General features: G+C 30.7%; 188 protein-coding genes, 4 tRNA genes and 1 riboswitch (1 of these 193 running past the window's edge). Of the genes, 112 read left to right on the top strand and 80 right to left on the bottom strand.

Annotated elements, in window-relative coordinates:
- On the bottom strand, positions 1-464 hold the 5' portion of the coding sequence (locus GFU93_RS02255) for an N-acetylglucosamine kinase (RefSeq protein WP_160541998.1). The gene continues 397 nt to the left of window position 1, outside the view; the window shows 464 of its 861 coding nt (coding positions 1-464); it begins with the start codon at positions 462-464; its stop codon lies off the left edge, out of view.
- A gap of 641 nt (positions 465-1105) precedes the next feature.
- Between GFU93_RS02255 and GFU93_RS02250 the strand changes: the two genes are divergently transcribed.
- The 6 genes from GFU93_RS02250 to GFU93_RS02225 all read left to right on the top strand — a co-directional run bounded on the left by GFU93_RS02250 (position 1106) and on the right by GFU93_RS02225 (position 11426).
- Entirely contained in the window at positions 1106-3433 is a 2328-nt protein-coding gene (locus tag GFU93_RS02250) for a glycoside hydrolase family 3 N-terminal domain-containing protein (RefSeq protein ID WP_160566842.1), read from the top strand.
- A 106-nt stretch (positions 3434-3539) separates the two neighbouring features.
- Positions 3540-5801 carry a TonB-dependent receptor gene (locus tag GFU93_RS02245; protein WP_160566840.1) on the top strand — a complete coding sequence of 754 codons (2262 nt, stop codon included), beginning with the start codon at positions 3540-3542 and terminating at the stop codon, positions 5799-5801.
- A 115-nt stretch (positions 5802-5916) separates the two neighbouring features.
- Positions 5917-6759 carry an endonuclease/exonuclease/phosphatase family protein gene (locus GFU93_RS02240; protein WP_160566838.1) on the top strand — a complete coding sequence of 281 codons (843 nt, stop codon included), beginning with the start codon at positions 5917-5919 and terminating at the stop codon, positions 6757-6759.
- Between the two features lie 19 nt (positions 6760-6778).
- Complete coding sequence (locus GFU93_RS02235; RefSeq protein WP_160566836.1) at positions 6779-7594, top strand: histidine phosphatase family protein; 816 nt, start codon at positions 6779-6781, stop codon at positions 7592-7594.
- A gap of 266 nt (positions 7595-7860) precedes the next feature.
- Positions 7861-10116 carry a TonB-dependent receptor gene (locus GFU93_RS02230; protein WP_221411313.1) on the top strand — a complete coding sequence of 752 codons (2256 nt, stop codon included), beginning with the start codon at positions 7861-7863 and terminating at the stop codon, positions 10114-10116.
- Positions 10117-10148: 32 nt separating this feature from the next.
- Positions 10149-11426, top strand: a complete 1278-nt coding sequence (locus tag GFU93_RS02225; protein ID WP_160566834.1) for an MFS transporter — start codon at positions 10149-10151, stop codon at positions 11424-11426.
- 70 nt (positions 11427-11496) lie between these two features.
- On the opposite strand, the gene GFU93_RS02220 is transcribed toward GFU93_RS02225, so the two are convergent.
- Both GFU93_RS02220 and GFU93_RS02215 read right to left on the bottom strand, forming a co-directional pair.
- On the bottom strand, positions 11497-12213 hold the full coding sequence (locus tag GFU93_RS02220) for a ZIP family metal transporter (RefSeq protein ID WP_160566832.1): 717 nt from the start codon (positions 12211-12213) through the stop codon (positions 11497-11499).
- The gene (locus GFU93_RS02215; protein ID WP_160566829.1) at positions 12214-12936 is read right to left on the bottom strand and encodes a bifunctional 2-polyprenyl-6-hydroxyphenol methylase/3-demethylubiquinol 3-O-methyltransferase UbiG; all 723 of its coding nucleotides are present in this window, start codon (positions 12934-12936) and stop codon (positions 12214-12216) included. It lies immediately after the preceding gene.
- Positions 12937-13550: 614 nt separating this feature from the next.
- Here GFU93_RS02215 and rpsA point away from each other — a divergent pair.
- From rpsA to GFU93_RS02195, 4 genes are all read left to right on the top strand, one after another.
- A complete protein-coding gene (rpsA, locus tag GFU93_RS02210; RefSeq protein WP_105297958.1) occupies positions 13551-15344 on the top strand; it encodes a 30S ribosomal protein S1 in 1794 nt (597 codons plus the stop codon).
- Between the two features lie 255 nt (positions 15345-15599).
- Complete coding sequence (locus tag GFU93_RS02205) at positions 15600-16601, top strand: 2-hydroxyacid dehydrogenase (protein ID WP_160566826.1); 1002 nt, start codon at positions 15600-15602, stop codon at positions 16599-16601.
- Positions 16602-16903: 302 nt separating this feature from the next.
- Positions 16904-17410: a DNA-3-methyladenine glycosylase gene (locus tag GFU93_RS02200; protein ID WP_160566823.1), complete on the top strand. Its 507-nt coding sequence runs from the start codon at positions 16904-16906 to the stop codon at positions 17408-17410.
- 14 nt (positions 17411-17424) lie between these two features.
- A complete protein-coding gene (locus GFU93_RS02195; protein WP_160566820.1) occupies positions 17425-18915 on the top strand; it encodes an NAD(P)H-hydrate dehydratase in 1491 nt (496 codons plus the stop codon).
- A gap of 120 nt (positions 18916-19035) precedes the next feature.
- Here GFU93_RS02195 and GFU93_RS02190 read toward each other — a convergent pair whose 3' ends face one another.
- On the bottom strand, positions 19036-20865 hold the full coding sequence (locus tag GFU93_RS02190) for a chloride channel protein (RefSeq protein ID WP_160542009.1): 1830 nt from the start codon (positions 20863-20865) through the stop codon (positions 19036-19038).
- Positions 20855-21652 carry a hypothetical protein gene (locus GFU93_RS02185; RefSeq protein ID WP_160566817.1) on the bottom strand — a complete coding sequence of 266 codons (798 nt, stop codon included), beginning with the start codon at positions 21650-21652 and terminating at the stop codon, positions 20855-20857. The genes GFU93_RS02190 and GFU93_RS02185 overlap by 11 nt, the downstream gene beginning before the upstream one ends.
- A 358-nt stretch (positions 21653-22010) precedes the next feature.
- On the opposite strand from GFU93_RS02185, the gene GFU93_RS02180 reads away from it, so the two are divergent.
- From GFU93_RS02180 to GFU93_RS02155, 6 genes are all read left to right on the top strand, one after another.
- On the top strand, positions 22011-24290 hold the full coding sequence (locus tag GFU93_RS02180; RefSeq protein ID WP_160566814.1) for an NADP-dependent malic enzyme: 2280 nt from the start codon (positions 22011-22013) through the stop codon (positions 24288-24290).
- Between the two features lie 26 nt (positions 24291-24316).
- Complete coding sequence (gene ruvA, locus GFU93_RS02175; protein WP_105297951.1) at positions 24317-24898, top strand: Holliday junction branch migration protein RuvA; 582 nt, start codon at positions 24317-24319, stop codon at positions 24896-24898.
- A 9-nt stretch (positions 24899-24907) separates the two neighbouring features.
- Positions 24908-31996, top strand: coding sequence for a cell surface protein SprA (gene sprA / locus GFU93_RS02170; RefSeq protein ID WP_370456874.1), 7089 nt, complete (start codon positions 24908-24910; stop codon positions 31994-31996).
- A 27-nt stretch (positions 31997-32023) separates the two neighbouring features.
- The gene (gene gcvH / locus GFU93_RS02165; RefSeq protein WP_160566807.1) at positions 32024-32401 is read left to right on the top strand and encodes a glycine cleavage system protein GcvH; all 378 of its coding nucleotides are present in this window, start codon (positions 32024-32026) and stop codon (positions 32399-32401) included.
- Between the two features lie 46 nt (positions 32402-32447).
- Complete coding sequence (locus GFU93_RS02160; protein ID WP_160566804.1) at positions 32448-32753, top strand: VanZ family protein; 306 nt, start codon at positions 32448-32450, stop codon at positions 32751-32753.
- A 396-nt stretch (positions 32754-33149) separates the two neighbouring features.
- The gene (locus GFU93_RS02155; protein WP_105297947.1) at positions 33150-33425 is read left to right on the top strand and encodes an RNA-binding protein; all 276 of its coding nucleotides are present in this window, start codon (positions 33150-33152) and stop codon (positions 33423-33425) included.
- 86 nt (positions 33426-33511) lie between these two features.
- Here GFU93_RS02155 and GFU93_RS02150 read toward each other — a convergent pair whose 3' ends face one another.
- The 7 genes from GFU93_RS02150 to GFU93_RS02120 all read right to left on the bottom strand — a co-directional run bounded on the left by GFU93_RS02150 (position 33512) and on the right by GFU93_RS02120 (position 41091).
- Positions 33512-35779, bottom strand: coding sequence for a TonB-dependent receptor plug domain-containing protein (locus tag GFU93_RS02150; RefSeq protein ID WP_160566801.1), 2268 nt, complete (start codon positions 35777-35779; stop codon positions 33512-33514).
- Positions 35780-35905: 126 nt separating this feature from the next.
- Positions 35906-36313: a hypothetical protein gene (locus GFU93_RS02145; RefSeq protein ID WP_160566798.1), complete on the bottom strand. Its 408-nt coding sequence runs from the start codon at positions 36311-36313 to the stop codon at positions 35906-35908.
- A gap of 70 nt (positions 36314-36383) precedes the next feature.
- A complete protein-coding gene (purH, locus tag GFU93_RS02140; RefSeq protein WP_160566795.1) occupies positions 36384-37892 on the bottom strand; it encodes a bifunctional phosphoribosylaminoimidazolecarboxamide formyltransferase/IMP cyclohydrolase in 1509 nt (502 codons plus the stop codon).
- Between the two features lie 16 nt (positions 37893-37908).
- Positions 37909-38949 carry a hypothetical protein gene (locus GFU93_RS02135; RefSeq protein ID WP_160566792.1) on the bottom strand — a complete coding sequence of 347 codons (1041 nt, stop codon included), beginning with the start codon at positions 38947-38949 and terminating at the stop codon, positions 37909-37911.
- 158 nt (positions 38950-39107) lie between these two features.
- Positions 39108-39512, bottom strand: coding sequence for a DUF1573 domain-containing protein (locus tag GFU93_RS02130; protein ID WP_160566789.1), 405 nt, complete (start codon positions 39510-39512; stop codon positions 39108-39110).
- 29 nt (positions 39513-39541) lie between these two features.
- On the bottom strand, positions 39542-39904 hold the full coding sequence (locus tag GFU93_RS02125) for a DUF1573 domain-containing protein (RefSeq protein WP_160566786.1): 363 nt from the start codon (positions 39902-39904) through the stop codon (positions 39542-39544).
- 119 nt (positions 39905-40023) lie between these two features.
- On the bottom strand, positions 40024-41091 hold the full coding sequence (locus GFU93_RS02120) for an NADH:flavin oxidoreductase/NADH oxidase (RefSeq protein WP_160566783.1): 1068 nt from the start codon (positions 41089-41091) through the stop codon (positions 40024-40026).
- 166 nt (positions 41092-41257) lie between these two features.
- On the opposite strand from GFU93_RS02120, the gene GFU93_RS02115 reads away from it, so the two are divergent.
- The 9 genes from GFU93_RS02115 (at position 41258) to GFU93_RS02075 (ending at position 55022) form a co-directional block, all read left to right on the top strand.
- A complete protein-coding gene (locus tag GFU93_RS02115; protein ID WP_160566780.1) occupies positions 41258-42631 on the top strand; it encodes a TolC family protein in 1374 nt (457 codons plus the stop codon).
- A gap of 9 nt (positions 42632-42640) precedes the next feature.
- A complete protein-coding gene (locus tag GFU93_RS02110; RefSeq protein WP_160566777.1) occupies positions 42641-43633 on the top strand; it encodes an HlyD family secretion protein in 993 nt (330 codons plus the stop codon).
- Positions 43633-44799 carry an ABC transporter permease gene (locus GFU93_RS02105; protein ID WP_160566774.1) on the top strand — a complete coding sequence of 389 codons (1167 nt, stop codon included), beginning with the start codon at positions 43633-43635 and terminating at the stop codon, positions 44797-44799. Before GFU93_RS02110 ends, GFU93_RS02105 begins: the two co-directional genes overlap by 1 nt.
- The gene (locus tag GFU93_RS02100) at positions 44792-45982 is read left to right on the top strand and encodes an ABC transporter permease (RefSeq protein ID WP_160566771.1); all 1191 of its coding nucleotides are present in this window, start codon (positions 44792-44794) and stop codon (positions 45980-45982) included. The genes GFU93_RS02105 and GFU93_RS02100 overlap by 8 nt, the downstream gene beginning before the upstream one ends.
- A gap of 209 nt (positions 45983-46191) precedes the next feature.
- Positions 46192-47784 carry a phosphoenolpyruvate carboxykinase (ATP) gene (pckA, locus tag GFU93_RS02095; RefSeq protein ID WP_160566768.1) on the top strand — a complete coding sequence of 531 codons (1593 nt, stop codon included), beginning with the start codon at positions 46192-46194 and terminating at the stop codon, positions 47782-47784.
- A gap of 165 nt (positions 47785-47949) precedes the next feature.
- Entirely contained in the window at positions 47950-50271 is a 2322-nt protein-coding gene (locus GFU93_RS02090) for an ATP-dependent helicase (RefSeq protein WP_160566765.1), read from the top strand.
- Positions 50272-50949: 678 nt separating this feature from the next.
- On the top strand, positions 50950-52389 hold the full coding sequence (locus GFU93_RS02085; protein ID WP_160566763.1) for a catalase: 1440 nt from the start codon (positions 50950-50952) through the stop codon (positions 52387-52389).
- Positions 52390-52474: 85 nt separating this feature from the next.
- A complete protein-coding gene (locus GFU93_RS02080; RefSeq protein WP_105297932.1) occupies positions 52475-52954 on the top strand; it encodes an ankyrin repeat domain-containing protein in 480 nt (159 codons plus the stop codon).
- A gap of 136 nt (positions 52955-53090) precedes the next feature.
- A complete protein-coding gene (locus GFU93_RS02075; protein ID WP_160557229.1) occupies positions 53091-55022 on the top strand; it encodes a site-specific recombinase in 1932 nt (643 codons plus the stop codon).
- A gap of 59 nt (positions 55023-55081) precedes the next feature.
- Here the strand turns inward: GFU93_RS02075 and GFU93_RS02070 are convergent, their stop codons facing one another.
- The 3 genes from GFU93_RS02070 to ribA form a co-directional block, all read right to left on the bottom strand.
- Complete coding sequence (locus GFU93_RS02070; RefSeq protein ID WP_160566760.1) at positions 55082-56638, bottom strand: S8 family serine peptidase; 1557 nt, start codon at positions 56636-56638, stop codon at positions 55082-55084.
- Positions 56639-56657: 19 nt separating this feature from the next.
- Positions 56658-57905: a peptidase T gene (gene pepT, locus GFU93_RS02065; RefSeq protein ID WP_160566757.1), complete on the bottom strand. Its 1248-nt coding sequence runs from the start codon at positions 57903-57905 to the stop codon at positions 56658-56660.
- 266 nt (positions 57906-58171) lie between these two features.
- Positions 58172-58762, bottom strand: a complete 591-nt coding sequence (gene ribA / locus GFU93_RS02060; RefSeq protein ID WP_160566754.1) for a GTP cyclohydrolase II — start codon at positions 58760-58762, stop codon at positions 58172-58174.
- A 157-nt stretch (positions 58763-58919) separates the two neighbouring features.
- Here ribA and GFU93_RS02055 point away from each other — a divergent pair, with 157 nt between their 5' ends.
- From GFU93_RS02055 to GFU93_RS02015, 9 genes are all read left to right on the top strand, one after another.
- Entirely contained in the window at positions 58920-60098 is a 1179-nt protein-coding gene (locus GFU93_RS02055; protein WP_105297927.1) for a sigma-54 dependent transcriptional regulator, read from the top strand.
- Between the two features lie 498 nt (positions 60099-60596).
- Complete coding sequence (gene guaA / locus GFU93_RS02050) at positions 60597-62129, top strand: glutamine-hydrolyzing GMP synthase (protein ID WP_160566751.1); 1533 nt, start codon at positions 60597-60599, stop codon at positions 62127-62129.
- A 156-nt stretch (positions 62130-62285) separates the two neighbouring features.
- On the top strand, positions 62286-62939 hold the full coding sequence (locus GFU93_RS02045; RefSeq protein WP_160566748.1) for a DUF2461 domain-containing protein: 654 nt from the start codon (positions 62286-62288) through the stop codon (positions 62937-62939).
- 40 nt (positions 62940-62979) lie between these two features.
- A complete protein-coding gene (locus GFU93_RS02040) occupies positions 62980-63684 on the top strand; it encodes a VIT family protein (protein ID WP_160566746.1) in 705 nt (234 codons plus the stop codon).
- Positions 63685-63954: 270 nt separating this feature from the next.
- Complete coding sequence (locus GFU93_RS02035) at positions 63955-65184, top strand: FtsX-like permease family protein (RefSeq protein ID WP_160567206.1); 1230 nt, start codon at positions 63955-63957, stop codon at positions 65182-65184.
- Positions 65185-65186: 2 nt separating this feature from the next.
- A complete protein-coding gene (locus GFU93_RS02030) occupies positions 65187-66293 on the top strand; it encodes a DUF3810 family protein (RefSeq protein WP_160566743.1) in 1107 nt (368 codons plus the stop codon).
- Positions 66294-66579: 286 nt separating this feature from the next.
- Positions 66580-68187, top strand: coding sequence for an Ig-like domain-containing protein (locus GFU93_RS02025; protein ID WP_160566740.1), 1608 nt, complete (start codon positions 66580-66582; stop codon positions 68185-68187).
- 43 nt (positions 68188-68230) lie between these two features.
- A complete protein-coding gene (locus tag GFU93_RS02020; RefSeq protein ID WP_160566737.1) occupies positions 68231-68677 on the top strand; it encodes a heme-binding domain-containing protein in 447 nt (148 codons plus the stop codon).
- Between the two features lie 99 nt (positions 68678-68776).
- The gene (locus tag GFU93_RS02015; RefSeq protein ID WP_160566734.1) at positions 68777-69697 is read left to right on the top strand and encodes an LD-carboxypeptidase; all 921 of its coding nucleotides are present in this window, start codon (positions 68777-68779) and stop codon (positions 69695-69697) included.
- A gap of 168 nt (positions 69698-69865) precedes the next feature.
- On the opposite strand, the gene GFU93_RS02010 is transcribed toward GFU93_RS02015, so the two are convergent.
- Positions 69866-70324, bottom strand: a complete 459-nt coding sequence (locus GFU93_RS02010) for a GtrA family protein (protein ID WP_303848781.1) — start codon at positions 70322-70324, stop codon at positions 69866-69868.
- 99 nt (positions 70325-70423) lie between these two features.
- Between GFU93_RS02010 and GFU93_RS02005 the strand changes: the two genes are divergently transcribed.
- Complete coding sequence (locus GFU93_RS02005) at positions 70424-71512, top strand: agmatine/peptidylarginine deiminase (RefSeq protein WP_160566731.1); 1089 nt, start codon at positions 70424-70426, stop codon at positions 71510-71512.
- Between the two features lie 253 nt (positions 71513-71765).
- Here GFU93_RS02005 and GFU93_RS02000 read toward each other — a convergent pair whose 3' ends face one another.
- From GFU93_RS02000 to GFU93_RS01990, 3 genes are all read right to left on the bottom strand, one after another.
- Complete coding sequence (locus GFU93_RS02000) at positions 71766-73160, bottom strand: NADH-quinone oxidoreductase subunit N (RefSeq protein ID WP_160566728.1); 1395 nt, start codon at positions 73158-73160, stop codon at positions 71766-71768.
- 342 nt (positions 73161-73502) lie between these two features.
- Entirely contained in the window at positions 73503-74633 is a 1131-nt protein-coding gene (locus tag GFU93_RS01995) for a YncE family protein (protein WP_160566725.1), read from the bottom strand.
- Positions 74630-76612 carry a TonB-dependent receptor gene (locus GFU93_RS01990; RefSeq protein WP_221411312.1) on the bottom strand — a complete coding sequence of 661 codons (1983 nt, stop codon included), beginning with the start codon at positions 76610-76612 and terminating at the stop codon, positions 74630-74632. Before GFU93_RS01990 ends, GFU93_RS01995 begins: the two co-directional genes overlap by 4 nt.
- Before the next feature lie 174 nt (positions 76613-76786).
- Positions 76787-76986: riboswitch (cobalamin riboswitch) on the bottom strand.
- 118 nt (positions 76987-77104) lie between these two features.
- Here GFU93_RS01990 and GFU93_RS01985 point away from each other — a divergent pair.
- Together GFU93_RS01985 and GFU93_RS01980 are read left to right on the top strand one after the other, a co-directional pair.
- Positions 77105-77437, top strand: a complete 333-nt coding sequence (locus tag GFU93_RS01985) for a MerR family transcriptional regulator (RefSeq protein ID WP_105297915.1) — start codon at positions 77105-77107, stop codon at positions 77435-77437.
- Positions 77438-77456: 19 nt separating this feature from the next.
- A complete protein-coding gene (locus tag GFU93_RS01980; RefSeq protein WP_105297914.1) occupies positions 77457-77693 on the top strand; it encodes a hypothetical protein in 237 nt (78 codons plus the stop codon).
- Positions 77694-77792: 99 nt separating this feature from the next.
- Here GFU93_RS01980 and GFU93_RS01975 read toward each other — a convergent pair whose 3' ends face one another.
- Positions 77793-78818, bottom strand: a complete 1026-nt coding sequence (locus GFU93_RS01975) for a glycosyltransferase family 2 protein (protein ID WP_160566722.1) — start codon at positions 78816-78818, stop codon at positions 77793-77795.
- A gap of 3 nt (positions 78819-78821) precedes the next feature.
- A complete protein-coding gene (locus GFU93_RS01970; protein WP_160566720.1) occupies positions 78822-79775 on the bottom strand; it encodes a glycosyltransferase family 2 protein in 954 nt (317 codons plus the stop codon).
- Positions 79776-80273: 498 nt separating this feature from the next.
- Between GFU93_RS01970 and GFU93_RS01965 the strand changes: the two genes are divergently transcribed.
- Positions 80274-80834 carry a 1-acyl-sn-glycerol-3-phosphate acyltransferase gene (locus GFU93_RS01965; protein ID WP_160566717.1) on the top strand — a complete coding sequence of 187 codons (561 nt, stop codon included), beginning with the start codon at positions 80274-80276 and terminating at the stop codon, positions 80832-80834.
- Between the two features lie 190 nt (positions 80835-81024).
- On the top strand, positions 81025-81174 hold the full coding sequence (locus tag GFU93_RS01960; RefSeq protein WP_160566715.1) for a hypothetical protein: 150 nt from the start codon (positions 81025-81027) through the stop codon (positions 81172-81174).
- A 58-nt stretch (positions 81175-81232) separates the two neighbouring features.
- Here the strand turns inward: GFU93_RS01960 and GFU93_RS01955 are convergent, their stop codons facing one another.
- A complete protein-coding gene (locus GFU93_RS01955) occupies positions 81233-81931 on the bottom strand; it encodes a hypothetical protein (protein WP_160566712.1) in 699 nt (232 codons plus the stop codon).
- A 72-nt stretch (positions 81932-82003) separates the two neighbouring features.
- On the opposite strand from GFU93_RS01955, the gene GFU93_RS01950 reads away from it, so the two are divergent.
- Complete coding sequence (locus GFU93_RS01950) at positions 82004-82381, top strand: RNA-binding S4 domain-containing protein (protein ID WP_105297909.1); 378 nt, start codon at positions 82004-82006, stop codon at positions 82379-82381.
- 13 nt (positions 82382-82394) lie between these two features.
- On the opposite strand, the gene GFU93_RS01945 is transcribed toward GFU93_RS01950, so the two are convergent.
- Positions 82395-82913 (bottom strand): shikimate kinase, encoded by a 519-nt coding sequence (locus GFU93_RS01945; RefSeq protein WP_160567200.1) that lies wholly within the window; start codon positions 82911-82913, stop codon positions 82395-82397.
- Positions 82914-83027: 114 nt separating this feature from the next.
- Here GFU93_RS01945 and GFU93_RS01940 point away from each other — a divergent pair.
- Together GFU93_RS01940 and GFU93_RS01935 are read left to right on the top strand one after the other, a co-directional pair.
- A tRNA-Lys gene (locus GFU93_RS01940) sits at positions 83028-83100 on the top strand.
- 46 nt (positions 83101-83146) lie between these two features.
- Positions 83147-83219, top strand: a tRNA-Lys gene (locus tag GFU93_RS01935).
- A 256-nt stretch (positions 83220-83475) separates the two neighbouring features.
- On the opposite strand, the gene GFU93_RS01930 is transcribed toward GFU93_RS01935, so the two are convergent.
- Positions 83476-83976: an endonuclease V gene (locus GFU93_RS01930; RefSeq protein ID WP_160566709.1), complete on the bottom strand. Its 501-nt coding sequence runs from the start codon at positions 83974-83976 to the stop codon at positions 83476-83478.
- Positions 83977-84363: 387 nt separating this feature from the next.
- Here GFU93_RS01930 and GFU93_RS01925 point away from each other — a divergent pair, with 387 nt between their 5' ends.
- From GFU93_RS01925 to GFU93_RS01915, 3 genes are all read left to right on the top strand, one after another.
- Entirely contained in the window at positions 84364-86052 is a 1689-nt protein-coding gene (locus GFU93_RS01925) for a T9SS type A sorting domain-containing protein (RefSeq protein WP_160566706.1), read from the top strand.
- A gap of 552 nt (positions 86053-86604) precedes the next feature.
- The gene (locus tag GFU93_RS01920) at positions 86605-88389 is read left to right on the top strand and encodes a T9SS type A sorting domain-containing protein (protein WP_160566704.1); all 1785 of its coding nucleotides are present in this window, start codon (positions 86605-86607) and stop codon (positions 88387-88389) included.
- A gap of 156 nt (positions 88390-88545) precedes the next feature.
- Entirely contained in the window at positions 88546-90267 is a 1722-nt protein-coding gene (locus GFU93_RS01915; protein WP_160566701.1) for a T9SS type A sorting domain-containing protein, read from the top strand.
- A 137-nt stretch (positions 90268-90404) separates the two neighbouring features.
- Here GFU93_RS01915 and GFU93_RS01910 read toward each other — a convergent pair whose 3' ends face one another.
- The 3 genes from GFU93_RS01910 to GFU93_RS01900 form a co-directional block, all read right to left on the bottom strand.
- Positions 90405-91313, bottom strand: coding sequence for a nuclear transport factor 2 family protein (locus GFU93_RS01910; RefSeq protein ID WP_160566698.1), 909 nt, complete (start codon positions 91311-91313; stop codon positions 90405-90407).
- 178 nt (positions 91314-91491) lie between these two features.
- Positions 91492-92334 carry an AraC family transcriptional regulator gene (locus GFU93_RS01905; protein WP_160566695.1) on the bottom strand — a complete coding sequence of 281 codons (843 nt, stop codon included), beginning with the start codon at positions 92332-92334 and terminating at the stop codon, positions 91492-91494.
- Positions 92335-92459: 125 nt separating this feature from the next.
- Positions 92460-93596, bottom strand: coding sequence for an acyltransferase (locus tag GFU93_RS01900; RefSeq protein WP_105297901.1), 1137 nt, complete (start codon positions 93594-93596; stop codon positions 92460-92462).
- A gap of 150 nt (positions 93597-93746) precedes the next feature.
- Between GFU93_RS01900 and GFU93_RS01895 the strand changes: the two genes are divergently transcribed.
- The 3 genes from GFU93_RS01895 to GFU93_RS01885 all read left to right on the top strand — a co-directional run bounded on the left by GFU93_RS01895 (position 93747) and on the right by GFU93_RS01885 (position 95307).
- Positions 93747-94586: an AraC family transcriptional regulator gene (locus GFU93_RS01895; RefSeq protein WP_160594136.1), complete on the top strand. Its 840-nt coding sequence runs from the start codon at positions 93747-93749 to the stop codon at positions 94584-94586.
- A 123-nt stretch (positions 94587-94709) separates the two neighbouring features.
- A tRNA-Leu gene (locus tag GFU93_RS01890) sits at positions 94710-94792 on the top strand.
- Positions 94793-94959: 167 nt separating this feature from the next.
- Positions 94960-95307 carry a hypothetical protein gene (locus GFU93_RS01885; RefSeq protein ID WP_160566689.1) on the top strand — a complete coding sequence of 116 codons (348 nt, stop codon included), beginning with the start codon at positions 94960-94962 and terminating at the stop codon, positions 95305-95307.
- A gap of 65 nt (positions 95308-95372) precedes the next feature.
- Here the strand turns inward: GFU93_RS01885 and GFU93_RS01880 are convergent, their stop codons facing one another.
- The 4 genes from GFU93_RS01880 to GFU93_RS01865 form a co-directional block, all read right to left on the bottom strand.
- The gene (locus GFU93_RS01880) at positions 95373-96050 is read right to left on the bottom strand and encodes an OmpA family protein (protein WP_160566686.1); all 678 of its coding nucleotides are present in this window, start codon (positions 96048-96050) and stop codon (positions 95373-95375) included.
- Positions 96051-96080: 30 nt separating this feature from the next.
- Positions 96081-96557, bottom strand: a complete 477-nt coding sequence (locus GFU93_RS01875) for a lipocalin family protein (protein WP_160566683.1) — start codon at positions 96555-96557, stop codon at positions 96081-96083.
- A gap of 56 nt (positions 96558-96613) precedes the next feature.
- A complete protein-coding gene (locus tag GFU93_RS01870; protein WP_146105600.1) occupies positions 96614-97087 on the bottom strand; it encodes a DUF6702 family protein in 474 nt (157 codons plus the stop codon).
- Between the two features lie 62 nt (positions 97088-97149).
- Complete coding sequence (locus GFU93_RS01865; protein ID WP_160566680.1) at positions 97150-97863, bottom strand: TIGR00730 family Rossman fold protein; 714 nt, start codon at positions 97861-97863, stop codon at positions 97150-97152.
- Between the two features lie 264 nt (positions 97864-98127).
- Between GFU93_RS01865 and pdxS the strand changes: the two genes are divergently transcribed.
- From pdxS to GFU93_RS01815, 10 genes are all read left to right on the top strand, one after another.
- Positions 98128-99003, top strand: a complete 876-nt coding sequence (gene pdxS / locus GFU93_RS01860; protein ID WP_160563932.1) for a pyridoxal 5'-phosphate synthase lyase subunit PdxS — start codon at positions 98128-98130, stop codon at positions 99001-99003.
- Positions 99004-99088: 85 nt separating this feature from the next.
- On the top strand, positions 99089-99658 hold the full coding sequence (pdxT, locus tag GFU93_RS01855; protein WP_160566677.1) for a pyridoxal 5'-phosphate synthase glutaminase subunit PdxT: 570 nt from the start codon (positions 99089-99091) through the stop codon (positions 99656-99658).
- A gap of 88 nt (positions 99659-99746) precedes the next feature.
- Positions 99747-100595: an AraC family transcriptional regulator gene (locus GFU93_RS01850; RefSeq protein ID WP_255448635.1), complete on the top strand. Its 849-nt coding sequence runs from the start codon at positions 99747-99749 to the stop codon at positions 100593-100595.
- A gap of 112 nt (positions 100596-100707) precedes the next feature.
- Positions 100708-101442: an SDR family oxidoreductase gene (locus tag GFU93_RS01845; RefSeq protein ID WP_160543345.1), complete on the top strand. Its 735-nt coding sequence runs from the start codon at positions 100708-100710 to the stop codon at positions 101440-101442.
- A 282-nt stretch (positions 101443-101724) separates the two neighbouring features.
- Positions 101725-102162: a cupin domain-containing protein gene (locus GFU93_RS01840; protein ID WP_160566674.1), complete on the top strand. Its 438-nt coding sequence runs from the start codon at positions 101725-101727 to the stop codon at positions 102160-102162.
- A gap of 37 nt (positions 102163-102199) precedes the next feature.
- Positions 102200-103057, top strand: coding sequence for an aldo/keto reductase (locus tag GFU93_RS01835; RefSeq protein WP_160566671.1), 858 nt, complete (start codon positions 102200-102202; stop codon positions 103055-103057).
- A 35-nt stretch (positions 103058-103092) separates the two neighbouring features.
- On the top strand, positions 103093-103851 hold the full coding sequence (locus tag GFU93_RS01830) for a carboxymuconolactone decarboxylase family protein (RefSeq protein ID WP_160566668.1): 759 nt from the start codon (positions 103093-103095) through the stop codon (positions 103849-103851).
- A gap of 554 nt (positions 103852-104405) precedes the next feature.
- Positions 104406-105377: a Gfo/Idh/MocA family protein gene (locus GFU93_RS01825; protein ID WP_160566665.1), complete on the top strand. Its 972-nt coding sequence runs from the start codon at positions 104406-104408 to the stop codon at positions 105375-105377.
- Positions 105378-105473: 96 nt separating this feature from the next.
- Positions 105474-105776 carry a CD225/dispanin family protein gene (locus GFU93_RS01820; RefSeq protein WP_160563918.1) on the top strand — a complete coding sequence of 101 codons (303 nt, stop codon included), beginning with the start codon at positions 105474-105476 and terminating at the stop codon, positions 105774-105776.
- A gap of 62 nt (positions 105777-105838) precedes the next feature.
- The gene (locus GFU93_RS01815) at positions 105839-106435 is read left to right on the top strand and encodes a hypothetical protein (RefSeq protein ID WP_105297885.1); all 597 of its coding nucleotides are present in this window, start codon (positions 105839-105841) and stop codon (positions 106433-106435) included.
- Position 106436: 1 nt separating this feature from the next.
- Here the strand turns inward: GFU93_RS01815 and GFU93_RS01810 are convergent, their stop codons facing one another.
- The 6 genes from GFU93_RS01810 to GFU93_RS01785 form a co-directional block, all read right to left on the bottom strand.
- Positions 106437-106928, bottom strand: coding sequence for a dihydrofolate reductase (locus GFU93_RS01810; protein WP_160566662.1), 492 nt, complete (start codon positions 106926-106928; stop codon positions 106437-106439).
- Between the two features lie 91 nt (positions 106929-107019).
- Positions 107020-109494: a M1 family metallopeptidase gene (locus tag GFU93_RS01805; protein WP_160566659.1), complete on the bottom strand. Its 2475-nt coding sequence runs from the start codon at positions 109492-109494 to the stop codon at positions 107020-107022.
- A 364-nt stretch (positions 109495-109858) separates the two neighbouring features.
- A complete protein-coding gene (locus GFU93_RS01800; RefSeq protein WP_160566656.1) occupies positions 109859-110152 on the bottom strand; it encodes a DUF721 domain-containing protein in 294 nt (97 codons plus the stop codon).
- Positions 110153-110175: 23 nt separating this feature from the next.
- Positions 110176-111255: a DNA replication/repair protein RecF gene (locus GFU93_RS01795; RefSeq protein WP_160566653.1), complete on the bottom strand. Its 1080-nt coding sequence runs from the start codon at positions 111253-111255 to the stop codon at positions 110176-110178.
- A gap of 7 nt (positions 111256-111262) precedes the next feature.
- Positions 111263-113713, bottom strand: a complete 2451-nt coding sequence (locus tag GFU93_RS01790) for a thiamine pyrophosphate-dependent enzyme (RefSeq protein WP_160567194.1) — start codon at positions 113711-113713, stop codon at positions 111263-111265.
- A gap of 404 nt (positions 113714-114117) precedes the next feature.
- Positions 114118-114546 (bottom strand): hypothetical protein, encoded by a 429-nt coding sequence (locus tag GFU93_RS01785; RefSeq protein WP_160566650.1) that lies wholly within the window; start codon positions 114544-114546, stop codon positions 114118-114120.
- A gap of 419 nt (positions 114547-114965) precedes the next feature.
- On the opposite strand from GFU93_RS01785, the gene eco reads away from it, so the two are divergent.
- Positions 114966-115475 (top strand): serine protease inhibitor ecotin, encoded by a 510-nt coding sequence (gene eco, locus GFU93_RS01780; protein WP_160566647.1) that lies wholly within the window; start codon positions 114966-114968, stop codon positions 115473-115475.
- Positions 115476-115590: 115 nt separating this feature from the next.
- On the opposite strand, the gene GFU93_RS01775 is transcribed toward eco, so the two are convergent.
- Positions 115591-116889 (bottom strand): hypothetical protein, encoded by a 1299-nt coding sequence (locus tag GFU93_RS01775; protein ID WP_160566644.1) that lies wholly within the window; start codon positions 116887-116889, stop codon positions 115591-115593.
- Between the two features lie 500 nt (positions 116890-117389).
- Here GFU93_RS01775 and GFU93_RS01770 point away from each other — a divergent pair, with 500 nt between their 5' ends.
- The 6 genes from GFU93_RS01770 (at position 117390) to purB (ending at position 126647) form a co-directional block, all read left to right on the top strand.
- Complete coding sequence (locus tag GFU93_RS01770; protein WP_160566641.1) at positions 117390-118676, top strand: TolC family protein; 1287 nt, start codon at positions 117390-117392, stop codon at positions 118674-118676.
- A 5-nt stretch (positions 118677-118681) separates the two neighbouring features.
- On the top strand, positions 118682-119764 hold the full coding sequence (locus tag GFU93_RS01765) for an efflux RND transporter periplasmic adaptor subunit (protein WP_160566638.1): 1083 nt from the start codon (positions 118682-118684) through the stop codon (positions 119762-119764).
- A gap of 6 nt (positions 119765-119770) precedes the next feature.
- Complete coding sequence (locus GFU93_RS01760) at positions 119771-122869, top strand: efflux RND transporter permease subunit (RefSeq protein WP_160566635.1); 3099 nt, start codon at positions 119771-119773, stop codon at positions 122867-122869.
- Between the two features lie 31 nt (positions 122870-122900).
- Positions 122901-123590, top strand: coding sequence for a response regulator transcription factor (locus GFU93_RS01755; RefSeq protein ID WP_160566632.1), 690 nt, complete (start codon positions 122901-122903; stop codon positions 123588-123590).
- Positions 123590-124954: a HAMP domain-containing sensor histidine kinase gene (locus GFU93_RS01750; protein WP_160566630.1), complete on the top strand. Its 1365-nt coding sequence runs from the start codon at positions 123590-123592 to the stop codon at positions 124952-124954. Before GFU93_RS01755 ends, GFU93_RS01750 begins: the two co-directional genes overlap by 1 nt.
- A 265-nt stretch (positions 124955-125219) precedes the next feature.
- Positions 125220-126647 (top strand): adenylosuccinate lyase, encoded by a 1428-nt coding sequence (gene purB / locus GFU93_RS01745; RefSeq protein ID WP_160566628.1) that lies wholly within the window; start codon positions 125220-125222, stop codon positions 126645-126647.
- Between the two features lie 161 nt (positions 126648-126808).
- Here purB and GFU93_RS01740 read toward each other — a convergent pair whose 3' ends face one another.
- From GFU93_RS01740 to GFU93_RS01715, 6 genes are all read right to left on the bottom strand, one after another.
- Positions 126809-127459 (bottom strand): HD domain-containing protein, encoded by a 651-nt coding sequence (locus tag GFU93_RS01740; protein ID WP_160566624.1) that lies wholly within the window; start codon positions 127457-127459, stop codon positions 126809-126811.
- A gap of 211 nt (positions 127460-127670) precedes the next feature.
- The gene (locus GFU93_RS01735; RefSeq protein ID WP_160566621.1) at positions 127671-128624 is read right to left on the bottom strand and encodes an acetyl-CoA carboxylase carboxyltransferase subunit alpha; all 954 of its coding nucleotides are present in this window, start codon (positions 128622-128624) and stop codon (positions 127671-127673) included.
- A 108-nt stretch (positions 128625-128732) separates the two neighbouring features.
- Positions 128733-129251, bottom strand: a complete 519-nt coding sequence (gene rimM, locus GFU93_RS01730) for a ribosome maturation factor RimM (protein ID WP_160566617.1) — start codon at positions 129249-129251, stop codon at positions 128733-128735.
- Between the two features lie 8 nt (positions 129252-129259).
- Positions 129260-129817, bottom strand: a complete 558-nt coding sequence (locus GFU93_RS01725; RefSeq protein WP_105297868.1) for a 30S ribosomal protein S16 — start codon at positions 129815-129817, stop codon at positions 129260-129262.
- Positions 129818-129923: 106 nt separating this feature from the next.
- Complete coding sequence (thiL, locus tag GFU93_RS01720) at positions 129924-130979, bottom strand: thiamine-phosphate kinase (protein ID WP_160566614.1); 1056 nt, start codon at positions 130977-130979, stop codon at positions 129924-129926.
- Positions 130980-131504: 525 nt separating this feature from the next.
- Complete coding sequence (locus GFU93_RS01715; protein ID WP_160566611.1) at positions 131505-131945, bottom strand: hypothetical protein; 441 nt, start codon at positions 131943-131945, stop codon at positions 131505-131507.
- 102 nt (positions 131946-132047) lie between these two features.
- Between GFU93_RS01715 and greA the strand changes: the two genes are divergently transcribed.
- From greA to GFU93_RS01695, 4 genes are all read left to right on the top strand, one after another.
- Positions 132048-132518, top strand: coding sequence for a transcription elongation factor GreA (gene greA, locus GFU93_RS01710; RefSeq protein ID WP_105297865.1), 471 nt, complete (start codon positions 132048-132050; stop codon positions 132516-132518).
- Between the two features lie 19 nt (positions 132519-132537).
- Positions 132538-132927, top strand: a complete 390-nt coding sequence (locus GFU93_RS01705) for an HIT family protein (RefSeq protein ID WP_160566608.1) — start codon at positions 132538-132540, stop codon at positions 132925-132927.
- Positions 132928-132994: 67 nt separating this feature from the next.
- Complete coding sequence (gene clpP, locus GFU93_RS01700) at positions 132995-133654, top strand: ATP-dependent Clp endopeptidase proteolytic subunit ClpP (protein WP_105297863.1); 660 nt, start codon at positions 132995-132997, stop codon at positions 133652-133654.
- 109 nt (positions 133655-133763) lie between these two features.
- Positions 133764-136667 (top strand): DUF5686 family protein, encoded by a 2904-nt coding sequence (locus GFU93_RS01695; protein WP_160566605.1) that lies wholly within the window; start codon positions 133764-133766, stop codon positions 136665-136667.
- 71 nt (positions 136668-136738) lie between these two features.
- Here GFU93_RS01695 and GFU93_RS01690 read toward each other — a convergent pair whose 3' ends face one another.
- Positions 136739-137353 (bottom strand): NUDIX hydrolase, encoded by a 615-nt coding sequence (locus GFU93_RS01690; RefSeq protein ID WP_160566602.1) that lies wholly within the window; start codon positions 137351-137353, stop codon positions 136739-136741.
- 29 nt (positions 137354-137382) lie between these two features.
- Here GFU93_RS01690 and GFU93_RS01685 point away from each other — a divergent pair, with 29 nt between their 5' ends.
- Positions 137383-137775 carry an SRPBCC family protein gene (locus tag GFU93_RS01685; RefSeq protein WP_160566600.1) on the top strand — a complete coding sequence of 131 codons (393 nt, stop codon included), beginning with the start codon at positions 137383-137385 and terminating at the stop codon, positions 137773-137775.
- A gap of 69 nt (positions 137776-137844) precedes the next feature.
- On the opposite strand, the gene GFU93_RS01680 is transcribed toward GFU93_RS01685, so the two are convergent.
- The 3 genes from GFU93_RS01680 to GFU93_RS01670 all read right to left on the bottom strand — a co-directional run bounded on the left by GFU93_RS01680 (position 137845) and on the right by GFU93_RS01670 (position 142313).
- The gene (locus GFU93_RS01680) at positions 137845-139539 is read right to left on the bottom strand and encodes a S8 family peptidase (protein ID WP_160566597.1); all 1695 of its coding nucleotides are present in this window, start codon (positions 139537-139539) and stop codon (positions 137845-137847) included.
- A 14-nt stretch (positions 139540-139553) separates the two neighbouring features.
- Complete coding sequence (locus tag GFU93_RS01675) at positions 139554-140153, bottom strand: WbqC family protein (protein ID WP_160566594.1); 600 nt, start codon at positions 140151-140153, stop codon at positions 139554-139556.
- Positions 140154-140273: 120 nt separating this feature from the next.
- Positions 140274-142313: a TonB-dependent siderophore receptor gene (locus GFU93_RS01670; RefSeq protein WP_160566591.1), complete on the bottom strand. Its 2040-nt coding sequence runs from the start codon at positions 142311-142313 to the stop codon at positions 140274-140276.
- Positions 142314-142437: 124 nt separating this feature from the next.
- Here GFU93_RS01670 and GFU93_RS01665 point away from each other — a divergent pair, with 124 nt between their 5' ends.
- Both GFU93_RS01665 and GFU93_RS01660 read left to right on the top strand, forming a co-directional pair.
- Complete coding sequence (locus tag GFU93_RS01665; RefSeq protein WP_105297856.1) at positions 142438-143103, top strand: metal-dependent transcriptional regulator; 666 nt, start codon at positions 142438-142440, stop codon at positions 143101-143103.
- 87 nt (positions 143104-143190) lie between these two features.
- Complete coding sequence (locus GFU93_RS01660; RefSeq protein WP_160566588.1) at positions 143191-144447, top strand: DUF763 domain-containing protein; 1257 nt, start codon at positions 143191-143193, stop codon at positions 144445-144447.
- 14 nt (positions 144448-144461) lie between these two features.
- Here GFU93_RS01660 and GFU93_RS01655 read toward each other — a convergent pair whose 3' ends face one another.
- Both GFU93_RS01655 and GFU93_RS01650 read right to left on the bottom strand, forming a co-directional pair.
- Entirely contained in the window at positions 144462-145469 is a 1008-nt protein-coding gene (locus tag GFU93_RS01655) for a chorismate-binding protein (RefSeq protein WP_160566585.1), read from the bottom strand.
- Entirely contained in the window at positions 145469-145906 is a 438-nt protein-coding gene (locus GFU93_RS01650) for a hotdog fold thioesterase (RefSeq protein ID WP_160566582.1), read from the bottom strand. The genes GFU93_RS01655 and GFU93_RS01650 overlap by 1 nt, the downstream gene beginning before the upstream one ends.
- A 163-nt stretch (positions 145907-146069) precedes the next feature.
- Here GFU93_RS01650 and GFU93_RS01645 point away from each other — a divergent pair, with 163 nt between their 5' ends.
- Entirely contained in the window at positions 146070-148055 is a 1986-nt protein-coding gene (locus tag GFU93_RS01645) for a heavy metal translocating P-type ATPase (RefSeq protein ID WP_160566579.1), read from the top strand.
- A gap of 138 nt (positions 148056-148193) precedes the next feature.
- On the opposite strand, the gene GFU93_RS01640 is transcribed toward GFU93_RS01645, so the two are convergent.
- A complete protein-coding gene (locus GFU93_RS01640) occupies positions 148194-149192 on the bottom strand; it encodes a tyrosine-protein phosphatase (protein ID WP_160566576.1) in 999 nt (332 codons plus the stop codon).
- Positions 149193-149487: 295 nt separating this feature from the next.
- Here GFU93_RS01640 and pnuC point away from each other — a divergent pair, with 295 nt between their 5' ends.
- Both pnuC and GFU93_RS01630 read left to right on the top strand, forming a co-directional pair.
- On the top strand, positions 149488-150105 hold the full coding sequence (gene pnuC, locus GFU93_RS01635) for a nicotinamide riboside transporter PnuC (RefSeq protein WP_160566573.1): 618 nt from the start codon (positions 149488-149490) through the stop codon (positions 150103-150105).
- A gap of 11 nt (positions 150106-150116) precedes the next feature.
- The gene (locus GFU93_RS01630; protein ID WP_160566570.1) at positions 150117-150356 is read left to right on the top strand and encodes a GlsB/YeaQ/YmgE family stress response membrane protein; all 240 of its coding nucleotides are present in this window, start codon (positions 150117-150119) and stop codon (positions 150354-150356) included.
- A 46-nt stretch (positions 150357-150402) separates the two neighbouring features.
- On the opposite strand, the gene GFU93_RS01625 is transcribed toward GFU93_RS01630, so the two are convergent.
- From GFU93_RS01625 to GFU93_RS01595, 7 genes are all read right to left on the bottom strand, one after another.
- Positions 150403-151005, bottom strand: a complete 603-nt coding sequence (locus tag GFU93_RS01625) for a superoxide dismutase (RefSeq protein ID WP_160566567.1) — start codon at positions 151003-151005, stop codon at positions 150403-150405.
- A gap of 167 nt (positions 151006-151172) precedes the next feature.
- Complete coding sequence (locus tag GFU93_RS01620; protein ID WP_160566564.1) at positions 151173-153770, bottom strand: DNA gyrase/topoisomerase IV subunit A; 2598 nt, start codon at positions 153768-153770, stop codon at positions 151173-151175.
- 39 nt (positions 153771-153809) lie between these two features.
- Positions 153810-154295: a hypothetical protein gene (locus GFU93_RS01615; protein ID WP_105297846.1), complete on the bottom strand. Its 486-nt coding sequence runs from the start codon at positions 154293-154295 to the stop codon at positions 153810-153812.
- A gap of 49 nt (positions 154296-154344) precedes the next feature.
- Positions 154345-156183, bottom strand: coding sequence for a DNA topoisomerase IV subunit B (locus GFU93_RS01610; protein WP_105297845.1), 1839 nt, complete (start codon positions 156181-156183; stop codon positions 154345-154347).
- Positions 156184-156313: 130 nt separating this feature from the next.
- The gene (locus tag GFU93_RS01605) at positions 156314-157006 is read right to left on the bottom strand and encodes a hypothetical protein (protein ID WP_160566561.1); all 693 of its coding nucleotides are present in this window, start codon (positions 157004-157006) and stop codon (positions 156314-156316) included.
- Positions 156996-157496: an RNA polymerase sigma factor gene (locus tag GFU93_RS01600; protein WP_160566558.1), complete on the bottom strand. Its 501-nt coding sequence runs from the start codon at positions 157494-157496 to the stop codon at positions 156996-156998. Before GFU93_RS01600 ends, GFU93_RS01605 begins: the two co-directional genes overlap by 11 nt.
- Before the next feature lie 68 nt (positions 157497-157564).
- Complete coding sequence (locus tag GFU93_RS01595; protein WP_160566555.1) at positions 157565-158953, bottom strand: FAD-binding oxidoreductase; 1389 nt, start codon at positions 158951-158953, stop codon at positions 157565-157567.
- Between the two features lie 93 nt (positions 158954-159046).
- On the opposite strand from GFU93_RS01595, the gene GFU93_RS01590 reads away from it, so the two are divergent.
- Both GFU93_RS01590 and GFU93_RS01585 read left to right on the top strand, forming a co-directional pair.
- Positions 159047-160036 (top strand): iron ABC transporter permease, encoded by a 990-nt coding sequence (locus GFU93_RS01590; RefSeq protein ID WP_160566553.1) that lies wholly within the window; start codon positions 159047-159049, stop codon positions 160034-160036.
- A 4-nt stretch (positions 160037-160040) separates the two neighbouring features.
- Entirely contained in the window at positions 160041-161033 is a 993-nt protein-coding gene (locus GFU93_RS01585; RefSeq protein ID WP_160566550.1) for an ABC transporter ATP-binding protein, read from the top strand.
- A gap of 9 nt (positions 161034-161042) precedes the next feature.
- Here the strand turns inward: GFU93_RS01585 and GFU93_RS01580 are convergent, their stop codons facing one another.
- A complete protein-coding gene (locus tag GFU93_RS01580; protein ID WP_160566547.1) occupies positions 161043-162578 on the bottom strand; it encodes an anaerobic C4-dicarboxylate transporter in 1536 nt (511 codons plus the stop codon).
- 179 nt (positions 162579-162757) lie between these two features.
- On the bottom strand, positions 162758-163933 hold the full coding sequence (locus tag GFU93_RS01575; RefSeq protein WP_160566544.1) for a MalY/PatB family protein: 1176 nt from the start codon (positions 163931-163933) through the stop codon (positions 162758-162760).
- A gap of 154 nt (positions 163934-164087) precedes the next feature.
- On the opposite strand from GFU93_RS01575, the gene GFU93_RS01570 reads away from it, so the two are divergent.
- Positions 164088-164510, top strand: coding sequence for a DUF4359 domain-containing protein (locus GFU93_RS01570; RefSeq protein ID WP_160566541.1), 423 nt, complete (start codon positions 164088-164090; stop codon positions 164508-164510).
- Positions 164511-164673: 163 nt separating this feature from the next.
- Here GFU93_RS01570 and surE read toward each other — a convergent pair whose 3' ends face one another.
- Positions 164674-165450, bottom strand: a complete 777-nt coding sequence (gene surE, locus GFU93_RS01565; RefSeq protein WP_160566538.1) for a 5'/3'-nucleotidase SurE — start codon at positions 165448-165450, stop codon at positions 164674-164676.
- A gap of 108 nt (positions 165451-165558) precedes the next feature.
- Here surE and GFU93_RS01560 point away from each other — a divergent pair, with 108 nt between their 5' ends.
- From GFU93_RS01560 to GFU93_RS01495, 14 genes are all read left to right on the top strand, one after another.
- The gene (locus GFU93_RS01560; protein ID WP_160566534.1) at positions 165559-167703 is read left to right on the top strand and encodes a carboxy terminal-processing peptidase; all 2145 of its coding nucleotides are present in this window, start codon (positions 165559-165561) and stop codon (positions 167701-167703) included.
- A gap of 105 nt (positions 167704-167808) precedes the next feature.
- On the top strand, positions 167809-169866 hold the full coding sequence (gene ppk1, locus GFU93_RS01555) for a polyphosphate kinase 1 (RefSeq protein WP_160566531.1): 2058 nt from the start codon (positions 167809-167811) through the stop codon (positions 169864-169866).
- Complete coding sequence (locus GFU93_RS01550; RefSeq protein WP_160566528.1) at positions 169863-170750, top strand: exopolyphosphatase; 888 nt, start codon at positions 169863-169865, stop codon at positions 170748-170750. The genes ppk1 and GFU93_RS01550 overlap by 4 nt, the downstream gene beginning before the upstream one ends.
- A 488-nt stretch (positions 170751-171238) precedes the next feature.
- On the top strand, positions 171239-172024 hold the full coding sequence (locus tag GFU93_RS01545) for a polysaccharide biosynthesis/export family protein (protein WP_160566526.1): 786 nt from the start codon (positions 171239-171241) through the stop codon (positions 172022-172024).
- A 12-nt stretch (positions 172025-172036) separates the two neighbouring features.
- Complete coding sequence (locus GFU93_RS01540; RefSeq protein ID WP_160566523.1) at positions 172037-174433, top strand: polysaccharide biosynthesis tyrosine autokinase; 2397 nt, start codon at positions 172037-172039, stop codon at positions 174431-174433.
- A 92-nt stretch (positions 174434-174525) separates the two neighbouring features.
- Positions 174526-176040: a polysaccharide biosynthesis protein gene (locus tag GFU93_RS01535; protein WP_160566520.1), complete on the top strand. Its 1515-nt coding sequence runs from the start codon at positions 174526-174528 to the stop codon at positions 176038-176040.
- A gap of 142 nt (positions 176041-176182) precedes the next feature.
- Entirely contained in the window at positions 176183-177058 is an 876-nt protein-coding gene (locus GFU93_RS01530) for a beta-1,6-N-acetylglucosaminyltransferase (RefSeq protein ID WP_160566518.1), read from the top strand.
- Between the two features lie 424 nt (positions 177059-177482).
- Positions 177483-178232, top strand: coding sequence for a glycosyltransferase family 2 protein (locus tag GFU93_RS01525; RefSeq protein ID WP_160566515.1), 750 nt, complete (start codon positions 177483-177485; stop codon positions 178230-178232).
- Positions 178233-178479: 247 nt separating this feature from the next.
- Complete coding sequence (locus GFU93_RS01520) at positions 178480-179370, top strand: glycosyltransferase family 2 protein (protein WP_221411311.1); 891 nt, start codon at positions 178480-178482, stop codon at positions 179368-179370.
- A 4-nt stretch (positions 179371-179374) separates the two neighbouring features.
- Positions 179375-180196 (top strand): glycosyltransferase family 2 protein, encoded by an 822-nt coding sequence (locus tag GFU93_RS01515; RefSeq protein WP_160566509.1) that lies wholly within the window; start codon positions 179375-179377, stop codon positions 180194-180196.
- Positions 180197-180435: 239 nt separating this feature from the next.
- Positions 180436-181590, top strand: coding sequence for a hypothetical protein (locus tag GFU93_RS01510; protein WP_160566506.1), 1155 nt, complete (start codon positions 180436-180438; stop codon positions 181588-181590).
- A 122-nt stretch (positions 181591-181712) separates the two neighbouring features.
- The gene (locus tag GFU93_RS01505; protein WP_160566503.1) at positions 181713-182810 is read left to right on the top strand and encodes a glycosyltransferase family 1 protein; all 1098 of its coding nucleotides are present in this window, start codon (positions 181713-181715) and stop codon (positions 182808-182810) included.
- A gap of 49 nt (positions 182811-182859) precedes the next feature.
- Positions 182860-183987, top strand: a complete 1128-nt coding sequence (locus GFU93_RS01500) for a glycosyltransferase (protein WP_160566500.1) — start codon at positions 182860-182862, stop codon at positions 183985-183987.
- Between the two features lie 23 nt (positions 183988-184010).
- Positions 184011-185363: an exopolysaccharide biosynthesis polyprenyl glycosylphosphotransferase gene (locus GFU93_RS01495; RefSeq protein WP_160566497.1), complete on the top strand. Its 1353-nt coding sequence runs from the start codon at positions 184011-184013 to the stop codon at positions 185361-185363.
- A gap of 68 nt (positions 185364-185431) precedes the next feature.
- On the opposite strand, the gene GFU93_RS01490 is transcribed toward GFU93_RS01495, so the two are convergent.
- Complete coding sequence (locus GFU93_RS01490; RefSeq protein ID WP_160566494.1) at positions 185432-186670, bottom strand: OmpA family protein; 1239 nt, start codon at positions 186668-186670, stop codon at positions 185432-185434.
- 555 nt (positions 186671-187225) lie between these two features.
- Positions 187226-188554, bottom strand: a complete 1329-nt coding sequence (gene rseP, locus GFU93_RS01485) for an RIP metalloprotease RseP (protein WP_160566490.1) — start codon at positions 188552-188554, stop codon at positions 187226-187228.
- 110 nt (positions 188555-188664) lie between these two features.
- Between rseP and GFU93_RS01480 the strand changes: the two genes are divergently transcribed.
- From GFU93_RS01480 to obgE, 4 genes are all read left to right on the top strand, one after another.
- On the top strand, positions 188665-189123 hold the full coding sequence (locus tag GFU93_RS01480) for a universal stress protein (RefSeq protein ID WP_160566487.1): 459 nt from the start codon (positions 188665-188667) through the stop codon (positions 189121-189123).
- A 103-nt stretch (positions 189124-189226) separates the two neighbouring features.
- Positions 189227-189769, top strand: a complete 543-nt coding sequence (hpt, locus tag GFU93_RS01475) for a hypoxanthine phosphoribosyltransferase (RefSeq protein ID WP_160564895.1) — start codon at positions 189227-189229, stop codon at positions 189767-189769.
- A 14-nt stretch (positions 189770-189783) separates the two neighbouring features.
- Positions 189784-190362 carry an adenylate kinase gene (locus tag GFU93_RS01470; protein ID WP_160566484.1) on the top strand — a complete coding sequence of 193 codons (579 nt, stop codon included), beginning with the start codon at positions 189784-189786 and terminating at the stop codon, positions 190360-190362.
- Positions 190363-190441: 79 nt separating this feature from the next.
- The gene (obgE, locus tag GFU93_RS01465) at positions 190442-191428 is read left to right on the top strand and encodes a GTPase ObgE (protein WP_160566482.1); all 987 of its coding nucleotides are present in this window, start codon (positions 190442-190444) and stop codon (positions 191426-191428) included.
- A 110-nt stretch (positions 191429-191538) separates the two neighbouring features.
- On the opposite strand, the gene GFU93_RS01460 is transcribed toward obgE, so the two are convergent.
- On the bottom strand, positions 191539-193092 hold the full coding sequence (locus GFU93_RS01460) for a Do family serine endopeptidase (protein WP_160566479.1): 1554 nt from the start codon (positions 193090-193092) through the stop codon (positions 191539-191541).
- 230 nt (positions 193093-193322) lie between these two features.
- Here GFU93_RS01460 and pdxY point away from each other — a divergent pair, with 230 nt between their 5' ends.
- Positions 193323-194183 carry a pyridoxal kinase PdxY gene (gene pdxY / locus GFU93_RS01455; protein WP_160566476.1) on the top strand — a complete coding sequence of 287 codons (861 nt, stop codon included), beginning with the start codon at positions 193323-193325 and terminating at the stop codon, positions 194181-194183.
- A 119-nt stretch (positions 194184-194302) separates the two neighbouring features.
- On the opposite strand, the gene GFU93_RS01450 is transcribed toward pdxY, so the two are convergent.
- On the bottom strand, positions 194303-194752 hold the full coding sequence (locus GFU93_RS01450) for a MarR family winged helix-turn-helix transcriptional regulator (RefSeq protein WP_160566473.1): 450 nt from the start codon (positions 194750-194752) through the stop codon (positions 194303-194305).
- Positions 194753-194899: 147 nt separating this feature from the next.
- Positions 194900-195112, bottom strand: a complete 213-nt coding sequence (locus tag GFU93_RS01445) for a heavy-metal-associated domain-containing protein (protein WP_160566470.1) — start codon at positions 195110-195112, stop codon at positions 194900-194902.
- 256 nt (positions 195113-195368) lie between these two features.
- Here GFU93_RS01445 and GFU93_RS01440 point away from each other — a divergent pair, with 256 nt between their 5' ends.
- Both GFU93_RS01440 and GFU93_RS01435 read left to right on the top strand, forming a co-directional pair.
- A complete protein-coding gene (locus GFU93_RS01440; protein ID WP_160566467.1) occupies positions 195369-196187 on the top strand; it encodes an AraC family transcriptional regulator in 819 nt (272 codons plus the stop codon).
- A 50-nt stretch (positions 196188-196237) separates the two neighbouring features.
- Positions 196238-197083 carry a carboxymuconolactone decarboxylase family protein gene (locus GFU93_RS01435; RefSeq protein WP_255448634.1) on the top strand — a complete coding sequence of 282 codons (846 nt, stop codon included), beginning with the start codon at positions 196238-196240 and terminating at the stop codon, positions 197081-197083.
- Between the two features lie 334 nt (positions 197084-197417).
- Here the strand turns inward: GFU93_RS01435 and GFU93_RS01430 are convergent, their stop codons facing one another.
- Entirely contained in the window at positions 197418-202472 is a 5055-nt protein-coding gene (locus GFU93_RS01430) for a T9SS type B sorting domain-containing protein (protein WP_160566464.1), read from the bottom strand.
- Between the two features lie 409 nt (positions 202473-202881).
- Here GFU93_RS01430 and GFU93_RS01425 point away from each other — a divergent pair, with 409 nt between their 5' ends.
- Positions 202882-204081 (top strand): DegT/DnrJ/EryC1/StrS aminotransferase family protein, encoded by a 1200-nt coding sequence (locus tag GFU93_RS01425; protein ID WP_160566461.1) that lies wholly within the window; start codon positions 202882-202884, stop codon positions 204079-204081.
- A gap of 85 nt (positions 204082-204166) precedes the next feature.
- Here the strand turns inward: GFU93_RS01425 and GFU93_RS01420 are convergent, their stop codons facing one another.
- Together GFU93_RS01420 and GFU93_RS01415 are read right to left on the bottom strand one after the other, a co-directional pair.
- The gene (locus GFU93_RS01420; RefSeq protein WP_160556773.1) at positions 204167-204481 is read right to left on the bottom strand and encodes a hypothetical protein; all 315 of its coding nucleotides are present in this window, start codon (positions 204479-204481) and stop codon (positions 204167-204169) included.
- 3 nt (positions 204482-204484) lie between these two features.
- Positions 204485-205480: a cation diffusion facilitator family transporter gene (locus GFU93_RS01415; protein ID WP_160566458.1), complete on the bottom strand. Its 996-nt coding sequence runs from the start codon at positions 205478-205480 to the stop codon at positions 204485-204487.
- A 246-nt stretch (positions 205481-205726) separates the two neighbouring features.
- Between GFU93_RS01415 and GFU93_RS01410 the strand changes: the two genes are divergently transcribed.
- Together GFU93_RS01410 and GFU93_RS01405 are read left to right on the top strand one after the other, a co-directional pair.
- Positions 205727-207073, top strand: coding sequence for an MATE family efflux transporter (locus GFU93_RS01410; RefSeq protein WP_160566455.1), 1347 nt, complete (start codon positions 205727-205729; stop codon positions 207071-207073).
- A complete protein-coding gene (locus tag GFU93_RS01405) occupies positions 207070-207357 on the top strand; it encodes a hypothetical protein (protein ID WP_160543145.1) in 288 nt (95 codons plus the stop codon). Before GFU93_RS01410 ends, GFU93_RS01405 begins: the two co-directional genes overlap by 4 nt.
- 18 nt (positions 207358-207375) lie before the next feature.
- Here GFU93_RS01405 and GFU93_RS01400 read toward each other — a convergent pair whose 3' ends face one another.
- Positions 207376-207660, bottom strand: coding sequence for a hypothetical protein (locus GFU93_RS01400; RefSeq protein WP_160566452.1), 285 nt, complete (start codon positions 207658-207660; stop codon positions 207376-207378).
- 145 nt (positions 207661-207805) lie between these two features.
- Here GFU93_RS01400 and GFU93_RS01395 point away from each other — a divergent pair, with 145 nt between their 5' ends.
- The 3 genes from GFU93_RS01395 to GFU93_RS01385 all read left to right on the top strand — a co-directional run bounded on the left by GFU93_RS01395 (position 207806) and on the right by GFU93_RS01385 (position 213153).
- A complete protein-coding gene (locus GFU93_RS01395) occupies positions 207806-208225 on the top strand; it encodes a helix-turn-helix domain-containing protein (protein WP_160566449.1) in 420 nt (139 codons plus the stop codon).
- A gap of 582 nt (positions 208226-208807) precedes the next feature.
- The gene (locus GFU93_RS01390) at positions 208808-210478 is read left to right on the top strand and encodes a site-specific DNA-methyltransferase (protein ID WP_160566447.1); all 1671 of its coding nucleotides are present in this window, start codon (positions 208808-208810) and stop codon (positions 210476-210478) included.
- Positions 210479-210489: 11 nt separating this feature from the next.
- Positions 210490-213153, top strand: a complete 2664-nt coding sequence (locus GFU93_RS01385; RefSeq protein ID WP_160566444.1) for a DEAD/DEAH box helicase — start codon at positions 210490-210492, stop codon at positions 213151-213153.
- 966 nt (positions 213154-214119) lie between these two features.
- Here GFU93_RS01385 and GFU93_RS01380 read toward each other — a convergent pair.
- The 5 genes from GFU93_RS01380 to GFU93_RS01360 all read right to left on the bottom strand — a co-directional run bounded on the left by GFU93_RS01380 (position 214120) and on the right by GFU93_RS01360 (position 218631).
- Positions 214120-214195 (bottom strand) — tRNA-Met (locus GFU93_RS01380).
- A gap of 395 nt (positions 214196-214590) precedes the next feature.
- On the bottom strand, positions 214591-215271 hold the full coding sequence (locus tag GFU93_RS01375) for a hypothetical protein (protein WP_160566441.1): 681 nt from the start codon (positions 215269-215271) through the stop codon (positions 214591-214593).
- A gap of 93 nt (positions 215272-215364) precedes the next feature.
- Positions 215365-216381: a tetraacyldisaccharide 4'-kinase gene (lpxK, locus tag GFU93_RS01370; protein ID WP_160566438.1), complete on the bottom strand. Its 1017-nt coding sequence runs from the start codon at positions 216379-216381 to the stop codon at positions 215365-215367.
- Positions 216382-216409: 28 nt separating this feature from the next.
- Complete coding sequence (gene murB, locus GFU93_RS01365) at positions 216410-217435, bottom strand: UDP-N-acetylmuramate dehydrogenase (RefSeq protein WP_160566435.1); 1026 nt, start codon at positions 217433-217435, stop codon at positions 216410-216412.
- Positions 217432-218631 (bottom strand): pyridoxal phosphate-dependent aminotransferase, encoded by a 1200-nt coding sequence (locus tag GFU93_RS01360; RefSeq protein ID WP_160566432.1) that lies wholly within the window; start codon positions 218629-218631, stop codon positions 217432-217434. The genes murB and GFU93_RS01360 overlap by 4 nt, the downstream gene beginning before the upstream one ends.
- A 234-nt stretch (positions 218632-218865) precedes the next feature.
- On the opposite strand from GFU93_RS01360, the gene GFU93_RS01355 reads away from it, so the two are divergent.
- From GFU93_RS01355 to GFU93_RS01345, 3 genes are all read left to right on the top strand, one after another.
- Complete coding sequence (locus tag GFU93_RS01355; protein ID WP_160543134.1) at positions 218866-219147, top strand: YtxH domain-containing protein; 282 nt, start codon at positions 218866-218868, stop codon at positions 219145-219147.
- A gap of 69 nt (positions 219148-219216) precedes the next feature.
- Entirely contained in the window at positions 219217-219555 is a 339-nt protein-coding gene (locus tag GFU93_RS01350) for a phage holin family protein (RefSeq protein ID WP_160566429.1), read from the top strand.
- Positions 219542-219937, top strand: a complete 396-nt coding sequence (locus GFU93_RS01345; RefSeq protein WP_160566426.1) for a hypothetical protein — start codon at positions 219542-219544, stop codon at positions 219935-219937. Before GFU93_RS01350 ends, GFU93_RS01345 begins: the two co-directional genes overlap by 14 nt.
- A 105-nt stretch (positions 219938-220042) precedes the next feature.
- Here the strand turns inward: GFU93_RS01345 and GFU93_RS01340 are convergent, their stop codons facing one another.
- The 5 genes from GFU93_RS01340 to GFU93_RS01320 form a co-directional block, all read right to left on the bottom strand.
- The gene (locus GFU93_RS01340; protein ID WP_105297795.1) at positions 220043-220315 is read right to left on the bottom strand and encodes an HU family DNA-binding protein; all 273 of its coding nucleotides are present in this window, start codon (positions 220313-220315) and stop codon (positions 220043-220045) included.
- A 153-nt stretch (positions 220316-220468) separates the two neighbouring features.
- Complete coding sequence (locus GFU93_RS01335; protein ID WP_160566424.1) at positions 220469-221524, bottom strand: diphosphomevalonate/mevalonate 3,5-bisphosphate decarboxylase family protein; 1056 nt, start codon at positions 221522-221524, stop codon at positions 220469-220471.
- A complete protein-coding gene (locus tag GFU93_RS01330; protein ID WP_160566421.1) occupies positions 221517-222530 on the bottom strand; it encodes an NAD-dependent epimerase/dehydratase family protein in 1014 nt (337 codons plus the stop codon). The genes GFU93_RS01335 and GFU93_RS01330 overlap by 8 nt, the downstream gene beginning before the upstream one ends.
- Positions 222531-222770: 240 nt before the next feature.
- A complete protein-coding gene (locus GFU93_RS01325; protein ID WP_160566418.1) occupies positions 222771-223775 on the bottom strand; it encodes an acyltransferase family protein in 1005 nt (334 codons plus the stop codon).
- 248 nt (positions 223776-224023) lie between these two features.
- A complete protein-coding gene (locus tag GFU93_RS01320) occupies positions 224024-224584 on the bottom strand; it encodes an AraC family transcriptional regulator (RefSeq protein WP_160566415.1) in 561 nt (186 codons plus the stop codon).
- 131 nt (positions 224585-224715) lie between these two features.
- Here GFU93_RS01320 and rpe point away from each other — a divergent pair, with 131 nt between their 5' ends.
- From rpe to odhB, 4 genes are all read left to right on the top strand, one after another.
- Positions 224716-225369: a ribulose-phosphate 3-epimerase gene (rpe, locus tag GFU93_RS01315; RefSeq protein ID WP_160566412.1), complete on the top strand. Its 654-nt coding sequence runs from the start codon at positions 224716-224718 to the stop codon at positions 225367-225369.
- 17 nt (positions 225370-225386) lie between these two features.
- Entirely contained in the window at positions 225387-226265 is an 879-nt protein-coding gene (locus GFU93_RS01310; RefSeq protein WP_160566409.1) for a diacylglycerol kinase family protein, read from the top strand.
- 316 nt (positions 226266-226581) lie between these two features.
- Complete coding sequence (locus GFU93_RS01305; protein ID WP_160566406.1) at positions 226582-229344, top strand: 2-oxoglutarate dehydrogenase E1 component; 2763 nt, start codon at positions 226582-226584, stop codon at positions 229342-229344.
- Positions 229345-229372: 28 nt separating this feature from the next.
- The gene (odhB, locus tag GFU93_RS01300; protein ID WP_160566404.1) at positions 229373-230593 is read left to right on the top strand and encodes a 2-oxoglutarate dehydrogenase complex dihydrolipoyllysine-residue succinyltransferase; all 1221 of its coding nucleotides are present in this window, start codon (positions 229373-229375) and stop codon (positions 230591-230593) included.
- Positions 230594-230686: the final 93 nt, after the last annotated feature.

The raw sequence follows: 230686 nt of genomic DNA, 5'->3' as shown, positions 1-230686 counted from the left end.
AAATCTGCTCCTAATTTATTACCGCTGCAATCATCCATTAAAAGATATCCTAGAGATAAAACTTTTTGATGTAAAAGTTCTCCGTCATAATAACTGCAATTGGATCCGGTACCTAAAATACATACTATGGCTTGAGTTCCCGGAGGCGTAGTAGCATAAACGGCTCCATAGGTATCTTCTTCAACCACAATTTCTTCAGCATTAGGGAAAGATTCTGTTAAAGCATTTCTTACAATATCTTTCATATTATCAGTTCCACATCCTGCCCCATAAAAAAATATTTTTTTTACAGCGGGTTTATTTTGGTAAATGTCAAAACGTTCATTTAATCTTTTGATCATTTCCTCTTTATTTATGGCTTCGGGACTTAAACCTTTAGTTTGTGTTGAGAATATACGATTGCCATTATTATCAATGGCTATCCAATCGGCTTTAGTAGCCCCTGAATCTGCTAGAAGAATCATATTTTTTGTTTTTAATTTTAGTTATGTTTCAAAAGTACAAAATAAAAATATTTATAGTAAAAATAAATATTCTATAAATGTTGGTTAAATTATCTTATTAGTAATGGTTAAGATGCTCAATTTATTACAACTAATAAGTATATATACTAATGTTTGAAATAGCTTAACTATCTCTTTACAGACTAAAATTAATAAAAGATATCATTGAAACTGTAAATATTTATCAAATGTTGATTTAAATCATACGATTAGGTATAAAAAATAAAATAAATTTAAATTTATGCATATTAAATTTATAGATACCCTGTTCTGCCAATAAAATATGGAGAAATTAAAATTTTGTTAAAAAATTAACATTTACTTCAAATAAGTCAATGAAATGGTAAGGTTTCCAAGTATCAAAAACACCATTTTAACCTTAAAATTAGATAAAATTAATCATTTCTAAATATGATATTAATCAATTAGAATATTGTTAATTATATGATAATGATATATTTAAATGTATAATGATTTAAGGTTAGCTTACATATCTTTGATAATTTATATTATCATAGGATATTTAATTTATATTTGTATAAACACGTAAAACTTACATGTTTATAGTAATTTTTATAAAAAATAAATTAAAAACTACATATATGAGAAGAAAGATTTTTACTACTTTAACAATCTTGTCTCTTTTTTTTTCAAAAGCGCAGCAAAAAGAATTTATTTTAATCGATAATGGAAATGGAGTCAATTTAGGGTATTCCCCATTATCAGGTGTAAAAATTATAACTGTTGACGGTTTGAAATTCAAAGACCTTAATAGAAACGGAAAACTTGATAAATATGAAGATTGGAGATTATCCGCAGATGAAAGGGCTAAAGATTTAGTTCAAAAAATGTCCTTGGAACAGATCGCAGGATTAATGCTTTATAGTAATCATCAAGCTATACCTTCAAACGATAGTGGATTTGCATCTGGAACCTATAATGGAAAAATCTTTTCTGCCAGTGGAGCACAACCTTGGGAACTATCAGACGCACAGAAAAAATTTCTGCAAAAGGATAATTTAAGACATATATTAATAACTTCGGTTCAAAGCCCTGAAGTTGCAGCACGATGGAATAATCAAATGCAAGCATACGTGGAGGGGTTGGGATTAGGAATTCCGGGAAATACAAGTTCAGATCCCCGACATTCTGACCAAGTTACCGGAAATATAAAATCTGAATTTAATGCAGGAGCAGGAGGTGCCATATCACTTTGGCCGGATGGGTTAGGCTTAGGAGCAACATTTGATCCGTCACTTGTACAAAAATTTGGTAACATAGCAGCACAAGAATATAGGGCTTTAGGAATAACTACAGCTTTATCTCCTCAAATAGATTTAGGTACAGAACCCCGATGGTATAGAATCTACATGACATTTGGAGAAAGCCCGGAACTAACTACAGATATGGCCAGGGCCTATATAGATGGTTTCCAAACTTCTTTTGGTAAAGATGAAATTGCAGACGGATGGGGATATAAAAGTGTTAATACAATGGTTAAACATTGGCCGGGTGGAGGACCGGAAGAGGGCGGTAGAGATGCACATTGGGCGTTTGGAAAATATGCAGTATATCCAGGAAATAATTTTGATACACACATGAGCCCTTTTGTTAACGGAGCTTTTAATCTCAATGGCAAAACTTCCAAAGCTTCAGCAGTTATGCCTTATTACACCATTTCATATAATCAATCAAAAGACGGAAGTAATTATGCAAATGGCTTCAATAAATATATCATTACCGATTTACTTAGAGATAAATTTGGGTATGATGGGGTATTATGTACAGATTGGCTGATAACAGCCAATGAGGGTAAAACTCCGGATGAATTTAAAGGTAAGCCTTGGGGATTGGAAAATAAAACCATAGCTCAAAGACATTATATTGCCTTAATGGCCGGAATGGATCAATTTGGAGGCAACAATGTTATGCAACCCATATTAGAAGCCTACAAAATGGGAGTGAAAGAATACGGTAATAAATATATGAGAAATCGTTTTGAGCAATCTGGAATTCGATTATTAAAAAATATTTTCAGGCTAGGTTTGTTTGAAAATCCCTATTTAAACGTTGAGCAAAGCGTTAAAACAGTTGGAAATCCTGAATTTATGCAAGCGGGTTATGAAGCACAAATAAAATCAGTGGTATTGCTTAAAAATAAAAAACGTATACTACCTATAAAAGATAAAAAAACGGTATATATACCAAAAAACTATCAACCTTCCATAAAAGATTGGTGGGGGAAATGGTCTGAACCAAAATTAGATTATTCGGTTAATATAGAGTTAGTTAAGAAATATTATCATGTTACAGAAGATCCTGAAAAAGCAGATTTTTCCATAGTCTTTGTTTCAAGCCCTCAAACTAACAACGATGGAGGGGGATATGATATAGCCGATAGAAATAATGGAGGGAATGGATACGTTCCCATCTCCTTACAATATAACAGCTATACGGCTACAAATGCGCGTGAGCACAGTATAGCAGCAGGAGATCCCGTAATTGACCCTTCAATTAAAGATCGAAGTTACAAAGATAAAACAGTGACCGTTTCCAATTCATCCGATCTATCTACCATATTAACTACTAAAAATCAAATGGGAAATAAACCGGTCATAGTAGTAGTAAATATCAGTCGTCCTATGATTTTTAATGAATTTGAATCTAGAGTGGATGGGATAATAGCAAGATTTGGAATTGGAGAACAAGCCATAATGGATATTATTTCCGGGAAATACGAACCCTCCGGATTATTACCCCTTCAAATGCCTGCAAATATGAACACGGTTGAAAAACAGAAAGAAGATATTCCTTTTGACATGGAATGTCATCAAGACAGCGAAGGGAATGTCTATAATTTTGGTTTTGGTTTAGATTGGAAAGGTGTTATCAAAGATTCTAGGACCGCAAAATACGGTATAAAAAAATAAATATAAGTTTTGATTAATGATATGCTATAAATAAAAAAAACAAAATTATAATGATATAAAATATAAAATCATAATTAAACTAAAACCACAAAAAGATTAATTAAGTATGAGAAGAGCAGTTAAGTCTCTTAGTGCATTTATGATTGTTTCTACTATGAATTTGATACAGGCACAAGAGAATAAATCTGATAGTTTAAAAACTAAAACAGATTTGAAAAAAGATCAGAACACATCCGTGATGTTAAATGCCTCAGCCGATAACGGGCCGAGAAATGTAAACATTGGTTTACCGGCAAGTGTGGGAGGAACTACTATTTTAGAAAATGGGTTACCGGTTGTGATGGACTACGTCGTACAAATGCCCGTGAGGGCCTGGAGGTCAGATTCCAGTTTTGAAAAGATGGACGTATTAGATGTTGCAAAGACCGCTATAAGCGTAGGGGATGTGGGAGTATCAGTAAATACTTATACCAATAAAGGAACAGATAAATTGCAAGGTAAAGGTGAATTTGTCACCAATTCTTACGGATTATTAAGAGGAAGCTTTAATGTAAGCGGACCGATGAAAAACGGATTTTATTATTCGGTTAGTGCTTATGCTAATATGGATCCCGGAACATTTACATCAGCCTTTTCTCAATTTTTAGATAAAACTCAAATTTATAAAGTATTTATAAATAAAAAATATAATGACGGAAAAGGAGAAATTGGAGTACAATATAAATTTATCAGCTCACAAGCGATAACAACTAAACAAAATCCTTATTACTATCGTTCCAATGGAAAAGTAGATGCTGTAGAAGGGTTCAAATTAGGCAGGGATTCCTATCTGGAAAAATCCGGATTGGTGCATTATATAGATCCGCTTTCCGGAGAATATACTACTCGAGATATAATGAAAGGAAGTGGAGGAGAAAATCATATTTTCGATATCATCGGAAAAAATAGCCTTACAAATGGGATGAAGCTGGATTATATTTTTAGATATCAATATGCTGAATCCGGATATTTTAATCCGTACTATTCATCCATAAGTAATCCGGTTGAAGGTAAGACACGTTTCCGTTATGTAGGTTCCGATAACATTTATAATGGAAAAGTACAATCGGTTTTAATGCTTTTTACCCCCCGAGCTCCATTCAATACTTATATGAGCCGCGTGGAATTAAGCAAAAAAACGTCTAAACACAATTGGAATATTGGATTTAATGAATGGTATTACCACATCAACAATTATAATACGGCTTCTTATTCCTATTACCATGAAGTGACTCCAAATCCGTCACTGTTAATTCAAGAAAATTACGATCCACTTACCGGCACTTGGACGCCAAGAAAAGGTTCAGACGAATTTGGAGGATATAATCATAATGGCGCTATGCAATATTATACCGGTGGAGAAAATAAGATGGCTGTATATGGTACTGAAAAATGGACGCCTTCTGATAAAATACAAGTGGGTGGAGGTGTGAGATTGGAATGGCAAAACATTAATGGAGAATGGTATAAAGGGGAAGACAGAAAATTAGCCGGAACAAATTGGGTATCCGGAAATAAAACAAAAGTTAAAAAAGATTGGATTAATAAAACTTTTACAGTCAATGCACTGTGGAAAATCATGCCTTCATTTGGACTTCAAGGAGAAGCAACCTATGGAGAATTAGGTGGAAAGTTAAGTAGTTATGCTGGTGCAGACGACCCGGGAATTAAAAAGTCAAAAATACCCGGAGCTTCATTCGGAATATACTTTAACCATGCTTTGGTAAGAGTAGTATCTAAAGTTACCTACATTCAGAGAAGTAATTTTACGAATAATTCCACTTTTACCAATCCAAAAGATCCAACCGATTATATGAAAAAAACTATAAGCTATGATGTTAAAACCTTAGGATGGACAACCGATGCCCTGGTTACACCATTTAAAAATTTTCAATTTCATATGTTACTTACCCTACAAAATCCCGAATACAAAAATTACAAATTTGAAGCATATGATGTAAAATATGATTACGATGGGAATATAGCACGAAGCGTTTCAAAAACCATAATAGAATTAGACCCAAGCTATAATTGGAAGAAATTTAAATTTTGGGGAAGTGCGCGATATTTCAGTAAAGAATATGCAAATTATACGAATTCATTATTTTTTGCAGGAAGATGGGAAACGTTTGCGGGTATAGATTTTAAATATAACAGTAACCTGAGTTTTGGAGTAAGTGCGGTTAACTTATTAAACCAAAGTGGTGCACAAGGCTCTATTTCTGGAACTAATACAGCTGTAGATCCTACTCCTTATTATAATAAACCGGTAGCAGGAACTTACATCCGACCTTTTACCCTGGAATTTAAAACTAAGTTTAAATTTTAAAAAATAAAAAATGAGCAAGTATTGGATTTATTTTAAATATAGGTTAGTATTCTTTTTATTCCTTCTAATTCCTTTAAGCCCTATTCATGCACAAGGCAATATCAAAAAGAAAATAATGAAGTTGATTAGCTACAATGTTTACTGGGGAATGAAACAGGACTCAACTAAAGATAAATTCAAATTTGCTGAATGGATTCGTAAACAAGATCCGGATATTTTGGCCCTGCAGGAAATGAATGGATTTACTGCAGGAATTTATGAGTTTGCCCCTGAAGGAGCAAATCCAAAAAATTTAAGAAAATTAGCAGAAAGTTATGGTCACCCTTATTGTGTTATTGTCAGAGAACCTTCTACCGATGGCTCTGTAACTTTTCCGGTGGCTATAACTTCAAAATACCCGATTGTAAATGTTCATCGGGTATTAGATAATAATATTCATGGATATATAGAAGCTGAAATTGAAGGATTTCATTTTATAGTTACTCATTTTCACCCATTTTCATCTGAGAAAAGAGGTTATGAAGTGGATCAAATTTTAGCTACCATCCAATCCAAACCATCTAGTGATAAATGGTTGTTTATGGGGGATTTAAATTCAGTTTCTCCATTGGATAAAAGTGCATATAAAGATAATAAACTCAGAAATTTTATACGGGAAGACAGAAAGAAAAGACCGTATAATTTGAATTTGGGTAAAGACAACGAGTTAGATTATACTATCCAGCAAAAAATACTTGATTTTGGATTTATAGATGCACTTCGTTTATTCCATCCTGAATTTGAAGCGACCGCGCCAACTAAATTATTTTATGATCAATCTAAATCTCCGGTAAGATATGATTATCTCTATGTTAGCGGAAATATGAAAAAAGATCTTATAAAATGTGATGTAATTAAAGATGAATTTACTGATCTCTATTCAGATCATTATCCGGTGGTGTTGAATTTTAATAATTAAATAAATAAAATGTAAATAAATGAAAAACTCTGTACTATTAAATGTTAAGTTGATAGTTTTCATGCTATTGACCGTATCAATTAACCCACAAGTTTATGGGCAAAATAAAAAATCAACGAAACAAGATAAGACGGTAATCTTATATGTGACTCGCCATGGTAAGACTATATTGAATACCATGGATAGAGTGCAAGGTTGGGCAGATACCCCTTTAACACCCGAAGGAGTGGAAGTGGCTAAGTTTCTAGGGGAAGGAATTAAAGATGTTAAATTTAAATCAGCTTATTCCAGTGACTTAGGAAGGGCCAGGCAAACAGCTCGTATAGTCTTAGATACTAAAGGTCAAGAAAAATTAGCAATAACAGAAGTACCTCAACTAAGGGAAACCAATTTTGGTAGCTACGAAGGTGATTTAAACTCGAAAATGTGGGGGGATGCGGCTCTCTATTTACACTATAAATCATCAAAAGAACTTTTTGCCGATATGGCAAAAAATCCTGAAATATTAAAAAGAGCCATGAACACATTTAAAACGTTAGAAACCTTAGGAATAGGAGAAAATTATGAAGATGTTAAAGCGAGAGGCCAGAAAGCCATTCGTGAAATAGCTGAAAAAGAGGCTTTATCAGGAGGAGGAAACATATTATTAGTCGCTCATGGAATGGCAATTAGCGTTTTTCTTTCAGATTTAGACAGTAGCGGTAAAAAAATAACAGGAACACATATGGGAAATGCAGCAGTTTCAAAGGTAATCTACAAAGACGGAAAGTTTACGATTGAATCTTTTGGAGATATGAGTTATGTGGAAAAAGGAAAAAAGGTATTAGGCAAATAAAAATAAATCAAGTAAGAAGTTAAAGAACAACTAAGATTTACTGCATTCTAAATAATTGAATAAGATGTTTTATACGCATTTACATAATAGTATAAATACTTTAATTTATTTGTAATATATGGTTTTCATGAAAAACTATCATTAAGTCGGCTTAAAAAATTTTTAGTGTTTGATACTGTTATAATTCATCAATTTCAAAGAACATAAAACTCTGTGTATATAAAAAAGAACAGAGCACGTAACCACTGAAATAAAATTTTTAAAAGATGAGAAATAAAAATAGTATATATTCATTGTCAGTACTTTTATTACTGATTAGTACCAATGAAATATATAGTCAAAATCAAACGAAAAATGATACGATAAAAGTAGACATAGAACAGAAAAATGATAGGAATGTCATGTTAAATGCAGCAAATAGTACCGGTCCCAGGGATGTAAATATCGGTTTACCTGCTTCAGTAGGAGGTACTACTATTCTTGAGAATGGTCTGCCGGTAGTATTCCACTATTGGCCGGAACTACCTACTAAAGCATGGAGATCCGATGTTACGCTTAATCGTACGGGTTTGTTTGACTTAGGACAAACCTTTATCAATATTGGAGATGTAGGTTTTTCCTTAAATACGTTTGATAATCTAGGCACAGATAAGCTTCAAGGTATAGTTAATTTAGAATCCAATCATTTTGGATTAATGAGAGGAAGTGCAAATGTGAGCGGACCTATAAATACTAAGGGACTTAAATATTCAGCCGGTGCTTATCTGAGCTTTGACCCGGGAACTTTTAAACCATCAATTATAGATAAATATTATGCCGATAAAACTCAAATGTATAAAATGGCCTTAACTCAAGATTATAAATACAGAGGAGGAGAAGGCTCTGTTTCAGTATTATATAAATATGTTAATGTTAAAAATCTAACGTATAATTACAGCCCTTTTATGTATGGAAAAGATGGGGATGTAAGTGAAATATCGGGATTTAAAATTGGGCGGAAATCGTATCATGAAAGATCTGGAAAAATAACATTAATGGATGCTTTTACCGGAAATTTGGTAGAAAAAGATATATTAGACGATTTCGGAACAGAATCCCATACAGTTGATTTACTAGGTAATAACAAATTTGATAATGGATTTTATTTAAATTACATGGTTCGTTACCATTCATCCAAAGTGGGTATTTACATACCTATTATGGCAGGAGTTTCTGAAGCAAAACCGGGAGAGTATGTATATGCTGATACGGGAGAAGCTTATATGGGAAATAACGCACAAGGAGTATTAATATTAGCAACAAGAAAAACTCCTGTTAAATCTATAACGGGTACTGTTGAATTAGGTAAAAAGATAGGAAACCACGATTTGAAAGTTGGTTTAAACGAATGGCATTATAAAGTAGATAAATATGCTACAGAATCTGCTATGTATTTTCAAGAGGTGGCACCGAATCCAAGAAAATTAATTCAAGTAGGAGGTACGGCAAATGCCAATGGAGATTTTAATTTAAATCAAGGACTAGAATATCATAATGGGAATGAAAATAAATTAGCATTATATATATTAGATAAGTGGTTATTGGCCGATAAATTAGAATTAAATTTGGGTGGACGTATTGAGTATCAAGCATTACGGGGAGATTACCAGGACAGAAATTTAGGATTGCAAACATTAACAGGACCTAAAACTGATATAAATAAAGATTGGGTTAATCAATCCTACATGTTAAATGCAGTATATAAAATGACCACTAAATTTGGTTTACTAGGTGAGGTTAATTACAATGAACAAGCCGGACACCTAGAATATTATAACATTGGAGTTGATCCTAAAATCAAAAAATCTAAAATACCAACAGCAGGGTTTGGAGTATATTTCAATCATCCGTTAGCAAGTATAGTTTCTAAGGCAACGTATATTACCCGTAATGAATATCGTTCAACAGTAAATTTTTCCAATCCCAATAATCCTGGAGAAGTGAAAAGAGAAACTACAAATTATGATATTGAAACTATAGGATGGACTACAGATATCATATCAAAACCCATAAAAAACTTTGAATTACACTTTTTGATCACTTTACAAAGTCCAAAATATAAAAATTTTGTCGGAGAAGTTAAATTTAAAGACGGTGCAGCAGCTAAATACGATTTCACAGATAAATATGTAACGGGTATTTCTAAAGTTTTATTAGAGATTGATCCGAGCTATGTTTGGAAAGATTTAAGGATTTGGGCGAGTGCAAGATATTTCAGTAAACAATATGCCAACAGACCGAATACAATATATTTTGCAAGTCGTTGGGAAACTTTTGCCGGGTTACAATATGCTATTACCAAAAACTTAAGTTTCTCTTCAACTGTGATAAATTTATTCAATCAAAGGGGAGCTAAAGGAGATATGGGAGACTCTGATTTGATCTTAACTTCCGAAGAAGCTAAAAAGAAAGAAGGAACTATTCTTTCAGGAACATACATCCGTCCTTTTACAGTTGAGTTTGGTCTTAAATACTCTTTTTAACCTATAATAATAATTAAAAAATAATACTAAATATGACTAATAAAGAAAAAAATTACGCATTACCTATAGCAATGATGTTTGCCCTGTTTTTTATGATTTCATTTGTAACAGGCTTACAAAATCCTATGGGAATAATTGTCAAAAATCAATTTGGGGCATCCAACTTTATGTCTCAACTAGGTAATGCTGCAAACTTTATAGCCTATGCATTTATGGGTATTCCGGCGGGTATGCTGTTACAAAAAATAGGATATAAAAAAACAGCCTTAGTAGCCATTGTGGTTGGATTTTTAGGCGTTGGAATTCAATACTTATCCGGGGGAATGGAAAGTTTTGTTGCCTATTTAATAGGAGCTTTTATTTCCGGTTTCTCTATGTGTATGCTAAATACCGTTGTAAATCCTATGCTGAATACGTTAGGAGGAGGAGGTAAAAAAGGGAATATTTTGCTGCAATTGGGAGGTTCAATAAACTCAATGGGAGCAACTATTGTACCTGTATTGGTTGGATATTTAATCGGAAATGCATCACGAGCAACCATAAAAGAAGCAAATCCCGCTCTTTTCTTGGCCATGGGGATTTTTGTCCTTGCCTTTATCGTGTTGTTGTTGGTGAATATACCGGAACCTTTTTTAGATAAAAAAGAAAAAATTGAAGGAAAATATAGCGCATTTTCATTTAGGCATTTTTGTTTAGGAGTAGTAGCCATATTTATATATGTAGGTATTGAAGTAGGAATTCCCAATACCGCCAATTTATTTATGACTTCTGCACCAGACAAAGGAGGTTTAGGTATTGATACAACTGTGGCTGGAACGGTGGTAGGAACCTATTGGTTTTTAATGCTCATCGGTCGATTAATAGGAGCATCGTTAGGAGCTCGTATTTCCAGTAAGGCTATGTTGGCCTTCACCTCACTGCTAGGGTTAATATTCATAGTTTTAGCAATAATTAGTCCTATTTCATCTACGGTCAGTATGCCTGTATTTAAATCGGATATATCTATAGGTTTTGCAGAATTACCTATTACCATTGTATTTTTTGTATTGTGTGGATTGTGTACTTCCGTAATGTGGGGAGGTATATTTAATTTAGCGGTTGAAGGATTAGGAAAATACACATCAGCAGCATCCGGAATTTTTATGATGATGGTATGTGGAGGAGGAATTTTGCCCCTCATACAAAATTATTTTGCTGATTTATTTGGTTTTTTATCCAGTTATTGGTTGATTATCATAGAATTTGCTTATATCCTTTATTATGCATTAATCGGAAGTAAAAATGTAAATAAAGATATACCCGTTAACTAATCATATTTTTATATAAAGATATATTCCCCTAACATTTTAGGGGAATTTTTTTATAGGTAAAACGCATATTTTAAACTACAGAAATTAAAAAACCTACGAACATTCCACTAAATACTAAAAGTAATTTTTGCCAATTTAAGGAATGCTTCTCATTACTTTCAAATATAATCACAGAAGAAATATGTAAAAAAATTCCGGCTACGATACCCAATAATTTAGGATAAATATGAGGATCTAAGAATGAACCAAAGAAAGCCCCAATAGGAGCTGAAACGGCAAACAAAACGAGAATAGAGAAAGAATATATCCTTTTAATAGGTAAAGAAAATAAAAAGGTAGATAAAACAATGGATTCCGAAACTTTATGGATGCTTAGCGCCCATAAAATATTTGATGAATGCATGGAATGATCATGAGCACCATGATTATGTATATGATTAACTTCCAATGGAGTTCCTTCTAAAAATGAATGAATAAACAAACCCAGCATTACACTAATCGGAATAACGCTGTCCGCATGATGTTCCGAGCTGTGTAAGTGACCATGTTCGATTCCCTTAGATAATCCTTCTAAGACTAATTGTATGGAAACCCCGATAATAATCCATATTCCTGCATTTATTCCTCCATCTCTATACAAGGAAGGAAACATGTCTAATACAGTTATTGCTAAAAGCAATCCCGCACTAAACATTAAAAGTTGTTTATTAAATTTTGAATTATTTTGGAAAAAATAAGCTATTCCTGCTCCGATGATTACAGCAGAAATCAATACGATATAATCCATTTATTTTTCAAAAATTAAAATTAGACGGGGAGAATTTTTTTCTTCAAATGGGAGGAGATGATAATCACCGAATACATTTTTTAAAGTAAATCCTACTTTTTTGGCCAGACTTTCAATATAATTCAGTTTAAAAGTTCTTACTCTTTCTTGAAAATGAAAATTTTTACCTTTATCTTGAAATTTAATATCTTTTATAATAAAACCATCTTCAATTTTCCTTTGCAGATGAAATAAAATACCGTCTACTTCTTTGTCCTCATGTTTAACAAGCGTATCCATTGCTAAGGAAACATTCATAAAATCCATCACAAATATTCCTTTACTTAACAATTGTTCAAAAACAGATTGAAAAACTTTTAAATTATCTTCATCATCACTAAAATAGCCAAAACTGGTAAATAAATTGAAAATGGCATTAAAATGGTTCGGGAAATTACTTCTTCTCATATCTGCAACAAAGAATTTAAGATGTTCATTTTCAAAACTCTTTGCATAAGCAATGCTTTCCGGTGCAAGGTCAACGCCGATAACATCGTATCCCAATTTATTTAAAAAAATACTATGCCTACCTTTGCCACAAGCCAAATCTAAAATTTTACTCTCCTTACGTAAGGCAAGATATTTTAATAAATTCGTTATAAATTCTTGAGCTTCCTGATCATCACGATTTTTATATAATATATGATAATAAGGAGTATTAAACCATTCTGCAAACCAATCCATACCTCAAATTTAATACAATTTTTTTACCTATTAATAACATTATTCTTAGAATTAGTAAGATTTTTTATTTATAATAGATAAGTCTTATTTTAACTTATTTTAATTTTAAAAACTGAAAGATCATTACTAGTAGTAATTTATATTGTATTATAATTTAATAATTGAACCGGAAATATAAATTTATATGGCTTTGTGTTCAGAATACTCGAATTCATGATTTTATAAAACTTATTGGGATTTAACATTTGATTTTATTTTAATTGTTAATATTTTTTACTTAGTATTTTTGAAAAGAAAATTAGTTTTTTATAGAGTAGTCTTTTGAAATATAGGTGGTTAATAAATTAAATAAAGGTATAATAAACTATTTTTTTAATTATTTATATTTCTATGAGCTAAAAGGGAGTAATTTTTAATAAATATTTATTAACTTAAAGTAAATCAGTAAAAAAGAAGATAAAAATTAAGTTTAATTAAAATTTTTTTAGTATATTTGCGCCTCGATTTGGCGAAAGTAAGAAAATCGTAATAACATCAAGTATAACCACTTCCTAAGCATCAATTTCGCCTTTATCTTACATTGAAAAGCAAAGGAATACAATGTTTATAAAAATATGTCCGAAGAGACTAAAAATTTAGTAGAAGAGCAAGAAACTCTTAAAAATGCAAATGTTGCTCCTGAGCAATTTGACTGGGATTCTTTTGAATCCGGATTAAATGCTGAGGATAGAAAAGAAAAGTCTGAGTTAGAAAAAATGTATGATACTTCTTTGAGAGAACTTGACGAAAATCAAGTTTTCAAAGGTAAAGTTGTTCGTATTACTGACAAAGAAGCAATCGTTGATATAAACTTTAAATCAGAAGGAGTTATCTCTTTGAATGAGTTCCGTTACAATCCGAATCTTAAAGTTGGAGATGAGGTTGAAGTTATGGTTGCTCAAAGAGAAGATAAAACCGGTCAATTACAACTTTCTCATAGAAAAGCAAGAATGCTTAAAGCATGGGATAGAGTTAATGAGCTTCATGAGACCGGCGAAATCGTTGAAGGTTATGTAAAATCAAGAACTAAAGGAGGAATGATTGTAGATGTATTTGGCATCGAAGCTTTCTTACCGGGTTCACAAATTGATGTAAAACCAATCCGCGATTACGATCAATACGTAGGAAAAACTATGGAATTTAAAATCGTTAAAATTAACCACGAATTTAAAAATGTAGTTGTTTCTCACAAAGCATTGATCGAAGCAGATATTGAAGATCAGAAAAAAGAAATTATCGGACAACTTGAAAAAGGTCAGGTATTAGAAGGAGTTGTTAAAAATATAACTTCTTACGGAGTATTTATTGATTTAGGGGGTGTGGACGGATTAATCCACATTACAGACCTATCTTGGAGCAGAATAAATCATCCATCTGAAGTAGTTCAATTAGATCAAAAAGTTAATGTGGTTATTCTTGATTTTGATGATCAAAAATCTAGAATCCAATTAGGAATGAAACAATTAGAACCACACCCTTGGGATGCATTAGATCCAAACTTACAAGTAGGAGATAAAATCAAAGGTAAAGTAGTTGTTTTAGCAGACTATGGAGCTTTTGTAGAAGTTGCACCGGGAGTAGAAGGATTAATACATGTTTCTGAAATGTCTTGGTCTACTCATTTAAGATCAGCTCAAGATTTTGTTAAAATCGGGGATGAAGTAGAATGTGTTATTCTTACCTTAGATAAAGAAGAAAGAAAAATGTCTTTAGGTATGAAACAATTAACTCCGGATCCATGGACTGATATAACAGCAAAATATCCAATTGGTTCTAAACACAAAGGAACAGTAAGAAACTTTACCAATTTTGGAGTATTTGTTGAATTAGAAGCAGGAGTAGACGGGTTAATTTACATTTCAGATCTATCTTGGACTAAGAAAATTAAACATCCTTCCGAATTCTGTTCAGTTGGTGACGTATTAGATGTAGTAGTTTTAGAATTAGATACTGATGCTAGAAGATTGAGCTTAGGTCACAAACAATTAACAGAAAACCCTTGGGAAAAATACGAAGTTAAATATGCTGAAGGAACTGTACACACAGGTAAAGTAGTTCAGCTGTTCGACAAAGGAGCTACTGTTCAATTTGAAGACGCTGAAGTAGAAGGTTTCTGTCCATCTAGATTATTAGAAAAAGAAGACGGTTCCAAAATTAAAAAAGGTGATGAAACTGAATTCAAAGTAATTGAATTTAATAAAGAATTCAAAAGAATTGTAGTTTCTCATACCGGAACTTTCCGTGAAGAAGAAAATAGAGAAGAAACTGAAAAACAAGTTAAATCACAAAATCAAACTGTTGAAAAATCTACTTTAGGTGATTTAGACGAATTACAAGAATTAAAAAGAAAAATGGAAGAAGGACAATAACCTTATAATATAACCATTTCCTAAAATAATTCATAAAGAACCGTATTTATTTACGGTTCTTTTTTTATTTAATATAACCAATATGTAAATTTGTTATTTAGATTAACTTATTGAATATAAATTTATTACCTATTATACCGCCTGTTTATATTTTATCTTTAAAAAAATAAACTTTATATCGGAAAAAATTTATATATAATTTTGTACAATATTTGTAATTATATAAAAATTAAGTTTAATGATAAAAGTTTAAATATGAAGGTATCATTTTTTTCAACACAACCCTATGATATAAAATTCTTTAATGAATGTAACAAAAATTTTAATTTTGATTTAGAATATTTTGAACCCAATTTGGATGAACATACAGTCAATATAATTGAAGAAGGAACCGATGCCATTTGCGTTTTTGTAAATGATAAATTAAACGAAGGGGTAATTAAAAAACTAAAAAAAAGAGGAATTAAATATATAGCATTAAGAAATGCAGGATTCAACAATGTAGATTTAGAAGCTGCTAAAAAATATGAAATAAAAGTATGCAGAGTTCCTGCATATTCTCCTCAAGCAGTAGCAGAGCATACATTGGCGATGCTTTTAACCTTAAACAGAAAAACACATAAGGCATACAATAGAGTTAGAGAACAAAATTTTTCCCTTAATGGATTACTGGGTACTAACATCTATAAAAAAACGGTGGGTGTTATAGGAACAGGTAATATTGGTAAAGTATTTTGTAAAACAATAAAAGCCTTAGGGACAAACGTATTAGCTTACGATGTCTATCCCAATGAAGAACTAAAAAAAGAAGGATTTAAATACGTTACCTTAGAAGAGTTACTAAAACAATCCGATATAATTTCTTTACATTGCCCTTTAACCCCTGAAACACATCACATAATAAACAAACATACGATAAGCTTAATGAAAAACGGCGTGTATTTAATTAATACCAGTAGAGGAGGTTTAATTAATACACAAGATATTATTGACGGATTAAAATCTAAAAAAATTGGTGCATTAGGAATTGATGTTTATGAACAAGAAGATAAATTATTCTTTAGGGATTTATCTGAAACCATCATTGAAGATGACAAAATACAATTATTACTTTCGTTCCCTAACGTTTTAGTAACGGCGCATCAGGCATTTTTCACAGAAGAAGCATTAACACAAATAGCATTAGTAACATTAGATAACTTAAGACAGTTAAGCAATAACAACAGTATTGAAAATAAAGCGGCAGAATTAGTATAGGTAGCGAAACTTTATTTTCATTTTTGAAAGCTTAAAAGAAAATAAAATCGAATTTCAACTTCCTAAAGAGTAAAAAATAAATTCAATATATATTATATTTCTTTATAAAATAAAATATATTTTAAGTATTTTTTTTAAAATTATAAATAATTTGATAAATGTTTGATATATAAATAAAAAAAACGTGATTTTATCAGGTGATTTTAGATAAATAAAATAAAATGTTATTTTTATTAATCAAATTTTATTTTAATAACTTATAATTCAAAAAAAGTACTTATTTTTACCGATGTGAAGATAAAATGAGAATCGATACTAAATTTTTTCAAAAAGAAGCATTTTTTGTAGCGCAGGAATTATTAGGGAAAAAAATCGTAAGAGCTTATGATTCCGGAGAAATAGTAAAATATACTATTACGGAAACAGAAGCATACGGAGGAGAAGAAGATTTAGCCTGTCATGCAAGTAAAGGTAGAACCAAAAGAACAGAGATTATGTACCATGAAGGAGGAAAAGTATATGTTTATCTGATATATGGAATATATTGGATGCTAAACTTTGTTACGGGTAAAAAGAACGAACCTCAAGCAGTATTAATAAGAGGCGTTGAGGAATGTTCCGGTCCGGGACGAGTTGGCAAATTATTACAGTTAAATAAAGATTTTTATGGAGAAGATTTAGCTTCTTCTAAAAAAATTTGGGTTGAAGATTCTCAAATTAAACCAAATTTTATTACCACCGTACGAGTAGGAATAGACTATGCAGGAGAAATTTGGAAGAATAAACTTTGGAGATTTATAATAACTTGAAACTAACAATACTTATGAAGATATTAACATCAACGCAAATAAAAGAATGTGCAAGTCAATTCATTGAAAGTGAAATGACAACATCCTTAGATTTAATGGAAAAATCAGCTTTAGCTTGTTTTGATTGGCTAAAAAGCAGATATTCGAACGAATATACCTATTACATTTTTTGTGGAAAAGGAAATAATGGAGGAGATGGTTTAGCTTTAGCTAGATTGTTGAATAATGAAAATTATAATGTCGAAGCTTTTATTATACAATCCTCTTCTGACTTTACAGAAGATACTCAGATCAATTTTGATAAATTTCCAAAATCAGTAGATTTTATTGAAGGAGATGACTTTGAAGTTAATGAAGAAAAAGCAATTATTATTGATGCTTTATTTGGTATAGGATTAAATAACAAATTGAAAGGAGAAGCTGAAAAAATAGTTTCAAAATTAAATGAAATCAATGCTATAAAAATTTCAATTGATATACCTTCAGGTTTATTTACAGATTCACTTCCTGAAGAAAACCAAACGGTGTTTAGGGCAGATGAAACCTTGACTTTTGAATTTTATAAAAGATCTTTTTTACATCCCGAAGCAGCACAATACGCCGGTAAAATACATGTACTGGATATAGGTTTGGATAAAAAATTTATTGAAAATGAACAAACCGATAATTTCCTTATAGAAAATGATTTTTTTGAGAAAAATTATAAAAGAAGAAGTCCGTTCAGTAATAAAGGAACTTTCGGAAAAGCCATTATAATAGGAGGGAGCTATGGAAGAATGGGATCTATTACCTTCTCCACCTTGTCTGCTTTACGCGTGGGTACCGGATTAGTATTTACAGGTGCTCCTGAATACGGCAGTTTAGTACTTCAAACCGTTGCTCCCGAAGCTATGTTTTTCTCATGTGGAGATAAATACATAGAAGATATACAAATTCCATTTAAAAATTATACCATAGGTATAGGCCCGGGGCTAGGTACAGAGGTATTAACAAAAATGGCATTTGAAAAAATGTTGCAAAATGAAAAAAATCCGATGGTTTTGGATGCTGACGCACTCAATATAATTTCAGAAAGCAAAGATTTATTAAATTTAGTTCCTAAAAATTCTATAATCACCCCACACCCTAAAGAATTTGAGCGATTGTTTGGGAAAACTAATTCTACTTTAGAGCAATGCGAACTTGCCAGGAAAAAAGCAAAAGAGCATGAAATTGTTATAGTCATTAAAGGGCATAACACAGCAATTTTATTACCGGATGGTCTTTGTTATTATAATGCTACAGGTAATGCCGGAATGGCAAAAGGGGGAAGTGGAGACGTTTTAACTGGTATTATCACCGGACTATTGGCACAAGGTTATGACTCAAAATTGGCAGCTATTTTAGGAGTTTACATTCACGGCAAAGCAGGAGATTATGCCTCAGAGAAATTTTCTCAAGAAGCTATGACAGCTCAAAGTATTATACAGTGTCTTTCCGATGTTTTCTTGGAATTAAATAAGTAAAAACAAATAAAAATAATTTTTTAGTAAACATTACCGGCATTACACTTAATACTTAGCGACATAAGAAATCTATTATTCCAATAGTTTTTAATTCCGGTAATGTATTATTAAATAAATAACTTAATCTTCTGAAAAATCTACGATTAATTTTCGATATTTATCTAATAATTTAGATTTAGAAAGCATTCCGATAAATTGATCATTTTCAACTACCGGTAAATACAAAGAATTTGACTTATCGAAAACTCTAAAAATAGTTTCATTATCATCAAGTAAAGAAATACACTCAGACGGTTGGGTAACAAGATCAACAATATGTAAACTTTCATAACGTTCCTTATGGAGCAAAATATTAATAAGATCATCCAAAATGATATATCCTTTAAATTTCTGATCCGAATCTTCAACGATAAAAAATTTTTTACTTGAAGAAGGAATTACCTCATTTATAAACTCAGAAAAAGATAAAGATAAAGAAATTTTAACGAAATTCTTTTCTATAAGATTTTTAATATTCATTCTACGAATAGCCTCTTTGTCTTTATTATGAGTAATCATCTCATTATTTCTTTTTAAATTATAGGTATACACAGAATGTTTATCAAAATGATATTTCACAAGATAAGCAATGGTAGAAGTAATAATTAAAGGAAATAATAAACTATATCCTCCTGTAATTTCAGCAATAAGGAAAATCGAGGTCATGGGAGCATGCATGATACCTGCCATTACACCCGCCATTCCCACTAAAGTAAAATTATGTTCAGAAAGCTTGGTAAAGCTAGTAAGATTAATAATTTTTGTAAAAACAAAACCTAAAATTCCGCCGGTAAAAAGAGCTGGAGCGAATACTCCGCCAATCCCCCCCGACGAAGTAGTAAAGCTACTGGCAACCACTTTTATAAACAAAATGCCTACTAAAAAAAGAATAAGAAAATAATCATTTTCTCTCAATATATAAAAGAAAGAATTTTTTGCTATACTTTCCGGGTGAGAACTCATTAAATGTTGCAGCCCGATATACCCTTCACCAAAAAGCGGAGGAAAAATAAAGATCAAGATACCTACTGCTAAACCGCCCAAAATAGCTTTTAAATAGATGCTTTTACTGGTAGAAAATTTCTTCTCAATTAAACGACCGATTTTTATAAAATACAATGAAAAAAAGCCACAAATAACACCTAAAATTATATAGTAAGGAATTTTCGATTTATCGAATGGCTCAAAAATCGCAAAATAAAACGATATATTATCACCTAATAAAAAATAAGAAATTAAAGCCCCGGTAGTTGAAGAAATTAAAATTGGTATTAATGACCACATACTTAAATCGATCATAATAACTTCAAGCGAAAAAATAATGGCAGCTATCGGTGCCTTAAAAATACCTGCAATGGCTGCGGAACATCCACAAGCAATGAATAAAGTTCTTAATTTTAAGTTAAGTTTAAATTCCTGGGCTATATTTGATCCAATTGCTGCTCCTGTATATACAATGGGAGCTTCGGTACCTACAGATCCTCCAAAACCGATGGTTAAACAACTGGCTATAATCGAACTGTATGTATTTTTTTTATCTATTATACTACGTTTCTTGGATATGGCAAATAAGACTTTTTCAACTCCATGACTTATATCCATCTTAACCCAATATTTAATAAAAATAACGGTCAAAATAATACCGATGGTAGGGAAAAAAATAGTCCAATAATTGAAATTAAAATTTTTATTATGATAAATCAATTCTTCAGTTAAACTAACTAAATTTTTTAAAATTACCGCACTTATTCCTCCAATTATTCCAATTAATGTACTTGCTAAGTAAATAAATGCTTGAGGATTTTGATTCCTGAATTTTCGTATTACGATGTTATATTTTACTCGTAATTTTTTAATTGAATCCCAATAGGACTCAAAATGTTTTTTTATAATAGATTGATTAATTTTCATTTATTTCATCATCAACATCTATTGAGCCAACAGTATTTTTATACAAAGAATAAACCATGGCTTGAGAAAAAGAATACGTGAAAATAATACCTACAACACACAAAAAGATTCCTAAAACTTTACTAACCAAACAAGAAATTACTAATAATAAAAATATTTTTCCAAATTTCTTATTTACGATTCTAAAACTATAAGTAATAGCTTGAATTAAGGGGACATCATCAATAATTATAAAAGCTCCGGCTAAAATAAAAGCTGGTGTAAAATAAAGAGAAGGAATAAACAAAAGGAAAGTACTAATGAAATGTAAAATTAGTACGATGAAAGCTAATCCAATAAGTTTAAAAAACTTAGTACCTTGATAGCCACTTATAAACTCTTTAAAACTTGCTTTTCCGTTTCTATCTGTTTGATAAGCACAATAAACAACGCCTGCAGTTAAGGGATATAAAAGAATGCCAATAACTGAAGACAATAAATTTTTTACAATTATTAAAGGATTTGATATATAGTTTTGAACTAATGGGATAATTTTGTTGAACGCTTGAGGATTATTTAATTTATTAATCGCTTTAATAAATTCCAGATCAATTATATTAGTTCCTAGATAGCGACCCAATAAATTATTAATTAAGTTAGTAAAAATATAGGTAAACAAAATACTAAATACTCCATAAAAAATAATATTTTTCCAAGCGGTAAACCCATCCATAATTACTTGATTAACAGATAAATTATAACCGTTCTCCTTTAATTTATCTAATTTACTTTGTAGAGTACTATTCATAAATAATTTATTAGCTTACAAAATTAAACAAATATTACCTATAATATATATATTTAGGCGCATTTCGTAAGGGAAAGCCCGTTAAAAATAAGTATCTGAAAAATAAAATATAAAAACCATTGGAAAAGCTAAGTAACTATATTATTACGATATAATAAATGTAATTATATATTTTAATAAAATATAAATTCATGGATATGTAACATTTAATTTAAAAATATACTAATTAAGTGATTGTCTATAAGTTAATAAATTATTAACCCTATATATTTTTATCATATAAACTATAGGTGAAAAATAGAATCTATGTTATAAAATAAAAATATTTACTTTTGTATGTCAAAATATTATTAAAACAATGTCACGAGAAAAAAATTTAAGAGAAGCTGCTTTAGAATATCATAGTTCCAAACCAGAAGGTAAAATAGAAGTTATACCTACCAAACCACATTCAACTCAAACAGATTTATCATTAGCCTATTCTCCGGGAGTGGCGGAACCCTGTTTAGAAATACAAAAAAATAGTGCAGATAGTTACAAATACACCTCAAAAGGAAATTTGGTAGCAGTAATTTCCAATGGAACCGCCGTGTTAGGATTGGGAGATATTGGTGCAGATGCCTCTAAACCTGTTATGGAAGGTAAAGGTTTATTATTTAAAATTTTTGCCGGAATCAATGTTTTTGATATTGAAATAAATGAAAAAGATCCGGAAAAATTTATTGAAATAGTTAAATCGTTAGCTCCAACCTTTGGAGGTATTAATTTAGAAGATATAAAAGCTCCTGAAGCTTTTGAAATCGAAAAACGATTAAAAGCGGAATTAAATATTCCGGTAATGCATGATGATCAGCATGGAACAGCAATTATATCAGCCGCTGCCTTATTAAATGCATTGGAAATTTCCAAAAAAAATATAGCAGAGGTAAAAATTGTAGTCAGTGGCGCGGGTGCAGCGGCCATTTCTTGTACCCGATTATATAAAGCATTAGGAGCCAGCCCACAAAATATATTAATGTGCGACAGTAAAGGGGTGATTTATAAAGGACGAACCGGATTGAATGAAGAAAAGCTTGAGTTTGCTGTAGATACTCCGGATAGAACTTTGGAAGATGCTATGAAAAACAGCGATGTATTTATTGGATTATCTAAAGGAAACTTGGTTACTCCTGAAATGCTTTTGTCTATGAATGAAAATCCGATTGTTTTTGCCATGGCTAATCCAACTCCCGAAATTGATTATAATTTGGCGGTGGAAACAAGAAAAGATGTTATTATGGCTACCGGTAGAAGTGATTATCCTAATCAGGTAAACAATGTTTTAGGTTTCCCATATATTTTCAGAGGAGCATTAGATGTTAGAGCAACTGACATAAATCAAGAAATGCAATTAGCTGCAGTAAAAGCCTTAGCTGATTTGGCTAAACAAAACGTTCCTGAGCAGGTGATACAAGCCTACAATGTTAAAAATATGAAGTTTGGAAGAGATTATATCATCCCTAAACCATTTGATAAGCGATTAATAACTAAAGTTTCGATGGCAGTGGCTAAAGCTGCAATTGATAGCGGGGTAGCACAACACATTATTACCGATTGGAGCGCGTATGAAGAAGAATTATTAGATCGAATGGGAAGTAACGATGAAAAAATTATAAGACAATTTAAGGCAAAGGCTAAAAGTAATCCAAAAAGAATAATTTTCGACAATGCTGAAGAATACAATGTATTAAAAGCTGCGCAAATCATAGCTGAGGAAAAGATCGCTCAACCAATTTTGTTAGGTAAAAAAGATCTTATTGAAAAAACAAAGCAATACTATAAATTAGAAATTGAGGCAGAAATATTGGATATAGATACGGTTTCGTCTACTCATAAATTTGACAAATATGTAGAGTATCTTTATGATCTAAAGCAAAAAAATGGAAAAGGAATAACCTCTCAACAACAAACTGCTCAATTATTAAATAACAGCGAATATTTAGGAGCCATTGCTGTTGAAATGGGTGAAGCAGATTCATTTTTAACCGGATTTACTAAAGATTATACGGAAGCTTTAAATCAAATTATAAAAGTTGTAGATTATTCTGAATCATCAAATATAACAGTAGCATCTGCTATGGTTCTTCTTTCTAAAAATGGACCGATATTTATTTCGGACACTTCATTAAGCAGAAATTCTTGCAGTAATGACTTAGATTTAATAGTTCAAATTACAGCCGATTTCGTAAAGAAAATGGGTATTGAACCTAGAATAGCTATGGTATCTAATGAAAATTTTGCTGGAAATTCAGTAGCATCTAAAAGTGTTGATGCAGTGGTTAGGAAACTTAACCAAACAAATCCTGATTTGCTGATTGACGGAGAAATTCAGCCCGAATATGCATTAAATGATCAATTAATCAGTGAATTTCCTTTTAGCAAGTTAGGAGGTAAATCGGCAAATGTTTTAATATTTCCTGACATAACTTCGGCTAATTTAAGTGCAAGTTTAGCAAAAGGTATTGGGTATATAAAATCTATTGGTCCGGTTCTATTAGGATTAGATAAATCTATTCAAATAATTACAGAAAATTCTAAGGTAGAAGATATAGTAAATCTGGCAACCCTTGCTGCCCTTGCTGCTCAAGAAAAAAAATAATTACTATTTCCGTAAAATAAACAAAAATGATAACCCATTTGTCAGGAATTATTTTTGAAATATCCCCTTCCAGTGTAGTTATAGACTGCAATGGAGTGGGGTATTTTGCCACTATAAGTTTACAAACCTATAAAGACATTCAAAACGAAAAAAAAGCCCTAGTATATATTCAAGAAATTATACGGGAAGATTCCCATTCGTTATATGGCTTTTCAACTAAAACCGAGCGATCCTTATTTAATCTTTTAATAAGTGTTAATGGAGTAGGTCCGGCTTCCTCCATTATGATGTTGTCCTCAATGTCTGTATCGGAAATAACCTCGGCTATTTCCGGCGGCAACAACCTGGCACTTCAAAAAATTAAAGGAATAGGAGCTAAAACCGCTCAAAGAATAATAGTTGATTTGCGGGATAAAATTTCTATATTTGAAACGTCTGAAATATTAGATTATAATTTAGGCAATAAAAACAAATCTGAAGCGTTAAGTGCATTGGAGGTGTTAGGTATTTCTAAAAAAATTACCGAAAAAATAATTGATAAAATTTTAAAGGATAATCCGGATATCGAAGTAGAAGAGCTTATCAAGGATACTTTAAAAAAACTATAAACGTTGAAAGTGTTAAGGTATATTCGTGACTATTTGCTATTGGCAACCATATTTTGTTTAAGTGGTAGTGTTTTATTTGCTCAGGAAAATGATGATGAACAAGTTTTGCAATTGGATGACCCTGTAAAATATGAGGCGTATTATGATTATAAAAGTGGAAATTACATATTATATCCCAAGCTGGGAGGTGTAGTTGTCGGTACTCCGATAACTATGACAGCCGAGGACTATACTAAATATGTAATGCAACAAAAGTTTGATGAATATTACAAAGAACGTTCACGTTTACAAGATGAAATAGGAAGAGCGAAAAAAGAAGGAAGAGAAGTAGAAAAAAAAGGCTTTATTCCGGGAATTACGGTTAAATCCAAATTATTTGAGCAAATATTCGGAGGTAATAAAATTGAACTAAAACCTTCAGGATTTGCATCCTTTGATTTAGGAATATTGCATCAAAAAATAGACAATCCGCAAATTTTACCACAAAACAGAAAGAACTTTACCATCGATTTAAGGCAAAGAATACAAATGAGTCTTATAGGAAATGTTGGTAATAATGTACATTTAGGGGTAAACTATGATACTCAGGCAGGTTTCAACTTCGAAAATAAATTAAATTTAGCATGGATTCCGGGCTCGGGAAGTGGGGCGAACTTACCCAATGGGACAAGCGGTGGAGAGGATAATATAATTAAGAAAATTGAATTTGGTAATGTAAATATGCCCCTTAGCACCAGTTTAATTACAGGCGCTGAATCACTTTTTGGAATCAAAGGGGAATTTCAATTCGGGAGAACATTTTTGACTACCGTATTTTCAGAACAACAATCCGAAGCACGAAATATAACAGTTCAAGGAGGAGGAGTAATCAATACATTTAAAATTAAAGCAATTGATTACGATGAAAATCAACATTATTTCTTAACGCACTATTTCAGAAACAATTACGATAAAGCTCTGGAGAATTATCCGGTAATTGGTTCAACCATTAATATCACTAAGATGGAAGTGTGGAGAATCGATTTAGGAAACTCAAACCTTCAAGAGCAGCATCCCGTTATAGCATTAAGAGACTTAGGAGAAAGTACCACGGGACAACTTCCCGATAATTCAAATTTAAATTTATATAGTACCATTTCAAATTTATCTGGAATCAGGGACGCTTCCACAGCATACAATAGCGTGAATGGTGTTTCTTTACCGGTTGTACCCACCTCAAGTTCTTCAGCAACTATGAAGAATTATGAAAGTGGAAAAGAATTTGTTGTTCATAAAAGAGTAAAAAAACTTTCTGAATCAGAATATACTTATAATCCACAATTAGGATATATATCATTAAATCAAAAACTAAATAATGATCAACTTTTAGCGGTAGCATTTCAATATACAGATTCTAAAAATCCGGGCAAAATATATAAAGTTGGGGAATTTTCCAATGAAGTTACCGGAGTATTGATCTTAAAATTGCTAAAACCTAATCAAATCGTCTCTCCCGAATCACCTATGTGGGATTTAATGATGAAAAACATCTATTCAATGGATGCATCTCAAATTTCTCCTGATGGTTTTATGGTTAATGTTATGTACCAAGACGCCTCTCAAGGGAAAATCAATTATTTACCGGATCCCAATGTAAGAAATTTACAGTTATTGCAATTATTAAATTGGGACAGGTTAAATCAAAATAACGATGCTACCGGTACAGGTAAAGGAGATGGTATATTTGACTTTGTAGAAGGAATTACCATAAACTCAGAGAAAGGTAAATTGATATTTACTAAAGTAGAACCATTCGGGGAATTCTTAAAAAGTAAACCAGTAGACGAAAAATTTATATTTGAAAATTTATACAAAAATCTAAAAGGAGGTAATATAGTCACATCAGATCCTCTAGCTAATCGATACACCATTGAAGGTAGATTCAAAGGAAGTATAGGTAACGGCATATCCCTGGGAGCATTTAACGTTCCGAGAGGGTCAGTTAAAGTTACGGCAAATGGTCAAACATTAAATGAAGGAATTGATTATGTAGTGGACTACCAAATGGGAATGGTAACCATTATTAATGAAACCTACAAAAATTCAGGTGTTCCAATCAATATAAGCCTGGAGAATCAATTTGCATTCAATATGCAGAAAAAAAGGTTCATGGGATTAAATGTGGAACATAAATTCAGTGATGAATTTATAGTGGGAGCGACCTTTCTTAATTATAAAGAAAGACCGTTAACGCAAAAAGTACAATTTGGTTCTGAACCGGTTAATAATTCAATGATCGGATTTAATATGATGCTGAATAAAGAATTTCCTTTTTTAACAAAGCTTACCAACTGGATTCCGGGAATTAAAACGGAAGCAGAATCCAATGTAAGTTTTAAAGTAGAAGGAGCAGCTTTATTACCGGGTGAAAATAAAACAATAAATGATAACTCTTACATTGATGATTTTGAAACAACTGCATCAAAAATAAGTCTTAAAGAACCCGGCTATTGGGGAATCGCAAGTAAACCCGAAAAAGGTGGATTTGGTAATACTTATATGAATGATATAAGAAATGGCGATGGAAGGGCATTGATTAGTTGGTATAATATTGACCCTAGATTTTTTGGAATTGGTGGAGGTCAACCATCGGGTATAGATAATAATGCATTATCCTTACACTTACAACGAAGAGTTAAATATCAAGAAATATTCACGGATAGAGATTACATAGCCGGAGAACAAATATACATGAATACGTTTGATGTATCTTTTTATCCCAAAGAAAGAGGGCCGTATAATTTTAATACACGTAATGAAGATCCTGAATCAGAACGTTGGGGAGGTTTAATGAGACCCATATCGGTAACAAATTTTGCTGAAGCGAATATAGAATATCTTGAATTTTGGATGATGGACCCGTATGCTGACAGTAAAACACCGGGATCTAATCCGTTAGGAAATAAGCCTGAACTAATTCTTCAGTTAGGAAATGTGTCTGAAGATGTGTTAAAGGACGGCTTTATGCAATATGAAAATGGTATCACTGACGATATAAGTCAAATGACAACCACTAATCTTGGGAAACAACCTAAAAATTATCCGTTAGTATATGCTTTTGATACAGAAGGAGAAGCCAGGAGAAAACAAGACGTTGGATATGACGGATTAACAAGTTTTGAAGAAGCAGATTACTATAAAAATAAAGGATACGATATAGGCAGTAACGCCAATTATGTAAATCCTATAACGGGTGAAGTTGACCCGTCTGCAGATGATTACGTATTTTATTTACATGGCGCCTGGGATTCATCTAATGAAAAAAATTCAATCATAGGAAGATATAAATATTACAGGAATTTAGAAGGCAACTCACCTTCAAATTCTATGGACGCTTCTTCAGCATCTCCGGATACAGAAGACTTGAATAAAGATTTTAACTTAGATGAAACAGAAAATTATACACAATATCGTCTTTCTTTACTAGATTCCGATTTAAGAAATAATCAAAATCCATTGGTTGTTGATAAAAAAGAGGTTGAAGTATCACTACCCAACGGAAAAAAAGGAAATACAACTTGGTATTTGGTTCGAATTCCCGTGAGTGCATATGAATTTGGTTCCGCTGAAATTTTAAACAACGTACGATATATACGTATGTTAATGAAAGGATTTTCCAATACTGCAACTTTACGTTTTGCAACTCTAGATTTAGTTAGAAGTGATTGGAGAAAATACGAAAAAAATATTTCCTCAGTTAGTGGAGAAAGCAAACAAGATACAGACGAAGGAAATGCAACCCTATTACCGGTATCAAATGTCATCATCAGCGCTGTAAACTTAGAAGAAAATTCTACATCGCGTCCACCGTATGTATTGCCTCCGGGAATAAGCAGAGAAATTTTAGGCAATACTACCGGAACTCAAATGCAAAATGAATCCTCATTAAAGTTAGAAATAAAAGATTTAAAAAATTCAGAACCTAGAGGTATTTATAAAAATATTGCATTAGACATGAGACGTTACAAAACATTAAAAATGTTTGTACACGCTGAAAATATGCAAGATGCCTCAAGTAATATTGTAGATAAAGAAGCCAAGTTTTTCATCCGTATCGGTAGTGATTTGTCAGATAATTACTATGAATACGAATTTCCATTAAAATACACACCGAATACTGCTACGTCTGCTATTGATATATGGCCGATTGAAAATACGATTGAATTAAAATTAAAAGATTTAGTAGCTGCAAAAAATGAAAAAGATAAGAATAACTTATATAATAGTACTGTTCGATATCGTAGTTATGTAACCGGTAGTGATGATAAAATCATCTATGTTAAAGGTAGACCTTCCATAGGAAATGTTAATTCAATAATGATGGGGGTAAGAAATACTTCCAGCATAGACAAGCATGTAGTTTTATGGCTGGATGAACTTCGTTTATCTGATATTGATAACGAAGGAGGATATGCAGCCAATGCAAGTATTAATTTTAATTTGGCTGATTTTGCTCAAGTATCCGCATCCGGAACGTATCAATCGGTTGGTTTTGGAGCAATCGATAGTAAACCGAGTGAAAGAAGCCAAGACGAAACCAAACAATATATGGTAAGTGCTGCCGTAAATGTAGATAGAGTTCTTCCGGATAAATGGGGAATGAAAATACCGGTTAGCATCAGTATGTCTGAAACATTTATAGATCCAAAATATAATCCGTTGGATAATGATGTGAAGTTAAAAAATGATCCAAGAAAAAATGAACTAAAAAAAGTGGTGAGAAGCTATTCCTCACAAAAAAATATTTCTATTTCGAATTTAAGAAAAGATAGAACCACAAGTAAAACGCCTAGATTCTATGATGTAGAAAACTTATCGGCTTCTTTTTCTTATTCCACTGATTATTTTAGAGATATATATACAACTTATAACATATACCAAAATTTACAAGCCTATATTGATTATAACTTCTCACCTAAAGGTGTTTATTATCAACCATTTAAAAAAATGAGAGCGGTGCAAGATACCAGCCGATTTGCAAAATATTTAAAATGGTTAAAAGAAGTTAACTTTAATCCGGTTCCTTCTCGTTTATCTTTTAAAGCTGATATTGCGAGAACTTATAATGAATTCCAATACAGAGATATCAATGCTTATCTCAATAATAATCCTAACAGTTATACTCCTATTTTTGCCAATAATTTCTTGTTCGGTTGGCAATACAATATAGGATTTAATCTAACACGTTCGCTTAAATTAGATTTCTCTTCAGGAACAAGAACCATATTAGATGATATAGGAAACGGAGTACCGGATGACGGAATGATCTGGAATGGATTGTTTACTGCAGGAAGACCTATCAATTTTAATCAAAGATTCCAATTAAATTATAGAGTACCTATACATTTACTTCCTTATTTAGATTTCACTTCTATGGAAGTAGGATATACAGGTCAATACGATTGGCAAGCGGGTTCTAATTTCCAAACTTCATACGATCCTACAAATGCCGATCCAAGAAAAAGAAGTTTAGGAAATACCGCACAAAATGCTCAAACTATAACAGTCATAGGAAATGTTGATTTCAGTAAATTCTATAATTATTTCTCAAACTATAAAAAATTTGAAGAAAAAAAACGTAAGAGACAAAGAGAAATAGATTCTTTAAATAGGGCTTACGAAACAAATTTTGCCTTAAAAAAACCTAAATTCTTTAAAAAGTATACTATTAAAAATAAGTATAAGGCTACAGATTATTTATGGATGATTGCAAGTAGTTTTAAAAGAGGTCAAATTCAGGTAAACGAGAATAAAGGAACAATTTTGCCGGGATTCTTGCCTGAACCAAGTTTTTTTGGAGTAGGTAGATATGCCGGATCAACAAGTGGTCCTACATTCGGGTTTTTATTTGGTTCTCAATTCGATTTAAGGAATAAAGCAGTAACAGAAGGCTGGGTTTCGTTAAATGAATATATGACCAGTCCATATGTGAAAACAAATAATTCGCAATTGTCTGCTACCCTGCAATTAGAACCGATTAACCATTTACAAATTGATTTAAATATCATGCTTAATCATCAAAAGACATTATCTCATTCAGGGTTTAATTCTATAGATCCATTGACAGGACAAATTGCTAATACATTCGTCAATCGATCTGCAATGTTCAGTTCTTCAATTATATCTTTTGCGACTGCATTCAAATCAGGAGATTATGTATATAATAAAATGATTAGCAACTCAATGATTTTATCACAAAGAGTGGCTGCAAAACAAGGGCAACCTTTAATCGATACCAATAATGACGGATATGTAGATGGTTATGGGTTAACCAATTCAGAAGTTTTATTACCTTCATTTGTATCTGCATTTTCAGGAAGAAGTGCAGGAAGTCAAAAGTTAGGTTATAAACGCAGTATGCCGGTTCCAAACTGGAAAATTACCTATGGAGGATTAAAAAACATTCCATTTATTAATTATTGGTTCAAAGAATTTAGAATTAATCATAGTTATATTTCAAACTATACCGTTAATGGGGTACAAACCAATCCCGATTATTATTTAGCACAAAACGATTCGACAGCACCTGAACGAGATTTAAACGGGAACAGATACAACTATTACACCTACGGAACAGTAGTCATGTCTGAAGGGTTCAGTCCACTTGCAGGAGTAGATGTCACTATGAGAAATAATATCCAAATTAGAATAGCTTACAATAAAGATAGAATCTATTCTTTAGGATTAACAAATTACACCCTACAAGAAGATTATGGCAATGAAGTAGTTTTCGGTCTGGGATATATTGTAAAAGATGTTAAGTTAAAATTGCGTTATCGAGGAGCTACTAAACCGGTAACGGGCGATTTAAATATTAGAGGAGACGTTTCAATTAGAGATAACAAAACCACCATTAGACGATTGGTAGAGTTAGATTCTCAAGTAACGGGTGGACAAAATTTAGTTTCATTGAAATTTTCAACAGATTATAACTTTACTAAGAATTTTAATCTTAAATTCTTCTATGAGCAAATGATTACTAAATACAAGGTTTCAACTGCATATCCGCTTTCAACGATAAGAGCGGGATTAAGTGCTACATTTACTTTTGGAAATTAATTATATAGGTAAAGATAAAATATTGATATGAAGACTCCATCGGATTTACTTTATAGTTCTAAACATATTTGGATAAAAATTGAAGGTAACACAGCACTTATCGGTATAACTGATTACGCACAACAACAATTGGGAGATATTATTTATATAGATGTAAATAGCATCGGTAATCAACTAAAGTTAGATGAAATTTTTGGAACTGTGGAAGCTATAAAGACCGTATCAGACCTTTTAATGCCTCTTGATGGAAAAGTGCTTGAAATGAATCTTGAGCTTGAAAATTTGCCGACATTAGTAAACACCGATCCTTATGGAAAAGGTTGGATTATAAAAGTTCAAATACAAAATAATACTTTACTAGATCAACTATTGAATGCTGAAGACTATAAAAAACTGCTTACTTAAACAGTATAAAAAAGTACGTATTATACTTTTCTTATATTTTGGGATATTGACATGGTTATTATTACGAGCCCCCCAAGGAAATAAAAATTTATTAAACTATTTTCCTCATTTCAGTGATAAGTTAATCCATACCCTAACATTTTTAGGATTAGCTTTTTTAGCTAAAATTTCATTTCCTAAAAAAAATCAATTGCTAATAATAGGAATAGGTACTCTCTATGGAATTTTGATTGAATTTTTACAAGAATATATGAAATTGGGAAGAACCTTTGAATATTCTGATATGGTGGCGGATTTTATAGGTTGTATAATTGGTTATTATATGGCAAAAAAAATGATTGAAATATTATAAGCTATTTTTTTACTTGAAATCAATGATTATTCGAAAATATAATTTCAATCAAAGTTAAAATTTCATAAATCAAAAGAAATTTTAGAAATTTAAAAATACACCCGTTCGCAACATATCGCAGATTTACTTCTAAATTAGATAAAATAAAAATATTTTGCATTTAAATTTTATAATAAAATACTCTTAAAATTTAAGATAAGTGTAAAAACTAAGTATGAAAAGCATTTTTTTATTCTTATAAAAAATAAAAAATAAAATTAGAGTTTATTGATAAAATTGTGTAAATTAGCACGTTGAGATTGTTATTATACTTCCTTCTACTTTTTAATTTGAATAGCTAGTTTTTAGTCTGATTTCTTCTCAATTAATTTTTTACCAATTTTTTAAAATTTTTATATGAACATTTTTATTTCAAACCTGAATTACAGGTTGACCAACGAAGATTTACATGACTTATTTTCAGAGTACGGAGAAGTTGAATCAGCAAAAATAATACAAGATCGTGAAACCGGAAGATCCAGAGGTTTTGGATTTGTTGAAATGGCAGATGCAGAAGCTAAAACGGCTATTCAGGAATTAAATCAAAAAGAATTTGACGGTAAAGTTATTAATGTCTCAGAAGCTAGACCAAGAGATGAAAAACCCAGAAATAACTTTAGAAGAAGTTATTAATTATGGGTTACTAATTAATAAGTAAAATAAAAAACGACTGAATTCTATTCAGTCGTTTTTTATTTACAGTTTAATGTAAATGATTTTTATAATTTAAAATCAAATCCCAAATAAAACATTGAAGATACAATAGGAGCATAAATTAAAGAAGTATCGAAATAAGAACCAAAAGGATTTTCCGGATTTATAATAGGATTTCTTTGTTTATAGCCTCCCAAATTTTCCACTCCTAGATAAGATCTAAACTTATCTGTAAAATATCTGGATAGTTGAGCATTCATTAAAGTATAATTAGGCGAAAACGATTTTCGCTGATATTCTATCGGGTTTTTAGAAGTATCCGGAAGTCTTTGTTTTCCTATATATTGCAATGTAAAGTCTAATGCCCATTTACTTTTGTTTTCAGTTTCTAGAGTAGAATATGATATAGAAAATAAACCTCTATTTTTTGAAGTAAAAGGAACTTGTCGCCTGCCATCCATATAATCGGCTTTAATATCATACCATTTATAAGCAAAATGCAATTCCAGATTGGAAATAGGAACAATATCCCATACTGCCTGAAAAGTATTTGAAAAAGATTTTCCATCTAAATTATAAAACCAAAGCGCTTGAGACGATCGATCCAAGTCTATGAGAACTTGTTTTTTAAAATCCGTTCGGTAAAAATCGATCGTAAACGTATTCTTGATAGCTCCAATTTTAAAATCCTGAATTATACTACCTCCATAGTTCCATGCAATTTCATGTTTTAAACCATAAATATCGCCATGGTTTGATTGAATATGTACCTTACGAGACGAAGCAAAATACTGCATATTTTCAGAAAATATATTGGCTGTTCTCATGCCTTTTCCCGCAGCTAATCGAAGGGTTGTTTTAGGCAAGAAAGAATATTTAATATTAATTCTTGGTAACACTTGGTTTTCCGCCAAATTGTGAAAATCAGTTCTGGCGCCCAATACTAAAGTTACATTTTTAATTGCAGTAGTAGTATATTCGGCAAAAATCCCGGGTACATTTTCAGTTCTTTTATAATTGGAATTTTCAAAATCCTCATTGAAAGCATCATGAAGATAACTTGCACCTAAGGTATATTTGTGATTCGTGTTACCAATGATACTCTCAAATAATAAATTGGTAAAAAATGAATTTTCATTACCATTATATACCCTTTGACCGAAATAACTATCAATAGTATGATGAATAAATTTAGTTTGTAAACCTATGCTTTGATAAGGTTTAGTAAGAAAGACAAATCCGGTTTTATTCCAGATTTCAAAATGTGTATTTTCAATACCTAGTCCATAATGATTTTGAGTCAAACGGTCTGTTGATTCTCTGAATTTTTTTTGACCTCCGATTTGTTTATCATAAAGCGCCTGAATACCTATTTGAGAACCCCATCCGTTTTTTTTAATACCGTCATAATGGATGATATCCATTACATTTAGTTGTTTGGAAAGAGGACTATCAAGATATCCGTCATGATTCATATCTTCTTTAGCAAACCTTCCGCTCAAATGAGTTAATGTGGTATTACTCCAATTATTGGAAATAGAAGATGCATTGACAACATTAAATTCCAAACGAGCATTTTGATTTGCAAAAAAATTGATAGTGGTAAAATTTTTATCTTTATACTTCATCAATTCAGTATTTATTTGACCGGTTATAGCCTCGTAGCCATTAGTAACAGTGCTGCCTCCTTTGGTAAGTTGAATGCTGTTTATCCATGTGCCGGGTATAAAATTTATTCCACTGGCGGTGGACAATCCTCTTACCTCCGGCATATTATCAACGGTTAAGGAAGTATATTTTTGATCTAATCCTAACATTTTAATCTGTTTTGAACCCGTTACTGCATTGGTTGTAGAAATATCCACAGTAGGATTTGTTTCAAAACTTTCAGCCAAATTACAACAGGCGGCTTTCAACAATTCCGTTTTATTAATTGTATAGGTAAGAGCAGCAGAATTGGCTTTTATACTTACCGCCTTGGCTCTTTGTCGGACAACAACCTCATCCAATACTTTCTCTGAAGAAGAAGGTTTGGGTTCTAAAAAAATATCTAGGGGATGATCAACATCATCAATTTTAATTTCTTGAGAAATAAAGCCGTCTTTTGCTGCTTCAATAGTATAAAGACCGTCGTGGTACATCAGCTCAAAATTGCCTAAGCTGTCGGTTACAGTTTTCATAATCGGGTGTTCTTTCCAATTTACATCAGCTCCCCGAACGGGTATATTTTCTCCATTTTCCAAAGTAGTTAGTATACGACCTTTTAATGTTTTATGCTGGGCTACAGCCAATAGACCGTAAACGAGCAAAAACATACTTATATATTTTTTCATTTTTTGTTATTTAGTTATAAAAAATTGATTTTTAAACCGGCATTACTGAATGTTGATTATATACAATAATGCATCTTATCCTATCTTATATAAAATAGAATAAACTGAACCATGAAAAAATATACGTTATCCGTAGTAGGTATAACGACAATAAAATTTATATAATTGATAAACAGGGGGAGGAGGGTTACAATAAAGTTGTGCTATACCCTCTTGTTGAGAAGATGCCCAATTAAATAGATTCCAATTTACATTGGGAATAATTCCCAGAACTGTAAAAATTAAATGTTGAAAATTGGAATCAAATGAAAAAAAGCTATTTTCGTTCGATTTTATTAGGACGTCCTTACAGCAAAAATCTCTTTCAAAAGAAGGATAATCCTTTTTCTCAGAATGTTTTAATTCGTTGGAAAATTTTTTGAAATTAATGGTATAGCCAATATTTTCTCCGTGACACCAATTTTGGTATATGAAGAGATTAAGATTTGCAAATAAAACCAAGCAAATCAAAAGTATAGACTGAATTAATTTCATCAAGTAAAGATAAAAAAATTATTTGGATTGGCCGGTTGAAATTAATTGCATGATATAAAAATCAATGATACTAATGCTTAAAATGACGTATTCCCGTAAATATCATAGGAATATTGTATTCATTACAAGCCTCAATGCTTTCTTTATCACGTATGGAACCTCCGGGCTGAATAATAGCAGTTATACCATTCTTTGCGGCGGTATCTACTACATCTCGAAAGGGAAAGAATGCATCAGAAGCCAAAACCAAATGATCGGTTCTTTTTTCTTTGGCACGTTCAATTGCTTCTTGAGCCGCCCATATTCTATTAGTTTGTCCCGAACCAATACCCAGGGCTTGGAAATCAGAAGCAACCACAATAGCATTGGATTTGGCATGTTTAACTATTTTTTGAGCAAAAATTAAATCTTCCAATTGTTTTTTGTCAGGAGCTGAATTTGTTACTTGAGTAAAATCAGTAGCTGCAGCATGATCCACGTCCTGAACTAATAAACCGCCGTCGACCTTAACGAATTCAATTGAATCCGATACAGGGTTGTTTACTTTTATAACGCGCAAACTTTTTTTAGAAGATAATACTTGTAAAGCTTCACCCGTAAATGATGGAGCAATAACTATTTCTAAAAAAACGGTTACCAATAAACGAGCCGTTTCCTCATCAACAGTTCGATTAAAAGCGATGATCCCTCCAAAAATTGAAATTGGATCACATTCAAATGCTTTTTGATAAGCTTCAACTATAGTATTTCCCAGAGCTACTCCACAGGGAGTAGAATGTTTTACCGCACAACAGGAAATTTCTGAAAATTCATTAACAACCTTATACGCCATATCCATATCTCGGAAATTATTAAATGAAAGTTCTTTGCCTTGTAATTGTTCAAAGTCCTTCATAGCTCCGTTTTTGGATTTATCTATATAAAATGCTGCTTTTTGATGGGGATTTTCTCCATACCTTAGATTTTCAACTTTTTCAAAAGAAGTGTTCAAATACTTAGGATAATCATCCTGCAAAAGATATGCGGATATGGCTGCATCATAGGAAGATGTCAGGTTAAACACTTTACCGGCCAATTTTTTTCGTGTAGCTAAAGAAGTATTTCCATCTTTTTTTAACTCTTCTATTACTAAACTATAATCTTCAATTTGAGATATAACCGTTACAAAGTGAAAATTTTTTGCTGCAGATCGTAGCATAGTAGGTCCGCCTATATCAATAAATTCTATCATTTCCTGCTCTGATAATCCTTTATTTAATTTATCGAAAAACGGATATAGGTTCACAATAACCAGATCTATAGTTTTTATATTAAGATCATGAATGGATTGTAAATGTTCTTCTTTTGTTCTGGAAGCCAGTATACCCCCATGAATAGAAGGATGTAACGTTTTAACTCTTCCATCCAATATTTCAGGAAAACCGGTATATTCACTAACTTCGGTGACATTAAGGCCGTTGGATATTAGATGCTTATAAGTTCCACCGGTTGAAATAATTTCATACCCTTGAGATTGTAAAAAAATTGAAAAATCAATTATATTGGTTTTGTCTGAAACACTTATTAAAGCTCTTTTCATTACTATGATTTTACATTTATTCGGTAATTAAATAAAAGGCTTTTCCTTTTACATCATCATCTACAGATTGAGGGATATCCTGATATTCTTCCCAGTAACTATTTTTAAGTTTAACTCCATTTTCTTTAGCATATTTATCTAAAGTGTAACGGGTTTTAAAAAGGGTATGAACGTTTTCATTTATAGGAGTAGTGATTGCTTTTCCGGCAGGTAGAGTTATCAAGCTCATAACAGAATTAGGAGGGTTTATATTAGATTCCACGGGATAACCTGTATAAAAAATGGTACTTTTAGCCAATGTGTCAAAAGTACTATAATAAACAATAGGATTATCAATATCTTTATAAGAATATTTTAAACTATCTGTTAAATAATTTGATATTTCATGTAAAGATTTATACATAGCTTTATAAACATCCTCGGCATTTGTGGAAGTTTCATTTTTAATGGCTAACAATTGAATCCCTTTGAAATCAATATATTCAGCATCACCTTCGTGGAGTTGTTTATTCGATCGCCCATTCTGCAACAATATAGAAAGTTTATCAAGACTTTTATTTAAGCTTTCCTCCAATTTTTGAGAATATAAATAAGCAAAAATGCGAGTAAAATAAGTAAAATTTTCTGTTGTGAGGTGGATGGTTACATTGGTTACTCCTCCGTTTGATTGAAAATCTATATCCTCGATACAAACTACACCGTTTTCAACAAAAATTATTTGAGATTTTATGGTGTTATTTATTTTACTTTTTAAAATTTTATATTCTCCTTTACCTATAGAATGATCCTTAGCATTATTCCAAGTTAAACTGCTTCCTGTACCTTTATAAGGGGCAAAATAATTAATCCGTGTATTTACAGAATCTTCATTAATTAACAAGCCCCAAGAAGCGTAATTTTCAAGATCATTAAATTCCGCAAAGACTTCACTGATTGGATTGTTAAATTCTTTAGTAGTTGTAATTTCTATATTTTTTGGAAGAAAAGATGGCATTATGCATCCGGCAACAATTATCAAAAAAACTAAAAAAAGAAAAATATTAACAATCTTTTTCATGTAAATAAGAAGTTATTAGACGTAAATAATGAATTTAGTGTGAAAACACAAAGCTACAAAAAACATATATACAGACGTATAAAAAGACTATTAATTTTAAAAAGTAAGGACACTGAACTATGCAATGTCCTTACTTTAAGTATTATAAATTATTACAATTATTTATCGGTGCCAGGATTGGTTTCAGGAGCTAAAACAACACCTTCTATTCTTACCGGTAAATTTGGTTTTTTCTCATCATTAGAAGATATAGTAATGGTTCTGCTGAATCTTCCTACATTAGAAGTATTGTAGGTAACCGTAATTTCACCTTTTTTTCCCGGTGCGATAGGTTCTGTAGTCCATTGAGGTACCGTACATCCGCAAGAAGTGTTTATATTGGAAATAATTAACGGTTTATCTCCCACATTTTGAATTTTTATAATTCTTTTACCATTAGATCCTTTGTTTACATTCCCATAATCTACCGTATTATTTTCATAATTGGTAATTTTAATTTCCTGAGCATTGCTGAAAATGAATGCTCCCAATAGGAATGCCGAACTTAAAACGAACTTTTTCATGTTTGATATATATTTAACTATTTTTTTAACTATTGAACTTCCCCTTTAATTTTTAAAAGCTTTCTTGAAATTTTTGGATCATTACTGAATACCTCAATTGATTTGGAAAATTTACCAAGATTCTTTGTATTATACTTAACGTTTATCACACCTGATTTACCCGGTAAAATAGGAGTTCTGGTCCATGAAGGTACAGAACAATCACATGATGATTTAACATTGGAAATAATCAAAGGTTTGTCACCTGTATTGGTAAATTTGAAAATTTGATTACCGTCAGAATTTTTTTTAATTATTCCATAATCTATTTGATCTTGACTGAATGTTATAGATTGAGCGGAAATGAAACTTCCTAAAAATAGGAGAAAAACTAATATAGCAGTTTTTTTCATACTTGTAAAGATATAAAATTTTAAATTCACTTTAGCTTAATTTTATTTTCAAAAATAATACCATCTAATAATATAATTGGTAATAAAAATGAATTTTTTGAAATCATAAACAGAAGGTCTTATATAAATTTAGCTCTTTCATAGGGTAGGGGCCATAAAGTGTCTATTTCTAAAATATGGGCGGCTTCCAAAGCAAAATATGGATTACGTAACAGCTCTCTACCCAGGAAAATTAAATCAGCTTCGTTATTTTCGAGTATTTCTTCTGCTTGAACAGCTTGGGTTATCAATCCAACCGTTCCGGTTATTATGGCAGAATTATTTTTTATTTTATTAGCAAAAGGCACTTGGTAATTAGATTTATTGGGTATTTTAGCATGGGGAGTTAAACCACCGGATGAGACATCCAAAACCTCTACACCTAAATTTTTTACTATTTCGGCCAATTCTACAGATTCATCTACACTCCAACCGCCTTCTATCCAATCGGTGGCAGAAATTCTAACCCATAGAGAAATTCTTTTAGGAAGTATTTGTTTAATTGCTTCTATAATTCTAACCAACAATCGAATTCTATTTTGAAAATTACCTCCATAATCATCTTTTCTTACATTACTAAGAGGAGATAAAAATTCATGAATGAGATATCCATGAGCAGCGTGTATTTCAATAATATCATAACCTGCTTTCACAGCTCTTTCTGCTCCTTCTTTAAAATCATTGATAATGATATTTATTTCATCAATAGATAGTTCTCTTGGTTTTTGGGAATTACCGTCGAAAGGAACAGGAGAAGGCGCTACTATAGCCCATTTCTTATATCCTTCTTCCAGTTTTTCATTAGGAAGCCAAGGAATAGGAGTACTGGCCTTTCGTCCTGCATGAGCTAATTGGATACCCGCTAAACAGTTATTATTGTGAATTGATTGTACAATTTCACTTAATTTAAGAATATGTTCGTCTTTCCAGATACCCAAATCTTTATAGGTAATTCTACCTTGAGGGGAAACGGCAGTGGCCTCTTGAATAATTGCCGCAACTCCTCCCACCGCACGGGTTCCATAGTGTATTAAGTGCCAATTATTGGCAAAACCATCATGAGCAGAGTATTGACACATGGGAGACATTATGATCCTGTTTTTTAGCGTGTTACCTTCTAAAGGTAAAGGTTTAAATAATTTTGACATACTATTTTTAGGTTTTTATTGTTTTTTTAGATAATATATAATAACTATGATGTTGTTTTTAAAATATATACAAATCAAAGTTAATAACTTTACAATGGATACCCCAATTAAAAATAAATTATATTAAAAAATATTATATTTTTGTAATTATAATATTTATAAAAGTATGATAGGATATATCAGAAATTCCTTGACATTAGTGTTAGCTTTTAGCATATCTTTAAGACTCTGTTCTCAATCACTATCATTTTCTGAATCTCAGATTATTATGTATAAAGAAAATAATCTGATTAAAGCAGCCGAGAAGCAAGAAGAAGCCTATCAATTTGACTTAAAATCTTACAAAGGATTACGTTTTCCTCAATTAGACATTTTTGGAGCCGGTATATACCGAGATAAAAAAATTGGAACCAATTTAAATGGTGCCAGATCAGAAGTTGCAGATGCTTTAAATATTTCAGATCCTGAAGAATTAGGAAATTGGGATGTAAATCTTCTCAAAAGAGATATAGCCTTAGGAGGACTTAAATTTACTTGGCCATTGTTCACAGGAGGAAAAATTAATGCCGCTATTGAAGCTTCAAAATTAAAGGCAGAAATAGGAAACAAAGAGTTAGTAAGTACTAAAAATAAGCTGATTTCGGAATTAGCCGAAAGATATTTTCAAGTTAAACTAGCTGAAGATGCAGTTTTAGTAAGAAAACAAGTGTTGGACGGAATGAATCAACATTTGTATAATGCCACTAAAATGGAACAACAAGGGTTGATAGCACCTGTTGAAAAACTTCAAGCAGATGTTGCCGTATCAGAAGCTAATCGACAATATCTTGCCGCTCAAAAAGATGCTGAATTGGCAAGAGTAGCATTGGCAAATACCTTAGGAATAGATCAAGTTAATGAAGAATTAACAACTCCATTTTTTATTGTTCCTTATTTACATCCGTTAGATTATTACCAGGATTTCGCCATTGAAAATTATCCGGAATTACAAAAGCTTCAACTTCAAGTTGAATTAACAGAACAATCAATTAAATCCAAAAAATCAACCTATTACCCAACCATATCAGCCTTAGGAAATTCAATTTTAATTCATAATAACCCGATAGGAGGTATGAAAAAAAATAGAAAACCCTGGTCTTTGGGTGTAGGAATGACCTATACTATTTTTAACGGTCTGCAATACAAAAATGAAATAAAATCAGCAAAAGCAACCAAAGAAAGTGTATTATATTCTCAAGATAAAGCTAAAAAAGACATTCGGACTCTGATTGAAAAAATATTTCAAGACATACAAAAACAAGAAGAACAAATACAAAACTTAGATGTTCAAATAGTTCAAGCAGAAGAATTACTTCGAGTGAGAGTAAAAGGATTTTCAGAAGGGGTTCAAACCTCAACAGATGTGGTCGATGCTGAAGTTAATTTATCGGGTATAAAGCTGCAAAAAATACAAGCCAGTTATAATTATGTGGTCGATTTAGCATCTTTATTAGAATATAGCGGATTAAGTCAAGATTTTATAAAATATACGAATCAATAATCATTTTATATGAAAAGTAAACTTATAAGTTCCATCATAAGTATCATAATAATTGTAGCCATAATAGGCCTTTCTATATGGTTTATGAATAAGCCGACTCAAGTAACCATTCAAGGTCAAGTAGATGCTACCCAAATTAATGTATCACCTAAAATTGCAGGAAGACTCGAACAGGTACTAATCAAGGAAGGAGACATGGTAAAAGAAGGTGATTTGTTGGCTGTCTTAAGTACACCGGAGTTAGATGCTAAATTAGTACAAGCAGAATCTGCAAAAGCTGCAGCAGAAGCACAAGATAAAAAAGCCAAAAAAGGAACTCGAACAGAACAAATACAAGGGGCTTACAATCAATGGCAACAAGCAAAAGCATCAGCAGAGCTTGCAGATAAGACTTATGAAAGAATGCAGAATTTATATAACGATAAAGTAATATCTGCGCAAAAAAGAGATGAAGCGTTCACTCAAAGTAAGGCTTCCAGAGAATTAGAGAAAGCAGCCTATGCTAATTATAAAATGGCAATAAATGGATCAAGAAGTGAGGATAAAGAAGCAGCATCTGCACAAGTTAACCAAGCGCAAGGAGCAATAGAAGAGGTATTAGCTTATAAAAAAGAAGCTAAAGTACTTTCACCTTCAAATGCCGAAGTATTAAAAATAATTCCGAATAGAGGAGAGGTTGTAAGTGCGGGATATCCAATTGTAAATCTGGTTGATTTAAATGATGTTTGGGTGGTGTTTAACATCAAGGAGAATTTAATGTCAAGTTTTAAAAAAGGTTCCACTTTCGAAGCACAAATTCCCGCGTTAAACAATAAAAAAATTAAATTACAAGTTCGTTATATTGCAGCTCAAGGAGACTTTGCTACATGGAGTGCTACCAAAACTCAAGGCGATTTTGATATGAAAACCTTTGAGATTAAAGCATATCCCATGGAAAAAGTGGAAGGCTTAAGACCCGGTATGAGTGCATTAGTTGATGAAAAATCATTGAAAAAAGATTAATGCAAAAAGGCTTTTTTTCCATATTTTTAAATGAGGTTCAAAGGCTTTTAACCAGTCCAAGATTAATGTTTTTGGCTGTAATTTTGCCTTGTGGATTATTTTTATATTATGCTAGTCTTTTGCAGGAAGGAGTACCTCGAAAATTTCCCGTTGTTTTATTAGATCAAGACAAATCGAATACATCCAGAGAATTGGGAAGGATGCTGAATGCAACTTCTTCTATGGATATCGTGGCTGAAGTGGAGAATCAACAAGATGGGGAGAAAATGATACGAACGGATAAGGCTTTTGCCTTAATTATTATTCCGACAAATTTTGAAAATGATATTTATAGAAATATCGATACTCAAGTAGCTTGTTATTACAATAATAACTATCTCTTAGCCGGAGGATTGATTAATAAAGCCTTTCAATCAACGGTAGGATCTTTTGCTGCCGGAGCTCACATCAGTGGCTTAACACAAAAAGGACTAACTCAAAAACAAGCTTTAGCAGCTACATCTCCCATAAATTCAAAACAACATATACTGTTTAATCCCTACACAAACTATTCCTATTATCTTACCATTGCTTTAATGCCTATGGCCTTGCAAATAATAGTGATGGTAGTATCAATCTATGTGTTAGGATCAGTACTGAAAGACCGAAAAGGCAGAGAACTATATGTAAAAAGTAGAGGAAATGTATGGGTTTCATTTTGGGCCAAAACTTTACCGTATACCCTTTTGTTTTCTTTAATCGGTTTTTTTATGAATAGTTTATTGTACTATAAAATAGGAATTCCTTTAAGAGGTAATTTTCTTATTGTGAATATTTATTTTATAGTATTTGTAATCGTTTGTCAGTTATTTGGATTATTTTACGTCAGCTTTAATAAAGATTTGCGTTCGGCCTTGACCCTAGGCGGTTCCTATTCAGCCATAGCATTTTCATTTACCGGATATACTTTTCCTAAGGAAGGCTTACCGGATGTGATACAATATTTAAGTTATACATTTCCATTTACTTCTTATTTGCGGTTTATTATTGATTATGCCGTCAGAGGAATTGCGATAGGTAGTCTTAACTTCGGTTATATAATAGCTTTTATGATATTTTGTCTGATAGGATTTGCGTCCATGCCCGGCTATAATCGATTATTAAAAAAAGGAGGATATTATGTTTAAAGATCTAGTAGAATATATATCGGTAATAGGCAAAACATTTGTAAAAGAAATTCGTCTTATATTTTCAGATGCAGCCGTAAAATCATCCTATCTTATTAGTCCCATAATAGTTGGCTTTTTATATTCATATATTTATTCTAATGAAATAGTTACTAAAATACCCATAGCTGTTGTAGACCAGGACCAGTCACAGATGACTCATACCATTACACGAATGGTAAATTCATCTCAACAGGTTAAAATAGATCATTCTGCTACCAGCTTATTAGAAGCTGAAAATCTTTTTAATTTAGGAAAGGTTAAAGGTATTATTCTTTTACCTAAAGATTTTACCAGAAAATTACAAAAAGGGGAAGTACCTTCTATTTCCGTATATTGTGATGCATCATACATGCTTTATTACAAACAGTTTTTAACTTCTGTAACCGCTTCTATAGGAACTTATAGTGCTCAAATTGAAGTTAATAAATTGATGGCGGGTGGAACGCCTCAAAAACAAGCAGTTGCCTCAAGAAGACCTATTGATACGGTTTCTGTTCCGTTATTTAACATAGATTCGGGATATGCAACTTTTGTTATGCCGGTTGTATTTTTAATTGCCATACAAACGCTGCAAATTTCTGCCATGGGAGTTTTGGGAGGAACACAAAGAGAACGAAAATCATATACGAAATTATACCCTTTTATTAAAAAGCCATTGGGGACTTTTCCGGTATTATTGGGTAGATCAGGTGCTTATTTGTTAATATCAATGATTTTGATGGTAATTCAAGTAGGATTGGTTATGGGAATTTTTAAATTTCCACAACGGGGTAATCCTTTTGAGGTATTTGTATTTTTAATTCCCTTTCTCTTTTCCGTTACATTTTTAGGAATATTTTTGATGAACTTTTTTAAAAAACGAGAAGATGCCATTATGATCGTCACTATATTTTCCATCCCCTCATTATTTCTTTGCGGGGTATCTTGGCCTACACTGGCATTTCCTGAATGGATAAAAGTAGTATCCTATGTATTTCCGACAACGTTAGCCGTAAAAGGATTTTTGGAAATAACCCAATCGGGAGCTTCACTTATAGAAATAAAAGAATTGTGGTTGCAAATGTGGATCATGTGTCTGATTTATTTCGTAATTGCTGCATTAACATTAAAAAGATTAGCTTATGTGAATTTAAGCAAATAAGATAAAAATAAGCCACTTTAGAACATAATACTCAAATTAAGCTGGGATCTGTTATTTTAATATTCTGATAATTTGCCATAAATTTTAATTTTTTAATAATTACATTTTTTCGACTAGTGAGTTATATCATATATAAGAGAAAAAAATATGTAGATTTATATTGTTAGATTTGTATATACAAAAAAAAAGAAATTAATTTATTTTAAATTATGGAAAACTTAATAAAATCACTAGAGAAACATGGGATTTCAGGTATTAAAGAAATTGTTCACAATCCAACCTATGAACAACTATATCAAGCGGAAATGGATCCTAAAAATGAGGGGTATGAAAAAGGAGAATTAACTACTTCAGGAGCCGTAGCCGTTAAAACAGGAGTTTTCACCGGACGTTCGCCAAAAGACCGATATATTGTAAAAGATTCAGTAACTGAAAATACTATATGGTGGGATGGTAAAATTAATGTACCAACAACTCCACAAACTTTCGATAATCTAAAAGGTTTAGTAGCTAAACAACTATCTAATAAAAAATTGTACGTGGTTGATACTTTTTGTGGAACCAATAAAGATACAAGAATGAAAGTAAGATTTGTTATGGAAGTAGCATGGCAGGCACATTTTGTTACCAATATGTTTATACGTCCATCTCAATACGAACTTGAACACTATGGAGAACCGGATTTCTTTATTATGAACGGATCTAAGGTTACCAATCCAAACTGGAAAGAACAAGGGCTGAATTCAGAAAACTTTGTTATGTTTAATCTTACCCAAAAAGTTCAAATTATTGGAGGAACATGGTATGGAGGAGAGATGAAAAAAGGTATGTTCTCCATGATGAATTACTATTTACCTTTAAAAGGAATGGCCTCTATGCACTGTTCAGCAAATGTTGGAGAAGCCGGAGATGTAGCCATTTACTTTGGTTTATCAGGTACAGGAAAAACTACTCTATCTGCTGATCCGAAGCGTTATCTAATTGGTGATGATGAACACGGATGGGATGATAACGGAGTATTTAACTACGAAGGAGGTTGCTATGCAAAAGTAATTGACCTTTCCGAGGAAAAAGAACCGGATATTTGGAGAGCTATCAGAAGAGATGCTTTATTAGAAAATGTTGTTGTAAAATCAAATGGAGAAGTAGATTTTAAAGATAAATCTATTACAGAAAACACCCGTGTTTCTTATCCTATTTACTATATCAATAAAATTGTTCTTCCATCTAAAGCCGGACATGCTAAAAAAATAATTTATTTGTCAGCAGATGCTTTTGGAGTATTGCCTCCGGTTTCCATTTTAGATGAAGAACAAGCACAATATCACTTCCTATGTGGATATACTTCCAAATTAGCAGGAACTGAAAGAGGAATTACAGAACCTCTACCATCTTTCTCACCGGCTTTTGGTGAAGCTTTTCTTTCATTACACCCAACCATGTATTCAAAAACATTGGTTTCTAAAATGAAAAAACATGGAGCTAAAGCGTATTTAGTAAATACCGGATGGAACGGAACAGGAAAACGTATATCTTTAAAAGATACTCGTGCTATTGTAGATGCTATAATTGATGGATCTATTGAGAAAGCAGCTACTAACAAAATCCCATATTTAAATCTAACTTTCCCTACTAAATTGCCAAACGTTTCCGATATATTAGACCCAAGAACTACCTATTCTAATGTATCAGAATGGGAAACAAAAGCTAAAGACTTAGCAGCTAAATATATTGCAAACTTTAAGCAATATACGGATACTGAAGAAGGTAAAAAATTAGTAGCAGCAGGACCGAAATTATAAATAACAAACATAATCACATTTTTAAATTCTCTGATTAGTTAAAATCAGAGAATTTTTTTTGAATTAAAAACTGTTAACACTATAAATTGAAAAACTTTGAAATTTGATTTACCTTCAAAATCATTATATAGAAATTTAATGAATAATTCCTAACTTTGACTTCGTATGAAAGATTTATTTGCAGATTTAAACGAAGTTCAAAAACAGGCAGTTAGTACAACAGAAGGCCCCTTAATGATAATAGCAGGTGCAGGTTCAGGAAAGACCAGGGTTTTAACTTACAGGATTGCCCATTTAATAGATAAAGGAGTAGATTCCTTTAATATTCTTGCGCTTACCTTTACGAATAAAGCAGCACGAGAAATGAAAGAAAGAATAGCAGCATTAATTGGAGGAACTGAAGCTAAAAATTTATGGATGGGAACATTTCATTCCGTTTTTGCTAGAATTTTACGTGCAGAAGCAAATAAATTAGGGTTTCCTTCTAATTTTACTATTTATGATCAACAAGATTGTCTTAATGTTATAAAAAAAATAATAAATGAACTACAGCTTGATACTGATATATATAAACCCAAACAGGTTTTAGGACGCATATCAAGTTACAAAAATAATTTAATCACGGTTCGTGCATATTTTAATAATCCGGAATTAATTGAAGCAGATACTGCCGCTATGCGACCAAAAATTGGTCACATATATCAAGCCTATGTAGATCGTTGTTTCAAATCGGGAGCAATGGATTTTGATGACCTTTTGCTTCGAACCAATGAATTGCTTACCCGTTTTCCGGAATCCTTGGCCAAATACCAAGACCGTTTTCGCTATATTATGGTGGATGAGTATCAAGATACGAATCATTCTCAATATTTAATTGTAAAAGCACTTGCATCCAGATTTGAAAATATATGTGTGGTAGGAGATGATGCGCAATCTATATATGCATTTAGGGGAGCAAATATTAGAAATATTCTAAATTTCAAAAAAGATTATCCGGATGCCAAAATAATTCCTCTGGAACAAAATTATCGATCCACCCAAATTATTGTGGAAGCAGCGAATGAGGTGATTGCCAAAAACAGGGATCAACTTGAAAAAAATGTATGGACGCAAAATCCTTCAGGAGATAAAATTCCTGTTTATAGAGCTCTCTCGGATGCGGATGAGGCAAATTATGTAGCATCAGAGATATTTTCATTGAAAATGTCTCAACAGAAAAAAAATAAAAATTTTGCCGTACTTTATCGCACCAATGCCCAATCAAGAGCTATAGAAGAAGCCTTACGAAAGAAAAATATATCTTATAAAGTATTTGGAGGACTTTCTTTTTATCAAAGAAAAGAAATTAAGGATCTCTTGGCTTATTTAAGAATATTAGTGAATCCAAAAGATCAGGAAGCACTATTAAGAATTATAAATTATCCTGCCAGAGGTATAGGAGATACAACTGTAAACAAGCTAATTGTAGGAGCAGATCAACAGCAAAAGTCTTTGGATGAAATTCTGGAACAGATTGAGTTTTTAGGAAATTCTTTAGGATTAAATAAACCAACCATTGATAAATTAGTCAACTTTTGGACTATGATTAAAAGTTTTCAGGTTTTACTGAAGACAGAAGACGTATATGAAGTTGCCATGAAAGTTGCCGTTACCTCAGGAATTCTAAAAACATTAAAAGAAGACGACACACCTGAAGGAATTTCACGAGTAGAAAATATACAAGAATTATTAAACAGTTTACAAGGTTTTGTAGATGAACAAAGACAGTTGGATGAAGGGGATCCTAGTTTGAATTTTTTCCTGGAAAATATAGCTTTGGCGTCAGATTTAGATTCAGGTGAAGAAGACGATGATAAAGTTTCATTAATGACGATCCATTTAGCCAAAGGGTTGGAATTTCCGGTGGTTTTTATAGTTGGTTTAGAAGAAAATTTATTTCCTTCACAAATGTCATTAAATACTCGTCAGGAATTAGAAGAAGAAAGAAGATTATTTTATGTAGCATTAACCAGAGCTGAAGAAAAAGCCTATTTTACATACGCTACTACACGTTTCAGATGGGGTAAAATAGTGGATGGAGAGCCGAGTAGATTTTTGGAGGAAATCAGCGAAAAGCATTTGGAAGTCTTGAATATCAGTTTTACGAATTCGATAAGAAATAATTCGGGATTGAACTCGGATATCTTTGCCGATGATTTTGCACCTAGATATCCCAAAGGACCCAATCCTGTTTATCAGAAGTCGAAAGATCCGATTAAATCACCTCAAAACTTAAAGCCCATATCTAATGCAAAATTAGCAAATCCGGTAGGTGGTTCGATTGCCAATTTAAAAATAGGAGATCATGTCTTGCATGACCGTTTCGGAAAAGGTACAGTAGTATCTATTGAAGGGGATCCCGAAAATGCTAAAGCACTTATAAATTTTGAAAATGAGGGAGATAAAAAATTATTGTTAAAATTTGCTAAACTCAAAGTTTTAGAATAAATAACTATTTTCAAAAATATATTTAATCTTTTTGCACAAAAAATTCAAACCCCATAAAGACAGAAAAATTAATAATAAAATGTAATAAAGAAAACGGTTGATAAAACCGTTTTTTTTGTTTAATCGTTTTAAATTATTTCCACTCTATTTAAAGTAGCGGATTTCAATCTAAAAATCTATGAATGTTGACTTACCTAATTTTAAACTTTAAATCTAAATTATTCGCTACCTATTCTTGTGCCTTTATAAAATATTAAAAATGAATTATCAAGTATTAAAAAGGGTGTAATTTTAAAAATTATTTTTTTAATTTTTAAAGGAAATTAAAAAATTCATTTATTTAAACGTTAAAATTTTATATTACTAACAAAAATCATATAATTTTTATTAATTACTATAATATTGTTTTTTATAATTAAAATCGATATAATATATATTATATATATTTTAATATGTTAATTATACTGTTAATTTTTTTTTATATACATAATGTTAAATTTTAAAAGTAAAAATAATATTGGATAATAATTTGTAATTTGGCATAGTAATAGCTATATTGCATGTAAATATTATAATATGAGGAATATTTATACTATATTAAAATCAATCAATTGATTTGATGTAAAGGTTTATTAAACACTCAAAAAAAACTTTATTAACACTTAAAGAGCAATTCAAATGAGCAACGAGAAGTTGACTACTACTGCTGGAAATCCGATAGCTAATAATCAAAAATCATTGACGGCAGGCATAAGAGGTCCGGTTTTAATACAAGACTATCAACTAATTGAAAAATTAGCCAATCAAAATAGAGAACGTATACCGGAACGAGTAGTTCACGCTAAAGGTTGGGGGGCTTTCGGGACCTTTACGGTGACTCATGACATTACCCGCTACACACGGGCAAAAATCTTTTCAGAAATCGGGAAAAAGACCAGGATGTTGGCACGTTTTTCTGTAGTTGCAGGTGAATCAGGAGCATCAGACTTAGATAGGGATGTTAGAGGTTTCGCACTGAAATTTTATACAGAAGAAGGAAATTGGGATATGGTTGGAAATAATACACCGGTATTCTTTATTAGAGACGGTTATAAATTCCCTGATTTTATACACACACAAAAAAGACACCCTAAAACAAATTTAAGATCAAGTGAAGCCATGTGGGACTTCTGGTCATTGACTCCGGAAAGCTTACATCAAGTTACCATATTGATGTCAGACCGAGGTATACCTAAAAGCCCGATGCATATGCATGGATTTAGTTCACATACTTTTTCGTTTTGGAATAATAATGGAGAACGTTTTTGGTTTAAACTTCATTTCAAAACTCAACAAGAGATACAAAACTTAACCAATCAAGAAGCACAAGATATCACCGGTAAAACCAGAGAATATTATCAAGAACAATTGTTTGGGGCAATCGAAAAAGGAGACTTTCCCAGATGGACCGTATATGCTCAAATCATGCCGGAAGAAGATGCCTTAAAAACTCCATACAATCCTTTTGATTTAACTAAAGTATGGCCTCATTCAGACTATCCGTTAATTGAAATTGGAGTTATGGAATTAAATGAAAATCCGAGCAATTATTTTCAATACATTGAAAATGCGGCATTTTCACCATCTAATATAGTTCCCGGTATATCCTTTTCACCGGACAAAGTTTTACAAGCCAGAATTTTCTCTTATGCTGATGCGCACCGTTATAGATTAGGAACTCATTATGAGTTTTTACCTGCAAATCATCCCTTATCAGAGAATAATCCCTATTATAAAGACGGACAAATGCGTTTTTTTGAAAATTTAAACGAAAATCCGGATGCCTATTATGAGCCAAATTCTAAAAATGGACCGGTTGAAGATCGCTCGTTTCAAGAACCGCCTTATAAAATCCATGGTGATATAAATCGTTTTGAGGAAAATGATACTTATGGTGATTTTAAGCAACCCGGAGACTTATTTAGATTATTTACAGAAGAAGAAAAACAGAGGCTTTTTAATAATATCAAAGATGCTATGCAAGGAGTATCCAGAGAAATAATCGAAAGACAATTAAAATTATTTGATCAAGCAGATCCTGAATACGGAAATGGTGTTAGAAAAGCACTTGGAATTTAAAAAAATACACTAAAAATTAATATTCACTAATAAACTTTTACTCTGCCGAAATACTATTCGGCAGATTTTCTTTAATATTTTTTATATGGGAAATCCAGAAGTATTATTTCAAGCAATAAGAGATAACAATTTAGATCTTGTAACTGAAATTTTGAAAAAAGATTTATCTCTATTAACTTATAAAGACAGACGCGGTTATAATCCTTTACTTTTAGCAACTTATTATGGTCATGAGGAAATCGTTGATTATTTATTGGAATTTGATTCTAGGGTAGATGAAAAAGATGCTTCGGGTAATACCGCATTAATGGGAGTATGTTTTAAGGGGTTTGATACCATTGCAGATAAATTAATAAATGCAGGCGCAAACGTTAATGAAACTAATTACAGCGGAGCTACTGCATTAATATATGCTGCATCGTTTAATCGGCCTTCTATAGTTAAATTATTATTAGAAAGTGGGGCTGATCCATCGATCGCAGACTTAAGAGGAAATACTCCGGCCATTCATGCAAAAATTCAAGGTTTAAAAGAAATATCCGCTTTATTGGAAAAGATATATTAACTTTATAGATTCAATATATTTATTTTTACTTGTATATCGTTATAATTAATTTATGACGATATGCACTTGTTCATAGAGTTTACAGATAAAAATACAATATATAAAATGAGATGTTAAAGTTAGTTGGAAGATAAAGATGGAAGAAAAATTAATTAAGATTTTAAATAATAGAGAAGAGCGTAATTTTTTACTGAGTTTGCTAAAATACGGTAGGAAAAATTTTGATAACTCTATTGATTTTATAGACTATATTACCAACTTATTACATACTAATGATTCCATTAAAGAAAAATTTATCGGGCGTCTTATTCCTTTATTCAGGAATATATACATGCAGAAATTTTTAACGGATTTTGGAATATTTACTAATGATAAACTGATATCATTATTTTTCAGACAAATAGGTAATAAAATTTTACCTCAAATTTCTGATGACCAAACGCTGCTCTCATTAGCTAATGAAGTTCTTTATTCTAATGTAAACCATAATTTCATGAAATTGATTCCGCTGGACCGATGGGAAAAATTTTATGAAGTTTTATTTAATGATGATGTAATTATTTGTAATAGGGGATATGTGATTAAACAAATCAGAGAAGGAGCTCTCATATTAATTGACAGGGTTATAGGTGGTGCTGCGGATACTGAAGTTTTTAAAATGAGTTACATAAGAAATATTGAAGAAAACCCATTTCAAAAATTAACCAGCAGTCTTATAAAGATATTACAAGATCATGAAATTATAAATCAAGAAAAAATAGATACTTTATCCGATCAAATCAAATTATGTAAAATTTACTTAGATAATATCATTGATCAAAAAGAAAGTAAAGGTATATCTTTACCGATTACGATTAAAGTAACTTGTTTAAGACAACAATTGGATCGTATACTTATACTTTTAAATGCTCTCTATCTACTGGATAATAAATCTTTATCCCTTGCAATGGCTAACATTACTAAAAAATTATTGGGTATATACTCAACAAAAAGTAGTGTTACGAACTCATTTCAAAGTACACTTTATGTAGTCGCTTCTTTAGTTACATGGCACAATAGACAAGCGGGTAAAAAATACATAACCAATACATCAAAAGAATACATCCAAATGCTTTATTCTGCAATGGGAGGAGGTTTTTTGGTGGCTATCTTGTGTTTTATAAAAGCTCAAATAGGTATGCGTACTTATACGCCTTTTATCCAAGCCTTATTGTACAGTCTAAATTATTCCTGGGGATTTGTTTCTATATATTTAATTCATTGGACCTTAGCAACCAAACAACCCGCCATGACAGCGGCTACATTGGCTCATGCTCTAAATCAAGATGAAAAATCTGCCAATGATTATACAGAGTTTGGATTGTTATTTTCAAGAATATTCAGAAGCCAGTTTATCGCTTTTATAGGTAATGTTTTTGCAGCTTTTATTGTTGGCGTAGGATTATATTACTTTTTGTCCTATTTTACAGGAATTCAGCTATTGAACTTGCATAAAGCAACCGATTTTAGAGATGAAGTGGTTCACCTTGATTTTAAAATTTTTTGGTTTGCTTCCATTGCCGGTCTATTTTTGTTTATATCCGGCTTAATATCAGGAATCACAGAAAATTATACCCGCTATCACAATATACCGGAAAGGCTTTATAATCATCCTTTACTAAAACGTTTTGTCAAAGAAAAAAGAAGAAGGAGCTGGGCCAATTGGTATAATAAAAAAATAGGAGGTATTTCGGGAAATGTTTTTTTAGGTTTTTGTTTGGGGAGCGCATTTCTGATCGGTAACTTTTTAGGCGTACCATTCGATATTCGCCATATAACATTTTCAGGAGGTAATTATGCAATGGCCTTATCATTTTTTAACTTTGATATTTCATGTGGAGACTTTATTTTAGGATTTGTAGGAATATTCGGGATAGGATTATTTAATTTTCTGGTAAGCTTTTCGTTATCATTATGGGTTGCTATGAAATCCGTTAATGTGCCGACTAAAGAAATGGGAAAAATACTTTATTCTGCATTAAAATTATTTATAAAAAATCCGGCTCGTTTTTTCTTGCCGATAGAATAAAAAAACAACTTTCAGAGATCTTCCGAAAGTTGTTTTTAAATCCATTATCTCTTAGGATTTTATTTTATAATACTTATTTTCTTGGAAATTTTTTTACCGTCATCTAATTGAAAATGTATAAAATATATTCCCGGTTGGGAGATATAAAAGCTATCACTAGTCAATCCGTTAATAGTTTTAGATTGAATAATCTGTCCCAAATTAGTAAAAATGGTAATTTGTGTAGTATTTGAAGGAAAATCACAAGTAAATTTATATTTAGCCGGATTGGGATATATTTTTACGCTTTTTTTATTTAAATCATTATTTTTATCAATAATTTTTTCTGAAAGAGCACGATAAGCATTAATTCTTCCATATCCGTAATACTTATCCCAACCGGGGGTATCCTCTAAAGGATTGCCCATTTGATCGTCAGCTGTTTTTTCAATAATAGCTTTAATATCGGCGGGAGTTCTTCGTGAATCTTGAGCCAAAAGTAGAGAAGCTAATCCCACAACATGAGGAGTAGCCTGTGAAGTGCCACTTAAGCAATTATTTAGATTAAATATTGAATTATCATATATACTGCAAATAACATCTCCGGGAGCTACAACAGAAATATGATTTCCATAATTACTTCCGGTATTCGATGTGCGAAAAAAAGGATTAGAACGGTTAGATTCAGCATTTATAGCTCCAACCGCAATAACACCGGGATAGGCTGCGGGATAATTCTCCTGAATGCTATTTTCATTTCCCATAGCTGCTACTACGACCACATTATTTTTTATGGCTTTTTCAATTGCCGTGCTCATTAATTGGGAGTAATTTCTACTTCCCAATGACAAATTAATTACTCTTGCGCCATTATCAACAGCGTAATGTATTGCATTGGCAATAGCAGTTGTATACCCGGAACCGTCGTTATCCAAAGTTTTTAGAATCATAAGCTTACAATTCCAATCAATTCCGGCAAACCCCATACCATCATTAGCATTTGCTGCGATAATACCTGCTATATTGGTTGCATGGTCATTGGTGGAAGATAAGTCGTTGGGGTTTTGATTCTCGATAAAATTTTTACCTATATTAGACCAGAATCGGTTTTTAAGTTCCGGATGATTTACATTTAATCCAGTATCAATTATTGCCACAATTATAGAATCACTCCCTTTTTCAATTTCCCAGGCTTTTTCCATATTTATATCCGCTCCTATTTTGGAAGGATAATTATTTATAGCGGTTGAAATCGATCCGTCATTATGCAATCCCCATTGATATTTATAAAACGGATCATTTGGGTGAACAGTTGTAGATTGAACTTGAGTAGTATAAATATAGTCCGGTTCGGCGTATTCAATTTCTCCGGTTTTATAATATTCTTCAATAATTTTTTTTAAATCAGAATGTTCCGGGAATTCTACGGTGTAAATGGTATTATGGTCTTTTTCGCTCAGTACGATTTTCTCTGCTTTACTCGACGAAAATAATCTATTTATGCCGGATACTTTATTCGCGCGATTCAATTCTCCATGAGAACTATCTTTCAGCTTAACAATAATTTTGTTACCTGTTTGAGCATTTATAAAAAGTAGAGAAAAAAGGTAAAAAAGAACAGCATATTTTTTTTTCATACGGAGTGAATTTTAATTTTTACTTTATATTTTGAGAAATCTCTATTATTACTTGAGTTGCTTTAAGCATAGATTCTAAAGGTACAAATTCATAAGGTCCGTGAAAATTAAGACCTCCGGCAAATATATTTGGACAAGGCAATCCCATATAGGAAAGTTTAGAACCATCCGTGCCTCCTCTGATTGCTTTAATGTTAGGGGTAACTCCAACCTTTTCCATTGCGGTTTTTGCAATGTCAATTATGTACATTTTATCTTCAATTTTTTCCTTCATATTGAAATATTGATCTTCAATTTCAATTTTAAAAGTTCCCTCGCCGTATTTGGAATTAAGTTTCGTACTCACATCCTTCATAAAGGCTTTTCTTGATTCATATTTTTTAAAGTCATGATCTCGAATAATATATTGCAATTGAGCTTTTTCAACGTTACCGGTAATTTTTGTCAAATGATAAAATCCATCATAGCCATCGGTATTTGCCGGTGTTTCATCTGAAGGCATGACATTTGCAAATTCAACAGCCAGTAAGCCCGCGTTAATCATTTTTCCTTTAGCAGATCCGGGATGAACACTTTTACCGATAATTGATATGACAGCTCCTCCGGCATTAAAATTTTCAAATTCCAGCTCGCCAACTTCACCGCCATCTACAGTATACGCCCATTTAGCACCAAATTTTTTTACATCGAACAAATCGGCACCTTTTCCAACTTCTTCATCGGGAGTAAATCCAATGGCTATTCTTCCATGTTTAATTTCGGGATGCTGTAATAAATATTCCGCAGCGGTTACTATTTCTGCAATTCCGGCTTTATCGTCAGCTCCTAGTAAGGTGGTTCCATCGGTAGTAATCAAAGTTTCTCCCATGTGATCTTTAAGCTCAGGAAATTCAGTAACTTTTAATGTAAAACCGGTGGCTTCATTTAAAAGTAAATCATTACCATCATAATTCTTCCAAATTTTAGGTTTTACGTTTTCTCCTGAAAAATCAGGTGAAGTATCATAATGAGATATAAATCCCACGGTTGGTATTTCTTGAGAACTGTTTGAAGGAATAAAACCCATAACATAACCGTTTTCATCAATGGAAACATTTTCCAATCCTATGGATTTTAATTCATTGAAAATGTAGTTGGCTATATTCCATTGTCTTTCAGTACTGGGTATTTTTTCTATACCTGCTTCGCTGGTAGAATGAAAGCTAACATATTTTAAAAAACGATTAAGAAGTTTATCTTCCCAATGTGAGGTTAAATTTGTTGACATTATTTAATAGATAGTGATAATTTCATCAAATTTATAAAAAAATATATTTGTTATTAAAAGATTTAATAAATGATATAGATGAACTCTAAACTTTTTATTGGGTCTAATGGAATTAAATCATTTAATTAGTTACATTTTTAATTAAAATCTTTGGATTTTAATTTGAATGAAAACCCATATTCCCTAAAATTTAGTATAAAATATAAAAAATAATATAAATACTCACGTTGTAAATAATTTTCCTTTAATGAAGTAAATATATTTTTTTAAGAAATATTATTCAGAAAATGACCGAAGAAATCCTTTTTAGTTTTTAAATATTCTAAATTTTCTTTTTCCGGATTAATTTCAAGAGGGATTCTATGGTTTAATTTAATCGAACTATCTTTTATAAACGATATCTTTTCCGGATTATTAGTTAATAAATTTACAGATTGGATACCCAAGTCCTCCAAAATTTCCACGGCAATTTTAAAATCTCTTGCATCAGCTGGAAATCCTAATTCAATATTAGCTTCAGCAGTATTGAGTCCTTTGTCTTGAAGATTGTATGCTTTGAGTTTGTTGATAATTCCGATATTTCTACCTTCTTGTCTTAAATAAAGGAGAACCCCTCCATTTTCATGGATATATTTCATGGCAGCATCTAATTGCTTTCCACAATCACATCGTTTCGAATGAAATAAGTCCCCTGTAATGCATTCAGAATGTATACGAATATTTACGGTTTTTCTTAAATCCGTATTTTTACTGATCATTGCCAGATGAGGCATCCAATCGTTTTCATTTTCCGAATATGCTATTATTTCGAATTCTCCCCATTCGGTGGGTAAATTAGCTTCCGCTTGTCTTTTCATCTTCATTATTTACAAATAGCAAAATTAATACAATTATTGATATGTGAAATTGGCAGTATTCATTAACTTTATTTAGGATAAATCTAAATGAGTAACTATATAGCAATCAATTTTTAACCTAAAAGCAGTATCTTTGTATGTACAAATAAATTAATTTATGACAAAAATTTTAATTGTTGAGGATGAGGAAACTATACGAAGAGTTTTAAAAAACATACTGCTTGAAGAAAATAAAAAATTTGAGATTGATGAGGCTAAAGATGGATTGGAAGCTAAGCAATTAATTGACAAGAATGAATATGACCTCGTAATTTGTGATATCAAAATGCCAAAGATGGACGGTGAGGAATTATTATGTCAGGTCATGAAAGAAAAACCTTTATTGCCCTTTATTATGATTTCGGGCCACGGTACTATTGAAATTGCAGTTGATTGTATTAAAAAAGGGGCTTTTGATTATATTCCTAAACCCCCGGATTTAGGCAGGTTATTAAGTGCAGTAAGAAACGCATTGGATAAGAAAAATTTGATCACTGAAAACCAAAAGTTATTTTCTCAGAATAAAATACTAAAGAAGAAAGTAAGCAAGAAGTATGAAATGATCGGAAATTCTAAAAAGCTAAACGAAATTAAAGAAATAATTGATAAAATAGCTGCAAAAGATGCCAAAGTATTAATTACCGGTCCCAATGGTACAGGTAAAGAATTGGTAGCTCATTCCATACATGAAAAAAGTGATCGAGCCGCAATGACTATCGTCGAAGTAAATTGCGCTGCTATCCCTTCTGAATTAATCGAAAGCGAGCTTTTCGGTCATATGAAAGGATCTTTTACGGGAGCAGTAAAAGATAAGCAAGGTAAATTTGAATTAGCTGACAAAGGAACCCTGTTTTTGGATGAAATAGGTGATATGAGTTTATCAGCTCAGGCAAAAGTTTTAAGAGCTTTACAAGAGGGAAAAGTTAGCAGAGTCGGTAGTGATAATGAAATTTCTGTAGATGTTCGTGTAATTGCTGCAACGAACAAAAATTTAAAAGAAGAAATTAAACAAGGAAGATTCAGAGAAGATTTATATCATAGATTGTCTGTTATTGAACTAAAAGTTCCGGCATTGAAAGACAGAATTGAAGACATCCCTCTGTTAATTGAACATTTTTCAGGAATTATTGCAGAAGAACAGGGTTCTAAAGTTAAAAAGTTTGATAAAGAAGCTATTGAATTATTAAAAACTTTTGAATGGACCGGAAATATCCGAGAATTAAGGAATGTTGTGGAGAGATTAATTATTTTGGGAGGAGATACAATCACTAAACAAGATGTTATAAATTTTTGTTAATACTAATCAAGCTAAAAAGACTTTTATTTTATAAAATCTATAATTTTATTTTCTTTTACTAATTTTAAATTGTATAATATAAATTAAAATATATTCATATAAATATATTTAATAGGGCTAAATATTGAATTATTTATGTTATTTTAAATAATTATTTGGTTTTAATTAATTGTAGTCAATAGTGCTATAAATTAAGTGTATTTTACCATAATTTAACATATATTTATTATATGGAGTAAATATGTTATAAAGCCGTAAATGCTGAATGTAGAGATCTATTATAAATTTTTTAAATTTGCAAAATTTTAAAAATAAAACTCTGTTTAATTTAAAATTCAGCCGGAACTCATTTTGAAATATTTAAACCAATGATTCAAAAATATATACATTAATTTCAGTTTAGTAAAAACTGATTTTAAGTACACACATACCTATCATAAGGTTTTTATTTTAATAAAGTTCATCGGTGGCATTAAAAATATATTTATACGATACTTAATGAAAAATGGAATTATCATTTTGGATTTCGGTTCCCAATATAATCAATTGATTGGACGTCGAATCCGCGAATTTGGTGTATACTCTGAAATTTTACCCTACTATACTCCATTAGAAGAAATATTATCACACCAGCCTAAAGGAATTATACTTTCCGGAGGACCTTCGTCCGTTAATTCAAAGGATGCTCATCTGGTTGAAAAGGAATTATACGAGCAAAATATACCCGTTTTGGGAATTTGCTACGGTATGCAGCTTACGGCTAAAATTTTAGGAGGCGAAGTATCGGAAGGAATAAAAGGAGAGTATGGGAAGTCTGATTTTAAAATTGTTAAGAATACTCCGTTACTGACTAATTTACCTGAAAACTCTACAGTATGGATGAGTCATTTTGATGAAGTTACTAAATTACCCGAGGGTTTTGAACTTATTGGAACATCCACTAATTCTATAGCATGTATTGCTCATGAAAATAAAAAAATATATGCTGTTCAATTTCATCCTGAGGTTTCCCACAGTGACTATGGAGAGCATATATTAAGAAATTTTGTTTTTGATATTTGTCAATGCAGTAAAAACTGGGAGATTTCTGATTTCATAGAAACTGAAGTCAGAAAGATCCGAGAGAAAGTTGGCAGCAAAAAAGTAATGCTCGGACTTTCCGGAGGGGTAGATTCTTCTGTTGCAGCTGTTTTAATACATAAAGCCATAGGAAATCAACTTACCTGTATTTTCGTAGATACGGGCTTATTGCGTAAAAATGAAGGAGACAAGGTGATGAAAGTGTACGGAGAGCATTTTCATATGAATATAAAAAGAGTAAATGCAGAAGAAAGGTTTTTCTTTAAACTTAAAGGTGTAGATGAGCCGGAAAGAAAAAGAAAAATTATTGGTAATGAATTTATACGAGTTTTTGAAGAAGAAGCTTTTAAAATGGAAAATATAGATTTCCTTGCTCAAGGAACTATATATCCCGATGTAATAGAATCCAAATCTATAAAAGGACCTTCAGCAGTAATTAAATCACATCATAATGTAGGCGGATTACCTGATGAGCTTAATCTCCAATTATTAGAACCTTTGCGAGAATTATTTAAAGATGAAGTTAGAAAAGTAGGTATTGAATTAGGCATTCCAAAAGAATTGGTATACCGTCATCCATTCCCCGGACCCGGTTTGGGAATACGCGTGATAGGTGAAGTTGACGAAGAAAAAGTAAAAATTTTACAAGAAGCAGATGATATATTTATTGAGGAATTAAATAAACACGATTTATATGATAAAGTAAGTCAGGCATTTGTAGTTCTTTTGCCCGTGAAATCGGTTGGAGTTATGGGGGATGAAAGGACTTATGAATATACAGCAGTGATACGCTCAGCCAATACTGTTGACTTTATGACGGCTACTTGGTCAAAATTCCCTTATGAATTTTTAGAATTGGTTTCTAATCGTATTATCAATGAAGTTAAAGGTATAAATCGCGTGGCCTATGATATTTCTTCTAAACCACCGGCTACTATTGAATGGGAATAAAATAGTATATATAAAAAAACGTCCTGAATTAATTCAATTCAGGGCGTTTTTTATTTTAACATTTCATGAATAAGTGGACAAGATAACTAAATGTTCATATTTTTGTAATTAAATATAATGTTTATTGATATATTTGTATATAGTAAATAAAATGGCATGTTGCATAAAGAATCTATAAATTTTCTATCAGAATTAACTAAAAATAATAATAGAGAATGGTTTGCTGAAAATAAAGATTGGTATGAAAATTCACGAAAAGATTTTGAGCAATTAGTGACTGAGTTGCTTCAATCAATTTCTCAATTTGATATCCAAACTAGATATTTAAATCCTAAAAAATGTATATTCAGGATTTATAGAGATATACGATTTTCAAAAGACAAAACTCCTTATAAAACTCATTTTGGAGCGGTATTCAATGAAAAAAAAGGATCAGGATTTTATATACACATACAACCGAATAATAATTTTCTAAGCTGCGGATTTTATGATTTGACTTCGAAACAAGTAAAGAACGTTCGAAAAGGTATTGAAGAAAATTTTGAAGAATTTAAATCGATTCTATCTGAAAGCAAATTCAAAAAAGAAATCGGCGATTTATCCAGAGATTCCGATGTTTTAAAAAGAGTACCTGTAGGATTTGATATAGAAAGCCCGGCAGTTGAATATTTGAAATTAAAACGATTTTATGTAACCAAACCCTTCGCCCAAGAAAAATTATTTACTAATAGCTTTATAGAATATACTACGAATCTATATAAAATTATGCATCCGATTTACGAATTTTTAGAAGAATTCGCACACGAATAAATCCAATTAAGGTATAATGATTGATGATTAATTCATTATGATGGAAAAAAAATCTTATACCTCAGAAAAACATTATGTTCATAAGATCGGTTGGTTGCGTGCAGCAGTTTTAGGAGCAAATGACGGCATACTTTCTACAACCAGTTTAGTAATAGGAGTTGCAGCAGCTAGTACCAATAGAGAATTTATTATTTTATCTGCCGTATCGGGGATAATTGCCGGAGCCATGTCTATGGCTTCAGGAGAATATGTTTCGGTAAGTTCCCAGGAGGACATTGAAAAATCGGATTTAATCAGAGAGCAAAGAGAATTAGATGCGACACCTGAAGTTGAATTAGAAGAACTAGCTAAAATATATCAAAAACGGGGTTTAGATAAGGAATTATCGATTAAAGTAGCTGAACAACTTACGAATCATAATGCGTTAGCAGCCCATGCAAGGGATGAGCTGGGAATTAATGAAATATCTAAAGCTCGACCTTTACAAGCAGCTTTAGCATCCTTATTTTCTTTTTTATCGGGTGGAATTTTACCTTTACTTCTTTCGATTTTTGCACCTCTCACTCATATGGTTTTAATGCAATATTTATTTTCAATTATCTTTCTTATTATACTTGGAGCCATATCTGCAAAGACCGGAGGGTATAGCATGCTAAAAGGAATGTTCAAAATTGCTTTTTGGGGCACTCTTTCAATGGGTTTAGCAGCCTTAGTTGGACATCTTTTTGGCGTTCAAGTCGGATAGTATAAATTCATAAGAATTAATCTGTTAAATTGTTTTTATCTAATGGAATGTTTCAGAAATCAAATGTATTACCTGTATTTTAGTTAAGGTACAATTAAACCTTTAAATCATTAATGATTACAATAAATACTAACTAAAAATAATATGGAATGATTCAATTTATAGAAAATATATATACACATAAATTTAAAAGCCACGATTATATAACGAAATAGGCTAAAAAAGGTTAAAATAGTAAACAATTATTTATATTTGAAAAAAATTTCCGAGTTGAATTTTACCTGGTTTATATCCAAAAAAATAGCTTTATCAAAAAGTAATAAAAATAATCTTTCGCAAACCATCATTCGTATCGGTCAAACGGCTATTGCAATAGGTATCGTAGTATCTGTTTTAACTATGGCTATAGGGCTTGGATCTAAAAAAGCCATTAAACAAAAAATGGCCGATTTCAACGGTCATATCACCATTAGAAGTTACGACAGTAACAATTCATTCAATAGTTCTAAACTAAATAGAAAAAATGTACTGCTTGAAAAAATAAAAAATAATCCTGAGGTTTCCAATATTCAAGAATATGCTACCCGAAGCGGCGTAATTAGAACAAATATAAGTTTTGCCGGAGTTATTTTAAAAGGAGTTTCGGAAGATTTTGACCGCAAACGATTTAAAGAATTCATGATTAAAGGGGAAATTCCCAACTATTCTAAAAATTCGATAAGTAATGAGGTGATTTTGTCCGAAAAAATTGCCAAGGAAATGAAGCTGGATATTGATTCAACCTTTGTCATGTTTTTTGTAAGAGAAAATCAAACACCTATTTACAGACGATTTACGTTGAAAGGGATTTTCAGAACAGACATAAAACAAATAGATGATGTCTTTTTGATAGGAGATATACAGCATATCCAAAAATTAAATCATTGGAACGAAGATGATATAGGAGGATATGATATTTTTATAAAAGATATTGAAGATTTAGACACGGTTTTCCCTAAAATTGAAGAATGTGCCGGATTTAATAATTATGCAGAAAAGGCAACAACAACATTTTCACAAATCAATGATTGGATACGTATTTTTGATACCAATATTTTCATAATCATGTCGATTATGATGGTTGTAGTTGTCATAAATATTATTATGGTGCTTCTTATTCTGATTATTGAGCGAACCAATTCAATAGGAATGTTAAAAACGTTGGGAGCATCAAATAAACAAATTAGAAAAATTTTTATAAATTATACTCTTTTCATAATGATTCCGGGATTGTTGGTAGGAAATTGTATTGCTATTGCATTATTATATATTCAAAAGTATTTTGAGGTTATAAAATTGAATCCTGATAATTACTATGTAAGTTCAGTACCGGTTTACATAAATTTCTTTTATATTTTTATTATATCTTTGGTTTCTTTAGTTATTAGCGGAATAGTGTTACTTTTACCTTCTTATTTAATAACTAAAATATCTCCTATAAAAGCTATAAAATTTCAATAAATATGTTAAATAAGAAGAAAATAAAAGTAAGTATAAGCGGTTTATTATCTTCACTTTTGTTGCAATTTTTCATATTTCAAGTTATAAAATTGAGTTTAAATCCGACGGATAGTTGGTATTATCGTTTTATAATAAAAGTAAAGTTTTTTTTAAATTCAGTATTCGGAAATATTTCAATTTCAATAGGAGATATATTTTATATAATTTTAGCCGTATTCATCTTAGCATGTTTGATACAAGCATTCGTTTTTTTTATAAAAAAGAAGAAAGAAAAAATAGCAACATGTTTTATAAAGATCTTACTTCTTTTAAACATTTTATACGGATGGTTTATGTTGTCTTTTGGGCTTTTATACAATTATAGAAATTTCTCCCAATATGAAAATTCTCAAGAAAAATTATTTCTAATTGATTATAAAATTGTTGCGGGACATTTGTTAAATGAATGTGTTAAACTAAAGGAAGAAGTTTCCAACAATAAAAAAGGAGAATTTACGGTCAACCGTGAAAAGATGATTCAAATAATTAATCAAGAACAAAGTGCTTTTTATGGTATTCCGAGGCAAAGAGAAAACGTTAAAAAATCAATCTTTAATCCCATTTTAATTAAATTGGGAATACTGGGATATTATAATCCATTTACAGGAGAAGCTCAAGTTGCTAAAGGAATTCCCGATACATCGATCCCCTTTACCATAGCACATGAAATGGGACATCAGGTAGGAGTGGCGAGAGAAGATGAAGCAAACTTTTATTCCTTTTATATGGGAGAATCTTCACCCAATAAAGATTTCCAATATAGTGTTAAATATAAAGCTTTAAATTATCTATTGCGAGAAATCTATGTAAATGATTCTGCATTTGTGCATTTACTTTTAAGAAATTATTCGGAAGGAATGAAATTGGATCGAGAAAAAGAAAAAAAATATTATCTGGGAATGTCAGGTTTAGGATCAGATGTATTTTCTTATATGAATAATGTATACCTTAAATCAAATTCGCAAAAAGAAGGAATTATTGCTTATAATCTTGTATCTCAAATGATTGTCAGCTATTACAAAAAACAATATCCCTCCTTGTTTTTAAAAGAAAACCCTTTAGTTCAGTAAAATAAAAATTAAGAGAAGCAATAGTTTATAGTTATATAAATTTTTATCTTCACTAAACTCATAAACTTTGTATATAATCAATCGGTTATAGTTGAATCATATCCGGTTCATCCCTTTACTTTATTGACCGGTCATACATCAGATTATCCTGATTTATTGAATCAATAAAATCAGGTATTTTCAAGTATAAAACAAAAATTTACATCGATGAAGATAAATTAAGAATTAAATACTTGACAATGGGACACAATAAGTATATTTGTAAACACTATACTAAACTTTGTATATGTATAAAATAATTAAAATTCTTGTAGTAAGCAGCCTTATAATTTCATGTGCACGAGTTGGGAGTCCAAGCGGAGGTCCTAAAGATATTACACCTCCTAAATTTTTAGGCTCTAAACCGGATACATTAGCTACAAATGTTAATCCTAATACTAAAGAAATTGTATTAAATTTTGATGAATATGTGATTTTGAGAGACATAGCACAGCAGGTCATCATTTCACCACCTCCCGCAATTACCCCAACCATTTCTCCTGTTGGTACAGCAAGGAAATACGTAACCGTTCGTTTTTATGAACCGTTACTTCCGAATACTACCTATACTATCAATTTTGGATCGAGCATTCAAGATAATAACGAAGGAAATAAATTAAACAATTTTTCCTATACATTTTCTACGGGAAATACAATTGATAGTCTACAAGTTAATGGTACGGTTAGGCAAAGTTTAAAAAAAGAACTGGCAAACCCGACGATCGTATCCTTGTATAAGATTGAAAAAGATAAATCAGGTAAAGATTCCGTAAATTTAAAAAATAAACCCTATTACATTTCAAGAGTAGATTCTGTAGGAAATTTCAAATTAAAACATTTGCATGAAGGAAAGTATAGATTATTGGCATTTAATGATCTAAATTCAAATTTAATTCCTGACACGGATAAAGAAATGGTAGGATTTGCAGCAAAAGATATTAATCCTTTGTATCCGGAAACTTATTCATTAGTATTGTCTCCTGTAAAGCAATCGTACAAATTTTTAAAAGCAGAACAAGAGGGTCAAGGCATAATAAAAGTTAAATTTAAAGGACACCCCGATAAATTAAGTATAACTCCTGTTGATCGTGATTTTCCTTCTTATAAAATAGAACATCAGCCCTTTGCAGACAGTTTATATGTATATTTTAACAATGCAGAATTCAAAAAAACAGAAAAGAAATTTAGAATAAAATTACTTTTAAAATACCTTCAAAAAGTAGATACGCTTAATTTATTATATGATAATACCTTAAAGTCTGAGTTGTCAATTACACCCATCGAAAAAGAAGTTTCACCCACTACCTGTTTTATGTTAAAAGCATCCAATTATATTGATCGGATTGACAAAAACAGAATAGAAGTAAGTAAAAATAATGAACCCATAAATTTTAATGCAGAAATAGATTCTTTAAATGCTAAAAATATTGCTATTAAATTTCCTGTAGCTTATGATACGGAATACAAGGTAACCATCAAAGATCAATCATTTAAAGATTTTTTAAATCAAACTAATAAAGATACGTTGTCATATGTTATTAAAACCAAAAAGCAGAATGAATTTGGAAATTTAAGTATCAGATTACAAAATAAGCCTGATTCAAAATTTTTCTTTCAACTGGTAAATGAAAAATACGAAGTATTGGAAAATATTTATGGATCACAAGATACTTTTGTATTTCAAAACATGAAACCGGGAAAATATTTGATTCGTATATTGGTGGATGAGAATAATAACGGAATTTGGGATTCGGCAGATCTGGAAAATTTCAAACCGGCAGAACCCACCTATTTATATCCCAATGTTATCGATGTCAGACCTTTATGGGATATTAATGAAGTTTGGATTTTATAAATTCAGTATCCATATTTAAACTATAAACGGTAATTGATTACTGATGAAAAAAGTATTGCTTTATGGAATTATCATTTTTTTATCTTTCCAATTAATTCAAATAGATAAAGAAAATCCATCGGTTGACAAAAAAATAGACTATAACCGGGTAACACATGCATCTCCGGAAATACAAAAAATTTTAAAAAAAGCCTGCTACGATTGTCATTCCAATGAAGTAAATTATCCATGGTATTCTTCCATCGCTCCTATATCTTGGTTTATTAAAGAACATGTGAATCAAGGAAAAGAATACGTTAATTTTTCAGAATATGGTAAATATAATCGTTATCAAAAAGAACATATTAATTCATCCCTATACCGAGTAATTGAAAATAAAACCATGCCCCTCAACAGTTATCTTTGGATGCACAAAGAGGCGAATTTATCGGAAAAAGATTATATCCTTTTACTCAATTGGTTTCAGACACAATGTAGCATAAAAAATTAAAAATGCATGCATTTTGTAGATACCTGTTGGATGGAAAAAGAAAAAGAAAATTAAATCAATCAACAGAACAGGATAGTAATGAGTCTATATCATAATTTTATGAAACCTATTAAAAAAGGAGATACTATTTTAATTGTAGCACCGGCAGGAGCAGTTAAAAAAGAGGACATTCAACCGGCAATAGATTTAATTACTAAACAAGGCTGGAAGTATGAAATAGGTAAAAATACATTCAATCATTATTATTTCGGATATAATTATTCGGGAACAGTAAAAGAAAGGTTGGAAGATTTGCAATGGGCATTAGATCATCCCCATGCTAAGGCTATATGGTTTGCCCGAGGCGGCTATGGAGGAGTGCAATTAGTGGATTTTTTAAAATTGAATAAATTTAAAGAAAATCCTAAATGGTTAATCGGATATTCGGATAATACGGTTTTTCATCAACATTTTAATAGAAGAGGAATTCCTACTTTACATGCAACCGTTTGTAAATCATTACCGCAAGGACAGTCAGATGAAACCTATACAACCCTTGTGGATGCCTTAGAGAATAGAAAACTTGAATATGAAATAGAAAGCACTTCTTTTAATAAACCAGGAAAAGTTGAAGGAATTTTGACAGGAGGCAACCTATCGATTTTATACAGTCTGTTAGGAAGTAGATCCTTAGATCATTGGGAAGATAAAATTATATTTATGGAGGATTGGTACGAAAATTATTATCATATTGATCGAATGCTGATCGGATTGAAAAGAGCGGGAGTACTTAATAAAATTAAAGGATTATTGGTAGGAGCTTTTACGAAAATGGATTCAAAAGATGAAAATAAATTCTATGATGAACCGTTTGATCAAGAAGCCTATAAAATTATTGCTTTACGATTTCAAAAATACAATATTCCCATGGCATTTGGTTTTCCCGGAGGGCATATTTTCGATACACGCGCCTTAATGATGGGAGGAAAAATAATTCTAGATATACAACAAGATAAGGTTTTTCTTAGAAATACAATTTAATCAATAGATATAGTTTATAGAAAATAAATATATGAGATCGAATTACGATCTTTTTTTCACTATATAAAGGGAATACCATCTGTAAGCTTAAAACTTACCTCAAGGCATGAAAATCCTAAATACAGTAAATATAATACTATATTTAGATTATAAGATTATAAATTATTATTAATTAGAAAATACTATTTTCTTTTTTGCGACATAATTGATTATAGACACTGCGAAAATAGCGGCAGCTTTACAAAATACTATGTCTCCTATAGTATAAAAGTAAAAATTGATGGGTTTGTTAACGAAGAAATGAAAAAACGCAAATGCTCCCCAGCTCATAAACATAGTAATTATAGAAAGGCTAAAAAATAGTACAAATTCCTTTCTTCTGGAATGTTTACCTCGTTCAAAAACATAGCGAATGCTAAAAAAATAATTGCTTAAAATACCCGCTCCTGTAGATAAAAGATTGGATAATGGGTAAGCGTTAGACTTGTTTTCGAAGGAAAAAAAATGAGGCAGCATATTAGGCAAGCTTAGTAATTTCATACAAAAAATTTCAATTACGGCACTTAAGGCTCCTGCTAGAAAAAACAAAACTAATTGTTTTTTGTGCTTATTTATGGAAGTGATCACTTAATAGAAATTATTAAAAATTTTTACAAAAATAGATTAATTTTTTTTATTTCTGTAATTTTGGATTAAATAAATAATAATTTAAAACATAGATTGAATATGTCAAGCAAAGATTATATGAAATATACTCCGCAAGAATTTTTAAATAAAACTCCTAAAGAATTGGGATTCTTTTTTCCGGCTGAATTTTATCCTCATAAATCTACTTGGTTATCTTGGCCGCATAAAGAATTATCGTGGCCGGGTAAAATAGAAAAAATCTATGCCCCATATGCGCAATTTATAGCAGAAGTATCTAAAGGGGAAGAAGTTAATATAAATGTGGTTAGTGTTGAGATGAAAGACTTTGCCATGAGTTATATAGAAAAAACAAATGCTAATTTGGATATGATCAATTTTTATATTCATCCTACTAATGATGCTTGGTGTCGCGACCATGGTCCCGCGTTTGTAATTAATCCCCATTCATTAGAACATAAAAAAGCCATTGTAAATTGGAATTATAATGCCTGGGGTGATAAATATCCTCCTTATGATTTGGATAATGAAATACCTCTTCATATAGCCAAAGAAGAAAGATTACCTGTTTTTAATCCGGGCATAGTGATGGAAGGTGGTTCCGTTGAGTTTAACGGTGAAGGAACGGTACTAACATCTAAGTCATGTCTACTTAATAAAAACAGAAATCCTCATTTAAATCAAAGTCAAATCGAAGAATATCTGAAAAATTATTATGGAGTACATCAAGTCCTTTGGATCGATGAGGGAATTGTTGGCGATGATACAGATGGTCATATAGATGATACCGTACGTTTTATAAATGAAAATACCGTACTTGCTGTGGTAGAAAATAATAAAAATGATGAAAACTATCACATATTACAACAAAATCTAAAACAATTAAAAGCTATGAAACTTCCCGATGGTTCTCCTTTACAAGTAATAGAATTACCTATGCCCGAACCGGTATATTACGATGGATGTCGTTTACCTGCTTCTTATGCAAATTTTTACATAGCAAATAAATCTGTGATTGTACCAATTTTTAATGGTGAAAATGATAAACAAGCGTTGGATATCATAAAAAAATGTTTTCCGAATAGAAATGTAATAGGAATAGATTCCACTGATATCATTTGGGGATTAGGTAGTTTCCATTGTTTGAGTCAGCAGGAACCGGCGATTTAATAGCTATCAATTAAAAAAGTGGAATGGATCTCTTTAACGATTTAATTTTAAACCAAATCATCCGAAACAAATAACACTTTGTAATTTACAAATGGAGAGATAAAAATACTAGTTTTTAGCAAATTTAAATAAATAAAAAAGTCGCAATTATATTGCGACTTTAATTATTTGTATGATATAATTATGCGTATCTTTTTTAAATAATATTGTTGAACTAATCTTATAATGCTCAACATTAAAAACTGTTTATTTCTTAATTAGCCAAAGCTAAACAAGAAAAAACAGGTTCAGGATAAACTCCCAAAAGGATTATTAAAATTACCAATATAACAGCTATAACATTGTAAATAATTGGAGCTTTTTTGGCTTCATTTAATTCTTTATAACCCGGTTTAAAATACATGGCAATGATAAGCTTAAGATAGTATCCAATACTGATTGCAGATCCTATAATAGCTATAATGACTAATATCGGTTGAGTATATAATGCTTGTGAAAACAACGTAAATTTAGCAATGAATCCGGAAGTTAACGGAATACCTGCCATTGATAATAGAGAGATTGTAGTTACCAAAGCTAAGATGGGTTGTTTCTTGGCCAATCCGTTGAAAGCGTTTATATCGGTAATACCATTTGAAATTCTTTCGATGTAAATAAGGCTGATAAAAGCACCTATAGTTGAAAGTGAATAAGCTAATAAATAGAATGCTAATGTATAGATAGAATTAGCATCTGTATTAAAATAAATTAGCAATAAATAACCGGCATGCGAAATACTGGAATATGCCAACATTCTTTTAGCATTTTTTTGCAATACACCTACAATATTGGCAGATAATAACGTTAAAATTGCTGCATAGAAAATTATATATTGCCATTGGTTTAGTTGACCGATAAAAGCTGTTTCAACCAATTTATATAAAGCAACAAAACCTGATATTTTTACCACAGAAGCCATAAAAGCTGTGATTAGGGAAGGAGAGCCTTCGTATACGTCCGGAGCCCAAAAATGAAAAGGAACTATGGATATTTTAAACAATAACCCGACTAACAATAGAATTATACCGGTTATGTACATAGTAGGGTAGTGAGTCGCTTGTATGCTGTATAAACGAATAGTTTGTAAATCAAAAGATCCGGTTATACCGTATATTAATGCAATTCCGAAAAGTAAAAATCCGGTTGCAAATGCTCCTAATAGGAAATATTTGATGGAAGCTTCATTGGAACGTAAGTCATTCTTATTGCTTCCTGCTAATACATATAAAGGAATAGATAAAATTTCAATACCTAAAAATAAAGTAATTAAATTTTGGTAAGAGAAAAGGACTATTCCGCCACAAAGTGCAAAAAGCATTAAGCTATATACCTCTGCCTGATGATGATCTATGAGACGAAACGCATATTTTCCTAAGAATACGATTAGCAAAGTGGTCAAAATAGATATTTGAGTAAATATTTTGGCTGTTTGATCAAAAGCAAACATGGACACATATCGTGTGAAAAAAGGACTATCTCCGTAAAAAGAGACGATCAAAGCGATAAGTAATCCTAAAATTGCAAATGGTTGAGAGTATTTTCCTTGCCCGAAAACACCTGAATATAAACTCAGAATGGCTGCTGCGAAAATAATGATGATGATGCTCATTATATTTTTAGTATTTTTTGTAAAGTTTTGCTGCCAAAGTTACAATTTTTGATTAAACTGTGAAATTAAAAAATGAAAATAGTATCGTATTATAATAATGCCGATATATTTGATAAATTTATGAAATATAATAAGTTGTTTTAAATTTCAGATGCCTTGCCAATTTGTAGATTTTATCCTAACACTTAGTAATAGTATTATTTATTTACCCATTTTTCATCAGTTTTCCGGCAATATTTTTATGCTATATAATAGGTAGATATTAAGATATAGTACCAAAAAAGTAAAAAGATTGTATCAACAATCTTTTTACTTTTTTAAAGCTATAGTAGTTTAAAAAAATTATTTACTTACTAAGGCAAAATGTCCGGGAGATACGCCGGTTGATTTCCACCATTGTAAGTCGCCATTTTTTGAGAAACAATATATTTTTCCATTGGAAACAAAATCCATAGCATCTCCAATATAAAAGCTGCCATTTTCAGGATCGGCAATTATCCCATACGGAGACATAATTTCAGACTTTGAACCCTCTTTGATTAATTCGGAACTTATCACTTTTTGCGTATCTATATTTATAATACCATAATTATTTATAGTTTTTCCTGAAGAATATTCCGATCCATAAAAATAAAGTTTATCTTTATAAAAAGTGAAGTCAGAAACCGCTAAATTCAGTTTATTAATGACTTGATCAGTCGATGGATCAATAACAGCAACGAAAGGTTTTAAATTAGCATAATCGCCTCTAGAAGTAACCCAAATATGATTATTCTTATCTTTTCGTATTCTATGTAAGTTCTTACCGACTTCGATATCGTTAATTTTTGTAAAACTGTTCATGTCAATTACAGAAACCGTTGTGTCATAATCCGGAGAATAATATCCTCCTGAATTAGCAACATAAAGCTTATTATTTACAATAGTCATTTCTTCCGGATTGCGTCCGACAGTAACTTCATTTACAATGGTGCCGTTAGTAAGATCAACTTTGGCAACATATCCTTGTCCGTTGGGAGTAGAACCGGCATATGAAGACACATACGCATAGTCGCCGTTAAATGTAATGTATCTGCAATTTGGAATAGTTATTTTTCCTATATGCTTGGCTGTTTTAGCGTCCATAATTTCAACATAATTAGAACCGTTGATTATGGCATACATTTTATCTTTATAAATTTTTAAATCATTACCGGTATCGCCCAATCCACCTTGATCAGGGTTGATTTTAGTAAAATAGTTATTAAAAAAACCAGCTGTGTCATAATCAAAATAGGATAGAGAAGAGTTGTTTTGTTGATAATTACCTTCATTCAAAATATATAACCCTTTTTTGGCATCCGGTTGGGATATAATGTTTGAATCATCTTCAGACCATGAATCGTCATTACTACAAGAAACAATGAATCCTGTAATAATTACTAAAATTGGTACTAAAAATTTCCTTGCTACCATAGTTTCTAGTTTTTTCATATGTTTAATTTAATGATGATCGTATAGTTTCTACCCGGCATGGGATAATTGGCTACTATGTCGTAATATTTATTAAAAATATTATTGATTTGTAAAGATGCTTTGCATTTGATATGAGTTAAAAATAATTCTCTTGAAAGTTGTATATCATGAGTATACCAAGCTTTTACATGATTTTCAGGATTATTTGAAGGAGAATTGTACCGTTCTCCCGTATACATAAAGCTATAATTTAGATTCCAATCTCTGTAAGCAGCTTCTAGAGTAAGTGTCCCACTGTGCCAAGGTATATAAGGAAGTTGATTTTTATAATTTAAAATAGGAGAAGATAAATTTTGTGCATCTTCATACGTATAGGTTATCAGGGTTGAAACTAAAACGTTTTTTATTACTATTGAAGTCTTAGAAGATAAGTCTAACCCTTTTATACGTGCTTTACCAAAATTTAACATGGTCCAACGAAATTGTTGTCCTTTAGGATAAGCTATGATTTTATCTTTGACCGTATTATAATAGGCATCAATAGTAAAATCAAAATGAGTAAAACTACCGGAAGTAAAGTTTTTATTGATACGAATACCTGCATCAAACTGATTAGTATATTCCGGTTTTAAATTTGAATTTCCAAAATCCGTATAGTATAAATCATTAAATGTTGGCATTCTAAAAATTCTCTTGTAAAAACCATGAATGCTAATATCTTTAGAATGTGAAGGTTGGTAATTTAAGAAAACAGCAGGAGTAAATTCATTTCTGTCTGAAGCTGTACCCATACCGTTCATGTGTTTCGTTTTATCTTGTACAAATGTACCTAAAACACTTGTTTGAATTTTAATTTTATCCCAATGAAAAGCAGTAGCTAAAGCGATCATTTCTGTATTTCTCGAAGGAGAAGCGAAATTTTTTAAATCGGCATTCATTCCGTTATGTTGGTAATCTGCAGATACAGAAATATCCCAAAAAGAAAATAAAGTAAACAGTTGTGAAGATGAAATATATAGTTCATCTTGCTTATAAGTATTGTTAATACGATTGGAATATTTATTTCCCCAAATAGGGTCATTAAAAACCTCTAAATTTTTATAATGGGTAAAATCATGAGCATATTTAGCGTTTAATGCTATACTGTATTTTGTGCTGATTATTTTTTCAAAAGAACCCTGCAAAAAGAAATTACGATCCCATTGTTGAGCAAACTGATACCTTTTATACGAATTCTTTAAAACAGCACCGGGTATTCCTCTGCTTGAATCATAATAATATCCTTTCAGATTCCATTTACCATTAGGTAGGGTACCAAATAAATTTCCTTCTGTTCGAAAAGCACTTATGTTACCATTTTGTCTTACAGCGATCGTATCCCAATTACCTTTCTTTTGTTGAAATTTATATTTTCCATCTGAATTAATATATTCCATAGTAAGAGAAGATGAAATTAATGAGGATAATTTTTGTTCCCATAGGAGGGAGGGGTTAATTAAATGAAACGATCCGGAACGATAGGTGGCACCTATATTAGTTTTTTTTTCACCCGTAAAAACAGGACGTTTGGTAGTTAAATAGATACTTCCCGCAGAGCCGAAATCTTTAGCGGGTTGGAAAATTTGACTTTTTTGTCCGTTGTATACTGATATTGATTCTAAATTATCCATGGAAAATTTTCCTAAGTCAACCATACCATTTTGAGCATTTCCTATGGCTATTCCATCATAAAATACCCCCACGTGTTCGCTTCCCATTCCTCGAATGTTAACTGTTTTCATTCCTCCTACACCTCCATAATCTTTAAGTTGAATTCCTGAAAATAATCGTACGGCATCAGCTACTGAAGAGCTGTTTCGATTTTCTAATTCTTTTCCTTTCAATTCTTGGAAAGGAATTATTCCCTTATCATTTCTTTTTCCCGTTGCCAGTATTTCCTGTAATTCTGTTACAGTAATGCTGTCTTTTTTTTCTTGGGAATAAGATAATGGACTCATCAGGCTTAATAAAAAAGCAAATACACTATATTTATGATTGATGTTCATCATCATGGAGTCGAATATCTTAAATTACAGATATAGTAAACTAGTTTCCGGAAAAGTAAACAGGAAAAGTGAATATGAAATGCTTTTAATGTTTCAGCCTTGTTCCACGAAAGCTTGTAAACTTGTAAAACTATAGTTAAATTTGGCAGGTATTCTGACTTACTTCATTTTAAGAACCTTCCCAAGAAAGCAACTCCTCAGTGGTATATCTCTTAAAACGTACTAGAAGATTACAGCAGCGGGCCTGTTTCGGATTTTCACCGAATTCCCTTTTAAGATTGCGTATTTATCGGTAAATAACAATCACCAAATTTAGGCAAATATAAATAAATATTTTTAGGGCATCCTTATAGATTATTTGGGTAGTACTAATAATTCTAAAAAAAGATTAATTTTTTAAACGAACAATAGTAAGTTGAATTAAAAAATCATTAGATTTGAATAATGAACGTACAACTTCCTGAAAAATTATATTATTCTATAGGCGAAGTAGCACAGGCTTTTAATGTTAATACTTCACTTATAAGGTTTTGGGAAAAAGAATTTGATAGTATTTCACCCAAAAAGAATAAAAAAGGTGACCGTTTTTTTACCCCAAAAGATATTGAAAATTTTAAAATAATTTTTCATTTAGTAAAAGAAAAAGGATATACCTTAGAAGGAGCAAAAGTTGTTTTACAATCACAAAAAAATTTATCCAAAAAAGTTGAAATCATTGCTCGTTTAGAGTTAGTGAAGGCAGAATTAATTAAGTTAAAAGAATTATTAGACGAATAAAAATTTAAATAAAGACAATATGAAATTACCTAAGTTTTTAATGGCAGACAATTCAGATTTTCCTGAAGATTTATTTGTTGTGCATACAGAGTATCCTAGATTTATATTAAATGTAGAAGAAGAGGAGGTTGAATGGTTTGATGATTTGGAAGGAGAAGAGGAAGAGGTTGCTAATGAAGTAAATTCATTGATTCAACAAGCATTCGATTTTTGCGATGCTGAAATCGAAAAATACGAAGATGATGAAGAGGAGTAATGACTTCTTAGATTAATTTATGATATTAAAAAAAGTAAGCAGTAAATCACTGCTTATTTTTTTTGCTCTTTGATTTGATTAATTTAATAAATGATATTTTTAATCATCAACAACACACCCCTGAATCCTATATTGATTTTTAAATTTTTCTGACCATTTTTTCCATTCTTCCGGTTTTATTTTTTGGTTATTTTCAATTTTCAAAAATGATAGGATGTAATCTTCTGAGAAATCCTTAGGAAAATTTTGCATGGGATCAAATGCATCATTATACCATTTTTCATTAATTAAATAATTAAGTTGATTAACATCAAAATCAAATCCATAATTATGATAGGAATTGGTAGCAGAAGAATTAAACGTAGTTTTCATAACTTCATGATTTAATTGAGCGATCATGTTTTTGTGTTTATGCTTTCTAAAATACAGGGTAGCATTGTATAATTGTTTTTTTTCATCAACTTTTCCATTAATATTTTCCCAAGTTTTAAGCCAAAATTCTTTTTTATGAACACCCATAAGTATTGAAATTAATATCCAATATTTAGTTTTAGTAGTGTTAGATACCAAACCCAATTTATATAAAATACTAAAAAACTTATATTTATTATAAAAAAAACATTTCAGAATGAAAGGAGGAGCAGTAAAAAGATCCGGATAAATGGAAATTATATCGGAATTGATTTTATCATGTTTAAACTGATCAACAAAATTTTTATTTCCCGACCAACCTAATTTGAGTAAGGATATATTTTCTTTTTCCATTACTTCATTGATTTCATTCACATTAATTTTTCTCGTAAACCAAACATCATCTTCCGTTATAATGAAATAATCTGAAGCTTCTTTTACTGAATTGATCCACAGTTGAGTAGGAATTTTAAAACCATTTATATCTTTTCCTGACTTTAAATTTTCTTTAATTGCTTCTTCCTTTTCTGTATAATTTTCAGATTTTATAATTTTAATGGATGGATACTTTAATTTAATTTTATTTAAATATTTTTCAGGAGTTCCATCATCTAATACTTTAACTGAATAAGTACCCACTACATATTTTTGGATACTGGCTAAGCATCTGTCCAAATAAAAGGGGCGGTTAAAAGATTTAATTAAAATATCCATAGTTTAAAGTTTGGAATAAATTTTACAAATGAGATTAAAAGTATTTTTATTTAGGGAAGATAAAGAATAAAGTAAATAATCTAAAGATATAGGATAATACTTACGATATTTTTTTACTAAAAATTTTAATTGGTTTGCATCTTTTCTGTAAAAACAAATTTTCATGGCATATAACAAATCTTTTTTATTAATTGGGCAATGAATATCTTCTATATTAATAAATGATTGTGGATTAAACGCATCATAACTGTCTTTACCAATACTGAGCCTTTCTTTATAAAATTCACGGGCTTTATTGATAAACAACCATTGCACTAGTCTGTTTTTGGTTTTTGAAAGTGAATGGTTGGTTTGTCTGTATGATATTAAAATATCAGGTAGATTTACAATTTTTTTACCTTCTGAAAATAACCGTAAGATGAGATCATAGTCTTCCGAATAAATCATTTTTTCTCGATAAAAAACTTTTTCGTTTCTAAATAGTATAGAAGAATGATAGAATAAATTGTTTTTGAGAATATTTCTTTTTAATTCATGATAATCGGTTAAAGCTATAAAGTCATTACTAATAGTATTGTTTTCATCAATTATATGGGCACTGCTACCAATTAAAAATACATCAGGATTATTCTCCAGAAATTCAACTTGTTTTTCCAATCGATTGGGTAATGCAAGATCATCAGCATCTAATATGGCCAAATATTTACCTTTAGCATTTTCAATTCCGATATTACGAGATTTTATAACAAATAAGTTTTTATCATTGTTAATAAGCTTGATTCGGGAATCTCTTTTACAAAATTGTTCTACAATTGATTGAGTTCTATCGGATGAGCCATCATTAATAACCAGCAATTCAAAATTAGCATACGTTTGATTGATTACCGATTCAATTGATGCAGATATATGTTTTTCTGCATTGTATGCAGCCATAATAACCGATACCAAGGGAGTCATAAGTAAGATATATAAATACAAAAGTAAAATATTTTTAATTAAACCGTGTATATCAGCTTTTTTTAAGATAAAAAATTTTAGAAAGTGAGTCTTACGTCAACTTATAGGTATCCGCAACGAAAAATGTATAGGAGTAATTAAAAATATAAATAAAATTCCATTAAGATATTTATAATTAATTTGAGTTAAATTCAAAGAAAATTTTTAATTTAGCAAAAAATTTAGGGCGTTCATATATAGTAGAGATTCTGATAATTAAAGCTCAGGTTTTTATAACAGTATGTAGAGCACCTGAATATAACTTTTTTAGTTTAGTGTTTTAATTAATTCAGAAAAAAATAAATAGATCATGGTACAAATTCTTTTTAAGATGGTGTTAGTTATTATGGATTACATAATGTCAATGTTAAGTTAATTAGAAAATTATATACATGTGAAAAAGTTCAGTTAATGTAAATTAACTGAACTTTTTAATTATTTTTAATAAGTAATCAAATTATGAAAAAATTACTAGGAAGGTTAATGCTGTTCGTTATGGGATGGAGATTTAAAAATGAAGTACCTGTTAATGAATTAAGAAAATGCGTATTAATTTGTGCACCTCATACCTCTAATTGGGATTTATATTATTGTTTAGCCAGTTTTTGGTGTTTAAAAATTCCTTATAAAGTAATGATTAAAGATGCTTATACCAAACCATGGTATGGATTCTTTTTCAAAGCACTCGGATGTTTAGGAGTCGATCGAAGTCAATGGAATAATTTGGTTCAATATTCATCGGAACTAATTAAAAATTCCGATTCGATGGCTTTAATAAATACTCCGGAAGCCACTCGCTCCCGTGCCTTACAATGGAAAAAAGGTTTTTACTATATAGCTAAGCAAGCGAATGTTCCTATAGCTCTAGCCTATGCCGATTATAAAAATAAAGTAACCGGTGTTTCCAAATTAATTTATATTGGCGATCAAACGATTGAAGAGATATTTGATCAAATAGAAGACTTTTATAAACCGGAAATGGCTAAATTTCCCGAAAACTATAATCCTAAAATTTATTAAATTAGATTATCTAAATTCTTAGGTATAAAAATATTTTTTGACTTCTAATATTGCTGAGACGATCGAGCAACTTTCAGATTTTATTTGTAAAATCAGAATTCCGACAAGAATATTCTGTTTATAACTATTGCCTATAATTTTGATTAATATATAACATATATCGACGTTAGGGATGATCGTAATAAGACTCATGATCTGGATTTGCACCGTATTAAACGTCATTGATTTCAATGTCCTTCCGCATTATATAGAAGAACATTTTACTGATTCTGCTCAGCAAATCTATATGATGTTTAGAGATAACATAGAATTGTCCCTATCAATAATCAACAGAGCTTAATTGTTGATAGCAGTGGTTATATGATTGTCTGAACAATACATTCAAACAACATATAAATTTAATTACACGTTTGATCTTGAGGGCAAACTTTATACAATTCAAAATTTAAAATGAATGTAGCATCTTTACTGTTTATATAATTGGATTCTCTACCGTATGCCAATCGAGAAGGCACGATAATTAAACCTTGTAATACATGGTAAAGGTCATTTTTAGATTTATTAGTTGGCTTGAAATTCTTTAAACCGTCAACAATACCTTTAATTACATAATAGTTTTCACTTTGAATCGTATCGTTTTTGGGCTTTTTATAAAAGAAAGGGTCTTCTTGTGCAACCCCTGAATTATCAATTGTGCTTGATGAAGTATTCAAGGTTGAATATCCATTACCTCCTTCAGTTGCAACAAAATATTTTAATGAATAATGAATAAGTATATTGCTTTTACCGTCAGCTATATTGGAGGTGTTTATACCCTGATCTGCCTTCGGATTTTTAACTACCCAGTACCCTAAAGGAGATTTTATTGCATTTTTGCTCAAAGGCTCTTTATCAGTTGGAGTAACCGTATCAGAAAATTTGGTTACTTTCCCAAGATCATCGAAATAATAGTTATTTAAAAAATTAACAATAGCCATATCATCTGCTGTATTTTGCTCATCAACGGATAAGGTTGAGGCGTTATTATCATCGCTACCACACGAAACAAAAAATAAAAGTGAAAATATACAGGCGGCTAAAAGGGATTTTTTAATCATGTAAATAAAATATGTTAATTTAGTTGCTAATTTACGATTAAATTTAATTTTAAAGACCAATTTTTTCAATCAATGAGAATAGATAAATTTTTATGGTGTGTGCGTTTTTATAAAACGCGGGCAATTGCTACCGAAGAATGCAAGAAAAACCGTGTATTTTTAGATGATGCTCCCTTGAAGCCTTCAAAAGAAATATTAGTTGGTGAAACGTATAAAATTAGAAAAAATCAGATTGACTATACGATCCAAGTTATACAAATTCCTCCCAATCGGGTAGGGGCAAAATTGGTTCCTTTATATATAAAAGACCTGACAGATCCTGAGCAGATTGAAATGATGAAATCAAGAACACAAACGCAAAACTATTACAGGCAAAAAGGATTAGGCAGGCCCACCAAAAAGGATAGGAGAGAATTAGACGATTATACTCTGGAATGGGAAGATGAATAAATACACTAAATGTTTAATTAGTATTTTTTAGAACGGCTATAATTTCATTGCTTATTTCTTCCGGAGTTTTTTGGTTAACCGCTATCTTATAAGCAGCCGACTCATAAAATGTTGAACGTTCAAATAAATGCTTGGCAATAAATTCCGGTAAAGATTTTTCTTCTAAATGCGCAATAAGAGGGCGGTGTTCTTTTTCATTACTTAACCTTTTTGCTAATTCCGAAGCATTCATTTTTAAATAGAACGAGAAGCTTTTTTCTTTAATTTTATCCATGTTACGATGATAAATAGGAGTACCTCCTCCTAAACTCAACACTATATTGTCACCGTTCAATAATTCATTCAGATAAAAATTTTCTTTTTTACGAAAATAAATTTCTCCATGGATTGAAAAAATTTCTTGAATAGACTTATTTTCTTGAGTTGAAATATACTCATCTAAATCAATAAAAGTTATGTTGAGAGATTTCGCAAGATATTTGCCAACAGTAGATTTCCCACTTCCCATATAACCCAATAAAGAAATAACCATACGATCAGATTTTTTACAAATATCATATTTTTTTACCAAATATATTTGCATACCCAAAAAAAGTCATTATATTTGCACTCGCTAAACGAAAATGCTTAGCAAACACTAAATAAAGACCTGGTAGCTCAGTTGGTAGAGCACAACACTTTTAATGTTGGGGTCCTGGGTTCGAGCCCCAGCCAGGTCACATTTTGAAAATTCGCGCTTGAGATTCTCAAGCTTTTCTTGTTTATGACTCCGTAGCTCAGTTGGTAGAGCAATTGACTCTTAATCAATGGGTCGAGAGTTCGAGCCTCTCCGGGGTCACTTAAAAATCAATGAGTTACAAATTTTTTGTAGCTCTTTTTATTTCACGTACGTAAACAAACTAGAAACAACAACAGAAAAAAAAAGTTCGACTTCAGTTCTAGTATTTATTTTATTCATTTATACTATTTCAATATTTTTTTAAATTAACGGCTAATAAGTTATTAAAAATATTGTTGGAAGTTTTTGTGCAAAAATTTTTGTCTTACTATTATCTAAAAATTTAACTTTATATTGTAAAAATTTATTGTTTGAATTATCTTCTGGTTTCTTGATCTAATAATTTAAGGAGGGTGGGAATTCTATAATTACCATGCATATTTTGAATACATTGAGAAGCTCCATTAAGTGAAATTCCGACAGAACTAATATATAAGGGCTTTTTACTTTCGCCTCTTGTTATTTCCTGAACAATAGACTTGCCGGTAGAAAAAGGATTTTTAGCTACCCCTATAATTGGAATTTTCTTTTCCAATGCATCAAATAAGTATTTACCCAAGCCCGGCCGATGGGTGTCATCTAAATATACGAAGCCGTCAACTATAATCAGACTCATATCTTTTAAATTTATTTGTTTCAATAACTCTAAAATACAAGGAAGCTCTCTTTTATAAAACAATCCCGATTCATATTCAGATATTTCATAAATATAAGTAGTAATTAAGTCATTAGGAATGGGTTGATCCCAGTTTTTAAATAGTATACCCACAACTTTTGCACGGTTAGGATAGTAATAAACATCAATAGCAAGTTTCATTTTTATTTAATTTTAATTTATTTCAAAAGTAATTTCTTATTATCTTATTAAACAGAAATTTTCAAATTAAATTTTAAGATTAACGACTAATCCTCTTTTTAACGGTGGTTAATTACGGAATGTATTGTTAAGAGTACTTAAATCCTTAAAAAATTTAACTGTTGTCATTATTTTTTTAAAGAAAAATTTTTAAAAATATGTTGGTGTCTGTATTGAGTTTAATTAAAATTGATATAGTAATTAGATTTCATTTAATATAATGGACCCTATAAGAAATAAGTAATTGTATTATTCAAATTAAAAAATAATTTAATGATTTATACTTATAAATTTTTATACATGTATTAATTATCTTAAATTAGCCTAAATTTAAAAAATAATACTAATATGAAAAAAAATCTACTTTATGTTTTATTATGGTGTATGCTATCTACACCTTTATGGGTACAGGGATCAGTATCGGAAAACGAAAAAAATGTGCATGGTAACTTTGTTTCAACTTCTACTTTAAATTATGATCCCATGGATTTACTGGGAATATTGAATTTATTAATGCAATATTCAGAAGATTCACATATTTGGAATTATGAGGCAGTAGGGTTAACCTTGGAAGATTTAGTTAAAGCAATTCCTTGTAATCCGGAAGCTATTTTAAACAAAATACCCGGAATGTTTACATGGAAAGAAAAAGATGGTTATCAGGTTTTGACAAAAATAGTTTACAATGGTAAATTAAGAGGAACTAAGAATAAACTTCACGAAAAATTTGATGGAAAATTTTTTAAAAATTTAGAATCCATAAGTTTTGACTCAAATAACTTTCATAAAATTGATGTTTCCAAAAATTTAAATTTAGTTGAGTTAGTTTGTTCAAGTAATTGGTTACAAGGTTTAGATGTATCCAATAATATAAATTTAAAAAAATTAGAATGTTTTAATAACCATGATCTTAAATTTTTAGATGTTTCTAAAAATGTTAATTTAATTGTACTATATTGCTGGTCATGTTCCTTATCAAAATTGGATGTGTCAAATCTTAATAAATTAGAAAAATTAAGTTGTGATTATAATAATTTAAAAGTTTTAGATTTATCTAATAATCCTAATTTAAACAATTTGGGCTGTGCATATAATAAATTATCCACTTTAGAATTTTCTAATAATCCTAATTTGGAGTATTTATATTGTTATAAAAATAATTTAACTTCATTAAATGTGTCAAATAATCCTAAACTATTACAATTATATTGCCATGACAATAAACTAACTTCTTTAGATGTTTCTAATAAACCTAAGTTAGGTAGGTTATTTTCTGCGAATAACCAAATAGCCACATTGAATATTTCGAATACGCCCAACTTAGTAACCGTCAGTTTATTTAATAATCAATTAACATCTATAGATGTATCAACAACAAGTACCACCCAAAATATGTATTTGTTAGAGTGTCACCATAATCAGTTAAAATTTTCAACATTAAAAGGTAAAGACTTCAGAACAGTAAAAAATTTTAAATTAAATCCTCAAGAAATTATAAAAGGAGGTACAAAAGGTTTTGTTGAAATAATAAATCTATCTTCAGAATATGATATTAATAATACAATAACCACTTATACCTGGTATGATAAAGCTACTAATCAAGAAGTAAGTATGTATAGGCTAAGAGGATTATTTATTGCCGGACCTTCTAATATAGGTAAAACGTTGATATGCAAAATGAAAAATGAGTTATTTCCTTCTTTAGAGTTAGAATATGAAGTAAGAATATCCAATTCAATCAATTATGAGGGGGCGCCAGACTCAACGATTCCTTCGGAATTTAAATTAACGGGACCAGATGCTATTTTAGCTGATTTAATTCAAGTTTATCCAAATCCGATTATAGATGTATTAAAAATAAATTCTACAATTAAAATACATTCATTAAGTGTTTATAACTTTTCTGGTAAAGAAGTTAAGAGATTTCCATCTTTTATCCATAATGCTGTGAATTTGCAAGATATACCAACGGGAACCTATTTGTTGGTCTTTAAAACAGATCAGGGCATTATTTCTAAAATAATTTTTAAAGATTAATAAGAAACATAATAGATAATTAAAATTTAAACCTGCCGATGTGCAGGTTTTTTGGTTTAAATAAGGTAAGAATAATAAAGAAACTGAGATGAATGGATTTAATTATATCACTTTCACTGAAATTAAAATTTTTTAGATTAAACAGACATTTGATGTAAAAATTGTTAAATCAAATCCTTATAATGAAAATTTTAGAATTTATTAACTAAAACTATGTAAGAGTTCATCCAGCACAAGCTTTATATTAAAGGAATTATACTTTTCTAAAATTATTGAAATAATAAACTTGGTCCGGTACTCTTTCCGACATTTATATATTTTAATTAAAAGTCGAACAAGTGAAATAATCCAATAAATAATAAAAAAAACCTGCTATTTAGCAGGTTTTTTTATGTGAAAAATAGTTGATCTGATATTGTAAAGTGATAAATTTTTTTAATTGAAAATAGAGGGTAAAATAATTCATAAAATAAATATTTATTTTTAAATAAGGTTAAAATAAAAATAAATATACTAAATTAGCATAATTAATATAAAATAATTAAAAATGTTATGAAAAAAAATCTACTTTTTATTTTATTGTCTTGTATTATAACTGCGCCACTGTTGGCAACAGATAATATTTCTAAACAAGAAAATTACTTGAGAGAACATTTTGTTGCATCCACTACCACCAATTATGACGCAATGGACGTATATGGAATATTGAATTTTTTTATGCAATATTCGGAAAGTGAAAAAAAATGGAATTATGAACTGGCGGGGTTAACCTGGGAAGAAATGGCTAAGGCTATTAATGGTAATCCGGAGGTTATTTTTACCAAATTATCCGGAAAATTTGGTTGGAAAAATATCAATAGTTTAAAAGTTTTAACTCAATTAAATTTAAACTACAAAAATTATAATGGAGTTTTCAATGGCAATTATTTTAAGAACTTAGAAACATTATATTGTACTGGCAATCGATTAACGACTATAGATGTAACTAAAAATGTTAATTTGAAGGGTTTATATTGTAATTCGAATCAATTAAAAATCTTAGATCTATCCAAAAATCTTAATTTAATTTATTTAAATTGTTCTTCCAATCAGTTAACAACCTTGGATATATCTAAAAACGTTAATTTGAAAGAATTATATAGTTATTCCAATAAGCTAAAGTCCTTGGATGTATCTAAAAATGTTAATTTAATGCTTTTAAATATTTATTCAAATCAACTAACCGCCTTGGATGTATCTAAAAATGTTAATTTATTTGTTTTAAAGTGTTTTTCGAATCAATTAACAACCTTGGATATCTCTAAAAATGTAAATTTGTATAGTTTAAATTGTAATTTCAATCAATTAACAACCTTAGATGTATCTAAAAATAGTAAACTAACTTTTTTAGATTGTTATTCCAATAAGCTAAAAGCTTTAGATGTATCTAAAAATGTTAACTTGACAGAATTATATTGTTATTCCAATCAATTAACCACCTTGGAAGTATCTAAAAATGTTAATTTAAAAATTTTAAATTGTAATTTGAATCAATTAACAACCTTAGATGTCTCTAAAAATCCTAATTTAACAACATTAAATTGTTATTCGAATCAATTAACAAATTTAGATGTCTCTAAAAATGTGAATTTAATATATTTATATTTTAGTGATAATAAGATAGCTCAATTGCTTATTCCGAAAGTTCATAAAATAAGTGAATTAACTGGTGATCATAACAATCTAAAGCTATCCACTTTAAAAGGGAATTTTCTTACAATTAAATCTTTAAAATTAAGCCCGCAAGCAACGCTTCAAGGTGGGGCTAAAGGTATTTTTGAAGTGTTGGATATATCATCAGAATATACTATTGATGGAAAATATACTACTTATACCTGGTATGATAAAACAACTCAACAAGAAGTCGGCGCCTATGCACTAAAAGGTAAATTTTATGCCGGTCCGGAAAATGCAGGCAAAACTTTGATCTGTAAGATGAAAAATGAATTATTTCCAAACTTTGTTTTAGAATATGAAGTAAAGATAAAAAATACCGTATCTTTTGCATCAAGAAATATAAAAGAAAACATACCGGAAGGTTTTGTATGGGTAGATACTCAAAAAAATGAAACAGAATCAATACAATTATTTCCTAATCCGGTAATAGATATATTAAAAATAAATACTACAGCAAAGGTAACATCAGCAAGTGTTTACAATTATGCAGGAAAAGAAGTTAAAAGATATCTAAGGATAATAAATAATGAATTGGATTTACAAGATTTATCTGCGGGAATTTATATTGTAAATCTTACAACCGATCAGGGAATACTTTCTAAGAAAATCATAAAAAAATAATTTAAAAATTAAAAGAGTGAAAACCTGCTATACAGCAGGTTTTTTTTATTGAAAATAAATTATAGAATAAAAATTAAAATATTTATTTTCAAACAAGGTTAAAATAAAAATAAATATATTATATTAGCATACATAAATAATAAATAAAAAAATGTTATGAAAAAAAATCTACTTTTTATTTTATTGTGGTGTTTTATAACCACACCAATGTTGGCAACAGTTGATATTTCTAAACAAGAAAATTACTTGAGAGAACATTTTGTAATATCCACAACCACCAATTACGACGCGATGGATGTATATGGAATATTGAATTTTTTTATGCAATATTCGGAAAATAAACAAAAATGGAATTATGAACTGGCGGGATTAACCTGGGAAGAAATGGCTAAGGCTATTAATGGTAATCCGGAGGTTATTTTTACAAAATTATCCGGAGTATTTACATGGAAAACTAGTAATAATTTTAAAGTTTTAACTAAATTAAATATAGGCGCCAAATTCTTTAATGGAGTTTTTGATGGAAGATATTTTAAGAATTTAGAATATTTAGATTGTGATGGGGATTACTTAACATCCTTGGATGTATCTAAAAATGTTAATCTAACAGAATTATATTGTGATGGAAATCAATTAAAAACTTTGGATGTATCTAAAAATGTTAATCTAATAAATTTAAATTGTAGTTTTAATCCGTTAACATTCTTGGATATATCTAAAAATGTTAATTTGAAACAATTAAAATGTTATTACAATAAGCTTAAAGCTTTGGATGTATCTAAAAATATTAATTTAACATATTTAAATTGTTATATGAATCAATTAACAACTATAGATGTGTCTAAAAATGTTAATTTAACATATTTAGGTTGTTTTTATAATCAATTAACTACTTTGGATGTATCAAAAAATGTTAATTTAAATGATTTATTTTGTTATTCAAATCAATTAACAACCTTGGATGTATCAAAAAATGTTAATTTAAAAAATTTACGTTGTTTTGAAAATCAATTAACAGTCTTGGATGTATCAAAAAATGTTAATTTGAAAGAATTAATTTGTGATAGAAATCAATTAAAATCTTTAGATGTAACAAAAAATGTTAATTTAGATGCTTTATATTGTGAATCTAATCAATTAACAAATTTAGATGTCTCTAAAAATTTTAATTTAAAATACTTTTATTTTAATAACAATAAGATAGCTCAATTGCTAGTTCCAAAAGTTCATAAGATAAGTAGCTTAAAAGGAATTAATAACAATTTAAAGTTATCCACTTTAAAAGGTAATTTTCTTACAATTAATAACTTAAAATTAAGCCCGCAAGCAACGCTTCAAGGAGGAGCTAAAGGTATTTTTGAATTGATAGATTTATCTTCAGAATTTAGTATTGATGGAAAATATACCACCTATACCTGGTATGATAAAACAACTCAACAAGAAGTCGGCACGTATGCGCTAAAAGGTAAATTTTATGCCGGCCCGGAAAATGCAGGCAAAACTTTGATTTGTAAAATGAAAAATGAATTAATTCCAAATTTTGTTTTAGAATATGAAGTAAAGATAAAAAATACCGTATCATTTGCTTCAAAAAATATAAATGAAAATATACCGGAAGGATTTGTGTGGGTAGGTCCTCAAAAAAATGAAACAGAATCGATACAACTATTTCCTAATCCGGTAATAGATATATTAAAAATAAATACTACAGCAAATGTAACATCGGCAAGTGTTTACAATTATGCAGGAAAAGAAATTAAAAAATATCTAAGGGTAATAAATAACGAATTGGATTTACAAGATTTACCTGCGGGAATTTATATCGTAAACCTTACAACCGATCAGGGAATTCTTTCTAAGAAAATTATTAAAAAATAATTTAAAATTTAAAAAAGTGAAAACCTGCTTTTTAGCAGGTTTTTTTATATAAATTAAATTTAACAAATTAGTAAGATTTTTAAAAGTATTTTTTAATATATCTAATATTTTTAACAAATCTTATCGATAATTATCAATTAGAATTTACCGTTTTTATTTTTATGCTCAGCATTCGCAGGTATGGTTTCCACAATATCCCAATGTTCAGCAATTTTACCATTTTCAATTCTGAATAAATCATAGAAAGAAGTGGGTTTATTGGCCATTATGCCTTCAGAAACTACTAATACAAAATTTCCCTCTCCTAAGATTTTATGAATTTGAGTATATTTGAAAGTAAGTCCCATTTTATTCAATTTCTCTAAGCCGGCTTTTAATCCGTCTAACCCGTCACCAATGAGTGGGTGGTGTTGAATGTAATTATTTCCGTTAAAATAATTTTCCAAGTTGGAAGGATTTTTACCCATCAATACATCCGTAACAAAACCTTCGGCTACTGCTTTGTTTGCTTTCAATCCGGTCTCATCGGTTTTTTTGATAGTAGTATCCCCATCTGTTAACGTATGTCCACTTGGATTCTTCGGTTGTTCAGCTTGTAAATTATCCCAATGTTCTACAATTAATCCGTTTTCAAAACGGAAGATATCAAATCCAACAGTTGGAGTTTTATACCCATACTCCGTTTGGGCAACAACATAATCCCCGTCACTTAACATACGTACAATGTTAACACTCGGTTTAGAAGCTGATAAACTTTTCACAAGGGTCTTAAAACCTTCAACGCCGTCAGCTGCTCCCAAATTGTGTTGAATATACTTATTTGGGTTAATGTATTTTAACGGTGCTTCATTTCCTGTGCTAAATGAAGAAAGTAACTCCCTAACTTTTTCTTTATTAGAGGGTTCTTCGTTTTCCGCGGTAAGATCTTCTACCTTTTCAGTGATCGTTTGATCCGTAGCTTCAACAGGTTCTTTTTTAGTTTGGTTGCAAGAAACTGCCAACAAAGCTATTCCGACTACCGCTGCTAGATAACTTATTTTTTTCATATTATTAAAAATTTATTATTTATTATTCATCAATTCACTTATAGGTATTTTTAATTTATTATGTTTATAAAAACAGGCGTATTCAGTGTTTTTCAACTGTTGTAAGAATTTTATTCGTGTAAAGGTAAGTGTGGATTTTATGAGTGTAATGATAAAAAGTATGCCAAAGCTGATAAATTTAGGACAGGTGTTGCTTTTTAAAATCGATAGGGCTAATACCTACCCACTTTCTAAAAAATTTGCTGAAATTGGTGGGTTCGTCAAATCCCAGTTCAAATGAAATTTCCTTTATATTGAGTTCACTGTAAACCAAAAGTCTTTTTGCTTCTAATAAAATTCGTTCATCAATATATTCTTTGGGACTTTTACCGACAGTGTTTTTAAGAGCTTTTGATAAAACTTTGGGCGATATACCCAAACTGGAGACATAATCGTTTACTTTTCTCAGGATCTTGTAATTTTTTTCTACTGCGAGTGAAAACTCTAAAGTAACAGAATAACACGAAGAATAAAGAATATTTAACGAATGACTAGTAATTTTTTTTGAATAAATAAGAAAACTACTCAGTAAATGATGTAAAATATCGGGAATATAAGGATCTTGTTCAGGAGAATAGATTTTTTTCATCAATTCCCAAATGGAATCTAAATATTCATGCGTTTCAATAGGAATATTTTTTGTGAAAGGGTTGAAAAGCTCTGATTGCTTAATCAAGCGCCTTTCGTATTTATTACGAATATAAAAATCATCGGTAAACAAAATAATTTCACCCGTATAGGTAGATTCCACATCAAAAGATAAAACTTGATCTTTGCCGATAAATAAAATTTGTCCTTCCCTGAGTTCAATCGGACTAAAATCTACTTTTTGAATTGTTTTACCGCTTGTAATCCGTATAATTTGATAAAAATTTGTTCTATGTGGCTTACTGGTTATAGAACATGCCCTTTGATTCATCTGAGTCAAATTTTTTATTTCAAAACCAAAAGGTAAAAGTTCATTAAAGGTGTAAGATTTCAAAAGAAAATTTTATACAAAGATAAAAAAATCGAAGTCATATAAACAACGCATTATTTTATACACATTTTTATGATACTGTTTATGCTTTTGCATAAAAAATATCTCTGTTTCGAAAAACTAATTGATTATTTTTTATAATTTAAAAATCGTTTACGTAACCATTCTCGAATCGGCATATCATAAAATTTCATGGACAAATAAGCAACAATGATGGAAATTAAAACTACCAGCAATCCATATTGCCATGATTGCTCCAATGAAAGTTGATGATTGGCAATGTAAGCCATATAAATATTAATAAAGGGAAAATGGGTAATATAAATAGGGTAGGAGATGTCTCCCAAAAATTTACATACTGTCATGGCTTTCGGATCCTTTATTTTTCCTCCTGCGCCCAGCCATATAATCAGAGGAAAGAAAATCATTAAACATATACACTCATACCAGCGATTCCATAGGTTATTTTCACCGCCTAAATGAGGTACGGATAAAAGTATGATCAACAAAAGAGAAGTTATTAAAAATGCATGATTAATAAAACGAAGTTTTCCAATTCTGGCTAACAATAATCCGGCTAAAAAAGGAAAAGCCAAACGAGTAAAACCGATTCTTAACTGAATAGGGTCATCAATAGACCATCCCCCGATGATGTCACCTATAGGATTTGTAAACGCATATTGAATCGTAACTCCGGCAGCAACAAGTACCAAAATAGAAAGCATTAATTTGCTGATTCTTCGTAAAATAAGGGCATAAATGATATTGGCTATATATTCAAGAAATAGAGACCAGGCAGGGCCATTCAGAGGATACATTTCATTCCAACCGCGAATGTCTAAGCCTTTTCCGACAGGAATTAAAAACATGCCGATAATCATCAATAGAACTAATTTCAAAAGAGAAACATCAGAAGTAGCTTTCCATCCCAATGAAGGAGCATCCTGGAAATAATATAATAAAGCCCCTAAAAGCATCCCGGCAATAATCATAGGATGAAGTCGAATGATACGGCGTTTAAAAAAATCTTTTAAAGTCATGCTTCCCCACCGATCATCGTATGCATATCCCAAGACAAATCCGGATAACATAAAGAAAAAATCTACAGCCAAGTATCCATGATTTATAATTTGTAAGCTATGATCACCGCCCGTATAAATTTCAAGAACATGGAATAAAACCACCATAATAGCAGCAACTCCTCGTAAACCGTCAAGAATTACATAATGTGGCTTGGAAGCTTTTAAATCCGTTATATTTTTCATCATTGGAAGATATTGATTTCTTATTTGAATAACAAAAGTAAACTAATGATTAGTTGAACTATTGAAATATATTCTATTATTATTGTCTTATATTTGTATACAAATAATGCATAATATTAGTAAGTGTATAAAAACATCAAATACATTCACTTGCCAACATTTGAAAATCAATCTTTTCGATTTGATCATGTAAAAATATATTGGAATGAACAGGTAACTTTCCATGAACAAAAAACTTGGGAATTATCCTACATAATAACCGGCAGTGGAACCAGAAAAATGGGGGATCGGCTCGAACCCTTTCAATGCAGCGAAATCGTTCTTATCCCCCCTCATATCCCTCATTGTTGGCTTTTTGAAGAATCCGATTATGATGCAGAAGGTAAGATTGAGAACATTACCCTTACATTTTCTGATCGATTTCTTGATAATTGTAAATTAACTTTTAGCGAATTGCACCCATACATCCAAAAAATACAAAATTATAAACAAGCAATATCATTTATAGGAGCTCATCTGGCGAAACTTCAAAACATTTTGAAACAGATGATTGATCAAACGGAGATTGAAAGAATTTCATCTTTCATTCAAATATTAACATTACTAGGCAATTCCGATCATAGGATTTTAGCAGGTAATCGGATAGAGGAAGATAAACGAATCCTTCGGTTGCAAAAAATACAACTTTATATAATGAACAATTATCAAAATACCATCACTTTAGAAGAAATGTCCCAATTAGTGAATATGAATAAATCGTCATTTTGTATTTTCTTTAAAAAGATGATGGGTAAATCTTTGATGACTTATTTAAATGAATTTAGAGTAGAATCTTCCTGTCAAATGATTCAAAAAACCAATATGACCATTGCAGAAGTATGTTATTATTCAGGTTTCAAGGATGTGCCTTATTACAATAGAATTTTTAAGAAAATTAAAAATTGCACACCCAATGAATATCGTAAAAGGTATTATCTAGTGGGAAGGTAAGTATCTGTCGAAAGATTAGACTAAAAAAAATTACTTATCTAAGTATGGAAAAATTTAAAATTACTTTAGAGGTGAAATACTAATATTAGTATATTTGCAATGCTAAAAATAAACAACTTTTAAACTCACGTGGTGGAATTGGTAGACACGCCATCTTGAGGGGGTGGTGTCCATAGGATGTGCCGGTTCGAATCCGGTCGTGAGTACTTTTCTTCTAAGTAATAAAATAAATTTTCCCTTTTTTTACAATAAATTGCTAAACTTTATTTTTAATATCCCCATCCATAGCATAGTTACAACAAATGTAAAAAAGTATTAAACTCAAATATTAAATTTTATTATAAATTTACGTGAATAAAAATTTGACTTGAAAATGAACGAGGCCCAACTTTGGAGTAAAATTGAAGTATTTTTCAAAGAGAAGTTTGCACATGAGGATATTCCCGATTTAAATACGATGATATTTTTAATTGGTTTGCAAGAATTAGGATTAGGATATAAAAAGTATAAAAAAGACGAAAAAATGAACCTGATACATATAGCCGTATGCAGGTTATTGGAACCTTTCGGATATTATAAACTCGATGGATATGATCAAGATAACTGGCCGCATTATAAATTAATTGAAAAGCTGCCCGATTTAAAGCCTAATGAGCAAACTTTGCTTATGAAAAAAGCGATCATCCAATATTTTATGGATGAAAAATTACTGGATATTTAAAATAAAAAAGACAAACTTTCGTCTGTCTTTCTATTCAAAATTATATAAAGTATAAAATATATTAATTAGTTGGATTCAGCTTTTGCATCACGAATCATTTTTTCGTTGGCAGTAATAGAAAATTCAACTCTTCTATTTAAAGCTCTACCGGCTTCAGTGCTGTTATCTCCAATTGGATCCGCTTTACCAAAACCTTTAATGGTAAATCGGCTGGAGCTGATACCGTTACTGGATAAATAATTAGCAACACTTTTTGCTCTGTTTTCAGATAAATTTAAATTATATTGATCTGCACCTTTTGCGTCAGTATATCCGAAAATACCAATATTAGTATCCGGGTATTGTTTAAAAACAGAAACAATTTTATCTAAATTTTGTTGAGCAGCAGGAGTTAAAGTAGCTTTATCAAAATCAAAACGAATAGCATTTTCATTAAGTACAACTTTAATTCCTTCCCCTACACGTTCAACGGAAGCACCCGGTACACTTTCTTGTATTTGACGTGCTTGTTGATCCATTTTGTGTCCAATTAAACCTCCGGTGGTTCCACCTACGGCAGCACCGATAACGGCTCCTAAAGCAGCATTGTTTTTATTTCCTACATTATTTCCAATTACAGCACCTAAAACACCTCCTGCAACAGCTCCTAAACCGGCACCTTTTTGGGTGTCGTTGGTGTTACAAGACATTAGAATGCTAACAGATAATAAGATTAAAGTTAATCTTGTAAATATTGATTTCATAATTATAATTATATAGTGTATTTCAAGTTATTATTTTAATTTACCGGATGATAATTTACTGAAATGATAAGTAATAGTAACACCGCTGATAACCTGACTTAATTTAAATTCATTTTCAGAAAGAATTTCATATAAATACGTAGTTCCTGTAGTTACTTTTCTTGCTTTATCACCTTCATTAAGCAATTTTAATACAAGCATATTTTGTTTGTCGATATACCAAGTAAAGTTTTGAGTTAAAGCCGGGCAAGTATTGCCTCCCTGCAACGTAAAATTACCTCTGTTATTATTAGCTATAAAATACCATACACTGTTTTTTAAACACTGAGCATCATATTCATCAAAAGCTTTAACTTTTACCATGTTTTCAGAATATGAAACGCGGTCAAGATTCCATGTACCTCTTACATCCCGTTGAGAAGATCTGTCGAGAGCAACAGAATTTGAAGAAGAGCAAGAATAAAAAATAAACATGCTCATAATTCCTAAAATCATTAATTTTTTCATAAAAGAAATTTATTTTAATTCATAATTATTATTAATTAAAAACTTACGTTAGTCGATTAAAAAGTTAATTTTCCACTTTCAGAGCCTTTTTTACACACTAAAGATTTCTTTTGGCCATTGACGATAAAATTTATAAAATTCTGCTGATCAGGGAATTTATCCAATAACAAAGAATTCTTTATAGTGATTGATGAAACCGAATTGATACCCGATACCTCATAATAAATCCAAACTACATTTCCATCCGGATTTTTAGAAGAAAAAGTAAAATTCACAGGAGTATCATCTATACTTATTTTAACGTTATTTTGAAGATATTTATTAAGTGCAATATCAAAATCGTTGGAATTTACTTTTTTACCAATGGTTTGTTCAATATGTTCAAGGTTAACTTTTGAAGAAACTTTTAATGTTTTGCTGCTGGAAACATATTCCACTTTAGTTATCGAAGTAAAAAAATCCGAAGAATAAAAATTATAGAAACCTAAACATATAAAAGATAAAACAAAAAAAAGAATAAACTTTTTCATTATAGGTTGAATTATATTATCACTCATTCTGCAACTGCAAACAAATTTAATGCCAAATAGTTTTAAAAATTTTGTTTAATACTGTATTTATTATAAAAAGCATGGATGTGTCCTACAGCTTCATCAGCAGTATCAACAAGTCGGAACAAACTAAAATCAATTTCCTTAATATAATTATCTTCAAGCATAGACTTTCGCATCCATTCCAATAATCCGGTCCAATATTCCGTACCTACCAATACAATCGGGAATTTACTTGTTTTTTTTGTTTGAATTAAAGTTAACGCTTCAAACAGCTCATCCATGGTACCCAAACCGCCGGGCATAACAATAAAACCTTGCGAATATTTGAGAAACATAACTTTCCTGACAAAAAAATAATTGAAATTCATACTTAATTTATGATCAACATACGGATTACTTCCTGTTTCAAAAGGTAATTCAATATTTAAACCAATTGATTTTCCTCCCGCAGCCTGTGCTCCTTTATTTCCCGCTTCCATAATTCCGGGTCCTCCTCCCGTAATAATACCAAAACCTATTTTAGTAAGCTTATAAGAAATTTCTTCCGTTAATTGGTAATATTTATTTTCAGGATTAGTTCGAGCAGAACCGAATATGGATACACAAGGGCCTATTTTAGTCATTGTTTCAAAACCATTGGTAAACTCAGCCATAAGTTTGAAAAGCATCCAACTGTCTCGCGTTTTTATTTCATTCCAATTTTTTTGATTAAAATTCTGAGCTATAAACTCTTTATTTTCTGAATTATGCATTTTTTAATATTTTAGTAACATGTACAGCAAAATTACTGTTTATTACGATTTCTGCCTCATATAATTGTTAATCATTTTATTAAAATTTTACTATTTTCACGAGGAAGTATCATTTTTTTTAGCAAAATATCTGAGATTTTTTAAAATAAGAAAATAATATATCAATTTCTTGAAAAAAAAGGGTAGAAAATAAAAAAGGAAACTTAGGTAATGTAACCGTATATTATGCTATTTTTGTACGTATAATTAAGATAAAATTTGAGTATGGAAAACAACAGATACGAATTAAATAAAAATTTAGCGCAAATGCTGAAAGGAGGAGTCATCATGGATGTTTCTACTCCGGAACAAGCAGAAATAGCTGAAGCAGCAGGAGCTGTTGCAGTAATGGCCTTGGAGAGGATTCCAGCTGATATACGCGCTGTAGGAGGTGTTTCGCGGATGAGTGATCCCAAAATGATTAAAGGAATACAATCGGCAGTAAGTATACCGGTTATGGCTAAAATCAGAATCGGACATTTTGTGGAAGCACAAATACTGGAAGCCTTAGAAATCGATTATATTGATGAAAGCGAAGTTTTAACACCCGCCGATGATACCTATCATGTAAATAAAACCAAATTTAAAGTTCCTTTTGTATGCGGGGCTAAGAATTTAGGTGAAGCCCTGCGAAGAATCCAAGAAGGGGCATCCATGATTCGCTCCAAAGGCGAACCGGGAACCGGTGATGTAGTTCAAGCCGTAAGACATTTACGCGCAATGAATGAAGCCATACGTAAGATACAAGGTATGCAGGAAGATGAACTTTTCAATGAGGCAAAGGATCTTCGAGTGCCTTATGAATTAGTAAAATACGTACACGAAAACGGAAAATTACCGGTAGTGAATTTTGCGGCCGGAGGTGTGGCAACTCCTGCCGATGCGGCATTAATGATGCAATTGGGAGCAGAAGGAGTTTTTGTAGGTTCAGGTATTTTCAAATCCGGTGATCCGATAAAGAGAGCTCAGGCCATTGTTAAAGCAGTTACTAATTTTAACGATCCTACTATTTTATTGGAAGTATCTGAAGACTTAGGAGAAGCGATGGTTGGAATAAATGAAGCAGAAATTGAATTACTAATGGCAGAAAGAGGAAAATAATTTTTTTATAAAAAACAATCGAATATAAGGTCATTTGGAAAGTGTAAACTTTCCAAATGACTTTTTTAATTCTAAATATAATAGTATGAAAATAGGGGTATTAGCAGTACAAGGAGCATTTATAGAGCATATTCGAAAACTACAAGAATTGAAGGTAGAAACCTTTGAAATAAGACAAAAAAAAGACATGGATCAATCTATGGATGGATTAATCATTCCGGGAGGGGAGAGTACGGCCATAGGTAAACTTTTGAGAGATTTAAACTTACTCGATATAATCAGAAACAAAATACAAACAGGATTACCGGTATTCGGTACGTGTGCCGGATTAATTTTAATGGCTAAACGGGTAGAAGAAGGTACGGTACATCTGGGAGTTATGGATATTACCGCAAAAAGAAATGCATATGGCCGTCAGTTGGGCAGCTTTTCAATTGAAGAAAATTTTGAAGGAATCGGTACTATTCCCATGACATTTATACGAGCTCCCTATATAACAGAAGTAGGAGAAAATGTTAAAATTTTATCCCGTGTGAACGGTCACATAGTTGCAGCTCAAGAAAAAAACATGCTAGTTACATCTTTTCATCCGGAATTAACGGATTCTGTTAAAGTTCATCACTATTTTATAGAAGAATTATGTAACAAGAAATGATAAATTAATCTTATGGCTAAAGATTGATCAATAATCGTAAGAATTAAATTACGGTAACTAATAAGTAATACATAAGAAAATTCTTATCTTGTCAGTCTTAAATGAACATCCAATTATGGACACTTCGAAAACTATAAATTATTCAGGAATTTTTCTGACCTATTATGCCAATAACAATACCAGTTGTGTACATTCCGCTCAAGACCACTGTTTGATCTATATATATTCAGGAAAATTAATCATTGAAGAAAAAGGAAAAAAAGAAAAAGTATTAAAAGCAGGAACTTGTGCATTTGTACGGAGAAATCATAATATAAAAATGACTAAATTTTATTCCGACGATCAGCAATATAAAGGAATAACCATGACGTTGAAACGTTCATTTTTAAGAGATTTTTATTATAAAAAGGTAAGTAAAGAGAAACCCGAAGAGGTTAGTCTTCCCAAAGAAAATGTTTTTACTTTACCTTTACGTCCTGAAATTATAAGTCTTTTTCAATCCTTAAATCCCTATTTCGACACAACGCTTCAACCTTCTGATGAAATCATTAAATTGAAAGAACAAGAAGCCGTACTAGCATTATTAAACATCAATAAGAATTTTTATTCGATACTTTTCGATTTTACAGAACCTTGGAAAATCGATATACTTGATTTTCTCAATGAAAATTATATGTATGACCTTTCCATGAATGAAATAGCTGCTTATACCGGAAGAAGTTTAGCAACTTTCAAACGAGACTTTGCAAAAATTAGCGATATACCTCCCCAAAAATGGTTAATACGTAAACGACTCGAAGTTGCCTTTGAAATGCTGAAAGACAGAAAAAAGTGGAAAGTAAAAGATGTTTGTTGGGAAGTAGGTTTTAAAAACATATCTCATTTTTATACAGCTTTTAAAAAGTTATACGGATTTTCTCCTTCGGAAGAACTGTGACCGTTCTTCAGAACAAAAAAAATTGATCTTTCCGACAAAAGCCCAATATTGAACTGGCATTAACTTTGTTTATAAATGACTATAAACTTAAAAAATCTTAATTTAAAAAGTTATGAAAGAAAAAGTAATAGTTGTGATGGGGGCTTCCAGTGGAATCGGTGAAGCTACCGTAAGGAAAATTGCCGAAAGGGGAGCTAAATTGGTTATTTCTGCCAGAAGAGAAGAAAAATTAAAAGCAATTAAAGATTCTCTTCCAAATGCTCAAATTGAGTATAAAGTAGCCGATGTTGCCAAATTCGAAGAAGTGAAAGCGGTAGTAGATTTAGCTATAAGCAAGTTTGGAAAAATAGATGTTATCTACAATAATGCCGGAACCATGCCTTCATCCTATCTTATAGATTGTAAACTTCAAGATTGGCATGATATGCTTCATGTAAATGTATTGGGCGTTTTACATGGAATAGCCGCGGTTCTTCCTCATTTTGTAAAACAAAAATCCGGTCATATCATCACTACCGATTCCGTTGCAGGACATTATGTATATCCGGGGTCTGTAGTATATTGTGCTACTAAATCAGCCATCCGTGCTGTAATGGAAGGGCTACGTCAAGAGCAGAGAGAAAATAACATAAAATCTTCCATGGTTTCTCCGGGTGCTGTTCGTACAGATCTGTACAAAACAATGAAAGATGAAAAATTATTAGAAGATCAACGTAAAATGCAGGATACAGAGGGTTATGGTTTGAATCCGGAAGATATAGCAGAAGCAGTAGTTTATGCGATAAATACTCCACAACATGTATCTGTAAGTGAAGTTATTGTTCGTCCTACTAAGCAATCTCTCTAATTTATTGTAATAAAAAATTACAGAGAAAATATAAAAATTTAATTTTTAAACTATTTATCCGACAAAAGAATTTAGTTTATTGCAAATTTTATAAAATTTAAATAAAAATTATTTTTTAGTTAATCATTTGTCGGATAATTAGTTCTATATAAAAGAATTTTAGTAGTTCATTATCCAAATTAAAACCTACTAATTTCTACACGCTAAATCGAGTACAAGTATGTTTGATTTTCAGCGAACAAGCTAATAAATTAATATTTACACAAAATAACTAGTTAACAAATGAATAATTCAGAAATACCTAAAATCAGTGAATTTCCAATTGGAAATGAAAATAAAGAATATCAACAATATTTTTCCGGAAAATCATGGCTGCAACCTCTTACCAACCATAATGAATTAAATGTTCCCTTATTCAACGTTACATTTGAACCCGGTTGTAGAAACCATTGGCATACGCACTCCGGGGGACAGATACTAATTGCTGTAGGTGGGGTTGGATTATATCAGGAAGAAGGCAAAAAAGCCATACGAATGAAACCGGGAGATGTTATTGAAATAGACTCTAATGTTAAGCATTGGCACGGTGCAGCTCCTGATGAATGGTTTTCTCATTTAGCTATTACCTGTAATCCTCAAACCAATGAAAATACTTGGTTGAAATCGGTATCAGACGAAGAATATCATATAGCCGCTGAACAAGCAATTAATCTGAAATAAATAACAACTTTATATATAAATATAAAATCATATTCAAATGGATTATATTAAATTAAACAACGGAAATGAAATGCCAATCTTAGGGTTTGGAGTTTATCAAATACCCCCTCAAGATTGCGAACGAGTGGTGTCAGAAGCCATAGAGGTGGGGTATCGCTCCATAGATACAGCACAAGCCTATTATAACGAGGAAGAAGTGGGTAAGGCGGTAAAATCAAGTAATATAGATCGCTCTAAATTTTTTATAACCACAAAAATTTGGGTTTCAAATGCAGGATATGAAAGAGCTAAAAAATCATTTGAAGAATCATTGAAAAAATTGCAAACCGAATATGTGGACCTTTTATTAATACATCAACCTTTTGGAGATTATTACGGTACGTATCGAGCCCTGGAAGAAATGTACAAATCGGGAAAAGCAAAAGCTATCGGAGTAAGTAATTTTTATCCGGATAGATTGGTAGACCTTTGCGAACATGTAGAAATAAAACCGGCAGTAAATCAGGTTGAAACCCATATTTTCAATCAACAGAAAATATCTAAAGAAGTAATGAAAGAATACGGCACTCAAATTGAATCCTGGGGTCCGTTCGCAGAAGGAAAAAATAATTTCTTTACGAATGAAACTTTAGTTTCCATCAGTAAAAAATACAATAAAACACCCGCCCAAATTGCACTCAGGTTTTTAATACAGCAACAGGTAATTGTAATTCCAAAATCTACACATAAAGAACGCATGATTGAAAATTTTAATGTTTTTGATTTTAAACTTTCAGAGGAAGATATCCATTCGTTAGAATCGTTAGATCAAGAAAAATCCTTGTTCTTTTCACATAACGACCATGAAACCGTACGATTTATTTTAGATTTTAAAAAGAAACATCATCTATCCTAAGAACTTAAGGCAATTGATAAGTAAAAATCAATCATATGAATAGAACAGAAATTTGTAAAGATAACTTTAAAAAGCTGTTTAAAGGAAATGCCTTAAATGGCGAAGGCAATGATCCCGAATTGATGGAAATTCTTCAAAAATTCATTTTTGGTCAAGTTTTTACGGTTGGAAAATTAAGTATAAAAACCCGAGAATTGATAACTTGTGTAGTTCTTGCCTCGTTGCAGCAATTGCCTCAATTAAAATCTCATGTACATGCCGCATTGAACGCTCAGGTAACTCCGATAGAATTAAGAGAAGCTATTTATCAATGTGCCCCGATTATTGGTTTTCCTAAAACCCTAAATGCTATTGCAAGTATGAATGAAGCTTTTACCGAAAATAATATCTCTCTACCTTTAGAAAAACAAAGTACCGTACAAGAGGAAACCAGATTCGAAGAAGGACAAAAAATTCAGATTCCTCTATATGGAAATCATATGAAAGAGTTAATGTCTGCTTTGCCGGATGGTATGGGTGAAGAGGTTGCCAAATTTCTTACTGAAGTTTATTTTGGAGATTTTTATACAAGAAAAGGACTTGACCTTGCCATACGTGAGTTATTAAGTTATTGCGTGTTAGTTTCACTGGGAGCGGAAGATCAACTTACTTCTCATTACTTTGCAAATCTTAAACAGGGCAATAATAAAGAACTGATTGTAACAGCTATCATTCAGACATTGCCTTATATTGGATTTCCACTTGCAATTAATGCATTGAAAATCATCAGAGATTTACCTGAGAAATGGCAATAATACCTTTTTTTAAAGATCTTTAAAAGCTTATTAAAAACGATTAAATAAAATTGATTTTCCGGCATTTTTGCTTACATCTTAGTAAGGTTATAGTCAATCAATAGAAATTAATAGTTAAAATGCCGAATAACGTTTAATAAAGATAAATAAAGTTGCATGAGGAATTTATTAACTTAATTATCTGCTTTCTCACCTGTTTTTTCATAAAAAATTATTTCCGATTTTTTTTAGATAATTAGTCTTTGATTTACAAATAATAGTCGATTCTATCATTAAAATACACTACATTTGTTAGGTAAATATGATAAAGAATACAAGTACAGCTAAGTTTTCTTAACTAAAAACTTTAAAATAATTGTAGTTGTTCCATCATTTAATTTTCCAATAGCAAACTATAAAAAATAGATTGTTGAAATTAAACAACAACGATGTATCATTTTTACTATTGTAAATTAATATAACGGATTCTTACCTATCATCTGATGAATTGATTTAATAAGTTATCCGTAAATAATGTTGGAAAAAAGAAATAGATAATTTAATACTAAGATATTATGCTAAAAGCAGGTTTAGTCGGAGCCGGACATTTAGGAAAAATACATTTAAAATTATTACAACAATCTGAAAAATATAATCTAATTGGTTTTTACGATAATGATGAAGAAAACGGGAAAAAATTAGAGAAAGAATTTGGATATAAATTTTTTACAAATTTTGATGAATTATTACATCAGATTGATTTGTTGGATATAGTAACGCCCACTTTTGCCCATTTTGAATATGCTAAAAAAGCCATACAAGCAGGTAAGCATTTTTTTATTGAAAAACCTATCGCAGGGACATTACAAGAAGCAGATGAAATAATTCGGTTAGCCCAAGAACATAACGTGCAGGGGCAAGTTGGACACGTGGAACGTTTTAATCCTGCTTTCACAGCGGCTAAACCCTATATAGTAAATCCCATGTTTTTGGAGATACATCGCTTGGCAGAGTTTAATCCGAGGGGTACAGATGTTCCGGTAGTATTAGACTTAATGATCCATGACTTAGATATTGTTTTATCCATAGTTGAATCAAAAGTAAAGGAGATTCATGCCAGCGGAGTAGCTGTGGTCAGTAATACACCGGATATTGCCAATGCTCGGATTGAATTTGAAAATGGATGTGTAGCCAATGTTACAACCAGCAGAATTTCCATGAAAAATATGAGGAAAAGTAGGTTTTTCCAGAAAGATGCCTACATTTCAATAGATTTTTTAGAGAAAAAATCCGAAATCATAAGAATCAAGGAAGTACCGGAAAAAATACAACCTTTTGATATGATTATTGAAAATGCAGAAGGCGAAAAAAAACAAATTATATTTCAATATCCTGAAATTGAAAGCAATAATTCTATTTTGGATGAATTAGAATCTTTAGCCGATTCCATTGAAAATAAACAACCGATCAAGGTAACTTTAATGCAAGGTAGAGAGGCTTTACGTGTAGCTTTGGAAGTGATGAGACAAATAGAAGGTAAAAAATAGAATTAGAATTAATTTGAATGAAAAAATTTTGGGCATAGAAAAGGGAGGATTAAATTTTTTTTACATGATTATTCTATATGCCAAAATTAATAGGTTATGAGTAATGAAACCATAGACCAAGAAGAGGAAGAAGTTTTTAAAGAGGATGCTCCGGATAACTATCTGGCATTTGCTATTATTTGTACTGTAGCTTGTTTTGCCCCGGTGGGTATATTTGCCTTATTTTATTCTTTACGGGTTAATCAATATTGGGAACAAAAAATGTATGATAAAGCAAGACGATCATCCATCATTACTCGCATTCTTTGTATTTGGACAATTATTGCGGGTATAGTCTTTTGGCTCGGTATCTTATCAGGGGCTATTTATAACATCTTTGGACAAAAATTCCAACATTGACATAAGCTAACTGTGAAATGCATGATTTTTGATTGATTATTCATTTTATTGTTAAAATCAGTATGAATACCACGTATATTAATTTAAAAAATTTATTATGGAAAGCTGCTTTCCTTTTTATAATAAGTTTGAGTTTTACAGCTTGTGGAGATAAAGCAAGCTTATCAGAAGATGTCGCTTTAAATTCAATCGAAGCCTATTTAAAATCCAATCCCATTTATGAAACAGTGGAAATAAACATAGGGGAAGTAAAATTTAGTCTTAAAAAAGATAAAAACGACCTTAAGGCCTATAAAGAATTAGAAGAAAAAGGATATGTAAACCTGAATTTGGTTAAACAAAAAAAGAAATTTCTCAGTAAAGACAGTGTCTTTACCTATGAAGTGAAGCTTACCGAAAAAGCTCGTCCTTTTGTGCTAAAACAAAAAAAAGAAACAGTTGAAGTAAAGTCTTTGGAATATCAATTAGGAGACAAAGAACAAGCTCGAATTGAATTGACCGGTAAAAAAACAGCTAAAGCTGTACTTACCCTTAAAAAGGTAGCAAATGACTTTTCCATATTGGGATATGATAAAAATCCTCATACCGATTTTATAGTAAAAACGTTTAATTTAAATTATAAAAAAGATAAAGGTTGGATAGTTACTAAAAGTAAATAAGTTATTTTTTCCTTTGGTAAGTTACAAAGCGGAAATCATACAGGTGCTTATCATCTTTTGGATGAAATTCATCAAAAGTTTTATTCCATTCTGAAAAGTCGATTTCAGGAAAATAAGTATCGGCCTTATCTATTTGTGTATGTACTAACGTAAGTTCTAACGTATCGGCATATTTTAAAGCTTGTGAATAGATCGTTCCTCCTCCAATAATATACGGATTGGAATCTTTACTACGTGCAGCTTCGATGGCTTCAGGTAAAGAAGAAAACAAATATACGTTATCCGGAACCTGGTAATCTGCTTTAGAAGATATTACCATATTTTGACGATTGGGAAGAGGCCGTCCTAACGATTCAAAAGTCTTCCTACCCATAAGGATCACATGATTTTGTGTGAGTGATTTAAATCGTTTTAAATCCAAGGGAAGATGCCAAAGTAATTGATTGTTATTTCCTATCGCATTATTTTCATCTAGAGCTGCTATAATTGTCATGTAAATGGATGTTAAATGAAATTTAAATATATAAAAAAAAGAGTAAAGGTGAAATCTTTACTCTTTTTTCATGCAACTTTAAAATGGTTGTTTATTTCATTTTATTCAATCCGTTGGTAATATAGTTTACTTGATCTTTAAGACTTTTATTAAGAGGTGATGCATTCGAAGCCTGTTGTTTCATTTGTAAAGAACCTTGCATAATTTGAAGCATCACTTCACCAAAGCTGTATTTTTTAGCTTGCGGGTAAATTTTTAAAATAGAATCAACAACAGTTTGTGTTTCATTAGGATAATCTCCCATCATAATAGTTTGCAGACCTTCAAAATAAGTGTCTGCTTCATCTTGAGACTCTGCCGAAAGCAGAAGATTCAGGAAATTTTTTGAAATCACGGATAATTTAGAATTATCTTTTGTTACAATTGCTGTTTTGGCAATAGCTAGGGATAAATCACTACCCGGGTTTTTGTCATCTATTTTGGAAACCAACTCAGATGCCGAGTTTTTATCCACTTTTAAAACTCCAAGTATAGAGGCCGCTTTCACACTATAAGAGGGACTATTAAAAGATTTTATAAACAAGTCCTTATATTTTGAAGCATCAATTGATGCTAATTGTTTAATAGCTTTAGCCTGAACTAATGTCTTTAAGTCTGAAGTTGCAATTTTTTCCAGTACTGATGCCGACTTTTGTTTAACCGTTGGATTAGTTTCATCCAATTTTGAAATGGCAAATGTTCGCAATCCTTCAAATTTATCAGAAGAAGCCGCTTTCAATAATGTTTCCAACGCTTCAGCATTTGAAGTTTGAGCATCCGCTAATTTACTTACAGCTTCTTTTCTTGAACTGTATTCAGAAGCATATTTATATTGAAATATATATTGTTCAGTAGTTTTATCGTCATTCAATTCGCAAAGTAGAATTTTATCAGGATTTATATTTATCAATTGAGGTTTAGATTTATAAGGAAGCTCAAAAGAATTAGTTTCGGCAGCTTTTGCCCAAACATGATGCCTGGTAGGTTTTCCGTTTTCATAAGCATCAATATCCAGAGGAAACTGAAATTTCTGTTCTTGACTTTGAGTTAATGTTACAGTTACGGTTTTTTTAGCTTCATTGTACGCATAGGCTGCTTTTAACTTAGGATGACCATTGCCAAAAAACCATTGGTTGAAAAACCAGTTGAGATCTTTCCCGCTAACTTCTTCCCATGCCAAACGGAGTTGATGGGCTTCAGTTGCCTTGTATTCATTGGTTTTAAGATATAAGCTCATACCGGCAAAAAATGCATCATCGCCCAAATAATTTCTCAACATATGTAAAATTAATCCCCCTTTATTATAACTAACGGCATCCATCATATCTTCTCGATCTTTATATTTAAAGCGAATTAAATCCTTGTCAAAATTTTCACCACCAAACATATACCCGTCTCTTTCATTATCCCTGTGTTCTTCCGCATTATCTTTTCCGTATTTATGTTCCAGCCATAGATATTCCGAATAATTCGCAAAGGATTCATTTACCGGAAGGTTAGACCAACTTTCCGTAGTAGCCAAATCTCCAAACCAATGATGAAATAATTCGTGGGCGATAACCGGTTCCCAGATGTTTTTATCTACAAGCTGTCCGGGTTTTTGTAAGGCACTTTCCTCATGAAGTGTACAAGTGGTATTTTCCATGGCACCGCTTATATAATCTCTTGCCACCATTTGACTGTATTTTTCCCATGGATACGGATATTGTAACAGGGTTGAAAAATATTCAATCATCGAAGGAGTATCTCCAAAAATCTGCTTTGCATAGGGCTCATATTCCTTATCCACATAATAATCTACCGGTATATTTTTCCATTTGTCTTTAACAATAGAAAATTCTCCAATACCCATAAAAAATAAATAAGGGGCATGTTTTTTATCAAATTTCCAATAATCGGTACGAGTACCGTCATTATTTTTGGTTTGATTTTTTAAAGTTCCATTGGATAAAGTCACGTATTTATCAGGAACCGTAATATATATTTCTTCTGAAGTTTTCTGATTGGGTTTATCTATAGTCGGAAACCAACAACTGTTGGATTCAGTTTCACCTTGTGTCCAAATTTGTGTGGGCTTGTCTTTGTTTTCTCCTCGCGGATTAATAAAATACAGACCTCTGGCATCTTGAATTGCTTCACTTCCTTTTTGTTTAATAGAACCGGGAATGGCTACGTATTTAATGTAAACCGTGTAATTTTCGTTTTTAGTGTAACTTTTGTCTAATTTTATTTTTAACTGATCGTTAGTATACGTATACTTTAATGCTTTAGTTCCATTCAAAGTTAGCGAGGAAATTTCCATACCTTTTGCATCTAAAGTCAAAGAGTCGGTAGGGTAGAAGTGAGGTTTTAAAGTTATCCATGCTTCACCGAATAGCTTTTCGTTGGGAATGTCAAAACCCACTTTAAGCTTCGTATGAACTAAATCATTAACCATAGTAGCAGAAGGATGATACGTTGAATAATCCTGAGCTCTAGTATAACCAATGGTTAATATGGAAATCAGAATAATAATACCTTTTTTCATTAAAATTTATTTAAATTAATTATATATTAAAAAAACATACAGTAAGAAAAATCTAAATTTTTATTCGAACCTTATGTTTCTATTCCATTAAAGGAGTTTTATAAGTATGATAAAAAATACTATCGGCTAATTTAACTAATTATCTTAATAAGTTAAGTTAAGAAAGTATTAATACTTGTCAATTAAGTACGTTGGCGAAATTTTATATGTTCTTAAAAAAAGTGAAGGTTGGAACTTTAAGATTTTCTACAATAACTACTAACCACTTGTTAATTTTTAAATAAAGATCCCTCATAATCTTACTTCTTAAAAATTAAAAAGTTTGTATAGATGCTTGTTATAGTTAAAAAGTAAGATAAAAAGACTAGATAAATTTAATTTTAGTAAAAAAAGTTTGTGAACAATCTTTAGTTAATTCAGCAAGAATTTTGTTTTGACTGTAATTTAACTCATGTCGTAAAGCAGACGAGTCCAGTTGTATGTATAAAGTTTCATTGTCTATAAAAATTCGTTGAGTGTGCTTAGCGATAGGGTTACCCATCATCGTTCTCCATTTTTTTTCCATTTCAAGAATAAGAAGTTTTTCTTCCATTCCTAATTTTTTTATGAGGTTTTTAATGGCAGAATTGCTCGTTTGCTCTTTTCTTCTAAGACTCATATATAGGATTGTTGGTTAGAAAATTACAGTTCAAAAATCAGATAATCCGAGCTGATTTGTTGGACTATTTTTTCCGTTCGGTCTTTATGCGTATCGGAAAGAAATATTTGTCCAAATTGTTCTTCATGAGCCAATTTTACCAATTGCGCCACTCGATGATCATCCAATTTATCGAATATGTCATCCATTAATAAAACCGGACTTTTAGACGAATATTCTTTGATAGTTTGTAATTGTGCTAATTTTAATGCAACTAAAAAAGATTTTTGCTGCCCTTGAGATCCAAATTTTTTAATAGGGTATTGAAATAATTTAAAAATGAGGTCATCTTTATGTATACCTCGAGTAGTATAAGCAGCAGCTCGATCTTTGTCTAAATTTTCTTTTAAGAGAATACTTAGTTCTTTTTGTTCTAAATCCGATATATAGTCAATGGTTACATCCTCTTCACCTTGGGAAAGTGCAGAGTAAAAACTACAAAATTTAGGTACATAAGACGAGATAAATTCTTTTCTGATTTGATGTATTTTTGTTCCGTGTTCAATCAATTCGGAATCATACATTTCTAAGCTGATGGCATCAAAATAATTGTTTGCTGAAAATAATTTTAATAAAGCATTTCTTTGGGCTAGAGCTTTTTGATACCTAAGAATCAGATGGAGATAATCAGGGTTAATTTGACTGATCATTCCATCCATAAATTTTCGTCTAAACTCACTGCCTTCACTAATTAAGTTTCGATCATAGGGGGAGATCATCACACAAGGATATTTACCAATATGATCGGAAAGCTTTTCGTACGTCTTAGAATTCCTTTTAATAACTTTTTTTTGTCCCGCTTGAACTACAATCCTGATCGAATCTTCTGTTTTTTCATCCGAAAAATTGCCTTCCACCGAAAAAAAGTTTTCATGAAAACGTATATTGTTTTGATCTGAATAATTTAAGTAACTTTTAGTCAATGAAAGATAGTGAATAGCGTCTAATACATTTGTTTTTCCAACTCCGTTATTTCCTACAAAACAATTTATTTTTTCGGAAAAAGTGAAATTTTTTTCAGAAAAGTTTTTAAAATTAAATAATCTAAGATTTTTAAGATACATGTACGGATTAACTTATTTTCGGGTATTCGGTGGGATTTACTTCATGCATAACCTCATATATTTTTTCAACCACATCATCCACAGAAGGTTTTGAAAAATAATCTCCGTCAGAACCGTAAGCCGGTCGATGATCCTTAGCCGTGATAGTTTTAGGAGCTGAATCTAAATATTGAAAACCGTTTTGTTCTTCAATTATTTTTTGCAAAATATACGAACTTGCCCCTCCGGAAACGTCTTCATCAGCAATAACCAAACGGTTAGTTTTTTTAAGACTTTCCACAATTTCATGGCTTAGGTCAAAGGGTATTAAAGATTGAATATCAATAATTTCAATATCTATGCCTAATGTCTGTAATTCTTTGGCAGCTTCCGAAACAATTTTCCATGTTGCTCCATAGGTCACCACAGTGATATCTTTACCTTTTCGGGTAATTTCAATCTTTCCGACCGGAGTTGTAAATTCACCTAAATTAATTGGCAAGTTTTCTTTCAATCGGTAACCGTTCAGACATTCAATAATCAAGCACGGTTCATCAGCTTGTAGCATGGTGTTGTAAAATCCGGCTGCCTGCACAAAATTTCTGGGAACCAAAACATAAATACCTCGTATATAATTAATGATTCCTCCCATAGGAGATCCCGAATGCCAAATGCCTTCCAATCTGTGTCCTCGAGTACGGATAATTAACGGAGCTTTTTGCCTTCCTTTCGTACGATAACTTAAAGAAGCCAGATCATCGCTTAAAGTTTGAATACCATACAACACATAATCCAGATATTGAATTTCAGCAATAGGACGCAGTCCTCTCATAGCCATTCCCAATCCTTGCCCTATAATAGTACTCTCTCGAATTCCGGTATCGGATATTCGGTAGGATCCGTATTTATCTTGCAATCCTTCAAATCCTTGATTTACATCGCCAATCTTTCCTACATCTTCACCAAAGGCTATTATTTCAGGATATTTTTCAAAAAGTTTATCAAAATTGTCTCTAATTACTATTCTTCCATCCACTGATTCCGGATTTTCATCATAAACAGGGGCAATATACGGAACATGAAGTGCTGAATATCGGGTATCTGTATATAATTTGGAATTGTAATTAAGGCTTTCATTATCAGAAATTTGATTATACCAAGTAAGCAAATTCGTTTTGGCCTGTGTATTTTCTTCTCTGACTATTCGAAGAACTTTACGTATAAAATGGAAAATATCTTTTTTATAAGGCAAAGACAGTTGTTGAAAGTTTTCTTTTTCCAAATTTATAAAAGCCTTTTTAACACTTTCATCAGCTAGGGCGGAGATTAAAGAAACCGTTTGATTACTTAGAGCATCCATATCTGTACGGAATTTATTCCATTCATTTTTTTGATGTTCCTTAACCAATTGTTTAATTTCTTTTTCTAAACTCAATAATTCTTCTTCGGTTGCAACTTGTATTTTTTGATTGTTCGTTTGGTCGTACGCTTCATAATCAATGATCCATTCTCTGAATTTCTTAATACAATCGTGTTCTTTTTCCCATTCCAAACGTTCAGCAGATTTATATCTTTCATGAGACCCCGAACTGGAATGTCCTTGAGGTTGAGTAAGTTCACTTACGTGTATAATAACGGGGATATGTTTTTCACGGGCTATTTTTTCTGCACGCGCATAGGCTTCAATTAATTCGGCATAATCCCATCCACGCGCCGTAATGATTTCACATCCTCTGGAATTTTTTTCCTTGGTTCTTTTAAATCCTTCCAAAAGCTCAGAAAAATCGTCTTTGGCTCTCTGTTTAGACGATTCAACGGAGATGCCATAACCGTCATCCCAGATGGAAAGAACCATAGGGATTTGCAAAGCACAAGCAGCATTTAATGCTTCCCAAAAATGTCCTTCCGATGTACTCGCATCCCCGATAGTACCAAATGCTATTTCATTGCCTTGATGGGAAAATTGTATTTTATCTTCAAGTCCGGGACAATTTCTGTAAATTTTAGAAGCGTAAGCTAATCCGAATAAACGTGGAATTTGTCCGGCTGTGGGAGATAAATCTGCAGCATTATTTTTTTGTTCCGTAAGAACTTTCCAATTACCTTCTTCATCAATTAAATGAGTAGCATAGTGACAATTCATCATTCTGCCCCCTGATTCCGGTTCTCTTTGGTCATCGGTATCAGCATATAACTGTGCAAAATAATTTTCAATAGTAATTTCACCTACTGCAAATGCTATGGTTTGATCGCGATAATACCCCGAACGAAAATCTCCATTCTTAAAAACTTTAGACATGGCTATTTGCGGAAGTTCTTTTCCGTCTCCTAAAATGGCAAATTTTGCTTTTCCCGAAAGAACTTCCTTTCTTGCCAATAAACTGGAATAACGGCTGATTAAGCACAATCTATAATCATTTAATACTTCTTTTTTAAATTCCTGGAAGCTTAAATTAGCATCTGAGATAGTAGAATTTATATCTTTAATCACTCCTATAAATATTTTTAGCAGAAACAAAGTTACAGATTTTATTCGAACCTAAACCTATTGAAAAAAACAATGTATTTAAAAGTTTAAGTTATAAAATTACTCGCCTTTTAACAGATATAAATTCAAGTATTTATGAAATTAAAAGGAATGAAATGGTTTTATTTTAGGATCATGGAGAGATTTCATTACATACATATTTTCGCAAAATAGCTATCTATCAAAGCATTTTAAATAAAAAAAATAACAATCAAATAAAATAAAACATTCTGGCAATGTAAAGTTAAATTTCTGTAGCCTAAGTATATAATTTTAAATCGAAATAGATAGCGGATTAAAATATTTAATATAATCGTTAAATATTAGGAATAAAAGTTAGTCATTTATAAATATTATTATTCATTGACTTGAACAGATTTTTGATAGGGAGTTACAAGAAAGTATAAATTAGAAGCAATCCAACCGATCCAAAATAAATAACCACCTAAATGAAAACGTTCTTTCATGAGTTTATGTTCATATACCGTTGAAAAATCATGATATGTATAGGCAAGCCCCAAACAACCGAGTAATAAAAATAAAAAAAAGAAAAGCCGAGAGAACGTCAAATTGCATATACGCTTGATAAGGTATTGAATAAGCATTAGCATGAGTAAAATACTAAAAACAAGAAGAGCGGTTTTCCACCATATTTTTAATATTTTATATTCACCTCTAAATAAATTAATTCCCATTCGACCGATCCAAGACATTTTAGACATTAATATGCCAATGGAAACGGATACTATTGCTTCGAAAAGTACTAATAAAGATAATCTTTTCATTACATAAATTTTATAAAGAGGAATTATAAATTAAATCCAACAAAGTAAAAATACTAAGAAATCATGAAATGATAAAGCAGATATATTGAAGGAATCTAAAAATTTTAGAGGTTTTAAAATGATTGAACTTTAATATAACAGAAATAAATATATCTAATTTTGAGAAATCAACCAAAAATTAGTATTTAATAAATTTAATATAACAATATTTTCTAAAAACTTCATTTAAAATTGTAAATTGAAATAGTACTTGAGGCTACATTTATTTATTTTATATATGATTGAATACTATTTTATTAAGTATAAAGTGCTTAAATTTAACTAGATAATATATTAAAAAAAAATTTTAAAAAATTTTTTATGGAATAATAGTAAGAAAAACATCTATAAGAATAAATCAAAATTTAAAAAGTAATATAATGAAAACAATTAGAAAAATTTTAACAGGAATTATTTTAGGCAGTATTTTAGTATCTTTTACCCAAATAAGTGGAGAACCAATGCATCAAAAAGAAGTAAAAAATGATCCCGGAAAAGAATTAGTAAATTTTCCTGATGCAAAACCCGGCATGTTGCGTCATGTGATTATATTAGATAAGAAAAATAATGAAGAATTTTATAAAGTAGAACTTATTCCCGGAAAAATAATGAAAGTGGATTGCAATAAACATACTTTACTGGGAAAAATAGATGAAAAAGAGTTAGAGGGTTGGGGATATAACTTTTACGAGTTTTCTTCAGATGGAAAGACTATTTCTACACGAATGGCTTGTCCACAGATAGTAAATAAAGAAAAATTTATTTCTTCTGAATCAATCATTATTACATATAACAGTAAACTTCCTATAGTAGTTTATACCCCAAAGGGATATATTGTGAAATACAAAATTTGGGAAGCCGGAAAAGAAAAAACAGCTTCAGTGAAATAATTAATAGGGTTAAAAAAAGGAATTCTTTTCAAATTGAAAAGAATTCCCTACTATATAAAAGTTTAACTTTTAAATATCTTTAGTAAAAAATTATTAGTAATTCAACATATACGATTTAATATAATCTTTGAATTGAAATATAAAATCTTCTTAGGTTATCTGAATTAGTACCGGTATCCATATTATCTATAAATCCAAAAAAATAAATTTTATACCATTTATCATCCAGAGAAACATCTGCGGTTAATATCTCAGTCTGATTATAGGAAGGATTAATACTTAAATTTCCTCCATTAACCATGAGCATATTTTCACCCATGTTAGCCCAAATACCGTCATCTAAACTCACATACCCTCCCCTGGGAGCTAAAATTATGTTGGCATTACTTTTAAACGTTGCACTAGCTGTCGCTCCAAACCATAATTTAACAGGGGAAGAGGTGATGTTTACTAATCTGGGATTATAGGAAACAGCACCTATTGAACTAGCCCCATTCAATAAATAAGCATCTAATCTTAGTTTGCCGCCTAAAATGGGTAGATCATTAACGTATTTACTTAACCAATAATCGGGAATATTATTATATGGATTAGTTATTAAATCACCAAAATTGGCATTAACATACGGAGATCGATAGTAAACATGTTCCCCGGGTGCAAGCCCTAAACCCGCACCAATGGTAGCATCGCAGTTTTGCATAGCTACGCTAAGCGGAAATGTTGTTGTCTGAGGACTTGAAACCGTTGGAATTCCATCTACCACATAACGTAAAGCACCGTTTCCAACATTAAATTGTCCGGCTTCAAGTGTTGCTGTAAGACCGTTTACAGGTCCAATTGATTGAGCAGGATAGGTACCACCGTCACCACCGGTATAAGGAACCGTCATAACTCCATGATACCTTTCGTTGGCAGTATAAAAACTTGGAATTGCCATAGCGGCATTACAGGTCAAATTTTGAATGACCCCGGGAATAATGGGACGACCATCTAATGTCTTCCATTGTTTTCCATTCCAAAAAACATATCCATTAAAAACAAAATTTGGATTATCTCCCAGATTATAAACTAATAATCCTACAGCGGGATTCGGAATTGTGAGAGTGTCTATATTTGATGTTAAAGATACACGTGGTCCTAAAAAACCTTTTTTACTGCCGGAACTAAGTCCTTCTACATTTAATTCCAAGATGGAAGAAGCATCTGGATACGCGATACCAACACCTACACTACCATCTGAAGTAACAATAAAATCGTTCGCTCCTTGAAACGGAGTAGGTGCACCAATTTCCGCATTATCCTTCATGCCGTCAACATGAAAGGTACCTTGTGGGTTATTTGTATTTACGCCAATTTGGCTAAATGATAATATGGGAACTAATAACATCCCTAAAAAAATAAACTTAGTTTTCATAAATTAAGTTGTTTTTAATGATTAGTATATTAATAAAAATATGTATTTAGAAGATTTCTTACTTGTTTTAAGGTTATTTTAAATAATGTTAAACATTTATTTTAGAATTTATTTTAAAATATAAGTCTAAAAGTGTTTACATAAGTTTTTTAGTGAAAGTAGTATCTATTATGTTATAATAATATTGAATACAAATGTAAATATTTATTTTAAATTTAGCATTATAATTTTGATAATTATATAATTTTTTAAAATAGTTGATAGTTGGCATAAATTACTTTTATGCTAAAACTAATATTCACATCCTAGTATAGTAATAGGTTTGCTGTACGTATAGCTAAGTAAACATCTAATCTGAATTTAAAATTTACTATTTAAAAATTCAATAGTTTTTCTAATATAATTCTAATGTCCCTTTAATATAAAAATAACGCAGGTCAAATTTCAATCTAATATTTGGTAAATAAATTTGTCTTAAGACAAAAAATAATGTTTATATAATGCGTAAATACGTTTTTTTACTGGTTTGTACCTTCCTTACAAGTCTAGTTTTTGCACAAAAAGCAGAAGTAATTCAATTAACAAAGGAACAAGCAGAAGGTTTGTTTCTCAAACAAAATTTACAGCTGTTGGCAGAAAAAATGAATATAGATGCTGCCGAAGCTGCTATTGTACAAGCAAAACTATGGGACAATCCTAACTTTTCGTTAGGTGATGTAAATTTATGGAGTACGAAATCTCAACGAGAACAAGAGCAAATTCCGGCACTCTTTGGAAAGTTTGCTAAAAATACGGAGTTTACGATGGAACTTAGCCAAATGGTTAAAACAGCCAGAAAAAGAGGTAAACTAATAAATAGAGAAAAGGTATCAAAAGAAATCGCTGTTCAGGAATTTGAGGAGACATTACGGGGCTTAAAACTAGAAGTACGAAAATCGCTGCAAGAGCTCATCTATTTACAATCCTATCAAAAAATATTAAATCACCAGCAAGAAGCGCTTTCAAAGCTGATTACGGCCTACAAAAATCAGGTTGCCGAAGGAAATATAGCAAAAAAAGATTTAATTCGTTTGCAATCCTCACAACTAGAGCTTAATGGAGAAATTTATGAGGTTAAAAATAATTATAACGAACAACAGAAAATTATAAAATCTTTATTGAATATTCCTCCCTTGAATACGGTTGAAATACTCGAGGGAGACAATGAAGTAAAAAATCCGGATGATATCTTATTACCAAAAATTTTAGAAGAAGCATCTGAAAGCAGACCTGATATCAAAATTGCTAACCTTCAAATTGATTATTTTGATAAAGATTTATTATATGAAAAAGCACAAAAAGTTCCTGATTTAACCTTTGCTGTCAATTATGATCGTATAAGTGCCCCATGGAAAGATTTTATAGGGTTCGGCGTAAGCTTTGATTTGCCCTTTTTCAATAGAAATCAAGGAAATATAAAGTTAGCCCAAGTTAACAAAGAGCAAAGCAAATATCAAGCAAAACAAGTAGTAACTACCGCACAGCATGAAATTACTGAAGCTTATACTAACTATTCAGACACCTACCACCTGTTTAAAGATATACAAAAAGAAAATATTTCCGAAGATTTGGACTATATGTTAGATGCTTATACCAGAAACCTGATGAAAAGAAACATTAGCATGTTGGAATTTATAGATTTCATGGATGCCTATAAAACCAATAAAGAGACCCTATTAAATACCCAAAAAAATCTTTATACACAATTTGAAGAGTTACAATATACTGTTGGAAAAGAAATAAGATAAATCCCATGAAAAAAAATATATACATACTTTCCGTTCTGGCACTTGCCCTATCTTGCACCCATGTAAAAGATAACCAATCAAAAACTCAGGAAGAAGCAGCAATAAACCGGTCGTTTTTTAAACATGTAAAAACCATAAAAGCGGAATTAAAGCCACAAGAAGAGGAGTTAACACTTACAGGTAAAGTAGAATATGATCCGGATAAGATCGTTAATTATGTTCCATTAATTAATGGGGTGGTAACAAAAACCTATTTTTCATTAGGAGACCAAGTAAAACAAGGACAAGTATTGGCAAATGTTCGAAGTTTAGAAGTAAATTCTTTACATTCCGAAAAATCCGGGTTACAATCTGAATTGGAAGTCGCTAGAAGAGAACTAAAAAGTGCGGAATCCATGTATAAAGACAACATGCTATCCGAAAGCGAATTGGTTGAAGCAAGAGCTAAAGTAAAACAAGCTGAGGCTTCTTTAGCAAGGGTACATACGGATATGTCTGTGGTAGGATCCAACGGAAGCGGCAGTTCTTCCATCGTTTCTCCTATGACCGGGTATATTATAAACAAAAATATAACATCAGGCAGTACCATATCTCCGGATGCTGAGCCTATATTTACGGTTGCAGACCTAAGTAAAGTATGGGTGATAGCCAATGTATACGCGAGTAATTTACAATTTGTAAAAGTAGGAATGCCCGTAGAAATGAGTTCTTTATCCTATCCGGGTGAAATATTTAACGGAACCATACAATCCATTTCTCAAGTTTTTGATTCTGAAGAAAGAGTTTTGAAAGCAAGAATAGTTATGGAAAATGCAGATTTGAAATTTAAGCCCGAAATGTCCATGACCATCAAACTAAAAAACAATACAGAAAATACCCATGTGTCAATTCCGGTAAACGCACTCATTTTCGATGACGATAAATATTATGTAATCGTTGAAGAATCCAAAGAAAATTTCAAAGTTAAAGAAGTTCAACTTCAAGGTCACAACGAAGAAACCGCATATATCCTTTCCGGTCTTTCCGAAGGAGAAAATGTTGTGGTTAACAATCAATTACTAATTTATTCAGCTTTAAAAAACAAATAACAAAACATGCATAAGTTTGTTGAAAAATGTATTGCCTTTTCATTAAGGAATCACATATTAATACTATTTCTTAGCGTACTCTTATTTATCGGCGGAATTGTATGTTATTTAAACACACCTATTGAGGCTTATCCCGACGTAACCAACACAAGAGTACGAATTATAACCCAATGGCCGGGAAGAAGTGCGGAAGAAATTGAAAAATTTGTTACTCTTCCTATAATGAAGGAAATGAATACCATTCCCAGAAAAACGGAAGTACGTTCTACTTCTCTTTTTGGTCTTTCGGTGGTAACCGTAATTTTTGAAGATGGAGTAGATGATTTCTTTGCTCAACAATATGCTTCAAATCGTATGCAGGATATGGATCTTCCGGAAGGAGCCGATCCATCTATAGAGCCGCCTTCCGGTGCTACCGGTGAAATATATCGATATACTATTAAAAGTGACCTTCCTGTTCGCGAAATATCTGCTCTTAACGAATGGGTAGTTGAGCGTGAGCTTTTATCGGTTCCCGGAGTAGCCAGTATTGTAAGTTTCGGTGGAGAAGAAAAATGCTATGAAATAAAAGTAAATCCTACAGAATTAGCTAATTACGGACTTTCGCCTTTGGAGGTTTACGAAGCTATTTCAAAAAGTAATATAAATGTAGGAGGAGATGTCATACAAAAAGGAAGTCAAGCCTATGTAGTACGCGGAGTTGGCTTATTGGACAATATTAAAGATATTGAAAATATACTTATTGAAGTAAAAGGTAGCACACCTATACGAGTAAAACAAGTTGCCAACGTTTCTGTTTCTTCAAAACCACGTTTGGGACAAGTAGGGTTAGATGATAGAGATGATGTTGTACAGGGAATTGTGGTAATGTTGAGAGGACAAAATCCGGGAGACGTGATTAAAAATTTAAAGGTTAAAATAGCCGATTTAAATGATCGTATATTACCTGAAAACGTAAAAATCGTACCTTTTTTAGATCGAACAACCTTAGTAGATGCTACTGTTCATACCGTAATGAAAAACCTGATCGAGGGTATTGTGTTGGTTTCCATTGTAGTATTTATTTTCCTGTTTAACTGGAGAACCACCTTGATTGTGGCTACGGTTATCCCGCTTTCTTTCTTATTTGCCATTATTATGCTTCGAATACAAGGACTTCCGGCGAACCTTATTTCAATGGGAGCGCTAGACTTTGGATTGTTGCTCGAGGGAACATTGGTTATTGTTGAAATTATATTTGTCTCGATGGTAAAGAGAACGGAAGAGTTGGGAGGAGAACGATTTATAAAATCGTCCAAAGGGGGATTAATTAAAAAAAGTGCCGGAGGAGTTGCTTCTCACATATTTTTTGCTCAGATTATTTTGGTCGTTGCCTTATTTCCTATCTTTTCATTTCAAAAAGTGGAAGGTAAAATGTTTTCACCGTTGGCATTTACTTTAGGATATGCTTTAATGGGATCATTAATTTTATCTCTTACCTATGTGCCGGTTATGTGTAAAATTTTACTTACCAAACCGGTTAAAGAAAAATCAAATGCAATCAGCAGATTCTTTTCCTCCCATTTATATAAAATATATCTATTTGCATCCAGACATCGTAAAGGAAGTATTATAACCTTTTGTATACTGTTAGTGCTTTGCATCGTAAGATTTAGTTTTTGGGGTACGGAATTTATACCCAGTATGAACGAAGGAGCAATTTATATACGTGCTACCTTACCTAACAGCATTAATTTGGACGAATCAGTAAAAATCACTCAACAAATGAAAAAGAAGTTGAGGAGTTTTGATGAAGTACAATTTGTATTGTCACAGACCGGACGTCCGAATGACGGAACAGATCCAACCGGGTTTTTTAACATAGAATTCCATGCCCAGTTGAAGCCGGAAAATCAATGGAAGAAAAAAGTTAAAAAGGAAGAGCTTATCCGAGAAATGAAAGATTCTTTAGACATTTATCCCGGAACAGTTTTCGGCTTTAGCCAACCCATACAGGATAATGTAGAAGAATATGTAGCAGGAGTAAAAAGTTCCTTAGTAATTAAAATTTACGGAGATGACCTTCAAAAGTTAGAACAAATGGCAGATCATGCAGCTTCTATCATACAAAAAGTGAAAGGAGTAGAAGATGTGAATGTGTTCCGAAGCATCGGTTTACCTGAATTACAAATCCGTTTATCCGAAGATCGCATGGCCCGTTATGCGGTATCTATGGCAGATGCTCAAGCAGTAGTGGAAATGGCAATAGGAGGTAAAGCTGCTACCCAGTTTTATGAAGGCGAAAAAATATTTGATGTCAGAGTACGATTTCAAAAAGAATACAGAGATAATGAAGATAAGATCGGGGAAATTCTAATACCTACCATGGATGGAAAACATGTTCCGTTAAAAGAAATTGCCGATATCAAATTTGTAACCGGCCCGACGTTTATCTATCGAGATGGAAGCAGCAGATACATCGGAGTTGGGTTTAGTGTTCGCGACCGTGATTTAGGGTCTACTATCAAAGAAGCCCAAGAAAAAGTAAATAAAGAAGTCAAACTAGGTCGAGGAAACCGCATGGTTTGGGCAGGAGAATTTGAAAGCCAACAAAGAGCAACACAACGATTGATGATTATTGTTCCTTGCGCCTTATTGTTGATCTTATTTTTACTCTATATGAATTTTAGGACCATCAAAGACACTTTAATTGCAGCAAGCGCCATGCCTTATGCCTTTATCGGTGGTTTTATTTCCCTGTGGATAACCGGTACCACTTTTGGAATTTCTGCAGGAATAGGATTTATTATACTCTTTGGAATTACCGCTATTGACAGCATTTTGTTGATTGCTTTGATGAAGAAAAAGATGAATTCAACAGGAAATTTAAGATTAGCCATAGATAGTGCAGTTAAAAGCAGGATACGTCCGGTGCTCATGATAGCCCTTATGGGATCGATGGGATTATTACCGGCCGCCATGTCCAATGGAATGGGTTCTGAAGTTCAAAAGCCTTTAGCAATTATGATAGTTGGGGGTATAATCACCTGTATGCTTTTATCATTTACTATTTTACCGCAAGTTTTTTACTTTGCTTACCGCAAGAAAAGAAAAATTAAATCATAAAATAGTAACTTTATAAAGCAAAAAGTAAAATATGGAGTTGTTATTAGTAGAAGATAATAAAAAAATCAGTGAGTTCATGATCAAAGGATTAGAAGAAAGCGGTTTTTCAGTCACTTTGGTTGAGAATGGTGTGGATGCGAGAAGTCGTTTAAATGATACCAATTGGAATATGATCTTATTGGATATTATGCTTCCTGATATTGACGGAATGGAGTTGTTGCAGTATATCCGCTATAAAAAAATAACCACTCCTGTTTTAGTAATCAGTGCTTTAGGAGATCCCGATGATAAAGTAAAAGCCCTAAGTTACGGTGCCGATGATTATCTTACCAAGCCTTTTCATTTTAAAGAACTCGTAGCACGAATTCATGCATTGGACAGAAGAAGGAAAATGAATTATGATTCTTCTTCCAATGTATTGGTTTGCGGAGATTTAAAAATATATTTGGATGAGCATAAAATTCTTAGAGGAGATACTGAAATATTTCTAACCCATCTTGAATTTAAATTATTAAAATTCTTAATGGAAAATAAAAATAAAGTTGTTTCAAGAACCCAAATTCTAACCAGTGTTTGGGGAATTAACCATGATATAAACACCAATATAGTAGAAGTATATATTTCTTATTTACGAAATAAAATTGATGGCGAGTTTGAAACAAAAATCATAGAAACCATAAAAGGAAGGGGATATCGTATTAAATCTTTATTAGCTGAATAATGAAAATACAGACAAGATTAAGTTTACTAGGCTCCGGTTTTTGGGGAATTGTCTTTATTGCCGTAGCGCTTCTGATATTCAGCTTCTACAAAAGGAGCATTGAAAACTCTGTTTACAGGAATTTACAAAAGACTGCTCAAATTATCGGCTATTACTTTTTTGAAGAAGATGAAATAAGCGCAAAAGAATTTCAAAAAATAAAAAAGCAATACGAAAAAATAAACAATCCCTATTTTGAAATTTACGACGATCTGAATCAATTAAAATATGGAAATATACAAGATGTTCCCGAATCGGTAATTAATGAAATACGCTATCAAAAGAAATTGTCCTTTACCACCGATAACTTTTTATGTTATGGAATGTATTATAATGACAACGAAGGCAATTTCGTAATCATTGCTAAGGAAAATAAACACGATGTGTATCAATACATTAATCCCCTTATAGGAATATTAGTATCTGCCTTTATTTTAGGGTTATTGGCTACCATATTGCTAAACCGTTGGATAGCCAATATAGCCTATCGTCCCATAAGAGAAGCCATTAACCAAGTAAAACAAATGACTCCGGGCGATTCCATGGAATTGAAGACGAGCCGAAATACAGTTAAAGACGAATTGTACGATCTAACTGAAACCTTTAATGAATTGCTTAAAAAAATTTCCGATTCAATTAAAATACAACAAAATTTTGTGAGCTATGTTTCACACGAATTCAAAACACCTTTGGCGGCAATTCAAGGAAATTTGGAGGTATTTTCCATGAAAAACCGTTCACCTGAAGAATATCAAGCCCTTGCCCAAACATTGATGGAGGAAATAGACCGGCTTCAAGAAATATTAGATATTTTGCTCATTGTTTCCGATTTGCGAAAAAATACAGACGTTTCAGAACAAATACGTATTGACGAACTCATATTTGAAATTATTAAACGGGTTTCAGATAAATATTCTGACTGTAGTGAGATCATAGATTATACTTTAGATGTTACTTCGGAAAATATAGAGTTGCTTTACATTAATATAGATAAAACACAATTATTTATAGCCTTGTTCAATTTAATTGAAAATGCGGTTAAATTCTCACAAAGAAAATTAGTACGTATTCAACTGTATGAACGTGAAGGAAAATTACATCTTTTGATACAAGATCATGGGATTGGAATTCCCAAAATGCAATTAAGCCAAATAAGCCGTCCGTTTTATCGAGCCCCTAATGCTGAAAAAGTTTCAGGATCGGGGATAGGGCTTTCCATTGCCCTTCGTATTTTAGAAAAAAACCATATAGAATATACTATAGAATCCGAAGAAAATAAAGGAACTAAAATTACCTTAACTTTTTTCGGCACGAATCTGGAGTAAATTTACACTCATATTTGTTTTAGCTGTTTATTGTTAAGTAAAATTAGTGTCAGTAAGATATTAATTCACTTAGCTGGAAAAGGTGAATTTTAAGTAATTCACCTTTTCATTTTTTAACAATGGAATCTTTCAAAAAAAAGATATTTTTAATAATATCAAAAACAAAGTGAGTTAGTAAACTTTCATAATTTAAAATTTTTAAAGGAGCATCTTAATTAAATCCTTATTTTTGAGCTGATTTAATCAATATAACCAAGAAGATAAAATGAATACGTATCAAAATCCGTTGGAAAGCCGCTATTGCAGTGATGAAATGTTGTACAATTTTTCTCCTGAAAAAAAATTTACTACTTGGAGAAAATTATGGTTAGCCCTGGCAGAAATACAAAAAGAGCTTGGTTTAGATATTTCGGACGAGCAAATAAAAGAGCTTAGAGAGCAAGTATCGAAAATAGATTTTAAGAAAGCAGACGAATACGAAAAAAAATTTCGTCATGATGTTATGGCCCATGTACATGCATATGGAGATGCAGCACCGGCTGCACGTCCCATTATTCATTTAGGGGCAACTTCTGCCTTTGTAGGGGATAATACGGATCTTATCCAAATACGTGACGGTTTCGAACTGGTGAAGAAAAAATTGATTAATGTTATTAAAGGATTGAATTCGTTTGCACTCAAGTATAAAGACCATCCTACCTTAGGGTTTACTCATTTTCAACCGGCACAATTAACAACGATTGGTAAACGAGCTACTCTTTGGCTGCAATCGGTTTTATTAGATTTGGAAGATTTAGAATATCGTTTGGAAACGTTGCGCTTCAGAGGAGTTAAAGGTACTACCGGAACGGCTGCCAGTTTTAAAGAATTGTTTGACGGGGACTTTTCAAAAGTCAAGGAATTGGACCGGAAATTATCAGAACGTTTCGGCTTTAAAAAAGTTTTTAAAGTAAGTGGTCAAACTTATGACCGAAAGATAGATGCTCAGGCACTAGAAGTACTTTCCAATATTGCACAATCTGCACATAAGTTTACGAACGATTTGCGTTTGTTGCAAAGCTTAAAAGAAATAGAAGAACCGTTTGAAAAAAATCAGATAGGTTCCAGCGCCATGGCTTACAAGCGTAATCCGATGCGATCTGAAAGAATTGCTTCATTAGCTAAATTCGTGATCTCTTTAGCAACTTCTCCTGCAATGGTTGCGTCCACTCAATGGTTTGAAAGAACATTAGACGATTCTGCAAATAAAAGGTTGAGCATACCTCAGGCATTTTTAGCCATAGATGCCATCTTATTAATCTGGAATAATATCCTGGACGGATTGGTCGTATATCCTAAAATGATTGAAAAGCATATTAATGAAGAATTGCCCTTTATGGCAACCGAATACATCATTATGGAAGGAGTTAAAAACGGAGGAGACCGACAGGAACTTCATGAAATCATTCGTCAACATTCTATGGAAGCAGCAAAAAAAGTAAAAATGGAAGGAAAGCCAAATGATTTAATCGAACGAATTATCATGGATGAAAAAATAAATATTGACAAAGAAAAATTGATGAAATTGATTAATCCATCCAATTTCATTGGCTTTGCTCCGGAACAAACAGAAGAGTTTTTAGATCAGGAAGTAAATCCTATTTTACTAAAATATGAACATCTACTAGGAATAAATTCCGATCTTAGAGTCTAAAAATATATATACTGAAATAACCACTGTGGCAGTTCTGATTGTTTAAACTAATTTAAACTAAACATAAACTAAATATTTATTCAATTTTGCCGATTATAGGGCTATCTAACGATCTTCGTGTCCGGTGGTTTTCAGTATAGAGTGTATTTATTAATTCGGTTTTATTTTCTAGAGTATCCGATTTCTTTATAAAATTCTCCCAAAAATTTCAGCATAAATAAATGTCTTTCTTCAGCCATTTCTTTAGCAATATTGGTATTCATCAAATCTTTTAGCTTCAATAGCTTTTCATAAAAATGATTGATCGTACACGAAGTGCTTTTTTGATAGGAAGCACTTTCCGTATATTCGGTCGGTTTTTCGTTCGGATCAAACAATTCTCGACCTTTGGTGCCTCCATAAGCAAATGCTCGAGCTATTCCTACAGCACCTATCGCATCCAATCGATCGGCATCCTGAACAATTTTTGCTTCAAGTGAAGTAGGAGGGGGATTATGTCCGCCCTTATACGAAACTTCGTTAATAATCTTGATGATATCTTCAATGAAACTTTTCGGATATGATAAAGAAGACAGTAATGGAAATACGAGTTCTTCAGTACGGTCCGTTCCATTATGGAGTTTATAATCTCCTACATCGTGAAGCCAGGCTGCCAATAAAACTTTAGAACGATCAGCCTTTTCGTGAAGGAGAATATTTTGAGCATTAGTGACTACCCGCTCAATATGCCAATAATCATGTCCACTTTTATCCGAAGAATGTTTATTTTTTATATAATCCCGAATGATTGATATTGCTTGGTCTAATTCCATGCTTAAATATAGAATTTTAATAAGAATTATATATAAATATAAGTTCAATAATTTAACAGCCCTTTAATTATATTAGAGGGTTATAAAGATATTGAATAGGGCTTTTCAACTTCAATTGAAAGTATTGATATGAAAGGATAAAAAAGAAAAAGCCCCTTTATAAAAAACAGGGGCTTATATTATATTTAATATGGTAAATGTATGTAGATAACTATTCGCTATATACACCCATATTTATAAATTTATTTTGTCTGTGTTCCACCAACTCATCAGGAGACATTTTAGAAAGCTCATTATAGGCCTCTAAAACTTGGTTTTTTAGAGATATAAAAGCTCCTTCCGGGTTGTAATGAGCACCGCCAAGCGGTTCCTTAATAATTCCGTCAATAATGCCTAATTCCAAAGAATTTTTAGGAGTTAAACGAAGATTTTCGGCAGCAACTTCTTTGTATTCCCAGCTTCTGAATAAAATTGAGGAACAACTTTCCGGGGAAATTACGGAATACCAAGTATTTTCCATCATGTAAACCTTATTTCCTACACCGATTCCCAACGCACCACCACTGGCACCTTCACCAATAACTACGCAAATAATCGGAACTTTAATTTGGCACATCTGAGCGATGTTATACGCGATGGCTTCTCCTTGTCCTCTTTCTTCGGCATCAAGTCCCGGATAGGCTCCAGGAGTGTCTATTAAGGTTAGAATAGGAATGTTAAACTTTTCAGCAACCCTCATCAAGCGTAACGCTTTTCGGTAGCCGTCAGGATTGGGCATACCAAAACGACGGTATTGTCTTTCTTTGGTATTTTTACCTTTTTGTTGCCCGATAATCATGAAAGTTTTACCGTCAATTCTACCTAATCCTCCAATCATGGCTTTATCATCGCCATAGTTGCGGTCTCCGTGTAACTCAATAAACGTATTATCAGTGATGGCACTGCAATAGTCTAACGAATAAGGACGAGAGGGATGTCTGGATAATTGTACGGTTTGCCAAGGGGTAAGGTTATCGTATATTTGATGTTTAGTTTGTTCGATTTTCTTTTCGATTTCTTTGGAAGTAGAATTTATATCTACTCCGCTTTCTTTACCAAGCTCGATCCATTTTTTAAGCTGGTCTTCTAATTCTTTTATAGGCAATTCAAAATCTAAATATTCCATTTTATGAGTATTAGTGACTAAATATACTAACTTTTAAATAAATCAAATTAAATTCTCATTTTTGAAACTACTTAGAAATGGTATTTTCAAAAATAAATTTCCAATGAATTATAAATCCAAAATTCCTTCAGGTAAAGTCATTGAAATGTAATGATCATTTCTGTTTACTTCAATAATCCAATCATTAATAACAGGAATGTAAATAAATTTATCATTTTTCGATAGTTTTATAATAAAAAGAGCTTGTGCGCTGTTATCGTTTATTTCAGTAATTTCTCCAATCTTTTGTAGGTTTTCGTCTACTAAAGAAAAGTGTATAACTTCATGATAATAAAATTGTTTTCCTTTTAATTTAGGTAATGTATTTAAAGGAAGGTACAGCTGCGTTCCTATTAAGTCTTGTGAATTGATAGAAGTATCTTCAAATTTTACACGTAATGAATCTTTATTATAGAGTTGACATTCATTTAGAAAAAAAGGAACCGGCATTTCATTGATATTAATAAATACCGATTCCAAATTATTGTAAGCCTCCGGTTCATCTGTGTCTAGTTTAACAATCAGATGACCTTTCAGACCATGAGTTTTAGTGATTGTGCCTAGGTAGTAACAATCTTCCAATTGCATGAATCTAATTAGGCTTTAGGTTCTTCATTAGTTTCAGCCTGAGCATCAGTAGCAGCTTCATCTTCTGCGATGATTGCTTCTACTACTTCCTCTGCATCGTTAGCTTCTGCTTCTTCTGCTTTTTGTTGAGCAGCGATACGGCTTTCATTTACTTTTCTTTCAGCTTCAAGCTTTTCTTTTTTCGCTTGTTGCTTAGAAGAAGCCAATTTGTCTTTTTTAGCTTGAATAGCTTTTTCTTTGTCTTCCAACCAAGCTTGGAATTTTTTCTCTGCTTCTTCAGCCGAAAAAGCTCCTTTTTTAACCCCTCCGTTCAAATGCTTTTTTAATAAAGCACCTTTATAAGAAAGGATAGATTTTGCTGTATCTGATGGTTGAGCTCCTTTTTCTAACCAGCTCACTGCTCTGTCAACATTTAATTCAATGGTTGCAGGGTTGGTTGTAGGAACGTAAATTCCTAATTTTTCGATGTTTTTACCATCTCTTTTAGCTCTAGAATCTGCTACAACAATGTGAAAAACCGGTTTTCCTTTTTTACCGTGTCTTTGTAATCTAATTTTTACTGCCATAATTTTTTATTTTGGGATCCCGTCCCGTTATTAGTTAAGTTTGCAAATATACTACTTGTTTTACTATTGCTGCAAATTTTTGTATACAAATTATCGTTTTATACTCTTAGTTTTTCTTGGAAAAATGAGCATCCCAGCCTTGGGCATTCAAAGGAATGCGCTGTGTATTTCCTTTGGTTATCAAAACATTTTCAACCGTTTCGGTAGCATGACCGATAATGGTGAAGTTAGGATTATGTTTGATCTTATCATGATCTTCAATAGGAATGGTAAATAAAATTTCATAATCTTCTCCCCCGTTCAATACCCCTGTTACGGGATTGATACCGAATTCTTCCGCCGTAGTAATTACCTGGCTGTCCATCGGGATTTTTTCTTCATAAATGGAGAAGCCAACATTACTTTGTTGAGAAAGATGAATGATTTCAGAGGCCAACCCGTCGGAAATATCAATCATAGAAGTAGGATGTACGTCCATTTCTTTAAGTAAGGCTTTAATTTCCGTACGTGCTTCAGGTTTTAATTGCCTTTCCAAAATATAAGTATACCCCGATAAATCCGGTTGAAGGTTTGGGTTAACTTTAAAAACAGAATTTTCACGTTCCAATACTTGTAATCCGAAGTAAGCACCGCCTAAATCACCGCTGACAACCAAAAGGTCATTAGGTTTTGCTCCTTTTCGGTAGACAATCTCGTCTTTATGAGCATATCCCACGGTAGAAATATTTATTACCAATCCCAGGTTGGATGAAGTGGTATCTCCTCCGACTAAATCTATAGAATAGTTTTTACACGCCAGGTGGATTCCGGTATATATTTCTTCTAATGCTTCTACCGGAAAACGATTAGAAACGGCTATGGAAATCAGTATTTGTTCCGGAACGGCGTTCATGGCAACCAAATCGCTGAGTCCGATAACTACTGACTTATAACCTAGATGTTTTAAAGGGGTATAAGCCAAATTGAAATGAATATTTTCCAATAGCATATCGGTAGAAACTAACACCTTTTTATCTTTTGGATCCAACACGGCGGAATCGTCACCAACTCCTTGTAGAGTAGAGGGATGTTTGGGTTTGAAATTTTGAGTAAGATGTTCGATCAGTCCAAATTCACCATATTCTGAAATTGAAGTTTTATATGGGTTCTTATTATCAAGCATACTGCGGATATCTATTAATTTATTTTGAATTCGATTTTCGAATTTACGGCTTTTTCGGGTATATGCCTTATTATTTTATATTACGATCCGTAATTTTTTCGATTTTTACTAAATAGTTAAAGTTTAATTAAAATGTTTTACAAGGATAGAATGATATAAATTTATTTTTAGACTAAGAGATTCAGAGATTAATTTTTAAGGCTTTAACCCATAACAAAAACAACACCCCAATATCCGTAAATTCATAAACTACAAACAGATAGCCCATACTTATTTTCAAATAAAACCCAAACTAACTGATAATTTTATTCAGATAACTGAACAGTATCTTTGTGGTGATCAACAAGTTAAATTAAAAATAAGAAATCTCTAATAGGTATAGAAAAGCTTAATTGAAAAAAAGGCGTGAATAAGTAGTTAAATAAATTTGAAAACAATTCACAGCTGCTCAGGCAATGCATTAATTTTTGTATACTATACAAGTATATTATTATAACTGATAAGTATTAAAAATATTATATAAAATTAATACGATATTATAACCGTATTTCCAACCAATTGTGCAGGATAAATTTTAGGTGCTCGGTCAGCTATTTCTAACGGTTGACCGGAAGTAAGAGACCATTTTGCTCCATCTTCAGGACAATAGATATAAAAATCGTCTTTTACTTCCAATCGGGTATTAGGTCCCGGGCAAATATGCGGTGCATTTCTGTCGTAGGCTAAAAACTTATTAGCCTCAATTCTAACCAATATTAAGCCCTTAGTACCGGTTAAAGGACCCGCTTCAATATAAGCATAACCATTAATACCGGATAATTTTTGGAACTGCGGTAAATTGAGATCGGCTGAATAACTTATAGAAGAATTAGGAAAACAACTAATTGTTTTGTTTCCATTTTCGCATTGGATGAAGAAGAATAACTGTGAAATTAATAATATATAAAGAATTAATTTTTTAATCATAATAAATTTGCTATATTTGCATACGGATAATCCGACCGTGAAGAGTCGGGTTATTTTTTTTATGTTTATAAATTACAACGCAAAATTACAAAAAATAGTATCATGAATTATGTAACGAAAGAAGGTCTAGATAAATTACGTAAGGAACTTGATCAATTGGAACAAGTTGAAAGACCTAAAATCACACAGCAAATTGCTGAAGCTAGGGATAAGGGTGATTTATCTGAAAATGCGGAATACGATGCGGCTAAAGAAGCACAAGGTCTGCTTGAAATGCGTATATCTAAGCTTAAAGATATAATTTCTAATTCTAAAATAATAGATCAATCGCAAGTTGATACTTCTAAAGTAGCTATATTATGTTCTGTTAAAATAAAGAATACTGCCAATGGACAGGAGATGAAGTATACCTTGGTTCCGGATACGGAAACCGATTTAAAAACCGGAAAAATCTCTGTTAATACACCCATTGCTAAAGGACTTTTAGGAAAGGAAGTAGGAGAAACTGCCGAAATAAATTTACCGAACGGTAATCGAATTAATTTTGAAATTTTAGAAATTTCATTAGATTAATAAGCTAAATTTACAACCTATGGCAAGTATATTTTCAAAAATCGTAGCAGGAGAAATTCCCTGTTATAAAGTTGCAGAAAGCGAAAAACACCTTGCTTTTTTAGATGCATTTCCAGTAGTTATAGGACATGTCTTAGTAATTCCTAAAAAAGAAACCGATAAACTGTTTGATTTGCCCAAAGATGAGTATGATGAATTAATGGATTTTACCTATAGGGTTGCTCAGGCAGTAGGGAAAGCTATTCCATGTTTACGAGTAGGAATGTCTGTACAAGGATTGGAAGTTCCCCATGTTCATGTTCATCTGATCCCATTAAACGCTATCGGAGACATGAACTTTGGTAACAAATTGACACTTAGTTCGGAAGAATTTGCTGAAATTGCTGACAAAATAAAGTCTTATCTATAGGGACTCTTGTTTGGTATAGTTTTAGTGAGAAAATTAAGTAAAAAATTTTAGAAAAAGATTAATAAAAATGGATTTAGGAAAAGAGTTCCATAAATATGCAGTAAAACACCAGGGAATTAATAGTCTGGCGGTAGATCAGTATGTAAATTCAATGACTCCATATATTACTGAAGAACGAAAATTAAATGTAGCACAAATGGATGTGTTCTCTCGGTTGATGATGGATAGAATTATATTCCTGGGAACAGGTATAGACGATCAAATAGCCAATATTGTAACCGCTCAATTATTGTTCTTGGAAAGTACAGATGCCAATAAAGATATTCAAATATATATTAATTCTCCCGGAGGAGGAGTGTATGCCGGACTAGGTATATACGATACCATGCAAATTATTAAGCCCGATGTGGCTACTATTTGTACCGGTATGGCTGCTTCTATGGGAGCCGTATTATTGACCGCAGGTGCTGCCGGAAAAAGATCAGCATTGAAACATTCTCGAATTATGATTCATCAGCCATTGGGAGGAGCTCAAGGGCAAGCCTCCGATATGGAAATTACATTAAAGGAGATCTTGAAGCTGAAAAAAGAATTATATGAAATTTTGGCAGAGCATTCCGGTCAACCTTTTGAAAAAATTGAGAAGGATTCAGATAGGGACTATTGGATGATTGCTTCAGAAGCTAAAGAATATGGACTTATTGATGAAGTTCTTGAAAAACGGTAAAGCTTTGTTTTGTTGAGAACCACATACATATAATATAATATTTATACTAAGACTTTCGTTTGTTCGATATCTACAAACGAAAGTTTTTTGTTTTTTTAAATAACGTTCAATGAGTAATAAATTACTTTTTTTGTTTGCATTTTTATTTAGTTTATCTTATAATGCACAAATCAAAATTACGGGGGTAATTATAAATCAGGACACCCAGCGTCCTATTGAAGGAGCAAAAGTATCTTTTCCTGAAGCTCCCGAAATTTCAACCCTTTCAAATAATATTGGATATTTTTCACTCGAATCTAAAAATAACTTTGATTCTATCGTTGTTCAGATTGTAAATTATAAGAAAAAGTCATTTCCTGTCAATAAAAAACAAAACTTAAATTTAATTATTAAATTCTCTGAAAAAGATAAGATTGGTACATCCTCAATTCCTCCATCAATTACCAATCAAACTAAAATTGATACGGATACTATATCATCATCTTCAAACCAGCAAGTTAATTACGTTAGAGTTACCGGTCAATTGCTAGATGAAGATACAGAAAAGCCAATTCCGGATGCTGATATTTTTCTTAAAAATACTCAGGTTTATGCTTCTACCGACAGTGACGGGAATTTTGAATTACAATCCAATAAATACATTGACACGTTACAAATTATTACAGATAAATACCCAACAAAATATATACCTTTACAAAGGGGTGATAATCTAGGCTTAATTGTAAATCTCAAATTAAAAAACAAAAATAGTAGCCAATCAACCGATAAAGGAACCGTAAGTAAAGAAAAAGAAATAGACGAGGTAGTAGTTACCGGTTTTCCGAAAAAACGTTTACCAAAAAAAGAAAATCCTGCATACCGCATATTGCGTGAATTATGGAAGAGAAGAAGAACCAACGGTTTGACTAATTTTAAGAATTATCAATATAAAGAATATGAGAAAATCGAATTTGATTTAAATAATGTTGATAGTGCTTTTATAAGTAAAAAAATCTTTAAAAAATTAAACATTTCAGCCAAAGACATAGATACATTAGATATCTCAGGAAAAACGTACATTCCCGTTTTTCTTAACGAATCCCTTTCCGATATAGTAGGACAAAATACACCTTCCAAAAGAGAAAAATCCTTTTTGAGAGGAAATAAAGCTTCTGGAATTCCTAATAATGATATTGTAGCCAACACGGTTAAAAATTTATATAAAGATGTTAATATATACGATAATGTGTTAAACTTTTTTAATAAAGGATTCACCAGTCCGGTAGCTACTATTGGATTTTCCGTATACGATTATTTATTGGCTGATACAGTTTCCGTAGATGGAGTTGATTGTTATTATATTAAATACAGACCTCGAAGAGATAATGAGCTTACTTTTAAAGGAGATTTATATATTACCAAAGATACTTATGCAGTAAAGCAAGTAACCTTACAATCCACTTCGGGTATTAATGTAAACTTCGTTAAAGACATATATATGGAATTGAATTATGACAATGTCAATGATTCAATCTTTATTCCATTACGAAATTACACGGTTTTAGATATGTCTCTTATAACTAAAAAAGAAGGAGGAAAAGGTATGTTTGCAAAACGTACCATAACTTATAATGATTATAAATTCGATGAGCCGCAAGGCACTGTAGAAAAACTTTTAGATCAACAATGGGAACCTATTTCTGAAGGAGCTTACAACCGAAAAGATGATTTTTGGGCCGACAATCGTCCGGATCGTCTCAATGAAGATGATAAAAAGGCATATGAAATGGTAGACAAGGTATCTAAAACCCGATTATTTAGAAATATAGTAGATGCTGTACAAATTCTTTCTTCAGGTTATGTCAATGTGGGTAATGCCATTGATATTGGAAATCTGTATCAAACACTAGGATATAACGATGTTGAAGGAACCAGAATTCGTTTAGGAGCTAGGACGTTTTTCTCTCCCAATGATATGTGGAGAGTGGAAGGATATACGGCATACGGATTTAAAGACGATCAATTTAAATATGGTTTTGAAGGGCGCTTGATGTTAAACAAATACAATCGTTTTACGATAGGTGCTGGAACAAAAAGGGATATAACTCAGTTAGGGACTTCGCTTACAGAAAATGAGGGAATTATGACCCGTTCTTTTGCATCATCTTCCATCATATCCCGAGGAAGTAATGAATATTTGAGTTCTGTCAATCAAACCAATGCATTTTTATCTATTGAACCGTGGAAAAATGTACAATTGCGATTAGATGGAACTTATCAATACATAAAATCGGCAAATCCTTTCAAATTTAATATCGGGTATTACAACAAAAAAGGAGATATTAAAAACGATTTGTATGATTCTCACTTAACATTTAGTATTCAAGCGAGACCGGGAGCTAAATATTCTCGTTTTGGATTAGACAGATATGAGCATACGACGTTATCTCCAACCTTAATTTTAAAATATATAAAAGGATTCAATGGAGTGTTGGATGGTGATTTTAACTATGATAAAATACAATTTTTATACAATCATCCGATCCTTTGGGGACCGATTGGTAAATCGAATGTTACTTTTGAATTCGGTAAATCGTTTAATAAATTGCCCTTATCCCTGTTAGGAATCATACCGGGTAACCAGTCTTACGGTATCGTAAATAATACCTTTGCATTGCTGGATTACTATGATTTCGTAACCGATATTTATACGGCATTGCATGTTGAACATCACTTCAACGGAAGGATATTTTCCTATATTCCTTTATTGAAAAAATTACAATTAAGAGAAGTAGCGATTTTCAGAGGTGTTTGGGGAGATATATCCGAAGGCTCCAAGAATATGAATGCTTCTAATATCAGATATGTAGCGCCTAATAAAGATATCTATTATGAATATGGATTTGGTATCGAAAATATAGGGTTTGGAAATTTAAGAATCTTTAGAGTAGATTTTAACTGGAGAGGGAATTACTTACATATGCCGGATGTTAATAAATTCGGAGTTAAATTTGGAATGCAATTTACATTCTAAAAATCATACGATTTAAAAAGAAAAAAAAGGAGTAATTATAGTACTCCTTTTTTTATTGAATTTTATATTAATTATTTTTTAATTCTAGAATTAGTTAAAACAAAAGTGCCGACTAATTCCCTGATATTTACATAGGTTTTCTTCATAAGTTTAGGGATATCCTTTTTTCTAATCCATTGGGCTTTATCAATTCCTTCATTTTTTTGAGGTTTAGGTTTTTCATTTCCATCATACTTCATTTCAAACCATTGAACTATTTTTAAAAAGTATTTTTTTTCAGATTGATACACATGATAAGTTGTCGTTAGGTATTTTTTTAATTTTAGATCAGAAATAGAACATTCTTCTTCTACTTCCCGTTTGGCAGCTTTTTTAAAAGTTTCATTTTCTTCCACATGACCTTTCGGTAAATCCCAATAACCGTTTCTTTTAATAAATAAATAATTGTCTTTACTATTATTAACTAATCCTCCCGCTGCATACACGGGGGTAGCTATTTTTAGTAATTTTTTCCAAACTTTTTTGGTTTCAGATGAGTAAATATGAATTGAATTTATTTTCGTATGGTACAAAATATCCAGAGCGTATACCAAAGTTTTCGAATTTTCGTATGGAAGGTTAATGGCACCTTTTCTTTTATTTTTACCAAGGGTAAGAAATCTTTCGTTTACAGAAATTTTGTACATTTGTGTTTGTTTTTACCAAAATTACAAAAATGAATATTAAAGGAGAAAAAATACTGGTTAATAAATCGGCAGAAGATATTTACACGTTAGCATCTCAGCCTTCTGAATTTAAAAAGTTCATGCCTGAAACCATTGATAAGTTTGAGGCAGATGAAGATGGATTTATTTTTGCATTAAAAGGAATGCCTGAAATTGCCTTGAAAATGAAAGAAAGAATACCTTATTCAAAAATTGTATTAAGTTCGGCTAAAGAAAGTTTGAATTTTGACTTAAGTTTATTGATAGATCAGGTTACAGATAGTTCAAGTGAAGTTCAATTTACTTTCGATGGTAAATTTAATATGTTTATATCTGCCATGGTTGAAAAGCCTTTAAAAAATTTAATTAAAGCTTTAACGGAAGGAGTTACTAAAATTTCATAACGTTAAATTTAAAACATAAAAAAAGCTATTTTATTTAAAATAGCTTTTTTTATATAAAGAATATTTAACTTATTTTTTTCCTTTTTTACTTCCTTTTTCAGGGTTGAAATTATCATACGCATATTTCACGGCTCTAAAAACATCTACAACACCTCCGGTCGCTGAAAGTTGATCAAAAGTTGTTTTAATCATAGGACTGTTTTCACTCTCGCCACCTGCTGTTACTTCTATAGTAGATTTATTTGCTGTTATGAATAATATATTTTTCACTTGTTCAGCAGTTAACTGAGGAAAATAAGACCATAAAAGGGCAGCACATCCCGCAACAACCGGAGAAGCCATACTGGTACCTTGTAAAAATTTATATTTTCCTTTAGTAACGGTAGAGTAAATTTCTAATCCGGGTGCAAAAATATCAACTTTTTCTTTTCCGTAGTTAGAAAAAGACGCCTTCAATGCATTATTATATCGAGTACTGGCACCTACGGTAATCCAATTGTTTACAAAAGATTTATGCTCATTATCCTTAAAATTGGTTGGATAATTATATTCAGTATCTACATTTTTATTATCATTACCGGCAGCATGAACCATTAATACACCCTTTTTTTCCGCGTATTTCATAGCTTCCCATACTCTCTCTTTATTAGGAGAAAAAGGCTTACCAAAACTCATATTGATGACTTTAGCGCCATTATCAACGGCATAATATATGGCATTTGCAATATCTTTATCTCTTTCATCACCATCCGGAACGGCTCGAACTACTAAGATTTTTGCAACATCCCCGGCTATACCGTCCATACCTATATTATTATTTCTAACTGCTGCAATTATACCGGAAACATGAGTTCCATGTAATGCATCCGGGCCTTCCACTTCATTGTTACCGTAATGTTTTTCCTTAATATCTGTATAATCATCACCTACAATGTAGCGAGGATCATAACTTTTATTAAGCATGTAATCTACTTTACCGGAATAATACTTAACTGCTTCACCCATTTCACTATCTGCCAACATATTGATTTGAGTTGCATTTTTTCCTTCCAAATCGCTATTATTTGCAATCATCTGAAGGAAAGCTTGTTTATATTGAGGAACAGTAAAAGTTGCCTCATTTACATTTTCAAGAGTCAAAGGTTTGTCACCCAGAGCATTTTGTAATTCAGTGGTCATTTGTCTTATCAAAGCTTTTTGCTCATCAATATTAGATAGGGCATCTTTAGCTTCACCTAAATCTTTATCATATATAAATTTAGCTCTTTGATATTCTTTGAATTCGTTCGGATACTTTTCCCGATTTTTTTCATTCGTTTTCAGATCACCGGTTTCGAACAGTTTTTCATATAAAGAAACAATACGGGTTGATTCCATAGTATCGTGGTCAACATCTTTTCCATCTTTTCCACCGATAAAATCCCATCCATGAACATCGTCAGCATATCCATTACCGTCGTCATCTTTACTGTTATTAGCGATTTCTTTAGGATTATTCCAAATATTATTTTTCAAATCCGGATGATCAATTTGTACACCACTATCAATTACTCCAACGATAATAGGAGAGGGCTTGAGTCCTTTAGACTTTAAAAATTCAATAGCATCAGTAGTCCCTACACCATAAATACCGGTTTTTTCAAAACTTTGATGATACCAGTTTTTTAAAGCAAGGGAATCAACTGCCGGAACGTTATTTTGAGCAAATGCATTGGCAGTAAAGAATGCAAAAGCGAAGCTTAGGCTTAATAGTTTTATCTTCATTTAAAATTATTTATTTATTCGACATTAGTAAGGTAAGTAGCAGATTTCGGGCCAAGATTGCATATAAGATCTAGTATTGAAAGATCATTCATAAACTCGAAACGGTCTGAAAATACCTGAATATATTTTTTATTTTTATAGGGACTTTCTTTTTTAGCGTTGAATGCTTCTCGCGCATCGGTAAACGGAGGATTTTTTACATATTCATACGTTAGTTCGTACGAACATTCCAACTTTAGGATAGAACATGCCCATTCTAATGTGTTTAGATTTAAATCTAATAAAAAGGTTTCTTTTTTTTCCAATAATTGGATTAGCTTATCTTCGTAATATTCAAAGTAAGGAGAACTTTGATATGCTGATTGTAATGATTTAATGTGTAATTTTTGCCATGAAGACGCATAGGAAATCTTAATATCTTTTATAATTCTGGCTCCTGAATGTTCAATAGGAACAATAAGAGGCAATTTTCCATTAGCTCCTTGAACAATGCAACGATTACGATAAGTTTGTTTAGGAAAATTTTCCCACTGTTCCAAATAGATCTTTTCCGAATGGATCCATTTTTCAAAATAATAAACAGGAGGAAAATAAAAACAAGGTAAGACGATCATAGTTATTTTTTATGAAAGTGCTAATTTACCATAAAAATAAATATGATCTTCTTATTTTAACAAAATATGTATGCAATCTATTTTATATGAAATTTACTTTTTTTCTGTCTTTAAAATTAATTAGAAAAAATTATATCGTATACCCAAAAATCCTCTTAATTTTTGCAAGGACGCATAATTATAAGAAGTATCAAAAGTGTACCCGTTAGGATTGGTAATCGGATTATCAACCTCTTTATTGAAAGGGTCAAAAGGACGCATGATCGGGTTTTTGGGCGTAAAATTAAATAGGTTTTTAATTCCTCCGTAAATTTCCATTCCATTATGGAATTTCTTGGTTACTTGTATATTTGCAATGCAATACCACGGGGAATATTCACTTCTAAAATCATTAGGCTCGATAGGCAACCTCATTTTTCCGTTCCATTGTCCTGAAAAGTCCAATATATAATTTTTAGGAAATGTGTAAGTCATAACAAATGTTCCGGACCATTTGGGAGCATAAAGCTGATCTGTTCTAAGATAAGAACCCATGTCATCTTTTTCTTTGGTGTAAACATCCATATAAGTAACACCCGCCATAATTTTAAAAGGAATTAAAAAAGACCATTCCGTATTTAAAGATATACCTTGCGAAACAGCATGTCCGTCTAAGTTATCATAAATGATTTTAGTAGGATCGGAATCGAAGTCACCAATAATTTTATTAGTAAAATAAGAATAAAAACCGGTGATATCCAGATTTACATTCAGATCATCGAACATCATTTTTTTAACATAGTTCAAATTTCCGTTATATGAACGTTCCGGCTTTAAAGAATTCAAGATGACTACATCTCTGGCTCCCGTAAGAGCAGAATGATCTTCCGTAAATATATTTACAACTCTAAAACCGGTTCCAAAACTGGCTCGGAAGGTATTCGTATAATTGGGTGAAAACTTATAGGCAATTCTGGGAGAATGTACATTTCCATGATGTTTATCGTTATCGTATCTATACCCAAGTAAAAGTTTATTTTTAGTATTTATAGACCATTCATCTTGTAAAAATAATCCCGGTAACGGTGTTTCAGAAGGTCTGTTTTTCAAGCCGTCAGGAGAAGCGGTTGCAGGTGTATTGTCATCGTAGTAAGTATATCTAAAAGAAGCTCCTGCTAAAAAGTTATGATTTTTTATGGTTTTATCCCAATAACTTTGGATAAAAGCTACTTGTTGAGTTGCCATATACGGAGTATTCCCATACCATGAGTTTTGATCATGCCAATTATATGAAAATTGGGTGTATATTTTTTCATGTAGAGGTAATTGGTAAAGTCCGATCACTTCGGCACGTTTCGTATATATACTTTCTCCGTAAACCTCGTCACTTCCTCGATATTTTTTACTCCAGTTCATTTCTCCCCCCCAGCGATCTTCATTGACCCATCGCAGCCCTAAACTGGCAACTCTGTTTTCTTTTCGTTTAAAACTCCATTTATTAAAAACCGATATTCTGTTTTGTAAAGTTAAATCGGTAAAACCGTCGTGATTGGCATCGATAGGATTATCATAATAAAAATGATTGATACCCAGTAAACTGGTTACTTTTTTACCGGCATTAAATTTAAAGGATAAATCCGTACTTAATTCTCCCCAGCTTGTACTGAAAATATCCGCTGCAAATTTGGGTGCTTTTTGCGGGTTTTTAGTGATTACGTTTATAATTCCCCCCATAGCTTCTGAGCCGTATAAAGAAGAGGCGGGACCTTTAACTACCTCAATTCTTTCTACCAAACTATTGGGAATCCCACTTAAACCATAAACAGTAGCTAATCCGCTAACGATAGGCATCCCGTCAATTAATATCATAGTATAAGGACCTTCCATACCGTTTATGTGAATATCTCCCGTATTACAAACGCTGCAATTTATTTGAGGTTTAACTCCGTTAATCATTCCAACGGCATCGAAAAGACTGGGAGTAGGATTTTTTTTGAATAGTTTTGGTGTAATAATTTCAACAGGCACCGGGCTGTCAGATTTTCTAACTTCCTTCAAGGTTCCAGTCACGACAACATCGTCAATAGATTTTTCTTTAGAGTTTTTAATTGAATCTTTAACTTCTTGGGAATATAGAGTGCAAAGGGATAATGCAAAAAGTACAGTCAATCCTCTTTTCATAATTATTAATTTTAGACTAGCAAATATATAAAATTAGATTAGTCTAACAAATTTATTTTACGATTGTATTTTGGAAAAATAAATTATTTGATCTTGAAAAATTAATATTTTAATATATTTGTAAATGTTCTCATCTATAGAAGAAAATTATCTAAAAGCCTTATATAATCTGTCTGACGAAAAGGGAGAAGTATCTACTTTGGCATTAAGCCAATCCTTAGATATCAAAATGCCTACAGTGAACAGCATGATGAAAAAATTCTTGAAAAAAGGATTGGTATACTATCAGAGCTATAAACCGTTAAAACTGACAGAAAAAGGTAAAAAAGAAGCCGCTTTAATTCTTAGGAAACACCGTCTAACAGAAATGTATTTGGTTGAAAAAATGGGATTTAGTTGGGAAGATGTTCATGAAGTAGCCGAACAAATCGAACATATACATTCAGAAAAATTTTTCAATAAAATGGACGAATTGTTAGATTATCCTAAGTTCGATCCTCACGGTTCACCTATACCGGATAAACAAGGAAATATTGAAGGGGGACGCTTTAAAAAGTTAAACGAATACCAGATTGGAGAAATCGTGGAATTATCCGCTATCATTCACAGTTCTAAAGAATTTTTAAAATATTTAAATTCTAAAAATTTCAATTTAGGAATTAAATTTCAGATTGAATCAGTCGAAGAGTTTGACGGAAGTGTAACCGTTCAAATTGTAGGTCAAAATAGAACAGAAGTTTTAAGTAATATGATTGCTGAAAAACTTTTAGTCAAAAATTGTTTAAATTAAAGTTACCGCGCAATTACTATCATTTTAATTATAAGGTAAAAGTGCAGTAAATGAGTAAATTAATTTAATTTTTACTATATTTACTATATGAAGAAGGGATATGCAGATTTACCTTTACACTATGGAACAGTTCCCGCCTGGTTAGCTAAAAGAATGGCTTTATTAGGTGGAGCGATTGTAGAGGCTATAGTTCAAGAATACGGAAGAAAAACTTTCTTACAAAAATTAAGCGACCCGTTTTGGTTTCAATCTTTAGGATGTGTTTTAGGAATGGATTGGCATTCTTCAGGAATAACCACTTCCGTTATGAATGCTTTGAAAAAAGCAATAAATCAAAGATCCTCGGAACTTGGTATTTATGTATGCGGGGGCAGAGGGAAATCTTCACGAAATACTCCAACGGAATTACTTCATATTGCCGATAAAACCGGTTTAGATGGAAATGAACTCATTACTAAGAGCAGATTGGTAGCTAAAGTTGATAATTGTGCGGTTCAAGATGGTTTCCAAATATATTTACATTCTTTTGTAGTTACTATAGATGGTGATTGGACAGTTGTGCAGCAAGGAATGAATATCAACGATAAATTGGCAAGAAGGTATCATTGGCTGTCTTCCTCAGTTCAGTCCTTTACGGAAACTCCTCATACTTTTATTTATGGTAAAAACAAAGGAGAAATCCTTAATCTGACCGATAAAGATGCTTCTACAACCAAACAGGGAATTTTGGAACTAACTAAGGAAAATCCGGATCGTTTAATGAAAGAAATATCCCTTATATTGCCTTCTCATCATGAGGTACGCGAAAAAGATGTCAATTTGAAGAGATTGGGCGCTGCTTTGGTACTTGCTCATGAAACAGATGTTCAAGATGTGGAATCTCTGTTGCTTTTGAATGGAGTAGGACCCAGAACGCTTCAATCGTTGACCTTAGTTAGTGAGGTAATACATGGCACTCCTTCCAGATTTTCAGATCCCGCCCGTTTTTCTTTTGCACACGGAGGAAAAGACGGACATCCTTTTCCTGTACCCACTCGAGTATATGATGAAACCATTGAAATTTTTGATAAAGCATTGCAACGATCTAAATTAGGAGATACCGATAAATTGCAAGCATTGAAAAATCTTTCCAAAGTATCTATGGAAATTGAAAAGAATTTTAAACCCAGTGACAATTTTCATGAATGGATTGAAAATGAACGGAAAAATTCCTGGAAATATGGTGGTAAAACCATATATGGAGACGCCGTTGAAAACAGCAGTCTTATAAAAAAAACCGGCAAGAAAACTAATAAATCTGTAATTAAAAAAATTGATAAAAACCAACTCAGCCTGTTTGATTAAGCATAAGAAGGTATTTAAAGACTTTCACCAATAAATTTAGCTTTTAATTCCGTTTCCGTCCATTCTTTTTGCGGATTACTTTGCGCTGTAATACCACCACCAACATAAAGTAAAGCTCCATTAGCATATAGTTTAGCACATCGTAAATTAACGAAATACTTTTTAAATTTCTGAGTTTCCAATCCTATATATCCTGCATAAAAATCACGATTATATCCTTCATTCTCCAAAATGTAATTTCTACTTTTATTTAACGGAATACCACAAACGGCAGGTGTAGGATGCAAATCTGCTATCAATTGAGATAATTGATCAGAAGTATTTAATTTTGCAGAAAGATAGGTTACCAAATGTTTAACATGTCCTAAATGAAGTGTTTCAGGACCTTTTATCGTTAAATTCGAAGTATAGGCTTTAATTTTTTCACAAATATAATCTGTGACATATTTTTGCTCTTCTATTTCTTTGCTTTCCCATTGAACAGAATCAATATCCGGTAATGTTCCGGCAAGTGCCATCGTTGTAAATAAAGAATTTTCAAAAGAACCTAGGATTTCAGGAGTAGCCCCCATCCAAATTTCATTTTGATTCCAATAGCTTACCTGGCAAAAGGAGGATGGATATTTTTCGCATAAAAACAAAAACGATTTGAAAGGGTTGATTTTATCCTTATCGATCCATTTTTCGCGAGAAATTACAATTTTATCTGTTAGTTTTTGTTGAATATAATGAATGGTCCGTTGAATAAGATTTAAATATTCTTGTTCTGAAATAACCTTTGTATTTTCATTGTTAGGTAGAGGAAATATAAGGTCATTTGTTGGTAATAAATCTTTTACCTCAGTAAATGTTGAAAAATGGAAAGTATATTTCTTTGAATTATCAAAAGATTGAAAAGAATATTTATATATGCCGCCCTCTTCCTTTTTGATTAAAAATATTTTTTTGTCTTTAGGAAGTCGAATAAAAGCAAAAGGAATATTTTTTTTAATGCAATCTTTAACTATTTCAGAAAGTACCATTATTCAAAATTATTTTTAGGAACAATGCGATTAGTCATGGTAACATAACAATTTTTAAAAGTATTTCCCTCATCATCCGTACAAAAAATATTAATTTCAACCACATGGGATGTGTTACCTTTGTTAATAAATTGGGCTGTAGCTGAAATTTTTCCGTTTTTAACAGATTTTAAATGATACCCGTTTACTTGCGTTCCGAAAACATAATATTTGGAAGGATCAACCGTAGTGATAGATAAAACCGAACCTACAGTTTCAGCAAGAGCTAATGAGGCTCCACCATGTAAAAATCCTATCGGTTGGTGTACCCGGGAATTTACTTCCATTTCTGCAGTTAGTGTATCTCCTGTAAAATCAGTGTATACGATCCCTAAGGTATCCATTAATGTATTTGGTGAAGATTCATTTAGCTTGGCCAAAAGTTCTGCCTTATCCATTTTTTACTATTTATGTTTCATGCAAATTTATAAAAAATTAAACTCAAGGATTGGGCGAGAGGAAAGAATACCGATTCTAATTTTTTTACTATTTCTTTCTTTGCAATCTAATTGCAACATAGGGGAATTATTTTTGTTATATAATTAAAAAATACAGATAGTTATGTCTTCTTATAAACCCGGTTGCGCCTGTAATGACAACGTTAGAAAAAATATTACTAATCAAGGAGATAATGAATCTTCTCATGGACATACCCATGATCACGAACTAGATTTCAACATAAATATTTTTCAATTATTTTTACCGGCCATCATAAGTTCTGTCCTTTTAGCTCTCGCTCTCATTTTAGATTATTCTAAAACTTCATTTTTCAATTCTTGGATTAGATTGGGAGCATATATACTAGCTTATTTGCCTGTAGGGTATCCTGTATTTAAAGAAATGTTAGAAGAATTTAAGCATAAGGATTTTTTCAATGAGCTATCGTTAATGTTTTTAGCTTCGGTAGGTGCTTTTTATATAGGAGAATATCCGGAAGCGGTTGCAGTTATGTTATTTTATTCCATTGGAGAGAACTTCCAATCGTTGGCAGTAGCTAAAGCTAAAAGAAATATTAATGCTTTATTGGATCAAAGACCCGATGAAGCAACAATTATTGAAAATCAAACTACTAAAGTCGTAAAAGCTAAAGAGGTTCAAGTAGGCGAAATTATACAATTGAAACCGGGAGATAAAGTAGCATTGGATGGAGAATTGCTTTCTTCATCGGCTACGTTCAATACTTCTGCGTTAACCGGGGAAAGTACCCCGCAAAGTAAAGAAAAAGGGGAGACCATTTTAGCAGGAATGATAAATCTTAACACTTCTTCACTTGTAAAAGTTACTACTCCTTATTCAGACAGTAAACTATCTAAAATATTGGATTTAGTTCAAAATGCTACCGGTCAAAAAGCGAAAACAGAATTATTTATCAGAAAATTTGCGAAGATTTATACTCCTGCGGTTTTCTTTATTGCCTTACTGGTGTTTATATTACCATATTTTTTTGTAGCAAACTATCAATATGAAACCTGGTTATATCGATCCTTAATTTTTTTAGTTATATCCTGTCCATGCGCTTTGGTAATCTCAATACCTTTAGGATATTTCGGTGGCATAGGTTTAGCTTCAAGAAATGGAATTTTGGTTAAAGGTTCCAACTTTTTGGATATCTTGGCTGAAGTCAAACAAATTGTATTTGATAAAACAGGAACTTTAACCTTAGGAAATTTTTCTGTTCAAAATGTACATGTTGAGCAAGGTTTTGATCGGACTCAATTATTACAATGGGTTAATATAGCCGAATCTCATAGTAATCATCCGATTGCCACCGCAATTCAAGCTTATGTAAATCAAAAACCTGAGGTAACAAAAATTACTTCCATGGAAGATATTCCGGGAAAAGGGATTAAAGTGGAAATAGAAGATAATGAATTGTTAGTAGGTAATTTTAAATTAATGGATGCCTATTCCATTTCTTATCCGGATACTTGTAAAGAAATCATAAACACTGTAGTTTTAATTGCAGTAAATAATAAGTTCGCCGGATATTTGGAAATTGCAGATCAAATTAAATCAGGAGCTCAACAAGATATTAAAAAAATACATGATTTAGGTATCGGGGCAACCATTCTTAGTGGTGATAAAAATACAATCGTACAAAAAGTTGCCCGGGAATTAGGTATAGATCATGCCTATGGTGAACTTTTACCGGAAGATAAGGTAACTAAAATGAAGGAAATAAAATCAACAGTAATTGGTAAAGTAGCATTTGTGGGTGATGGATTTAATGATGCACCGGTGATCGCATTAAGTGATGTTGGTATAGCCATGGGAGGTTTAGGCAGTGATGCAACGATTGAAGTAGCCGATGTCATAATTCAAGACGATCAGACCTCTAAAATTCCTTTAGCCGTTAAAATAGGAAAAGCCACCAAACATGTTGTATGGCAAAATGTGATATTAGCTTTTGGTATTAAAATTATTGTAATGATTTTAGGAATTTTTGGTGATATCCATCTATTGGAAGCTGTATTTGCCGATGTGGGTGTAGCCCTTTTAGCTATATTAAATGCCGTTCGTCTACAAAAAGCCAACCTAAATAAATAGAATTTTCTCTACCATTTGTACGAATAAATTTTAATACATGCTTTATTAAAACAGGTAAGTAAACTAGGTACTTATCTGTTTAAAATTCGATATATGTTGATTGCCGATTAATTTTTGATTCTAAAGTTTAAACAGATATTAATACAATAAATTATTTTTCAATTTATCAATATTTAAATGCATTCTGTTAATCAAAAAATTTTGAATACATCCATACTCATTTTCTATTTCGTTTAATGCGCTTTCTAAGTATTCCGGTATGACCGTATATAAATATTTGTTGGATGGATTTTGTTCAATTAACGGATGGTATTTATCCGCCAGATAATCATTCGACGCTAAATAATCTTTTAAAATAATATCTTTAGGAATATCTAGAGCATATAGCAACAATGCGGTAGCCAATCCGGTGCGATCTTTCCCTGCTGAACAATGAAAAAGGAGCGGTAATTTTTCTTGATCTTGTATATAGGTAAAAAATTCTTCGTATGCGTTTAAATATTTATCTTCTGTAACTAAAAGTTTGTATAAATGCTTCATAGCATTTATTACATCATTTTTGCTCGTATGAATACTTTTAGCATATGCTTTTAAACGACCGGGTTCAATACACAAATAGTAATGATTTTTAACTTCTGCAGGAATTTTGTCCGGTAAGGCTTTATATTCTTCTTCGCATCTGAAATCAACCAGAGTAATTATAGGGATACCGGATAAATATAGTAAATCATTATGGGTTAAATTATATAAATCGTCTGTTCTAAATAATTTCCCCCATTTAATACGTTTTCCGTCTTTAGATTCTAAACCTCCTAAATCTCTAAAATTATATCCTCCTTCCATCGGAAGGTGTGTTTCCGCAAGTATAGCCGATCCTTCGGAAGTCTCTAATTTAAAATAACTTCTTTTGGATGGTAATATATATAAAGGATAAGTTCCGTAATCTTTACCTTGCGCGATCGGTTTTTTAGTATCAATAGTTTGAACTGAATCGCCTGAATATAATTTCCATTCTCCCGAAATATTTATATTTAAATAAGCTGATTTTGTATGCTTTTCTCGTATAATTTTACATCTTTTTAGAATGTCAATAGGGTTATCTGAATTTTCTTTTTCTTTAGTCATACCTGCTATCATACTAATTTTTGGATTATATTACTTATTAAAAACTTAAATCACATCAAATTTATTGCCATAAAAATTATTGAAATAATCTATATTTTAATTATTTGTAAAAGAATACTAATTAAAGTAGGTCTTTTTAATATCTTTGCAGGTAAAATAATAATATACTATACGAAATCAGGAATACTACGTTTTAATTAATCGGATTGATTTTAAAATTTATTTTAAAATCATGACTTTCTAAGAAAATAAAATATCTACATATAATGTATGTTTAAGTACTAATAAATAAATAATAGGTGTGACTATGGTTTCAATACATGAATGGTGGACAATTTTAAAACAACAATTTTATCAAATTTCTTTTTTAGAAGCCATAGGAGTAGCTTTTGGTATTGCGGAAGCTTTATTCGCCAAATATAACAAGGTTTGGTTGTATCCTTGCGGATTATTTAATATACTCATAACCATGTATATTTATTGGGATTTTCGTTTATATGCGGAAATTTTATTGCAAGGATATTATTTTGTAATGAGTATATATGGATGGTTTTTATGGACAAGTAAAACTAAGAATAGTAGTACAGTAAGTTTATGTACTGTCAACGATAGATTAATAGCATGTTGCATTGTGATATTTTCATGGATTCTTTTATATTTTTTCTTAACGAATTACACTAATTCAGATGTTCCTGTATGGGACTCATTGGTGAGCGCATTTGCATGGGCCGGTATGTGGCTATTAGCAAAAAGAAAACTGGACAATTGGATTTTTTTAAATATTAGTAATTTTATAGCCGTTCCATTATTACTTCATAAAGGACTATTATTATATTCTCTTTTAACTATATTTTTATTTATCATCGCAATTTTTGGATATTTTGATTGGAAAAAAATTATTAATTTACAAAAGTTAAAAGATTAGAACATAAAATAATGTGGACATTACTTATAGGGATTTCATCCGGTTTTTTAGCAGGGACTTTAATTAAAGGTCGAGGTTTTGGATGTTTTGGAAATTTAATGATTGGTATTTTAGGTAGTTTTTTAGGAAATTGGCTATTTAAACATCTTCAAATACCGGTTAATGAAAATGATAAAACTCTTATGTTGGCTATGTCCACTCTTGGCGCTATTTTCCTTTTAGCATTGGTGTCAATCTTCACTAAAAGATAAAAAGCCATCTAAATTAGACGGCTTTTTATTAAATCTTTATACTGATTTATTTACTTGATTCAAATAATTCAGAAACTTTATCCCAATTTATCACGTTAAAGAAAGCACTAATGTAGTCTGCTCTTCTGTTTTGATAGTTAAGATAGTAAGCATGCTCCCAAACATCTATCCCTAGAATAGGAGTTCCTGATGCACCTACTCCCGGCATTAAAGGATTGTCTTGATTTGCCGTTGAGCCAATGCTTAATTTTCCATTATTGGATAACAACCAAGCCCATCCGGATCCGAATCTGCCGGCTGCTGCTTTTGAAAATTCCTCTTTGAAAGCATCAAAAGATCCAAAAGATTCGTTGATTGCTGCAGCTAAATTTCCTTCCGGTTTACCTTTACCATTAGGGGTTAACCATTCCCAAAATAAACAATGGTTCAAATAACCACCGCCATTATTTCTTATAGGGGTTTTATCAAAACCTTTAATTATAATTTGTTCTATAGGTAAATTTTCAAGTTCTGTACCGGCGATTGCATTATTTAAATTTGTAGTATAAGTACCATGATGTTTTGTATAATGGATTTCCATGGTTTTTGCATCGATATAAGGCTCTAGCGCATTGTATGCATACGGTAATTTTGGTAATTCAAATGCCATATTCTTTTTTTTAATTAAAAATTAAACTTAACTTAAATTTATTAAACAAATCTAGTGAATTTAAGAGTAAGTATGCGGTAAAGGCATTAAATTATTTAATAAAGATATTTGAAATTAATATGTAAACAAATATTTACTGTTTTTTGAAATAAAAAATATTCAGATTATTAGAAAAGATTTATCTGTTCACCATCTGTCCCGGAGTTTCCATCTTGAGAATCTTTAGGTTCAGTTGGGGCTTCATCAGTTTCAGCATCGGCATTTGCTTCATTTTCCTGTTCGGAAGGTTCTTCTGTAATGGTTATCTTTTTTATTTTTTCTTTAGAAATTTGATTTCCTTGTGCCTTAATTCCTTTAATAGCTATAAAGTCTTCTAAATTAATAGTTTCCGGACTTTTATCTTTTCCAAAATTGATTTCAGCAATTAATTTCCATCCGGTTCCAACCCATTCTATAAAAGATCTTGGATTTTCTGAGATAAAAAATACTTGCGGATTCAAGGTATCATCTAACAAGAAGCGTTTAATATAATAAATGGATTTATCTCCTTCGTAATATATACAACATACCGGTTTTTCCGGATTCCATTTTTCAAGTACTAAAAATTCATCATCAAAATGATTTAACAGATCAAAAGTATGAAGTTTAGCAATTCCGGTAGAAGAGAGGGTAACTATTTTATCGGCTCCTTTAAAAGCGCCTAAATATTTGCCGCGGCCTTCAACGTTTAAACGTTGTACCGATTCATCAAACCATATTTTTCTAGGGGCTAAAGTAGAAATACCTGATTCTTTTAATTCAATTTTCTTTATATAATTTTTTGATACTAAATTTCCTTTAGAGCTTCTTCCTTTAATGGCTAATTCCGAAAAATCTATGTCAAACTTTAGTTTTTTTAACCTTTGGCTGGGTTTAAGGAAAATGGTAACTGATTCCGCTTCACCATTAGGATTCGCAGTAAAATATTGGACTTCTGAACCTTTAGCGGTAGAGGCTAAATTGTATTCTTTATCTCTGGTTATGGAGGTAACCGGAAATCTTTTCATATACCAAGGACCTAGTTTACCTTCACGATAGATCATATTGTAAATAGTACGGGTATCATTTTTCTTCCAAATTCCTACATGGATGATGTTTTTTCCTACAAAAGTTTTAGCATCTGCTTTAGTAACCAGCATTATCCCGTCTTTTCTAAACACAATTATATCATCTATATCCGAACAGTCAAAAAGGTATTCATCCTTTTTGAGGGAATATCCAATAAATCCTTCTTCACGATTGACATAGAATTTGATATTTGCAACTGCAACTTTTGCTGCATCGATTGTATCAAAAGTTCGAATTTCAGTTTTTCTTTCTTTATTTTTCCCGTATTTTTTCTTTATATTGGTAAAGTATTCAATTGCATATTGGATTAAATGATCTAAATGGTGTTTTACTTCTTTTATTTTTCCATCTAATGCTGCAATATTTTCCTCTGCTTTATCCAGGTCAAATCGGGTGATTCTTTTAATGCGTATTTCAGTTAACTTATTAATATCGTCTTCGGAAACTTCTCTAATCAAATGTTTGGTAAAAGGTTTTAATCCGGCATCGATTGTAGAGATCACATCTTCCCATTTATCAAGTTCTTCGATTTGATGGTAGATCCTGTTTTCGATAAATATTTTTTCTAACGAAGCAAAATGCCATTGTTCCTGCAATTCGCCGAGTTCAATCTCTAATTCTTGTTTAAGAAGATTTACAGTATGGTTGGTATTTCTTCTTAATATTTCAGAAACACTTAAAAATTCCGGTTTGTCTACATTGATGACACAAGCATTCGGAGAAATTGAAATTTCACAATCTGTAAATGCATATAAAGCATCAATCATCTTGTCCGGAGAAACATCATTAGGTAAGTGTATTAAAATTTCAACTTCAGAAGCGGTATTATCTTCAACTTTTTTTATTTTAATTTTTCCCTTCTCATTAGCTTTAAGGATACTGTCTATAAGAGAACCTGTATTAGTTCCATACGGAATTTCATTTATTAAAAGAAGTCCTTTTTCTGGATTTGAAATTCTGGCTCGAGCCCTTATTTTTCCTCCGCGTTCTCCGTCATTATAATTCGCAACGTCAATTAAACCGCCTGTTTGGAAATCAGGATATAAGGTAAATGGTTTTCCTTTTAATATCGCAATAGAAGCATCAATTAATTCTAAAAAATTATGTGGTAAAATCTTAGTAGATAATCCCACGGCAATACCTTCCACTCCTTGAGATAAAAGTAAAGGAAATTTTATAGGAAGGTTTTCAGGCTCTTTATTACGACCATCATAAGATGGTTTCCAAACCGTAGTTTTAGGATTAAAGACAACTTCCAAAGCAAAAGGAGTTAGTCTGGATTCAATATAACGGGCAGCAGCAGCTCCGTCTCCTGTATATATATTACCCCAGTTTCCTTGGGTATCAATTAGTAGTTCTTTTTGTCCTATTTGAACGATAGCATCGGTAATAGCAGCGTCTCCATGGGGGTGGTATTTCATAGTATTACCTACCACATTGGCAACCTTATTATACCGGCCATCTTCCAATTCCCTCATTGAGTGAAGGATTCTTTTTTGAACGGGTTTTAAACCGTCGAAAATGGATGGAATAGCCCTTTCAAGAATGACATAAGAAGCATAATCTAAAAACCAATTCTGGTACATACCAGATATTTTTTGAATAGTTTCAGTGTTTTGATTATTTTTATTTACGTTTTCTTGATTGTCTTCGTTCATTATTAGTTTAAAAGTGTTTTTTTATGCTTGTGTAAAATTTTATTGATATATTTCCTTTTTATTTTCACTAATTACTTTATTGAGAGAAATTCGTATATCTCTAATCTGTCGGGAATCTAGATAAGATATATCAAAATTCACTTTAGATTGTCCCGAACTAACTCGTTTGCTTGATATGTAAATTTCTAAAACTTTTTTGAATAAAGGTTTATTTTTAATTACAAATTTAATAAGTTTTCTTTTAGGAAAGTCAGATAATGATTCTTTAACCATAAAAGCAATCGGTAGAGATTTTTCATTTTGAAATATCAAAGTTTCTCCGTCACTGTCATACCTAAAGAAAGGACAACCTAAATAGGCTAAATAAATAAGAACTAAGAGACTTATTAATAAAACAAGTTCATCCCCTCTGCCAAAAGCAGGTACATTTAAGTAGATAAATACAAAGCTGGTAAAAAAAATGATCAATATTACAATGTTAATAATTGCAATTTTACTTTTAGTTTTTGGATTTTGAAATTTCATAAAATAGTAGCTTTTAAGTCATTATTCATATTTAATTTTTTTTATATCACTAAAAGGTATCTATTACTAAATTATTAATTATAAATTCTTGCCTGGTTTGTGTATTTTTTCCCATGTAAAAGTCCAATAGTTCTTCAATAGAAGTATTTTTACTTAACATTACGGGTTCTAATTTTATATCTTTACCGATAAAATTTTTAAATTCGTCAGGAGATATTTCTCCCAACCCTTTAAAACGAGTTATTTCGGGATTTTTTCCTAACTCTTGAATTGCTTTAATTCTCTCTTCATCTGTATAACAATACCGTGTTTCTTTTTTATTTCTAACCCTGAATAAAGGGGTTTGGAGAATATATAAATGTCCGTTCTTTATTAAATCAGGAAAAAATTGTAAGAAAAAAGTTATCATAAGCAAACGGATGTGCATTCCGTCAACGTCGGCATCAGTTGCGATAACTACATTATTATAACGTAAATCTTCTAAGCTTATTTCAATATTTAAAGCAGATTGAAGTAAATTAAATTCTTCATTCTCATAAACTATTTTTTTTGTCAATCCATAGCTGTTCAATGGTTTTCCACGAAGACTGAATACCGCTTGGGTTTCCACGTCTCTACTTTTAGTTATGGATCCTGAGGCTGAATCACCTTCCGTAATAAATATAGTAGATTCTAATTTTCTTTGAGACTTCTGATCATTATAATGTTGACGACAATCTCTTAATTTTTTATTGTGTAAACTAACTTTTTTTGCTCTTTCTCTTGCCAGTTTTTGAATGCCGGAAAGTTCTTTCCTTTCTTTTTCAGATATTATAATTTTTCTTTGCAGAGCATCTGCCACCTCCGGATTTTTATGTAAAAAATTATCTAAATGTTTTTTTAGAAAATCATTCATAAAAGTTCGAATCGTGGGTAAATCGGGTCCCATTTCACTACTTCCCAATTTAGTTTTAGTTTGCGATTCAAAAACCGGTTCAATAATTTTAATTGAAACCGCTGCTATTATTGATTTTCTAATATCAGATGCATCGTAGTTTTTATTATAAAATTCGCGTATGGTTTTCACGAAGGCTTCTTTAAAAGCATTGAGATGTGTTCCTCCTTGTGTGGTATGTTGACCGTTTACAAAGGAAAAATATGCTTCTGATTGAGAACGTTCGCTGTGAGTGAAAGCTACTTCAATATCTTCATCTTTTAAATGAATGATAGGATAAATCGTTTCTCCCTCAATATTATCTTGAAGTAAATCTTGCAAACCATTTTCAGAATAGTATTCTTCTCCATTAAAGAAAATTTTCAGTCCGGGATTAAGATAGACATAGTTTTTAAGCATTTTGTCTATATATTCTTTCCTAAACTTGAAGTTTCCGAATATGGAAGAATCAGGTTCAAAAGAAATTTCGGTACCTTTTCTTTCTTTGGATTCTGTTTCAGGGCTTTCGTATGTCAGTACACCTTTTGAAAATTCAGCATATCGTGAAACTCCGTCGCGTATGGATTTAACCTTAAAATAGGAGGATAACGCATTTACGGCTTTTGTACCCACTCCATTCAATCCAACGGATTTTTTAAAGGCTCTGGAATCATATTTTCCTCCCGTATTCATTTTAGAAACGGCATCAACCATTTTTCCTAAAGGAATACCTCTTCCGTAATCTCGTATTTTTATGATGGTATTATCAAGGGAAAGATCAATTTTTTTTCCTGCTCCCATAACATATTCATCGATAGAATTATCGATTATTTCTTTTAAGAGAATATAGATACCATCATCCGGGGAAGATCCGTCACCTAATTTTCCAATATACATTCCCGGACGGATACGAATATGCTCTTGCCATTCAAGAGTTTTTATGTTATCCTCGGTATATTGAGTACTTTGATTCATCTACTTCCAACTAAATATGTGCAAAAATACGATTTTTCATTTATAAAAAAAATCATACACAAATAGTATATTGTATATGATTTTGTAATAGGGTAGACTTTTTGTCTACCTCTTGTGTTTTTAAAATAAATTATTGATTGTCTTTTTCCAATTTTTTAATTTCGTTTAAATTTTTCTTTAATTTTTTTAGTAATATTCCATAAATTAATAAATAGTAGGCAATAATTATTAAAAATAAAATTATGCAAATGATAATAAAAACAAATATATTTTCAGGATAAGAGAAATTAAGTCTTATTTGATCAATATTTAAAATATCTGTAGAATTGAATCCTCGTCCCAATCTTTTTCCATACATAAATTCATAAAAGCCGGTTAAAATAAGTATTAATACACCCAGCAAAATATTAATACAAATGAACCAATTAACGCTTTTTCTAAATCTTAATATATTATTGATTAAATCTTTGGTTGAATATAGGAGATTGATTTTTTTATAGCATCTGTAAAAATAAAATATAAATCCAATGGAAGTTATAAGATTAAAATAGATGAGCAATCTGCTAATGTGGTAATTACGAATGTAAACTTTTAGAGCTTCCCCTCCCAAATTGGGCATAATAAGGTTCATATCCGCTGCTGTAAACAGTAGAGAAGTCATTAAAATTATAAATTCAATAACACTTATAATTACAATGTATTTTACATTATTACGCGATTTTTTATTAAGCATCAATAGTAATTCTGCCTGAGAATATTGATTGGTCTCACTTTGCTTTTGCCAAGATTTTTTTAGACTGTCTATATCCAATTCATTCTTCATTTTTGTTCATTATTTCTTTTAATTTGGTTTTCACGCGATTCATCTTTACCCGAGCATTAACTTCTGTAATACCCAAAGTCTCGGAAATTTCTCTGTAAGATAAATCTTCTAAATATAGCAACACTAAAGCTCGTTCTATTTCAGAAAGTTTTTTAATAGCCTCATAAAGCCTGTTGATTTGTTCTTGCTTTTCACTAAAATCATCATTTTCAGATATTTTATATAAGGTGTTATCAATTTCTTGGGTATTGATGGTTTTAGTTGATTTTCTAAAAAGAGTGATAGCCGTGTTTAGTGCAACTCTATACATCCAAGTAGTGAATTTAGAATTTCCTTGGAAACTTTTATAGGATTTCCAAAGTTGTAATAGAATTTCTTGAAATAAATCTTGAGAATCTTCATCATTGTTTGTATAAATTCGGCAAACTTTATGAATGATTCCCTGATTTTTTTCAATTAATTTCGAAAATTCTAATTCGATTTTTTTCACAGGTTTAGTTATTAAATTATAAGTAATTACATTAAAAATTTTGTTACATAAATAGAATTTGGATTTTTTTAATCGGGGATTAATTTTCCAGGATTCATAATATTTTTAGGGTCAAGGGCTTTTTTTATGTTTTTTTGGATTTGCAAATTAGCCTTTGAAAAAACTATAGGCAAGAATGTTTTTTGAAGCAATCCAATGCCATGTTCACCTGAAATTGTTCCACCAAGAGAATGGATATACTCAAATAATTCATAAAGCATAGCGTGGATAACCGGATTATTATACGAATTTTTATATTTCGGATGATTGAATCGAATGTGTAGATTTCCATCTCCTGCGTGACCGTAACAAACTACTTTACATTCATTTTTTTCAGCTAATTGATGAGCAAATTTTATCAAATTAGGTAATTCAGCTCTTGGTACAACCGTATCTTCTTCAATAGTATACCCGTTTGATTTTACAATTTCAGCAACTTTTCTTCTTAGTTCCCATAAACGGTTTTTATCTGTTTCATTGTCGGCAAAGTAAATTTCTTCTGTCGGAAACGATTCAACAACCGCTATGGTTTGTTCAAGTAATGGTAATAATTCTTCTTGAGAATTTCCGTCGAAATTTATTAATAGATGAGCTTGTACATTTTCCTGTAAAATAATAGAGTTTTCATTTAAATGCAATAAGGTTTGTTCCAAAGCATTTCTTTCCATAAGTTCAAGTGAACATGGTAGTAATCCGCTTTTAAAAATTTCCGCTACAGCCTTTGCCGAATCCTCTAGATTGTGGAAAGGAATAAGCAGAGTAATATCAGTTTTGGGTTTTGTAAGAACTTTTAAAACGGCTTTGGTAACTATACCTAATGTACCTTCACTACCAATAAACAATTGGGTTAAATTATACCCTGTTGAATTTTTAAGCGTATTAGCACCTGTCCATATAATTTCTCCATTGGGGAGAACTACTTCTAAATTCAATACAGAAGCAGAAGTGACTCCGTATTTCACCGCTCGTAATCCTCCTGCATTAGTAGCAATATTTCCTCCTATATAGGAACTGCCCCAACTCGAAGGATCGGGACCATAAAATAAACCGTATGGTTCTAAGGCTTGTTGAAGTTGATAATTGATAACTCCTGCTTCAACAACAGCCTGATAGTTCTGAATATCAATTTCTATAATTTTATTAAGTCTTTCCATGGATAAAACAATTCCTCCATGTATAGGTAAAGCTCCTCCCATTAGTCCGGTACCCCCGGATCTAGTTGTAATAGGTATTGTCTTTTCATTGCAGAATTTAACTATTTGAGAAATTTCTTCCGAATTTTCAGGTTTAACAACCAACATAGGTTTAAAACTTAAATTTTCGGTATGATCATAGGAATAAAATTCAAGACTTTGTTCATCGTAGAAACAATGTTCAGGTCCTAATAATTCAACAAAAAAATCAATATATTCAGGCATAAAGTTAAAATTCAATGCAAAAATACTAATTTGATAACAGAATTTACTAGATTATTCATTACAAATGGTCGAGTAGTTTTTATATTTGTATTTATGTTTTCAAAAAGATTTATACTACTTTTAGTTTTACTTTTACTAAGTTGTATATTCTTATTTCTTATTAATTTATTGACCGGATTTGAAAATATTTCTTTATACGATCTTTTTTTTACTCAAGAAGAAACTAAAAAGTTAATTATATCGTATCGATTTTACAGGGCGGTAGCTGTAGTATTATCAGGGATATCATTACCCGTTAGCGGATTTTTACTTCAAGAACTTTTTAAAAATCCTTTAGCAGAACCTTCCGTCTTAGGAATTACATCTGCTTCAGCTTTAGCTGTAGCATTGCTTATTTTTTTAGGTGGAGGACTTTTCTTTCTTCAATATCAATGGCTAGAAGGTTGGTTACTTATCATAAGTGCTTTTACGGGTGCCTTGCTTACTTCACTCCTGTTATTGTTTATATCTAAAGAAATTAAGAATATTTCCACATTTATTATTATTGGTTTTCTTTTATCCTCTTTTTGTGGGTCATTAATCAGTACTTTACAATTTTACTCACAATCTGAATCTCTGAAACAATACGTATATTGGTCTTTTGGTTCATTTGAAGGATTATCCGGAAATCAAATTTCAGTTTTTACAATTTGCACGATCCTGGGACTACTTCCGGCTTTTATGTCGGTAAAAAAATTAATAGGTTATCTCATGGGAGAAGAGTATGCGAAGGTTTTAGGAGTGAATATGGCGAAGCTTAAAATTAATATTCTGATAGCCGTCTGCTTACTCACGGGAAGTACAACCGCTATGCTTGGACCGATTGTATTTGTAGGTATAATTATTCCGCATTTTTGCAGACAAATTTGGAATCCTGCCGCACTTTGGGCTCAAATTAATTTAAATATTTTGATAGGCAGCGGATTTATGTTATTGGTAAGCCTTGTTATGAGCTATACGCAATTGCCTGTAAATATACTTTCCTCTTTGATTGGTGTGCCAACAATATTATTTATAATTTTAAAAGACAGATTTAAAAATTAACCCTTTGGAAACAAACAGTAATTCTATACTTGAATTTCATAATCTATCCATAGGTTATCAATCGCCAGTTCTCTCAGGGATAAATGCTACCGTGAAAAAAGGAGAAATTATACTTCTGACTGGAAAAAACGGGAGTGGAAAGACTACCTTATTAAAATCAATTTATGGTGAACTTCCTCTGCTTGAGGGCTCAATAAAAATTGAGGGTAAAAATATTTCTGAAATCTCACCTATAGAAACAGGAAAATATCTTGCGATAGTTCTTTCTCAAAACCCTGTCAGCCCCTCTCTACGGGTTTTTGATTTAGTGGCTTTAGGTAGATATCCCTATAAAAAATGGTATCAAAGTCTTACAAAAAAAGAAATTGAAGCGATTGATGATATACTGCACCTGTTGAATCTTAGCCGATATAGAGAATATAATATAACTAAACTTTCGGATGGTAATCTTCAAAAAGTAATGATTGCCAGAGCTTTAGTTCAAAATTGTCCAATATTAATTTTAGATGAACCTACCTCACATTTAGATATAGCTAATAAATTAGAAATCATGAATGTAATTAAAATGTATGCCCACGATCAGGATAAATCTATTTTATTTACTTCTCATGATTTATCTTTAGGCCTTGCCGTAGCAGACCGATTATGGTTTATAAAAGATGATTTGTTACATACAGGTTTTACAGAAGATATTGCTAACAGATATAACTTATATGATTTTTTTGTAAACGATGCGATACGTTTTGATTATCAAGCCAATGAATATAATTTTTTCAATTCTCATACTTCTAAAACAGTACGAGTAATTTCCAATTCTCAATCTGCATACTGGTTAAAAAAAGCTTTGGTAAAAAATAATTTTGTTATTTCCGATCAATCATCCATTCAGATTTTAGAAAAAGATTCCGTATTTTATCTTCTTGATAAGAATCAAAATGAATATAGTTTTATATCCATAGAAACACTTATCAATTTCTTGAGATTAAAAAATAGTTAATCATTTAATTTAATTAACTACGTAATAGGATAAAAATAAAGCAATGGCTGTAGCTGAAATTACACCGATTAAACCCGGTATCATAAAACTGTGATTAAGAATATATTTTCCGATATGGGTTGTTCCTGTTCTATCAAAATTTATGGTCGCTAAATCCGATGGATAAAAAGCAAAAAAGAAGTAAGCATAAGATGCAGGGATACATCCGATTAAAATGGATACAGGTATATGTAGCATAAATCCAATGGGCATCATAACTAATATTGTGGCTGCTTGACTTTTTAAAAACATAGACACACAGAACATGGCTATGGCAAATGTCCAGGGACGTTCTTTCACCATATCACTTATTAAAGATAATAAGTAGGATTCATTATTTTTTATTACGGTTTCACTCATCCAAGCTATTCCAAAAATCATAATTACAGCAATCATTCCCGCATTAAAAACCTTAGTATCCGATATAGATTTAGCTTTAACTCCGGTTATTAAGACAATAATAGCACCAACTCCTAACATGATAAATTGCAATACGCTGGTCATTGGAATGGTTTTACCGTTATTTTTTGGTAAAATTGAATCCGGGAATAAAGCAATTAAGATAATAAATAGGATACCAATAAAAAATAAGCTTAATGATATTTTAGCATCTTTTGAAGGTTTTGTACTTTCAGATCTTTCTAAATCACCTACTATATAGGCTTTCATATCAGGATCTTCCATTTTCTTTAAAAATGCAGGATCTTTATCGAGATCTTTTCCTCTGTTTAAACTCCAAGTTGCAGCTAACATCACCCCTAAAAAACAAGAAGGAGCGGTAACTAATAAAATGTCAATTAAGTTTATGGTAACTCCGGCTTTATAGGCTACACCGATCATAGCTGCTGTTGCTGCTGCTATAGGACTGGCTGTAATTCCCATTTGACTGGCTATCGAAGCTACCGCCATAGGTCGTTCGGGTCTAATTTTTTGTTTAAAAGACACATCGTAAATAACCGGTAATAATGGATATACAGCATGACCGGTTCCTACAAGCATGGTTAAAAAGAAAGTGGATAAAGGAGCTAAATAGACAATATATTTTGGATTTTTACGTAAAATTCTTTCCGCAAAACTCACCAACATACCGAGTGCACCGGTGGCCTCTAAGGTTGAGGAAGCAGTAACTACGGCAAGTATTATAAGCATTACATCAATGGGAGGTAATCCGGGAGAATCCCTGAATAATAAAACTAATATGGCCACTCCAAATCCCCCTAATAAACCTAAGGAAACTCCTCCTTTTTTTATACCAAAATAAATAACGATTAATAATAACCCTAGTTGTGTGATAAATTTTAAAGGTGCGTTATTTTCATTGGTTGCATTCGAATTAGAAATGGTTTCTTTTTTAGTTTCCTCTGATTTTATTTTATTAGAATTCGAAGAAGCTTTTTGATTTACCTGAGTTGTTGAGGCAGTTGCAAGTAAACTTACATTCTGAGATTTAATAAATATTGGCGTGAATAAAATGAAAGTTAACAATATAAAATAAATGTTTTTCATATAACTCCTTTTTCAAGGATAAAACTAGATAATTTATCATTTTTTATTTATATGATTTTTAACATGTATATATATAATATAATCTAACATGCTGATAATGTGATCGAAAAGTAAAAAGTTAACTACTAATTTATTTTAATTATAAATAAGTTAATGATTAGTTAAAATAATAAACCTAATTATAATTGACTGACAGCATCTGATAATTGTTTTAAAGCAACTTCAAGTACAGATCGAGGACATCCGACGTTCATCCTCATAAATCCTGTACCTTCCTTACCAAACATAGCTCCATCATTTAATGCTAAACGAGCTTTCTCTATAAAAAACGAATTCAATTCTTTTTGAGATAATTTTAATTCTCTGCAATCCAGCCATATAAGAAAAGATGCTTCCGGTATGATTACTTTGATTTTAGAACAGTTTGATTTTAGGAATTGGTCTACATATTTAGTATTTTCTTCAATATACCTTTTTAATTGATTCATCCATTCTTCCCCTTTTTCATACGCAATTTGTATGGCCAGATAGGCAAATATACTTCCTTGATTCAATTCATTGCTAACCAAATATTTATGATAACGCTCTCTTAAATTTTTGTTTTTAATAATGGAGTAGGAGGTAACCAAACCGGCTATATTGAACGTTTTTGAAGGGGCACTTAGGGTGATGCTGTTTAGTTCTACTTCTTCTGAAACTGTTGCAAAAGGAACATGCTTATTTCCAAATAGAACTAAGTCAGAGTGTATCTCATCCGAGATAACCAGAACTTTATTTTTATAGCAAATTTCAGCAAGTTTTTTCAATTCATTTCGACTCCAAACTCTGCCTCCGGGATTGTGGGGATTTGAGAGTAATAAAATTTTACATTTGGTAGTCATTAATTTTTCCAAACCCTCAAAATCCATTCTGTATTGATCTCCTTCTAAAAGTAAGGGGTTGGTTACCACTTCTCTGTCATGTAATTGGGTTATAATGCGAAAAGGATGATAAACGGGCGGTTGAATTATAATTTGGTCTCCTTTTTCTGAAAAGACATCTATAGCAAAAGCAATTCCTTTGACTACTCCGGGTAAATAACTAATTTCTTCTTTGCTTACTTTCCATTGATGTTGTTTCCATTGCCAATTACAGATTGATTGATAGTATTCATTGGAAACATAAGGATATCCAAAAATTCCGTTCTTTGACCTTTCAACCATAGCATCAACAAGTTCCTTTGGAGATTGAAAATCCATATCTGCAACCCAAAGAGGGATAAGATCATCTCTTCCAAATCTTTCTTTAAGTACTCCAAATTTAAGTGAATCTGTATTTTTTCTATCTATGATTTGATCAAAATTATAATTGCCCATTTCCGAATAATATTTACACAAAAATATGAGTTTTATTTAAATGAATGAGGTGATTTTTTATATAAAATTTTATATTACTGTTTTGTTATTCAGAACAATAAAATAGTTTTATATAATTTTTAGTTTACCTTTACAAGTGTTAATTTTAAAAATTATGAAATTAAGGTATTTATTTATTTTTGTTATTATACTACTGAATGGTAGTCTTTTTTTTACTAATCCGGACAAAGAAATGCACCAAGCATTTATTAAAGATAAATTAACGTCCATTATCGATCAGAAAATGGGGGATGAACTAAATGAAAACAAAGATCCTAATCTTAAATTTCTAGCTGAATTTAGTAAGAATATTATTCCCGTTATCAGTGATAAGATCGTTACTTACATGATGGATACTCATATACGAAGAGAAAATTATTATCTGTTTTCTACCATTCAAATCTTATATCATGATCAATGGAAAACTATTGGATTAGGTATATTCGATAAAATATTCTTATTTCCTAAAGTAGAGGAAGAAATTCAAAAAGTTGATTTTAAGAAAGAATTTAATAAACTATTGCAAAATAATCCTTAATATCAATATAATCTTAAATAGTTTAAGAGAAAAACTTAATATAGAAGCTATTTTTTATTATTCAATATAGCAAAAAGAATTATCCCCGAAATTGCAAAAATACATATACCGATAACAACTATCATTTGAAATATTTCTTTTTTAAAGTTGATTTAAAATTATGTTATTTTATTTCAAAATTCCATTGTTTAATTTTTTCCATAAAATGGTAAGCTGTTAAATCAAATTGAACGGGAACTATACTTATAAAATTATTATCTAATGCCCATTCGTCCGTGTCATCTCCCTTATCTGTGTTACACCAGTTACCCGTCATCCAGTAATAAGTTTTGCCTTTAGGATCAATTCGACGGTCAAACTCTTCATCCCAATGAGCATTTGCCTGTCTGCAAATTTTAATTCCTTTAATATCTTTTTCTTCGGCTTTAGGAATATTTACGTTGAGAACGACCCCTTCCGGTAATCCATACTTTAAAATATTTTCACATATAGATTTTATATGTTTTCTGGCTGCTTTGAAATTTGCAGTATACGAAAAATCGCAAAGAGAAAAACCAACGGAAGGAATTCCTTCAATACCTCCTTCAATGGCAGCAGACATCGTTCCGGAATAAATTACATTAATTGAGGAATTGGAACCGTGATTAATTCCTGAGACACAAATATCCGGTTTTCGGGGTAATAATTGATCAATGGCTAATTTCACACAATCCACAGGAGTACCGCTACAAGCCCATTCTCTGCGGGAATCATTTTCAATATACATTTTTTCTGCACGAATAGTGGAATGAATGGTTACTGCATGTCCCATTCCACTTTGAGGCTTATCCGGAGCAACAACATATACTTCACCGATTTCATTCATAATATCAATCAACTCACGTATTCCCGGAGCATTGATTCCGTCGTCATTGGTAACTAAGATTAAAGGCTTTTCCATAGGATTTCAATGAAATTTAAAATTTATAACAAAACTAAGATTTTTCCTTGTAAAAATATAGTATCTTTGAATTTATTTTTTAAAATTACAAATAATATACGTAAACCGATGCTTAATTTAAAAAAGACCTGGATATTTTTATCGCTATGTTCCATGAGCCTGTTAGTGTTTTGTTTTAATGCTTCTTCTCATGCCGACAATGAAAGAGAGATAATTAAAAGAGTTAGAGAAACACTACTTTTTACAAGCTATGCGCCTAAAAATTTAGATGTGTCTTATTCAAGGGATGTTTTTAAAAAATATATGGAAGACTTAGATCCGTTTAAAAGATATTTTCTGGATTCTGATATGGATGAGTTTTCTGAATACAGAGATAAAATGAGTGATATGTTTATTAATAATGATGTTTCATTTTATCATTTAACTATCGATAGGTTGTATAAAAGAATTGATGAAACGGAACAATATGTTAATGATATTTTCAGTCAGCCAATTACCTTCTCTAATGATGATTATTTTTATTCTGATGATAAAAAAAGAAAATTCCCAAAAAATAAAGATCAGGCAAAACAGTATTGGAAATCTTACATTAAATATAGAATACTACAGGAAATATTTAATACTCAAAACGTAAAAGATAGCATAAATACTAGTGATTCCATAAAAACGGATTCGATCAGTAAAAAAGTTACTAAAAAAATCGAAAAGCCTAAAACAAAAGAAGAAATAGAAGCAGATGCCGTAAAAAAAGTTAAAGAAAACTTGTCAGAATACTTTAGACAAATAAAATTAAGAAAAAAATCTGATCTATTTTCCATATTTGTCAATGCATACACGGAAGTTTTTGACATTCACACTACCTACTTTTCACCTAAAGATAAAGAAAATTTTAACAGCTCTATAAGCGGTAAAATTATAGGAATTGGTGCAACATTACAAGATGTTAAAGGGTATCCTACAATCAGGGAATTAGTAATTGGTGGTCCGGCTTGGAAATCTAAAGAAATTGAGGCAGGAGATAAAATTATTAAAGTACAACAAGGTAAAAATGGTAATCCGGTAAGTGTAGTAGGAATGTTATTAGATGATGCTATCCGATTAATAAGAGGTGAAGAAAAAACTACGGTAGTATTAACTTTAGAGAAAAAGGACGGAAGTACCAAAACGGTAACTTTGGTAAGAGAAGAAATTGAAATTCAAGAAACCTTTGTTAGAAGTGCGATTATAACGGATGAAAAAGGTAATAAATTCGGTATATTGTATTTGCCCGAATTTTATGTGAATCTAGAGAGTAACAGTAAAGGCAGAGATTGTTCCGATGATATTAAAAGAGAAATTAATGAATTAAAAAAGCAAGGAATTACCGGTTTAATTATGGACGTAAGAAACAACGGGGGAGGATCATTGTCTGAGGTGGTTGATATAACCGGATTATTTGTAGGAAAGGGGCCCGTAGTTCAAGTGAAAGATTCCGGTGGAAAAATAAAAGTATTAGACAGCAAAGAAAAAGATATTGTTTGGGATGGACCTTTAATTCTTATGACCAATGAACTTTCAGCGTCTGCGTCAGAAATTTTGGCGGGAGCTATGCAAGATTATCATAGGGCTGTGGTTGTCGGACCTTCTCAAACATATGGTAAAGGAACGGTACAAACTATCTTTCCTTTGGATAGATTTGGTATGAAAGATGATAAGTTCGGAGCCTTAAAGGTTACTATTCAAAAATTTTATAGGATAAACGGAAGTTCAACTCAGTTGAAAGGGGTAAATTCCGATATAGTTATTCCCGGTATTTTTTCCTATTCTGATATCTTTGAAAAGTCTCAAGAATATGCTTTACCGTGGGATCAGATATCTCCAACAAATTATTCTACCTGGAATGGTACTCCTAAAATAGATTATGAATATCTTAAAGCAAGAAGTGCAGAAAGATTAAAAGGCAGTACCTATGTTTCGTCTATAGAGAAAGCAGGTAAATGGACAAAAGAATTGGAAAAGATTACTAAAATCCCGCTAAAGTATGATAAGTTCATGCAGGAAATGAATAAAAGAAGAGATCAAAGTAAAGAATATGAAAAGGAAACTAATTTTGATGCAAAAATAAAAGTAGAGGCTCCGGCTTACGAGTTAGTCAAGTTCAAAGAAGATACTGTCCTTAAAGCAAAACGTGAAGATTGGTACAAAGGAATGAAAAAAGATTTTAACCTTAGAGAATCTGTCAATGTTTTAAATGATATTATTAATAAAAAGTAATTGAATAATAGTAAAAACAATCCATAAATTTTATGGATTGTTTTTTTTTTAATCCATTTGAAAATAGAATAAATTTTTTTAGATTTAATATAATAAATTTTAGTCATGGATAGATCTAATTTTCGATATATCAATAGGGAAATAAGTTGGCTTAAATTCAACTCTCGAGTACTTCAAGAGGCAATGGATAAGAAAAATCCTTTATTAGAAAGACTTCGTTTTTTAGGAATATATTCTAACAATTTAGATGAATTTTATAAAGTTAGGTATGCTTATATAGCTCGAATGGTTCAATTCAACAGAAAATATAATAATATTGTTGAGAGTCAAGAAGATGTAAATTTATTGGAAGAGATTAATATGACAGTTGCTCATCAGCAAGAAAAATATGATAAATTGTATGAACAAATAATTAAAGAGCTGGCTAAAGAAAAAACCTTATTAGTTGATGATAAGACGTTACCCGAAAGCTTGAAACCCTTCGTTCAAGATTTTTTTGAAAATAAATTAAGTCATAATTTAACTATATTATATTGGAAAGAAGGAGATAAAACGATTAACCTTAGAGATAATGTTTTTTATTTAATAGTAACCATGACTAAAAAAAATGGAAATCAACAATATGCACTTATTGAAGTTCCTTCGGACAGATTTTCGCGCTTTTTAGTTTTACCTGATATTAATGATAAACATTATGTAATATTTCTTGAAGATATTATTAGATATCATTTAAAAGATATCTTTCAATTTTTTAAATTCGAGACCATCGAGGGTAAATCCATAAAACTAACGAAAGATGCAGATCTGTCCATTGATAACGATGTGCAAGTCAGTTATGTAGATAGTATAGCAGTGGCCTTAAAAGAAAGATTAAAAGGATTACCGGTCCGCTTAGTATACGATAAAACTATTGATCCTAAAACGCTCAGGTTTTTAAAGAAAATGTTTGATCTTGATGAATACGATAGTTTAGCACCCGGAGGAAAATATCATAATAAAAAAGATTTTATGAAATTTCCTACCTTAGGACGACAAGATCTGGAATATAAAAAAATAGAACCTGTTATACCTAAAATTTTAAAAGGAGAAAAAAACTATTTTAAGGCTTTTGCCAAAGAAGATACTTTACTTTATGCTCCGTATTATGATTATTCTGTTTTTTTGAAATTTTTAAGAGGAGCGGCTATCGATCCAAAAGTAAAAAAAATAAAAATAACCATATACAGGGTTGCCAGTGACTCTCAAGTTCTAAGTGCCATACTCAATGCTGCAAGGAATGGAAAAGAGGTAACGGCAGTTTTAGAATTAAGGGCAAGATTTGATGAAGCTCATAATATAAAATGGTCGAAGCAATTACAAGATGAAGGAGTCAAGGTAATTTTTGGAGTTCCCGGATTAAAAGTCCATTCAAAAATTGGTATTGTCGAAAGAGAACCTCAACGAGGTGCAGCAACTAAATATGCATTTATTTCAACAGGAAATTTTCATGAAGGTACCGCACGATTGTATACGGATTTCACTCTTTTCACAGCTAATGAAGCAATAGTAAAACAAGTGGACCAAGTTTTTGATTTTTTTAATGCCAATTATTTGGTAAAACATTATAAAGATATAGCAGTAAGCCCTTGGGGAATACGTCGAAAAATTATACAAGGTATTGAACGTGAAATAAACAATAAAAAAAACGGATTACCCGCCCAAATTAATATTAAAGTTAATAGTATATGTGATAAAGAAATCATTGATTATTTATATGAAGCCAGTAAAATGGGAGTGGAAGTTCGAATGGTCGTACGAGGCATTTGTTCTATTATTCCTCAAGTTCCCGGTTTAAGTGATCATATTAAAATAATTAGTGTTGTAGATAAATTTTTAGAGCATCCGCGAGTGTATTGGTTTAAAAATGGAGGTGATGACCTCATTTATATTTCATCGGCGGATATTATGGCAAGAAATCTTGATCATAGAGTAGAAGTTGCATGTCCTATAATCAGCGCAAAAAATAAACAGGAGATTATGAAAATTTTCGAACTAGGTTTTAACGATAATGTCAAAGGACGTTTGATACAAGAAGGATTTGAGGAACCCTACCAGAAAAACAGAAAAAAGAAAAACCGTTCTCAAGAAACTATATACCAATATATTAAAGAGTTAAATAAATGATGAATATATTAACCTATGCTGCTATAGATATTGGTTCTAATGCAGTACGACTACTAATAAATACCATTTATGAAACTAAAGAAACTGTAACATTTAATAAGACCAGTTTAGTTCGTGTACCTATAAGACTGGGACAGGATGTTTTTACAGATAAGAAAATATCTAAAAAAACTATGGTGCGGTTAAATGATGCAATGACAGCTTATAGCTTATTGATGAAAGTTTATAATGTGGATGAGTATAGAGCATTTGCAACATCAGCCATGCGAGAAGCTTCAAATTCCAAAGATGTTATCAATTATATAAAAGACAAAAGCGGAATTACAATAGATGTTATTTCAGGAGAAGAAGAAGCAAAGATCATTTTTAGTTCGGAACTTAAAAATTTTTTGTATTCCGATAATTATTATTTATTCGTAGATGTTGGAGGGGGCAGTACGGAAATATCCCTATTAAATAAAGGTAAAGTTCATCATAGTCAATCTTTTCCTATAGGAACCGTTAGATTATTAGATAAAAAGGTAGATGAAAATTATCTAACAAATGTCATTAAACCCTGGGTGACTAAAATAACAAAAGGTAAATCCGTGGATTTAATAGGATCAGGAGGAAATATAAATTTTGTATTTAAAAATTCAGGAAAAAAAGAAGGTAAATTTCTTTCGGCTTCTTATATACATCATCAGTACGAACTATATAAAGGCATCTCTTATGAGGAAAGAATTGAAAAATTTAATATGAAACCGGATAGGGCAGATGTAATTGTTCCGGCATTATTAATATATAATTCGGTCATGAAATTTGCACATTCCACACGAATTCATGTTCCAAAAATTGGTGCTGCTGATGGAATGATTAATTTAATGTATAAAAATAATCGTTGAAATTTAAAATAATTTATATTTAATTTAATATTTGTATAATATTTATTTTAATATTATTTTAAAGAAAATAATTTATTTATAAATCATAAATAAACATTTGATTCGTTAATTTTTTTATCTTAATAATATATATACGGTAATTTTTACTATAATTTGTAAATTAATTTACTATATAATATAATTATTTTTATATAAATTGAATTTTTATTGTTAAAATGATTTAATTTAAGTTGTGTAAAAAAATAAAATGAATTATTTTATGCCATTAATATTTTGAAAATGTGATTAAAATAGTTTATTTTTGTAAATTAAAATAAAATTTTAAAATTAAATAGTGAACAACCTATAAGATGATCTTTTATATACTTTTAAGAGATTGAATAATGAAATTATTAAATAAAGATTATGATTAGGTGATTTAAATATTTTGAAATAAAGACTTTTTAATTTTTAATAAATTTTGAAGTTTAAAACTAATAAATAAACTAATGAAAAAAACTAGATCTTATATTATTCCTTTAGTTATTATGATTATAATTTTTAGTTTAATGTCTTGTGCATCTAAAAAAAAACTATATTATTTTCAAGGAAGTGAAACCACGTTAAATGAAGTGTATAAATATACACCAACCTTAAAACCGGATGATTTACTTGTAATAACAATTTCAGCATTAGATTTAGAATCAACACTACCATTTAATCAACAAAATCCATATAACTCTACTACATCCAGCTCTGAAAATATGACCTCTACTAATCCGAGATTGAAAACCTATTTGATTGATGAAAACGGTGAAATAGATTTTCCGGTTTTAGGGAAATTAAAATTAGGAGGCTTAACCCGATCTCAGGCTATGGATTTTATGAGAGAAAAACTAAGAGTTTATATAAAAGAACCTTCTGTCAATATTCATATTTCTAATTTTAGAATTACAGTATTAGGTGAGGTATCAAAACCGGGAACCTATACACTGTCTAATGAAAAAATTACCATTTTAGAAGCCTTAGGTTTAGCAGGCGATTTAACTATTTATGGAAAAAGGAAAGATATAATAGTGATTCGAGATATGAATGGAAATAAAACTTTTACACATGTTGATTTAACAACCAATGAAATTTTTAGATCTCCGGTATATTATCTATCTCAAAATGATGTGATTTATGTTCATCCGAATGGAGCAAAAACTAACTCATCGGCCTATAGTGCTACAAATTCTGTCTTTATATCTTTGGCAGGTATTATATTATCTGTGATTTCAATTATTACTCGTTAAATAATTAATATAATGAAAAAAAATCAGAAAAATTTATATTTAGAAAATGATGAGGATTTAGATATAAAAGAGTTAACCTATCGTTATTTAAAATACTGGAAATGGATTGTTTTATCGATTATATTAGCTATTATATTAGGTAAAGTATATTTAAATTTTACTCCAAAAAAATATTTATCTGAATCTAAAATTTTAATAAATGTTGGAAGTCATGATAATTTTACTTTATCAGGATTATCTGAAATATCTGATTTATCAGAATTATCAAAAAGTAATATAAATGATTGGATTGAAATGTTAAAATCTCGTCGTTTATTGTCAAAAGTAATTGATAAATTAGATCTTAATGTACAATATTATGAGAATAATAGATTTATATCAAAACAAATATATAAGAAGGATGCTAACATTTATATAAAGTTCGTTGATGAAAAATCAAAATATTTAATAGATAAATCAGTAAATCTTGAAGTAAATATTTTTGATAATAAAAAATTTATTTGTAAAGATGTTGATACTGACATCGAATTTGAAGGAAATTTTGGACAACCTGTTAAATTTCCTTTTGGTAATATCATATTTTATCGCAATTTATTGTCATCCAATGATGATAAAACGATTATATCCATTAGGCCGATTATAGATGTTACATTAGAATATATTAATTCATTGGAAGTAGAAAATATTTCCAAAAATGGTAATATTATTAATTTGGGAATGCAAAGTATTTTGCCTGAAAATGCTAATAATATAATTGATCTATTAGTTTTACAACTTCAAGAAGATATAAAAGATGATAAAAATAAGATAGGACAAAATACTGTATCATTTATTAATGATAGATTATCATTAATATCAAAAGATCTAGGTATTACAGATGATAATATGGAAAAGTATAAATCTGGTAAAAGAATTTTTAATGTAGAGACCGAAGGAATAAAAGATGTTCAAGAATCTTCGAGAATAGAAGAACAAATAAAACAGTTTTCAATACAATTAAGTTTGATTGATTATATGGAAAAATTTATTTCAAATAATAATAGTTCTTTATTACCATCAAATATTGGACTTACTGATGCATCTCTTATTTCCTCTACACAAGAATTTAATAAATTAATATTAGAAAGGGATAATTTGTTAAAAAGTTCAACACCGGAAAATCCTATAGTTAAAAATTTAGATCTACAAATTCGTGATTATAATAATAATTTAAGAAATAGTTTAAAAAATTATAAAAATACTACAAGCATAGCCATTAAGAACTTGCAAAAGCAAATGGGACATGTTTCAAATAAAATCACAGAATTGCCTTCTAAAGAAAGGGGTTTTAGAGATATTTTTCGAAAGCAGCAAACTATTGAGGCATTATATCTATTATTACTTAAAAAACGTGAAGAAACGGAGATTGCAACGGCATCCACACCCAATGTAGTGAAAGTAGTAGATAAAGCTTTTTATTATAATGATCCAATTTATCCTAAGTCGTCAATTATTTTATTACTATCTTCAATTATAGGTTTTATAATTCCTGTGGGAATTTTATATATCTGCTTCTTTTTTGATGATAAAGTAAAATCTAAAAAAGATGTTGAAAAAGTTATTTCAAATATTCCATTTATAGGATATGTTCCTAAAGCAGAATCTAATGTAGTTGATATTCAAAGCATAAATTCATCTTCTGCAGAGGCTTTTAGGATATTGCGTACAAATATTAATTTTTTACTTCCTGAAATACAGTTTCAATCGAAATGTATTTACATTACATCTACTATTAGTGGAGAAGGTAAAACCTTTACTGCTATAAATTTGGCATATACATTAGCGTTAACTAACAAAAAAGTGTTATTGATAGAAGCTGATATTCGTAAACCTAAAGTCAGAGAAAATTTAGGTATTAAAGAAAAATTGGAAGGTATTACTGATTTCTTGTCGGAAAATATCACTATCGATGATTTATACAGTAAAATTACCTCAATTTCTTATAATAATGAATCCACAACTGCTATTAAAATAGACATACTTCCTTCCGGTAAAATATCACCAAATCCTTCAGAATTATTGATGAATGGAAAATTTTCTGAAATAATTGATTTTGGTCGTTTACATTATGATTATATTATTGTTGATACAGCTCCGGTAGGGGTGGTAACGGATACCTTATTGATAAATAATCAGGCTGATCTATTGTTATATCTTATAAGGGTTAATTATTTGCAAAAGAATATGTTGGATATTTTAGTGCAATTGCAAAAAGAAGGTAAATTAAATCTTCATAAAACAGCTATTTTAATTAACACTGTAGATTCAAAAGAAGGTTATGGTTATGGACAAAATTATAAATACGGTTATAGTGATTCCAAAAAATCTTGGTTTAAAAAATTTTTTAAAAACTATATATCACAATCTTAAATTATTAATATCAAAAAGATAAATGTATGTAATTTATTTAAAATCATTTCATAAAACTTAAACTACAGCTAAAATTAACTAACTACTTATTTATGTCTAATAATAAACGTATATTAAAAAATACGCTTTTTCTCTATTTCAGGATGATATTCACTATAGGAGTGAACTTATATTCTTCTCGTATAATCCTAGATACATTGGGTATTGAGGATTATGGGATATATAATATTATAGCAGGAGTAATTGTAATGTTTGGTTTTTTGAATGCATCCATGAGTGGTGCAACGTCAAGATTTATAACCTTTGAACTTGGGAAAGGTAATAGAGATAGTTTATTAAAAACTTTTACTGCCTCTTTAACTGTACATATTATTATAGCAGGAATCATATTTATTTTAGGGGAAACTTTTGGTTTATGGTGGGTGAATAGTAAATTAGTTATTAGTCCAACTAAATTGTATGCTGCTCAATGGGTATATCAATTTTCAATTATAACCGCTATAATTAATATTATTCAAGTACCATATAATGCAATGATTATAGCCTATGAAAAAATGAATATATACGCATTTATAGAAATTTTTAATAGTTTATTGAAGCTTATAATTATTTTATTATTAAATATTATTAACTATGATAAATTAATTTTATATGCTTTCTTAGTATTGTGCGTATCAGCTATCATTACTGTAATCTATAGAATATATTGTATAAAAATTATAGGGCCATTTAAATTCAGATTTAAATGGCACAAGGAAGTTATTTTACCCATGCTAAATTTTTCCTCCTGGGATTTATATGGAAATATGAGTGTTATTGTAAAAACACAAGGTGTAAATATGCTTTTTAATTTATTTTTTGGGGTATTAGTTAATGCTGCTTATGGAATAGCTAATCAAGTTCAAGGTGCAGTAAGTAGTTTTTCCGGCAGCTTTTTGTCGGCGGTGCGTCCGCAAGTTGTAAAATATTATGCTTCTGAGGATCTAGACAAAATGAAAAATTTAATGAATAATTCATCAAAATTTGCTTTTACTTTAATGTATCTTTTAGAACTTCCTTTTATATTAGAATGTAATTTTATTCTAAATCTTTGGTTGAAAAAGGTTCCTAATTATGCCCTAATTTTTACTCAATTAAATTTAATACCAAGTTTAATATACACTTTATGTTCGCCTATGGTTTTTGCCATTCATGCTACAGGAAAAATAAAAAGTTTAAGTTTTATTACAGGAAGTATTTATTTATTAGTTATTCCTTTTTCGTACCTTTTTTTTAAAATGGGATATTCGCCAATAATTTCGTATATAATAAATATCATTTTAATGATGTTTTTTTACTTTGCAGTAACCCTAATTTTGCAACATGTATTACCTCAACTTTCTTATGGTATTATATCTTTAAAAAATGCAATTTTATCTTTGATTATGGTTGTAATGTCATCTATAATTTTAAATTACTTTCACAACTGTTTTCCGGAAGGATGGATGCGATTAATTTCAACCTGTTTATTATCAGTACTAATAATCCCTTTATTGAGTTATTTTGTATTATTTGATAGGAATATAAGAAAAAAAATAATAAAATTAATTATAAATAAAATTTTTTAAATAAGAATGAAACTGTTGTTTATTTATCTATAAGTATATTAAAAAACTGTAAATCATCTTTAATAGCTTAAAAATTAATTATATAAATAACATTTAATTTTAAATTATGGACTTTTATTTAATGTTTAAATAAAAAATTTACATGAAACAAGCTATATTAATTATAGGATATAAATCTATTGATAATATAATTAGAATTATAAATTATTTTGATGATAATTTTCAGTTTTATATTCACATAGATAAAAAAAGTAAGGCAGACTTAACTCCTCTTTATGCCATTAAGAATAAAAATGTTAATATTTATAAAGAATATAAAGTTTACTGGGGTGGAGTATCTTTAGTTAAAGCTACATTACTATTGGTAAAAAAAGCTTTGGAGAATAAGGATAATACATATTTTCATTTAATAAGTGAGCTAGACTTTCCAATTAAACCCGTACATTATTTTTATAAATTAGCTGAAGAGAATAAGAATTATTTAGCTTATAAAGAATTACCTATTAAAGTATGGGGAGGAAATGGGGGATTTGATCGTATTTATTACTACAATTTTTATGATAAAGTAAATGCTAGAAATTTTGGTGTTGGTAGATTGCTTAGAAACATTGTTTACATTCAAAAAGCTTTGGGAATAAAAAGAAAATATTCCCCACTTTTGCCTAAATTATTTGGAGGAAGCAATTGGTGGAGTCTTGCAAGGGAGGTTTTGCAATATGTTATAAAAGCAAGTGAAAACAATTCTTTGTTAGATCGAATGAAGTATACGTTTGCATCTGATGAAATATATTTCCAAACCGTATTAATTAATTCACCCTATTTTAAAGATATTATTAATCAAAATCTAAGATACATCGATTGGGAATTTAGGGATGGAAATTCACCAGCATTTTTGGATATAAGTGATTTCGATAAACTGATTTTATCGGATAATATTTTTGCCAGGAAATTTAATGAAAATTCAAACGATTTAATAACTAAATTATTAAAAATAAATAAGAGCAATAAAAGTTTATAGATAAATAATTAAAATATTAAAGTTTACGTGTTTTAGTTATTTATATTTCTGAAATAAACGTCTTATTAAGGGTTAAATGTTTGTGTTTTTATAAAAAAATAATTAGATAAAATAATTTTATGAATTTAAATTTTTATTTAATTATGAATGAAATGAAGTATAGATAAATAGATAAGCTTATAATACAATTTTTCAATTGAACGATAATGGTTTTTTAGAATAGTGGTTAAATTTTAGGTATAGTAAAATTAAAAATTTTTAAATTCTTGAAGGATGATATAAAGTAAATAAATGCAAAATTTTAAAGGATAGTCATTTTATTAGTTTGTATGTGTTACGTATAGCCTTATTTATTATAAGGATTATTAACTATTTTATCTTTATTTTTCTTAGTTTATTTATTATAAAATGATTTAAACAAAAAATGAATTCACTTGTATCAATAATTATTCCTGTTTATAATGTAGAAGAGTATTTGGAAGAATGTTTAAATTCAGCAATTACACAAACGTATTCTAACGTTGAAATAATAATTGTTAATGATGGATCCACCGATCGTAGTGGAGATATTATAGACAAATATAAAAAGAAAGATAATAGGATAAAAGTTTTTTCAATTAATAATAGTGGGCAAGGTAAAGCAAGAAATATTGGTATCAATAATTCTCTAAGTGAATATATTTATTTTTTAGATTCAGACGACTATATTGAGAAGCAAACAATAGAAATTTTACTAAATTCTATTCAATCAAATCATATTTGTATTTTTAATGCTGTTTCTTTTTTACATGAATCAGGTAAAATTGTATCCTCTAAATATTTTAATATAAATGAGGATTATTTAAAAAAAGAAATAAAGAAAGGTATTCAAATTAGATACTTAACGCCTTATATTTCTCCCTGGTCAAAATTATATTCTAAAAAATTTTTTCAAAACAATAATATTTATTTTCCTGAAGGTATTTATGGTGAGGACGTTGAATTCTGGTTAAGGTGCATCGTATCTACTAACAAAATAAATTATGTAAACTACTATGGATATTACAGAAGATATAGAAAAAATTCAACTATGACCGGAGGTAGTATAAATAATTTAAAAGATAGGATATATTCAATGGTCCGATTAATAAATTTAGATCCGTTATCTAAACAGCTAAGTTTATTTGTTTTGTAATATCTATTAAATAATTAGCGTCAATCCAATCAAATGAAAGATCAAGAATTAATTGAATATGCAAAATTGAAATTTTCGGTATATAATGCCATAAGTTTATATAAAGATATAAATATTTTATACAAATCTAGATATAACTTATTCACGAAACCATTATTAAGCAATCATATAATAATACTATATTTTGATAGATTCTTAATCAATTTAATAAAATTCTGTAACTTATTTAGTTTTAATGATAAATGAAATGTTCAACTACACTATAATAATTCCACATAAAAATACTCCAAAATATCTTCAAAGGTGTTTAGATTCAATTCCTGAAAGGAATGATATTCAAGTAATTGTTGTTGATGATAATAGTGATAACCTCGACACAATTAATTTTCCGGGATTATATAAAAAAAATACTGAGGTATATTTTACCAATGAAGGAAAAGGAGCAGGATATGCAAGAAATATTGGATTATCTTATGCGAAAGGTAAATGGTTATTATTTGCAGATGCTGATGATTATTTTAACTTGGATTTTCTAACTTTCACAGATGAATATTTAGATTCAGATAATGAAATCATTTATTTTTCTGCTTCAAGTATAGATATAGATACAGGTAAAAGATCTAATAGAAATAAAATTTTAGTTAAATCTATTAATGAATACAAAGAAGGTTGTACTAAATCTAAAGATAACTTATTATTTAAAAATTGGATGCCATGGTCCAAAATGTTTAAACATGATTTTATAAAAAAAAATAATTTAAAATTTGAAGAAGTTAAAGTAGGAAATGATGCATTATTTGTAATTAATGCAGGGATTTTAGCTGATAAAATATGTGTTGATATTAATTCAATATATTGTGTCACTTACAATAAAAAGAGTTTATCTTTTAATTTTAATCAAAATTTGTTTGATGAACGATTCATGTCAAAAATTCGAATTAATAATTATTTAACTAAATTAAACAAAAAAAAATATAAATTATTATTAGGACCTGATATTGTTGAATCTTACAATTACGGGATTAAAAAAACTTTAGAAGTCATAAAAATTGCAAAAAAAAATAATAATAAAGTATTTCTTACATCAATTAGATCAATAATTGGTAAATTATTAAGATCATTTAAATTAATAAACTAAAACTATGAAAATTTCTCTAATTACAGCTACATTAGGTAGAATAGATGAAATCAAAATACTTTTAAATTCTCTTAAAGCTCAAACGTATACTAATTTCGAAATAATAATTATTGATCAAAATGAACATTTATTAGTTAAAAATATTGTCGATAAATTTGAAACATTACATATTAAATACATAAGAAGTAACATTAAAGGTCTTTCATATAATCGTAATCTTGGTATAAAATTAAGTCAAGGAAATATAGTAGCTTTTCCGGATGATGATTGTTACTATGATAAAAACGTCTTAATGGAAGTTAATAATGCTTTTGAGTCTAATCAAAACTTAAAATTATGCGCATTTCCTGTTTTTGATACTATTAACACTGAAATGTGTTATCTGAGTAAAAAAGGCCAAGCAATTAATAGATATGAACTATATAAATATTGTATTTCAATAAATTTTTTTCTAAAAAAAAATTCAAATATTTATTTTGATGAAAGATTAGGAGTAGGAACATATTTTTCTTCAGGTGAAGAAACTGATTTTTTGCTATCAAATTTAAAAAAACAAGATTTAGGAATATTTATTAAAAATTCGTCGATTTATCATATTTATAATAAACAAACATTATCAGCAGACAGAGCTTATAAATATGGTTTAGGATTTGGTGCTCTATTTAAAAAAGAAATTTATCTCAGAAAAAATTTATCATTTATCTTTCTTTATTGGTATTATATAGTAAGATCAATAATAGGAATACTAATTATTCCTTCCAAATCTAATATATATTTCAATACTTTAAAAGGTCGAATATTAGGTTTTCTAAAATTTAAAATATGATAAGTAAAATTTTTGAATAATATTAATATAATATTTAACAAAACTAACTTTATTTGAATAGTATACACTCGTTAAACTACCTAACTTATGAACTTTAATATTTATTTAAATATAAATTATTATAGAAATAAAATATTTTTCAAAAAAGTCAAAATTTTAATTTAAATTTTCATAATGAGTTTGAGGATTTAATTTAATTTAAAAATAATTTTAATCTTAATTCTATAATAAATTAAAAAATGTATTATTTAAAAAAAATTTATATAATATTAATTATAATTTTTTTAATAATATTTCCAAAAGGAGGTTTCAAATTTGGAGACATTCCAATAACTTGGGGGTATGTATTGTTAATAATTTCAATTCCACTTTGTATATTAGGTAAAATAAGATTTATAAACAAAAATAGATATTATGTATTTATTTTAACATTGCCATTTATTATTTATTCATTTATAATATTAATATTGAGAATGGAGAAAATTGATTTAGCTTATACTTTATCATTTTGTCTAAGCATATTAATTTTACCATTTGTTTTTTTAATTTTATATGATAATATTTTAGATAGTGATATGTTTAATAAAACTTTTCCAAGAATATTTTTTTGGGGAATTAGGATTGTGATTATTTTCGGTTTATTGCTTTTTTTCTGTAAATTATGTTACGGTATTAATATTGAAATTCCTTATCTTACAGTAAATATAGATGATAATATGGAAGATAAAAACAATAATAGATCAGGTATATCAAAACTATATTCAACATATAATAATGGAAATTTGTATGGAATATGTATGATAATATTGGCACCTTTGTTTTTTAAATATGAAAAAAATAATATATATCGCTGTTTATTTTTTATTTCTCTATTTTTGACTTTATCAAGAACTATTTGGATTGGGATAATTATCTATTTTATTATTTATATTTTTAAAAACTTTATAAAAGGTAAAAATATATTGATTATACTCCTTATTGTTATAAGTTTAATAATTGGTTTCCCCTATTTATTAAGATTTATGAATAAGGATATAAGTTTTATAATGGATAGTAATTTAGGAGGAAGAAGATATCAACTCAATTTTTTGAAGGACGCTTCGTTATTTGGACATGGCTCCTTTAAAGGTATCGTTGAAATTGTTTACCTCTCAATAATTGATATTTTTGGAGTTATTGGTCTATTATTATTTATACTATATCTAGCATCACCTATAATTGTTTATAAAATAAAAAAAAATAATAGTAATCTGTACTGGGGATTAATATTATATTCAATACTGTGTTTATCTGATGGGGCAATTTTATTAATTCCTGTTATGTCATTTTATTGGTTCATATCTTCTTATATGTTCAAAAATACAGAAACAGATATAGAAATAGATGGCTCATGAACTCTATATAAACTATTAAATGATGGAAATATTTTTTCAATAGAATTATTAAAAATATAATGTCGTTGAAAATTAATATAAACAACTTAATTATATGCGATTAAATTAGTAATGTTTATAATATGAGAAAATTGTTATGTATAGACTGTAGAATGATTTCAAATTCAGGAATAGGTCGATATATTTCAGAAATATTACCTTATATTATTGATAAATTTAAGGAAGAGGTAGTATTATTAGGCAAAAAAGAAGAATTACAGCAATATAATACACCCATTTTAGAGTTTAATGCACCAATATATTCTATTCAAGAACAATTAAAATATAGTAGAATTATACCTAAATCTAAGTTATTTTGGTCCCCACATTTTAATATTCCTTTATTTCCTATACACTCAGAAAAAAGAATCACAACCATACATGATGCTTACCATTTAGCCTATTATAAAAATCTATCTCTATTTCAAAAGATATATGCAAAAACTGTTATCAACGTTGCTTTAAAAAAATCAGATAAAATTATCACAGTATCTAATTTTTCTAAGAAAGAGCTCTTACAGTATACTCATTCAATATACAAAGATAAAATTGAAGTAATATATAATGGTATCTCAGATAAGAAATCAGATGAAAATAATAAAAATGTGAGTGTAAATCCTTATCCTTATATTTTATATGTAGGAAATATAAAGCCTCATAAAAATTTGGAAAATGCTCTTGAGGCATATGATCTTTTTTTAAAAAAACATTCTGAAATTATGAATAAGCCATTATTTAAAATTGTTGGGAAAAGAGACGGATTTATAAACGGAAGTCAAGATCGATTAAAAAAAATACTTGATAATAATCCCGTGTTAAATGAATTTGTTGTTTTTACAGGCTTTGTTTCGGATATAGAATTAAATAAATTATATTCTGAAGCTTTAGCTTTCATATTTCCGTCTAAGTATGAAGGATTCGGTTTACCCCTTTTGGAGGCTATGAGAGCAAATTGTCCTGTTCTAGCATCTAATATTCCACCTATTAGAGAAATTTGCGGAGATAGTGTACTATATTTTGATCCGGAATCAATTAACGATATTTCTGAAAAAATAAGTTTGATATATTTTTCAAAAGATCTACGAAAAGAACTTATGAATAAAGGAGATCGAATATATAAAAAGTATTTATGGGAAGCATCAGCTAAAAAACATTTAAATATTATTATGCAATTATTATAAATTTTTTATATATTGCGGTTGCTAACAACTAGATATTCATTGTTTTTATATGAACAAAGCATTGATCCACGATTGGTATTGTACTATAGGTGGAGGCGAAATAGTAGTAAAAGCTCTCAATGAAATATGGAGCGATTTTGATCTTTTTTCTTTAATAGATACTTTTGATGAAACTAAAAGAAAAGAAATATTAAATGGCAAAAAGGTTACCACCAGTTTTATACAGAAATTACCTACAGCCAAAAGTAATCATAGAAAATTCTTGCAATTTTATCCTAAAGCCATTGAACAGCTTGATGTAAGTAAATATGATTTGATTATTAGTTCTTCCTCTTCGTCAGCAAAAGGTGTGCTTACTTCCAGTAACCAATTGCATATATGTTATTGCCATTCGCCGGCAAGATATGCTTGGGATTTATATCACCAATATTTATTTGAATCAGGACTTACTCATGGTTTAAAAGGATTATATGCAAAATATGTGCTTCATGAATTCAGAATATGGGATGTAATTTCATCCAATAGAGTAGATCATTTTATAGCCAATTCAAATTATATAGCGAAAAGAATTAAAAAAATCTATAACAGAGATTCTGTGGTTATCTATCCCCCGATTGATACGGATTATTTTAGCTATTACGATAAAAAAGAAGATTTCTATTTAGCTGCTTCAAGAATGGTTCCTTACAAAAAGATGGATTTAATAGTGGAAACATTCAATAACATGCCGGATAAAAAATTAGTTGTTATAGGAGACGGTCCGGATTATAAGAAAATAAAAAAACTCGCTAAATCTAATATTGAACTAAAAGGATTTGTTTCGAACGAAAAATTAAGATTTTATCTACAAAGAGCTAAAGGGTTTGTGTTTGCAGCTGATGAGGACTTTGGCATGCTGCCTGTCGAAGCTCAATCATGTGGAACTCCTGTTATAGCATTGGCAAAAGGCGGAACACTTGAAACAGTCATACCCCGAGTAACTGGAATATTTTTTAAAAATCATAGTGTTGAAAATTTAAAATCTGCTATTGAAGAATTTTCTGAAATTGAATTTAACTATAAAAAAATAAGAGATCATGCATTAAATTTTTCTAAAGAAAAATTTAAAAATAAAATTAAAAGTTTTGTACTTGAAAAATATAAAGAATTTCAAAATACAAAACTATCCGAATATTAAGAAAACTGCAAAAACATTTTGTAATGAATCCCTATAAATCATTTATACCAGTGATTCAATTTCTAATTGATATTTTAATAATAATTTATTGGTTCTTTTATTTTTTAAAAATACAATATGAAACACTAGGCGATAAATGGGATGTTGTATTATTAATAGAAAATCATTATAAAGCATTATTCCTATTAATTATAAGTTGGTATTTTATTTCAGAAAAAACCGGATTATATAAATTAAAAAAGAGCAATCTTTTAGAATCAATAAGAAAAGTTTTAGTACAGGCAATTATATTTACACTTATAGTATTTACTGTTTCAGAATTAAAAAGTAAATATTTATTTAATAACGATATAACATTGCTGTATAACATTTCAATATTTATAAGCATTTCCATTCATCATATTATCGCAGATCAATTTCAAAATAAAAAATATTCACGGGTTGTATTTATAGATTCAAATAATAATACAAACAATGTTATAAAGCAATTTTTTCATGGTGAAAAGTTGTATAATTATGGGAACTTTGTTAAAGTTCCCCGAGAAAAAAATCAATATAAATACGATTTTAATAAATTAGACTCATTTATAAGAGATCATAACATACACATTTTATTTTTTTCATTAAACGGAGAATTAAGTAAGGAAGTTGAGGATGCCATTATTAAATTTTCAGAAAGTAAATGTTTGATTTATATTATTCCGGATATATCCTATGAGTTCTATAATAATTCAATCATAAGCTATTACGGAACATTTCCTATATATATTTATAGAAAAAAATCAAATATATTTAATAAAATTCTAAAAAGATTATTTGACGTAGCGTTTTCACTATTTTTTATCACATTTGTATTAAGTTGGTTATTACCAATATTAGCCTTAATTATAAAAATTACATCTAAAGGACCAATTATTTATAAACAAGAAAGAATAGGATTAAATGGAAAACCATTTAAAATAATGAAGTTTAGATCAATGTATGTTGATGCGGAATATAGTGGACCAAAATTGGCTACAAATTCAGACCCGAGAATAACATCTGTTGGTAAAATTATGCGAAAATACCGCATTGATGAATTTCCGCAATTTATTAATGTATTAAAGGGTGAAATGTCTATGGTAGGTCCACGTCCGGAAAGAAAATTTTTTATAGATAAAATAATAAAATTAAATCCCAATTATAAAAAATTACATAAAGTAAAGCCCGGTATAACATCCATAGGGCAAGTATATTTTGGCTATGCCGAAACAGTAGAAGAAATGTCACAACGTTTAAAATATGATTTATTGTATCTTCAAAATGAAAATTTCTTTTTTGATTTAAAAATCATTTACTTAACAATAATTGTTATGATTCAAGGTAAAGGCAAATAATTGATTGAAATAAGAAAAGCTAATCATTATATTACTAATGATTAGCTAAAATAAATTAAAATTAAAATCTAATTAGAATCAACTAGCGTTATTATAACTACACGGTTCCATTGATTTTTAGGATATGGTTGAACGGTATCACCTTTGCCAAAAGTAATTATGCGATTAGGTGATATTCCATAATCTTTAATTAGCTTATTTTCAACCGCTTTTGCTCTCTTAATAGATAGAATTTCATTGAATTTAGGTGAGCCGGTGTTTTTGTCGGCTAATCCAACAATTTCAACTTTTAAGTCTTTATTCTTTTTTAATAAATCAGCGATATCATATATAACAGCTTCTTGTCTAGGTTTTATTAAACTACTATTAATATCGAAAGGTATTGAATAAGGATTGTTTTTAATTATAAATTCTTTAGAATAAATAGTATCAGGTTTCTTATTTCTGGCAATTTCTAATTCTCTAATTAAATTTTTATTCTCCCTAGCTAATGAATCTATTTGTTTAGATAATTTGCTTAATAATATTTCATCAATGTTGTTTTCGGGTTTATTGATAATTAGTGTGTCGCAACTTATTTTATCAAATTTTTGTTTACGACTTAAACCTATAATTAATCCGACATTTATGGAACCAATACAATCCCAGTCCTGTTTTTTATATGATTTTACCCACTTTCTTTGATATTGAGCATCATTAAATTTGGATTGGACCACTTGACCGGATATGTCGAAGCTTATAGCTAATTTTTCATTAATCCTAAAAGTATTAAGCAAACCAAGAACAATAACCGGTGAATTATTGTCTATGGCATTTCTATCCGTACCAATACCGGCTCCGGCATACGTAATTAAATTATATAATCTATCATTTTTATATCCGTAAAATAAATTTGAAAAATTAAACATAGCATCAGCATGTACTGTGATATAGTATCCGCGTGACATGTGATGTATTTTACTTGGGTCAAGAGTATTTAGATCAATAGGTTCACCGTTAATATCGAACACGGGTTTACCATTAACATTAAAAGTATGTTTTTTTCCTCCCTGAAATGTCAATCTTGCACCTATAATGGGAGAAAACCATTTTCCGGTATTTAATGTAGCTGCCCAGTTAAGTCTTTCAATAAAATTAGCTTCTTTATGTTGTTTACCTCCAAAATATACACCGGTTCCGCCACCAAAATTTAAAAACCAGTTATCCCAAAAATTGTTAAAAACAATTTTTTGATTAGTCAGAGATTCCTGAGATAATAAATAAACTGAATGTAGGGATAAAAAAAGAATTAAAAATATCTTTTTCATGTAAAAAAACATAAATATTTTTCAAATATAATATTAAAGTATTTTTATAAAAAGAATTATTATAAAAATAAATTAATTTCATAATAAAGATTAATAAAAAATAAAATTTATTATTTTTTTAAATTAATAGATATAAAATAAAATTTTTGTGTTTTTTGTATGATAATTCTGTTTTATTTAATTACTTTATTAGATATATAAGCTACTACTTAATAACTAGAATAAGATTAGGAAAAAAATCGAAAAATAATTTTATCCATATTTATTGTAACATAAAATGTTTAACACTTAAAATCGAATTAAAATTATTTTTAGATTTTAAATTTTTATTACTCTTAATATTATTGAGAAGAGAAGATTAATTTTTTATTAAAAGGATATTCACAGCTATAGATCGTGTCTAAATTTAAATAATTCAGAAAATTATTAATTAAAAAGGTTGCATTGAAAATTATGCAACCTTTATATAAGTAAAGTTTAATTAAATTTATTTTATGAATTGGAATTGTTTCAATAAAAACATGAAATATTAATATTGACGGTAAATTAAATTAATTATTTGTTTATAATACTTTGTATAATATTCCATATATCGTTTCCAAATACCAAAATCATTAATCCAAGAAGGATAAATATACCCACCATTTGGACCTTTTCCATTGTCTTATCACTTAATTTACGACCGGTAATCATTTCAGCAATGGTAAATAAAGCATGACCTCCGTCTAAACCTGGAATCGGTAATATATTTAAAAACGCAAGCCATATAGAAAACATAGCGGTAAAACTCCAAAATTGTCCCCAATCCCATTCAGGTGAAAATGCTTTATATAATCGTAAAGGACCGCTTACTTGTTTATAAGCTTCTGTTTTTGGATTAATAATAAGTTTAAATTGTTTTATTTGAACCAATAACATTTCCCAAGACAATACCGGCGCCCTTTTAAAGGCATCCATAAAATTATATTTTTTATATGCAGTTGCATTTTTTAAATTCGAAGCACTAGGAACAAAACCTAAAATGGCGCTATCAGGAACAAAAAGTTTTTCATTTATATTTTGTCCGTCTCGATATATTCCTAAAGTTACACTGTCATTTTTATGTTTAGAAAGTTCTAATCTAAATTCATCAATATATTTAATAGGTTGCTTGTTGAAACTAGTTATAACATCCCCTTTTTTAAGATATTTTGAAGCAAGTGAATTAGGTAAAATCGAATCAACATCGGCAATTATTCTCGGAGAAATAAAGCCTCTGCCTTCCTGTTTTAAAACATCCCTTTTTTCTTCAGGGAGGAGGTTAAATTTAATGATTTTTCCATCGCGCTTAACCGTTACATGATCTCCGAATAAAAGAGAAACAGGTAAATAATTAAAAGTTGGAATCTCTTTATTATCAACTTCTAATATAATATCACCATCTTTAAATCCCAATTTTTTACCTACATTAGAAAATGCATATCCGTCTTTTAATTGATCCGTATTAATAGTTTGTTCACCCGTAGTCATTAAAATTCCGGCATATATAATGATAGCCAATAAGATATTAACAAAAATTCCGGCAAGCATAATAATTAAACGTTGCCAAGCCGGTTTAGAACGAAATTCCCAAGGCTGAGGTGGACTTTTCATTTGCTCAGTATCCATGCTTTCATCAATCATGCCTGCTATTTTAACATACCCCCCTAACGGCAACCAACCAATACCATATTCAGTATCACCTATTTTCTTTTTGAATAAAGAAAACCATGGATCAAAGAATAAATAAAATTTTTCAACCTTTGTCTTAAAATATTTCGCCGCTAAAAAGTGTCCTGCTTCATGAAAGACAACTAAAATAGATAAACATAATAATAACTGGGCAATTTGGATAAATATATGCATATTCAAAATAAAACTTAGTTTGCAAAAGTAAGAAAATTTATTCTATTGAAATTTTATGATAAAAATAAAAATATTCATTAACTTTAAGCTGTATAATAAAAAATTAGGTTATGAAAACAATGATAGTCCCTGTAGATTTTTCAGCAACTACCAAATATATTTTGAAAGAAGCTGTCATCTATGCCAAAGCTACCGGAAGTAAAATGTGCCTTTTACATGTTGCCAGTTTAGATTTAGGTTTTATTATAGGGGATATCGGTTTTCAATATCTTCCGGAATTGGAAGAAGCAGGTATGAAGGATGAAACCAGACAATTGGTAGAATATGAAAAATCAATTAAAGAACAAGGCGTTGAAGTTGAAATTGTTATAAAACAAGGAACACCGGCAGATATTATATTGAAAGAAGCAGAATCCAGAAAAGCTAATCTCATCATCATGGGTTCTCATGGAAGAGGTTTACTTATGGAAGCAATTCTAGGCAGTGTTTCAAAAAATGTAATTAATAAATCTAAAGTACCCATTCTTATAGTTCCTCCCAATCAACATCAACATCATCATGAAAATTAATCTTTTATGATGGTTCATTTATCTAACATTAAAAATTATATACTTCAAACTTTGATATTTAGTCAATATCATTATATTTGCGGCATAGTAAAGATAGTTATATATGGAAGAAATTAAGATTCTGGATAAAACTTTTACCCCTTTTATATCTTCGGAAGAAATAGACCATTCCATACAAAGGATGACCAATACTTTGTATGAAGAATACAAAGACACCGTCCCCGTTTTTATAGGGGTGCTTAACGGAGTTATTATGTTTTTCAGTGATTTTTTAAAAAATTATAAAGGCAACTGTGAAATAGGTTTCCTTCAGTTGTCTTCATACAAAAGTGGAATGCAAAGTTCAGGAACTGTTGATTTAATTACAGATATGACTGTAGACATCACAAACCGAGATATAGTAATACTTGAAGATATTATTGATACCGGTAACACCTTGGAATACCTTTATAAATTACTTGAAGTAAAACCGGTGAAAAGCATTAAAATTGCAACTTTGTTTTTTAAACCGGATGTCTATAAAAAGGATCTAAATATAGATTTAATAGGAATGAATATACCTAATAAATTTGTTATAGGGTATGGGTTGGATTATAATGGTTTAGGAAGGAATTTTAAAGACTTATACCAATTAAAAGGAGAATAAACAGAATTTCAAATATGAATATAATTGTTTTATTTGGCCCTCCCGGGAGTGGAAAAGGGACTCAAGCAAAAATTTTAGCAGAAAAGTTTCACTTAGAACACATTTCCACCGGAGACTTATTCAGATATAATATAAAGAATAATACCAAATTAGGTCAAGAGGCTCAAACCTATATAAATCATGGAAAATTAGTGCCGGATGAACTTACAACAGAAATGTTGATAGATGAACTTAAAAGAAATTCAAACAAAAAAGGGTTTATCTTAGATGGATATCCAAGAACTAAAAGCCAAGCAGAAGCCCTTGATGAATTATTGAATTCTATATTTCAAACCCAAGTTGATGTAACGTTAGCCTTATATGTAGAAGATGAAATTCTAGTCAAAAGAATTTTAAAAAGAAGTGAAGAAAGCGGTCGTTCAGATGATGCAGATGAAAGTATAATTCGTAACAGAATTAAAGAATATTATGAAAAAACAGCCGTTGTTTCCAACTATTATAAAGAACAACATAAACTGGTTGAATTAGATGGAGAGGGAAGTATTGAAGATATAACCGCAGAACTGTCTAAAGAAATAGAAAAGTTTGTATAAAAAATACATGTAACACATACAAATAAAAGGATTATTATGAAAAATGATAATCCTTTTTTTATAAAAAAATAAACGATATATGCAGTCGAATTTTGTTGATTATGTTAAAATTTTTTGTAAAAGCGGACACGGTGGCGCCGGTTCTGCACACCTTCATAGAGCAAAATATATCCCTAAAGGTGGCCCTGATGGAGGAGATGGAGGAAGAGGGGGACATATAATTTTACGTGGTAATGCTCAACTATGGACCCTTTTGGCTTTAAAATATTCCAAACACAATAAAGCAGAAAATGGTAAACCCGGAGGAAAACAAGAATTAACCGGAGCTAATGGAGCGGATTTGTATATCGAGGTTCCCGTAGGAACTATTGCTAAAGATGAAAGCGGAACTATTGTTGGAGAAATAACTAAAGATAAAGAAGAGATAATTTTACTTGAAGGAGGAAAAGGAGGGTTAGGAAATTCACACTTTAAATCATCAACCAATCAAACACCGCGATATGCTCAACCCGGATTGCCCGGTAAGGAAGGTAATTTTATTTTGGAATTAAAATTATTAGGTGATGTAGGATTAGTTGGTTTTCCAAATGCAGGAAAATCAACATTGTTGTCTGCTTTAACATCTGCAAAACCGAAAATAGCCGATTATGCTTTTACCACCTTAGTACCTAATTTAGGAATCGTTAAATACAGGGATTTTCAATCTTTTGTAATTGCCGATATTCCGGGTATTATTGAAGGAGCATCCGAAGGAAAAGGATTAGGATATAAATTTCTAAGACATATAGAAAGAAATTCAATTTTATTGTTTTTGATTCCGGCTGATGCAAAAGATTATTACCAAGAATATAAAATTCTGTTAAATGAGCTGAATAAATATAATCCGGAATTAAATGATAAAGATCGAGTAATTGCAATTTCAAAATCAGATTTACTGGATAAAGAATTGGTGGATGAAATAAGGAAGACTTTTCCTGAAAATTTCAAATTGTTATTTATTTCTGCCGTAACCGGCGAAAATTTAATTCAATTAAAAGACGAACTTTGGAAATTATTACATCAGTAATAATTTATGTTTAATAAAAACATTATATAAAAAAGAATTGCAACTTTTTAATAAATTTAAAAAGTTGCAATTCAAACTACTAATTAATTATATATCAATAACTACATTTCTTATTCCATTTTAAATCCTCTACGATAGATTCTACCATAAGGATCTACATATCTTACAGAAACCGTTCCTTTATAATTTTTCAATATTTTTTCAATGTCTTTTTCACTATTAACAGGCTTATCGTTTACTTCCATTAAGATATATCCTTCACCAATGCCTGCTAATTTCAATTTTCCGTTAGAATCGATTCTGGTTACAACAATACCGGATTCTAAACCGTAATTAACCTTTTGGTCATCAGTCAATTCTTGAAATTCAGCACCCAACTTTTCGGCGACACTTAAATCGTTCTTCGTTTTAACCGAAGTCCCTCCTTTAGCATCTTTAATTCTAACATTAAAAGATTTATATGAATCATCTCGTATAACGGTAACCTTCACTTGGTCACCCGGTCTTTTCTCACCAATAACTCCCGAAAGAGTAGGGAAGTTTTTAATATTCGTTCCGTCAATTTGCTTGATAATATCTCCTTTTTTCAAGCCGGCATCTTTTGCTCCTCCGTCATTTTGAATATCAGTGATAAGTACACCTTCTTGAGATTTATAGTTGGTTTTATTTTGAGAATTATATTGCTTAACTGCAGAATCATCACTCAAGTCAAGAGCACCAATACCCAAATAACCCCGTTGAACCAAACCGTATTTGCGAATATCTTCCACAACTTTTTTAGCTATGTTGGAAGGAACAGCAAAACTGTACCCTTCAAATGTTCCGGTTCCGGAATGAGAAGCAATTGCTGTATTAATACCAATTAAATCACCGTTTGCGTTTACTAAAGCACCTCCGCTATTCCCGGGATTTACTGCTGCATCGGTTTGAATAAAAGATTCAATAGGACTTCTGGAATTGGAACGCAAAAGATCTAAACTACGACCTTTGGCTGAAATGATACCCGCTGTAACTGTTGAAGTTAATCCAAATGGATTTCCTACAGCTAATACCCATTCTCCAATTCTCACATTATCGGAATTATAGAAATTTAAAAAGCTTAGCCCTTTTTCATCAATTTTTAACAGAGCAATATCGGAGTTGATATCCGTTCCTACTAAAGTGGCTGTATATGTTTTTTGATTATTAAGTGTAATTTCTATTTTATCAGCTCCATCAATCACGTGGTTATTGGTAACAATATAACCATCACTAGAAATAATTACTCCCGAACCTAACCCGTTTGGAGAATCTTTTGGAGTTTGTTGTTGTCTTTGTTGCCCTTGAGAATTAAAAGGATCTCCAAAAAAGAAATCAAAAGGATCTAAGGATCTGCGTTGTTGCTGCTGCACATAGGAAGAATAACATTTTACACTCACTACTGCATTCACGGTTTTTTCTGCTGCGATGGTTAAATCTGGAGGATTTAATCCCACTACACTATTAGTTGAAGCTGAAGTAAAATAAGCTTTTTCGTTATGAGTAGGATTTTTAAATATTTCAAAATCATTTAAATTCGTATTTTTTGATATGGAGGTAACTGCACCTGCAGAAATTAATCCCCCTATCGCACCTACTAAAATATAAGAACCTATTTTTTTAATTTCAAACTTATTTTTTTTCATAGTACAATTTAATTTAAATAAATACTGGATTTTTTTATTTCAAAAGTAATACCAAATTTCAATTATTTTGTTGCTTTAACGGTTTTTAACAAGAAATTAATCTTCTTTTATATGGTTTATTAATTATTTCACTTTTCATATTGAGAAATGAACATACTGAACAATTCTTTATAAATTACTACTAATTGCCAATAAAGTTTATAAATTTGTAACTAATAATTGTAAAACTAATGAAAAATATTTTATCCATCCAATCTCATGTAGTGTATGGCCACGCAGGAAACAGTGCAGCTGAATTTCCCATGCAGCGTTGCGGCGTTAGAGTATGGTCATTAAATACGGTGCAATTTTCCAATCATACACAATATGGACAATGGACGGGTGAAGTAATGACAGCCAAACATTTATTGGATATTGTTCAAGGAATCGACAACATCCATCAGTTGAAAAAGTGCGATGCAGTTTTAAACGGATACATCGGTTCTCCCGAACAAGGAAAATCAATTTTGGAAATAGTTAAAAAGGTTAAAAATGAAAATCCAAATGCCGTTTATTTTTGTGACCCCGTTATGGGACATCCTGAAAAAGGCTGTATTGTAGCTCCCGGAGTATCGGAATTTTTTAAAAATGAAGCGATGGGAGTAAGTGACATTATGGCACCTAACTTATTAGAGTTGGAAATTTTAACCGATCAAACCATTACTTCAGTTGCAGATGTAGTTTCTGCAGTTGATGTAATTCACAGTAAAGGGGTAAAAACTGTATTAGTTAAACACTTAAGCAGGGCAGGCTATCGTTCAGATAAATTTGAGATGTTATTGTCTACTTCAGAAGGGAAATGGCATATATCAAGACCTTTAGTAGATTTTGGTGTTCGTCAACCGGTTGGAGTAGGGGATCTTACTTCCGGTTTATTACTGACCCATATGTTACTGGGGAAAAATTATAAAGAAGTATTAGAACATACGACTGCTGCTGTTTATGCCGTTATGCTGGAAACTCATAGACAAGGAGAGTATGAATTGCAATTGGTAGCAGCACAAGATGAAATTGTAAATCCGACTCAAATGTTTGAGGCAGTAAAATTATAATTGATAGTTTAAGTAAGCTATTACTTAAAAACGCATATCTTTTTTACAGCAAATTTTAAATTTCAAAAAGCATAGTTGTGAAGAATAAACTTTTTATATAAAAAGTTTATAAAGCATTTCTATATATTAGATTCATTAATATTTTTCTGGATAATCTTAAGAATAGAAAATAAATCATTAAGTTGTTTTTCAGTTAGTCCTTTTGCAACTTCTTTTGCATATTGCTTTGCTATGTCTTTAGCATTATGTAAAAGTGTAATTCCTTGCTTAGTAATTAATATAATTTTTTTCCGACGATCTTTTTCTGCATTGACTCTGTTTACCAAATTTTTTTTTTCTAAAATGTCAATGGATCGGGTGATGGCAGAATTATCTCTGTGTATTTTTTCTGATATTTTCTGCATGGATATTCCTGTAGAATGTTCCGTTAATAAATCTAAAATAATAAATTGTTCGGGAGTAATGTCTAACTTATTGGTAGAAAATTTTTTATTTAATAGATTCCTGTGCAGATTTTCTGTATAACTTAATTGGTAACCGATCGAATTTTCTTTTTCAGAGTTAGTCATTGATATCCGAATTATATTTTATTTATATATAAATTTTTAAAATGCAAAGGTAATTAATATTATTATAGGATTAAAGAACAAAAAGAAGATAACAATAAAAAGAACCCTTAAAAAAATAAAGGTTCTTTTAACAATTTTATTAAAAAATTAAATTTTCTCAATGGTAAATCCGGCTTTTTTTACTGCATTGACAACCTCTTCTTCCGTAGCACCGTCTAAGTCTACAGTCAAGATTTTATCCGGATTAGAAGTGTCAACTTCCCATTTTGAAATACCTTCCACTTTAGATAAAAACGGAGTTACTGCTTTTACACAACCTCCACAATCTATATTAGTTTTAAATTTTAATTCATTTTTCATATTTATTATTCAAATTTATTTGATATCTCAAATGTACTCTATAATTAATGAAAGTAAATTATATAATTATGGAAACTTTTTATATAAAGTATTTTTGATACTAATCAATAATACAAATTTTACTGTCAATAAATTATATAATTCCATTATAAAAAAGGTATTCAATAGGTTTTCAAACTAGTTTTTAAGTTCAGTATCAGAAATTTAAAAAATATATTTCTATTATATCACTCACAATAAATTTTATCTTTGTTATATGTTAAAAGAATATTCAATAGCAAATATCTTAGGGGTACCGAATCATTTCATTTCGTATTTTGTAGGAACATTTGAAGGAACAGAAGATCCGGATATTGAATGGCCTCATCGACATTCCTTCTATTCTCTGGTTTGGTTTACTCATGGAAGCGGATTTTATGTTGTCGATTTTCAAGAGTATCCCATAAAGCCCAACCGTATTTTTCTTGTGAATACTAAACAGATACATAATTGGGAATATTCTTCTGACAGCAAAGGATATATTTTGATGGTGGATGCTTGCCTGGGCTTGGAAATGGGTATTAATAATCATAGGGCATTTGTAGATATTCCAACTTCATATATACAAATTATGGAAAGCTGTTTTATGAACCTTATTCATGAATTTGGAATGAAAGATGAAGTAGCCGATACAACTATAAAATTAGGAATTCCCTATCTCTATTCCATACTTAACAGATTGTCATTTAAAAAAGAAACAAACTTTCATCATACTCTTTTAGACGATTTAAAAATGGTAATTTTTGAAGAAAATTTTAAAACATCATCCATTGAAGATTACGCTGAAAAATTGAAAGTTACAACCCAAGAATTAAATGAAATTTGTAAACAATACAAAGGCATTTCTTCCAAACAATATATTATAGATCTTAAAATTACGGAGGCCAAACGATTATTACTATTTAGCGAGTATAATGTAAACGAGATAGCTTATAAATTAGGTTTTGAAGATCCCTCTTATTTTTCACGTATTTTCAAAAAGAAAACAGATTTCTCTCCTTCAACCTTTTTGGAAAAGTACCGAAAACAGAAATAAAAGTCCTATCTGTAGAGTGCTGATCTCCGGTACCTTTGCTTAAAAACAAAATGAAAAAATTACTTACCGTTTTAGTGGTATTTATATTAACATTAAATAGTTATGCGCAAATGGAAAAATCAGAACGTTACCAAAAAGGTTGGGAAAAATTAAAAGAAATTGATGGAGAAGCCGGAATCAGAACTGTTGAAAGCTTAAAAGATATTTCACCGGAATTAAGTAGATTTATTATTGAATATTCATTTGGAGAAGTCTATAGTTTAAAAGCACTGGATAATAAATCAAAAGAAATAGCGGCCATCTCATCTCTCATGGCACAGGGAGCCATACCTCAATTAAAAGTCCATTTACATGGAGCCTTACAAGTAGGTTGTTCCATAAATGAAATAAAAGAGGTTATTTTGCAAATGTCGGTATATTGTGGATTTCCAAAATGTATTAATGGAATGAATGCATTTAGAGAGGTCCTTAAAGAAAGAAAAGAAAAAGGAATCAAAGATGAAGAAGGTAAAAAGGCTTCTAAAAATGAGACAGACCGATATAAGTTAGGAGCTGATTATTTAGCCATGTTGAAGAAAGAACAAGAAGGTATTCTGAAAAAGGCGTATCGAGACATTTCACCGGAGTTGGTTAATTTTGTTATCGAATATGGATATGGAGATATTTTTTCAAGAGATAATTTAGATAAAAAATATAGACAAATTGCCACCATAGCAGCTTTAGCAACATTGGGAAATGCTCAATCTCAATTAAATTTTCATATAAAAGGAGCTTTGAATATAGGTTTAACTCCAGATCAAATCAAAGAGGTAATGCTACTTATGACAGTCTATGCAGGATTTCCTGCTTCTATAAACGGAATAAATATTTTTAAAGAAGTTGTTTATAATAAATAAGAATACACTTTAAATGCTATATTTTATTAATTACACACACCAAGTCTTAAAAATTTAAATGATAATAGTTTAAATTTTAATCTTAACAACCGCTAAGCCTTCTGATTGTTTAATTCATTCAGAATGGCTTACTTTTAAATTACCAATTCAAAAATTTTTAAAATGCCCTCGACTCTAAACTTTGTATTCCTTACTCTTTTCAAAAAATTTTATAAGTATTTACGGAGATAAAACATAAAAAAATACAGACATATAATCGCTGCTCAAAAAATTGAATACGTATATGCCTGTACGTGTTTTAAAGATAAAAATTTATATGAGAACTATTTATTCATTAATCAACATGATTATTATGGTTTCTTACAACGATCCATCCGGTAAATTGTCTTCCGTCAGCAATATCAATAACATACCAATAGGAAGTAGTAGGTAATGGTCTGCCTAAATAATATCCATTCCATACAAAGCATGAATTAGAACTTTGTGAAAATACAACTTTACCATATCTGTCAAAAATTTTGATATGAGAAGGAAGTGAGTCGAAATTTTCCAAGCCGCATAATCTCCACGCATCATTGAGATTGTCTCCATTGGGAGTTATCACATTATTTATCTTATATAAAACTCCTTTCTTTTCGGGAGAATAACAACCGTTTGCCAATGACCTTACATAGAAAGTATATATCCCCGGTTTTAGATTATAAAATGTATTATGGGATTGCCAATTTTTATTATCCATAGAATATTCCAAAGGAGCATCCCCCTCGGCAATTACCGTTATATAATCATTACCTTCCTTTAAATCTGTGATTCTTGTTTTAGCATATTCGGTTACATGAGTGGTATAAGTATACTTACAACCGTTTTTACCGGTAATGGTTACCGTATAAATACCTGCTTTATATATGGTTATTGTATGTTTATCATAACCTTTTACTCCGGTATTCCATTCGTAAAAATCCTCAGGATTTTTTGTATCCGCTACTAGTTCAAGAGTTCCATTCGGACATATTTTTAGGTTCTTTTGTAATGTACTTACAGGAACCGGTAAAACCTTAAGGTTTATTACACTTAGAGCCGGACAGTAATCGGGAGATGAAACTCGGACGTATACTTGGTCCTTAAAAGGTACAATGTTTTTATAATTATAAGGATCTACAATAGGATTGGTTTGGTTTTTAGCATCGTTTAAAGTGCTGAAATATTCAAAAGTAGCCTTTGGATCTTTGGTTATGGATGAGTTCATGGTAGTGATATTGAAAAATGTTAATCCATCAAAGTCATCATCACAACTTTCAATTTCCATGGATTGAGTTGATACCTTAATTTTATCTTTTGTGTACAAGGTCACAGTTCTGATTGAGCTGCACCCGTATTTATTGGTTGCTTTCAGTACTATTTTTTCATTAAAGCTTTTTACTGTGTATTGATGTATATTTTTGATCTTATTGATGTCTTTAACAGCATCTTCCTGAGAATGATAATAGGAAAATGTATACCCGTCGGGGTTAAATATTACGGTATAGCGAAGATCATCTAAATCTACTTTATATATATCGTCAAAATCTGTATCACAAACTAAATATTTAGCATTAATAAGTTTAGGAAGAGGTTCTAAATTAACTTCTAAATATCTAACCGTATAACAACCGGTAGAAGGATTATCCATCCGTACCCATACATAATCTTTTGCTAAGGTAACAGAATAACGTTCAGGATTTTTTATGAGCGTATGGCTGTCTCTATTATTAGCTCCTTCCTCGGTTTCGTAATAATTAATAGTTAAATTTTGGCCCGAGGTAATTAAAACATCAGATATATAGTTGGTTAAATTAACATATTCTTGCATATCTGATCCCTCATCGCAAATATGTATTTTTTTATTTTGAGCTAACACTTTTTCTGCACTTTTAAAAGTGAGCTTTGCAATGGAAAAACATCCTGAAGAATTCGTAATTCTTACATAAATAGTAGTAGGAAATGGTTGAATGACGTATTCTTTTGTATTGGAAATACTAAATTTATCAGTATACGCATTTTCATATGAAGTATAATATGAGTATTGATAATTTGATCGGGAAGTTGTAACTAAATCTTCTTCATATAAGGTTAAATCGACGATTTCCGTATCGTCTGCATTATTGTCGCATATTTCAACAATTTTATCTTTAACTAAAGGTGAAGATTGTAATGTAAAACCTAATTTTTGAATGATTTGGCATTCTTTACCTGAAGAGATTTTAACATATAGTTGCGTTGAATTTTTTATAGTATGTTTTATAATAGTATTAATGTTGTTTAAAGCATCTTGTTCATTTAAATAATAGGAGAAAGTAAAACTTTGCGGATTGGTAACTATATGAGAGTTTAATTCACTTAAAATTACTTCTTCCTCATTATCATTACTAAAGTCACAGATATCCAAGTTATATTTTAAAACAATAGGAAAAGGATTTAACTTTATTTTTAAAGGCTTTATTTCACAACATTTTGATTTTTTGTTGGTAAAACGAACATATAGTGTAGTAGTGTTGTATAAGGCGAATGCAGTAGGATCTAAAATTTTTTCATTATTGTTTTGATTTTGAGCTCCTTCTGCCGTTAAATAAAAATCTACCGAAACTAGTTTCGTATCTACTCCGCTTTCTGCAATCACCGGAATTAAATTTACTATTTTGTTATGGCTATTGTCTGTATCACAAACCTCAATAGTTTTCAAATCAGGAACTGTTACCGATTCCAACAAACGCATTTCTACAGGAATAATACTTGGACAACTGTTTTCATAATTAGTTCTAACATATACTTTATTATTACTTATACTTATAGGATAGGGTTCTATAGCAGAAATCGGATGTATTTCTTTGAAAGCATCCTGTTCAGATTTGTAGAATTGAACAGAACTGTAATCGGTTAAGCCTAAAAAATTGATTAAATCGTTCAAATAATAAATTTCATTTCCATCATTGTTTATGTCACATATAGAAATATTTCGTACATCCGCTACTTCCAATGATTTTAAATAGAGATTAATCATATAGAAATATTTGCATCCATCATCAACGTTAACTTTGACATAAATGGTTTTGGGTCCGGTGATGATAGTTTCAGTTACCGGATTAATTTCATTGTTATAGTCATCCAATGTTTCATAAAATGCGATTGAAGATGGTGGATATCCGGCAAGAAAAATAGGTCTTAACGTATTAAGGTTAAAATTAACTTTACCTGAATTATTAATATCGCAAACATTATAAGATGGCCTTTTTTCAATTTTATCTCTAATCTCCAATTTTATTTCTCGAATAAAATCGCATTTAATCTTTTTATCATAAAAACGAACATAAATAATTGAAAATGGATAATTGACTTTAAAATTTTCTAAATCAGTAATTAGCAGCAAACTATCTTTATCTATAGCTCCTTGCCAGGTAGTGTACATTCCATAAAGATCTATATCGTGTTCTTTTTTCATTAAATAATAATAGTCTAAAAGATTCACCTTTATATCTTGGGAATTATCATCACACACGTATTTATGTAAGTTTTCTACTAAAGACTTTTTAAAAGTAAAAGTTAACGATGATATAGAAGAGCAATAGCCCGGACTTGAAATGGTTATAAAAATTTTCTCTCCATTGGTCACATAATAATTATTAGGATTTTCTATAGGATTTATATTTTGTAAAGCATCAGATTCGGAAGTAAAATAACTAAAAGAAAGATTATCATATCCCGTAATCGAGGCTTCATAGGATCTCAAATTATAAATTTCTCGTCCTTTTAAATCTTCATTACAAAGTATAATTTCTTGAGGATTGGAAACAATCGTTTTTTGAAATTTGAAAGTTACAGGAATGATAGAAAAACAATCTTCAAAGTCTTTATTACTGGCTTTTGCATAAACGGTTACCGCAGAAGAAAGCGAAAGGGTACTAATGGGATGATTTCCGTTTAAAGCATTAGTATAGGAATCATAAAAATCAAGGTTCATCCATTCTTCATATCCATTGATTTGATTCGTATAATTGTTTAAATATATTATTTCAGAATCCTGATCACCATTACCGCAAATAATAATAGGTTCCATTTCTTTTAGGGAAGGTTTTCTTTTCATGTGAATAGTAATCACCGAGGTCGCATAACAATCTTTACCCTTTGAAGCTCGTAAATAAAAGGAATTTGAATTAGAGGTAATCGGATAGGAATTTAAACCCATCAAAGGATATTGTCCTGAATGGGCATCTTCTATATTCTGATGTAAAGTGGTAATGACATCGGGAGCAGATTCAGAAGCTTCTTTCATCAATTCTTCTAAATTGATAACTTCATTTGGAGTTATACCTTCAAAACATTTATTTACCTGTATATCTTTCACTTTTGGAAAGTCAGAGGCGAAAATAATTTGGAATTCATCATTTAGGGTAATCGGAGTACAACCGGCATAGGATACGTTCACATAATAAGTTGTTGAATTTTTCGGATTAACTTCCGATGAAGGAAGAAGGGTTTGATCAGCATCTTTCCATTCAACTTTAGGAACAGTAGGAGTACCTTGCGGAGCAAATCTCCATGCTTCATGATAGGCTTCCCAGATTCCTGTATTTCTTTGATCGGGTGAAATTCCTTCAGATCCATCGGAATTAGTGATTCCGATAAGTGCTCTTTTTTCATTTCCTATTTCACAAGTTAACGGTTTTTCTTTTACATAAACTTCGATAACATTAGTAGTTTCATAAAGTATTATTTGCACGGTCGATTTTGAGTTTTCGCAACCAAAATGATTCATATTATAATAATTTATGATTGTTTTTCGGAAAGGAATCATCCCTGTCGTATACATGGTGATTTTACCGCAATCACGAGTACATCCAAATACATCACTATCATTGGTCATATCATGATAAGCCCCAAATATGGTATTATGCATTAAATTAGGATCGGGGATAGATCCTGCAATGGCATAAGGACATTCAGTTCCCGCATATTGGGTATCAAAACAGATGACTCCGTTATCACCTAAAATAATAGAGTTAAAAGTATTACCGTAAAAACAGAAATTAAAAGGGAGTTCTTGTGCGTTGCTCCATTTATCATCACTGTCAATGATAACTTCTTGACCTTCAGAAAATGTTCCCACCGGATTAAAAGGAATAGAGCTTACAGCATAGGAAGATGTGTTTTTTAGTTCCGGATATTCAGCCTTGAGTAAAATTTTATGGTTTTCATTGAATTTATAATTACAATCAATGGTAACAGGACTTTTCAGGCCATTATGATCTTTTATCGTCACCGAAGGGGGTGTCATAATTTGGGCAGGAATTGAATTAAAAATCCCTAAGAATAATAATAATAAAATGAAAAAACGGTATGGAGCCTGTGTGCTCATGTATTTTTTTAATGTTAATGTTAGTTTAACAAAGTTAACAATTATTAACATTTAATTTTATATAATTTTAAATATTTTTTAAAATAAAATAAATTATTATGAATAAAAATTAATAATATTTAAATATTTAATAAATTTTATACAATAAAATTATATATTTTGTAATTTAATAAAATGAGTTAATATAATAGTTGTATTTTTTATTTCTAATAGGGAAAATATAAAAGCTTGATTACTGTTTTTTACCTTTATAAACGGGAGTTCAGCTCCTAAATTTGTAAAAAATCTCTAATGAAATAGTTCAGGTATTAACTTTTTTTTATTTGTTTTTATAAAGATTCTTTTCAGTCAATTTGTTACCTTTGTTTAACATTTTTAACAAAAAAAATAATATAAAAATAGTTTTATTATGCCAGGATATGAGCTTTGGGGTGAAGAAGAAAAAAAACACCTGAACGATGTTATTGAAAGTGGTATTCTTATGCGTTATAACTTTGAATCCGCAAGGAATAATCATTGGAAGGCAAAAGAGTTTGAACAGGCCATTCAAAAAAGAATGCATGTAAGTCATGCACAACTTACCAGTAGTGGTACAACTGCTTTATTAACGGCTTTGAATGCTGCAGGAGTTGGGGCGGGAGATGAAGTGATACTTCCTACCTTTACCTTTGTGGCCAGTTTCGAAGCGGTATTAAGCGTGGGAGCCGTTCCTGTTTTGGTTGACATTGATGACACGTTAACCTTAGATCCCAAAGCTGTAGAAAAAGCCATATCTTCCCGAACCAAAGTAATAATGCCTGTACACATGTGTGGAGCTATGGCAGATATTTCCGCTTTGAAAGAATTGGCAAAAAAATATAAATTATTATTAATTGAAGATGCATGTCAAGCATTTGGAGGTACTTATAGGGGTAAATATTTGGGAACTATAGGAGATTTAGGTTGTTTTTCATTTGACTTTGTTAAAACCGTAACTTGTGGAGAAGGAGGAGCCGTAGTAACCAATAAGGAAGAGTACTATGTACATGCCGATCAATATACGGATCACGGACATGATCATATCGGAAATAATAGAGGCGCCGAAAATCATCCGTATTTAGGATTAAATTACAGAATTTCTGAGTTACACGCCGCTGTAGGTCTTGCTCAATTTGAAAAATTAGATCAAATACTTTCCATACAACGTAAAAATAAAAAAGTATTGAAAGATGCGTTGAAGGAAGTAGAGGGAGTAAATTTCAGACGAGTACCGGATGAAGCGGGAGATAATGCTTCTTTTTTAAGTATATTTTTACCTAGCCAAGAATTAGCAAAAAAAGTATCGCTTGAATTAAGCAGCAAAGGTATAGGCAATGCTTATTGGTATGATAACAATTGGCATTATATCAGAAAATGGGATCATTTGAAATTACTGAAATCGTTAGCCCCTCTTTATAAAGAGCACAAAGAATTGTTACCAAATTATGCGAATGCAGATTATTCACAATCAGATGATATTATCAGCAAAACGGTAACCATTCCTATTTCCTTATTGTGGAATGATGAAGAATTAGCTAAAAAAGCAGAAATTATAAAATCTGCCGTTTCAAGCATTTTAACTAAAAAATAAAATTAGAATATATTTTTATAAATAGAAAAGCTGCTTTCTAATCAGGAAGCAGCTTTTTATTTTAGTGTAATTTTAATTGTTAGATCTATTGAGAAAATTCGTTCGTTAAAGCTTTGCTTCTATAAAAGCCCAAAATAATAAATATAACGCCAAAGAAAACTATTTTAAATAAGGAGAAAGAATAATTTTTCCACATTAAGTTGATCCAATTTGAAAAAGGAATTTCCCCTGAGAATAAGAATTTAGAAGTATAATGATTATCTACAAAACAATGAAGTATAAAATCTACTAACACCATTACGAGAGAAAATACTAAAGTAAAGATAATGATATATCCAATTTTTCCTAAAGACTTAAAAATAGTTTCTTCAATACGTAAATAATTTTTTTTCTTACTCATATTTTATTTATCTAATTTATGGCGTTTGTCAATCTCAATAATTTCTTTTGTCCACAAAACCTCCTTATCAAAAAGATATTTACGATACGGGCAATTGGTTTTTGTACAAATTTTGCATGAAATAGATTCACAGCAATCATCAACGTGAACAAACATTTCAAAACTGTTGCCAAAGTTATCAATAATTATCTTTTTAAGCGCATCTAATTCTTTATGAGCTTCCCTCACATTAAAATACCAGGGCAAGGTTAAATGACAGTCCAGATGTAAGCTGCTTCCGTATTTTATAAACCGTACATTATGAATGTCAATCCAATTTGGATTTCTGTTCTTATTTAAAGTTTCAACTAATTGAACGATCAATTCTTCGTCGGCTTCATCCATAATTCCCGCATAGGATTTACGAATAATTTTAACCCCGGTAAAAATAATAATCAAAGCAAAAATCAGGGCTATCACGCTATCCATCCAATATATTTTAAAAAAATACATGACAAAAAGACCCAGTACAAGTCCTAAGGTGGAATACGTATCTGATTTTAAATGCTCTCCTCCCGAAATTAAAGCCAAAGATTTATTTTTCTTACCTTTTTTAATGGCGGCAACTCCCATAATATAGTTAACCAGTCCGGTCACGGCAATTAAAAGAATTCCAAAGTCCAGTTTGCGTATTTCATGAACGTTGAAAATATTAAGTATCGATTCATAAATAATCAGCACACCGGCTACGGTAATAAGACTTCCTTCAATCCCGGCCGAAATAAATTCAATTTTGCCATGTCCGTAAGGATGGTCTCTGTCTTTGGGTTTGGAAGATAGGTAAAGGCTGTATAATGAAAATAATCCGGCAGCAATATTAATAATACTTTCCAACGTATCGGTTAAAATCGCTATGGAATGGGTAAGCTGCCATGCAATAACTTTAATAATAAATAAAGCTGTTCCGACAATAACCACAATTTTCTGAAAAAAATAATTTTCTTTTGCAGGGGTATTCATGTATTAGTGTATTACATTTATAATGGCGAATGCCTGGCAGTGCAAAGGTACATCTTTTGTTTCATTAATACTGATATTATTCTTGAATTTTTAAAAGTTGACTTCTATATAATACAAAATGCCATTGATATAATAGATTTTATTCTATAAAATTAAATTATTATAGATTTTTAGTATAAAGATTCAGAAAGCCCGGTAATTGAATTTCTGTTAATTCACTATCTTTGCAGGCTCTAATAAAATCAAATGGATTTAAAAGGACATTTTAAAGCAAATATTAAATTAGCATTACCTGTTGTAATTACTCAATTGGGACAAGTTTCCGTGAATTTTATTGATATTATTATTATAGCAAACTTAGGAGAAAGAGCCGTGGCCTCATCTTCATTGGCAACCAGTTTGTTTTTCATTTTCTTGGTTTTTTTGTTAGGGTTTTCCTATTCCATGTCGCCTCTTATATCTTCTTCCGTAGCCAATGGAAATACTGACCGAGTGAAAAAAATATTTACTCACGGAATGGTTTTGAATGTATCTTTGGCCTTAGGGGTCATTCTTTTACTAGAGTTGTGCTCTCCTTTGATGTACAAAGCCGGACAAGATGTATCCGTAATTCCTGACGCAATTACTTTTCTTAATATAAGCGCATGGAGTTTATTGCCTTTAATGATTTTTCAATCTTACAGACAATTTTCTGAAGGTATTTCCATGACTATTTTAGTTACCATCGCAACCATTATATCTAATATTGTAAATGTAATTTTGAATTTCGGATTGATTTACGGATATTGGGGATTGCCGGAAATGGGATTGCAAGGTTCTGCAACGGCAACTTTAATAGCGCGTATTTTAATGATGTGTATTATTATAGTGGTTTTATATACTAACAAAAAATCATTATTTTATTTAAAAGGGGTAAAATGGAAAAATTTTCAAGCGGCCTATTTTCGTAAGCTTATTTCCATAGGGTTGCCTTCTTCATTACAGTCTTTATTTGAAATAAGTTCGTTTGCCCTTGCTGCATTTATTGCAGGAATGCACAGCTATTTAGATACTTCTGCCCATTCGGTAACATCCAATTTGGCATCTATAACCTTTCAAGTATGTACCGGTTTTGGTGTGGCAGCAACCGTTAGAGTAGCCGGATATTATGGAGTAAAAAATATGGCGGATCTAAAAAAAGCAGGGATGGCAAATATATATTTGGTTGTCGGTTTTATGACGATATGCGGTATACTTTTTATCATTTTTAAAGATCAACTTCCGTTAATATTTTTTGATAAAAGTAAAACCGAAGTTATTGCTATTGCTTCACGATTGGTGATTTTAACGGCCTTATTCCAGATTTTTGACGGAATACAGGTGGTGAGCTTAGGTTGTTTACGAGCCATGAGAGATGTGAAAATTCCGACCCTTATTTGTTTTATAGCGTATATTATCTTAGCTATTCCCATAGGATACTATTTATGCATCCAACAAAAATTGGGAGCTGTGGGAACCTGGATCGGTTTGTGTATCGGATTAGGATTTGCTGCCGTTATGTTATTATGGCGTTTTCATATTCTTACGAAAGATAAAAAGAATTTTAACCATTGATTTTACTTTATTTAGAAAATAGTTCTAAATTACTTTCTATTAAAAGGGAAGAGGCTTTACCTGCATTAAAATCGCAAGTACTCGAAATTTTTTCTAAAATAAATTCGATTGAAAATGCCGTTTTAGGTTTGTTTGTAGATGCTTCAATGGAGATTAGAATTCAATCGTACAATAAATATATTTGGAAAGTTGAGGTCATGGATTTGCTTAACTATAAAATGTTTTTGTATTATTATTCAACTCAAAGGGTTCAACAACTAATCCAAGATATTTTTAAAGTATAATTGCGTATTTCAATCTCGTTAGTCTTCGACTAATACCTTATCTAAAAATTCAAATTCGAGATGCGGAAGAAGTTTTTTTATTAATTCCAAAAGGTTGTAAATATCAATCCGTATTTCTTCTTCTTCCTTTGAACTTTGGTTTTCCAAAGAAAACAAATGCGTTTGACAAATATTTAGCATTGAAAGAATAGTAAACCCTAAATGTTTATAGCTTCCGATACCTGCATATTCACTGTGTTTAGCGTGATCTTTCTTTAAATCATCAATCAAATCTTGTATGTGTTTATAAGGCTTGTGTTTCATATTTTAATTATATTTATACAAGCAAAGTAACGACACCTAGATAAGATAAATAATTATAAAATGTTAATTCGTACAACAACCGAAGAATATCTTATTTAATTCGTATAATTTTATATTTTTGTAAACAGATAAAACGAAACAAACCATGAATGCTGATATTAGCTCTAAAAAAGTACATCACGGAAGAAATATAAAGAGATTGCGCGAAATGTTAGGCGTTAAACAAGATGCTTTAGCCGTTGAATTACATATAACGCAAGCAGGAGTATCTAAATTGGAAGCCAAAGAAGAAATTGAAAAAGAAACTCTTGAAAAAATCGCTCAAATTCTTAAAATTCCCGTAGAGGCGATTGAAAATTTCAATGATGAAGGCGCTTTGAATTTTATTGCAAATACTTTCAATACTCATGATACTTCTATAGGTTTAACTATCAATTTTAATCCGATTGATAAAATCGTAGAACTTTATACCGAAAAAGAAGATCTTTATAAAGAAAAACAAGAGCTCTATGAACGCATGATTCAAGAAAAAAATGAGTTGATTGAGAGATTATTGAATAAATAGTTTTTATTTTAGCTTCAAAAATAATCAAGATATTGGTTTATTATTGATCCAGCCATTAATAAAAAAACGTATAATATATATTGACTTGATAAGCAATTTTTGTTTCTTATAATAAGTTAATGACTTATTTTAATTATTAATTTTTACAAAATTTATTCTGAAAGTATATTGTTAAACAGAATATTATATATTTGTTAAATTGTTTACTTTTATTTCCTAAAATAATTTAAATAATTGAATTTCCATTCTATTTTTTTTCATTTAACATAGTTAAATATTTTGTTTATTCTCTTTATAAAACCTTCTTTGCTTTTATCTTTTAAAGTTATACTAATGGATAATTTTCCAAATTTTTGCTCATTGATATAATATTTTAGTTTAAAAATAAGATAAACAACTAACTCTAAACAAAAAATTAGAAATATTTTAAATACAAATATTTGCAATAATTTATTCCTTATACATTAAATAAGAAATAAAAATCTATTAAAAAATAAAAATTAATATAATAAATTTGTTAATTTATATTGTATACTAAAGTCTATATTTTTTATCTTTGCTCTAGATAAAAAAATTAGATAAATGCCTACACTCCGCTGGATAGGAAAAGAGAAAGTAACCAATCATCATCAGGAAGTACCCTTTAGGATATTAGAAAAGCTATATACCTATACAAACGGTACACAAACAGAAGAGAAAGAGAAAACCAGCGAAAATAAAATTATACACGGCGATAACCTCGAAGCCTTAAAAAGTTTACTGCCAGAGTACGAAGGGAAAATAAAGTGTATTTATATAGATCCTCCCTACAATACCGGAAACGAAGGCTGGGTGTATAACGACAACGTAAACGATCCTAAAATAAAAAAATGGTTGGGGCAGGTAGTAGGTAAGGAAAGCGAAGACTTAAGCCGTCACGATAAGTGGCTTTGTATGATGTATCCCCGGTTAAAACTATTACATAAATTATTAGCTGACGATGGGGCTATTTTTATTTCCATTGACGATAACGAACAGTCAAACCTAAAATTAATCTGTGATGAAATTTTTGGAAAGAATAATTATTTAGGATTAATTACACGTAAGCAAAGTAGTGGTTCAAAAAATGATACAGGAAATAATAAAATTATAACAACTACAGATTATATTTTACCGTATAAAAAAAATAATTTTACATTTAGATCTTATCAAATTAAAAATAGTAAAAAATTTAAATTAAAAGATAGTATTGGATTTTACAGTATTCGTGCTCTAGAAATGCAAGGGGGAGATGATACATTAGTAAAAAGAAGTAAGATGGGGTATTCTATTTATTATAATGAAGAATATAATAAAATAGACTTAAAATTTGACTATAATTTGGAAAGAAGTACTGTTTATGAGAATGAAGATTTAGAATTAATAGCAAAAGGATATAAATGTTATAGACCTAGAAAAAGAGGTAATGAATATGGGAGATGGAGATGGGGTTATGATACTTTTATTGAAAGATTTAGGAGTAATTTAGTTCATTTTGAAAAAAAAAGAGTGTATATGAAAGAACGAGAGATAGATTTTGTAAACAAATACCCAGAGGCACTACTCGAAGAATTTTTAAATACTCAAGGTACTAATGAATTAAAAGATATTTTTAAACAGAAATTATTTGATTTTCCTAAACCATCAGAATTAATAAAATTTATACTTACTGTATCAACAGATAAAAACTCCATTATTTTAGACTCCTTTGCAGGTTCAGGAACCACGGCTCATGCCGTTTTAAATCTTAATAAACAAGACGGAGGCAACCGCAAGTTTATTTTGGTAGAAATGGAAGACTATGCAGAAAGTATTACCGCCGAAAGGGTAAAACGGGTAATTTCCGGCTATGGAGAAGGAAATAAAGCGGTGGAGGGCACCGAAGGAGATTTTTCTTATTACGAACTAGGTAAACCGCTCTTTTTAGAAGAAAATATATTAAATGAAGAAGTAGGAGAAGATAAAATAAGGGAATATATTTGGTATTCCGAGGTAAAAACTCCTTACCAAAAACAGGAAGAAAATTATCTGTTAGGAAAACAATACCAAACGGCGTATTATTTTTATTACGATAAAGAAAAGCTTACCACACTGGATGAGAACTTTTTGCGCACCCTGAAAACGAAGGCAGAACAATATATTATTTATGCAGATAACTGCTTACTCGATGCCGATTTTATGAACAAACATTCCCTTATATTTAAAAAAATACCCCGGGATATTACCCGTTTTTAAGGATAACCTTTATGGAATTAAAACCCTACCAACAAAAAGTAATAACCGATTTAGAAAACTATTTGAGTTATCTGGAAGAATGTAGCTCTCCGGCACAGGCATTTAATGAATACTGGAAAGATAAACTGGGAGAATATACCGTAAAATTAGACGGTTCTACCACCGGAAAGCGACCGTATAAAGATAACATTCCCGGAGCGGCTCATATTGCGATAAAAGTACCTACTGCCGGCGGAAAAACCTTTATTGCCTGTAATGCCTTAAAAAGTATTAACACTTATTTTAACAAAGGAAATCCAAAGGCCGTGGTTTGGCTGGTACCCTGGTCTAACCTGTTGCAACAAACGGTGGGTAATTTATCCAACTCTTCTCATCCGTACCGCCAAAAACTCAATACTCTCTTTAACGGAAGAGTAGAGGTATACGGAAAAGAGCAACTATTGCAGGGAGCCAATTTTAATCCTTCCTCAGTACTGGAACAATTAAATATTTATGTTTTCAATTTTAGCAGTTTACGAATAAATAAAGCCAACAAGCAAGATCGTAAAATATATCAGGAAAACGGTGCCTTAGAATCCTTTGCCGACACTCTTATTGATGAAGAAGTAGTATTGGAAGGAACTGACAGAACGGCTCTGATTAATGTAATAAGAAGCCTTAATCCCGTCGTAATAGTAGATGAAAGTCATAATGCAGAAAGCGATTTAAGCGTGGAAATGCTGAATAATTTAAACCCTTCTTTGGTTTTGGATTTAACAGCCACCCCCAAATCGAACAGTAATATTATCAGTTTTGTAAATGCAGTAGAGCTGAAAAAAGAACACATGGTAAAACTTCCGGTGATTGTGTACAATCACAACCGGAAAGAAGAGGTGATTAGCAGTGCCTTACATTTACAACGACAATTAGAATTACTGGCACAAGAAGAAGAAAAACAGAAGGGCAAATACATACGCCCGATTATTTTATTTCAGGCCCAATCCAATATTAAAGGAAAAGATAATACCACTTTTCAGAATATAAAAGAAAAACTAATTCGCTTAGGTATACCAGAAGAACAAATCAAAATAAAAGTCAGCGGAATAGATGAACTAAAAGGAATAGACTTAACTTCCAAAGAATGTCCGGTGCGGTACATTATTACTATTAATGCATTAAAAGAAGGTTGGGATTGTCCCAATGCCTATATTTTAGCCTCATTGGCAGATAAATCTTCCGCAGTAGATGTTGAACAGATTTTAGGGCGTATTTTACGTCAACCCTATGTAACTCAACACTCGGAAAATCTCCTAAACCTTTCCTTTGTTCTTACGGCTTCTGCTAAATTTAAAGAAACACTGGATAAAATTGTGAAAGGATTGCAAGATTCCGGCTTTAGTAAAGATGATTATTATGCAACTGATACCCAACAAGAAGAAGAGCTTACAGACAATGATATTTTAAAGCAGGAATTGCTTTCTGTTGATACACCGGAAACCACCTCTTCAGATGATGATTTTGCAATTGAAAAAATAGAGTATATCCCGTTAAATGATAACGGAATTGTTTCGAAAGTAACAGATAATAGTATTGTTCAGCAAATAACCGAAAAAGCGATAATTGAAGGAAAAGAGTTTGAACAAAAACTTGCAATTACCGATGAAGACGATGACACCTATCTTATACAAGCAATGGGAGGAACAGTGAAAACCTATAAAATAAATGAAGAATATACTGACGGTAATATGAAATTACCTCAGTTTTTTAAAAAATCTCCAGTAGAAGATTTGAATGCAATTCTTTTTAAAGAATTGAAAGAAAATGAAATTTTTCTTAGTAAAAACAGTCTTTTAGAAGGATTTGTCTTAGCCACTCAGGATACACAGATTGACTTTAAAATCTCTGCCGATATTTATAAAACAGATATAGATGAACGAACAGGAACCGTTAAAACGGAAAAAATAGTAACCCGGGGAAAAGAATTGTTACTCAACGCCATACTCAACACTCCGAAAGAAGGACAAATAAGACAGATAAGTAGCTTAATAGTTAGAAAACTGGGAGATCAGAGCCCTATCTCTCAGCAGGATTTAACCAAATATGTAAACAAAATTTTTGAAAATCTTACCAATACGGAACAAATTAGAGATATAGTTACTAACGTATATATATACATAGCAAAAATAAAAGAAAAAATAAATAAATTAACCGATGTCTATTCCCGGGAAAGTTTTAACCGATTACTAGATACCAACCATATTATAACTAAAGAAAGTTGGAGTTTTCCTAAGCAGGTAAACCTGGTAGAACCTAGCAGTCCAATCATTAAATCCTTATATGAACAGGAAGAGAAAATGAATCAGTCAGAACATAAACTCATTATGGAAGTAGCCGCTTTAGAAAATGTAAAGTTCTGGCATCGGAATTTAGAGCGAAAGAAAGGTTTTTTTCTGAACGGATATAACAAAAACCATTACCCGGATTTTATCATTTGTACCGAAAAGAATAATCTGATTTTATTAGAAGTAAAAGGAGATCATTTAAATAATGAAGATAGTAAAAATAAAAATTTATTAGGTAAAAAATGGGCTGAAAAAGCAGGTGAAAAATATAAGTATTTTATGGCTTTCGAATCAGTTCAAGTACCAGATACTTATACTTTCAGAACAATTACTGAAGTAATAAAAAGTTTATAATAAAAAGTAAACGTAAAACCTGAAAACTAAAATCTATGAAAGAATCAGCATCTATACTCAAATCACGTAATCAATTTGTTATTCCAATATACCAACGTATTTATAACTAAATATTGGAACATTGTCAAGATTTATTTAAAAATATTTTAAGTATTGGATGATAATATACCAGTTGACACTTTATGGAGTTTGTGATCTATTTTCAGGAAAGCATTCTTGCCATTTCGAATATATCCCAATTGCAAATAATAGATGGTCAACAGCGATTTACTAATGTTTCAATACTTTTTGCAGCTCTGCCAATTTATCAAAGAGAATAAGACTTATATAGAAAATACTTCTTATAAAATACCTACAAAACTATTATGTGTTTTATAATGATGAAGAAAATGAATAACGATTTAAATTATTACTTATAAAAAAGGATAAGTAAACTTATTTAAACAATATAAAAGGAATAGATCTTTTCGAAAATTATTCACTTTGTTTACTGGAAAATTTATAAGTTTTAAAAAAGAGATTAATTTTATAAATATAGTACAAAATTATAATGGCTTTTTATTCTTACTTATCGTGAATATAGCCTTAGAATAAAACTAAGACAATCGCCAGCTTATTTTTGAAAGCCTGATTTTATAAGAAATTATATATTTATTGAGCGTGAAATAGTTAAACAAAACCATTTATGCAATAAATATTGGTTTCCCATAGAGCAAAGTTACGGGATTAAGTAAATATTATTAACCTTTATACCGAAAAAGAAGATCTTTACAAAGAAAATATTTACAAGAAAAAGAGATTATTTATAATATTCCAACTTCTTAACATAGATAAAAAAATATTTGTTCATAAAATATAACATTTTTTTTATACTATTATAAATATGTTTTGTAGTAGTTCGAAAATAAAATTAGAAAATTCATAAACAAAAAAAGAGAATCAATATGCTTGATTCTCTTTTAAACTTGGTAGCGGGAACAGGACTCGAACCTGTGGCCTTCGGGTTATGAGCCCGACGAGCTACCTACTGCTCCATCCCGCGGTGTTTGTGAGTGCAAATATACAACAAATTTGTTACAATGCAAGTTTTATTTAAAAATTTTCAGGTAAAAAGTGAATTTTTTACAATTAAAATAGAATTTATCTTAATAAAATAGATAGTCTGCATCAAAAATAGCTGAGTTAAAAGTAACTCTATCAACCCTTTATACATATAAGAATTGAAAACGTCAGATAACTTATTTAAAAAAAGATTTAGTAGAAAAGATTGATAAATTTATAATTACGTTTAGGTATTAATCAATAATGAACGATGGAGGCATTTAATTTTTAAGACTTTGCAATTAAAATCAAAATGTCAATAAATCAAATAAGAATATAATTTTAAAATATCTCGATTTTATATTTTATACATTAATAAAAGAAACAGAATTTGTTCTACAAAGACTTTTGCAAAGCCTCAAACTCATCCCATCGATCTTTTGCTGCCAGTTCAGCCAGTTGCGGCCAATGGTTTGGATTGTGTATACGATAAGAAGCTCCTTCATAAAGCTCAAGAATATTTTTCAATGAATCTACAGATTGTTGAGAAAGTTGTTCCCAAGTATAAATGCCGCTTTCATTTAAAAAGAATTCAATACGTTCACCAATACCTTCAATAATTTTTAAATCATCTTTTTTAATGGGCGTATTTTCTTTATTTTCTTCATCAACAATACCGTTTTCAGAAGCAGAGAGGGGAGAGGTGTTTTCAAGCGTCTCTATGGGTCTTCTTCTGATTTTTCCACCGGTATATAAAACCTTCATGGTTTCAATTTTATCAATATGCGTGGCAATTTCGTTTTTCAATTGCTCATTCTCTTTTTCAATATCCGTAAAATATTTTTCCTCTTTTTTACCAAACAATAAACCTATAAAATAAAAAAGAAAAGCTGTGATCAATAAAGGTACGAATACCACAGAAACAGCTTTAAAAAAAGCCTTAGTATTCGGGTCATTGCTGCTTAAATTTAATTTACTTAAATCCAGATTTTCAATCCATATATACCAATAACTTGCCCCTAAAATCCATATTATTCCCGTAATAAGAAAAACCCAAAATAATATCTTTTTATTCATGTAAAGGTAATTTAATGTTAAAATTTTGTGATAAAGATAAGGAAATCCATTCAAATATAGATAAATATCTATTTCAAAGATGAGTACCTCTCATTATCCTGCGAATTTCGTTAGTAATTTTTTAAACTCTTCCGGTCTGTCTAATTTAATATTAATAGGAAGATAAAAAAGAATATCTTGCAGTTGTTGAAAATGTTTTAACCGCATAAAGTCTTTTTCAGTAGTTAAAATGATGGCTTTACCATCTAATTTTAGATAAGCTTTTTCAATTTCCACAATATCCGCTTCCGAAAAATTATGATGATCTTTAAATTGTAAATGAGTAACCGATGAAAATTTACTTTCCGCAAATTCCAATATATCCTGATATTTAGCTATTCCTGTTACTAATAGGATCTGATAAGAAAGTAGATCATCAATAGGTAAAGTTAAAGTAGAATTGATCACCTGTTTTTCGTATATAATGGTTGAAAAAAACAAAGATTGATAGGGTTGTAATTTTAATTTTCTTTCAATGGTCTTTTTATTTTCATCATCTAAATTTTCGGGACATTTGGTAACAACAACTATTTGTGCCCTTCTAGCACCATATCTGCCTTCACGTAAACGTCCAACAGGTAAAATATGATCGTCATAATAGGGATGACTGTAATCTGTTAAAAGAATATTCAATCCCGCCTTTACATACCGATGTTGAAAAGCATCATCCAAAATAAAAAGATCAGGATTAAAATCCTTGATAAGATTGTCGATTCCATGGGCTCTTTTTTCGTCTACTCCTACAATTATTTTGTTTTTAAAACGTAAAAAAAATTGCATGGGTTCATCACCAATATCTTCATAACTGGTAGTATAATTTGCAAAATGGAAACCTTTGGATTTCCTTCCATAGCCTCGGCTCAATACGCCAATAAGATGAGTATCTTTCAACAATCCGATTAAATATATAACGAAAGGTGATTTACCCGTTCCTCCAACGCTTAAATTTCCTACCGTAATAATCGGTTTTTTGTAACTTTTTGAATGTAAAAGTCCCCAATCAAAAAATTTATTTCTAATATAAGTAACCAGCCAATACAGACCGGCAAAGGGATAAAGGAATATCTTCATATTTTAATAAGGAAGCAAAAATATAAATTTATAAGATGATATTTACTTCTCGTTCTAATTGAATGTTAAAAATTTTATTAACATCTTCAATTATAGAGTTTGATAGTGATAAAATTTCTTCTCCGTCGGCATTATGCAGATTAACTAACACCAACGGTTGTTTTTCGTGTACACCCACGTTTCCGATTTTTTTGCCTTTCCAACCGGCATTTTCAATTAACCAAGCAGCAGGAATCTTAACCCAAGTATCGGAAATGGTATAAAAAGGTATATTTGGGTAATTTTCTTGAATTTTAGTTAATTGATCGATCGTTATAATCGGATTTTTAAAAAAGCTTCCTGCATTTCCCAAAAGTGCGGGATCAGGAAGTTTACGTTTACGGGTAGCTATAATTTGATTTCTTACGTCTAGCAAAGAGGGTTCAGAAATATTTTTTTTAATAAGTTCTTCTTTTATATCTCCATATGAGAGTTTAAGTTTATGTTTTTTAGTGGTTAATCGAAAAGTAACTTCAATAATGGCATATTTATTTTTTCCTTCATTCTTAAAAAAAGATTCTCTATATCCGAATTTACAATCTTCAGAAGAAAAAATCTCTATTTCACGGGATTTTAGATTAAGAGCTTTCAGTTGATAAAAAGAATCTTTCATTTCAACTCCATAAGCACCGATATTCTGGATAGGAGAGGTTCCAACATTTCCCGGAATAAAAGATAAATTTTCCAATCCTCCGTAATTTTTATCTACACAATAGCTCACAAAAGAATCCCAATTTTCTCCGGCCATAGCAGATACGAATACATGATTCTCATCGTTACCCGGCCTTTCTTGAATTCCCTTTAATTTAATTTGTATAACTAATCCGTGAAAAGCTTTTGTAAATAAAATATTGCTTCCTCCCCCTATAAATAATACAGGTAAATTTTGATTCTCAGAAAAATTTAAAGCCTCGTTGAGCTCTTCGAGTGTAGATATTTCCGTAAAAAAATTACAAAGCGCAGGTACTTGAAAAGTCGTAAATTTTTTTATATCCTTATTCTCCTGAACTATCATTGAAGTGAATTATATTTTTCTAAACCTTTTTTTATAATTTTTATGGATTGGGCAATGTCATCTTTATTGATTACATAAGCAAGTCTAACCTGTTTTTTGCCATGTTCATGGTTGGAGTAAAAACCTTGTGCAGGGGTAAGCATAACCGTACCGTTTTCATATTCAAAGTCTTTTAACATCCATAAACAAAAATCCTCAGCATTATCAACCGGCAATTCTACAGTGCAATAAAAAGATCCTTTGGGATTGGGACAAATTACCCCCGGGATTTCATTAAGTAATTTTACCAATAAGTCCCGTCTTTCCGAATATTCTTTTCTTACGTTTTCAATGTACGACAGAGGTTGTTTATGTGCGGCATTGGCAATAATCTGTCCAATTAAAGATGGACTCAAACGAGCTTGGGCGAATTTTAAGGCTATTTCCAAAAATTTTGTATTTCTGGTAACTAAAAAACCGCAACGGATTCCACAAAGGCTGTAACGTTTGGATTCGGAATCTACAACAATCACATTGTCTTTAAGTTCAGGAAAATCTAATACGGAATGAAATGGTAAACCATCGTATACATATTCTCTGTATACCTCATCGGATATAAGAAATATATCGTGTTTAATTGCAATATCTGCCAATTTTTGCAATTCCTCTCTTGAATAAAGGTAACCGGTGGGATTACTTGGATTGGTAATGAGAATTGCACGGGTTTTGGGTGTAATTAGTTCTTCGAATTTTTCAATATCGGGTAATGAAAATCCGTTGTCAATAGTTGAAACAATGGGAACTATAGTAACACCAATAGATTCTGCAAAACTATAATAATTTGCATAAAACGGCTCAGGAACGATAATTTCATCTCCATGATCGCATAAGCAACTTAAAGAAAATGAAAGGGCTTCAGACCCCCCGTTGGTAATAATAAAATTGTCTCTGGTTAAGTCATTGAATCCTAACGAGTGATAATAATCTTTTAGTGTTTCTCTATAATCAAATTTTCCTTCAGAAGGAGTATACGCATAAATATCAATATCAATATTTTTTAAAACATCGATGGAAGTTTGCGGGGATTTGATATCCGGCTGCCCGATATTCAAATGGTATACTTGTAACCCTTTTTCCTTTGCTTTAACTGCATAAGGAGCTAGTTTCCTAATAGGAGACTCAGGCATATTTAAACCTCGTGAAGAGAACTTTGGCATAATTTTTTATGTTGTTTTGGAAATTACAAATTTATTGAGTAAATTTGTTTAAGGCAACAAAAATAAAAATAAGTTTTAAATTTTTAATTATTATAGTTTAAGCATATTGTATAAATAGTAAATTTATTTAAATGTTTAGCTAAATAATTGATAATCTTAGTTGTTTTTTCTTGTCTTAAGTAAAGTGCGAAAATTCTAAAAATAACATTATAATAATATTTAATAGTAATTAGTATGGGAAATAAAAATGCTCAAAATGTTTTAACCGGTATGGTATTAGGAGCTGTTGCCGGATTTCTTGCCGGTGTGTTAATTGCTCCTGATAAAGGTAAAAACACCCGTAAAAAAATAAAAAGAAAAGCAGAAGATTTAGGGGAAAGTCTTAAGGATTCTTATCATAAATATAAAGATGAATTGAAGGAGGGATATGATAAGTACAAAAAAGAGTTTAACAGAAAAAAAGATGAGACAATTGATCATCTCGCGGAGGAATACGATGAGTTGACCAAAAAATAATTACTGAAAATTTAAAAGAGTCTGTTTTAATGACTCTTTTTTAATTTTATCACTATATTTTAATAACTTATGTTAGGTTTTGTAAAAAAATATATCAATAATAGAATCGAACTTCTTAAATTGGAATTGACTGAGACTATTTCCGGTTTGTTGAGCATAGTAATTTTCATCATTATTGTTTTCAGCTTAGGAATGATGTTCTTATTTTTAGCCAGTATTGCTCTGGGAGTAATGCTTGGAACTCATTTTAATAATATGGGATTAGGCATTTTAATTATTTCTTGTATCTATCTCATCATTTTTATGATTCTTCTTTCCAATTATTCGAAAATCAAAAAATTTATTGAGAGGAAAATTATTGAATTAGATTTAAATGTAAAAGAAAATGAACTTAATGACAAAAACTAACGGAAGATATACGTACGAAGATTTTTTATTACGTAAACGTGTATTAAAAGATGAGATTTCTGATATGGAGAATAAACTCTCCCTAAGTCATTTACCTGAAACCTTAGGTTTAGTTAATGATAATGTAAGAGACAAAGCATTTTCCTTTGTTTCTAATTCAAATCTCTTAAAGATGCTAATTAATTTTGGAATAGGTTTCGGAACTGAAAAAGTAATTTCAAGGTTTGTAAATAAGAAATCCTTATCAGGGAAATTGATCATGTTAGCTTCTTCTTATGTTGTTCCTATGGTCATTTCTAAAGGTAGGAATATTTTATCAACTATACGTAATAGAAATGAAGTTAAAGCTCTGAGGAATTTTAATGAAGATGACGAAATTTAGAAATTAGTATTTTTTTAAATACGTGTCAAATTCATTACAAAATAAATAAAAAGGCTGTTATCATAACAGCCTTTAATTTTTTTAAACTTAATTAATTTAGTCTATCTAGTTAACTGCAGTGGATAATTCTGCACCTGCTTTAAATTTAGCAACTTTCTTAGCAGGAATTTTAATCTTAGCTTTTGTCTGAGGATTAATTCCTTCTCTTGCACTTCTTTTAGAAACAGAAAAAGTTCCAAAACCTACAAGAGTAACTTTGTCTCCTTTTTTTAATGCTTTGGTTACATTATTCAAAAATGAATCTAAAGCTTTTTTTGCTGCTGCTTTAGTAATATCAGCATCAGCTGCAATTGCATCAATTAATTCTGATTTGTTCATGATGATTTAATTTTAATAAGGTTATTTATCTTAATTTAACAAAGGTAATATTTTGTTTGATATATACAAGCAAATTCCCTCTTTTTTTCGTTCTTATAAAGAAGACTTTACATTTTTTTGTAAAGATTTAAACTGTGTTTTTATACCTTATGTTTAAAATAAAACCCGATCTAATATTATATTTCCATTTTCAGTATATTTAATAAGATCATTTTTTATAAAACTGGTAATCAGACCTTTTTCTCTTTCAGGATAAAGTAGATGTATATTAGCTCCGGCATCCAAAGTAAAATATAATTGAGCGTTAGAATCATGTCTGAATTTCCAAATTTTATCAATGATCGCCAATGTGTTTGGCTTAATTAAAATATAGGGTGGGGTAGAAGTCATCATCATGGCATGAAGTGTCAATGCTTCATGTTCAACTATTTTACCAAATTGTTCCCAATCTCCGGATTGAATCAAATCGCAAACTTCAGATAAATTTTTATTTGCTTCTTGGAAGCGTGTGGATGCATAGGGATGTCCTTTCATTAAACTATGGCCAACGGAGCTGCTTACTTGTTTAGATCCTTCATGGACCAATAAAATGGTATCTTGAATTTCTTTAAATATAGGAGCTATTTCATAGGGAAAAGGAATAGCATATAAATCGGAACTGAAAGGTATATTTGGACTCTTTCCCCATATAGCCAATCCCTTGTAAATTGATCTGCATGCACTTCCGGAACCTAATCTAGCCAAAAAAGAAGCTTTTCTTAACGTAAACTCTTCAGAATTTTTCTCTCCCAATAATTCGCTCATATTCATAAGACATAAGGCCAAAGCACCAAATCCGGATGCAGATGAAGCAATTCCACTACTGTGAGGAAAAGAATTTTTTGTATGTATGGTGTATGAATATTGGTCAATGAATGGTAAATATTTTTTTATAGATAGAAAATAGGTATGAATTTTTGCTGCGAAATTTTCTTGAATTTGGTCTTCCAGATATACTTTTATTGAAAAGTTGTCAGTTTTTTGAAATTGGATTGAAGTTTCCGTAAAACTTTCGGTAAGTGTGTAACTTATGGATGGATTAGCAGGTAATTGTAAATCATATTTACCCCAATATTTAACTAATGCTATGTTTGAACTGCATTTAGCGTTCACTTCTCCATTTTCTATATTTTTATACGTTTCAGATGGAATAAAATTTTCCTCAATCATTATTTAATTTTTTATATTGTAGATAATTTTTAGCGTGAAATTTTAACGAATCTTGAATAGATATGAATGCATACGACAATAATTTTTTTATCTTGTCGTTGGAATAGGTGTTTTGAGAAGTCAATGCTAAGTAAACAGGCTTACTTAACGTTTTTTTACCGGGTAAAAACCGAGACAATACGGATATCCTTTTTAATAATGAATTAGATATTTTAATGGGAGGTTTCCTGTTCAATTCTTTTCTTAACAGGTACATGAGGTTTTTATACGATATGTTGTCTGCAGTTAAAATAAATTTTTCATTACTTATTGAAGGATCATCCATAAGTCGTATACAAATATCAGCGACATCCGAAGCATCAATACATCCGGTGATCCCCGAAGTATAATAGGCTCGATCTGCATATGCCTGATCGTAGAGTAATCCATTGCCTCGTTTCCAATTTCCGGAACCTAATAAGATACCCGGATATACAACTAATACATTTAATCCTTCTTGAGAACCTCTCCACACTTCCATTTCAGCTCCGTATTTCGAGCACGCATAGGAAGAATGATTGAATTTAAAATTCCACTCAGCATTTTCATTAATTGAGGAATCTTCTAAATTGGGGTCTAAGGTGGCAATTGAACTTATATAACAAAATTTATCTATTTTATGACTAATAGATAAATTAACCATATTTTGAGTTCCTTCAATATTTATTTTGCGTAATTCTTTTTTATCTTTTTCATCAAAACTAACCTTTCCGGCAACATGATATACTTTTGTTACACCTATAAAAGCTTCTTCCAGGGAAATAATATCAAGAATATCCCCTTTAATCCATTGTAAAGAATCATATAATTTGTTAAATCTTTCCGGTTCGTATAATTTAAACAAGTTGAAAACTTCTTGTTTAGAATCTTCCGATCTATATAAAGCTTTAACTTGCTCACCTTTTTCGGCTAACTTTAATAAAAGATAGCTTCCTACTAAGCCCGTACCTCCTGTAACTAATATCATAATGGATTGCTAAATTACAGCTTTTTAATTTTATTTATTAGTGAAATTAGCTTAAGTTTTGAAAATATAAAGTAGTTAGTTTGAATAAAAAAAATAAGCTTATTATTTATCAAATACACAATTTAACAAATTAAATAATATACAAATGAATTGCTTATTAATAAATTATCTCTAAAAGTATGAGTATTTTAAAAAAAGGGTGAATAACAAAAAAAATGCCTGTATTAAACAGGCATTTTTTTATTTTTTTTGAAAAAACATTATTGGACTCATCCAATATTGGATCGGTTTTGTTTCCGATAAGTATAAACTTATAAAGGTTATAACCATTGATAGTGGAAAATCAAAAAGAATCGGGTAGGTAATATCTAAAGGAGGAAGTAAATACATTCGGATACCTGCTATTGTAAAAATAACACAAGGATGCACCAAAAATATTCCCAACGAATATTTACCTAATTTATAAAATCGATCAGTTGCTAAATTGATTACGCAAGTAATACTTATCATACTAATTAAATAGAAAGATGCTCTATATAAAAATCCCTGTAAAAGAGTCGGATAAGTACTTTTATAAGATCCTTCCCCAAAAGTAGCCATCACAAAATAAAAAAGGTTTTTATAAAAGAATAAACCGGTGAATATGGCTAATAAAATAACAACGGGTATAATAGGATTAACTTTTCTGATTTTATTGAACATTTGTTCATTGCAATAATAACCTAAAACAAAGTACGGAAAGAAGGTTATTACTCTGAAGGCATTTAACTGGATATCTATAAAGCCAAACAGTAAAGGTATAATTAGTGAAAGACTAAACACTAATGGGAATTTTAAGTTAAACTTAGCAATATAGTAAACAAGTAGTCTCCAAACTAATAGACCAACCACATACCAAAGCCCTCCATAAGGAAGAATGAAAATCGAAATAATTTTTTGAATAATATTAAATTGATCTGCAGGAAGGGTTACTGCTTGTACGGTTATGAAAGGGATGGAATAAGTTAGCTGTGCGGCTAAGTAGGTGAGTCCTAAAGATTTAAATGACTTGGTGTATTTGTCCCACGTAATGTTTTTTGAAAAATAGCCGGATATAAATATAAAAAGAGGCATGGTAAAAGTAGAGAGAAAGCTAACTAAAACTGCTGTTCCTCTATCTTTGTAAAGGTTTTCGGTAGTATGAGCATATACTACAAAACAAACTAATATAAATTTCAAAGAGTCAAAGGTCTTATTCCTGTTCATTGTTAAAAAGCAATTAAATTAACGATGACAAAACTATAAATATAATAGTAAAAGTCCAAATTAATATGTATATTATAAAAAATTTTATTTCATGTCTAAAATTTTATATGAAATTGAATAAAAATAGATAAATATCATAAATTTAATATCTTATAACCATAAACTTTGGTAAATCATTTTATATTTATATGCTAAAATAATATAATATTTAAATAAATAAATTAATATATAATAAGAAATGGAAAATATTATATTATTTTATCTATGCTTTTTCTTGTTTTTATTTTTTGAGCTTTAAATTGAGAGGGTGTTTGTCCGGTAACTTTTTTAAATTGTGCAGAAAGGTGAGCAACGCTGCTGTATCCCAACTTATAAGAAATTTCCGATAAATTCAATTCCTCATAAGACAACAGTTCTTTTACGGTTTCTATTTTTTGTAGAATGATATAATGTTCAATGGTAATGCCTTCTGAAGAAGAAAAAAGTTTGCTTAAATAAGAATAGTCTTTGTTTATTTTTTGGGATAAAAATTCAGAATAAGTTATCGATGGTACTGTATGTTCTCGGATCTGTGAAATTAACAGAGATTTAATCTTTTCAATTATTTTTTGATTAGAATCACTAATAAGCTCGAAGCCCAGTTTTTCTAATTTATCACTAAAAATATGCTCCTTTTCTTTGCTCAATTCCTCATTTATAATAACCATTCCAAGCCTAACAGTAACCGGCTTAATATGAATTTCTTTTAAAATTTCCTCGACCGCAAAAATACAGCGATCACAAACCATATTTTTAATATATAAATTCATAAGTGAAATTTTATACAAATGTAATGCCTAAATTCTTCGTGTAAAGTGATGGATAGTAAGTCGCACTCATTTTTTCGGCTAAATTCCAATATCGATTAGTAAATAGTTTTTTATAAATTTGTATAAAAAAAATGGCACTACTTGCACCTTCCATCCTTTCAGCAAACTTTGGGAATTTAGATAAGGATATAGAAATGATCAATTCGAGCGAAGCCGATTGGTTTCATATAGATATCATGGATGGAGTATTTGTCCCTAATATTTCTTTCGGATTTCCGGTTTTAGAAGCTGTTAATAAAAAAGCTAAAAAAATCAAAGATGCTCATTTAATGATTGTAAATCCGAGTCAATATTTTCAAACTTTTAAAAATTTAGGTATAGATTATATTACAGTTCATTATGAAGCCTGTATCCATTTACACAGGACAATTCAGGAAATTAAAAATTTAGGTATGAAAGCCGGAGTAGCCTTAAATCCGCATACCAATATAAATTTATTGGATGATACTATCCAAGATTTGAATTTAGTGTTAGTGATGACTGTAAATCCCGGGTTTGGAGGACAAAAATTTATTGAAAACTCATATAAAAAAATAGCCTCTTGTAAGGATCTAATTATTCAAAAAAATTCACAAGCATTAATACAAGTTGACGGAGGAATAAGTCTCGAAAATGCTAAAAAGCTAACTGATGTCGGAGCTGATGTATTGGTTGCCGGAAGTAGCATTTTCAATGCGAAAGATCCCATACAAATGATCAAAGATTTAAAAAATAGTACCAACTAAGTTCATAACCCATTAAAATGAAAGACAAAAAAATTCATTTTATAGTTAATCCTATTTCAGGTAAAGGATTAGGTAAGAAAGTAAAAAATAGGATAGAAGAACTTTTTGCAGACTATGATAAAGAAATCAAAGTAACAAGAAAAAAAGATGATGGATATAAATTTGCATTGCAATCCATTAAAGAAGGAGCCGACATTATTGTAAGTTGTGGAGGTGACGGAACACTTAATGAAGTAGCTACTGCCTTACTTAATAAAGAAATCCCCTTAGCAATCGTTCCTATAGGTTCCGGAAATGGATTGGCCAGACATTTACATATTCCTCTTACTTATGAAAAAGCTCTACAATCGTTGAAAACTTCCCAACATACTAGTAAAAAAATTGATTGTGGAAAGATTAATAATATATATTTCTTCAGTAATGCAGGTATAGGATTTGATGCACATACTGTGAAAGAATATGCTCATCAAAAGAAAAGACAGTTAGCAGGATATGTTAAAAGTGCTATCGTAAGTGTTTTTAAATATAAGCCCATTCAGATTGATATGCATTCAGAAACGAAAAACTTCAAGGGAAAAGCCATGATGCTGAATATTTCTAACAGTAATTGCTTAGGATACGGGTTTTCCATTTCGCCAAAAGCTTCTTTGCAGGACGGTAAATTTGATGTTAATTTGATAACTGAATGTTCCTGGGGAGCATTTGGTTTAATCGGTATGGGATATTTATTAAATACTAATTTCGGAAGTAAGAAGAAAATATTTTTTAAATCCAATCAATTAGAAATTGAATTTGATGGAAAATATTTGCAAATTGATGGAGAATATATACCCACCAATGCTAAAAAACTAACAGTTTCCTTATTACCTCAATCACTTAAAGTTTTAGTAGCTTAAATATATAACCTATAAATTAATATTCTTTAAGTTGCTTAATGTCATTTTTAAAATATAGATAAAATCTGGAAATGTTAAAATTATAGCATAACTAAAATTAGGATGAATAGGGTAGTTAATGAGGAATTTATATAGAATGTTAATGTATCAAAGCACATACAAGCTAAAAATAAGAATCTTATTTTAAAAAAATAATTGATCACTTGCTACCAATAAATTTATAATATAAAAAATATTTACTTTGAAGATATTATCAAAATCAGTAGATTTGAACCTATACAGTAAATAAAATATACCCGTTAAAGCAAAAAATAAAATGGACCAATTTTCATTTTTAAATGCAATCAATTCAGAATACATAGATGAGTTGTATCAAAAATATTTGAAATTTCCCGATAGCATAGAACCCAGCTGGAGAAGTTTTTTTCAAGGATTTGATTTTGCCAGAAAATCCTACAATGAAACTTCTGAATATAATCAATATAGTGAAAAGGAATATTCAAATGAAAAAGGAATTTCTGAAGATATCATAAGAGAATTTAAGATAATAAATTTAATAAACGGGTATCGAACAAGAGGGCATTTATTTACTAAAACCAATCCGGTCAGGCAAAGAAGAACCTATACTCCAGATTTAAGCATAGAAAATTTCGGACTTAGCGAATCAGATTTATCCGTACCTGTCAACGGTAAAATTATAGGAATAGAAGGAGAATATACTTTAAAAGAAATAATAGATATTCTTAATAAAGAATATTGCAGTTCCATTGGAATTGAATACATATATATTAGAAAACCCGAAGAAATCCGTTGGATTCAAAATTGGATAAAGCAAAATTTTAATCAGCCCCTTTTAGATGTAGAAGAAAAGAAAAGAATATTAAAAAAGCTTTCACATGCCGTTGCCTTTGAAAATTTTTTACATACGAAATTTGTCGGACAAAAAAGATTTTCATTAGAAGGAGGAGAAACTTTAATTCCCGCTTTAGATGAAATAATTAACCATTCCTCAGAACTGGGAGTGGAAGAAATCGTTATCGGAATGGCCCATAGAGGAAGATTAAATGTTTTAGCCAATATATTTAATAAATCGTATTCGCAAATATTTAATGAGTTTGAGGGAAAAGATTATTCAGAAACCATTTTTTCAGGAGATGTAAAATATCATTTAGGATCTTGTAATAATTATAAAACTAAAAAAGGTAAAACCGTTAAAATAAGTTTAGCTCCCAACCCGTCGCATTTGGAAACCGTTGATGCCATAGTGGAAGGAATTGCGAGAGCAAAAACAGATCACGAATATCAAGAAGATTACGGTAAAGTCATGCCTATACTAATCCATGGAGATGCAGCCATTGCCGCTCAAGGAATCGTATATGAAGTAATTCAAATGATGAACTTGGACGGCTATAAAACCGGAGGAACCATTCATATTGTAATCAATAATCAGGTAGGATTTACTACCAACTATTTAGACGCACGTTCCAGCACCTACTGTACAGACATAGCTAAAACGGTTTTATGTCCGGTATTGCATGTAAATGCAGATGATGCGGAAGCAGTTATCCATGCAGTACGATTTGCTTCGGATTACAGGAATACCTTTAATAAAGATGTTTTTATTGACCTTTTAGGTTATAGAAAATATGGACATAATGAGGGCGATGAACCTCGTTTTACACAGCCTCAATTATATAAAATAATTGAAAATCATCCGAATCCCAGAGAAATATATCGAGCAAAACTTGAAAAAGATGATATCATTACGCAAAAAATGGTGGCTGACGATGACGAAGAATACAGAAAGTTACTGGATAAAAATTTGGAAGATTCCAAAGAAATGGAACAAGCGACCGTTGAATTATTCATGCAGCAAGAATGGAAAGATTTTGAAAGAGTAGGAGCTGCCGAACTTTTAACACCCATAGATACAACCTTTCCATTGGAAAACTTGCGTACCATAGCGCATCAAATTACGGAAATACCGGAAGGAAAAAACCTCTTTAATAAAACCAAACGTTTATTGAAACAAAGGCGGGATATGATTGATGTTACCCAAACCATAGATTGGGGGATGGCAGAATTATTGGCTTACGGTTCGCTGTTAACGGAAGGACATCATGTCCGATTATCCGGAGAGGATGTTGAACGAGGAACTTTTTCACACCGTCATGCAGTAATTAAAACGGAAGACACAGAAGAAGAAATCATCTTATTAAACAGCTTGAATACCAAAGCTAAATTCTATGTTTATAATTCCTTGCTGTCAGAATATGGAGTTTTAGGATTTGAATATGGCTATGCCATGACTTCTCCTTTTTCGCTTACAATTTGGGAAGCACAATTTGGAGATTTTGCCAACGGAGCACAAATTGTAATTGATCAATATATTTCTGCTGCTGAAGATAAATGGAAAATGCAAAACGGATTGGTTATGTTGCTTCCGCATGGTTTTGAAGGACAAGGAGCAGAACATTCTTCGGCGAGGATCGAACGATTCTTATCTCTTTGTGCCAATGGAAATATGTATGTAGTAAATTCAACTACTCCGTCGAATTTATTCCATTCTTTAAGGCGACAATTGAAAACTGATTATAGGAAACCGTTGATTGTTTTTTCTCCTAAAAGTTTACTAAGACATCCTCAAGTAGTGTCTACCCTGGAAGAATTAGCAGAAGGAGCCTTTGAAGAGGTTATCGATGATTCAAAAGCAACTAAGATAGAAAAAATAACTCGTGTCGTTTTATGTTCAGGAAAATTATTCTATGAATTGGATAAGAAAAGAGAAGAATTAAAAGAGGATCGAGTGGCATTGGTACGTATTGAACAACTCTATCCTTTACATTGGGATAAAATCCAACAAATATTACAAAAATATTCTTTTCAAAAAGAGTTAATTTGGGCACAAGAAGAACCCGAAAATATGGGAGCTTGGTGGTACATACTCAAAGAATTTAGAAAATTCAATATTGAAGGAATTTATACAGCCGAAAGCGGCTCTCCTTCACCGGGTTCACACAAACGATACGATAAAATACAAAAAAAATTAATCAATTCTGTGTTTGAAAATATAAAATAAACCATTAAAAAATAAAATATTTGAACTTATGATACTTGAAATGAAAGTTCCCTCTCCCGGGGAATCAATAACTGAAGTAGAAATTTCAACCTGGTTGGTTAAAGAGGGAGATTATGTTGTAAAAGATCAGGCTATAGCGGAAATAGACAGCGATAAAGCCACTTTAGACCTTCCGGCAGAAGCTTCCGGCAAAATATCTTTGAAAGCTCAAGAGGGAGATACAGTTCAGGTAGGACATATTATATGTTTAATTGACACGGATGCTGTAAATCCAATTCATGATAAAAAAGAAATAGTAACCAACGAAGCAGAAACAACTGTTTCTACTCATACATCGGAAAATTCTCAAGAAAGACCCGCCGATTCATATGTAAAAGGAACTTGTTCCCCGGCAGCCAGAAAAATAGTTAAAGAAAAAAATATTTCTCCCGAAGATATTCAAGGAACGGGAAAAAATGGAAGAATAACAAAAAATGATGCATTACAAGCAGTTCCATCTCTTGGTAATTCTACAGGAAATGGAGTCAGAACGTACCAGTCAGTTAAATTATCGGCGCTTAGAAGAAAAGTAGCCGAAAGATTGGTAACCGTAAAAAATCAAACCGCCATGTTAACTACTTTTAATGAAGTGGACATGAGTGAAATTTATCGTATAAGGAATGAATATAAAGAGGCATTTAAAAATAAACACAATGTGAATTTAGGATTTATGTCTTTTTTTACCCTTGCTGTTGTAAGAGCATTGCAACTGTTTCCCGATGTTAACTCTATGATCGACGGAGAGAATAAAATAACCTATGATTTTCAAGATATAAGCATAGCGGTGTCCGGACCTAAAGGATTAATGGTTCCTGTACTTAGAAATGCGGAAACCATGACATTTAGAGGAGTAGAGCAAAATATAAAGATCCTTGCGGAAAAAGTGAGAGACGGAAGAATTACCGTGGATGAAATGACCGGAGGAACATTTACCATTACCAATGGAGGAGTTTTTGGTTCTATGTTATCTACCCCGATCATCAATCCACCACAAAGTGCAATTCTTGGAATGCACAACATAATTGAGCGGCCTATCGCAAAAAATAAACAAATTGTTATTGCTCCCATGATGTATGTTGCCCTTTCTTATGATCATAGAATTATCGATGGTAAAGAATCGGTTAGCTTTTTAGTGGCTGTGAAAGAAGCACTTGAAAATCCATTGGAACTATTGATGAATAATAACATAAATAAAGCATTAGAATTATAAAAATCTATACAACCGCTTATAGCGGTTTTTTTATGAACCAAAAACGTTTTTATACTAAGATTAAATCCATAAAATAAAGCATATATAATATTT

The sequence above is a fragment of the Apibacter sp. B3546 genome (genome assembly GCF_009827885.1).
Taxonomy (GTDB): domain Bacteria; phylum Bacteroidota; class Bacteroidia; order Flavobacteriales; family Weeksellaceae; genus Apibacter.
Note: the sequence above shows the minus strand (reverse complement) of the source record. Positions and strands in the feature narration are given on the sequence as shown.

Excerpts from the sequence above, each read along its gene's own strand:
- GFU93_RS01525 (WP_160566515.1), top strand. The coding sequence starts at position 177,483 with ATGAATTCACTTGTATCAATAATTATTCCTGTTTATAATGTAGAAGAG.
- GFU93_RS01845 (WP_160543345.1), top strand. The coding sequence starts at position 100,708 with ATGAAAGAAAAAGTAATAGTTGTGATGGGGGCTTCCAGTGGAATCGGT.
- GFU93_RS02155 (WP_105297947.1), top strand. The coding sequence starts at position 33,150 with ATGAACATTTTTATTTCAAACCTGAATTACAGGTTGACCAACGAAGAT.
- GFU93_RS01955 (WP_160566712.1), bottom strand. The coding sequence starts at position 81,931 with ATGATTAAAAAATCCCTTTTAGCCGCCTGTATATTTTCACTTTTATTT.
- rpe (WP_160566412.1), top strand. The coding sequence starts at position 224,716 with ATGGCACTACTTGCACCTTCCATCCTTTCAGCAAACTTTGGGAATTTA.
- GFU93_RS01505 (WP_160566503.1), top strand. The coding sequence starts at position 181,713 with ATGAGAAAATTGTTATGTATAGACTGTAGAATGATTTCAAATTCAGGA.
- GFU93_RS01825 (WP_160566665.1), top strand. The coding sequence starts at position 104,406 with ATGCTAAAAGCAGGTTTAGTCGGAGCCGGACATTTAGGAAAAATACAT.
- GFU93_RS01740 (WP_160566624.1), bottom strand. The coding sequence starts at position 127,459 with ATGGAATTAGACCAAGCAATATCAATCATTCGGGATTATATAAAAAAT.
- GFU93_RS01795 (WP_160566653.1), bottom strand. The coding sequence starts at position 111,255 with ATGTATCTTAAAAATCTTAGATTATTTAATTTTAAAAACTTTTCTGAA.
- thiL (WP_160566614.1), bottom strand. The coding sequence starts at position 130,979 with ATGCTTGATAATAAGAACCCATATAAAACTTCAATTTCAGAATATGGT.
- GFU93_RS02045 (WP_160566748.1), top strand. The coding sequence starts at position 62,286 with ATGTTGCATAAAGAATCTATAAATTTTCTATCAGAATTAACTAAAAAT.
- hpt (WP_160564895.1), top strand. The coding sequence starts at position 189,227 with ATGGAAGAAATTAAGATTCTGGATAAAACTTTTACCCCTTTTATATCT.
- GFU93_RS01530 (WP_160566518.1), top strand. The coding sequence starts at position 176,183 with ATGAAACAAGCTATATTAATTATAGGATATAAATCTATTGATAATATA.
- GFU93_RS02030 (WP_160566743.1), top strand. The coding sequence starts at position 65,187 with ATGTTAAATAAGAAGAAAATAAAAGTAAGTATAAGCGGTTTATTATCT.
- GFU93_RS01540 (WP_160566523.1), top strand. The coding sequence starts at position 172,037 with ATGAAAAAAAATCAGAAAAATTTATATTTAGAAAATGATGAGGATTTA.
- GFU93_RS01620 (WP_160566564.1), bottom strand. The coding sequence starts at position 153,770 with ATGAACGAAGACAATCAAGAAAACGTAAATAAAAATAATCAAAACACT.
- GFU93_RS01425 (WP_160566461.1), top strand. The coding sequence starts at position 202,882 with ATGCCAGGATATGAGCTTTGGGGTGAAGAAGAAAAAAAACACCTGAAC.
- GFU93_RS02180 (WP_160566814.1), top strand. The coding sequence starts at position 22,011 with ATGTCACGAGAAAAAAATTTAAGAGAAGCTGCTTTAGAATATCATAGT.
- GFU93_RS01820 (WP_160563918.1), top strand. The coding sequence starts at position 105,474 with ATGAGTAATGAAACCATAGACCAAGAAGAGGAAGAAGTTTTTAAAGAG.
- GFU93_RS01755 (WP_160566632.1), top strand. The coding sequence starts at position 122,901 with ATGGAGTTGTTATTAGTAGAAGATAATAAAAAAATCAGTGAGTTCATG.
- GFU93_RS01965 (WP_160566717.1), top strand. The coding sequence starts at position 80,274 with ATGAAAAAATTACTAGGAAGGTTAATGCTGTTCGTTATGGGATGGAGA.
- GFU93_RS01650 (WP_160566582.1), bottom strand. The coding sequence starts at position 145,906 with ATGGATAAGGCAGAACTTTTGGCCAAGCTAAATGAATCTTCACCAAAT.
- rpsA (WP_105297958.1), top strand. The coding sequence starts at position 13,551 with ATGTCCGAAGAGACTAAAAATTTAGTAGAAGAGCAAGAAACTCTTAAA.
- GFU93_RS02190 (WP_160542009.1), bottom strand. The coding sequence starts at position 20,865 with ATGAAAATTAATCAATCTATTATAAAAAAACATTTTGAGTCCTATTGG.
- GFU93_RS01785 (WP_160566650.1), bottom strand. The coding sequence starts at position 114,546 with ATGAAAAGATTATCTTTATTAGTACTTTTCGAAGCAATAGTATCCGTT.
- GFU93_RS01960 (WP_160566715.1), top strand. The coding sequence starts at position 81,025 with ATGATCTGGATTTGCACCGTATTAAACGTCATTGATTTCAATGTCCTT.
- GFU93_RS01750 (WP_160566630.1), top strand. The coding sequence starts at position 123,590 with ATGAAAATACAGACAAGATTAAGTTTACTAGGCTCCGGTTTTTGGGGA.
- GFU93_RS02220 (WP_160566832.1), bottom strand. The coding sequence starts at position 12,213 with ATGGATTATATCGTATTGATTTCTGCTGTAATCATCGGAGCAGGAATA.
- GFU93_RS01865 (WP_160566680.1), bottom strand. The coding sequence starts at position 97,863 with ATGCATAATTCAGAAAATAAAGAGTTTATAGCTCAGAATTTTAATCAA.
- GFU93_RS02015 (WP_160566734.1), top strand. The coding sequence starts at position 68,777 with ATGAAACCTATTAAAAAAGGAGATACTATTTTAATTGTAGCACCGGCA.
- GFU93_RS01580 (WP_160566547.1), bottom strand. The coding sequence starts at position 162,578 with ATGAAAAACATTTATTTTATATTGTTAACTTTCATTTTATTCACGCCA.
- purB (WP_160566628.1), top strand. The coding sequence starts at position 125,220 with ATGAATACGTATCAAAATCCGTTGGAAAGCCGCTATTGCAGTGATGAA.
- GFU93_RS01630 (WP_160566570.1), top strand. The coding sequence starts at position 150,117 with ATGTGGACATTACTTATAGGGATTTCATCCGGTTTTTTAGCAGGGACT.
- GFU93_RS01690 (WP_160566602.1), bottom strand. The coding sequence starts at position 137,353 with ATGTACAAAATTTCTGTAAACGAAAGATTTCTTACCCTTGGTAAAAAT.
- GFU93_RS02130 (WP_160566789.1), bottom strand. The coding sequence starts at position 39,512 with ATGAAAAAGTTCGTTTTAAGTTCGGCATTCCTATTGGGAGCATTCATT.
- GFU93_RS01420 (WP_160556773.1), bottom strand. The coding sequence starts at position 204,481 with ATGAGTAAGAAAAAAAATTATTTACGTATTGAAGAAACTATTTTTAAG.
- GFU93_RS01665 (WP_105297856.1), top strand. The coding sequence starts at position 142,438 with ATGTTCTCATCTATAGAAGAAAATTATCTAAAAGCCTTATATAATCTG.
- pdxY (WP_160566476.1), top strand. The coding sequence starts at position 193,323 with ATGAAAAATATTTTATCCATCCAATCTCATGTAGTGTATGGCCACGCA.
- lpxK (WP_160566438.1), bottom strand. The coding sequence starts at position 216,381 with ATGAAGATATTCCTTTATCCCTTTGCCGGTCTGTATTGGCTGGTTACT.
- GFU93_RS01725 (WP_105297868.1), bottom strand. The coding sequence starts at position 129,817 with ATGGCAGTAAAAATTAGATTACAAAGACACGGTAAAAAAGGAAAACCG.
- GFU93_RS02245 (WP_160566840.1), top strand. The coding sequence starts at position 3,540 with ATGAGAAGAGCAGTTAAGTCTCTTAGTGCATTTATGATTGTTTCTACT.
- GFU93_RS01990 (WP_221411312.1), bottom strand. The coding sequence starts at position 76,612 with ATGAGTCCATTATCTTATTCCCAAGAAAAAAAAGACAGCATTACTGTA.
- ruvA (WP_105297951.1), top strand. The coding sequence starts at position 24,317 with ATGATAACCCATTTGTCAGGAATTATTTTTGAAATATCCCCTTCCAGT.
- GFU93_RS01685 (WP_160566600.1), top strand. The coding sequence starts at position 137,383 with ATGAATATTAAAGGAGAAAAAATACTGGTTAATAAATCGGCAGAAGAT.
- GFU93_RS02040 (WP_160566746.1), top strand. The coding sequence starts at position 62,980 with ATGGAAAAAAAATCTTATACCTCAGAAAAACATTATGTTCATAAGATC.
- GFU93_RS01460 (WP_160566479.1), bottom strand. The coding sequence starts at position 193,092 with ATGAAAAAAAATAAGTTTGAAATTAAAAAAATAGGTTCTTATATTTTA.
- GFU93_RS01760 (WP_160566635.1), top strand. The coding sequence starts at position 119,771 with ATGCATAAGTTTGTTGAAAAATGTATTGCCTTTTCATTAAGGAATCAC.
- guaA (WP_160566751.1), top strand. The coding sequence starts at position 60,597 with ATGAAAAATGGAATTATCATTTTGGATTTCGGTTCCCAATATAATCAA.
- GFU93_RS01495 (WP_160566497.1), top strand. The coding sequence starts at position 184,011 with ATGAATCCCTATAAATCATTTATACCAGTGATTCAATTTCTAATTGAT.
- pepT (WP_160566757.1), bottom strand. The coding sequence starts at position 57,905 with ATGTCAACAAATTTAACCTCACATTGGGAAGATAAACTTCTTAATCGT.
- GFU93_RS01975 (WP_160566722.1), bottom strand. The coding sequence starts at position 78,818 with ATGGATATTTTAATTAAATCTTTTAACCGCCCCTTTTATTTGGACAGA.
- GFU93_RS01680 (WP_160566597.1), bottom strand. The coding sequence starts at position 139,539 with ATGAAGATAAAACTATTAAGCCTAAGCTTCGCTTTTGCATTCTTTACT.
- GFU93_RS02055 (WP_105297927.1), top strand. The coding sequence starts at position 58,920 with ATGACAAAAATTTTAATTGTTGAGGATGAGGAAACTATACGAAGAGTT.
- GFU93_RS01350 (WP_160566429.1), top strand. The coding sequence starts at position 219,217 with ATGTTAGGTTTTGTAAAAAAATATATCAATAATAGAATCGAACTTCTT.
- odhB (WP_160566404.1), top strand. The coding sequence starts at position 229,373 with ATGATACTTGAAATGAAAGTTCCCTCTCCCGGGGAATCAATAACTGAA.
- GFU93_RS01840 (WP_160566674.1), top strand. The coding sequence starts at position 101,725 with ATGAATAATTCAGAAATACCTAAAATCAGTGAATTTCCAATTGGAAAT.
- GFU93_RS01610 (WP_105297845.1), bottom strand. The coding sequence starts at position 156,183 with ATGAATCAAAGTACTCAATATACCGAGGATAACATAAAAACTCTTGAA.
- GFU93_RS01770 (WP_160566641.1), top strand. The coding sequence starts at position 117,390 with ATGCGTAAATACGTTTTTTTACTGGTTTGTACCTTCCTTACAAGTCTA.
- GFU93_RS01470 (WP_160566484.1), top strand. The coding sequence starts at position 189,784 with ATGAATATAATTGTTTTATTTGGCCCTCCCGGGAGTGGAAAAGGGACT.
- GFU93_RS01410 (WP_160566455.1), top strand. The coding sequence starts at position 205,727 with ATGGATTTAAAAGGACATTTTAAAGCAAATATTAAATTAGCATTACCT.
- GFU93_RS01360 (WP_160566432.1), bottom strand. The coding sequence starts at position 218,631 with ATGCCAAAGTTCTCTTCACGAGGTTTAAATATGCCTGAGTCTCCTATT.
- GFU93_RS01515 (WP_160566509.1), top strand. The coding sequence starts at position 179,375 with ATGAAAATTTCTCTAATTACAGCTACATTAGGTAGAATAGATGAAATC.
- GFU93_RS01645 (WP_160566579.1), top strand. The coding sequence starts at position 146,070 with ATGTCTTCTTATAAACCCGGTTGCGCCTGTAATGACAACGTTAGAAAA.
- GFU93_RS02215 (WP_160566829.1), bottom strand. The coding sequence starts at position 12,936 with ATGGATTGGTTTGCAGAATGGTTTAATACTCCTTATTATCATATATTA.
- GFU93_RS01670 (WP_160566591.1), bottom strand. The coding sequence starts at position 142,313 with ATGAAAAGAGGATTGACTGTACTTTTTGCATTATCCCTTTGCACTCTA.
- GFU93_RS01880 (WP_160566686.1), bottom strand. The coding sequence starts at position 96,050 with ATGAAATCAATATTTACAAGATTAACTTTAATCTTATTATCTGTTAGC.
- GFU93_RS01605 (WP_160566561.1), bottom strand. The coding sequence starts at position 157,006 with ATGAAGAATGAATTGGATATAGACAGTCTAAAAAAATCTTGGCAAAAG.
- GFU93_RS01415 (WP_160566458.1), bottom strand. The coding sequence starts at position 205,480 with ATGAATACCCCTGCAAAAGAAAATTATTTTTTTCAGAAAATTGTGGTT.
- murB (WP_160566435.1), bottom strand. The coding sequence starts at position 217,435 with ATGATAGTTCAGGAGAATAAGGATATAAAAAAATTTACGACTTTTCAA.
- GFU93_RS02105 (WP_160566774.1), top strand. The coding sequence starts at position 43,633 with ATGCAAAAAGGCTTTTTTTCCATATTTTTAAATGAGGTTCAAAGGCTT.
- GFU93_RS01715 (WP_160566611.1), bottom strand. The coding sequence starts at position 131,945 with ATGATTAAAAAATTAATTCTTTATATATTATTAATTTCACAGTTATTC.
- GFU93_RS01875 (WP_160566683.1), bottom strand. The coding sequence starts at position 96,557 with ATGAAAAAATTAATGATTTTAGGAATTATGAGCATGTTTATTTTTTAT.
- rseP (WP_160566490.1), bottom strand. The coding sequence starts at position 188,554 with ATGCATATATTTATCCAAATTGCCCAGTTATTATTATGTTTATCTATT.
- GFU93_RS01490 (WP_160566494.1), bottom strand. The coding sequence starts at position 186,670 with ATGAAAAAGATATTTTTAATTCTTTTTTTATCCCTACATTCAGTTTAT.
- greA (WP_105297865.1), top strand. The coding sequence starts at position 132,048 with ATGAATTATGTAACGAAAGAAGGTCTAGATAAATTACGTAAGGAACTT.
- GFU93_RS01445 (WP_160566470.1), bottom strand. The coding sequence starts at position 195,112 with ATGAAAAATGAATTAAAATTTAAAACTAATATAGATTGTGGAGGTTGT.
- GFU93_RS01345 (WP_160566426.1), top strand. The coding sequence starts at position 219,542 with ATGACAAAAACTAACGGAAGATATACGTACGAAGATTTTTTATTACGT.
- GFU93_RS02135 (WP_160566792.1), bottom strand. The coding sequence starts at position 38,949 with ATGAAAAAGATTGTTAATATTTTTCTTTTTTTAGTTTTTTTGATAATT.
- GFU93_RS01545 (WP_160566526.1), top strand. The coding sequence starts at position 171,239 with ATGAAAAAAACTAGATCTTATATTATTCCTTTAGTTATTATGATTATA.
- GFU93_RS01435 (WP_255448634.1), top strand. The coding sequence starts at position 196,238 with ATGAAAAAATTACTTACCGTTTTAGTGGTATTTATATTAACATTAAAT.
- GFU93_RS02230 (WP_221411313.1), top strand. The coding sequence starts at position 7,861 with ATGAGAAATAAAAATAGTATATATTCATTGTCAGTACTTTTATTACTG.
- GFU93_RS01695 (WP_160566605.1), top strand. The coding sequence starts at position 133,764 with ATGAGTAATAAATTACTTTTTTTGTTTGCATTTTTATTTAGTTTATCT.
- GFU93_RS01310 (WP_160566409.1), top strand. The coding sequence starts at position 225,387 with ATGAAAGACAAAAAAATTCATTTTATAGTTAATCCTATTTCAGGTAAA.
- GFU93_RS01450 (WP_160566473.1), bottom strand. The coding sequence starts at position 194,752 with ATGACTAACTCTGAAAAAGAAAATTCGATCGGTTACCAATTAAGTTAT.
- GFU93_RS01560 (WP_160566534.1), top strand. The coding sequence starts at position 165,559 with ATGCTTAATTTAAAAAAGACCTGGATATTTTTATCGCTATGTTCCATG.
- ppk1 (WP_160566531.1), top strand. The coding sequence starts at position 167,809 with ATGGATAGATCTAATTTTCGATATATCAATAGGGAAATAAGTTGGCTT.
- GFU93_RS02185 (WP_160566817.1), bottom strand. The coding sequence starts at position 21,652 with ATGAATAGTACTCTACAAAGTAAATTAGATAAATTAAAGGAGAACGGT.
- GFU93_RS01395 (WP_160566449.1), top strand. The coding sequence starts at position 207,806 with ATGAATGCTGATATTAGCTCTAAAAAAGTACATCACGGAAGAAATATA.
- GFU93_RS01375 (WP_160566441.1), bottom strand. The coding sequence starts at position 215,271 with ATGAATAAAAAGATATTATTTTGGGTTTTTCTTATTACGGGAATAATA.
- pdxT (WP_160566677.1), top strand. The coding sequence starts at position 99,089 with ATGAAAATAGGGGTATTAGCAGTACAAGGAGCATTTATAGAGCATATT.
- GFU93_RS01765 (WP_160566638.1), top strand. The coding sequence starts at position 118,682 with ATGAAAAAAAATATATACATACTTTCCGTTCTGGCACTTGCCCTATCT.
- GFU93_RS01870 (WP_146105600.1), bottom strand. The coding sequence starts at position 97,087 with ATGAAAAAGTTTATTCTTTTTTTTGTTTTATCTTTTATATGTTTAGGT.
- GFU93_RS02235 (WP_160566836.1), top strand. The coding sequence starts at position 6,779 with ATGAAAAACTCTGTACTATTAAATGTTAAGTTGATAGTTTTCATGCTA.
- GFU93_RS02225 (WP_160566834.1), top strand. The coding sequence starts at position 10,149 with ATGACTAATAAAGAAAAAAATTACGCATTACCTATAGCAATGATGTTT.
- GFU93_RS02240 (WP_160566838.1), top strand. The coding sequence starts at position 5,917 with ATGAAGTTGATTAGCTACAATGTTTACTGGGGAATGAAACAGGACTCA.
- GFU93_RS01590 (WP_160566553.1), top strand. The coding sequence starts at position 159,047 with ATGTTTTCAAAAAGATTTATACTACTTTTAGTTTTACTTTTACTAAGT.
- GFU93_RS01320 (WP_160566415.1), bottom strand. The coding sequence starts at position 224,584 with ATGAATTTATATATTAAAAATATGGTTTGTGATCGCTGTATTTTTGCG.
- gcvH (WP_160566807.1), top strand. The coding sequence starts at position 32,024 with ATGAAGACTCCATCGGATTTACTTTATAGTTCTAAACATATTTGGATA.
- surE (WP_160566538.1), bottom strand. The coding sequence starts at position 165,450 with ATGGAAAAGCCTTTAATCTTAGTTACCAATGACGACGGAATCAATGCT.
- pckA (WP_160566768.1), top strand. The coding sequence starts at position 46,192 with ATGGAAAACTTAATAAAATCACTAGAGAAACATGGGATTTCAGGTATT.
- GFU93_RS01330 (WP_160566421.1), bottom strand. The coding sequence starts at position 222,530 with ATGATATTAGTTACAGGAGGTACGGGCTTAGTAGGAAGCTATCTTTTA.
- GFU93_RS01390 (WP_160566447.1), top strand. The coding sequence starts at position 208,808 with ATGCCTACACTCCGCTGGATAGGAAAAGAGAAAGTAACCAATCATCAT.
- GFU93_RS01550 (WP_160566528.1), top strand. The coding sequence starts at position 169,863 with ATGATGAATATATTAACCTATGCTGCTATAGATATTGGTTCTAATGCA.
- GFU93_RS02120 (WP_160566783.1), bottom strand. The coding sequence starts at position 41,091 with ATGTCAAAATTATTTAAACCTTTACCTTTAGAAGGTAACACGCTAAAA.
- pnuC (WP_160566573.1), top strand. The coding sequence starts at position 149,488 with ATGGTTTCAATACATGAATGGTGGACAATTTTAAAACAACAATTTTAT.
- GFU93_RS02100 (WP_160566771.1), top strand. The coding sequence starts at position 44,792 with ATGTTTAAAGATCTAGTAGAATATATATCGGTAATAGGCAAAACATTT.
- GFU93_RS02205 (WP_160566826.1), top strand. The coding sequence starts at position 15,600 with ATGAAGGTATCATTTTTTTCAACACAACCCTATGATATAAAATTCTTT.
- GFU93_RS01815 (WP_105297885.1), top strand. The coding sequence starts at position 105,839 with ATGAATACCACGTATATTAATTTAAAAAATTTATTATGGAAAGCTGCT.
- GFU93_RS01910 (WP_160566698.1), bottom strand. The coding sequence starts at position 91,313 with ATGAAAAAAATAAGTTATCTAGCAGCGGTAGTCGGAATAGCTTTGTTG.
- GFU93_RS01385 (WP_160566444.1), top strand. The coding sequence starts at position 210,490 with ATGGAATTAAAACCCTACCAACAAAAAGTAATAACCGATTTAGAAAAC.
- GFU93_RS02025 (WP_160566740.1), top strand. The coding sequence starts at position 66,580 with ATGTATAAAATAATTAAAATTCTTGTAGTAAGCAGCCTTATAATTTCA.
- GFU93_RS01920 (WP_160566704.1), top strand. The coding sequence starts at position 86,605 with ATGAAAAAAAATCTACTTTTTATTTTATTGTCTTGTATTATAACTGCG.
- GFU93_RS01925 (WP_160566706.1), top strand. The coding sequence starts at position 84,364 with ATGAAAAAAAATCTACTTTATGTTTTATTATGGTGTATGCTATCTACA.
- GFU93_RS01615 (WP_105297846.1), bottom strand. The coding sequence starts at position 154,295 with ATGAAATTTCAAAATCCAAAAACTAAAAGTAAAATTGCAATTATTAAC.
- GFU93_RS02115 (WP_160566780.1), top strand. The coding sequence starts at position 41,258 with ATGATAGGATATATCAGAAATTCCTTGACATTAGTGTTAGCTTTTAGC.
- GFU93_RS01625 (WP_160566567.1), bottom strand. The coding sequence starts at position 151,005 with ATGGCATTTGAATTACCAAAATTACCGTATGCATACAATGCGCTAGAG.
- GFU93_RS01570 (WP_160566541.1), top strand. The coding sequence starts at position 164,088 with ATGAAATTAAGGTATTTATTTATTTTTGTTATTATACTACTGAATGGT.
- GFU93_RS02075 (WP_160557229.1), top strand. The coding sequence starts at position 53,091 with ATGGAAGAAAAATTAATTAAGATTTTAAATAATAGAGAAGAGCGTAAT.
- GFU93_RS01660 (WP_160566588.1), top strand. The coding sequence starts at position 143,191 with ATGAAGAAGGGATATGCAGATTTACCTTTACACTATGGAACAGTTCCC.
- GFU93_RS01675 (WP_160566594.1), bottom strand. The coding sequence starts at position 140,153 with ATGATCGTCTTACCTTGTTTTTATTTTCCTCCTGTTTATTATTTTGAA.
- GFU93_RS01520 (WP_221411311.1), top strand. The coding sequence starts at position 178,480 with ATGTTCAACTACACTATAATAATTCCACATAAAAATACTCCAAAATAT.
- GFU93_RS01735 (WP_160566621.1), bottom strand. The coding sequence starts at position 128,624 with ATGGAATATTTAGATTTTGAATTGCCTATAAAAGAATTAGAAGACCAG.
- GFU93_RS01835 (WP_160566671.1), top strand. The coding sequence starts at position 102,200 with ATGGATTATATTAAATTAAACAACGGAAATGAAATGCCAATCTTAGGG.
- clpP (WP_105297863.1), top strand. The coding sequence starts at position 132,995 with ATGGATTTAGGAAAAGAGTTCCATAAATATGCAGTAAAACACCAGGGA.
- GFU93_RS01805 (WP_160566659.1), bottom strand. The coding sequence starts at position 109,494 with ATGAAAAAAGGTATTATTATTCTGATTTCCATATTAACCATTGGTTAT.
- GFU93_RS02125 (WP_160566786.1), bottom strand. The coding sequence starts at position 39,904 with ATGAAAAAAACTGCTATATTAGTTTTTCTCCTATTTTTAGGAAGTTTC.
- pdxS (WP_160563932.1), top strand. The coding sequence starts at position 98,128 with ATGGAAAACAACAGATACGAATTAAATAAAAATTTAGCGCAAATGCTG.
- GFU93_RS01915 (WP_160566701.1), top strand. The coding sequence starts at position 88,546 with ATGAAAAAAAATCTACTTTTTATTTTATTGTGGTGTTTTATAACCACA.
- GFU93_RS01995 (WP_160566725.1), bottom strand. The coding sequence starts at position 74,633 with ATGAAAAAACTAGAAACTATGGTAGCAAGGAAATTTTTAGTACCAATT.
- GFU93_RS01500 (WP_160566500.1), top strand. The coding sequence starts at position 182,860 with ATGAACAAAGCATTGATCCACGATTGGTATTGTACTATAGGTGGAGGC.
- GFU93_RS02150 (WP_160566801.1), bottom strand. The coding sequence starts at position 35,779 with ATGAAAAAATATATAAGTATGTTTTTGCTCGTTTACGGTCTATTGGCT.
- GFU93_RS02090 (WP_160566765.1), top strand. The coding sequence starts at position 47,950 with ATGAAAGATTTATTTGCAGATTTAAACGAAGTTCAAAAACAGGCAGTT.
- ribA (WP_160566754.1), bottom strand. The coding sequence starts at position 58,762 with ATGAAAAGACAAGCGGAAGCTAATTTACCCACCGAATGGGGAGAATTC.
- GFU93_RS01595 (WP_160566555.1), bottom strand. The coding sequence starts at position 158,953 with ATGCCTGAATATATTGATTTTTTTGTTGAATTATTAGGACCTGAACAT.
- GFU93_RS01355 (WP_160543134.1), top strand. The coding sequence starts at position 218,866 with ATGGGAAATAAAAATGCTCAAAATGTTTTAACCGGTATGGTATTAGGA.
- GFU93_RS01810 (WP_160566662.1), bottom strand. The coding sequence starts at position 106,928 with ATGACAATTATAGCAGCTCTAGATGAAAATAATGCGATAGGAAATAAC.
- GFU93_RS01640 (WP_160566576.1), bottom strand. The coding sequence starts at position 149,192 with ATGATAGCAGGTATGACTAAAGAAAAAGAAAATTCAGATAACCCTATT.
- GFU93_RS02070 (WP_160566760.1), bottom strand. The coding sequence starts at position 56,638 with ATGAAAAAAAAATATGCTGTTCTTTTTTACCTTTTTTCTCTACTTTTT.
- GFU93_RS01535 (WP_160566520.1), top strand. The coding sequence starts at position 174,526 with ATGTCTAATAATAAACGTATATTAAAAAATACGCTTTTTCTCTATTTC.
- GFU93_RS01800 (WP_160566656.1), bottom strand. The coding sequence starts at position 110,152 with ATGAGTCTTAGAAGAAAAGAGCAAACGAGCAATTCTGCCATTAAAAAC.
- GFU93_RS02020 (WP_160566737.1), top strand. The coding sequence starts at position 68,231 with ATGAAAAAAGTATTGCTTTATGGAATTATCATTTTTTTATCTTTCCAA.
- rimM (WP_160566617.1), bottom strand. The coding sequence starts at position 129,251 with ATGCAATTGGAAGATTGTTACTACCTAGGCACAATCACTAAAACTCAT.
- GFU93_RS01930 (WP_160566709.1), bottom strand. The coding sequence starts at position 83,976 with ATGAAACTTGCTATTGATGTTTATTACTATCCTAACCGTGCAAAAGTT.
- GFU93_RS01775 (WP_160566644.1), bottom strand. The coding sequence starts at position 116,889 with ATGAAAACTAAGTTTATTTTTTTAGGGATGTTATTAGTTCCCATATTA.
- GFU93_RS01430 (WP_160566464.1), bottom strand. The coding sequence starts at position 202,472 with ATGAGCACACAGGCTCCATACCGTTTTTTCATTTTATTATTATTATTC.
- obgE (WP_160566482.1), top strand. The coding sequence starts at position 190,442 with ATGCAGTCGAATTTTGTTGATTATGTTAAAATTTTTTGTAAAAGCGGA.
- GFU93_RS01575 (WP_160566544.1), bottom strand. The coding sequence starts at position 163,933 with ATGGGCAATTATAATTTTGATCAAATCATAGATAGAAAAAATACAGAT.
- GFU93_RS01340 (WP_105297795.1), bottom strand. The coding sequence starts at position 220,315 with ATGAACAAATCAGAATTAATTGATGCAATTGCAGCTGATGCTGATATT.
- GFU93_RS01510 (WP_160566506.1), top strand. The coding sequence starts at position 180,436 with ATGTATTATTTAAAAAAAATTTATATAATATTAATTATAATTTTTTTA.
- GFU93_RS01400 (WP_160566452.1), bottom strand. The coding sequence starts at position 207,660 with ATGAAACACAAGCCTTATAAACACATACAAGATTTGATTGATGATTTA.
- GFU93_RS01325 (WP_160566418.1), bottom strand. The coding sequence starts at position 223,775 with ATGAACAGGAATAAGACCTTTGACTCTTTGAAATTTATATTAGTTTGT.
- GFU93_RS01440 (WP_160566467.1), top strand. The coding sequence starts at position 195,369 with ATGTTAAAAGAATATTCAATAGCAAATATCTTAGGGGTACCGAATCAT.
- GFU93_RS02195 (WP_160566820.1), top strand. The coding sequence starts at position 17,425 with ATGAAGATATTAACATCAACGCAAATAAAAGAATGTGCAAGTCAATTC.
- GFU93_RS02145 (WP_160566798.1), bottom strand. The coding sequence starts at position 36,313 with ATGAAATTAATTCAGTCTATACTTTTGATTTGCTTGGTTTTATTTGCA.
- GFU93_RS01335 (WP_160566424.1), bottom strand. The coding sequence starts at position 221,524 with ATGATTGAGGAAAATTTTATTCCATCTGAAACGTATAAAAATATAGAA.
- GFU93_RS01945 (WP_160567200.1), bottom strand. The coding sequence starts at position 82,913 with ATGGTTATTTCTTTATTGGGTTATATGGGAAGTGGGAAATCTACTGTT.
- GFU93_RS01885 (WP_160566689.1), top strand. The coding sequence starts at position 94,960 with ATGAACGAGGCCCAACTTTGGAGTAAAATTGAAGTATTTTTCAAAGAG.
- GFU93_RS01830 (WP_160566668.1), top strand. The coding sequence starts at position 103,093 with ATGAATAGAACAGAAATTTGTAAAGATAACTTTAAAAAGCTGTTTAAA.
- GFU93_RS01655 (WP_160566585.1), bottom strand. The coding sequence starts at position 145,469 with ATGGTACTTTCTGAAATAGTTAAAGATTGCATTAAAAAAAATATTCCT.
- GFU93_RS02250 (WP_160566842.1), top strand. The coding sequence starts at position 1,106 with ATGAGAAGAAAGATTTTTACTACTTTAACAATCTTGTCTCTTTTTTTT.
- GFU93_RS02110 (WP_160566777.1), top strand. The coding sequence starts at position 42,641 with ATGAAAAGTAAACTTATAAGTTCCATCATAAGTATCATAATAATTGTA.
- GFU93_RS01950 (WP_105297909.1), top strand. The coding sequence starts at position 82,004 with ATGAGAATAGATAAATTTTTATGGTGTGTGCGTTTTTATAAAACGCGG.
- GFU93_RS02085 (WP_160566763.1), top strand. The coding sequence starts at position 50,950 with ATGAGCAACGAGAAGTTGACTACTACTGCTGGAAATCCGATAGCTAAT.
- eco (WP_160566647.1), top strand. The coding sequence starts at position 114,966 with ATGAAAACAATTAGAAAAATTTTAACAGGAATTATTTTAGGCAGTATT.
- GFU93_RS01305 (WP_160566406.1), top strand. The coding sequence starts at position 226,582 with ATGGACCAATTTTCATTTTTAAATGCAATCAATTCAGAATACATAGAT.
- GFU93_RS02000 (WP_160566728.1), bottom strand. The coding sequence starts at position 73,160 with ATGAGCATCATCATCATTATTTTCGCAGCAGCCATTCTGAGTTTATAT.
- GFU93_RS02005 (WP_160566731.1), top strand. The coding sequence starts at position 70,424 with ATGTCAAGCAAAGATTATATGAAATATACTCCGCAAGAATTTTTAAAT.
- GFU93_RS02200 (WP_160566823.1), top strand. The coding sequence starts at position 16,904 with ATGAGAATCGATACTAAATTTTTTCAAAAAGAAGCATTTTTTGTAGCG.
- GFU93_RS02080 (WP_105297932.1), top strand. The coding sequence starts at position 52,475 with ATGGGAAATCCAGAAGTATTATTTCAAGCAATAAGAGATAACAATTTA.
- GFU93_RS01985 (WP_105297915.1), top strand. The coding sequence starts at position 77,105 with ATGAACGTACAACTTCCTGAAAAATTATATTATTCTATAGGCGAAGTA.
- GFU93_RS01480 (WP_160566487.1), top strand. The coding sequence starts at position 188,665 with ATGAAAACAATGATAGTCCCTGTAGATTTTTCAGCAACTACCAAATAT.
- GFU93_RS01980 (WP_105297914.1), top strand. The coding sequence starts at position 77,457 with ATGAAATTACCTAAGTTTTTAATGGCAGACAATTCAGATTTTCCTGAA.
- GFU93_RS01970 (WP_160566720.1), bottom strand. The coding sequence starts at position 79,775 with ATGACTCCCTTGGTATCGGTTATTATGGCTGCATACAATGCAGAAAAA.
- GFU93_RS01900 (WP_105297901.1), bottom strand. The coding sequence starts at position 93,596 with ATGAAAAATATAACGGATTTAAAAGCTTCCAAGCCACATTATGTAATT.
- purH (WP_160566795.1), bottom strand. The coding sequence starts at position 37,892 with ATGAAAAGAGCTTTAATAAGTGTTTCAGACAAAACCAATATAATTGAT.
- GFU93_RS01705 (WP_160566608.1), top strand. The coding sequence starts at position 132,538 with ATGGCAAGTATATTTTCAAAAATCGTAGCAGGAGAAATTCCCTGTTAT.